Source organism: Agaribacterium haliotis (assembly GCF_002312815.1).
GTDB lineage: Bacteria > Pseudomonadota > Gammaproteobacteria > Pseudomonadales > Cellvibrionaceae > Agaribacterium > Agaribacterium haliotis.
This window is the reverse complement of sequence record NZ_NKQJ01000003.1, coordinates 1-230,686: the sequence shown is the minus strand read 5'-3', so window position 1 is coordinate 230,686 and position 230,686 is coordinate 1. Positions and strand designations below refer to the sequence as shown.

Below are 230,686 nucleotides of genomic sequence, written 5' to 3'. Positions count from 1 at the left end.
TGCTCGGCATGAACCGGCGCAACCACCACTACATTAGCCGCTACAACGACCGCGCTCTGTATCCGACGGTCGACAACAAGCTCTTGACCAAACAGTTGGCCCTGGAATTTGGCCTGACCACGCCCGAGCTGATCGGTGTGGTCGACAATCAGCACGATGTGCGCAGCCTGGCCGAGCTGCTCGCCAAACACAGCGCGTTTTGCATCAAACCGGCCAAGGGCTCCGGTGGCAAGGGCATTTTGGTGATCACCGACAGCCGGCTCAGCGACAATAACAGCCTTGAGTTTTGCAAAAGCAGCGGCGAGTGGCTGTCTTTGGCTGCGCTGCAGCGCCATGTCAGCAACATACTCGCCGGCTTGTTTTCTCTCGGCGGAGCCACGGATGTGGCCATGGTTGAGTCGCTGCTCAGGCCAGAAAGCTCACTTGAAAATTACAGTTTTCAGGGGGTGCCGGATATTCGTGTTATTGTTTTTCGCGGTATTCCGGTAATGGCAATGATACGCCTGGCCTGCTCGGCCTCTCACGGCAAGGCCAACCTGCATCAGGGCGCTATTGGTGTGGGGCTCGATATACACAGCGGCCGGGCTATCAACGCTGTGCAAAACGATGATGTTATTGATGTGCACCCCGATACCGGCGTCGATCTTATGTCTCTTTCTGTGCCGCACTGGGACAGGTTGCTTGAGTTAGCCATGGCCTGCCAGGAAATTAGCGGCCTGGGTTATCTCGGTGTCGATTTGGTGATTGATCAGCACGCCGGGCCAACCCTGCTTGAGCTGAATGCGCGCCCGGGTCTTAGCATACAGATTGCCAATGGCGCGGGTCTGATTCCGAGGCTTAAGGCGATCGAACTTATTAACAAACCCGAGCTGATGAGCCGCAGCAGCAAGCTCGACTTTGCCCGCGCGCACTTTTAAGCGCCTTCACTTAGCTTGCTTCGGTTTTTTAAGTGAATGCCGAGCGAGGGCTGTCGTGCGACTTTGTTGCTGAAAAGTCGCTGTTGTTCAGCAAGCCCCTGTGCCCCTTGCCTTAGCCGCGCTATAATGGCCGATTTCCTCATAGCAACTGCTACGAACATCCATGAACGTTACCGATTACATGATTGAACTTGGCAAAAAAGCTCGCAGAGCTTCGCGCCAAATGCTCAGTGCCAGTACGGCTGATAAAAACAATGCTCTGTTGGCCATAGCCGGGCAGATCGATGCTCAGCGAGCTTTGATTCGCGCTGAAAATCAACGCGATCTGGCGGCCGGTCGCGAAGCCGGACTCGATGCGGCCCTGCTCGATCGCCTCGAGCTCAATGACGAGCGCATCGACGGCATGATAGAGGGCCTGCGCCAGGTTGCGGCCCTGCCCGATCCCTGCGGCGAAATCACCGACATGAAAAAGCGCCCATCGGGCATTCAAGTTGGCAAAAAGCGTGTGCCGCTTGGCGTAATTGGCATTATCTATGAGAGTCGCCCGAATGTGACCATCGATGCTGCGAGCCTGTGTTTAAAAGCGGGCAACGCAACCATATTGCGCGGTGGCAAAGAGGCTATTCACAGCAATCAGGCCATCGCCAAGTGCATTGCCGCCGGTTTGCAGCAGGTGGGTTTGCCTGGTGAAGCTGTGCAGGTGGTTGAAACCACCGATAGAGCCGCTGTCGGCAGCCTGATCACGATGCCTGAATACGTTGATGTGATCGTACCGCGCGGCGGCCGTGGCTTGATCGAGCGCATTAGCAACGATGCCCGGGTCAGTGTGATTAAACACCTCGACGGCATTTGCCACGTTTATATTGATCAGCACGCCGACCTTAAAAAAGCTCACGATATTGCCCTGAACAGCAAAACGCACCGCTATGGGGTCTGCAACGCTATGGAGACCTTGTTGGTACACGACGCCGTTGCCGCTGACGTTTTGCCGGAACTTCGCAAGGCTTATGATGCCGAAGGTGTCGAGCTGCGCGGGGACAGCAAGACCCAGGCGCTGTTGCCGGGCATCGAAGTGGCCAGTGACGAAGACTGGGATACCGAATATCTCGCGCCTGTTCTGGCAATAAAAATCGTCAGCAGTTTTGATGAGGCCGTTGATCATATTAATCAGCACAGCTCTCAACACACCGATAGCATCGTTACTGAAAACTACACGCTCGCGCGCCGTTTTATTGCCGAAGTAGACAGCGCTTCGGTGATGATCAACGCCTCGACACGTTTTGCCGATGGCTTTGAATACGGTTTGGGCGCAGAGATTGGCATCAGCACCGACAAAATTCACGCTCGCGGCCCGGTGGGGCTTGAAGGCCTGACTTCGCAGAAGTGGGTGGTGATGGGCGATGGCCATATTCGCAATTAGCTGCAGCGTTTTTAAAGCTTGCGTTATCGCCAGCTGAGCGAAGCTAAAAGCCTAAGAGTCTTAAAGCGGGTCAAGGCTAGAAGGCAAGAGGGTAGAGGATAAAGAGTGGCGCAACGTGGCAGCTAACAAGTGCATCGCAATTTACGGCGGAAGTTTTGATCCGCCGCACCGCGGCCACTTAGCACTTGCCGCAGCCGCACTCGAGCAGTGTGCAGCGAGTGAGCTGCGTTTTTTGCCCTGTGCCGAACCGCCGCACAAAGCGCAAACACGTGCCGATGCTGGTGCGCGTATGGCCATGTTGCAGGCGGCTATAGAAGAAGCTGATGATCGCCGCTACCGGCTTGACGATAGAGAAATCAAACGCCGCGGCCCGTCATACTCGCAGCTAAGTTTAAGCGAGTTGCGAGCTGAGCTTGGGCCCTCGGCCAGTTTGATTTTTGTGATTGGCTGGGACAGTTTACAAAACCTCGATCGCTGGCACCGCTGGCGCGAGCTGTTTTTGCTGGGCAACTTTGCCGTTGCCGCGAGGCCGGGATATCGCCAGCTCGATTCCAGCCCGGTCGCCAAAGAACTGGCCAACAGAGAAGTTGCCGCCGCGCAGTTGGCCGCACACCCGGCGGGTGCCATCGCCCGCCTGGATATGGCCGAGTGGCCGCTGTCGTCGACAGAGCTTCGCTCCTTGATGGCCGGCGGCGTCGACGACAACAAACTGACAACAATGATTAGCCCGGCGGTTTTGAAAGTGATTAAACAACGTTCACTTTATCGCGGGGCTTAAACAATTTTTATAACGAGTACAGGAAACTATGCCTAACTCTTTACAGGCCGTCGTTGAAGACGCGCTCGATGATTTAAAAGCTCAAGATGTAACCGTTCTGGATGTTCGCGAACTCAGCGATGTTATGGATACCTTGGTAATTGCCACAGGCACTTCAAGTCGCCACGTGAAATCGCTCGCCAGCAACGTGGTTGAAGATTGCAAAAAAGCCGGTTTTCGGCCCCTGGGCTATGAAGGCCTCGACGAGGGTGAGTGGGCGCTGGTCGATCTTGGTGAAATGGTTGTGCACGTGATGCAGCAGAGCGCTCGCGATCTGTACGAGCTTGAAAAACTCTGGTCGCTGGAGCCGGCGACACGTAAAAACGAAGAATGAAACTCAGCATTATTGCCGTAGGCACCAAAATGCCGGCTTGGGTCCAGCAGGGTTTTGGCGAATATGAAAAGCGCCTGCCCCGCGAGTGGAAACCCCAGCTCAAGGAGTTGGCGGTCGCCAAACGCGGCAATAATGCCAATGTTGAAAAACTCAAAAATCAGGAAGCTGAGCAAATTCTTGCGGCTTTGCCGCGCTCTGCTCACGTTGTTGCGCTCGATGTGCTCGGCAAAAAAACCGATACTCAGGCGCTTGCGAAAAATATGCTTAATTGGCAGCAGCTCGGCCAGGATATTGCGATTGTGATCGGCGGCCCCGACGGGCTTGCCGAGCGCTGTCTGCAACGGGCCAATCAAAAGCTCTCGCTGTCTGATTTAACGCTTCCTCACCCGCTGGTTCGCATCGTTTTAATTGAACAGCTCTATCGTGGCTGGACAATTAACAATGGCCACCCCTATCACAAATAGTGCGGACTTATAGGCGGCGAAGCCCGAGGCTGGTATGAATAAAAGCGCCCACGAAAGCGACCACCACCAGTTTAAAGATCACGCCTACGAGCAGCGCCTATTTAAACGCCGCGTGGTGGTTTCGCTGGTGCTGGTATTTGCTGCGCTGACGGTGTTGATCTTTCGTTTTCACGATTTGCAGATAAAGCAGCACCGGGATTTTGTTACGCAAAGTGATAACAATCGAATCCAGTTAAGACCGGTGGCGCCGAACCGCGGTTTGCTGATTGATGCGCGCGGCCGCATCATTGCAGAAAACAAAGCGGTGAGCACGCTGAGCATAGTGGTTGAGCGGGTTGAAAACCTGGATGAGACGCTTGCCGAGCTAGGCAAGCTTGTCGATATCAGTGAGCGCAACCTCGAGAATTTTCACAAGGCGCTGAAGTGGCGCCGCCGCCCGTATCAGCCGGTGGCGCTCAAATACAATCTCAGCGATGAAGAGCTTGCGCGCATTGCCGTCAACGAACACCGTCTCGACGGGGTCGAGTTGCAGGGGCAGCTGGTGCGCTACTACCCCTATGCCGAGCTGTTTTCCCACGTTGGTGGTTACGTTGGTCGCATCGACGAGCGCGAGCAGAATCGCTTTGATGACGAGCAGAAGCGGCTCTACGCCGGTACCGACAGCATCGGTAAAATCGGCCTCGAAAAGTTTTACGAGTCGGTCCTGCTCGGTTCTGTCGGCCAGGAAAAAATTGAGACCAATGCCCGCGGGCGGGCGCTGCGTGTAGTGGATGCACAGCCGCCGCAGGCGGGCTCGGATATTGAACTGTTTTTGGATGTCGACGTGCAAAAGGCCGCGTCTGAAGCGATGGCCGGGCGCCGGGGCGCAGTGGTGGCCATTGATGTCGACAGCGGCGGCGTGGTGGCGATGCTCAGTGCACCGGCCTTTGACCCCAATTTATTTGTCACCGGTATCAGCAGTCGCGACTACCGCGCGCTAAATGACAACCTCGACTTACCCCTGTTTAATCGCAGCATTCAGGCTCAGTACCCACCCGGTTCGACCTTAAAACCCATGCTTGGCCTCGGCGGGCTCGAATACGGCATTATCAGTGAATTTACCCGCGTGCCCGATCCGGGCTGGTATCAACTGGAAAACGACGAGCGCCTTTATCGCGACTGGAAGCGCGGTGGACACGGCGCCAAGGTCGGTTTGCACCAGGCCATCGTCGAAAGCTGTGATGTGTTTTTTTACGATCTCGGCAAGCGTATGGGGGTCGACAAAATGCACGAGTTCGGCAATTATTTTGGCCTTGGCCAGCACACAAATATCGATGTGCCGAGCGAGCGCAAGGGGCTGTGGCCGTCGCGGGCCTGGAAGAAAAATGTGCGCGGCCTGAACTGGTACCCGGGCAACAGTTTAAATATGAGCATCGGCCAGGGGGATGTGCTGGCAACGCCTTTGCAGCTCGCTGCAATGACTGTAGCGATGGCCAATAAGGGGCGTTTTATTGAGCCGCGCCTGGCCAAGAGCATTGCCGGCGAAAGCACGCAAATGACCGTGCGCAGCACTTATGAAGGCAAAGATGCAAACTGGGCCCAAGTGCTAAAAGGTATGAAAGACGTTGTGCACAGCCCGCGCGGCACGGCGCAGTCGTTAAACCGGGATTTAAACTTTACGATGGCCGGTAAAACCGGCACCGCGCAGGTGGTGTCGATTGCGCAGGAAGAGGAATACGACAGTGAAGCGCTTCTGGAGCGCCACCGCGATCACGCCCTGTTTGTCGGTTTTGCCCCGGCTGAAAACCCGCGCATTGCCGTCGCTGTTGTGATTGAAAACGGTGAAAAGTCGAGCGAGGCCGGCGCCGTTGCCAAAGCTGTGATGAAAAGTTACCTGACCAACCGCTTCCCGCTGGAATTTGCCGATGCAAAGTAGCACGGACTTTTTACGTCAACTACCCGATTCGGCCGCGCACTTTGCCCGCGGTGAAGGGTTTTGGCGCCGCTTGCACATCGATCCGATTATGTTGCTGCTGTTATTGATGCTGACTTTTTTTGGTTTGTTGGTGCTTTACAGCGGCAGCGGCCAGAGCACCGGCATGGTCAAGCGCCAGGTCGCTTTTTACATTATTGCCTACGGCGCGATGTTTACCGTGGCTCAGATCGACATGAAAATTCTCGCTCGCTGGGCGCCGTGGTTTTACGGTATCGGCATTATTTTGTTGATTTTGGTGTATGTGATTGGTGTTCAGGCGAAAGGGGCTCAGCGTTGGATCAGCTTGGGTTTTATTCGTTTTCAGCCATCTGAGGCGCTGAAAATTGCGGTGCCTGTTGCGGTTGCTGCATATTTTTCTTCGCGTATGTTGCCGCCGAAGTTTAAGCACGTGCTGGCCAGTTTGATGATTATTGCGTTGCCGGCAGTGTTGATATTAAAACAGCCGGATCTCGGCACCTCGATTTTGATATCGGCCTCGGGTTTGATTGTGTTGTTTTTGGCCGGTTTGCGCTGGCGCTACATTTTTGGCAGCGCTTTGTTGCTCGCTGCGAGTGCCTGGCCAATATGGAACTTTGTTTTACAGGGCTATCAGAAGCGCCGAATTCTTACTTTGTTTAACCCCGAAGCCGATCGTTTTGGCGATGGCTGGAATACGATCCAGGCAAAAATTTCCATCGGCTCCGGTGGTATGGAAGGCAAAGGCTGGTTAAACGGCAGCCAAAGCCAGCTCGATTTTTTACCCGAGAGTCACACCGATTTTATTATTGCGGTGCTGGCCGAAGAATTTGGTTTTGTCGGTGTGCTGGCTTTGCTGGGGCTTTATCTGGCGATCATTATGCGCGGTTTGTTTATTGCCTGGAATGCCAAAAATAGCTTTAATCGCCTGCTTGCAGGCAGTCTTATTTTAACGTTTTTTGTCTATGTTTTTGTCAATATTGCCATGGTCAGTGGCCTTTTGCCTGTTGTCGGGGTGCCGCTGCCGCTGGTCAGTCTTGGCGGTACGTCACTTGTGACTCTAATGCTTGCTTTTGGTATTTTAATGGCGATAGCAACGGACAGCTCTAAGACTTAACAATGCCTTTAACTAACAGAATTCTTTGTTTGTCTACCGTACTTTGCGCGGCGTTTTTGCTTGTCGCCTGCAGCACTCAGCCGGGCGCACAAAACCAAACAAGCAGCGCGAGCGAGAAAGACGAGTACGCCCACCTGCGCGATATTATTCCGACAGCGGAAAAAGACAGTGGCCCCAAACAAGAAATTGATATGAGCCACGTGCCCGATGCGGTGCCGCGCTACGAAAAACGCAGACGCGCGGGCAATATCAGCCCCTATAAAGTCAAGGGCAAGGTTTATCACGTGATGGACGAGGGCAGTGGTTATGCCGAAGTTGGTATCGCGTCTTGGTATGGCAATAAATTTCACGGTAATTTGACCTCAAACGGCGAAACCTACGACATGTACGCGATGACGGCGGCGCATAAAACGCTGCCGCTGCCGTGTTATGTCAAAGTGACCAACCTTGCCAACAATAAAACTGTGGTGGTGCGTGTTAACGACAGGGGGCCGTTTGCCCACGGTCGCATTATCGATTTAAGTTATGCGGCGGCGCAGAAGCTCGGTTATACCCGCCACGGTACGGCGACCGTCAAAGTTGAACATATCGAAATTCTAGAGCCTACAGAAGATAGCGGTGTTGACGTATTGGTCGCATCGCCTAAGCACGAGCAGGAAACAGCAGAAACGACAGCTACAACCACTGCTAATACCGCTGCTAATACCGCTGCTAATCCCAAGGCGCCTTTGGCTAGTTCCCCGCTTGCAACGCCTGCAGTGGCAGATACGGCCGGGGTAAAGAAAGCAGAGCCTGCGCCCGGCGCTGAGCTTAAGCCGTATTTACAGGTTGGGGCTTTTAGTTCAGAGGCGGCAGCGTTAACCAAACAATTTCAAGTGGCGACCATGACTCAGTGGCCGGTGCAGGTTGAAGCGGGTGTCAATGCCAGTGAGCAGGCTATTTATCGAGTTAATATCGGCCCGCTGCCCGACGAAAAAACGCTGTTAATTGTTAAGCGAGCCCTTGTTGATAAAGGCCTGGCAGAAGCACATCGAGTGTTGAAATAACTGGCCACAGGGCAATGTCGATACTTGCCTTTAAAGCGCTGCCACAAAAAGCGCGCTAGCTGCAGGCATCACAGTCCGATAGCTCGCGTGTTACAATCCGCCGTCTCTACTTGTGCTACCCGTTTTAAAACTAGGGAACTTGTTTTCATGCGCCGACTTAAGCTTGTTTTGCTAAGCCTTGTTTTTTGTACTGCAACTGTCGCTAAAGCCGCAGCGCCCGTGCTGATGCCCGCGCCTCCGCAACTGGCTGCAAAAGCCTGGATATTGATAGACGCCAACAGTGGCAAGGTATTGGTTGAGCACAATGCCGATCAGGAACTGCCGCCGGCGAGCCTGACCAAAATGATGACCTCGTACATTATTTCCGAAGAAATTGCCGCCGGGCGCTTAAGCGAAGATACCCTGGTACAGGTCAGTGAAAACGCCTGGCGTAAAGGTGGTTTTAAAAGTGGCAGCTCAACCATGGCGCTCGAGCCGCGTATGGAGGTCAAGGTAATCGACTTAATGCGCGGAGTGATTATTCAAAGTGGCAACGATGCCTCGATTGCGCTTGCAGAACACGTTGCCGGCAGTGAAGAAGCTTTTGCCGATGTCATGAATCAGCAAGCCCACTTGCTTGGTATGACTCACAGCAACTACGCCAATTCCACAGGTTGGCCGGCGCCCGGCCACCTTACCACCGCGCGCGACCTTGCAATCTTAGCCCAGGCGGTGATCAACGATCACCCCGAGCACTACGCTATTTACGCAGAAAAATATTTTAAATTTAATGGCATTAACCAGCCCAACCGCAACAAGCTTTTATTTCGCAACAAGTTTGTCGACGGTTTAAAAACGGGCTATACCAAAGAGTCCGGTTACTGTTTGGTCGCCTCTGAAAAACGCAACGATATGCGCTTGATCAGTGTTGTGCTCGGCACCAAAAGCAAAGAGGCGCGCGCCGCTGAAAGTCAGCGCCTGCTGGCCTACGGCTTTCGTTATTTTGAAACCTACAACTTGTACAGCAAAAATCAGGTGGTTCCCGACCTCAGCCAGCGTGTCTGGGGCGGAGCGGTCGACAGCGTTGATTTAATGCTGGCCAACGATGTTGTTGCAACGATTCCCCGCGGTGCTCGCGACAAATTAAGCCTTGAAAGCGAAATTGACACAGTGATCAAGGCGCCAGTTCAAGCCGGTCAAGAACTTGGTTTACTGCGCTTAAAGCTCGATGGCGAACTTGTTGCCGAAGCGCCCCTGTTGGCGGCGAGCTCGGTTGAAGAAGCTGGCTTTTTCTCGCGTATGTGGGATGAGTTAATTTTGATGATTGAAGGCTAGTTTGGGACCAGCAATGACACAGCAAGAACCTCCCAAGATTGAATTCCCCTGCGCCGACTACCCTGTCAAAATCATGGGCGAACACAGCGATATCTACCAAGAGCGTGTGTTGGAAGTGGTTGAAAAACACGCACCGGGTTTTGATCGCAAACGCATAGGCATTAAAACCAGCTCCAAAGGCAGTTTTCGCTCAATCACCGTGCTGATTACCGCCACAGGGGTTGAGCAGTTGCACGCTTTGCATATGGACTTAAAGGCCATCGCCGAAACTAAAATGGTGTTGTAAGTTTTGATACTCAATGTGCGCGAACTTGGGCGCAGCGTCTATGCCGATAGCTGGGCGGCAATGAAAACATTTACCGATCAGCGCGGCAGCAACGATAGAGATGAGCTGTGGCTGCTTGAGCACGAACCTGTCTTTACCCAGGGGCAGGCGGGCAAAGCCGAACACCTGCTAGCGCTCGGCGATGATATTCCACTGGTGCAAAGTGACCGGGGTGGGCAGGTCACCTACCACGGCCCGGGTCAGTTAGTTGCCTATGTGTTGCTCGATCTCAAGCGTCGCAAGATGGGTGTGCGCGAGCTGGTAAGCGCAATCGAAGAATCTGTTGTGCAGTTGTTGGCCGGCTATGGCATAGAAGCAGCGCCCAAAGCGGATGCTCCGGGGGTCTATGTCGACGGGCGCAAGTTGGCTTCGCTCGGCCTGCGTGTGCGCCACGGCCGCAGTTTTCACGGGGTTGCCCTCAATTACAATATGGATCTCAGCCCGTTTTTGCGCATTAACCCCTGCGGATATCCCGGCATGAGCATGGTGCAGCTGGCCGATCTACTGCCCGCGCAGGCGCTGCCGAGTTTCAAGCAATTCCAGGCCGATTACGCTACAATACTCGGCCGAATTTTGGGCTACGAGCCCGGTGAGCAGTGCCGCACGACAGCGCCCTGGCCCACCGCCATCTAATTTGACGAACAATCATCGCGCGAATGTTAGAGCCACACGCTCAAAACATCGCCGCCTAAAGAAGTTATATGTCTGAAGAGTCTAGCGTTCCTGTAAAACGTACCCGCCGCCTGAAGCAGGGTGAAAAGCTGCGCGATGCCGACAAGGTTGAGCGTATTCCTGTCAAAGTCATCGCCAGTGATGAACTACTGCGCAAGCCCGACTGGATACGTATCCGCGTGTCGACGTCGCCCGAGGTGGAGCGCATTAAAAAACTGCTGCGCAAAAACGGTTTGGCCACCGTCTGTGAAGAGGCGAGCTGCCCCAATTTGGGTGAGTGTTTTAGCGGTGGTACCGCCACGTTTATGATCATGGGTGAAATCTGCACTCGCCGCTGCCCGTTCTGCGATGTGGGCCACGGCAAGCCAAACCCTCTCGATCCCAAAGAGCCAATAAACCTGGCCGAAGCCATTGCCGAGCTCAAGCTCAAATACGTTGTGATTACCTCGGTCGATCGCGACGATCTGCGCGACGGCGGTGCCCAACACTTTGCCGATTGCATACGCGAGTCGCGCGAGCGCAGCCCAAATTTACAGGTTGAAGTCTTAGTGCCCGATTTTCGCGGACGCATGGAAGTCGCGCTCGACATACTTGAAAAAGAAGCGCCAGATGTCTTTAACCACAACTTAGAGACAGTGCCGCGCCTGTACCGCCAGAGCCGCCCCGGCGCAAACTATCAGTGGTCGTTGAAGTTACTTCAAGAGTACAAAGCTCGCCGCGCCGATGTGCTGACTAAGAGCGGCCTGATGGTGGGTCTGGGCGAAACAAAAGAAGAAATCTTTGAAGTCATGCGCGATATGCGCAAACACGACATCGATATGCTGACTATTGGCCAGTATTTACAGCCGTCAAAAGACCACCTGCCGGTTGAGCGCTACGTAACGCCTGAGGAATTTGACGAGTACAGCGAGCTGGCAAAAGAGCTCGGCTTTAAGCACGCCGCCTGCGGGCCGCTGGTGCGCTCGAGCTATCACGCCGACAAGCAAGCGCACGGCGAAGAGGTGAAATAAACCGCCCCAGGGTTTAGCTCAGCGCTAGCGCGGCAGAGCCAATAGCGCCGGCGATGAGCAAAACTGGTAAAGCGCTCGCGGCGCCTGACGCAGGTCGCTGTAACTGATGGCGGCATTGATCGCGTTTTGCAGGGTGCTGGCCAGCCCGGCTTCTTCACCGGGTTTGGCCGCGTAGCTGGCCTGGGGCAGCCAAACGGGCGCCTGTTCCGGGCGGCTGTTAATCAAACTTTGCACGATGGCCTGATAACTGGTGTGGCCGCGGCTAATACAGCGAATGGCAGCGCCGTAGCTGCTGATGGCAAGCTGGTTTTCAACTTCGCTATCACTCATTGAGCTCGCCTGACAGTGGCTGGCAAGTAAGCCGCGCATGCAGTCGTGGCGGAAGTGTTTGAGGTTGTAGCGCAACTGCGCAAGTAAAAGTGGCGAACCGAGCTGGCTGTCGCCGAGTTCGCGCTCAACCAGAAAATCACACAGTTCCCTGAGCATATGTGCACGTGCGTCGGCGCAAGCTTTGTAAGCTCGCCCCCATATACCCATCTGCATTTGCATCTGCACGATGCCTATCCACCAATAAATAGGGCGCCGTTGGTTGCGTAAGTGCTGCTGCCAAGTGGCATCGTTGGTGCTGGCAAAGTGAATAAGAAAGGACTGCCTTGCGCTGCCGCTTAGCTGGGTTAATTGCTGCAAAAAATCCTGGATCTCTCGCTTGTCCTGAGCATTGAGCTGAAGAACTGGCATTGCCTACCTCCACGTGCGCGGTGAACTAAGGGCTAGATTGCTGAACTTCGGCGCTAGTTGTCGCTAACTTATATTACTTAAGCTCAAAAATACTGCGGCAACTAATAAGGCTGAACCACAACTAATATTGAATATACGCCTAAAAACTGGCGTTTGCAGCCACTTTAGTAATAACTTGCCGCCGCCGGCGTAGATACTCATCCACAGCATGTCGATGCTGATACACAGGCTAGATAACACAATAAGCTGGCCGAGCGCCGGTTTGGCCGGGTCTATAAACTGTGGAAACAGGGCGCCAAAGTAGATTAGGCCTTTGGGATTGCCGAGGGCAATAAGCATGGCTTTGGCAAAAAGTTTGTGGCGGTGAACTTTGATTGTTGCCAGGTCAATGTTGTCGATACCACTAAAGGCCAGGCGCAGGCCGAGCCAGGCGAGATAAGCTGCGCCAAAATATTTAACAGCGCTAAACGCCGCAGGATACGCCGACAGCAAAAAACTCAAACCCAGGGCGCTCAGGCAGATAAGGATAAGATTGCCACAGCTTATGCCAAGCATGGTAAACACAGTGTGGCGCAGGCCAAAGCGAGCGCCGTCGGCAAGGCAGGTTAACATCGCCGGCCCGGGGCTGGCGGAGACAAAAAACGTCAAACTAATAAATAACCAAAGCTCGGGCATCTTGCGGTCTTATTGCATACATTGAGGGCCGCACGACTATAGCAAGTTGAAAGTTGCGCCGACAACCGAGCCACTGCTGTTTGTGTCGGCGTTCTTATTTGCGACCGCACGCTATAGGTTTGCTTAGAAATAAGCGTTAGGGCCTAGTGCGGGGCTTAGCTTTAAGACAAATGAGGGCGTAGTCTAATTAGAAAAACCAGTCGGCCGTTTTATGCGGGCCGGCTGGTTTTTATGCTTATTAACTTAATTAAGTTAAGGAGAGGGGTAAGCCGCGCCGTAGGCTTGGTCCAAATAGGGGCGCAGCGGCTCCAGTGGTGTAGTGGTTTGCCCACCGAATTCATCTTCGTAGCGAATCTGGAACAAAAACTCCGTCTCGCCTTCGGGCAATATTTCACTCTGGATGTCGAGGCCAATCGCGGTAAAGCGCTCGGCTTCCGGAGCTGGGAACGGAGCGGCAACATAAAAGGCACGGTCGCCGTGGCCGAGCCAGCGGGTTTCGACCTTAAAGCCCTGTTGCCCGCTCATGCGATCGCGCTCGATGCGTTTGTACAGCCGCAAATTAAGGTTCTTGCCTTGCATTTTAATTGTTGTGGCGTCGGCCAGGGCATTGGGGGTGATGTCTTCGGCGTGACCTTCAGCACTGAGTAACTCGGCGCCAAAACTGTGGCCGGGGTTGTTGAGGTTACTCTGTTGCTCAACCACATAGAGGCGCACGTTAACAGGGCCATCGGCGTGAATCTCAGGGCCGCTGACTTCTACCAGAACCTGTTTATACACCCAGGCGCCGTTAACGATGGCGCGGTAGTTAGCACCGTCGTAAGAAAAGTTCTTGGCTACCAAGTCGGTCGCGTTGCGAAACTCGAGCTTTAGCTGGGTAAGTTTGTCTTCGGGGCTGTGTTCAGAGCTTTCCGTGCTCAGTTCCATGCTTTCGAGCTGGTTCAGGTCGAGACCGGGGTAAAACGGCTGGTAGTTTACCGACGGGTGTAAAACTTCGTACTTGTTTTGCTCGGCAAGTACACTAAGAGGTAAAAAAGCACAGCCTAATACCAGGCTGTTGCGAATCAGCTTAATCATGTTATCTCCTATAAAAACACATCGGGGCTCATCCCCGCGCACGCATCATAGTTGCTTTTAAGGCAATTTTGATGACACGGCTCGATGTTTTAAGGCCAGGCCTTGTGCTTGCGCAATTTTTTGCAGCCGTTTTAAGTTTGTCTGTTTTATGCACACCAAAGGTGAGCGGTACCGGGTTTGGATATTGGCAAAAAGCGCCGGCAGAGCTAAAAAACTGCAGCGCTGAACAAACAACATTACAATGGCAAACCCAAGCTTACGTTTGTTTATGCAAAATAATGTGAAAGGGACTTTTTGTTGTTCTTGTCTTGCTTGTTGTTATTGCTTTTGGTCGGCGCGCGATTGCGGGCCTCGGCTGAAACTGTACCTCGCTATATTGGCCTCGGCTTTTTTTTATTAGCATCTTTGATGCTGAGCCTGTGTGCGCGCGCGGAAATAAGCATTCACGGGGGCAGTGACGCCTTAAAAGCCAATGTGCGTGCGCATTTGGATAGCCTTGCGCGCGAAGCATGCGACGCGCCAACGTGGCGGCTCGAGCGTGCCAGTGCGCAGTTGCCACAGCAGATTGAAGCTGCGGCGCAAGCACTCGGTTATTACCAGCTTAACTACGAGCGCGAGTGGCGCACAGATAACAACTGCTGGCAACTAAGCTTGGATTTGCAACCGGGCCCGCGCGTTTATATTGAAGACATTCAGTTTCAGTTATTGGGCCCCGGGCGCAGTGATGCAAGTTTACTCGATGTGCAGCAAGGGCTTGAGTTAAGTGTTGGCCAGCCACTTAATCACGGTGACTACGAAGATGCCAAGCGCGCGGTGCAAAAGCAGATGCAAAATCGCGGTTATTGGCAGAGCCGCTGGCAGCAAAGCCGCATGCAGATTTCACCGTCGGATAATCAAGCGTACTTATTGCTGCAGCTTGATACCGGGCCAAAATCTTATTTTGGCCAGTTACTAGTGCCGCAAACGGCTTTAGATACCTCGTTGGTATCGCGCCTGGCAGGTATTGAACCCGGTACCGTATTTACCAAAGAAAAACTCGATCTTGCCTACGAGCGCCTGCAGAGCAAAAACTATTTTTCATCTGTACTGCTGCAGCCGAGCTTTGAGCAAGATGAAGGCGATACCGATATTGCTATGCAACTGGCCATGGCCAGTAAATACCAACTTAGTACCGGGCTCGGTTATTCGAGCGATCAGGGCCCGCGCGTGAGTTTTCGTCTCGATGATCACTATGTCAATCGCGCCGGTCACAGCTGGGCTTTTCACAGCCTCTGGTCTGAAGATTTAAGTGAAGTAAAATTTAACTATCGCATTCCGCTCACCGATCCCGCAGAGCAGTGGTTGGATAACCAGCTCGGTTATCTGCGTGAACAAACTGACTCGTATTTGAGTAGAACCTATACCGCCGGATCGCGTTATGTTTCAAAGTTAAACGAGCAGTGGAACTGGTTTGCCGCGCTTAGTTTCCAGCGCGACCTATATCAGGTTCAGGGCCAGCAAGATGAAAATTCAAAGTTGTTGATTCCCTCCGGCGGCTTGAACTATCTGTGGTTAGATAACCCAAGTTTCACCCGCCTGGGGCTGCGGGTTGAAACAGAGCTGCTGACAAGCTCCGACCGGTTTTTTTCCGATACTCAGTTTGTGCAGTTTCGCGCCTATGCTAAATCCATTGTTCCTCTCGGTTCCAAGCTGCGCCTGATTAATCGCGGCCAATTTGGTACAACAGCACTGCGTGAATTTTTTCAATTGCCGCCGTCAATACGTTTTTTCACCGGTGGCGACAACAGCGTGCGCGGTTACGACTACAACTCCATCGGTGAAGAAGACGAAAACGGTGTGGTTCAAGGTGGTAGTCATTTATTGGTCGGCAGTGTTGAACTCGATCACCCGATAAAAGGGCCCTGGTATGCGGCGGCTTTTTTTGATGTTGGTACTGCCTTTGATAGCGAAGCCGATTTTAGTCGGGGCACGGGCCTGGGCTTGCGCTGGCGATCACCCATAGGCCCGCTGCGCTTTGATCTGGCTAAACCGCTGGATGATCCCGACAGTGACTACGCCATTCACTTTTCTGTCGGGGTCGATCTGTGAAGCTGCGCTATTACTTAAGTTTATTGATCTTGTTCTTTATGCTAAGTGTGACGGCGTTTGGCGTATTTTTGCTGCACAGCGAGCGCGGCGCGCGCTGGGCCTTGGCTTATATTGATGCGCTGGAGTTTATTGAACTGCGCTACAGTAAACTCGACGGTAACTTGTGGCAGGGGCTGGCATTTGAACAGTTGCATGTCGAGCTGGAAAAACAAAATATTTTATGCCGGCGCTGCGCATTTCGTTGGCAGCCGATGGCGCTGCTTGCAAAAACAGTTTTTGTATCCGAGCTTGTTGTCGACGGTTTGCGTGTTGAGCTTGATGCGCAAGAGGCAGATGGCAAATTAAATTTTTCAGGTTTTGATGAATTTGCGCCACTTGGAACAGTCGTTGTCGGCGAGTTTCGTTTAAATGACTTTGAGCTGGTCTTGGCAGGCCAAAGTCAATTCCAATTGGAAAAAACCGTACTTTCAGCGAATTATCGCCGCGCTTTGCTTGAACTTGATATAAAACAGTTTCTTTGGTTAAAGCAAAGCGGCAAAGCAAAATTGCAGCTTCACTTGCAAAAGGCGTTAGCTGCTGAAGCCGAGCTCTGGTTAAACAGCTTGCAGGGGCGCAAGCTGGCAAACAACCACAGCGAGCTGAGTGTAAATTGCGATGTAAATTTTACTTGTGTAGGCGAGCTGAACTTGTCGAGTGTTTCGCCGCCGTGGCTTGAGGGTATTCAACAGGCTTCAATTGACGGGCCGTGGCGCTTTGATCAAGATGTATTTACATCTCAGCTTGGCGCCACTTTGGTCAGTGACGATGGGCAAGTAGCCGAGCTTGAAGCCAGTGCGAACTATCGTCTAAGCGAGCCGCGATTTTGGTTTAAGCAAGTTAAGGCAAAGCGCGGTGATAGTGAGCTAAGTGGTGAGCTTGTTCTTGATTGGCAAGAATCATTTTTTTTAGAGAGCAATTTTCAGCTAACGCATTTAACTGCGCGCAGCCTTGAACCCTGGTTGAACTTTGACGGTCACTTAAGTGCTGTCAGTGTCGACGTCGACGTCGACGCTGCGTTTAACTATTCCGCAGCGTCTACTCAGTTGCATGCAAAGGCGCTACAGCTGCATGTTCAAAATCGCAGTTATCAAGGCAGTGGCAGCTTTGCTTTAAATCGCTGTGATAAAAAGCTGTGCTGGTTTTTACAGCACTTAGTGCTTGAGCATGACAAGAGTCGGCTCAAGCTGGATGCCGCTTTTGTTAATGCTGAGCCGAGCGCCTTTGATGTCGATATTAAGCAGCTTAATTTGGCCTGGTTGAGCTCAAACTTTGAGGCCTTGGCACTAGACGGCTTTTTGGACGCTCGCCTGCACTTAAACAACAAGACTTTGAGTGTGAATGCCAATGCTGAGGCCTTGCGCTATGACAGCTGGCGTTTTGACGCACTAAAACTTCAGTCAACGTTAACCTATGAGGATTTTAACGATCGCAGTAGCTGGGCAAGTGAGCTTAGCAAGTTAAGCTTTATTGTCGATGATGGCAGCCTCGCTAAGGCTCGGGTAAAACTTGCCTTAGACGGTGACTGGCAGCAACAGCAGCTAAGTGGAAAATTGCGCGTGTTAGAACCGGCAGATCGCGCTGAATTTGCCGAGTATTTAAAGCGTTTGGATTTTAATCTAAATGTTCAATCAAAAGATGTGTCCGGGCATCAACATTGGGCGTTATCGTTAGAAAACTTAAATATCAACTCTCCCCGATTTGGCCGCTGGGCTTTAACCCAAACAGCTAAATTTGATCTGTCCGAAAAACAGCAAACCCTGTATCAAGCGTGTTTAAAGCAGCGTCGTGGCTACGCCAGTTTGTGTTTAAATGAAGCGCAGTTTGTTGATCGGCAGGGTTTGCTTAATTTTGAGTTCAGTGACTTTCGCTTGGATGACAAAAGCAGCCCACTTGCTTACTGGTTAAATAAAATAAATCCCGACTGGCGTTTTCAAGGCCACCTTAATGCGCGCGGGCAGTTAAAACTCGACGAGCACTGGAGCGCTCGTGTGCTGGTGCAAGCACCCGAGCTTGCACTGGTTTATCAACAGCAGGAATTCGAAGATCAGGCCGCCAAGTACTGGCGCTTCCCAAGCGCAGAGCTGCGTTTAGGTGTGGGTGATCAGCGGCAGTTTTGGCGTTTTGAGTTACTCAGTGAGCAAAATGACCGTTTGTTTACAAAGGGAACTTATGTGCGCCCTGAGCAGGCTACAAGCTTAAACCCGGCGTCGGATCAGCGCAGTGCAGCGGGTTTAAGTAGTGAATTGGAGCTGGATTGGCAGTCTCTTGAAACGTTTGAGTTATTCTTTCCCGAGCTTGAGCAGTTAAACGGAAGGCTGGTGGCGAATCTTAAAGTTCAAGGTGTCTTACCTGCTCCGGAACTTATTTGTCAAGCCTCGGTAAGAGAACTGTCTTTTGTATTGCCATCATCTAATACTGAGCTTAGTCAGTGGCAGCTAAATTTAAATGTTGATCAAGAGCAAGCTGTGCTTGCCGGTTCGGGCAATGTCGGTAAAGGCAAGGCAGAAATTGGCGGGCACCTCGATTTGCGAGCTCAGGAGTTTGAGCAAAAGTTAAGTGATATACAGCTGTGGTTGAAAGGCGATCGCTTAACATTGATTGATGGTGCGCAGTTGCAACTGCTCAGTGATGTAGATATGAAACTGTCGGGCAATTTAGATGGTTTATTGTTAGATGGCCAGCTGGAAATTAAAGACTCCTCAATGAAACTAGAAGAGTTGCCTGCCTCGGCGACCCGGGTAAGCAAAGATCAAGAAATTATTGGTGTTGAGCAGCAGAAAAAACAGGAGATACCACTGACTTTAAACTTGCGCCTTGATTTAGTCGACAATGTGCACTTTTCCGCTTTTGGTTTGGATACCGAAGTTGAGGGGCAGCTTCAGTTAAGTGGCAGCAATAATTTACGCGGTGTTGGCACGCTGGAGCTTGTAGATGGTACCTACCAGCGCTACAGCCAGCGCCTGGATATTGAGACCGGGCAACTTATTTTTACCGGTGATCTTGAAAACCCGCTAATCCGTTTAAAAGCTGAACGCGATTTTACCGAAGCTGTGGTTGGCATAGAGTTGAGCGGCAGTGCCGACGAGCCTGAAACCCGGCTTTATTCCAGCCCGAGTATGAGCAATGCCGCCAAGCTTTCGTATTTACTTAGTGGCCAGCCGATTATGGGTGAGGGCCAGCTGGCGGCTCAGGAGTTACATAACGCGGCCCTGACCCTGGGTATGAGCCGCGGCCTTGAAAGTCTCGACAGCGCCGGGCAAAAACTTGGCTTAACGAGCGTTTCATTGGAAAGTGACAGCGAGAACACCACAAACGTTGCCCTTGGCAAACAGGTCAGTGACAAGCTCTATATCAAATACCTTTACGGTTTAATAAACAATTCGGCGCAACTGGTGATGGAATATCGCCTCAATCGTAACTTATCGCTTGAGGCAGCATCCGGCACCAGTCAAACGGTGGATTTACGCTATCGTTGGCGTTCAAAGCAGCCGAGTGATGAAAATAAAAACTAAGAACTATTGTGATGCCGGCGCCAGCATTGTTTTGGTTAATTAGTTCGTGTTCACAGGGCCTTAGGCCTTTTTGTTCTGATGTCCGATTTTGCTGTCCGTTCGATATGCGGATGCCGGTTTTGTTACACAAGCCTAACCGGCCCTGTTTCTGCTGAGCCTGGGGCGATATACTAAGTCTAAAAATTGCACAGTTATACAGGCTTAAGGTTGGCCACTGATAATGTTGGTGATGAAGAAACTGAGTAAAAGTTTCCGTTCGGGCATAGTCGAGACCCGAGCACTTAGTAATTTTGACCTTGAGCTTGAGGCCGGTGAATTTCTTACCGTGACAGGGCCATCCGGCTCGGGTAAGAGCACATTTTTAAATATCACAGGCCTTATTGATAGCTATGATGACGGTGAATATTTTCTAGATGGTGAGAATGTCTCTAAGCTAAGCGATGAGCGTCTGGCTCGGCTTAGAAGTGAAAAAATTGGCTTTATCTTTCAGCGCTTTCACCTTATTCCAGAGCTAACGGTTTATCAAAATATTGAAGTGCCGCTGCTTTATCGAGGCTGGGGGAAAAGCCAGTGCAAGCAGGCGATCGAAGAGGTGCTCGCCAGCTTAGCTCTGGAGTCCCGCCGTCAACACAAACCTGAGCAGCTTTCGGGCGGGCAGCAGCAGCGGGTGGCCATCGCGCGCGCGCTGGTAGGCAAACCTAAGTTATTACTTGCCGATGAGCCTACAGGGGATCTCGATTCAGTATCGGCAAAAAAAATAGTGAATGTATTAAGGCAGATCAACGAGCATGGCACCACTGTTATTCTGGTTACCCACGATTTAGCGTTGGCAAGAAAGAGCCGTCGCCGTCTGCAAATTGTCGATGGTCGTTTGATCGATTTTAAACAGATTGTTCACAGTGAGTGGCGCGAAACGTGAGACTGATCCGTTTTTATCTGCGCAGCTTTTTTTTCAGCTTTATCGATACCTGGCCTTCCGCGATTGCAGTGCTTCTTTCCATGGCGCTGGGTATGTCTATTTTTGTCAGTGCGCTTCTTCTGTACCGGGCTGTTGCTTTCAACCCGTTGTCTGAAATCAACGATACGATTTTCCTGCTGCAAATTGACCACTGGTCAACTAGCTCCGATTACGATTATGGCGATACCCTGCCGAGATATTTAAGTTATACCGATGCCTCAGCGTTGGCTGCTTCAGAGCTGACGCCGGCAACTGCACTTATGTATCAGACCGGTGGCAATATCACAGCGGACAGCGCTCGTTTACATGTATCAACGCCGGCCAGGGCAACGAGCTCTGGTTTTTTTAGTGTTTTCCCCGTGAGTTTCCTTTTTGGAGGGGCGTGGTCAAGTAGTGATGATAAAAATAAGAAGCACGTAGTTGTATTGTCTAAAGAGTTAAACGACCGGCTCTTTCAAGGCAAAAATAGTGTCGGTGAAGAGGTTATTTTTGTTGATCAGGTTTATGAAGTTGTCGGTGTGCTTGATACGTGGTCACCAAAGCCCAAAGTACATGACCTCGGTACCGGGCCCTTCGGTTATCAAGATGGCTTATACCTTCCGTTTGAGCTCGCCATAGAAAATAAGTTGGGCAGTTGGGGGAGCTTTGAAAGCTGGCAGGGCAGGGTTCACTACAACACCTTCGACAAATTAGTACACAGCGAGACGGGCTGGCTGCAACTTTGGCTGTATTTTCCTGATCGAGCGGCAAAAATGAAGTATCAGGAATTTTTAACAAACTATATCGCTCGCCAAATCACCTTGGGGCGCCCATTTCGGTCCGAACGCTTTGAACTTAAAACACCGGATCAGGTGTTAAAAATGTACCGGGTTGTGAACAACACTATCGTACTCACTTTTCTTTCATCGAGTGTTTTTTTACTGCTGTGTTTTGTCAACTCGACCATGCTTGTATTTGTGCGCCAGCAGCACATTAGCTTTAGGGTCGGCTTGCATCGCGCATTAGGTGCGCGCAATACGGAGGTACTATGGCGCTTTGTGCTTGAAGCTTTGGTGTTTTCTGTATCGAGCATGCTTTTAGCATTATTGCTGTCGCCACTATTTGTTTCTGTATTAAAGAAACTTCCGGGCGGGCAGCTTGATGTTCGTTATGCTTCTATGGACCTTCTGTTGCTGATCTCCGCCCTGTGCTTGTGTGCGTTTCTAGTGGTTTTTATTCCCATGACGCTCTTGCTAAGTAAAAAACCTGCGCAGTTACTGCGTGGCGCTTAACTTGTTTTTATGTTGCTAATAAACCATCTATTAAAAATGATTTTTCGCCATCGTTTACTGTCGCTATTGTTGGTGTTGCAGATGGTTCTGGCAATACATCTAATGGCGATATCCATCGATATTGTTGCAGAGCATGTGGTCAAAGTTTCGCGGTCTTCGGGTATTGCAGATAGCTTTTATTCGATACATATGCAGCCTTACCATAAACACTTGGATCTAAATGAGCTTGTTGAGTCAGATCTGGGTTTTATTCGCTCATACCCCGGAGTGGATTTTGCTAGCTCATCTTATGCTTTGCCGATGTCCGATCGAGTGTTTTCATCCTTTTTTTATCGCTTTGTAGTATCTGAGCAGGGTGAGAAAGATATAAATGCCGTTCGCGCTTACTTTTTTGGGGTCGATACTGATGGTGCCAATGCTTTAGGTTTAAAAATCCGTGCCGGGCGAAACTTTTATCCGAGTGAGTTATACGGCAGCGAGTATCAGCCAAATACGCAGTTTGCGAAAGCAATGATTACCCAGACCTTAGCCTTAGAGTTATTTTCTGGTGAGTCAGCCTTAGGTAGGTATTTCAGCGGTGTAGACGGGCCAGTTTTTGAGGTTATTGCAGTGCTTGACGATTTTATTGCTGAGCCTCAATCGCCGTATGGAAAAAGTGCTTTTTTAGCGCCCGATACTGTCGTAAGAAAGTTTCGTTATTATTGGCTAAATGTGAAAAGTGAAAACGCAGATATGCTGGTAGACAAGCTTCGCGAGCAATTAGTACGGCGTAATGATAAGCGCTCTGTGGGTGAGCCTGTTTCAATCTCTCAGCAGCAAAGCCGGGTCTACGAACGTGATTTTGAGCTAATTAAGTTGTTCTCTTCGGTTATTGTTCTGCTAACTGTGCTTTGTGCCTTTTCGTCCTATGCCTTTGCTGAAATGCACGTACATAAGCAGGGCGCTTCAATTGCACTGCGCTATGCAATGGGGGCATCTAAAAAGCGCCTTGTTCGAGATGGCATTAGTGAGTTGGGCTTATTGCTGTTTCTGGCTTGTTTGTTGTCGCTGCTTGTGTATCTGGTTTTACGCTTTTCATTCGAAGAATTTATATCATTTAGCGTATTGTATTTGTTGAGTGCCGCTTGTTGGGTACTTGCAGTATTTTATTTTTCGGTATTTCCGGTCGTTAGCAGGAGTATAAAACGTGATTTTGCCCAGAGCCTCAGGTGGGAATAAGTATGAGTAAAGTACTTGTCATTGACGATAACTCCGCAGTCTGTGAAGCAATACGCCACCTGCTGGCACTTAATGATATAGACAGCATTTATGCGCTTACACCGCAAGCCGGGCTTAAATACCTGAGAGAAGATGAAGATATTGATCTTGTTATTCAGGATATGAATTTCAGTGAAGATACAACTTCTGGATGTGAGGGGGAACTGCTGTATCGTTCGATCCGGTCACTACAGGCCGATATCCCGGTTATGTTAATGACATCGTGGACGCAGGTGGAGGCGGCGGTTGCGTTGGTTAAAGGTGGGGCTGCGGATTACTTCTCAAAGCCCTGGGACAACAACAAGTTATTGTTGTCTGTGAAGAATTTTCTCGAACTTCGAGAGCTGCAGCGAGAAAAACAAAAAAAAGAGCAGGCTTTGATGGATTCTCGTATGGGGCTTCAGAAAAAATACGACCTATGTGGCTTGGTCTATTTTAGTGAATCTATGCATCGCTTAGTTGACATCGCTACTCGCATAGCGGCATCTTCGGCCTCGGTGATAATTTCCGGGCCAAACGGTTCGGGCAAGAAGAAGATCGCGGAGATTATCCAGAAGAACTCAAGGAGAAATAAACAAGCGTTTATTCGTGTAAATATCGCCGCTCTGCCGAGGGAGTCTATGGAAGCGGAGCTATTTGGCGCAGAGCTTGGCACTTTTCCGGATGCCAACAAAAATCGAGTGGGCTTGCTTGAGCGTGCGCACGCTGGCACGGTATTTCTGGATGAAATCGACAAGTTGTCGCTGGAGGCGCAGGTAAAGCTGCTGAATCTTCTACAGACTGGCGAGCTTGAACGACAGGGCTCAAATGAGATCGTCAAAGTCGATGTGCGGGTGATTAGCGCAACAAATGCTGATCTTAAGCAAGTGATTGAGGCCGGTGGGTTCAGAGAAGACCTTTTTTATCGTTTGAATGTGATTGAGCTTGAACTACCTGCTTTAAAACAGCGACGAGAGGATATCTTGCCACTTATTTTCCACTTCCTTGGCAGTGTTTATAGCCTTGCGCCAGATGCGCCCAAAGCTTTGCAAAACTACGACTGGCCGGGTAACGTGAGTGAACTTGAGAACTGTGTTGAGCGCGCAAAGTTGCTTGCAGCGGATAAAGAGTTGCATATCTCTGACTTCTCAATCGACGTGCGAAAAAATAAACGGGCCGCTAGCCCCGTTTTTGTTGAGCCCAGTAAAGATATAATCGAAGCCGCGCTTGAACTAAGTGGTGGTGTGGTTTCGGTCGCCGCGAGGCAATTGGGTTTGAGTCGCCAGGCCCTGTATCGGCGCATGGAACGGTATGATTTACATAAAAATAATTAGCTAGAGAGGTTCGACCGCTTGAAGCTTTTTTTAGGGCTGTTTTTTATCGTTTTTCTTATACAGCTGCTTGGCCTAATTTTGCTGATGCAGGGCTTTGCCTTTGTTCTTGTTGTAGTGCTAACCGCATTTTTATCTGTGTCTGTTGCGGCTATTTTGGCTTTGCTGCTTCGCCCCAAACAGGGGGCTTATCAGGCTCTGCGTCAGGGCTTGGAGTTCTTTAAGGATTCTGACTTTAGTGTGCGTTTGGCTAAATCGGGCTGCCGCGAGGAACAGGAGTTAAACGATCTTTATAATCTGTGTGCGGATGCTTTGCATGAAGAGCAAATAAAGATACAACAGAAGGAATTGTTGTTTGAAAACGTAATGCAAAATGCCAATGTTTTAATTCTTCTTGCCGATGAAGATGGGCATATTTTTCATCACAATACTTTAGCTGAAACGTTGCTTGGGCACAGATCTCCTGACTCGGGAGAGCTGTTATCGATTTATCTCTGTTCGCTACAGGCCGGGCTTGATCTGCGGCTAAATAGTCGGTCGGAACTGGTTTTTAACCTGCATACGGCTTCGGGCTATAGGCAGTGTTTAGCTTCTCGCGGTGAGTTTTTAACTGGTGCAGACCTGGTTTCAATTGTATTAATTAAAGATCTATCTGAACAGTTTTCAGCGAAAGAAGCAGATGTGTGGCGTACGACAATTAAAGTGGTGAGCCACGAGTTAAATAATAGCATCGCGCCGATTATGTCTATGGCTCAAAGTGGGCAGATGGCGATGGCTAAGCAGCGCCTTGATAGCTTAGATACCGTGTTCTCAACCATCATTGATCGATGTAACAACTTAAATCACTTTATTGATGGTTATTCAGCATTTGCCAAGTTGCCGTTACCGACTAAAGTCAGTGTGCCTTGGCGGGGCTTTATTGAATCGCTAAAGGCAAGCTATGAGTTTGTTGTCAGGGATAATTTGCCAAAATCGCCCGGCTTCTTTGATCCAGCCCAGTTGGAGCGAGTATTAATCAATGTGCTAAAGAATGCTCATGACTCAGGCTCGGCGGTAAAAGATATTGAGTTAAGCGTCACACAGACCGATAAATACAGCCAAATAACACTTAAAGATCGCGGTCGGGGCATGAGTGATAGTGTATTAAAACAAGCGTTACTGCCGTTTTTCTCGACCAAAGCCGAGGGCAGTGGTGTGGGCCTGGCGCTGAGTCGTGAGATCGTTCGGGCTCACGGCGGCAGCATGGCGCTTGAGAACAGAACCGGAGGGGGCTTAAAAGTTACCATGCTGCTGGCTTTGCAGTGAGACGAGCGGGCCTAGTGTCGGTTGGTGGTGTAGGTCGATAGTATCGGTCGATAGTGTAGACCGATAGTGTCGATGTATATCAAATTGGCCTTGTCGGACAGTGTTATCGGACAGTGATGCGTGTTGAAAGTATGTTAGCTTGAGCACCTAGTTCGGTGCCTTCGAAAACTGCCTTCGGAATAGTTTCATGACAACTCGCATATCACGATAACAAGAGAGCCGTTTAATGACATCTTCGCGCCATGCGCACAAGCCGGTTGGTATAAGCGGCCTTTTCGCTCGCATCCTCCTATGTTGCTGCTTATTTGCAAGCAGTGCCTTTGCGCAACAACCCAATATTCTTTTTATACTTAGTGACGACGCAGGTTACGCTGACTTTGGTTTTCACGGCAGCAAGGATATTCTCACTCCCCAACTCGACCAGCTCGCTTCTCAGGGGCTGCGCTTTAAACAGGCCTACGTGAGTGCCGCTGTGTGTGGGCCTTCGCGCGCGGGTCTGCTAACGGGCAAGTATCAGCAGCGCTTTGGTTACGAAGAGAACAATGTCCCTGGCTATATGAGCCTGTCCGGCACGCACGGAGATGCCATGGGCCTGCCCTTAGATCAACTTACTATGGCCGATTACCTCAAGCAGCAAGGTTATCGAACGGCGCTGTTTGGCAAGTGGCACCAAGGCAATGCCGATCGTTTCCACCCGATGAAGCGCGGCTTCGATGAGTTTTACGGTTTTCGCGGCGGCGCTCGCAGCTTTTACCCATTTTCTGAACAGAACCCCAACCACCGCAAAGAGGACTTTCTTGAGCGGGGCTTTTCTGTTTATGCCGAAAGTGATAAATATTTTACCGATACGCTGGCCGACGCCAGCATTGATTTTATTAAAAAAAATAAAAATCAGCCTTGGTTTGCCTTTGTCTCGCTAACGGCGCCACATGCGCCAATGGAAGCCCTTCCTGAAGACTTAGCACGCTTCCCTGATCTTGAGGGGACTAGGCAAATTTACGCGGCGATGATGTGGAATATGGATAAAAACATCGGCCGTATCCTGAGTGCGCTTGAGCAAGAGGGCCAGGCGGATAACACTTTGGTGGTGTTCACAAACGACAACGGTGGCCCTAGTGATCACAATGCTTCCGACAATGCGCCTTTCAGCGGTACCAAAGCCAATCATCTTGAAGGCGGCATACGTGTACCCATGCTAATGCGCTGGCCGGGTGTAACTCACGCCAATTCGACATTTGATCAAGCGGTGAGTTTACTCGATTTACTGCCGACCTTTTACCGCGCGGCCGGAGGAGCGTCAGCCCCGGCTGATCTCGACGGTGTCGACTTAAAGCCCTTTGTAACTGGTGAAAACACACAGGCGCCACATGAATTTTTGTTTTGGAAAAAAGAAGTACGTGCAGCAGTGCGCCACGGCGATTGGAAGTTGCTGCGTTTTCCCGACCGACAAGCGATGCTGTTTAATATCAAAAACGACCCGGGAGAAACGAACGATCTGGCTGCTAGCCACCCAGAGCTAAGTGCCAGATTATACAAAATCTTGTTTGCTTGGGAGTTGAAGCTAGAGCGCCCAGCCTGGCAGCTTAAACGCCAGTATGAAGGCGCAGCGATTAAACGTATGGATGATTATTGGCCTAAGGCTGCATTAAAAAATTAAGAGGATGGTTAGGTGTTTGTTAAAAACGCTCGGTTATTGTATTTGCCGCTACTGAAGATCGCTGTTGTTGCGAGTGTATGTTTAGCAAGTTTATGTGTGCAAGCTGAAGACAAACGGCCCAATATTGTTGTTATTCTGGCCGATGATCTCGGTTACAACGATGTGGGTTTTACCGGAGAAACTGAGATCCAAACGCCGAGTTTGGATCAGTTGGCCGAAGAGGGTGTGGTTTTTGAGAACGGTTTTGTTACCCACCCCTATTGTGGGCCTTCGCGGGCGGGTTTATTAACCGGTCGTTATCAGCAGCGCTTTGGTATGGAGAATAATATTTCTTACACGCCGTATGACCCCCATATGGGCCTGCCACTTACCGAGAAAACCTTTGCCAGGCGTTTGCAAGAGCTCGGTTATCACACGTCGGTATTTGGCAAGTGGCACTTAGGTGGGGCGCCGCATTTTCAGCCAAATCAGCGCGGTTTTGATTATTTTTATGGTTTTCTCGATGGCGGCCATAATTATTTTCCGCATGAGACCACAGTGGGGGGGGATGGATATTTACTGCCGATTATGCGCAACAGCCAAGTTGCTGAGTTTGACGAATATTTAACGACGGCGCTGAGTCGCGATGCCGCCAAATACATTGACAGGCGAAGCAAAGAAGACAGCCCATTTTTTATCTATATGAGTTACAACGCTCCGCACGCGCCGTTGCAGGCGCCTCAGTCCTATATTGATAAATACAAGCATATCAAAGATGAAAATCGCCGTATTTACGCCGCGATGGTTGAGGCGATGGACGACGGCATACAGATGCTTGTCAGCGCGCTTAAGAAGAATAAGGAACTGGATAATACCTTGATCTTTTTCTTAAGCGACAACGGCGGTGTATATCCGTATTCATGGTGGCCAAATTATACGTGGGCGGATAACAGCCCCTATCGTTTCGGCAAAGTTGCGATGACCGAAGGTGGTGTGCATGTGCCTTTTATTGCGCACTGGCCTAAGAAAATTAAGAAGGGCACGCGCTTTGACGGTTTAGTATCGTCGCTCGATATCGCCGCGACCTCGTTGGCTCTAGCTGGTGCTGATGTAAGCGGCGACAAAACCGCTAAGCTAGATGGCGTAGACTTGACGCCGTATATGACAGGTAAAAAAACAGGTTCACCGCACAAGGCCTTGTTTTGGCGCATGGAAGAGGCAGAAAATTTATGGGCTGTTCGCACTATGGATGCCAAATATATCAGCCAACCCTTACCCGATGTCGGTCGCGCCTATTACGATTTAACAAATGACCCGTATGAAAAAAACAACCTGCTTGGTAAATATCCCGAACAGCAAGCCAAACTTGCGGCCATGTGGAACGAATGGAATAAAGGCAATATACGCAACATTCAGCTGCAAAATATGGCTTATCTAGAGCGACGCAAGGAATTTTTTGATGAACTTTACAGTGAGAGTCTAAAGGCCTCGCAGGCTAAGGCGCCGATGGTGATTGAATAAGAGAGGGGCTGAGTGTTTATGGCCTTGTTGGTGGCAGAGTCTCTTTGGGCTGTCTAGGTCCTCGGGCCTAAGTCTCCAGGCCTAAGGGCTCAGGTCAAAGGCCTCGGGTCAAAACCGCTGATCAAAGCCTCAAGTTAAAGCTCGCGGTTCAAGCTTCTGGTTAAAACCGCAAGTTAAATTCCAATTTCTATAGTTTTTAAATTCGAGAAAAAATGAATAACAAAATTTCTATTTTATTTTCAGTTCTAGTGATGTGCGCTTCCGCTGTTTTGGCGGAAGATAAACGCCCCAATATTGTTGTGATTATGTCGGATGATGCCGGCTATAGCGATTTAGGTAGTTTTGGTGGTGAAATAAAAACACCGAATTTAGATCAGTTGGCCGCCGATGGTATGCGCTTAAGTTCGTTTTACAGCAATGCGCGCTGTAGCCCGACGCGGGCTTCATTGTTAACTGGGGTCGAAGCTTCTTATGTTGGTTTTGGCGGTGGTGTTGTTGGTGATTGGGTGCGCGAATTGCCATTCCCCGCGCACCGGGGGCGCTTGCCTTATCAGCAGCCTCTGATCTCTGAGCTGCTAGGGGCAAATGGTTACCAGACCATGATGGTTGGTAAGTGGCATCTCGGTGGCAGTTATATCAAAGACAATGTCGAAACAATGAGCCCTGCGTGGATAGCGAGTCATCCACCCGGCATGAAGTTAAGCAAAGAAGAAATGCAGCTTGATTATCTGGCGCTGCCACCTCAACGGGGTTTTCAACAGAGCTTTACCTGGATTGGAGCGCAGGGCAATTTATTTTTTGTAGAGGGCGATGAGCACGAATATTACGAAGGTAATAAAAAAGCAAAGCTGAAGTTTGAAAGCGAATACACAATACACCAGTTTGCCGACAATCCCTGGGCCAAACAACAGTACACCGCAAACCACGGTAAAACCGCCAAGGCTTTTTATGCAACAGATGGCATGACAGATAAAGCGCTGCTTATGCTTGATGATGCGGCAAAAAAGGAGCAGCCGTTTTTTATGTATGTTGCGTTTCGGGCCCCGCACCTGCCGTTGCAGGCTCCTGAAGAGCTTGTGCAGAAATATCTAAAACGATACGAGGATCTACAGGCGGTTGCCGACAATCGCCACCGCGGCCTGGTTGAACAAGGTTTATTTCCCAAAGATGCGCCTGTGCGCGATAACAGCTGGATATGGACTGAGCAAAAAGGTGGGCAGAGTAAAGAAAACATAGAAAACTACCAGCTTAAAGCCGCGTTGCATGCCGCAATGATGGAGAAGCTCGATGCCAATGTCGGCAGGCTTGTTCAGCAGCTTAAGCAAAGTGGCGAATACGACAATACTTTGATTGTCTATGTTTCCGATAACGGCGGTGCGGCCCATATCGGTGATTTGATGAACCAGCCCTATACGGGCGTAAAGGCTCTGCTCTGGGAGGGCGGCGCGCGAACACACGGAATCATCAGCTGGCCCGGAGTTATCAAACCCGGCAGTATTAGTGATGACTTAATCTGGGTTGGCGATTTAATGCCGACGTTTATGGAAATAAGTAAGACACAATTTCCAGAGACGTTTCGCGGCGCCAAACCCCGGCCTATGGACGGCCGCAGTGTTTTAGCTTCACTAAAAGGCGAAGAAATGGCGCCGCCGGAAGTTCTGTATCTCAATGACAAAGGTCAGCAGAGCTTAATTTATGAAGGTCGCTGGAAGCTGTTAATTGAGCCCGGCTGGTATTTGCAAACCAGCGCCAAAGAGGGCATCGCTTACGAGCTCTACGATTTAAGTGTTGACCCCGGTGAGGTTAACAACCTGGCAGATAAAAAGCCCAAGCTGCTTAAACAGCTTATCGCGATGGCTGATAAAAAGCGTATTGAAAGTGCTGTGGTCGACTACGCTGAGATTATTAAAATAAAACCCAAAGACCCTTATTAACAGGGCGCTAAGGTGGTTTGTTATTCTTCGGGCTTAGTGTGCTTCGGAGAGTGTTTTGGTTATCGGCGCGCTGCGCCTAGTTTCAAATTGCCGACGCAATTTGTGAACCGGAACTAAGAACAAGTTTGTGAGGCTATAGCTAATAAAAAACCCGATCCGCTTTCGCGGATCGGGTTTTTTATTAGTATGGTGGGCCTTCACGGACTTGAACCGTGGACCTATCGATTATGAGTCGAGTGCTCTAACCAGCTGAGCTAAAGGCCCTAAAATGCAGCGGCGCATTATAGTGCGCCGCGCTTATAAACACCAGATGCTTATTCGTCGAGGAAACCGCGCAGGTGGTCGGAGCGAGAGGGGTGGCGCAGTTTGCGCAGGGCCTTAGCTTCGATCTGACGGATGCGCTCGCGAGTTACGTCGAACTGCTTGCCCACTTCTTCAAGCGTGTGATCGGTGTTCATATCGATGCCAAAACGCATGCGCAGCACTTTGGCTTCGCGTGCGGTCAGGCCGCCGAGTACCGATTTGGTCGCTTCTTGCAGGCCGGAAGAGGTGGCGCTTTCAACCGGGCTGGTAATGGTGGTGTCTTCAATAAAGTCGCCCAGGTGGCTGTCTTCATCGTCGCCGATTGGCGTTTCCATGGAGATCGGCTCTTTGGCGATCTTAAGTACCTTGCGCACCTTGTCTTCGGGCATGTCCATGCGCTCAGCCAGCTCTTCGGGTGTCGCTTCGCGGCCCATTTCCTGCAGCATTTGGCGGCTGATACGGTTGAGCTTGTTAATTGTCTCTATCATGTGCACCGGAATACGGATGGTGCGCGCCTGGTCGGCAATTGAGCGAGTAATCGCCTGGCGAATCCACCAAGTGGCATAGGTTGAGAACTTGTAGCCGCGGCGGTATTCAAACTTGTCGACGGCCTTCATCAGGCCGATATTGCCCTCTTGAATCAGGTCGAGAAACTGCAGGCCGCGGTTGGTGTATTTCTTGGCGATGGAGATAACCAGGCGCAAGTTAGCTTCAACCATTTCTTTTTTCGCGCGGCGGGCGCGGGCTTCGCCGATGCTCATGCGGCGGTTGATCTCTTTAATGGTGGCCAGCGGCAGGCCACACTCTTCTTCAACCTGGGCGAGCTTGCGCTGGCTGCGCAAAATATCACCTTGGTAACCGCGCAGGGCATCGCTGTAATCGCGCTTTTTCTTAATGATGTCAGGGATCCATTCGAGGTCTGTTTCGTTACCCGGGAACTCCTTCATAAAGGTTTTGCGCGGCATGCCGGTGCGCTGAACACACAGGCGCATAATGGCTTTTTCTTCGGCGCGAATACGGTCGAGCATACCGCGAACATGGTCGTAGAGCGGATCAAACTGGCGCGGCGGAAGTTTGAAAAACTTAAACACTTCACCGAGCGCTTCGAGGGCGTCACCGGCTTCTTTGGTGTCGCGACCTTTGCTCTCGATTACTTTTTCTGCATTTTCGAGGGCGGCGCGCAGCTCGTCAAAACGCTCTTTGGCGTACTCTGGATCTATGCCGCCTGCGTTTTCATCTTCGTCGTCGCTGTTATCATCGTCGTTGTCAGCGTCGTCGTTTTTGCTGTTGTCTTGATTGATCGGCGTTGCCGCTTGCACTTCTTCAGCGGGGTCGAGCCAGCCGCTGATAACATCTGGCATACGGCGCTCGCCTTCGGCGATCAGGTCAAATTCACTGACCACAGTGCGCACTGCGTCGGGCCAGAATGCAAGGGCGTGAGTCAGCTCGCGCAGGCCTTCTTCAATGCGTTTGGCGATGGCGATTTCACCTTCGCGGGTCAGCAGTTCAACTGTACCCATTTCGCGCATATACATACGCACAGGGTCGGTGGTGCGGCCGGCTTCTGTTTCTACGGCAGCAAGCGCGGCGGCGGCTTCGGCAGCGGCGATTTCATCGGTGCTGTTGTCGCCGTCGGTCATCAACAGTTCATCGGCGTCCGGCGCTACTTCGTAGACGCGGATACCCATGTCGTTGATCATTTGAATGATGTCTTCAACCTGATCCGGATCGCTAAACTCATCCGGTAAGTGATCATTTACTTCGTCATAGGTAAGGTAGCCTTGTTCGCGGCCACGGTTAATCAGTTCTTTGATACGAGACTGTTGGGGTTGATCGCTCATTCAGATTCCCGTTGGTGGAGATTGGCGAAAAGCGCGCAATTATAAACAACAAGCCGTCGAGCGGCCAGTCAAGGCTAAGCAAGATGGGGGTTTTTTGCTCAATATCAAGGGCTTAGTTGCACTAATGTGACACTTATCTGCCACTTTGCAGGATCAGCTCCTGGTAGCGCCTTTTCTCTTCGGCGCTTAGCTTGGCAAGGCCCTTTTGATTGAGCCGCGCCAATTCGGACTTACTGCTTTGGTGTTGCAGGCTCTGGTTGATCTGTTTGATGCACGGAGCAAAATCGTTTGCCGCGCTGTAATTGCTCAGGTTACCGGCGCTGCGAAATAGCGGGTGGCTGACAAGTTCGCTTAATAACTGCTGGGATTCTGCGCCGTGCAAGCCGCCCCACCAGCCCATGATATTGATAAAGCTGGCTTGTGGGCGGCGCCTCAGGTAGGCGAGCAGATCCCTGAGCACTTTCAAGTCGTAATCTATGTTGCCGTCTGCTTGCTGCTCATCGCCGTCATTTAGCTTGATGTCACTCTCGCTCGCGAGCTCGGGGTGATTGAGCAGGACAATGGTCGCGCGCTTGGCGAGGCTGAGCTCAAGCAAGCTGCGCGCAGTCGCAGTATTGTTACTGCCCGGGTGTTGCGAGGCTGCTGCGCCGTAGGCTTCGCTGGGCGTATCGTTTAAGTGAGCGGGTACTTGCTCGCTGCTGAAGCCGCCGTAGTTGTAGTCGACAGTCGCGGGAGCCTGCTTGAGTTCGGGCGCATCCGCGCGGGTTTCTGCATTGGTTTCGCCATGCTCTTCCCGGCTGGCTTCGGGCTCTGGGCTTTTTAGTTCGGTGAATTCGAGTAGCTGTTCAGTGGCGAGTCCGGTGCGCTTAGCCAGGTTGTTATACATCAGGGTGCGATAAATACCCTCGGGCAGCTGGTGCAGCATTGGCGCGGCGTTTTTGGCAAAACGCGCGCGACCGTCGAGGCTATTCAGGTCGACGCCGTCGGCGGCCGAATCAAATAAGAATTGCTCCAGGGGCAGGGCTTGTTCGATTTGTTGGCCAAAGCGCTCGTGGCCGATTTGGCGCACGAGACTGTCTGGGTCCTGGCCTTCGGGCAGAAACAAAAAACGAATTTGGCGGCCGTCTTCCATGCTGCTCAGCGAGGCGTGCAGTGCGCGTTCGGCGGCCTTGCGCCCGGCTTTGTCGCCATCAAAACAAAATACAAGGTCTTTGACGTGGCGAAAGGCGAGTTTTAGGTGCTCTTCGCCGCAGGCTGTGCCGAGGGTGGCGACGGCGTTGTAGATGCCGTACTGGGCGAGGGCGATAACATCCATATAACCTTCGACAACAATCAGCTGCTCGAGGTTTTTGCTGTATTGGCGGGCTTCGTAGAGGCCGTATAGCTCGCGACTTTTGTGAAAAACCTCGGTTTCAGGCGAATTTAAGTACTTAGGTTTGCTGTCATCGAGCACGCGCCCACCAAAACCGATGCAGCGTCCGCGCACGTCGCGAATAGGGAACATAATGCGCTGGCGAAAGCGGTCGTAGCGTTTGTTTTCTTCTTTTTTATCGACAACAAGGCCGCAGTCGTCCAGTAACTGAAAGGCGCTTTCATTTTGGCCAAAGCGCAGCAGTAGGTTATCCCAGCCGGCGGGCGCATAACCGAGCTGGTAGAGCTTGGCGATCTGGCCGCTTAGGCCGCGCTGTTGCAAATAGCGCACGGCGTGATCGCGACCGGGGTGTTGGCGCAGCTGCTGCTGATAGTAGTCGTTCACTTCTACCAGCAAGCTGTAGCAGCGCTTGCGCTGCTGTTCGCGGGCATCCTGGATTTCGCTGCGCTGTTCCCGCGGCACTTCGACACCGGCGATTTTGGCGAGGCTGTCGACGGCATCGACAAAACCGACGCGGTCGTAGTCCATCACAAAGCTGATGGCGGTACCGTTTGCGCCGCAGCCAAAGCAGTAATAAAACTGCTTGTCGGGGCTTACGGTAAACGAAGGGGTTTTTTCGTCGTGAAAGGGGCAGCAGGCGCTGTAGTTTTTGCCGCTGCGCTTGAGCTTTACACGCTGATCCACCACGTCGACGATGTCGATACGGGTCAGTAGGTCGTCGAGGAAGTTCTGGGGGATACGGGACATGGCGGCAAGTTTAACTCGTCCGGCTATATTCGGAAATTTGTTTCTTCTGCCAGGCCCCGGTGGGCGTTTGTTTTTAGCTATTTAGCCGGGAATAAAGCGGCAGGCTTGCTATGTGTGAGCAGTTAGTGGGGTTGAAAGAAGCAAGCTTAATTAAGTTTTTGCTTAACCAGTTTGCTGACTTCACCCATGTCGGCACGGCCATGAACTTGGGGTTTGAGCACTGCCATTAGCTTGCCCATGTCGGCCATTGACGCTGCAGCAGTGCTGGCGATGGCCTGATCAACTAGCGCGCCGAGTTCGTCGCTGCTTAGTTGCTTGGGCAGGTAGTCTTGAATGACTGAAATCTCAAACTCTTCTGTTTCGGCGAGATCGCTGCGCTCGGCATCCCGATACTGCTGGGCGGCGTCGCGGCGCTGTTTGGCAGCTTTATCTAGAATAGCGAGTACACGCACATCGTCGAGCTCTATGCGCTCATCAACTTCGACGCGTTTAAACTCAGACATCAGCATACGCAATACCCCGAGACGCTGTTTGTCTCGCGCGCGCATAGCATCTTTCACTGCCTGGGCAATGCTGTCTTTAACTGGGCTGGCCATAATCAGAAGAGTTGCTTGGCGCGCTAAGAGTCGGCGCGCCGGGCGGCTTACTAAGTTGAATAAAACTTAGTAAGGGCGTGAGAAGCGACGGGTCTCGCGATTCACTTTTTTCATGTGACGCTTAACCGCGGCAGCCGCTTTACGCTTACGAACAGCAGTTGGCTTTTCGTAGAATTCACGACGACGTACTTCGGCGAGGATGCCCGCTTTTTCACAAGAGCGCTTGAAGCGACGCAGGGCGATATCAAATGGTTCGTTTTCTTTCAGTTTTACAGAAGGCATATGTACTAATGTTTCCGTTTTTAATGTCTTGAATGTTGCCGCCTGCACGGCAGCATCCACAAATTAGGGCGCGCATTCTATACCCAGAGCTAACGATGAGCAAGCATTGTGTGTAAATTTTAGCCCTTTAAGCCATGATTGCCCCGTGTAACTGTGTTATCGTCCGCGGCTTCTTTATATATAAGCTCGGCGGGCCGTTTATCGGGGGCACTTGCCGCAAGCAACTTGGTACAACAAACAACTTGGCGATAACAAATTTATGCGCGTTTTAGGCATTGAAAGTTCCTGTGATGAGACCGGCGTAGCGTTGTACGACAGCGAGCTCGGCTTGCTGGGGCACGAACTTTACAGTCAGATTGATGTTCACAGCGAATACGGCGGCGTGGTGCCCGAGCTGGCATCGCGCGATCACGTACGCAAACTTATTCCGCTGATCGATAAACTGTTGAAAGACTGCAAGTCCGAACAACAGGTTGATGCCGTGGCGTATACCGAGGGGCCCGGTTTGGTTGGCGCGCTAATGGTCGGCGCCTGCGCTGGGCGCGCCTTGGCGTACGCCTGGAAAGTGCCGGCAATTGGGGTGCACCATATGGAAGGGCATTTGTTGGCGCCGCTGCTTGAAGATAACGCGCCCGAATTTCCCTTTGTTGCGCTGCTTGTCAGTGGCGGTCACACACAATTAGTGCAGGTTGAAGCGATAGGTAAGTACCAATTGCTCGGTGAAAGCCTGGACGACGCAGCTGGTGAAGCATTTGATAAAGCGGCCAAGATGATGGATCTCGACTACCCCGGTGGGCCGCATATTGCCAGGCTTGCAGAGCTCGGTCAGGCTGGGCGTTTTAAATTTCCCCGGCCGATGTGTGACCGGCCCGGGCTCGATTTTAGTTTCAGTGGTCTAAAAACTTTCACCTTAAACACCGTCGAGGCAAATAAGCAGGAAAACGGTTTGCCCGACGATCAGTGCTGTGCCGATATCGCTCATGCATTTCAGGAAGCCGTTGTCGATACGCTGGTGATCAAGTGTCGCCGTGCATTGGAGGCCTGCTCCTATCAGCGCCTGGTGATTGCCGGAGGGGTCAGCGCCAATAGCCGTCTGCGTGAAAAACTGGAGGCGGCGCTCGCAAAAATGGGCGCCTCGGTTTTTTATGCGCGCCCAGAACTGTGCACCGATAATGGCGCGATGATTGCGTTTGCCGGTTATCAGCGCCTGGCTGCGGGCCAGCAAAGCGATTTGAGTGTGCAAGTTAAAGCGCGTTGGCCGATGCAGGAGTTGACGCCGCTTGAGGTGCAGGCTTGATGGACGTTGTATTTATTCGAGGCTTAAAAATAAGCACGGTTATCGGTGTTTACGAGCATGAAAAAAAGCAGCCTCAGAGCATTGTTTTTGATGTCGACATGCTTTGGGATAGTCAACGCGCGTGTAAAAGTGATGATTTAGAGCATGCGCTTGATTACAACGCGGTGTGCAAGCGTATAGAAAATCTTTGCCTTCAGACGCGCTTTGAATTGGTTGAAGCGCTGGCGCAAACGGTGGCCGAGTGTTTGATGACTGAGTTTAAGGTACCGGGTTTAAAGCTGCGCTTGTCTAAACCCGATGCCATCGGCAACACCTGCGATGTCGGTATTGTTATTCAGCGCGGTCAGCGCCTGCCGGCTTAAGTGTTACAGTGACTTTTGAGCTGTGAATGCTGTCGAGCAGCCGGCCAATAGCCTGCAGGCGGCGGCGCTCAAGTTCCGCGCCGATCTCGGGCCCGGTTAAGCCTTCATTAGTTAGCGCTCGGCCGCTAATACTTAAACAAAGTTTGGCGGCGTAGGCGAGCTGATTGGCGGAACTAAAATTATGGTTGCTTGAGCGCTGTGCTTGTACACAGGCTTTTGCACTTAATAAGAGTTCGTTAAAGCGTTGGCTTTTGCGCAGGGCATCACTTTGTTTGATGAGCGCAAAAATTTCTTCGGCGCAGAGCTGTTGGAAATTTGCGATGGCCCGTTGATGCTGGCTACACAGTGAAGCGAGTTCAATATAGTTTTTCGGGGCTTTTAGCTGCGCGAGCTGCTCGCGAATTTTTTGCGGGGCGAGTTGATGGCAAAGTGCTGACAGGCGCACAGGTTGGTTTGCTTGCAGTGAGCACGCCTTTTTAAGGGCCGCTATGGCGAGCTTGTTTTGCTGTAAGTTGGCAGATAGCTCAGGCATTAAAATCGCGAGCGCGCCACATTGTTGTAATATTTCAAAATATACCCAGGGGCTTCGCTCGCCGAGCGCTCTTTCGCTTTCTTTCCAGCTGCGCTCAGCAACAAGGTGCTGCATCTCACCAGATTTGACCAGGTTTTGCATAAGCGCCATGGTTTCTTCCGCAACACGAAAGCCCAGGTGCGCATAGCGCGCGGCAAAACGGGCGACACGCAAAACTCGCAGCGGGTCTTCAACAAAAGCATCACTGACATGACGCAGGATTTTTTTTTGTAAGTCTCTTTGGCCGCCATAGGGGTCAATTAATTGGCCGTCGCTACTTTGCGCCATGGCATTGATTGTTAAATCACGGCGAAGTAAGTCTTGCTCAAGTGTGATTGAACTGTCGGTATCAAAATTAAAACCACCGTAGCCTGCGGCAACTTTTCTTTCTTTGCGGGCGAGTGCGTACTCGTCTTTGCTTTCGGGGTGGAGAAAAACGGGGAAGTCTTTACCTACCGGGCTGAACCCGCGCGACAACATTTCGGCTTCTGTTGCGCCAACGACAACCCAATCTTGCTCAGAACTTGGATAATTGAGGAGTTTGTCGCGTACTGCGCCGCCGACGAGGAAAATTTTCATAAACGTGTTGACGGCCAGCTCGCTATAGCCCAGACTTTGCCCATCATTTTAGAACGAAGCGATCGAAATTTCGATGAGCACTTTTCACTTTTTGCCGAAACACAGCTTTACCGCTCCACTATGCGTGGCGGCGATTTGGCGTGTGCGCGTGGCACACGCGCGGCGGCAAGAGTGACAACATTGTAATACTAGTTTCACAAAAGGCCGCAGCGATTTTCCTGCGGCCTTTTTTGTTTTTACTCAAAAGCCCGAAGGAGAAACAACGCGATTCGACGAGCGATGACATAAACAGGAGGTAAATCATGAAGGTCATCATCGCCTACACAAGTGTTGTATTTATTTGGGCAACAACCCCCCTTGCCGTTCAATGGAGCAATAGCAGCCTGAGTTTTCAGGCCGCGGTGACTGCGCGTATGGCCTTGGCCGCGCTGCTGTGTGCTGCACTGTTGTTGATAACTCGTCGACCCCTTGTTAAACAAAAAAAAGACGTTTTAGCGTTTGCTGCAGGTGCGGTTGGTATCTTTCCAAATATGTTACTGGTGTACTGGTCTGCGCAGTTTATTCCGTCGTCGTTAATTGCGGTGATATTTGGTACTTATCCTTTTTTTACCGGGCTGTTTGCTCTGCTTTTGTTAAAACAAAACGCATTTAACCTTCAGCGAGTTTTGGCGCTGTTGGTGGCGGTTGCCGGTTTGGTGTTAATTAACTTGGATCAATTAGCGCTTGGCAAGCACGCGCTTTGGGGGGTACTTGGCATATTGTGTTCATCTGCACTTTTTGCTTTCTCCACCGTTTTGGTTAAAAAATCCGGTGCTCAGGTTGATGCCTTTCGCCAACTAAGCGGTAGTTTGTTTATCGCCGCTCCTTTTTTTGTTCTGACGTGGTTGCTGACGGATGCGAATGTGCCACAGAGCCTGGATATAAAGTCCATCGTCGGCGTGACTTATTTGGTTTTGGCCGGCTCCATGTTTGGCGGTGTGGCATTTTATTACGTGTTAACACGTTGCCAGGTGGTCACCGTGAGCTTGATTCCGCTGTTGACGCCGGTCATGGCAATTGCGCTAGGTGTTAGCCTTGAAGGTGAGCAGCTAAGCGCTCAAGTATTTTTCGGCAGTGCTTTAGTGCTTTTTTCTCTAGCGCTTTTTCAGGGCCTGGTGCAGAGTTTTGGGCGCTTTATCTATCGCTTCAGTTACAAAGGTTTGCGCAAAGGTGTACGCATGGGGGTGCTAAAGATAAAACCCTTATTTATTTGAGCGGGCTCTGATTAAGTGAGGTGAGCATATTGTTTGCTCGCCTCACTTTAATCTAGGGCCTGTTAACACTAATTAAGTGCACTCTGTTGCGCCCCTCATTCCGCTATCAAGGCGTTTGGAGCGCAGTTTGGTTACTCCAAATAAGCGACAAACAACACAGAGAGCGGGATGAGGGGCACAACCCGAAGGGCTGGGCCTGAATATCCGCCCCGATGCGTTACTTATCGCTTATTTAGCTTGCTAAACTGCGCTCAAAGCGCCTTTCTGGTCGAATACTCAGGCTCCAGCAGAGCGTATTTAATTAGTGTTAACAGGCCCTAATACAAAACTTTGCTGTGCAGGGCTGGCCGAGGTGGGGGCTTGCTCGCGACTGTGCCGTTGGTGCCAGGCGTCGAGAGCGCGTTGGCGCGCCTGTTTGTGATCGACGATGGCTTGTGGATAGTTTTGGCCGAGAACCACGCCCGCCTGTTTGAGTGCTGAGCTTGGCGCAGCCCAAGGTTCGTGACAGTAGCGGCTCGGTAGCGCTGAGAGCTCCGGCAGCCAGCGTTTTATATAGCAGGCCTCGGCATCAAATTTTTGCCCCTGGCTGATCGGGTTAAAGATGCGAAAGTAAGGCGCAGCGTCTGCGCCGCAGCCGGCTGTCCACTGCCAACCGCAAACGTTATTTGCCAAATCGGCATCGGCCAGACAGTGCCAAAACCAGGCTTCGCCTGCGCGCCAGTCTTGCATCAGGTGTTTGCACAAAAAAGACGCTACTAACATGCGTGCTCTATTTGGCATCCAGGCTTCTTGCCAGAGTTGCCGCATGGCGGCATCTATCAACGGGTAACCGCTTTGTCCGCGTTGCCAGCGCTCAACTAAGGCATTGTCGTTTTGGTAGGGAAAAAGATCAAAGCTGCTTTTAAAGTTTGCTTGGGGCAGTTCAGGTAGCTGGAAAAGCAAGTTCCAATTAAATTCTCGCCAAACCAGCTGCCTTAAAAAAGCGTGCTGTTCCTGTTCGGCCGCCATGCTCAGGCAGTCGTGCCACAAGCGTATTGGGCTTAATAAACCAAGTGCTAAGGCAACCGAGAGCTGGCTGCCACAGTTGTCGTCAATCTGGTCTCTGGAGTGCTGATAAGCATTCAGGCGTTTTTTTAGAAACTCATATGCGAGCTGTTCACTACTTGGGCCGTGGCACCAGCGCTGCAAGATAGCACCAGCCCACTTGGGCTCGGCTTGAGCATCGAGTTCATAGAGCCGGGCCGGGCTAATTTCCGGCTCTAGGGCGATGAGTTTTGCGTGTGAGCGATCAAAGGCCTCGGGGCGGCGAAGTTTTTGCAGGCAAAACTTTTTATAAAACGATGTGAATACTTTGTAGTATTCGCCTTGGCCGTTGAGTACGCTGGCAGGGGCAAGCATTAAAAAACTGTGCTCACAGACAAGCTCAAGACCCTGCTGTTGAGCCCACTCAAATAACTTAAGTTGCTGCGCGTACAGGTCTTTCTCGTAACACCAGCTCCAGCATATTTTTTGTATGCGGTGTTTAAGTACTAGCTGCTTGACTGTCTCTATCAGCCTACCTTCAAGTACATAGAGATCTAATTGCTGCTGTTGTAACTCAGATTTTAATCGTCGAAGTTGCTGTCTGAGAATAACATCTTGCGCTTGCGCTCCGGGGCGCTGCCCGCAGCGATACAGGTAAACAGGTAATACGGCATCTGCGCGACAGGCGGCGTTTAAGGCCGGGTTGTCATCTAGGCGGAGGTCTTTGAAAAAAAGTATTAGGCTGCGCATGTCGGCTTATACGCCTGATTTTTGGAAGTAGATTAGTTTACAGCTCAGCTTCCGCGAATTAGGGCAACGCGTGATTGGCCTCGCTAGAGCGGTTTTTTAGCACTTAGTTTTTTGGTGCTTGGCTACCAGGCTCCAAATTACCTTGCTCGGGAGCTTGTTCCGGGCAGTGAAAGCGCTGGCGAACAATGGTATCGTCGAGCGACAAAAGGTGCACATCAAACCCCCACAGACGGTGAACGTGCTTGATAACTTCTTCGGCGCTTTGCCTCTCTAGCGGGCGGCGCTGGTGGCGGTAGTGATGCAGGGTGAGCGAACGATCGCCGCGAATATCGGCGCTGTAAATTTGAATGTTGGGCTCGTTGTTGCCGAGGTTGTATTGGGCCGACAAAGCTTCGCGCACCGCTTTATAGCCCTGCTCATCGTGTATTGCCGTGACGGCGATATCGGCTTTTACATCGTCGTCGACGATGGTGAACAGCTTGAGTTCGCGCATTAGCCGGGGTGAGAGGAATTGCAGTACAAAACTCTCGTCTTTGAAATTGCGCATAGCAAAGTCGAGAGTTTGCAGCCACGGGCTACCGGCGATCTCCGGAAACCACTGTTTATCTTCAGCGCTCGGGTTCTGACAGATGCGTTTGATATCCATCATCATGTTAAAGCCGAGGGTGTAAGGGTTAATGCCATTAAAATACGGGCTGTTGTAGGGGGGCTGGAAGATAACGCTGGTGTGACTCTGCATAAACTCCAGCATAAAACCTTCGTTCACCTTGCCGCGGTTGTACAGCTCATTCAGTAAGTGATAGTGCCAAAAACACGCCCAGCCTTCGTTCATTACCTGGGTTTGGCGCTGTGGATAAAAATACTGAGCGAGTTTGCGCACGATTCGTATCACTTCGCGCTGCCAGGGCTCGAGCAGCGGCGCATTTTTTTCAAAAAAGTACAGGAGGTTTTCCTGGGGTTCGTTGGGAAAGCGCGCCGCAGCGAGCTCGGCTTTCTCTTTTTCTACAGTTGGAATGGTGCGCCACAGGTCGTTCACCTGTTTTTGCAAATACGCTTCACGCTCTTTTTGTTGATTTTCTTCTTCCGCTGTTGATAGTGGGTAGGGGCGTTTGTAGCGATCGACGCCGTAGTTCATCAGCGCGTGACAGGAGTCGAGAAGGTTTTCAACTGCATTTACTCCGTGGCGTTCTTCACAATCGGCGATGTAGTTTTTGGCAAAGACCAGGTAGTCGATAATGGAGCTTGCATCTGTCCAGCTGCGAAACAAATAATTGCCCTTAAAAAAACTATTGTGTCCATAGCAGGCGTGGGCAATCACTAAGGCTTGCATCGTCAGCGTGTTTTCCTCCATCAAATAGGCGATGCACGGGTCGGAGTTGATGACAATTTCATAGGCTAGGCCCATTTGGCCGCGCTTGTAGTTTTGTTCGACACTTAAGAATTGTTTGCCGTAGCTCCAGTGGTTGTAACCGAGCGGCATGCCGGTCGAGGCGTAGGAGTCCATCATTTGTTCGGAGCTGATGATCTCAATCTGATTGGCGTAGGTGTCCAGGCCAAACTCTTCCGCTATTGCGCCGATTTCGTGATCGTAGCGCTGAATTAGATCAAAGTCCCACTCCGAACCGGTAGATATCAGTGAATCGCTCATGCTGCCTGCTTGTGAAATAGTTCGCGAAATACCGGGTAAATGTCGCCGGCGTCAACGAGGTGCTTCATAGCAAAACTCTCTGGGAACTGCTGTTTTAGTTCTTCATAGGCGTGCCACAAAGCCTGCCGGTCGCGCGGGGTAATTTCAATGTAAGAAAAATACTGACACAGAGGTAAAAGTTGCTCGCTGAGTATTTTTTGGCAAACGCTGCTATCGTCATTCCAGTTGTCTCCGTCAGAGGCTTGCGCTGCGTAGATATTCCACTCGGAAACCGGGTAGCGCTCGCTGACAATTTCATGCATCAGTTTTAGTGCACTGCTGACAATGGTGCCGCCTGTTTCGCGGCTGTAGAAAAACTCTTGCTCGTCGACTTCTTTGGCGCTGGTGTGGTGGCGGATAAAAACTACTTCTATATGTTTGTAGTTGCGCTGCAGGAAGAGAAACAACAGTAGGAAAAAACGCTTGGCGACATCTTTGGTGGCTTGATCCATGGAGCCGCTGACATCCATCAAACAAAACATAACGGCTTTACTTGTCGGCAGTGGTTTTTTTACCTGCAAATTGTATTTGAGGTCGTAGTTGTCCAGCCACGGTACTTTCTGTACACGAATTTTTAGTTTGTTCAGCTCTTGCTCAAGCGCTGAGCGCACTTCGATATCATTGTCTGAAAGTGCTTCGAGTTCGTTTTCTATTTCTTTGATGCGACGCCGGGCTTTACCGGTCAGGGCGATGCGCCTGGCGTTGGCCGAGCGCAGCGAGCGCACGACATTAATCTGCCCGGGGTTGCCCTCATTGCTAAAACCTGCGCGCCGATATTCAAACTCTTCTATACCGGCGAGCTGGCGCTTGACGAGATTTGGAAGCTCCAGGTCTTCAAATACAAAGTTTAAGAACTCTTCCTGGCTGATATTAAATACAAATTCATCCATGCCCTCACCGGAATCGGAGGCGCCGTCACCTGCGCCACCTTGACCTTGTCCACCTTGGGGGCGGGGGATGTGATCGCCGGCAACAAATTGATCGTTACCGGGCAGTACGCGGGTATTGCGGCCGCCCTGGCCGTGATGGAATACCGGCTCGCTGATATCCTTATTCGGGATGGAGATCTTTTCGCCCTTGTCCATGTCGGTAATTGAGCGTTTGTCGACGGCATCGCTGACTGCTTTGCGTATATGTTCGCGGTAGCGGCGCAAAAAACGCTGGCGGTTGACGGTACTTTTTTTCTTAGAGTTCAACCGCCTGTCGATGATGTAACTCATGTGCAGGCCCCCGAGCCGATTATTGGGACTTTACAATTACTGCGACTTTCTAACTCGCAGATACCACTCTGATAACAGGCGCACTTGTTTATCGGTGTAGCCGCGCTCAGTCATGCGATGAACAAAGTCCTCGTGTTTTTTCTTGTCATCGGCAGAGCTCTTGGCATTAAAGCTAATTACCGGTAACAGGTCTTCGGTGTTTGAGAACATTTTTTTCTCGATCACACTGCGCAGTTTTTCATAGCTGTTCCACGCGGGATTTTTGCCGTTGTTGTTGGCGCGCGCACGCAGCACAAAATTGACCACTTCGTTGCGAAAGTCTTTGGGGTTGCTGATGCCCGCAGGCTTTTCGATTTTCTCCAGTTCTTCGCTAAGCGCTGAGCGATCGAGAATTTCTCCGGTCTCCGGGTCGCGATACTCCTGGTCTTGAATCCAAAAATCTGCGTAGGTGACGTAACGATCAAAAATATTTTGGCCGTACTCGGCATAGCTCTCGAGGTAGGCGGTTTGGATCTCTTTGCCGATAAACTCTATATAACGAGGCGCGAGGTACTCTTTGAGAAAAGCAAGGTAGCGATCGCGCACATCGTCACTGTATTGCTCCTGCTCAATTTGTTGTTCGAGCACATAGAGCAGGTGCACGGGGTTGGCGGCAATCTCTGTCGGGTCAAAGTTAAAAACTTTGGACAGTATTTTAAATGCAAAACGGGTGCTGAGGCCGTCCATACCTTCGTCAACACCGGCGTTGTCGCGGTATTCTTGAATGGATTTAGCTTTCGGGTCTGTGTCTTTAAGGTTTTGCCCGTCGTAGATGCGCATTTTGGAAAATACGCTCGAATTCTCCGGTGTTTTCAGCCGCGACAGTACAATAAACTGGGCGAGCATGCTCAGCGTATCGGGTGCACACGGAGCTTTACTCAGCGAGCTGCTCTGCAGCAACTTTTCGTAGATATGAATCTCTTCGCTGACCCTTACGCAATAGGGGACTTTGACGATATAAACACGATCTAGGAAAGCCTCGTTATTTTTGTTGTTTTTAAAACTCTGCCATTCGCTCTCGTTGCTGTGCGCCAGAACGATGCCGTTAAATGGAATCGCGCCGAGACCTTCGGTGCCATTGTAGTTACCCTCTTGGGTGGCAGTTAGCAAAGGGTGCAAGACTTTAATTGGCGCCTTGAACATCTCTACAAATTCCATCAGCCCTTGATTGGCTCGGCTCAGGCCGCCCGAGAAGCTGTAGGCATCTGGGTCGTGCTGCGGAAATTCTTCGAGCTTGCGTATATCGACCTTGCCGACCAGAGAGCTAATGTCTTGATTGTTTTCATCGCCGGGTTCGGTTTTACTTACGGCAACTTGATCGAGCACTGAAGGCCAGATTTTAACAACTTTAAATTTACTTATGTCGCCGCCGAATTCGTGCAGGCGTTTGACTGCCCACGGGCTCATAATGCTGCGGATGTAGCGCGGCGCAATGCCGTAGTCTTCCTCAAGAATTGCAGCGTCTTCTTCTGGGTTAAACAAGCCCAGCGGGCTCTCAAATACGGGGCTGTCTTTTAAGCAGTAAATTGGTTCTTTTTCAATTAGGCTTTTTAGTTTTTCAGCCAGCGAGCTTTTGCCGCCACCGACGGGGCCGAGCAGATAGAGAATTTGTTTGGTTTCTTCAAGGCCCTGAGCCGCGTGCTTAAAAAAGCTGACAATTTGCTCGATGGCGTCTTCCATGCCATAAAAATGCTCAAAGCTTTTATAGCGCTTGATCACTTTGTTGGAAAAAATTCGACTTAAGCGCGGATCTTTTGATGTGTCGATCAGCTCGGGCTCACCGATGGCGGTGAGTATGCGTTCAGCTGCACTTGCATAAACGCTTGGATCTTTTTTACATAAATCCAAATATTCCTGCAGGCTTATTTCTTCCTGCTGAGTGTCGGTGTAGCGCTGTTGATAGTGGCTGAATATTGTCATCAAAGCCTCCGGTACGCTTTTGGGGAATCGGCCCAGCGAGCTTGTTCGCTAGCCTCAGTCTAAGAATAGACCCTGAGACGAGTGGCACAGAAAAAAACCTCGGTTAAATATCTGAGCCTGAGCCTAACTAAAAGTTCCTAAGTGCTGTGCTTTTGGTAAGTATACGCAATTAAAAATTGTTTGGATGCTTGAGTAAAGCCCCACAAGAGTAGGCTGGATTCTGGCTTGCTTTAGGTGAGGCTAGCTAAAAATGGCAATCGAGACAAAAACGTTCGCCGTCGTCGAGACGCAAAATGGTTAATTTACTGCCCCAAACGCAGCCGGTGTCGAGACCGATAAAGTCGCTGTGTTGAGTTTGGCCCTCAAGGGCTGCCCAGTGGCCAAACAGCAGGCGTTCGCCCCTGGCCTGGTGATTCTCGAAGCTGAACCACGGCGCAAAACCTTCGGGTGCCTTATTGGGGCCAAACTTACTTTCGAGTTCAAGTTCACCCTGCTCGGAGCAAAAGCGCATGCGGGTGAAATAATTGGTGATCAAGCGAAGCCTGTCCATGCCGGCAAGAGTCTTATCCCACCTTGCAGGTTCGTTGCCGTACATGCTTGCAAACAGCTGTTGACGCTGCTCTGAGCGCAGCACGGCCTCGACTTCGGCGGCGCGCTTCAGGGCTTTTTTTAAGCTCCATTGAGGCGGAATGCCGGCGTGCACCATGGCGTAATTGAGTTTGCGATCACAGTGGATAAGCGGCTGTTGCAACAGCCAGTGGCAGAGCATGTCGGCGTCGTCGGCGCCGAGCACGTCACCGAAATTATCTTTGCGGCCTATGGTGCGCTGGCCCGACCAGCAGGCCAGCATGTGCAGGTCGTGGTTGCCGAGTACAAGTTTGCAGCGCGGGCCGAGCGAATGCAAAAAGCGCAGGGTGCCGATGTTGTCGGGGCCGCGGTTAACTAAATCGCCAACACACCACAGTACATCTTCACTGCTGAAATGAATTTGCTCAAGTAAGTCGAGCAGGGGGCTAAGACAGCCCTGAATGTCTCCAACAGCGTAGGTAGCGATGCCAATATCCTGTGTCTTGCGGGTGGGAAAACAAAGGGCGCAAGTTTAGAGCCTGTCGGCTTGAAAAAAAAGTGCGCCGCTGTAGTCGCGCTGGGGCAGGGCTCTGGGCTGACCTAGGCACCCCGGGCGGAGTAGGTGTTTAGCTCTGGCTGAGATTTAGTGTAGAGCCTGGGGGCTAACCAGCGCAAAAGCGGGAATGGCCGCCTCGAATTCACCGCCGCTTTCGTTGCGCATCAGATAGCTGCCCTCCATCATGCCGCTCTCGGTTTCGAGCACGACGCCGCTGGTATAGCGGTAGCTTTCACCCGGCTTTAAGGTTGGCTGCTGGCCGACAACACCGAGGCCTTCGACTTCTTGTACTTCTTCATTGGAGTCGGTGATCTTCCAGTGGCGGCTGATCAATTGGGCACTCTCATCGCTTAGGTTTTCGATGTGTATCTCGTACGCGTAAACAAAGCGGCTGTCCGCCGGTTTGCTCTCGTCTTCGAGGTAGTGCGTTTTGACGTTGACGGTAATAGCCTGACTCATAAGGATTGTTTTAGTGCGGTTATCTGGTTGCTTAGCGCGACAAAATCGGCGACATCGAGCGCTTCAGCGCGCTTGCCGAGATCGACACACAGTTGCGCCTCTGGCAGCGTATCAAGCAAAGACTTAAGGGCATTTCGCAAGGTCTTGCGACGCTGGGAGAAGGCGAGTTTCACGACAGTTTCCAAGTCTTCGTGACTGTGTGCAACATGAGGCAGTTCGTTATGAGGTACAAGTCGCACTATCGCCGACATTACTTTGGGCGCGGGGCGGAAGCATTCGGGTGGTACATCAAACAGGTCTTCGATATCACACCAGTACTGCGCCATCACCGAAAGGCGGCCGAAGTTTTTATCACCGGGTTTTGCCGCCAGGCGCAAGACAACTTCTTTTTGCAGCATAAAGTGCATGTCTTTGATACTTTGGCGCTGCTCAAGCAGGTGGAAAATCAGCGGGGTTGAAATATTGTAGGGCAGGTTGCCGACCACACGCAGCGGCGCTTTGCCATCGGCAAGTGCGCTGAAATCGAATTTAAGCGCGTCGGCCTCGTTGATTTTGAAGCCCGGGTAGCGGTCAAACTTCACCCGCAGAATAGGAATCAGGTCGCGGTCGAGCTCGACAACATTTAGCTCGGGGCAGGCTTCAAGTAAAGACGCGGTGATGGCGCCTTGCCCCGGCCCGATTTCGACAATGTTGTCTTGGGTTTGGGGGCCGATGGCGCGCACAATGTGTCGAATGACGCCGTGATCGACAAGAAAGTTTTGTCCAAAGCGCTTGCGCGCCTGATGTTGCAATGGGTTTTTATTGGCCATGCTTAGGCGTTCCTGGAGTTTTGGGCGAGCTGCCAGGCCTGGTCTAAGGCCACTTCAATGCTGCCCGGGTCGGCGCGGCCGGTGCCGGCGAGATCGAGCGCGGTGCCGTGATCAACGGAGCTGCGGATATAGGGCAGGCCCAAAGTCAGGTTGACCGCGCGACCAAAACCGAGATATTTAAGTACTGGCAGCCCCTGGTCGTGGTACATCGCCAGCACCGCGTCGGCCTGTTCGAGGTAGCGCGGGGTAAATAAGGTATCCGCCGGCAGTGGCCCCTCTAGCTGCATGCCCTCAGCGCGAAGTTTATTGAGTACAGGTTCGATAACGTCGATCTCTTCGCTGCCGAGATGGCCGCCTTCCCCAGCGTGAGGGTTGAGCCCGGCAACTAAAACCTTGGGTTTCGACAGGGCAAATTTGTTCTGCAATTCGCTGTAGAGTATGCGGCAGGTCTGTTCGAGCTGCTCTTGGCTTAAGGCTTCGCTAACGTCTTTTAGCGGCAAGTGAGTGGTTGCCAGCGCAACGCGCAGGCCGGGGCAGGCCAGCATCATCACCACTTTGGCGGTATTGCTGTGCTCGGCAAAAAATTCAGTGTGGCCACTGAAAGCGTGGCCGGCGTTGTTGATAACACTTTTTTGCACCGGGCCGGTAACAATGGCGGCCACCTCAGCACTAAGCGCCAGGCGATTGGCCTCGCTGAGGCTTTGCAGCACATAGTCGGCGTTGGCGCTGTCTAGTTTGCCGGCTTCGACCGGAGCCGCCAGGGGTATAGGGCTATATACAAGCTCTCCAGCTTCGCTGGGGCGGGCCTGTTCGGTAAAATCAACTTGGCGCAGGCGCAGCGGGAGCTTTAACTGCGCTGCGCGCTGTTGCAGCAGCTCGGCGTCGGCAAGGGCGACAAGCTCGTAGGGGCGAGCTTGTTGTGCAGCCATGACGGCGAGCTCTGGGCCGATGCCGGCCGGCTCTCCGGGAGTTAAGGCCAGGCGCAGGCAGGCCATTAAATTTTCAACTCAATAAATGCTTCGTCGCGAATTTCCTGCAGCCATACCTGGATTTCATCTTCCATGCGGCGGCTAATCAGCAGGTTGCGGGCTTTGTTGCGAATGACCTCGTCGCTCAAATCTTCGTCGCGTCTATCGGTGACTTCGAGTATGTGCCAGCCAAATTGGGTTTTAAAGGGCTCGCTGATCACGCCGATTTTGCTGTTTTCAATGGTCTTTTCAAACTCCGGTACAAAGATGCCCGGGCTCGACCAGCCCATATCACCGCCGGTGGCTTTGGAGCCTATATCGTCACTGTACTGTTTGGCGAGCACACTGAAGCTCTTGCCGTCTTCGACAATCTGCTTGCGAATGTCGAGCAGCTTTTTGCGCGCGCCGTCATCGTCGAGAATTTCATTGGTTTTGATCAGGATGTGGCGCACCTTCGCCTGGGTAACCACCTGCTTGGTCTCGCCTTTTTTATCGAGCAACTTGATGATGTGAAAACCCGCTTGAGAGCGCACGGGTTCAGCTACTTGACCGAGCTCCAGAGTCGGCGCGACATCGGCAAACAGGGTCGGCAGCTCTGAGCTCTTGCGAAGCCCCAGGTCGCCGCCTTTAAGCGCCGCAGGGCCCCGGCTTTCGGCGATGGCAATTTCGGCGAAGTTGGCACCGTTTTGCAGGCGCTGATAGATGTCCTCGGCGTGTTTTTGTGCTTTGGCGACGGCACTGGTGCCGCTGCCTTCAATGGGGATAAGAATATGCTGCAGGTGATAAGACGGCGCGATCCAGAATTGCGCGTCGGCCGAGTTTAAAAAATTGTCGATGTCTTGATCGCTGATCTTGATGCGCTGGCGCACAAGCCCCTGGCTGATGGTTTGCAGCTTCAACTGGCGGCGCATATTGTCTTTAAACGCATCGAGGGTCAGGCCTTCCTGAGCCAGCGCTTGGGAGAGCTGAGCTTCGTTCAGGCCCTGCCTGCTCATCAGGTCGCGAATCGAGGCGATAACCTCTTCGTCGGAGATTTCAACACCGTAGCGCTTGGCGATATTTAGCTGCAGGGTCTCGTCGACAAGCTGGTTGAGTACCTGTTCGCGCAGGATACTTATGCTCGGCAGGGTAATGCCGGCGGCGCGGGTGCGGTTGACAACTTCGCTCATGCGTTCATCGAGTTCGCTTTGGCTGACGGTGCTGTCGTCGACAACAGCAACAATGCGATCGAGCATTTGGATCTCGGCCTGGCCGGGCAGGCTGACGGCGGCTGCGAGGGCCAAACTGGCACTGAGCACGGCGGGTTTAAGTAGCGAGGTTATCGATTTCATTAGCTGTTCTTATGTTCGGGGGGCTCAGTGCCCGCTTAATTGTTGTTCGCGTCTATCGTAGCCGGGAATGGCGTCTTTGAGCAGTGAGTAAATGCGCTCGCCGGAGCTGCCTAAGCCCTTGAGCTCAATTTCCAGATAGAGCCCTCTGTCGTACTGGTCGGATAGTTTGTTTTCGCTGTCATTGATATTACTGTCCAGCCAGCGCCGCGCCAAGAAGCGCACGCGGTAGCAGCAATCGTTGTATTCGATACCGCCGAAGGTCTCGAGTTCCCGCTGGCCTTCGAAATCGTAGTTACTGCGTGCGAGCAGGTGCCACTGGCGTGAGATCGGCGTGACAAAACCCAGGTCAACCTGATCAAGGCGGCGGCTGCCGGTGGTTTCCGGGTCTTCGCGCACGTAGCTGTAGCTGAGGTTCAGCAGGCTCAGGTAGTCGCTGCTGGTGTAGTTGTAGCCGGCGGAAAAGCGACTCATCTGCTCGGCGGCATCGTCGTAGATGAGATTGCCAAACAAGCCCGAGCCCTGGCGCGTCTGAGCATTGAATTCAAAGGCGATTTCCGAGGAGTTTGTCTCGGCACTGATTTCTTCTTCGAGGCCAATGCGCCGGTCTTTAAAGTGGTTGATCTGACCAAAGCTTACGGCAAAGTATTCATGGCCGTCCTTGTGGCTCTGCCAGCGGTTGGTCAGGCCGACGGTGATGCGGTTGGCGTCGTCGAGGCGGTCGGCGCCACTGAAACGGGTATCGCGATAGAGCTGACCGTAGCTGAAGGTTCGGGTCGACGAGTCGAAGTTGACGTCTTGGCCGCCGGCGGTGGCGTCGTACAGTTCGCGGTGATCTTCGTATTCGCGAAACAGATAGTAGATGCGCGGCTCCAGCGTTTGCAGGTAGTTGCCGCCGGGGTGCTCGAGTACCAGCGAAGCGTCGAGGCTAGCCTGCGCGGCGCCGAGGGCGATGTTCTTGTGCTTGAGTGGGTCGAGCTCGTTGTTGTCGAGGTTGTAATACAGGTGCTTGTAGCCGAGCTCGGGTTTGATATAACCGGCGGCATTGGCAAAGCGATGGCCCAGGCGGTAGTCGGTGTAGGCGCGTCGACCGGTGATAATGGTCGAGCCGTCGAGGCGTTTTAAGTCGTCGTGGGCAAAGTGGGTAAACTGGTTGTCGAGGCTCAGCTGGCTGCCGCCGAGGCGATAGTTGCCGTTAGCTAAAAGCTCCGGCAGCTTGCGATACGGTGAGTCGACGTCCAACAGCAGGGTTTGGTAGTCCTGCAGCATAAAACGCAAATCCCAGTTGTTCAGCTGGGTGCCGCCGAGCAGCTTTTGATCCAGGTAGGTGGTATTGGCCACTTCAAATGAAGAGGTGCCGAGATCGCGAAAATAGTCTTCATCTGAGACCTGGTTGTAGTCGACCTGGCTATACCAGCCGGCGCCGCGGCCGCCGTTTTGGCGAAATTGCAGCAGCCAGCGATCTTCGCCCGTGTGTTCGTTGTCGGAACCGTCGGGGCTTTTGTTGCCGCCGTCGTTGGGCAGAAACGCGCCGCTGACGAGGTTTTCAAAGTTGGTGCTCAGCTGGCGCAGTTCAGCTTCAAGCATAAAGCCGCGCTGGCTGATATAGCGCGGGGTCAGGGTTGCATCGTAGTTCGGGGCGAGATTCAGGTAGTACGGCACACTGATATCTACACCGTCGTCGGTGCTGACGCTGACACTCGGGAACAGAAAACCCGAGCGGCGCTGGTCGCCGACCGGGAACGTCATATACGGCAGATAAAAAACGGGGATGTCGGCGAGCTTCAGGCGCACGTGTTTGCCGTAACCTTGACCGCTCTGTTCGTCGATACCGAGCTCTCCGCCTTCAAGCAACCAGGCATCGGAATCGGGGCCGCAGCTGGTAATACTGCCGTTTTTTAATACGATCTGGCCGAGCCCCTGCTGCACGATGCTCTCGGCTTTGCCGCGCATGTGCTGGGCGTGAAGCACAACATCGGCGTGATTAAACTCAGCTCGCTCTTCGACGGTGCTGACCTCGGCGCTGCTGCCGCGCAGCAATAAGCCCGGCTGGCGAATAAGCACGTTGCCTTTAAGTTCGGCGCTGTCGACGCTGCGGTCGTAGTGCATTTGATCGGCTTGGATAGAGCGGGGCCCCTGAGATACGCGCACCTCTCCTTCGAGAGTCGCGTGGCTGCCATCAATTACCTCGGAGCGATCGGCTTCAACCAGCAATGGCAGCTCGGCCATATTGGCGCCGCTGTCGCGGTGATTCGCAAACGGGTCTATGTACATGCCAGAGCAGCCTGCGCCGAGCAGGGCCTGCTGCTCTGGGGCAAGCTGCTCCTTGTTTAGCCAGTCCTGGGCTAAAAGCGCGTTACCGCCGTCGTTGCACTGCCACTGGCCGAACTGCTGGTCGTAGTGGCAGGGGCTGCCCTGAGCGCTGTCCGCATCGGCCCTGTCGCTTTCTGCGGCGGCTACCGAGCTGAGCAATATCGAACAGAAAATTAAGCGGGAATTATACGGGCGCAAAAGTTAAAACGTCGCATTCAAGTGGGCGGATGGCTCTTGGAGCTAAGCGGCTGCATTCTACCTGTGCTGCGCCTGAAATCACAGAGCTGCGCCCGCTTTTCGCAGGCAGCAGCGGACAAGGGCGGCCGAACTCGCTAAAGTAGAGCGCTTCATAGCTGACCAGTAGAGTACGACTTTATGGGCCAAGCCCAAAGTGGCGACTGCGCGCGCCTCAACGCTTTAACTGAATTTGTCCGGGGGCAGGCCCTGCAGCTTGGCCTTGAGTCTGAGCTGCCTTCGCTCAAGGCCTTAAGTGGCGATGCCGGCATGCGGCGCTATTACCGCAGCGCCGGCCTGCCCGGCATAGTTGCCGTTGATGCACCTGTGCAAACTGAAAACAGTGAACTGTTTGTGCGCTTGTGTCGATGGTTTGGCGAGCGCGGCTTGCGTGTGCCAAAACTGCTCGCCGCTGATTTGGAGCAGGGTTTTTTGTTACTTGAAGATCTCGGCGATCGTTTGCTGCAGCACAGCCTTGATAACAACACTGTGGATGGTTATTACGCCGAGGCCATGACGGCGCTGTTGCACTTGCAGAGCGTTGATGCTGCCGAGGCCGATTTTTTGCCGCGCTATGATGCCGCTCTGTTGAGCCGCGAGCTGAATTTATTTGACCAGTGGTTTGTCACCGCACTGTTGCAGTTTGAACTTAGCCAGGCGCAGCAGCAGGCGCTGTCCGGCCTCAACAGTCTCTTGATCGACAGCGCGCTGGCTCAGCCTCAAGTTGTTGTGCACCGCGACTATCACAGCCGCAACTTGATGCTGCTTTGCGACGACAGTCTTGCGTTGATCGATTTTCAGGATGCCGTTTTGGGGCCGCTTAACTACGACGTGGTCAGCTTGTTAAAAGACTGTTACGTCTCGTGGCCGCGGGCCAAACTTGAAACTTGGGCGCTTAGCTACGCGAGCCTGGCACATGAAGCCGGGCTGCTGCCGGCTTGTACACCGCAAGCATTTTTGCGCAGTTTGGATTTGATGGGCTTGCAGAGACACTTAAAAGTGCTCGGTATTTTTGCGCGCCTATCGCTTAGAGACAATAAACATCAGTATCTTGCGGATTTACCCCGCGTGCTGAACTATGTTGTCGAGGCGCTCGAACTTTGTGGCGTTGCCCCCTGTCTGATTTCTTTATTTGATAAGGATTTGCGAGCGGCACTCAAACATCGTTTAGGGCAGGCTTCGCTCGACGGCTTTGGGCCTTTACTTAGATAAAAACATTCAAATAAAAGTACTTAAATAAAGGCAGTTGGATGAAAGCAATGATTTTTGCCGCCGGTGAAGGCCGGCGCATGCGCCCGTTAACCCTGACAACTCCGAAACCACTGCTTAAAGCCGGTGGCTGCAGCTTGCTTGAGCAGCAGCTAAAAAAATGCCTGGCGGCCGGCATTGATGAGTTTGTGATTAATGTCAGCTATCTGGGCGAGCAGATTGAGTCGGCGCTGGCTGACATGGCTTTGCCCTGGCGCTCACTTGAGATCTCAGTTGAGCCGCAGCCTCTGGAGACCGGGGGCGGCTTAAATCGGGCCCTGCCTCTGCTCGGGGATGAGCCTTTTGTACTGCTCAATGCCGATGTCTGGACAGATTATCCGCTTGCCAACTTAAGCGCCTTTGCTTTGCCTGAAGCCAGCTTGGCCCACTTAATTTTGGTGCCGAACCCAGGCTTTAAATCCCGCGGTGATTTTTACCTCGATAAGAGCGGCCGAGTAAGTGCGTTGCCTGAACGTTTGCAGGCGGCAGATGGCCCTGGCTGGACTTTCAGTGGCTTGAGCTTGATGCGACCCGAGTTGATTTCGGGCTTCAGTGGCCGGCGCGAGATCTTTCCGCTGCGCGAGGCACTGCTCGAAGCGATGTTAGCGGGCAGGGTCAGCGCAGAAGTTTATCGCGGTACCTGGCACGACATCGGCACGCCCGAGCGCCTTGCCCAACTGCGAACTGAGTTGCAGCGGGGCGAACCTGGTGAATGAAAATAGGCTTGTGAAAGCGTATTGGCCGAGCTCGCGCTGAGGGCCGCGCTGAGGGTTTAGCGCCGGCCTATTTCAACGCCTTTGGCTTTGCGGTTCAAGAAACCTTTGACTCGCCGCGACAGCTGGTTTTCATTGGCAAAAATTTCGTAGTCCGGCTCGCGCAACTTTAATTGTTCGTAGGCGTCGAAGCGCTGCTCGCGCGCGGCATTTTTTCTGGCTGCGGCTTCTCGCCGGTCGAGCTCGTGCAAATCAAAATAAACATCCAAAAGCGGCAAACTCAAGCTGTCAAAACGCCTGAACTCGGGCGCTAACGGCCCGCCATTGTGAGCCTGGGCCTGAACCAGCACCAGCGCCCGCACAGCTCGATCGGGCTGGTCTCGGTTATCGCGGACAAAGTCGAGCACGCGTTTTGCGGAGTTGCCATAGCCTATTAGAACTATATTGAACTGGCCCTGCTCGTGCAGGTAATCAAAAGCGCTGTCGATACGCAGCATCGACGTGTCGCTTAGCGTTTGGCTGTTTAGCTCGCTGCTTTCTATGTTGTTTTTTCTTGCCGCTGGAGCCTCAGTAGTGTTTGTTGTGTCGGCACTGTTTTCCTGCGTATTGTCGCTGCCTTGGGGGCTGGTGTTGGCAGTTTGTTTGGCCGCTTTGGGCTCTGCGGCTGTGGGTCTTGCAGGTACTTTGGGGGAGGGCATCAAGGCCGTTTCGATGGCTAAAGTGCTCCAGCCGCTGAGGCTGAGATCCTGGCGCAGCACATCGATGCTGTGTGGCCAGTTCGGGGTCTGGCCATCTGCGGGTACGATCAGCACGGCGCCAAAGGCCTTGCCTTTGCGTTCCTGGCGCCACAGCGCGCTGAAAGCTTTGCCGTCGGCTTTGAGCCGCACAAGCTCTTCAGTTCGGTAGCTGGCTTGCAGCTGTTTGATCAGCGTTTGATGTGGGTTTTTATTTGCGCGACTTATCGAACTGGGCCCGGCATTTGTCGTCTGCGGCTTATCTTTGCTGCTTTGCTCGCTAGCCTGCTCGCCGCTTTTCTCGTTATTTTTATTACTGCCATCACTACTTTCTTTCGTTTCGCTTGGCGGCTCTGCTGGGCTTTGCTGTTTGGCCTCGCCTGTTTGGGCCTGGGCATTGCCAGCTTGGGCCAGGCTGTTTGGCGCCATCGTCGCCAGTGTGCTGCTTGCCAATACAGTTATTGCCAAAAGTAGCACCCGGGGCAAAGCGCACAGGCGGGCAGCTTTGGGCTGGCTGAGCTTAAGCCTGTGTTGCGCCGGCTTAAGCTGTATTGTGTTTGTGCGTGTTGCGCTTTGCGATGCGACACGTTTATTGGGCCTTACTGCTCTATGCATGTTCGGTGTTTGCTTGACGTGAATGTGCTGTTGCCTAAACAAATTCTAGTCAAAAGCCGTGGCACTGCTCTTGGCATAGATTTTCTAAGTGCTTACACAGTACAATTTCGCCTTTATTTTTCGTGGTTTTATTTTGATGTCTTATTTGATTGCTCCTTCGATACTAGCCGCTGACCTTGCCCGCCTCGGTCAGGAGTGCGACGAGGTGCTCGCAGCGGGCGCCGATATGATTCACTTTGATGTGATGGACAATCACTACGTGCCGAATCTCACGTTTGGCCCCATGGTTTGTGAGGCCCTGCGCAAACACGGCATCAGTGCGCCAATTGATGTGCACTTAATGGTCGAGCCAGTCGATGCGTTAATCGGTCAATTTGCCGACGCCGGTGCCAACTATATTAGTTTTCACCCCGAGGCCTCCCGCCACGTCGACAGGTCGCTGAAGCTGATTGAAGCAAAAGGTTGTAAAAAAGCCCTGGTGTTAAACCCGGCCACATCGCTGTCTCTGGTGGAGCCGGTGTTGGATCAACTCGATATGCTGCTGTTTATGTCCGTCAACCCGGGCTTTGGTGGGCAGAAGTTTTTACCGTATGTGCTCGATAAAATTCGCGCGGCGCGGGCCTTGATAAGCCAGCGCGGCCTCGATTGTCGCATTGAAGTTGACGGCGGTGTTGGTTTGGCAAACATTGCCGAAGTCGCTGCCGCAGGTGCCGATACCTTTGTTGCGGGTTCTGCTATTTTTGGCGCGGATAACTATGCCGAGCGCATCGGGCAGTTGCGTCAAGAGTTGGAGAGCGTTGAGCGTGCTTAAGCGTCACTACAGTCCGGGTTTTCGTTTTGTTGAGCGTTGGCGCAGTTTGTAACTGCGCTTATTTATTAAATTGCTTACAACGCAAAACTTTTGTGAATCTTTAGTGAAATAAAATTTGTCATGAACAAAGAACAGTTTCAAAGCCTTGCAGAGCAGGGTTACAACCGTATTCCGGTATTGCGCACAATTTTGGCCGATACCGAAACTCCGCTGTCGGCCTACTTAAAACTTGCAGCAGGCCCTTACAGTTATTTATTTGAGTCGGTACAAGGCGGTGAAAAATGGGGCCGCTATTCAATTATTGGGCTGCCAGCTTCTGAGCGCGTTGAAATTACCAGTGACAACATTGTTGTTAAACGCCAGGGGCAGGCTGATGAATTAATAGAGGCCAGCGACCCCCTCAGTTTTGTTTCGGCTTATCAGCAGCGCTTTAAAGTACCGGAAAAAGCCCCGGGGCTCGATGGCTTGCCGAATTTTTATGGTGGCCTTGTCGGTTATTTTGCCTACGACGCTGTGCGTTTTATTGAGTCTCGCTTAGCGGGTGGTGCCGCTCAGGACGAGTTAAATGTGCCCGATATTTTGTTGATGGTCAGTGACGAAGTGCTGGTGTTTGACAATCTGCAGGGCAAAATTCACCTGGTTGTCAATGTCGACCCCAGTGCCGACAACGCCTTTGCTGGCGCCCTTGCACGCATAGAGACGCTGCGCGATAAACTCGAGAGCTCTGTTGCTGAAGCCGACCGTTTGGCGGCCGGTGTCGACAGTGCCAAGACGTTAAGTGAAACGCAGTTTGAGTCGAGCTTTGGCCGCGCTAACTTTATGCAGTCGGTCGATAAAATTAAAGACTACATTCTCGCCGGCGACACCATGCAGGTTGTGCTTTCACAGCGTATGAGCGGCGAGTTTACTGCCAAGCCAATTAACCTCTATCGCGCCCTGCGCAGTTTGAATCCGTCGCCCTATATGTATTTTATGGATCTTGGCGACTACCAGATTGTCGGCTCCAGCCCGGAGATCCTCGCGCGCCTCGAAAACGGTGAAGTTACAGTGCGGCCGATTGCCGGCACGCGCCGCAGGGGTTATACCGAAGAGGAAGATCTGGCCCTGGAAAAAGAACTGATCAACGACCCCAAAGAAATTGCCGAGCACTTAATGCTGATTGATCTCGGTCGCAACGATGTCGGCCGGGTTGCTGAAGTCGGTTCGGTGAAGCTGACGGAAAAAATGATGGTTGAGCGTTTCAGTCACGTCTTGCACATTACTTCCAATGTTATCGGTCAGATAAAACCCGAGCTCGATGCAATGGATGTGCTGAAAGCCTCTTTGCCGGCGGGCACCCTTTCCGGGGCCCCAAAAATTCGCGCGATGGAAATTATCGACGAGCTTGAACCGGTTAAGCGCGGTATCTACGGCGGCGCTGTTGGTTATTTAAGCTGGCACGGCAACCTCGATATGGCAATTGCGATCCGCACGGCGGTCATTAAAGACGGCAGGGCGCATGTACAAGCCGGTGCCGGTGTGGTGGCAGATTCTGTACCCGAACTCGAATGGAAAGAAACCATGAACAAGGCGCGCGCGCTTTTTGGTGCGATAGATTGGGTCAATAAAAGCTAATCTATTGTTTGCTGAACGCACATTAAAAATGAAAAGCCCGGCTTAATTAAGCCGGGCTTTTTTGTGTCGCGAATATTTTGTCAGTTACGCTTTATTAGCGGCCGCCGTGTCTAACTGCTGCTCAGCGGGATGTTGTATTTTTTTATCAGATCGTAAAGTGTCGGGCGAGTGACACCGAGCAGTTTTGCCGCGGAGCTAATGTTGTAGTCGGTCATCGTTAGAGCGCTGAGGATTGCTGCGCGCTCAGCTTTGTAACGCACCTCTCTTAAATTCAGGTTTAATTCCTGTTCTTGAACCATGCCTAAGTCTTCGGCACCGACTAACTTGTCATCGGCCATTACCACGCCGCGATTGACTCGGTTTTCCATCTCGCGAATATTGCCGGGCCAGTCGTAGCTTTCGATAATTTCGGTGGCCTCGGGGCTAAAGCCCGTTACGCTGCTGTGGTTTTTCTGCGCTGCTTTTTTTAGAAAGTGGCGGGCAAGTAAAAGTTTATCCCCGCGCCGCTCGCGCAGCGGTGGGATATGAATATCCATCTCGCAGATGCGGTAGTAGAGGTCTTCGCGAAAGCTGCCGTCGCGCACCATAGCTTGTAAGTCTTTATTGGTTGCGCAGATCACCCGCACATCGACTGGTATTTCTTCGCGCCCACCGAGGCGCTCGATATGGCGCTCCTGTAAAAAACGCAGCAACTTTGCCTGTAGCGGCAGTGGCATATCGCCGATCTCGTCGAGAAACAAGGTGCCGTGATTGGCCATTTCGACCTTGCCGAGCGTGCGTTTGTTGGCGCCGGTAAACGCGCCTTTTTCGTAGCCAAACAGCTCGCTTTCCATCAGGTTCTCAGGCACAGCAGCGCAGTTGATGGCCACCATACGGCTGTCTTTTCTCGGGCTGCAGTTGTGCAGCGCGCGCGCGAGCACTTCTTTGCCCGTGCCGCTTTCGCCGGTTAACGTGACCGTGACACTGGCCGGTGCCAGCTTTTCTATCATGCGGCAAATCTTAACCATCTGCGCGTCGCAGGCGATAACACCGTCGAGCGGGCTCTGCACCTGTTCTTGCAACAGGCGATTTTGTTTTTCGAGTTGGTGGATATGAAAAGCGCGCTCGAGGATAAGGTCGAGGGTATCTGGATTGACGGGTTTTTGATAAAAGTCGTAGGCGCCCATGGCAACGGCGCGCACGGCATTTTCATAATCGGCATTGCCAGTCATTACAATGATTTTGGTTGCCGGTGCCAGAGAATTAATTTCCTGAATGCATTTAAAGCCTTCTTCGACACCCTCGTCGTCAGGCGGCAGGCCAAGGTCTTGCAGTACGATAGCCGGCTCGTGCAGGCGAATGGCGTTGATGGCCTCTTCGCGGTTGCTGGCCATAATGACTTCGAACTGGTCAAAGTGCCAGCGCAACTGGCTTTGCAGGCCGGTATCGTCTTCGACAATAAGGAGTTTGTTTAGATTGTTTTTTGCCATGGTAATGTCTGTTATTTAAGCTTGCGTCACTCACGCTAGGGGAATGCTCAAAGTGAAACGGCTGCCCTGGCCGGGGCTGCTTTCCACGTCGATGCGTCCGCCCAGCGATTCTATATATTCCTTGGCTTGAAAGACACCAACACCCATGCCCTGGCCGGCTTTAGTGCTCTCAAATGGCTGGAACAGTTTACTGCGGATAAACTCTTGGCTCATGCCTTCGCCGTTGTCGTCGATAATAACTTTTACTTCGTTGTCGTCTTGTTCGCAAAACAGATCGATAAAGCCTGAGTTGGGTGTCGCGTCCTGAGCGTTGTGAATAAGGTGGGTAAAAACCATCACTAAGGCATCGACGTCGGCTTTGATCATCAGCTCATCGCTGACCTGGCCAAGGCTCGGTACTGGCTGGCTTTTGTAACATCGGCGCACAGCTTCGTGCAGAATATCTTTAAGCTGCACGGCCTTGCTGTCTTCCAGTTCATTTTGTTTGAGCTTTTGCAGCAGGCTATTCATGCGTTCAACAGAATTTTTGATGGTGTTGATGGCGTCTTCGACAAAGGCTGGGTTGTCTTTGTGTTTTTCGGCGTTTTTTACGACCAAGCTCTGCTGGGCAATCAGGTTTTTTAAATCGTGCATGACAAACGCGCTGAGCTTGTTAAAGGCTTCAAACTGGCGCGCCCGGGCGAGCATTTCGCTCTGTTCGTGGCGGGCCAAATAATTCGCCAGCTGGCGGCTGACGGTTTTAGCCAGGTCGAGATCTTCCCAGTTTGGGCGGTCGCGACTGCGGGGGTGGCTGAGTACAACAAAACCGGTGATTTCATCGTCGACCAAGAGCGGAAAGGCCAGCCACAAACTCGAGATCGAGCGCAGCCATTCGGGCAGCATTTCATTGTGGCGGATGGTCTCTGGGTCGATTGCGCCGGGGGCAAAAATCCAGCCTCGGTGCAGGGTTTGGCTAAATTCACTAGCGAGCGCTTCGTCGCGGCACCAGCTGCGCTTAAATGCGCCAACGTGATCGCTGGCGATAAAAAAGTGTTCACGCTTGATCCACAGGGCGGCACCATCACAGCGAAATAAATCGGCAGCCGCGGAAATCGCGCGTTCACCGCTGCGGTTGTGTTCGGTAGGCAATGACAGCAAGCGGATTAGTTTCAGCCACTCGTTGCGGTAGTCATATTTGTAGTTAAACAGATGCTTGTTGATAAATACGTTGAGTTTCTGCCTGAGCTTGTCACTGCTAAAGAGCAGCGCCAAGGAGATAATCATGGCTGAACAAACGCTGGCAAAAATCACCGTGCCCCAACTACTGTTGGAAAACTTAACGTAGTAGCCTCCAGCGGCTAACAGCAGTAAAAGAAAACCACTGATGCTTAACGATGTGGTGTAAAAGACGGCGGGTTGGGAAAATCGGATATCGGCCAGCGAGCTGCCGCTGTCTTTAAACGCGAGTAAACCAATAATCATAAACAGCACAGCGACAGAGCTGATCGCTGCGCGGACTTGCCACAGGCTCTGGTTGAGCTCGAGATTAATTAAATTGTGCGCATACAAAAATGCGTTAAAAATAAAGATTAAACCGAGGCCGAGGCACAGCAGCCTTAGCAGGCGATCGTGAGTTAAGTTGCGATACAGCTGTTCGAGCAATAAAAAACAAAAAACGGAATAGGCGATGCTGCTCCACTGCAGCAGTGCAAACATATTTTTCGCTGCATTTAGGTTCAGAAACTGAAAAAGCGCGAGCAATGGCACGCACACAGCCAGGGCGACGGCGCCAAGTTTGAGTGCCTTGGGCTGACTATCGGGGCACAGGCGGTTGGCACTGAAACTCAGAGCCAGTAACCAGCAGGCAAATTGGCTCGCCTCGGATAGCCACAACAGGCCCAGTTGTCGGCTGTGTTTGAGCTCGTCTGGCGCAAGTGCAAAAGGCTCGAGCAGGGCTACACAAAAAAACAGCAGTGCCTGAGCGAGTGCGGCGATGACAAAAAATATACTGAGGCCGAGCTGCTTGAGCCTCAGACTCAGGCTGATGGCGAGAATTAAACTTAAGATCGCCGCGACAGAATAGCTGATCAGGCCGACGGTTAACGGGTGATGGCTGGACACGTGTGTGCGCTCCTCAAGCTTGCTGGCCGAGCGAGCTTATTTGCTCTAACAGGCGTTGCATTAAGCGTTCAAATGTCGGTGTATCACTGATGATGCGCGCTTTTTTAAACTGCATGTCGTAGGCAAACTGACGCCGGCTCTTGAGCAGGCATTTAAAGCCAAAACGGTTGCTAAATACGTAGTTATCGGCATCAATTTTGGCAATCAGCTTGCAGCGCAATGTGCGCGCTCGTTCGTTGTCGTCGTAGTCGAGCCAGGTGTTCACAGCCATGTTTTTGGCTTTTAGGAAAAACTGGCTGCTGAGTTCTTCGTAGCGGTGCTGCTGGCGTTCAACTGCGCTCATTTCATTCCAGCGCTTTTGCGTCGGATCGCTCTTGCCAAGTTTGGTTTTTTGTTCGGCGTTTAAACTTTGCCTAGCCTGAGTTTCCAGCGCGCTTGGGCTCAGGCAGCGCTCGAGTTGCTGCAGCGACTCCGCGCGCGCTTGGGCATTGTCGATCACCAGGGCTAAACCGGTGTCGATGCGCTTGAGCACAATTGGCAGCAGGCGCTGCACCCGCTGTTGAGATTTGCTGTCGCTGTGAGCTTGACAGAGCCAGCAAAGGTCGGCGATCACTTGTTCGTACTCTATCCACTCGTGGCAGTCTTTGCCCGTGCGCACATAGGTGATAATTAACACTTGCAGCCAGGTGTTGCTGAGAAAATCGAGCAGCTTTTCGGGTAGCTCAAGGGTTTTTATTTTTTCGTAGATGGCATCCTGAGCAAAACTTTTTGCCGCGGCCAATTTGGCTTTGCCGGTTTCGCTTTGTTTGGTGCGCTGCTCAACGGTGGAGCTCTTTTCCCGCTCGGCGCTAAGCGCCGCTCGAATTTCGTTGTTGGCGTCGATAAACACGCTTTGGTCGAGTTGAAACTGGCGGTTGATGTGTTGCACAGCTTTAGTCATCAGCTGGCAAAGTGGGTCGCGCTCTAGGTTCTTTGACTCGTCGAAACTTGCGCCGGCTTCGGTAATGGTATTGATCAGCTGCCGCGCGGGGTGTTGGTCGTCACTGAGAAAACGCTTGTCGTGCAGGGCTACTTTTAGCACCGGTATCTGCAGGCGGCAGATCAGCGATTGAACAATAAGTGGCAGCTCTTCGTCTTCGAGTATTTTGTCGAAAAACAGGGCAATTAAATTAATGATGTCTTCATCAAGCTGGGCCAGGGCCTGCGGTTTTTGAGGGTCTTTTTGCGCCAAGATTGAACTGACCAACTGCGGTACCACATTCTTGGGGCTGCTGTGGCTAAGTTGCTGATCGACGTTGAGCTGATGGGCGGCGAGGGCCTCACTGAGCTCTGGCGCCGGCATGGCTTTGCCGGGGTTGGCGCTAAAAACCTGATAGTTGGCCAGGCTTAAGACACCGGGCAACTGAGTTTGACGCGCGGCGCGGATTGAGGCCATCAAGCCACTTAACGCACTGTATTCGAGGTTAACGCTGCTAAGGGTTTGCTCGTGGAGACCTGTATTAGATGCGGAGCTGGTTGTTTGAGGCTGGTTAAAAGGGCTGTCAAACTTTTGAAAACCCAGGCTGTAGTCTGATGTGGCTTTGCTGTTTTGTTCAAAACTTTCAAACTCACTGGCTTTGACCTGTTCCGCTGAGCGGCGCGAGCTTTCCGCGCTTCTTTGGTTGCGCGGCACTTTGGGCAAGATGCCCGCGTCGATAAAGTGCTGGTTGGCCTCGCTGTAGAGCTGGCCGAGTTGCTGCAAAACCTGCTTTTCAAACAGCTTAAAAAAAATAAGTTGGGGCTGAGTTTTAAGTTGTAGGCGCTTGCGGCAAGCCTGGGCAAAGGCGCGGCTGAGCTGCTGCGGGTCAAAAGCGTTAGTGTGCTGGGCGATCTTTAGCGCGGGCAAACATGCGTTGAGCCTGGCTTCGAGCTCATACAGTTCGGTTTTGTAGTTTAAGCGGCTGCGATCGGCCATGTTTTTCTGCGCCAATTCCAGCTCGAGGTCTTCGGTCTGCACCACTGCAAGTTGCTCTTCGGTATTGGCGCTTTGATAGCTGTCTTGCTTTGGGTTTAGCATCTTGTCGAAGTTCTGCGTTTGCATCGCGCAGAACTCGTCGATAAGCGTTGCGCGCGCGGCGCGAATAGCGCGCATGGTTTCGTCGTAGAGCTTGGCTTCGTTATCGGTACTGGCGCGCAGGCTCAGGTCTTTGAACATCTTGTCGGTGGCGAGCAGAAGTTCGGTCAGGCGCCGCTGCAACAGATCGTTGCTGTCACGTTGAATCTGGTTGAGCAGTTGTTTGTGTTGCGCTGTAATCATAGTCCCGTACGCTTAATCTCCCCACAAGCTTGTTCTGTTCGCAGTGCTATCGGTATAAGTTTTGTTGAAACGGGCTTGAGTGCCCCTGTATCTGAATGGCTTTGCGCGAGCTTGCTGAATCACAACGATACCTTGTAAGTGCCTGGCGGCAAAGTCTTTTGCTGGCGATGGTGACAATGACTTTGAATGCGCCTTGTCTCGCGCGCGCGGCGACCTATAATGTCTGCCTTGCTTATATGGGGGCCTGATCATGCTGCTAATGATCGACAACTACGATTCTTTCACTTACAACGTTGTGCAATATTTGGCTGAGCTAAAAGCTGAGGTCAAAGTCGTGCGCAACGATGAGTTGACGCTGGAGCAGATCGAGGCGCTTGAACCGGAGCGCATCGTGATCAGCCCCGGCCCGTGCACACCAAAGGAGGCGGGTGTATCCGTCGCGGTCATCGAAGCCTTTAAAGGGCGCGTACCGCTACTGGGCATTTGCCTGGGGCACCAGAGCATCGGTCAGGCCTTTGGCGGCGATATTGTTCGAGCCTCACAAGTTATGCACGGTAAACTCTCGTGCATGCACCACGCTAATAAAGGTGTATTTTCAGGTCTGCCCAGCCCGTTTGAAGCAACTCGTTACCACTCCCTGGTCATCGATAAAAATACTTTGCCGGATTGCTTAGAAATCACCGCGTGGACTCAAAACGAGCGCGGCGGCATCGATGAGATTATGGGGGTGCGCCATCGCGACTACGCCATTGAAGGTGTGCAGTTTCACCCCGAGTCTATTTTGAGCGAGCACGGCCACCGTTTATTGCAAAATTTTTTAGAGCTCACCGTTTGAGTTAAACCAGAGGCAGGCACATGGATATAAAAAACGCATTATCAGCTCTGGTGGAGCGCCAGGATCTCAGCCAGGTGCAAATGGCGGAGTTAATGCGCCAGGTGATGACAGGCCAGGCGAGCGATGCACAGATTGCGGCGATGCTTGTTGCGCTGCGCATGAAAGGTGAAACCGTCGACGAGATTAGCGGTGCCGCTCAGGTCATGCGCGAACTGGCGACGCCAGTTGTCATCGACGCTGAAAACCTGGTCGATACCTGTGGCACTGGCGGTGACGGCGCCAATATTTTTAATGTCAGTACGGCTGCTGCGTTTGTTGTTGCCGCTGCCGGTGGTCACGTCGCCAAACACGGCAACCGCTCTGTCAGCAGTTCTAGCGGCAGTGCCGATGTGCTCGAGGCGGCAGGTGTGCGCCTGGATATTAGCCCTGAGCAGGTTGCTCGCGCTGTTGAGAGACTCGGTGTTGGCTTTATGTTTGCGCCGGCTCACCACGGTGCTATGAAGCACGCCATCGGCCCGAGAAAAGAGCTGGGTCTGCGCACAGTGTTTAATATGCTTGGACCGATGACAAACCCCGCGGGGGTGAAGCGCCAGGTGCTCGGAGTGTTTAGCCGGGCGCTTTGCCGGCCACTCGCCGAGGTGCTAAAAAAGCTTGGCTCCGAGCACGTACTGGTTGTGCACGCCGATGATGGGCTTGACGAGTTTTCTATTGTCGGTGACACCCAGGTGGCGGAGCTCAAGGACGGAAAAATCAGCGAGTACTCAATCGCAGCTGAGCAGCTCGGTTTGGCTGGCTACGATTCGCTCGACGGGCTCGAAGTTGAAAGCGCCGAACAGAGCCTGGCTCTGATTAACTCGGTGTTTAACAACGACAAGAGCGCCGTCGCCGAGAAAGCGCAGGCGATTATTGCGCTGAACGCCGGCGCGGCTATTTATGTGGCCGGTGTGGCGAGCAGCCTGGAGCAGGGCGTGGCGATGGCCGAAGACGCTATTCACAGCGGCGGTGCGGCAGAAAAACTTAAGGCCTTGGTGCAGTTTAGCCAGGCGCAGTAGCCGTGAAAAATTACAGAGGCGGCTTTTAGGATACGCTTCGCGGATAGACAACGACAGCTACGGCGCATTGATTGCGACGGGGCTGTCAGCAAATAGCTGGAATTTATTGTGCAAGATACTCCAACCGTGCTGAAAAAAATTATTCAGCGCAAGTACGAAGAAATTGCCGAGCGCAGTAAGCACTGCTCTCTGGCAGATATGAAACTGCGTGCCGATGAGCGCGAGAGCGAGTTTCGCGGGTTTGTCGATGCGATGTTAAACAAGCTTGCTCTCGGTGACAGCGCGGTGATTGCTGAAATTAAAAAAGCATCGCCGAGCAAAGGGGTGATCCGCGAGCATTTTGTGCCGGCCGATTGCGCCCGCAGCTACGCCGAAGCCGGAGCGGCGTGTTTGTCGGTGCTGACGGATGTTGATTTTTTCCAGGGCGCGGACAGTTATTTGCAAGAGGCTCGAGCGGCCTGCCAGCTGCCTGTGATTCGCAAAGATTTTTTGGTCGAGCCTTATCAGCTCTACGAAGCAAAAGCGCTCGGTGCCGATTGTATTTTATTAATCGTGGCCGCGCTTGAGTTCAGCCAGTTGCAGGATCTCAATGCGCTTGCCGCAGAGCTCGGCCTGGATGTACTTGTAGAAGTACACGATGAACACGAGCTTGAGCAGGCTCTGTCGCTGCCAAATAAACTTATTGGTATTAACAATCGCAACTTGCACAGCTTTGAGGTCAGCCTGAATACAACCCTAAACCTGCTTGAGCAAATTCCAGACGAGCGCGTGGTTGTCACCGAGAGTGGCATACTCGAGCCAGAGCATGTTGCGCTGATGCGCCGCAGCGGCGTGAACAGTTTTCTTGTTGGTGAGAGCATGATGAGAGCCAGCGAGCCGGGCGATAAACTCAGAGAGCTGTTTGTGTAACGGTCGTGGCTTTAGGCATTCCCGATTAGTAAAAAACAAAAAAGGCGCTAACTGGCGCCTTTTTTGTTTTTTACTGCGTTGAGTCTGTATCAGCGCAGCCTTGTTATTTGTGTGGCCGCTTATGTGCTGGGCAAGGATGCCGCAAGGCCTTTATGTGAGGCTTATAACTAAGGGCTCTGGCAGCGGCACAGCGCAAACACCGGCGTTAAGCAGAGGGCTAGCGGGTGTTAAATACCACCATGGTTTTACCTTTGACGCTGACCAGGCCCTGGTCTTCGAGTGTTTTAAGTACGCGGCCAACCATTTCCCGCGAGCAGCCAACAATGCGGCCGATTTCCTGGCGGGTAATCTTGATTTGCATGCCGTCTGGGTGGGTCATTGCGTCGGGCTCTTTGCACAGGTCAAGCAAGGTGCGTGCGACACGGCCAGTAACGTCAAGAAAAGCCAGGTCGCCAACTTTACGTGTGGTATTGCGCAGGCGCTTGGCCATTTGTGTGCCCAGGGCAAACAAAAATTCCGGGTGACTGTCGCTCAGTTCCTGAAACTTGGCGTAGCTAATTTCACCGATTTCACATTCCGTTTTTGCCCTGACCCAGGCGCTGCGGCTGTCTTCTTGAGCAAATAAGCCCATTTCGCCGAAGAAGTCGCCGTCATTTAAGTAGGCGACAATCATTTCACGGCCTTCATCGTCTTCGATCAGTACGGTGACTGAGCCTTTGATGATGTAGTACAGCGAGTCGCTTTTATCGCCTGCGTAGATAAGAGTGCTTTTTGCTGGATAGCGGCGACGGTGGCAGTGCGCTAAAAATGTGTCGACGTTATCGATGTGTGGCGTAATTGGTGCAGTGATCAAAACTTGAGCCTCAGGTTTGATTCCGTTTCTAATTATCATAGTGCCTGATTGCAGATTTTGGGCAGCTATGTAGCCGTCCAAATTGCGGCTTCGGGTAAAGCAGGCGCTGATCTTGGCACAAAAGTCTGTTCTTGTGCCAGCGCAGACTTGAATTTTTCGGACTAATGCCTCATATAGGCGGACCAATAGCACAGTTTGAGTAAAAAAATGAAAGCGAAAGTCTCCTGGGCCGGCAAGGCCAAGTTTGTTGCTGAGTCGGGCTCGGGCCATTCTGTAACGATGGACGGCCCACCGGATCACGGTGGGGAAAACCAGGGTCCGCGCCCAATGGAAATGCTGTTGTTGGGTTTGGGCGGCTGTTCGACCTTTGATGTTGTCAGTATTTTGCAAAAGAGTCGCCAGCAGATCGACGACGTGGATGTCGATATTGAGGCCGAGCGAGCCGACGCCGTACCGGCGGTATTTACCAAAATTCACCTGCACTTTAAGGTCAAGGGGCAGAGCTTAAAAGAAGCCTTGGTTAAGCGGGCGGTCGCACTCTCGGCTGAAAAGTATTGCTCGGCCTCGATTATGCTCGAAGCTGCAGGCGTTGAGGTAAGCCACAGCTATGAGATCTTGGAGTCATAGCGAGGCGCCAGCTGTTTAGGTCTTAGACCACTTAAATTCTATAGCTGCTTGAGGTCATGATTTTGCTGATAAACGTCATGGCCTGCTTTATCGGCCGAGGAAAGTTGTAGCCGCCGGCTTCCAGGGCCATATGCTGGTGTTTGGCTTCGTCTTTAAGCATTTGTGTGACGACGGCTCTGGAGCGCAAGTCGTTCTCTGGCAGGCTCTGCAAATGCTCTTCTAAATGAGCGCAGACTCGCTCCTCCGTTGCCGCGACAAAACCTAAGCTGACTTTGTCGCTGATCAAACCCGCGCCGGCGCCTATGCTAAAACTGAGCCCGTACCAAAGCGGATTAAATACGCTGGCGTGGCTGTCGAGCTCTTTTAAGCGCGCTTCACACCAGGCCAGGTGATCTATTTCTTCGTCGGCGGCCTGCTGCATTTCTTCTCTGACCGCCGTTAATTTTGCCGTTAATGCCTGGCCCTGATACAGAGCTTGAGCACACACCTCACCGCTGTGGTTGACACGCATCAGCCCGGCGGCATGCTTTTTCTGTTTGCTATCGAGCTCGGCTTCGGCCACACCGTCGGCCGGAGAGCTGTGCATGGCCGGCTTGGTATTTGGGCTCAGCGAGCGCAGGGCGCGGTCTGCCTCGCAGATAAATTGATCTAACAGGGATAGTTGGCGCATATTCTTCTGTGTTTGAGCGTATTCACCTACACTGTACCGCCGCCTCCAATATTTGGGTAGCGCTTTTCTGGTTCGGAGGTGGGCTAAGTGGAAAAGTTTAACAAGGCATTGGCCGCTGTTTAAGGAAGGACCATGAACAATAGTGACCTGGGTATATTGCTGCGCGGTCGCGCACCGTTGATTGTACTGGAGAGCTTTGACGAGCGCCGTGCCCTTGAATTACTGAGCGCTCACGCCAGGCAGATGAATGTTGCCGCGAGTTACTGGACCCGCACCGACGGCATTGCGCCGTTGGGTTTTGGCCTTGAACTCAGTGAGGCCGAGAACTACGCCGAGCCCGAAGCTGCGCTGCGCCACATGAAGGCTGTAAGTGGCCCGCATTTATTTGTGCTGTGTGACATGCATGCGTTTCTTGACGATGCCTTGATTATTCGCCTACTTAAAGATATCGCGCAGCTTGGCCTCGGCAACGAGCAAAAGGTGCTTTTGCTGAGTCATCGCCTGACTGTACCGCCCGAGCTCACCCGCCTGAGCGCCAAAGCAAAACTTAAGCTTCCGGATGAAAATGAAATTGCGGCCCTGGTTCGGCTCGAAGCGCGGCGCTGGCAAGAAGAGAACGGTGGGCAGCGGGTAAAAACGGATGCGCAAAGTCTTGAGCTGCTGGTACAGAATTTAAAAGGCCTGCCGCACGAGGATGTTAAGCGCCTGGCTTGGGGGGCAATTGCCGACGATGGTGCGATTAGCGAAAGCGACGTGCCGGCGCTTAACAAAGCTAAGTTTGCGCTGATGGATATGGACAGCGTGCTGCACTTTGAGTACCAAACGGCCGGGCTTGCCGATGTGGCGGGTTTTCGAAATATGAAAGCCTGGCTGGAGAAACGCAAGCCGGCCATGTTTGATGACGCACCGGATACACTCAAGGGCCTGTTACTTTTTGGTGTGCAAGGAGGCGGCAAAAGTCTTGCAGCGAAGGCGGTTGCAGGCATGTGGCAGCTGCCACTGCTGCGCTTGGATATGGCGGCCCTGTACAACAAGTATATCGGTGAGACCGAGCGCAACCTGCGCGAAGCGCTCAAGCTTGCCGACAACATGCAGCCCTGCGTTTTGTGGATTGATGAGCTCGAAAAAGGTTTGGCGGAAGATGCTGACAACTCAGTCGGTAAGCGTTTACTTGGCACTTTGCTAACCTGGATGGCCGAGCGCCGCAGCAAGGTTTTTCTGGTTGCCACCAGCAATGACATTAGCCAATTGCCCCCAGAGCTGATGCGCAAGGGGCGTTTTGACGAAGTATTTTTTGTCGATCTGCCCGATGCAGAGGTCCGGGCAGAGATTTTTAAGCTGCATTTACACAAGCGCGCTATAAGTAGTGAGCACTTTGATTTATCCGAGTTAGCGTCGGCCAGTGCCGCCTTTACCGGTGCGGAAATAGAGCAGGCGCTGGTTTCGGCTTGTTATCACGCGCAAGCTGAGGCGATCGAGCTTAATCAAGCACATTTGTGCGAAGCGCTGGCCCAAACACGCCCGCTGAGCGTGCTGCAAGCTGAGAAAATGGCAGCGCTCAGAAGCTGGGCGGCCGATCGTTCGGTGCCGGCGTGAGTGATGCTGTGTGCCGGCATTTGACAGTGGCCCGGTGTTTTTGGGAGGTTTTAGTTTGACGTCGTTTCCGCTTTTGATTCTAACTTCGGCGACTGCTCAATAGGCCCGAGTAAACGAAAGCGGATTTGGTCGTAAAGCCAGTTGTAAATGATTGCGTAGATAAAAAAGAAGCTGACAGCTGCGGCGTCAAATAACAATACGCCCCAAAACCCCAGATCGAGCCAGAGCATAATCACTGGAAACGATAAGATGACCATGCCGAGCTCAAAGGTGGTGGCGTGCCAGGCTCGCAATTTTAAGCCGCGCTTAATGCGCTCGGCGCCGTAGATGCGATCAAAGGCCCAGTTGAAGAAGTAGTTCCAGCTCATTGCTATCAGCGATAATACCAGCGCGAGTGTAGACATTTTTAATGCGCCATCACCGGTAAATACAACCGCAGCCGCAGTAAATAATAACAGCGCGATTGCCTCAAACAGCAGCATGTGAAAAATACGTTCTTTAACGCTCATAATTGGTTTTGTATTTCAAAGGTCTTTTCGGCGATAAGCTTGCCATCGAGTTCAAGGCTTAAATGCCAGGCACCGAGTTTATCGGCAATGGGTGGCCAAATCGTGTCGCCGAGAAAAAAGCTCCAGTTGTTATCCCGCACATAAACAGTACCGCGAAACGCTGCACGAAGCTGCCCATTTTCATCGAGTATACCGGGGTGTTTAATACAGTAGTGAAGCTGTTTTCCTTTGGCTTTTTTGATATTGACGATAAAGCCAAATTCAATATCGATCTCAGCGGGAATATCAGTCGTAAACTTTAGGAGTTTTGGTAAATCTTTAGATTCACTATCCCACTGTGAATAAATTCCGTAACTCACCAGTTTTACTTCAGTCTTACTCTTAGGCATTTGTTTCTGGTATTTGAAATGAGGGAGTTGGGATTGGCTGCTAGGAAGTTGGTGGCACAGCTTGGCTTAGTGCCTCGAGCAGGGAGCGGAAGCTGATAATAAAGGCCCTCGGGACATGCCGTTAATACATCCATGTAGGCTCGACGATGGCATCCATGCCATCAACGGTCCCTCGCACCTTTATTATCAGCTTCCTCAGTGCCACGATCGCAGAGTCAGATTTGCCCCGTTTGGATGTGGCACTTTGTCAGAGAGCGAAGAGTTGAGGGTGTATGAAGGAGTGTCTGCCGCATGGATGCGGCGGTCAAGTCCCCATGGATGGGTTTACGACGTCTCCTGAATGCACTCTCAGCTATTTGCTCCCCTCAGTTATTCGCCTTGCTCACGCGCAATTGCACGATAGGCAATATCGTTGCGTTTGTAGACGTCTTTCCAGTCGATCTTATTGGCAAGATCGTAAGCTGCTTTCTGAGCTTCGGTCACAGAGTTGCCAAGCGCCGTCGCACACAAAACACGGCCGCCGTTGGTGACAACGTTGCCGTCTTTTTCTGAAGTGCCAGCGTGGAAAACTTTCGCGCTGTCAGTATCGATGCCATCGAGACCGTTAATCACATCACCCTTGTTGTAAGAACCCGGGTAACCGCCAGCGGCGAGAACAACACCAACAGCCGGACGCTCGTCCCATTTGGTTTCACACTGGTCGAGCTTGCCATCGAGAGCTGCCTGACAAAGCGCAGGAAGGTCGCTCTGCAAACGCATCATAATGGGCTGGGTTTCAGGGTCACCAAAACGACAGTTATATTCGATAACCTTTGGTGCGCCTTCTTCGTTGATCATCAGACCCGCGTAGAGGAAACCAGTGTAGTCATTGCCCTCGGCTGCCATGCCGCGAATGGTCGGCATAATGACCTCATCCATAATGCGGGCGTAAACTTCGTCAGTAACAACAGGAGCCGGGCTGTAAGCGCCCATGCCACCGGTATTTAAACCCGTGTCGCCGTCGCCAGCGCGTTTGTGATCCTGACTGGTTGCCATAGGCAGAACGTTAACGCCATCGGCGATAACGATAAATGACGCCTCTTCACCGGTCAGAAACTCTTCGATCACTACGCGACAGCCAGCATCGCCAAAGGCGTTGCCACTTAACATGTCTTTAACCGCTTCTTCAGCAGTCTCAAGATCCATCGCAACAATTACGCCTTTACCTGCAGCAAGGCCGTCAGCCTTAACAACAATAGGCGCGCCTTGCTCTTTCAAATAGGCCAGCGCAGGCTCAACTTCGGTAAAGCTCTGGTAGGCAGCGGTAGGAATATTGTGGCGGGCGAGGAAGTCTTTGGTGAAGGCTTTGGAGCCTTCAAGCTGAGAAGCGCCTTTACTTGGGCCGAAGCAAGCCAGGCCCTTTTCTTTAAAGAAGTCGACCACACCGTCAACCAGTGGCGCTTCAGGGCCAACAATAGTCAGCTCAACACCTTCCATCTTGGCAAAATCCGCGAGCTTTTCGAAATCGCCTACGTCGATATCGACGTTCTTAAGTTTGTTGTCGCGCGCGCTACCGGCATTGCCCGGAGCCAAAAATACAGTTTCAACATTGGCGCTCTGAGCTGCTTTCCAGGCCAGAGCATGTTCGCGGCCACCGCCACCAATTACTAAAATTTTCATTTGTCTTTCCTTTTCAGGACCTACTCAGAGTGTGTACTTTGAATAGGTTTTGTTTGTACAGCTTAAGCTTTGGCACTTAGCCGCAATTCAGGGGGAGCTGCGAAGGGCAATCGGCCGCCGGGAGCGGCCGCTTAGCGCACAGGGAGTCTAGAGCGGCGCTGAGTGCCTTCCCCTGAATTGTGGCGGTCTTTAATCTTAGTGACGGAAGTGACGCATGCCAGTAAATACCATCGCCATATCGTGCTCGTCAGCAGCTGCGATAACTTCTTCATCGCGCATAGATCCGCCCGGCTGAATGACAGCTTTAATTCCAACTTTAGCGGCGTTATCGATACCGTCGCGGAACGGGAAGAATGCATCTGAAGCCATAACCGAACCCGGTACTTCAAATCCGGCGTGCTCAGCTTTAATCGCAGCGATACGTGCAGAGTTAACACGGCTCATCTGGCCGGCACCGATACCAACGGTTTGGTTATTCAGTGCGTAAACAATCGCGTTGGACTTAACCATCTTGCCAACTTTCCAGGCAAACAGCAGATCGCGGATTTCGTCTTCAGTCGGCTGGCGCTTGCTGACGATTTTCAGATCGCCGGCAGTGATAATGCCGTTGTCGCGGTCTTGAACCAGCAGGCCACCGGTAACTTTTTTGTAGTCGTAACCGGCAGTCATTGCCGCATCCCACTGACCACACTCAAGCAGGCGAACGTTTTTCTTCGCTTTAACTACTTCAACTGCATCGGCTGCGATCGTTGGCGCGATGATTACTTCAACAAATTGTTTTTCAACAATTGCAGACGCCGTTGCTGCATCAAGCTCGCGGTTAAACGCGATAATGCCGCCGAAGGCAGATTCTGGGTCGGTGGCAAAGGCTTGTTCGTAAGCGGCGAGAATGCTGTCGTTAACAGCAACGCCACAAGGATTCGCGTGCTTGACGATAACACAGGCCGGCTCGTCAAATTGCTTAACGGTTTCGAGGGCCGCGTCAGTATCGGCCACGTTGTTAAAGCTCAGTTCTTTACCTTGCAACTGTTTGGCCGTGCTGATGCTGGCGCCTTCGAAGTTCTTGTCGACATAAAACGCAGCGTTCTGGTGAGGGTTTTCACCGTAGCGCATGCTTTGAGTCAACTGGAACTGGCTGTTAAAGGTGCGAGGGAATTCGGCTTCTAAATCTTCAGTGTTGAGGACCTTAGCGCCGAGGTAGTTGGCAATCATGCCGTCGTAGCCGGCGGTGTGCTCAAAAGCCTGTACACTCAGATCAAAACGAGTTGCGCGGCTCAGCTGGCCGTCGTTGCTGTTCATTTCTGCTAGCACCGCTTCGTAGCTCGAGGCGTTTACAACTATCGCAACGTCGTTAAAGTTTTTCGCAGCGGAGCGAACCATGGTCGGGCCGCCGATATCGATATTTTCAATCGCATCTGGCAGGGTGCAGCCTTCTTTGGCAACGGTTTGTGCAAAGGGGTAGAGGTTAACCACGACCATGTCGATTTGATCAATGCCGTGCTCGGCCATAATGGCATCGTCCTGACCGCGACGGCCGAGGATGCCACCGTGGACTTTAGGGTGCAAAGTTTTTACGCGGCCGTCCATCATTTCCGGGAAACCGGTGTAGTCACTGACTTCGGTGACGGCAATATTATTTTCTTGCAGCAGGCGAAAGGTGCCGCCGGTAGAGAGCAGTTGTACACCTTGATTGCTCAGTGCTTGAGCAAATTCAACAATACCGTTTTTATCACTGACGCTGATCAGTGCGCGTTTAACTTTGACTAAGTTTTTTTCTGACATGGGCCTCGACCTTGGTTGGAGGGCTTCTTAAACCAAGAAAAGGGCACAAGGCCCTTTTCGTATTTCACTATTATTTTGAGATTAAAGCAGTCCGTACTGCTTTAGCTTCTTGCGCAGCGTACCTCGGTTCAGGCCCAGCACGTTGGCGGCGCGGGTTTGGTTGTGGCGAGTGTATTTCATCACTACTTCAAGTAATGGGGCTTCGACTTCAGCGAGCACCATTTCGTAGACGTCGGTAACGTCGTGACCTTCCAGGTGCTCAAAGTAGTTGCTTACGGCGCGCTCGACGCTGTCACGCAAAGACTGATCCTGGGGCGCGACATAGTCTTTGGCCGCAGGTACCTGACTGGCAAAGTCAGTGTTTCGGTCTGTAAGTAGCGTGTCCGCTGTATTCATGCTGCTTCTTCCTCGTAACTAAAAAGCCATTGAAAATATTTGTCGGTTAGCTCGAGCTGTTGCTCGGCCTCTTGCAGTTGGTTGAACTGTTTCCTCCAGTGTTCGCCGTTGGCTAGGTATTGGCAGTACCAGCCAAAATGCTTGCGCGCAATTCTTGTGCCCTGCACTGGGCCGTAAAATGCGTGCAAGTCATTGAGGTGTTGTTCAATTACTTGCTTTTTTTGTTTCAGGTTTAGCGGGGCTGGCAAGGCGCCCGTAACCAGAAAATGCTTCATCTCTCTAAACAGCCAGGGTTGCCCCAGGGCTGCGCGACCGATCAGTACGGCCGCTGCTCCGGTATTGTGCTTCACAGCGGCCGCTTTCGCAGCGCTGTTGATATCGCCATTGGCCAGTACCGGAATGTCTAGCTCAGCGGCAATATTCTTAATTGTTTTGTATTCGGCCTCGCCGTTAAAACGACAGGCGCGTGTGCGGCCATGAATAGCGACCGCGCTGACCCCAATGTCTTCTGCAAGTTTTGCTACCCGGGGGCCGTTTTTTTGTTCGGGCGCAATGCCGGTGCGTGTTTTTAATGTCACCGGAACTTCAACCGCTTCGACAACGGCTCGAAGGATGCGTTCTACTTGTTTTTCATCGCCGAGCAGTGCTGAGCCGGCGGCTTTTTTACACACTTTTTTGGCTGGGCAGCCCATATTGATGTCGATAATCTGGGCACCGAGTTCAACACAGGCTTGCGCGGCTTCAGCGAGCTCCGAGGGTTCGCTGCCAGCAATTTGCATACTGACAGGCCAGTCTTGCGGTTCGACAACCAGGCGGCTGGCGCTTTTTCGGCTATGCCAGAGCTTGGTATCGCTGGTGAGCATCTCCGAGGTTGTCAATCCTGCGCCAAACTGGCGGCACAGCTTGCGAAAGGGGAGGTCAGTAACGCCGGCCATTGGCGCGAGCAGAACTGGGCTGTCGAGCTCATACGGGCCAATTTTCAACACTGTTCCCCCACTGGATGAAAGTCCGCTGTCGCCTTAGAGCACTATTGCTCAAAAAGGCGCCCCCTCTCAAAAAAGGGGGGCTATCATACCGAAGGCGGCGGCCGTTGGGAATGCAGCTTTTATACAAATTGATCAATAAAAGTGCAGTTTAGGGCTTGACTACGGAGATCTGATAGTTCACTGCATCCGCACCGGGGTCAGCGATGTCGAGCGTGATGTGGATAGGGTGCCTCGGGGGCATGGTATTGCGCCCGGCGAGCTCGCCACCAACGTATTGAGATGGGGAGAAGACCGCTTCACTGAGCACGGCGTGGTTGACCGTTGAAAAGCTAATTTTTAGTTCGGGAAATGGCTGCTCAAACTTTGCTGTGTTCATCAGTGTTGCGTCGACCAATAACATGCCTTTCTTTTCCGGGTGGTCCAGCACAACCATGCTTTCGATACGGATGGCGTGCAGATCTTTCAGGGCCGGTAAGTCGCAGCCGATGACCTCGCAGGCAATTAGGTAATACGGGCGCAGCTTTTCATTTCTGCTCCAGTCGTCAAACTTAAAATAGGCCAGCTGAGCGGTTGCGCTACTCAGCAGTATCAGGTTTAGCAACAGCCAAAACCCCGGCGCGTGCCAAAAGGTAAGGTTACGCGGCATTAAAAACTCGAGCGGTTCGGGCTCTAGTTCACCGAGCACTCGGTTTTTCTTGCGTTTGGGCGCGGGCTCATCGTCTTCAAAGTCTTGCTCAAAGGGCTCGAAGCCCAGCGCCTCATCGTGTGTTTCTTGTTTGTCTGTGACTATTTCTCGCTCGCCACTGTGCTCAAGAGGTGGGGCAAAAGCTGGTAGCGAAGGGTCGGTGTGGCCGGGGTCAAAGTCGTCCTGATAAAAGAAATCGTCGTCGTCTTCTTCTGGTTCGGGTTTGGCTTCGCTCTCTTTTTCATCCTGGAAAAGATTTTCTATGCCGCAAAGCTCATCTGTTGTAATGGCCAGGTGCTCACCGGTTTCAGCGAGGTGTGACGGTTCTGGGGCGTTGTCGTGCTCCTCTTCGCGGGCTAAGCCGGTGTCGTCGTCGTCAATGTTTTTTTCATCGACTTCGCCGAAATTGTCGTCGATCAGGGCTTCGTCGAGCTCGTCATCATCGATAATGCGAAAGCTCGTGCCCGTCATTTGTTTCCACTCGTCTTCGCTGAGTGCAGCTGACGGCGGTTCCTGGTTTTGCTCAGTGCTTTCGTGTTCACTTGCCGCGGGCGCAGCACTTTTTTCGGTGGTTTTGTGTTTGTTTGCTAGTGCGGCGTGATCTTCCGGATCAAGCTCTTCGCCTTCTTCTGCCAGAAGAGATAGGGCCCAGCTCTCGTCATCGTCCTCAGTGTTGCCGTCCTCTTCATGTTCGGCTTCATCGATCTTTTTTTCGAACAGGTTTAGTTCATCTTCACTGGCGCTGTGGGCAAAAAATACGTTTTCGTCAAAGCCAAAGTCGACGTCATCATCGTCGTCACTAATTAGGGATTGGGATAAGTCGTCCTCGCTCTCAATAAGCTCAGACTTTGGCGGAATATTATCGTCATTTGGCGCGCTTGGTTCCGGCGCGATAATCGAGTCGATAGGAGGGCCGTCTTGTTGCGCACCCGTTGCATCGCTGCTCCCCTGCTCGTCATTGATAAGATGCTCTTTGGCGTTAAATATGCTCAAGCACGAGCCGCAGCGAACGGCACCTTTGGCCTTGTCGAGGTGGCTGCGCTGAATCTTAAATGAGGTAGAGCACTTGGGGCAGCGTGTGATTAAGTCACTCATGTCCGTTCTGGGGTTCACAATTCGGGAAATCGCCAGTGAAGGGGCGACAGTGCGCGACGTTTGACGTCAGATAAAGTCTAAACCTTACGTAGGCTTAGGTAAAACTATTAAAGTTGAGTCTAGTGCGAAACTAAAGCATTAAGCGCGTTTTTTGCCAACTAGGCAAAGCCACTGATCTTTTTCTTTGCTGTATTCAAACTCAAGCGCGTGTTCATAGGCTTCGACAATGGCGTTTTTTTGGCTCGCGAGAATGCCGCTCAGGCACAGTTTGGCGCCAGGTTTAAGTAGCTTAATTAGCTGTGGGGCTAATTCTACCAGGGGGCCGGCAAGAATATTGGCAAGCACCAAGTCGACCGCTTGCTCGGGGGCTTTGTCCGGAAAGTAAACTGGCATTTGTTCTGCCGCCAAACCGTTGCGTTGAATATTGTCGCGTGTGGCGAGCAGGGCTTGAGGGTCGATATCGACGCCGTGCACTTGCCTGGCGCCAAGTAAGAGGCTGGCGATACCGAGTATGCCCGAGCCGCAGCCGAAGTCGACCACTTCAAGATTGTTTACATCCTGCTCGGCTAACCACTGCAGGCATAAAAACGTTGTCGGGTGGGTGCCTGTACCGAAAGCGAGGCCGGGGTCAAGCTTAAGGTTGACCGCGTTTGCATCGGGTGGCTCGCACCAGCTGGGGCAAATCCAGAGTTTCTCGCCACACTCGATGGGGTGGTAGTGGCTCATCCACTCGCGTTCCCAGTCTTTGTCTTCGAGTACGTGCCAGTGCAAGCTTTCGGCCGGGCACTTTAAGCGCTTGGCAATATCGTTGGCGATGCTTTGCGAATCCACTTTGGCCTCGAACAGCCCGGTTATACGGGTGGCAGCCCACAGTGGCGTTTCGCCGAGCTCGGGTTCAAAGATTGGCTGATCGGCGTTGTCTTCAAAGGTAACGGAAAGCGAGCCGTGGTGGTTTAGCGCTTTTTCAGCGGCAGCGGCGCGATCGGGGTCGGTAACAATTCGGAGTTGCAGCCAAGGCATAGTGCGCTCGTCTATCAGTTAGATTACGCCTTGATCTACTTGATCAAAGCCTGGTGCGGTGAGCGCAACGGCTTCACTGCCCAGACGCGCTGTGAATACATCCAAGTAAACTCGGCCGCCGTATCCGTGCGGCACGTGGTCTGGTCAGCAAAGCCGCTGCGCTCACCTCACACTCAGGTGCTGAAGCAATGAGGCTTGGGTAAATCTTGGAATAGAGCCATGCTTGGCACTAAGTCCCTGAGTCGGGGCGATTTCCAATCTAATAGCGCTAACTCGAAGGCTAGCGCTATTAAATGATTTACTGCAGGCCCAGCTTCTTCTCAAGATAGTGAATGTTGACACCACCTTCTTTGAAGGCCTCGTCGCGAACCAGTTCTTTTTGCAGGTCGGTATTGGTTTTAATACCGCCGACCACGAGCTCGTCGAGGGCGACTTCCATACGTTTCAGTGCAACTTGCCTGTCGTCACCGTGGGTGATGAGTTTGGCAATCATTGAATCGTAGTAAGGGGGAACCTTGTAGCCGCCGTAGAGGTGGGAGTCGACACGAACACCGAGGCCGCCGGGGGCGTGAAACTTGTCCACAAGGCCCGGAGAAGGCATAAAGGTTTTTGGGTCTTCAGCGTTAATACGGCACTCAAAAGCGTGGCCGTTGAGCTTGATGTCTTCCTGTTTAAAAGACAGCTTTTCACCGGAGCACACTTTGATTTGCTCGCGGATCAGATCGACGCCGGTAACCATTTCGGTGACGGGGTGCTCTACCTGAATACGGGTATTCATTTCAATGAAATAAAAACGACCGTCCTCATACAAAAACTCGAAGGTGCCTGCGCCGCGATAGCCGATCTCTATACAGGCCTGGGTACAGGCTTTGTATACTTCTTCGCGGGCCACAGCGTCGATACCGGGGGCCGGGGCTTCTTCCAGTACTTTTTGATGGCGGCGCTGCAAAGAACAGTCGCGGTCGTAGAGGTGAATGGCCGAGCCCTGGCCGTCAGACATCACCTGGATTTCAACGTGACGTGGGTTCTGCAGGAATTTCTCCATGTAGACCGTGTCGTCGCCAAACGCAGCGCCGGCTTCACTTTTGGTGATTTGCACGCTGCCCCACAGCGATTCGGCGTCGTGCACAACACGCATGCCGCGACCGCCGCCGCCGGCAGCAGCTTTGATGATGATGGGGTAGCCAATGCGCTCGGCAATTTCGGCACACTTTGCAGAGTCGTCAGGCAGAGGGCCGTCGGAGCCTGGCACGGTGGGCACGCCAGCTTTTTTCATTGCCTCAATAGCTGCAACTTTATCGCCCATCATGCGGATAACATCCGGGTCGGGGCCGATAAAGACGTAGCCGCTTTTTTGAACCTGTTCGGCAAAGTCGGCATTTTCAGCAAGAAAGCCGTAGCCGGGGTGCACGGCGGTGGCCTCGGTTACTTCCATTGCGCTGATAATCGCCGGAATATTTAGATAACTGTCGGTGCTGGCATTAGGGCCTATGCACACACTTTCGTCTGCGAGCAGAACGTGTTTTAAGTCGCGGTCCGCTTTGGAATAAGCCGCTACAGTTTTGATGCCCAGTTCTTTACAGGCACGCAAAATACGCAGGGCAATCTCGCCGCGGTTCGCAATCAGAACCTTTTCAAACATGAGTTATGCCTCGGCTTAGGAAATGACAACCAGCGCCTGGTCAAATTCAACCGGCTCGCCGTCATCAACCAGAATGGCTTCGATGGTACCGCTCTTGTCGGCTTCGATTTGGTTCATCATCTTCATCGCTTCAACAATGCAGATAACGTCGCCGGCTTTTACCTGCTGGCCAACTTCGACAAACGCGGAAGCGCCAGGGCTGGGCGAGCGGTAGAAGGTTCCTACCATTGGGCTGTTAACACTGTGGCCGGCAGGGGCCGCGGCAACGGGTGCCTCGACTTGCGGGGCTGGTGCCGGAACGGGAGCCGCAGCGACAGGTGCGGGAGCTGCGACTGGGGCTACGACAGCTGGGGCGGCAACAACCGCGCCGGTTTGGCCGCGACTAATGCGAACACTTTCTTCGCCTTCTTTAATTTCCAGCTCCTCAATATTGCTTTCTTCGAGAAGCTCGATCAGTTTTTTAATTTTGCGAATGTCCATGGTTTCCTCTCAGTACCAGACAACGATAGTCATTTGTTTAGTAACTTTATTGGCTCAAAGCGCGAGCCGGTTTGGTCTTTTCTGTACAAATTAGGCGTTTAGAGCGCCTAGTTTTTTTGCAGATAGTGCTGAGCTGCGTTAAATGCTAGTTCATAGCTGTAGGCTCCGAAACCACAAATAACACCGGCGGCAATATCCGATAAATACGAGTGCTTGCGAAACGGTTCGCGCGCGTGAACATTACTTAAGTGGATTTCGATAAAGGGAATTTGCACTGCTGATAAAGCATCGCGAAGGGCAACACTGCTGTGAGTAAAGGCGGCGGGGTTGATCAGGATAATATCAACCTGCTCTTCTCGGGCAGTGTGGATGCGGTCAATAAGCGCGTGCTCTGCATTACTTTGCAGAACAAAAAACTCATGACCGCTGCTAGAGCACAGCTCTGCAAGGCGGGCGTTGATATCTTGCAGCGTTGTGCTGCCGTATATCTCTGGTTCGCGTGTGCCGAGCAGGTTTAAGTTGGGGCCGTGCAATGCGAGAATCTTCGCCATAAGCTTCTCTGTTTCGAAATCTCTAGGGGCTCAGACCTAAGTCTGAGCTTTAAGTTCGGCGATTGTGCCCAAAAAGCGCACGTCTGTCCAACTATTCTAGGCGGTTTTCCGAAGATCACCGCACATTCGCGAACAATTGCCGAAGTTTATGGCGAAATAATCGTCGTTATTAAGGCGTAAGCGCCTGTTCCATTGCTTCGAGTACGATTGCGGCAGTCAGAATCTGAGGAAGTACTTCAGGTTCGCCACCGTTGGCAGGGTACATCAGGTACAAAGGTACACCGTTGCGGCCAAACTTGTGCAGAAGTTCGGTGATAACAGGGTCGCTGGAGGTCCAGTCACCTTGAACCATGGCAATCTTGTTCTCGCTGGCAAAGTTTTGCACCGACTCGATGTTGATAGCAACACGCTCGTTAACTTTACAGGTGATACACCAGTCAGCTGTCAGGTCGACAAAGACTGGTTGATTGTTGGCACGCAGATCGCGAAGTAACTCGGGGCTGTAGACCTGCCAGTGAGCTTCGTTGGCTTTACCGTGTTTTTCTACGTCGTAGACCACTTTACCTGCCGATACAGCCAGTACCAGAGCAAGAGCGCGAACAACCCAGCGGAAGTTGCCGCTCGGTTGCTTGTTGAGCAGCCAGATAGCCATGCACAGGGCAATGGTACCAGCGACAACCAGGCCGGCGGAGTAAGCGCTAGTTTGCTCGCCAACAACGATCAGCAACCATACGCAGGTGAACAGCAGTGGGAAAGCCAGGAACTGCTTGAAGGTTTCCATCCACGGTCCTGGGCGAGGCATTTTGTCTGCAAGCTTGGGGCTGTGGCTCAGGATCAGATACGGCAGGGCCATACCAAAACCGAGGGAGAAAAACACAATCAGGGAAATGATTGGGCCCTGGGTCAGGGTGAAACCAATTGCCGAGGCCATAAATGGCGCAGTACAGGGGCTGGCTACAACGGCTGCGAGAACACCGGTAAAGAACGACGCAGTAACGCCAGTGCCTTGAGTCAGGTTTTGGCCAACGCCCATAAAGCTGGTGCCAACTTCAAACATACCAAACAGGTTAAGGGCTAGCAGTGCAAATAGGTAAACAAGCGCGGCAACAAAAATAGGTTGCTGCAGCTGGAAACCCCAGCCGAGGTTGGCGCCGGCGCTTTTGGCTATAACGATAATCAGGCCGACCAGCATAAATGACACGACAACACCGCCAGTGTAAGCCCAGCCGTTAATGCGGTGCTCGCGGGCGTCGCCGCCGGCAAGGCTCAGAGCTTTAAGGCTGAGTACGGGGAATACACAGGGCATCAAATTAAGAATCATACCGCCGAAGGCTGCGCCGAGCAGAATAAACAGCAGAGTTGGCGGCTCGTCGTCGCCGGCACTTGTAGCCGGAGCTTCGGTGCTTGCAGTGCTGCTGATGACTTTGCTGGCATCCAGGCTGGGTGCGCTAATTTCGGTGATCTGACCGCCGTCAATGCGGTACCACTGCTTGCGAGGGGGGTAGCACAGGCCGGCATCGGCGCAGCCCTGGGTGTGCAGTTCGACTTCGATTGGGCCCTTGCTTGGGTTTAGCGCGGCGCTCAGGGTCAGGTCGTGGTAGTAAACTTCGACTTCTTTTTCGAAGATCTCGTCGTACTTGCGTTTGCCGTCGGGTACACGGAACTCAAGTTTTTGTTTGCCGTCCTGGCCGAGTTGGTAGAGCTTTAATTGATGGCGGTACAGGTAATAACCGTCAGAAATTTGCCAGATAAACTCGACATTGTTGCCATCACTCAATGCTTGCGCATGGTAGGCTTTCTCAACCGGGAGGAATTCATCCTGCTCGGCAAAGGCGTGGCTGAACAATGCGAAGAAGCTACTGCTTAGTAGGACTAAAACTTTTAAAACGCAACTGAACTTAAATTTGATTTGCATGGTAGAGAGGGTGTTGGAAAAGTGATTGTGAATACGCAGTATAAGTTAATTGATCAGCGCAAATTGTGATAAGGTTTGCGCATTCTTAGCAATCTACGCTTATGTCTTATTGCCTATGAAGGCGTTTCTCATACTTTCTTCATGCTTTTTATTGTCCTGTGTAGCCCATGAGCAGGGGCTTCGACAAACAGGTGAGCAAAAAACTCCCGCAGCAGCAGTGATTAAACCCAGCGCGCCGAGTGTGGCCGATTCGATGGTGGCCAGCGGCGAAGCCCTGTTTAAGCAAGGGCGCATGATTCGCCCGGAGCAAGACAATGCTTATTTGCGCTATCGCGCTGCCCTGATAATGGAGCCCGATAACGAAGCTGCTCGCAGCGGTTTACAGGCCATTGCTCTGGCTGAAGTTGAGCAGTTGCGGCAATCATTGGCTGCGGGCAAGTTGACTTACACCGGCCGCCAGCTAAAGCAGCTCGAAGCGTTATTTCCAGACAATGCTGTGCTTAGTGACTTTTCCAGACAGTTTAAACAGGCCCAGGCCAAGGCATATGCCAAACGGCGCACGCAGCAGGCCAGTGTTAAGGCCGACGCAAATACCATCGTGCTGAACAAAAAGGATCTGAGCGCCCGCAACGACAGTATTAAAGCGCAGTTAAGTGAACTTGCGCGTAAAATTGAAAAAAGCCAGGAGGGCCTGATGATTTATGCGCGCAGCGATGCCGAGGGGCGCTGGATCTATCAGCAGATGCGAGAGGCCGTGCCGGACTACCGCATTCGCGGAGACATTCGCATCGGCCAGCCTTCGCTGCGCCTTTTGGCTCCGTATGAATAAGCTTTGAGGTGCCCTCTATGCTGCTGCGTCTATCTTTTTTACTGCCAGTTTTATTTTTTTGTTTATCGTGTGGCGAAGCTAAGTCACCGCAAGTCTCGCCCGGCGGGGCGGTGATAGAAATAAAGCATGTGCAGCTGCGCGAGATGGCACCAGGAGCTAAAAATGGCGTGGCGTATCTGACGATGCACAACGGCGGCGCTGAGCTTGCGACCTTAAACTACGTGCACAGCCCGCGCGCTGAGGCAGTTGAAGTGCACAGGCACAGTCACGAGAACGGTGTGATGGCAATGCGCGAAGTCAAGCATTTGCGCCTTGCCCCCGGTGAGAGCTTGAGCTTTCGGCCCGGCGGCTATCACTTGATGTTGCTGGGGGTCGAACCGGGCTTGCAGCGCGGTGAAAACGTTGAGCTGATCTTCGAATTTGAGCAGCAGCCGGCAATTCGCTTAACCGCTGAGGTCAAGCATATGTAAAATGGAGCAGTGCAGAACAGGCTTGCAGTGAGCAAGCCCTAAGCTGCTGTACATTCGACTTACTCTTTTATTGCGCAATTCACTGATATGGAAAACTTCGATGAGCGTTTTATCTCGTTGGTTTAAATGGCCGGGCGAATCTATGCGGCGGTTTTTTAATGACTCGGGCAAGTTCTATAAATGGGGCCTGTCAATTCTTGCTGTTTATCTTGGCGTTGCGTTAATACTCGGTATTATTTGGAGTTTTGAGCCGGAAGACTTTGATGTGCTCGAGAAGGCTCGCCAGGAAGCGGATGTGGCAACGCCTGAATTAGTTGCCGGTGTGGTGACGACCTCGGCGTTGATAGGTGTAGTAGAGACCTTGCTCGACAAGCCCGGCGGTTATCTCAGCAACGACATGACGCCTCCGGGGATTTGGCTCGACAATATTCCAAACTGGGAATACGGCGCTCTTATTCAAATTCGCGACCTGTCCAAATCGATGCGCGAAGCCTTTAGTCGCTCGCAGAGTCAAAGTACTGAAGATAAGGCCCTGGCTCTGGCTGAATCGAGATTAAATTTTGATAGCAACAGCTGGCTGTTACCCCCGACTGAAAAAGAGTACCGCGAAGGCGCGGGCTTTTTGCGAGATTATTTGACGCGCCTTGTCGATGAGGACCACAGCAACGCTCAGTTTTATGCGCGCTCGGACAACCTGCACTATTGGTTGAGCTCGGTTGAAACCCGTCTCGGCAGTTTAAGTCAGCGCTTAAGTGCGAGCGTTGGCCAGCGCCGAATCAATGTCGATTTAGCCAATGTCGAAGTCGCCAAGCAGAGCACGAGCTCCCCGTCCGAATTGAATGTAAAAACGCCTTGGCGCGATATAGACGACGTGTTTTATGAGGCGCGTGGCAGCGCCTGGGCTTTGATTCATTTTTTGCGTGCGATGGAGGTCGACTTTGCCGAAGTGCTCGAGAAGAAAAACGCCCGTGTCAGTGTGCAGCAGATTATTCGCGAGCTCGAAGGTACCCAGCAAACTCTATACAGCCCGATGATTTTAAATGGCAGTGGCTTTGGTATGTTGGCCAATCACAGCCTGGTGATGGCGTCGTATATTAGCCGTGCAAACGCCGCGATTATTGATTTGCGGGAATTGCTCGAGCGAGGATAAATCTCGCTTGAGCCGCTGGTGTTTTTTGCCGGCTTGTTACGCTTGATTGAGCAGCGTTTTGTATTGCTCAGCTTTTAGTCTTGGACCGTACTGACTGACAACCATCGCCGCGCCGCTGTTGGCGAGCTTGGCCGCTTCTTTAAAGTCTTTGCCTTGGCACAGGCTGTGAAGAAAACAGCCGGCAAACATATCTCCGGCGCCGTTCGTGTCTATTGCGTCGGCAGCCTGGCCTTCGATGTGGAAGTGTTCGTGGCCGTCAAATACGTAGGCGCCTTTAGCGCCGAGCGTAATCACATAGCTCTTGCTAACTTCTTTTAGCGCCTGAGCGGCTTGCTCGAGTGTTTCGCTTTTGGTAAAGCTCAAAGCCTCTGCTTCGTTGCAGAACAGCAGATCGACGCCACTGCCAATCATGGTGCACAAGCCGTCGTGAAAAAACTCAACCATGGCCGGGTCGCTCAGTGACAGAGCGGTCTTGACGCCGTTTTTCTCGGCCAGTTCACGCAGTTTGATGGCCGCCGGTCGGCCGCTGGCACTGGTGACCTGGTAGCCTTCCAGGTAAACCCAAGTAGACGCGGCCAGCGCTTGCTCATCAATTTCGTCGGTGCTCAAGCTTTCGCTGATGCCCAAAAACGTGTTCATCGTGCGCTCGGCGTCGGGTGTTATTAGCACCAGGCATTTGCCGGTAATGCCCTGTTCGCTGGCATTGTTTTGTTGGTAGTCGACACCGGCGGCGCTCAGGTCGCTTAAATAGTGGCGGCCGTTGCTGTCGTCCGCTACTTTGCAGCTGTAAAAACACTTCGATCCGAGGTAACTCGCAGCGATGACCGAGTTGGCTGCGGAGCCGCCGGAGCTGCGTTTGGAGTGCACGAGGTGCTCGCTGAGCTGGCTGACAAGTTCGTGCTGACGCGCCTCATCAACCAGGGTCATGACTCCTTTTTCAATATTGAATTTGTTGAGGTCGGCATCACTCACCTCAATTTCCGTGTCGAGCAGGGCTGCGCCCAGGGCGTAAATGTCGTAATTTTTCACTGGCATACCGTCGAGTTGATTAGCCGCTAATCTTAGCAAAAAAGCGTTCACGCTTGCGCTCTCGCTGCGCGGCTGTGTCGTGAATGAATTGCATGCCAGTATGAAAAATGTTCATATGGCCTTAAAATTGCCTTCTAAGGCCGTGTGCTTCACAAATTTTTTATAAAAATATCAGCGATGCAACCTGTTATCGCCGGCCCAGTCTGAGAGCTGGTGCAGGCTCTGAAGCTGTTGCTCAGTGTTGGGCTGAGTCTAAATATCTAATAAGTAAACTATAGTTAGTTCATTGCCTACTGCTACGGGACAAAGCGCTCCAGTAGGGTTTGAGGGAAATTTATGTCTAAATTGGTTCACGACCGCCGGGAGGGTGTTGCGCCCGCCTCTGCTGCTACGCCGGCAGCTTCTGTGCCGGTATCACCAGAAGCTGCTGTCGAACTGCTCAAAAAGTGCCAGGATCTTGCGCGTGAGCACGTTGAGCGTGCGTTTGATGTGTTTCTAAAGTCGCTGCTCGATGCGCTCGATATTGAAATAGACAGGGCCAAGTCCAATGAGCAGGCCACCGAAGTACTCGGTATGCAGCGCAGCATGCGCAAGGGCGCCACTGAGCTTAAGCACCAGTTCTGCGGGGCCTATCTCGAAGGTTTTGTTAAATTCAGCAAGCACAGCCTCAATACTACCGTCGCTCAGGTCAAAGCCGATGCAGAGCAGCGGCTCAGCATTGTCGACAATGAAGAGCTGGAAGAGAGTATTGCGATTGGCTCGATTACTCAGCGTGTCGACACCTATTTTGCCGAGCCGATTTGGGCTTTAAATCAACGCTTTTCCGTACTTAATGGCGGGCTTGCCGTAAGCGAAGCCAATAACCCTGTTTCTCCGATACAGTTTTGTGATGCTCTGCGCCGCTGTTTGGTTTTGTTGGATATCTCCGACCGTATTAAGTTGCTCGCTTATAAGGTGTTTGACTTACAGTTGTTGAACTTGTTTAAGCTCGTATCTGAGGATATCAATGCCTATCTAGCAGAGCAGGGTGTGCTGAGTAACCTCAAATACAGTCTGCCCAAGGGGGCTGCACCAAAGTCCTATCTTGCCGAAGAGGATGATGCTTTTGGTCGCCGCCAAGAGGACTACGGCATTCAGCGCTCTGAGCCAAACCCGGACGCAAGCCCGGCCCAGTACCAAAGCGAATTGGTGTCGGCGATTCGCTCACTGCAGCAGCAGTTAAAAAGCGGAGCGGTGTTAGAGGCGGCATCGGCACCGGTGTATTCGTCGCCGCAGTTAATCCAGGCGCTCGGCGGCTTGCAGGCCCGGCCGCAAACGTTGACCGATTTGGCCAGTGCCGAACCGGGTTCGTTGATTCCCGTTAATATCGCTGGTATCAGCGCCGATATGCGCACCAAACTTGTGGCTCAGGGCGAGAGTGCCGAGCTCAAGCGCGACGATATGGCCACCATTGATCTTGTTGGCTTGGTATTTGAGTACATGCTCAACGATGAAAATATTCCCGATGCGGTCAAGACGCTGCTGAGTTATTTGCATACGCCTTTTTTAAAGATTGCCTTTATTGACCCCGACTTTTTTGAAAGCACAGAGCACCCGGCGCGGGTGCTGTTAAACACGCTGGCCGACGCAGGTTCGAGCTGGGTTCAGAACGATGGCAGCTCACAGTTTGATATGTACGATCAGATTCGCGGTACCGTCAATCGTGTACTCAAGGAATTTGATCAAGACGTTAAAGTCATCACTACGCTGTTGTTTGAATTTACGAGTTACGCCAAAAAAGTACAGCGCAAACAGGAATTGACGGAAAAGCGCGCTAAAGAAAAAGCCGAGGGTGAAGACAAGCTGCGCGAAATGAAGCTGCGAGTCAATCAGGAGGTTCGCAAACAGATAAAAAGCCGCGAATTGCCGTCGGCAATTTTGCTGTTGCTGCTGCAGCCGTGGTCGGATTATCTGACTTTTGTCTTGCTGCGCCACGGCACTGACAGCCCAAAATGGCGCGAAGGTTTAAAAGTAGTTGAGGCCGTTGTCTGGTGTATAGAGCCGAAGCGCGATGCGGCTTTAATTGAAAAACACAAGCTCAATGTTGCCAAAGTTGTTGCAGCGCTTAAAGCCGGTTTTGACATGATCGGTTATGAGCCGGGCAAGGCTGAAAAACTGATAGAGGCTTTTAATACCATTGCTAAGTTGGCGATGCAGGCTAAAAAAGCAGAGCCTGCGCCCGAGCCGATGCGCGAAGAGCTTGAGCGCCAGGCCGCGGAAAAAGCCGGTGATCAGGGCTTGAGCAGCCAGGAAATGACTCCGGAAGAAGCGCAAATGGTCGAAAGCCTAAAAATGATTGAATTTGGCACTTGGTTCGAATTTGACGGCGGCCGTCGCTTAAAGGTCGCGTGGTATAACGGGCGAACGTCGCACTATATGCTTGTTGATCAGATGGGTAAGCGCGTTGATATGGAGAGCGGCTTGTCACTTGCCCGCAAGATGATCCAGGGCCAAGCGCGAATTATCTCCGGCAGTTCCAAGCCTTTCTTTGAGCGAGCCCTGGAAAACATCTATCACAAACTTCAGGAGCAAGCCGGTGAGGGCGCTGCCGACAACAGTGCGTCGGCCCAGGCGCAAGGCTAGCCGGTGTTTTGAATTGTCGTTAACAGGTTGCACAAGGGGAATACTATGAGCAGTGAGCTGCGTAAAAGTGAACGTCACGAGTTGCACAAGCCACTGCTGGTAAAAAACTGCATTTCCGCTGAGGTGCTCGGTACGCTGGTTAACTTAAGTAGCGAGGGCTTGATGTTGCTCGGGCCGGCTGAGGTTAACGAGGGCGGTGTATACCAGGTTGAGATTGCGTTTTCCGACGGTGTCAGTGTGCTGACAATGGGGCTTGAGTGCCTGTGGGTAAACCCTGGTGCTGAGGAATCGCAGGTGTGGTCGGGTTACAAAATCATCGACATCAGCGACGACGCGCAAGCGCTATTAGAGCAGTGTATCGCCCAGCTGGGCTGAGCCACACACTGCTTTGGTTGGTTACGCAAGCTCGGCAAATACCTCGGCGGCGGCGGCGATTGTTGCATCGACATCGGCGTCACTGTGTGCGCTTGATAAAAAGCCGGCTTCGTAGCAGGCCGGAGCCAGGTAGATACCCCGCTTGAGCATGCCGTGGAAAAATTGATTAAAGCGTTCGATATTGCCGCTCATTACCTGCTGGTAGTTTTGCACCTGCTTGTCTTCGGTAAAGAAGCAGCCCCACATGGAGCCAACGTGATTGGTGGTGAAGGCTATGCCGGCTTTATCGGCCTCGGCCTGGAGGCCTTGAACTAAACGCTCGGTCAGGGCAAACAGCTTGTCGTAGAAACCTTCAGCCTCAATCAGCTTTAGTGTGCTCAGCCCTGCGGCCATGGCGACGGGGTTGCCACTTAAAGTGCCCGCTTGATAAACCGGCCCCAGCGGGGCAATAAAGTCCATGATCTCTTGTTTGCCGCCGAAAGCGCCAACCGGCATGCCGCCGCCCATCACTTTTCCTAGTGTGGTTAGATCCGGCTCAATGCCGTAATAGCCTTGAGCGCAGGCCGGGCCCAGGCGAAAGCCTGTCATAACCTCGTCAAAAATAAGCACCGCGCCGTACTGGCTGCACTGTTCGCGCAGGGCCTCGAGAAAGCCGGGCTCGGGTGGGATGCAGTTCATATTGCCGGCAACCGGCTCGACGATAACGCACGCAATTTGCTCGCCGACACTGGCGAAGGCCTGCTTGAGCTGCTCAGGGTTGTTGTAGCTCAGTGTGATGGTGTGTTCGGCCAGGGCCTCTGGAACACCGGGCGAGCTGGGCACGCCGAGGGTTAAGGCGCCGCTGCCGGCTTTGATTAACAGAGAGTCGCTGTGGCCGTGATAACAGCCTTCAAATTTGATGATTTTATCCCGCCCGGTGTAGCCCCGCGCCAGGCGTATTGCGCTCATCGTCGCCTCGGTGCCGGAGCTGACAAAGCGCACTTTGTCGACACTGGGCACAAGCTCGCAGACTTTTTCTGCAAGCTCGGTCTCGATTTTGGTTGGCGCACCGAAGCTCAGGCCAAGCTTGAGCTTTTCTGTTACGGCACTGAGTACATCGGGGTGGGCGTGACCGGCAATCATTGGCCCCCACGAGAGCACGTAATCAATGTAGCGTTTGTTGTCGACATCGTAGATATAGGGGCCTTCGGCGCGCTCAATAAAAACAGGTTCGCCGCCAACGGCTTTAAAGGCGCGCACTGGGCTGTTGACACCGCCGGGGATAACACGCTGGGCCTGTTCAAATTCATTGCTCATATTCGTTACTCATTGATCTTGTTTAAGTCGGTTGTTTCAGTACAACCAGAATCACGGCGCCAACCAGCAAAAAAACTGGCAGCTCATTAAATACGCGGAAAAAAACGTGGCCGGGCATGCTCTGCTCGCGGGCAAAGCGTTTAATGCAATAACCACAGTAGAAGTGATATACGACGAGAAGCGCAACTAAAGCCATTTTTATCCAGAACCAAGAAGCCTGGCTGTAGTAGGCCCAGGCGCCGCCGTGAAAGGCCGTGCCGAAACCGAGTACGATGGTAGCGATCATCGAAGGAGTACCTATGCCCCGATACAACTTGCGCTCCATAATTTTGAAGCGCTCGCGGCTGGTTTGATCCTCAGACATCGCGTGGTAGACAAATAGTCGCGGCAGATAAAACAGCATCGCAAACCAGCAAACGACGGCAATAATGTGAAAAGCTTTAAGCCAGAGCATCTCGCATTTCCTTGGGTTGATAATGGTTTTGAATATCTTGCAGGCTCAACACACCGTGCACAGTGCGGTGGCTCAACAAGCTGGCACTAACATAGAGCACTTCACACTGGCTTTTTCTGATTAGCTTCAAAGCATCGTAGAGTGAGGCCGACTCTGCAATGGCGTGCATCATATGGCGTCGCCCGGGAACCTCAGCAAGGTTAATGGCTTTTTCGCCGTCGACAACTGCCTGAGGCGCTTGATCGATAAAACTTGCCAGGTCGCTGGCCCAAAGTGCGTACAGCTTCTCACCCTGACTGAAAACCAGCCAGCGCGGTTGAGTGCTGAGCACGTACTGTGCATCTTTGAGGCTGATCTGTTCATCGGCGACTACAAAGCGGCGATCCATGGCGCCAAATACGCCGGTTCTTTGCAGGGCACGAGCGGCTGGGCCGAGCTCAATATCGCGGCCGCTGCGCTTGAGCTGTTCGATAAAAATGCCTTTGACACGGAAAAAGCTGCGGGTATTTATACAGCTGACCACGATAATTAGCATGGCCGGGAAAATTACGCCGGGGTTGTGGCTGAGCTCAAGCACGGTCACCAGTGCCGTCAGGGGCGCATTAATGGTGGCGGCCATCATGCCTGCCATGCCCAATAGGGCGTAAAGCCCGATATTGATATTTAAACCCGGGTCGAGCGCCTGGGCGAGGCTGCCGATGGCTGCGCCAACACAGGCGCCAATTAGCAAAGATGGGCCTATCAACCCGCCGGGAATGCCGAGCGCTACAACGGTGGGGGTGACAAGAAGTTTGGCCGCTGCAATTAGTAGCAGGCTGCCGAGCAACAGCTCGCCGTTGATGGCGCTATTTATAGTGTCATAGCCGAGGCCCATAATTTCCGGTACGTGCCACGCGACAGCTGCGGTGAGCAGGCCTGCCAATAGTACTCTGAGTTCAACGCGCCAGTGATTTAAGCGGCTCGCCAGCAGGTTTAAACGAATGTAGAGCCCGGCAAGTGCCGCGATAACAAAGCCGCACAGAGCAATAAGGCTGAGTTCAAGCAGGCTGTTCATTGAACTGTTGGCCGGGTCGAAAGTAACGGGTTCGCCGATCAAGCTTTTACTGATCGCGGCGCCGATTACCGATGCCAAAATGACCGGCACAAAACCGACGATGGTGTATTCCATCAGGATGACTTCCATCGCAAAGATGACCCCGGCCAAGGGGGTGTCGAATGAGGCGGCGATGCCTGCCGCGACACCACAGGCGATCAGCGTCTGCATGCTGTTGTTGGGCAGGCGCAGCCACTGGCCGAGCTGGCTCGCCGCGCCCGCGCCTATGTGTACGGCGGGGCCTTCGCGACCGACACTGTGACCACTGCCAACGGCGACTACGGCCAGGCCAAACTGGGCCAGCCAATTACTTGCCGGCATGGCGCCCTGGTGGTTGTGTACCCGGTCGATAACATGGGCGACACTGAGCTGGCGCTGATATTTATTCAGTTGTCTGAGCACAAGGGCAATGACCAAGCTGCCGCCAATCAGAACCGCTGCGCGCATCGGGGCGCTCAGGGCTTCGAAGTCCTCGGCGTGGCTCATATTGGAGAAAAAGTGCTGCGGGCCTTCAAGCGCAAGCCGAAAGGCCACAATAAGCAGGCCGCAAAGGGCACCAATAACAATCGCAATGGCACTGAGCTGTGGCAGGGCGTCAACCTGGGCTAAGGAGTGCCGAAGTTGGTTAAGGCGGCGTTGCAGGGCACTGTCCGTCGTCGGCATGTACAGGCGGGCTTCCTAGGCTAAAAGGCCATAATTGTACACACAGGAGCGGGGGGCATGTTAAGCGTCGCATGATTTTTTATTGGCAAGGGCTTATGATAGTCCGTTTTTGCGGGCACAACGGTGCTTGAATTTGAAACCTTTCGGAGCCTCAAAGGGGAGTTATTGTGATTAAGGTCGCCATCGTCGGAGCAACCGGCTATACCGGTGCAGAACTGTTGAGATTGCTAAGTCGCCACTCACAGGTGGAAGTGGCAGTGGTCACTTCGCGCGCCGAGGCTGGCAAGCGCCTTGATGCTCTTTTCCCCAGTTTGCGCGGCGTTACCGAGCTTGAGTTTGTCGCTCCCGAAACCCAGGCTTTACTGGCCTGTGATGTGGTGTTTTTTGCAACTCCGCACGGCGTTGCCCAGGCTATGATGAAAGAGCTGATTGACGGTGGGGTCAGGGTCATCGACCTGAGTGCCGACTTTCGCATCAAAGACATTGAACTGTGGGAAAAGTGGTACAGCCAAAAACACGCCTGCCCCGAGTTGCTTGAGCAGGCTGTTTATGGTTTGCCCGAGCTCAATCGCGAGCAAATAAAGGGCGCTCAGCTGGTAGCGTGCCCCGGTTGTTATCCGACGTCGGTGCAGCTGGCTCTACTGCCTTTGCTAAAAGCGGGCTGGGTCGATACAAGCTCCATTATTGCAAATTCGGCCTCGGGCATTAGCGGTGCTGGGCGCAACGCTAAAACAGGCCTGCTGATGGCCGAAAACTACGACAGCTTTAAGGCCTACAGCGTTGCCGGGCACCGCCACCTGCCGGAGATCAAGCAGGGCTTGGCGGCGATGGCCGGTGTTCATGCAGAAAGCATTGGTTTGACCTTTGTGCCCCACCTGTTGCCGACCATTCGCGGTATACACTCTACTGTGTATGTTCGCGCCAATGACCAGTGCGCCGATGTACAGGCTTTGTTTGAGTCGAGCTATCGCGACGAAGCCTTTGTTGATGTACTGCCGCAGGGCATGTACCCCGAGACTCGTACCGTCAAGGGCACAAACACGTGCCGTTTGAGCGTTGAGAACCCGGGGCAGGAGGGTGTGCTCGTGCTGATGTCGGTAATCGACAACCTGGCGAAAGGCGCTTCTGCTCAAGGTGTGCAGAATTTAAATTTAATGTTTGGTTTTGCTGAGACCGAAGGGCTCGAGCAAATTGCTCTGCTACCTTAACAATTATAATAATTCGATAACTTTTGGAGCTGTTTGTGGCGCTGGTAAAAGGCTCAAAAAAAACTCGGGTGCAGATCGTTGAGTACCGTCTGCGCGATCGCATATTACTGCAGGGCTCGCTGCTCCTATTGGCCGTCGTTACCGCGGTGGCCTGTTATTACTTTGGTTTAAAGCAAGGTGTTGCGGGCGAAGAAAAAGCGCTCGGTGATATCGAGCGCCTGAGTAAAGACCTGGCGTTTTATCAGGCCGAGGCGCAGAAGTACGAACAGCAGTTCGCCAATAGTAAGTTGGCTGCAGAGGTCGACCGGCAGGCCAGCGAAGATGTCCGCCAGGAGATTATCAGCCTCAATGATGAGATTGCGCGCCTGCGGGAAGAAAACACCTTCTATCGCGGTTTGATGGCGCCCAATCAGCAGCAAAGTGGCCTGGTGATCGATGCTGTTGAACTGGTCGGCGCCGGGCAGCCGCGCACTTATGCCTACAAGGTTGTTGTAAAGCAGCTGGCGACGCGCCACAACTTACTTAGCGGCTCACTTAAATTCACTGTGCACGGCGTAGAGGCCGGGCTCGACAAAAGCTATTTATTAAGAGAGTTGAGCTCAGCTGTGACGACAGATACAAGCAAGCTTCGCTTTAAATACTTCCAGGTTCTCGAGGGGCAGTTGATCTTGCCCGAAGGTTTTGAGCCTAAGGGGATTGAGTTGGAAGCGCGCAGCACTGGTAAAAAACCGCAAACAACCCGCAAAAAATTTGGCTGGTTGGTCGAGGAGAAATAATTCATGTTTGGAAGTAAAAAAGATAATCAGTTTGCCAAAGGCGGGCACACCCTGCTGGATCATGCGCTGGTTGTTGAGGGCAATGTGCGTTTTGCAGGTACCCTGGATATTGAAGGTACGGTCAATGGCGATGTGGTTGCCGAACCCGGTGTTGATGCTTTAGTGCGCATTCGTGAAAAGGGTTGCGTCAACGGTGAAATTCACTCGCCGAAGATTATTGTGAACGGCTGTGTCAACGGCAATATCTATGCTGACAAGCACCTTGAGCTGGCGGCCAAGGCCGAGGTTAACGGCAACGTGCACTATCGAATGATAGAGATGGTCAAGGGCGCTCAGGTGAATGGCGCGCTTGTGCATTTGCCTGAAGGTGGGGCTGAGGCTAAGCCTGCGCCGGTCGAAGATCATACAGCGCTTGCCGATCAGGCATAAATACTTGACTGTTATACTCAGGTATTCGGATAATTGCGGCTGTAGTCATTACCGGTGCGCCAATAAGCTATGAGCACAGCATCCACATTTGTTCCCCAGTCTCTGATTGTGACCAACAACGCCCTGGCTAAGGTGCGGGAGTTGGTGGAAGAGGAAGAAAACCCTGATTTGAAGTTGCGGGTCTACGTGACTGGCGGCGGCTGCTCTGGTTTTCAGTACGGTTTTGCCTTTGAAGAGCAGCACGGTGATGACGACGCGGTTATCGACAACGAAGGTATTTGTGTGGTTGTCGATGCGATGAGCTACCCCTATCTGGTTGGTGCCACCCTCGACTACGAAGAGGGCCTGCAGGGTTCCCGTTTTACCGTTACCAACCCCAATGCCAGCTCTACTTGTGGCTGTGGGTCTTCTTTTTCTATCTAGCCGTCTTTAGATCCTCGGCTTCGTATTCCGCTTTCAGGTGCCAGAAATGGCATCGCGGGGCGTCGTAAATCCATCCCTGGAGACTTAACCGCCGCATCCCTGCGGCAGATACCCGCTCAACCACTGCTGTCACCTGAAAGCTACCATCTTCACTCATTGGGCGCATTGTTGTGACGGTTTTGTGTTGTCCCGGCCTGAGCCTTTCTTCTCTCTTGAGGTGGATCGAAACTGCACTATTTTCCACGTATCGAAAGTGGAGTTTATATGGTACCTTGCGCGCGAGTCAGCCAGGCAATCGCTCAAACTTCGGTTTGGGAGGAAAGTCCGGGCTCCATAGGGCAGGGTGCCAGATAACTTCTGGGGGGCGCGAGCCTACGGACAGTGCAGCAGAAAGGAAACCGCCTCTGCGCAAGCAGCGGTAAGGGTGAAAAGGTGCGGTAAGAGCGCACCGCGCAGCTGGTAACAGTCTGCGGCGATGGTAAACCCCACTCGGAGCAAGACCAAATAGGAATCCTACAGGCGCGGCCCGCGCTGGATTCGGGTAGGTCGCTTGAGGCAGGCAGTGATGTTTGTCCCAGATGAATGATTGTCCAAGACAGAACCCGGCTTATCGGCTGACTCAACTAAATTTATTCTATGACAGAGCTTCTCGGAGTGTTGTGCTTGTTAGCGAGTACTAATGCCGAGTTCTGTCGTGGACGAGTCCACTCCGTGCTTTTTAGCTGAAGCAAGGCGGCTTATCGGCTGGCTCGATCAAATTCTCTCTACGGCAGAGTTGTCCGGTGCTTGATGCTAACTTTTTGCGCGAGCATCGGGCTCTGTCGTGCATGAGTCCACCCCGTGTCCTTTGCTTGTGGGCAAGCATCTTTATATCTACTGTGAATTGCAGGCCTTATTGTGGGTGAGTCCTCACCCGCTCAAACCTTTGTTGGCTTAGGTGTCGCTCCTGGAGCTGGCTTAGGCGGGCTTTTGTGCCTGCTATAACGCCGTTTCTGGCCTGGCTGTCTTTTCTGTTTGCAATCTGTGTATTTCTTAGACCAAAGCGGTCTTTAAGTTGTCCGATTAATGGTCAAAAAAGTCTTGAACTTAAAGTAGTTTCTAGCTTTGTGTTGTTAGGTCTTTGTTTTTGGTCGACTTTGTTTTTTGTTTGCTCGTTGTTTTTGATGAAAATTGCTTAAGTTTCAATAACTTAGCAAGCTTGTGCTCAGCATATCTCCTTGACTTTAACTTGCACTGAAATATAGTGTGAGAAAGTGGTGAAAAGTGTAGATTTGTGCTTTTCAGTGGGGCATCTGGGTACTCCTGGGGAAATAAGTGTTTCAGGGCAGTAATACAATCAACATGGACGCCAAGGGGCGCATCGCGATACCGACTAAATGTCGGGACGAGCTGCTGTCTGCTTGTGGTGGCCAGATTGTTGTGACTGCGCACATGGCTGAGCGCTGCTTGTGTATCTATCCGCTCGACGAATGGAAGCAAAATATTCTGCCTCAGGTTCAGGCTCTACCTACCGCTTACAAGCAGGCCGCTCGTGTGCAGCGCCTGGTTATTGGTTATGCCCACGAATTTACCGTTGATGCAAATGGTCGCATATTGTTGCCGCCGACCCTGCGCGAATTTGCCAGCCTACAGAAAAAATTAATGCTGGTTGGTCTCGGTAATAAATATGAACTCTGGGATGAGGCCGCCTGGATGGCGACGCTCGAGGATGCAGGTGATGAGCCTATCCCGGAAGCCATGCTGAATCTGAGTATTTAGGTCGCAGCCTATGAGTCAGTCAGTGCACTATTCAGTACTCCTTGAGGAGTCGGTTGAGCTGTTGTTGAAAACCGACAAGGGCCTTTACGTCGACGGCACCTTTGGCCGCGGCGGTCACAGCCGCTTGATCTTGTCGCGCCTGGCCGGCGATGCGCATTTGATCGGTTTTGACAAAGACCCGGAGGCTGTTGCGGTAGGCAAACAGCTGGCGGCTGAAGACAGCCGCTTTGAGATCTGCCACCGCAGTTTTTGTGAGCTCGATGCTGAGCTTGCGCAACGCAATCAACAGGCCGACGGCATTTTGCTCGATTTGGGTGTGTCGTCGCCTCAGCTCGATGAGGCTGAGCGCGGTTTTAGTTTTATGCGCGATGGCCCGCTGGATATGCGAATGAACACCGAGGCCGGCATCAGTGCGGCGCAGTGGCTGGCGCAGACCAGTGAACAGGATATGGCGAGGGTGTTTAAAGAATATGGCGAGGAGCGTTTTGCTCGTCGTATAGCCAAAAAAATAATTGAGCGGCGCGAACAAAAAGCGCTGACACGAACCCTGGAACTGGCCGAGTTAATTGAAGGCACAGTGCCGAAGCATATTGAGAAGAAGCACCCTGCGACACGTGTTTTTCAGGCTATTCGCATCGAAATAAATCGCGAGTTAGAAGATTTGAAGCTGGCTTTAGATGCCTCAATGAAGGCGCTTAAACCCGGCGGGCGGCTGGTGGTGATCAGCTTTCATTCGCTCGAAGACAGGTTGGTAAAACGGTATTTCAAAAAATTTAGTCAGAGCCAGGATTTTCCACCGGGCGTGCCGGTAACTCACGATCAATTAAAAGCGCCGTTAAAAATTGTCGGTAAGGCAATCAAAGCGGGTGAACATGAATTAGGAGAAAACGTGCGTTCGCGCAGTGCAATTATGCGCGTAGCTGAACGCTGTTTCTAAAAGCGCTTATGGATAATGCCATTAACATTGAAGACGGCGGCAGCCGCGGCACAATTCGTGCCGTGGCTTTTGTCGTTTTGTGGCTGTCCACTTTGGTCTCTGGTCTTGCCGTGGTGTACTCCACTTATATGTCGCGTATTCAAGTGCAGGAGCTCGAAAGTTTGCGCCGTGAGGCATCGGCACTAAAAGTCAGTGCCGGTCAGTATCAATTGGAGATGAGCTCACTGGCATCGTATTCGCGCATAGAGAGTGTGGCTTACGAGCGCTTAAAAATGCAGGCGCCACTTCCCGAACACACAGTGTTAGTGGAGGCTCAGTAATGCTTGCTTGGTTGGCAAACTACTGGCGTATAAGTTTTGTCATTGTTGGCATGTGCGCGCTACCTGTGCTGCTGCTTGCGCGCGCGAGTAATTTACTGGTGCTGGAAGTCGAAGATCACGGAATTTCTCTGCGTGAAGAGGGCGACGATCGCACGGTGCGCACCGAGTCGTTGACCGCGTATCGCGGTTTAATTACCGATAGAAATGGCGAGCTGCTTGCGGTGAGCACTCCGGTGAAATCGATTTATGCCGACCCTAAGTTTATTCGCGAGCAAGATATTGCCTCAATTGCGAGCGCACTTGCCTGGTCAGAATCTCGCCTTCGCGAGCGCCTGGAGTTGTACAAAAATAAGCGCTTTATGTATCTCGAGCATCAACTTGCACCGCACAAAGCAGATAAAATTCTCGCCTATGGTTTTTCGGGTATCAATGGCCGCACCGAATACAAACGTTTTTATCCTGCAGGCGAGGTTGCCGCGCATGTGCTCGGTATTACCGATACCGATGAAAACGGTATTGAAGGCCTTGAGCTGTCGTTTAACGAATGGCTTGACGGAGAGCCCGGCAGTAAAAAGGTACTTAAAAATCGCAAGCAGCACACCATTAAAGAGCTCGGCTTAATCAAGGCGCCGCAGTCAGGTCAGGATTTGCAGCTGACCCTGGATCTAAAACTGCAGTACCTTGCCTACAAAGAGCTCAAGCATGCGATTGCCAAGCAGGGGGCAAAAAGTGGTTCGTTAATTACTGTCGATGCGCGCTCCGGCGAAATTTTAGCGATGGTCAATCAGCCCTCCTACAACCCAAATCACCGCTTGGGAGTTGGTCGCGGACAAATGCGCAATCGCGCGGTAACCGATGTGTTTGAGCCAGGTTCAACCGTCAAACCACTGGCCGTTGCGGCGGCGATGGAAAGTGGCCGCTATAAAGCTACAGATATTATCGATACTTCACCGGGTTATGTGCGAGTTGGCTCTAAGACGTTTATGGACCCGGTAAATTACGGCCAGATGGATTTGGCCAAAGTCATTAAAAAGTCCAGCCAGGTTGCAGTAACAAAAATGGCGCTGGATATGGAAGTTGACCAAATAAGAGACGTTTATTTTCGTGTTGGCCTCGGCCAGAGTACCGGTATTGGTTTTCCCGGTGAGCGCGGTGGCACACTGCCTCAGCGCAATCGCTGGAGCGATATTGAGCGGGCCAACTTTGCTTTTGGTTACGGTTTAAATGTGAACGCTTTACAGCTTGCCCAGGCCTATTTGGTGTTGGCTAACGACGGCATGTTTAAGCCGCTGACCCTGGTGCGCCAACAGCACTCAGAACCAGCGATCCCTGTGTTGGATAAAAATATTGCACGTCAGGTGCGACAGATGCTACGAGGCGTGACGGAAAGCGGCGGTACGGCGACGCGCGCTGCAATCGACGATTACCCCGTGGCGGGCAAGACCGGTACTGCGCATAAAGTTGATGCAAAAAGTGGCGGCTATGCCGACGACAAGTACCGCGCTTTATTTGCGGGTTTTGCCCCGGCCGATAAACCTCGGCTGGTGACCGTTGTGGTTGTCGATGAGCCGCCTGCCTATGGCGAGTACAGCGGTGGTAAAGCGGCTGCTCCAATATTTGCGTCGGTGATGGAAAAGAGTTTAAAGGCTTTAAATGTTCCGCCTGCAGATACTTCAAATTACTTGAGCTCAAACTCTACCGTATTAGGGGGGCGAGGCTGATGCGTTTGCATGCGCTAATAGATTTAGCCGAGTTTGCCCCTGATTGCGGCAACTGCGCTGATATTGAGGTTCTCGGTCTTAGCCTGGACAGCCGCACCGTCAAAAGCGGTTTTATGTTTTTTGCGCTGCGAGGTAATAAGCTCGACGGTGAGCAGTTTATTGATGCGGCTATTAAAAACGGGGCGAGCGTTGTTGTACAAGAGAGCCGCTGCGGCCGCGATGAATTTGAGCTTAAGCACGGTGTTCTTTTTTTGCGCCTGTGTTTGTTAAATGAGCGTATGGCGCAGATAGCGGCTCGTTTTTACGGCGAGCCGAGCGAGAAACTCTGCGTAGTTGGCGTGACAGGCACAAACGGTAAAACATCCTGCGCCGATCTTTTACTGCAGAGCTGGCGTTTGCTCGGTTATAGCGCTGCGAGTATCGGCACCCTCGGCTGGAGTTGGTGCGAGGGCGAATATCACCCGACAGGCATGACTACTCCGGATGCGCTTGAGCTGCAAAAAATACTTGCCGAACTTGTTGAGCGCGGCGTAAGCCACGTAGTGCTTGAAGTCAGCTCTCACGCTATTGCACAAAAACGCGTTGCGGCAATCAACTTTGCGTGCCGGGTGCTTACCAATATCAGTCGCGATCACCTCGATTATCACGGCGATATGCAAAACTACGCTGAGATAAAAAAATCGTTTATCAAAGCTGATGTGGCCAGAAGCGTTGTCAACTTTGATGATGCCTTGCTGGAAGAATTTATCGGCAGTGTCGCCGGCTTTTCTTGTGGCACTGTGCCGGCGCTGGTGAACCTGGTTGAGGTTGAGTTTTTAAATGCAGGCATCGCCGCCTCGTTAACAATTGATGGGCACCGTATAGATATACGAAGTGTGCTGATGGGTGCTTTTAATTTGGCCAATTTAATGGCCGTTTTTGCCGTGCTTGCTCAGCTCAATGTCGACGTTTACAGTTTGGCCTCAATAGCTGCGTCGTGGAAAACTGTTCCCGGACGACTTGAGCGTGTGGCCGATACTCCGGCGGTATTTATTGACTATGCGCACACGCCAGATGCACTGGAAAAAGCTTTGCTGGCGCTCAGACAACACAGCGAGAAAAAACTCAATTTGGTTTTTGGCTGTGGTGGCGACAGAGACAAAGGCAAGCGTGCATTGATGGGAGCGGTCGCCGAAAAATATGCTGACACGCTGTATTTAACATCGGATAACCCGCGCTCCGAAGCGCCGGAAACAATTGCTGAGCATGTATTGCAGGGGCTGCCTGATAAGTCGCGGGCAATTGTTGTGCTCGATCGTCGCGAGGCAATTGCCAGCGCGCTAAGCGCAAGCGCGAGTCAGGACTTATTGCTTATTGCAGGTAAAGGCCACGAAGACTACCAAGAAATTGCCGGCCAGCGTTTTCCGTTCAGTGACGCCAGTGTTGTACGGGAGTTGCTTGCATGAAAAAGACCTTAGCCTGGGCCGCAGAGAGTATGCAGGGGCAGCTAGTCGGCGCAGATACGCAGTTTTCGTCTATCAGCACTGATACGCGCAATATTAAACGCGGTGATCTTTTTGTCGCTTTGCGCGGAGATAACTTTAATGGTGAGGCTTTTGTTGAGCGCGCCCAGCAGCAGGGGGCCTGTGCGGCAGTTGTGTCGCGCTTGCAAGAGGATTTGGATTTTCCCCAGATAGTTGTCGCCGATACAACCACTGCTTTAGGGCGCCTGGCAGCTGCCTGGCGTTTGCAGTTGCCGGCTAAAGTTGTGGCTATTACCGGCAGCTGCGGAAAAACTTCAGTTAAAGGCATGCTGCGCTGCATTTGTCAGCAAGCAGGCGCGACGCTCGCGACAAAAGCTAATTTAAATAATCACATCGGTGTACCACTGACTTTACTTGCGGCTGATGAAACTCTCGACTTTGTTGTTGTTGAAGCCGGTACAAGTAGCAAAGGCGAGATCGCTTATTTAAGTTCGCTTATTCAAGCGGATGTGGCTGTAGTCATTAATGTGCACCCGGCTCACCTTCAAGGTTTTGGCACTTTGACGGCGATTGCAGAAGAAAAAGCAAAAATTTATCAGCACTTAAATGATTCAGCCAGCTGCGTGGTAAATCAGGCGCTGACAAGCTACAGCAGCATTGCGGCCATTGCCGAGCGCCCGTCGTCGCTGATCTTTAGCGATGACAAACACAGCCTTGCCCAAGTCAGGGCGAGCAATGTCAGTAGCGATGCGCTGAGCTGTGTCTCGTTTGACTTGTGGCTGGGCGAGAAAAAAATCGCTGTTAAATTGAACGTACCGGGTTTACACCTGGTAGAAAATGCCTTGGCAGCGGCGGCCTGTGCTTTTGCTCTGGGCGTTTCGGCTGAGCATATTTGTCAGGGGCTCGCAGCTTACAACGGTGAGCCCGGTCGCATGCAGCTTAGCAGAGTCGGCCAGGCGAGCTTAGTTGACGACAGTTACAACGCGAATCCTGCCTCGTTAAAAGCGGCGATTGATTATTTGTGCAAGCAAGACAGCGCGTTATTGGTGCTCGGCGACATGGCTGAACTCGGTGAAAATGCTGAAGAAATACATAGAGAAGTGGGTTTGTACGCAAAGACCAGCGGCATAACAGATCTCTATGCTGTCGGTGCCTTTGCCGACGACTACTGCGATGGTTTTGGCCGTGGCGCTAAACATTTTATGAATCACAAAGACCTTGTGCTCGCGCTGCTAGAGCGTTTACACGAAGCGCCGACCATTTTGGTCAAGGGGTCTCGGTCTTCGGCAATGGACAGGGTTTGTCAGGCCTTACTGCAAGAAGGTGGGCAGTAATATGCTTTATTGGTTAGCGGATTATTTAAAAGAATATATCCCGGTTTTTGGTGTTTTTCGTTATTTAAGCTTTCGTGCCATTGTCGGTGTATTGACCGCACTTGGTATTTCGATGTTTCTCGGCCCGGGGGTGATTCGCAAACTCGAACAGTTGCAAGTTGGCCAAGCGATTCGTGAAGACGGCCCGCAAAGTCACTTAAGTAAAAGTGGTACCCCGACCATGGGAGGCGCGCTAATACTATTTGCTATTGGCCTGGCTACCTTGCTGTGGGCCGACCTCGGCAATCGTTTTGTGCAAGTGGTTCTGTTTGTCACCTTTAGTTTTGGTGCCGTTGGCTGGGTTGATGATTATCGCAAAGTTGTTGAAAAAAATTCCAAGGGCTTACCTGCGCGCTGGAAATATTTTTGGCAGAGTGTCTTTGGTTTGGCTGCGTCCATTTATCTTTACGCTAGCGCTCAGAGCCCGGTTGAAACAACTTTGTATTTTCCATTTTTTAAAAACTGGGCTCTGCAGCTTGGTTTGGCTTATATCGTTATTAGTTATTTTATGATTGTTGGTTTCAGCAATGCGGTTAATTTAACTGATGGCCTTGATGGGCTCGCGATTATGCCAACTGTTATGGTCGGCGCGGCACTGGGTTTATTTGCGTACTTGGTTGGCAATGTTAACTTTTCTAGCTACCTACATATCCCTTATGTTGCAGGAACAGGTGAGCTAGTTATTTTCTGTGCAGCTCTGGTTGGTTCCGGGCTCGGTTTTCTCTGGTTTAACACGCACCCCGCTCAGGTGTTTATGGGTGATGTTGGTGCTTTGGCCCTCGGCGCTGCGCTTGGCGTTATTGCGGTAATGGTCCGCCATGAAATTGTATTTTTTATCATGTCCGGCATCTTTGTTATGGAAACGGTGTCGGTTATTTTGCAGGTGGCTTCATTTAAGTTAACTGGGCGCAGGATTTTTCGTATGGCGCCTTTACATCATCACTTTGAGTTAAAAGGTTGGCCTGAGCCACGAGTAATTGTGCGTTTTTGGATTATCAGTTTAATCCTCGTGTTACTTGGTTTGGCCACGCTGAAGTTGAGATAGATATGTTGATAGCAAGCAATCAAGTACATTTGATTGTCGGTGGCGGAGCTACCGGGCTATCTGCTGCGCGCTTTTTACACAAACAGCAGAAGGCGTTTGTTGTATTTGATACGCGCAGCGAGCCAGCTATTTTTGAGCCCTTTAAGGCACTGGATGCGGACGTACGCTGCTATAACAGTGAGCTTGCACCGGCACTTTGGCAGCAGATTAGCCGGGTTATTTTAAGCCCGGGTGTCAGTCGTGATGAGGCCGTTATTGTTGAGGCTTTGGCGCGGGGTATTGAAGTACTTGGTGATGTTGCTCTGTTTTTAGAGCACGTGGATAAGCCGGTTATTGGCATTACTGGCTCAAACGGTAAATCGACCGTGACAACCATGGTTGGCCTCGCTGCGCAGTGCGCCGGGCTTAAGGTTGCGGTCGGTGGCAACCTCGGGCGCCCAGCGCTCGATCTATTGGCCGATGAGGCCGAGCTCTATGTACTGGAGTTGAGCAGCTTTCAACTCGAGAGTACAGACAGGGCTAATCTCACTGTTGCGGCCATGCTTAATGTGAGTGCCGATCATCTCGACCGCCACGGCAACCTGATGAATTATTTTGCGATCAAGCAGAAAATTTTCTACGGGGCTAAAAACGTTGTTTATAAGCTTGATGACGCGCTAACTCAGCCACCTGTGCTAACTGCGCAACCTCGCTATGGTTTTGCCATTGATAAAAAGGCCGAGCAGGGTGAGCAACAATACTACTTAAATACGAATAGTGCGGAGCTTTACTGTGACGAGCAGCGCTTAATCGCGCGCGCCGATATAAAGGTTAAAGGTCTGCACAATATTGAAAATTTACTGGCCGCTTTTGCTATTTGTGACGCTGCGGAAATTCCGCGCTCGGCAGTAAGCGCGATGGCCAGAGAGTTTGGCGGCTTGCCCCATCGCTGTGAAGTGGTGGCCGAAGGTAGTCGCGGCTGTTTTATTGATGACTCCAAAGCCACAAATGAAGGCGCGTGTATTGCCGCCTTAAAAGGCTTGGCTCCGGAATTTGAACAGGTTCGGCTGATCGCCGGCGGTTTGGCAAAAGGCGCTAGCTTTGAGCTTTTAGCGCCAGTGTTAACACAGTGCGTTAGCCGTTTAGTTCTGATTGGTGAAGATGCACCGTTAATCGAAGCAAAAGTAGCAGGTCTTGACTGCCTGCACGCTCAAACAATGGAACAAGCGGTCTTGCTGGCAGCAGAGGGGGCGGGTGAGCAAGACTTAGTTTTACTCTCACCGGCATGCGCCAGCTTTGATATGTTCAAAGGTTTTGAGCATAGAGGTCAGAGCTTCGCCGCCGCAGTCGATAAACTGTACAGCGAGGCCGCGGCGCAATGATGGCTTTAAGTCTGAATTATCGCATGCCTAGCTTTAGTGGCTTTAATACCAGCAACTCTCTGTTTGTTGCAGTATTGGCGCTTGCCAGTTTTGGTTTGTTAATGGTGGCAACAAGCTCGATTGATTTTGCCGCTGCCGTTTACGGTGATACTTGGTATTTTGCCAAAAAACAGATGTTTTTCTTGATCTTAGGTCTGGCGGCAGGGTGTTTTGTTTATATGATGCCCACCCGTCTTTGGCATCAACTGAGCCCGCTATTTTTGTTTTTGAGTTTTGCTTTATTAATTTTGGTGTTGGTGCCCGGCATTGGCAAAGTCGTAAATGGCAGTCGCCGATGGTTAAACTTTGGGCCATTTGGCATACAGGCTTCGGAGCTTGCGAAGTTCTGCTTAATTATTTTTTATGCAAGTTATTTAACTCGCAGGGCCCAGGTCGTTAGCTCGCGCTGGCTCAGCTTCGGCATTATGGTCGGTATTATTGCCTTAACGGCACTGCTTCTGCTGCTTGAGCCAGACTTTGGCTCTTGTGTGATTATTTGTTTTACGCTGGGAACAATGATGTTTGTTGCCGGCGTACCGGTATTGCGTTTTGTGTTGTTGTCTATTGTTGCGCTGTTTGGTGCGAGTGTATTGATTTTGACCTCTGATTACCGCCGCGAACGTTTACTTTCGTTTATGGATCCATTTGCCGACCCTTACGACGGGGGCTATCAGTTGGTGCAGTCGCTTATCGCTTTTGGTCGCGGCGATTGGTTTGGGCTTGGCCTTGGCAACAGCATTCAGAAATTGTTTTTCCTTCCCGATGCACATACGGATTTTATTTTTGCCATCATCGCTGAAGAATTTGGCTTGTTTGGCGTGCTGATATTTATTGCTTTGTTTGCATTTTTTATCGCTCAGATTCTGCGTGTTGCACTCAAAGCTTTAACTCGCGACCAGAAATTTGGTGCCTATTTGTGTGTGGGTGTGGCGGCGCTGTTGGCGATGCAGGCGTTTATTAATATGGGGGTTGCTTCGGGCTTGTTGCCGACCAAGGGCCTTACCCTGCCGTTTATAAGTTATGGCGGTTCGAGCCTTGTTGTCACCTGCTCCATGTTAGCGCTGGTCTTTCGTGTACAGAATGACTTAAAGCAGGAGGCGATCAGTGAAGAATAACTTGGTGCTTATAGCCGCAGGCGGAACGGGTGGGCACGTATTCCCCGGCCTGGCTTTGGCAGAGCAACTGCAGTCGCGCTCCTATGAAGTTCAATGGCTCGGTACTCAAGCTGGGCTGGAGTCGCGCCTGGTGCCGGTTCGCGGTATTAAATTAAATTTGTTTGCCGTGTCGGGCTTGCGTGGTAAAGGCCTGCTGGCATGGTTGATGGCGCCGTTGAAACTACTAATCAGCTTGTATTGTGCCTTGCGCATATTGTTAAAAATTAAACCGGCGGTTGTTGTTGGCATGGGCGGCTTTGTCGCAGGGCCTGCCGGTTTAGCTGCACGCCTTCTGGGCATCCCCTTGCTGATTCACGAGCAAAATGCAGTTGCCGGCAGTACCAATAAAATTTTAAGTAAATTTGCATCTTGTGCACTACAAGCTTTCCCCGGTGCTCTGACCGGTGCCGAGGTGGTTGGCAATCCACTGCGCGCCTCGCTTGAGGTTTTGCACAACCGAAGTGATTACAGTGCCGACAAACTAAAGCTTACGGTAATGGGCGGCTCGCGCGGAGCGCGTGCGCTGAATACTCGTTTACCCGCAGCCCTGCGCGAAGCCGGTGTCAGCGAGTGGCTGGATATCTGGCATCAAAGTGGTGTTGGCCGTCGCGACGAGGCTGAGCAAGCTTATGCCGCGGCCGGCATTAAAGCGACGGTGGTTGAGTTTATCGACGATATGGATGCGCTGCTTGATTGCACCGAGTTAATGGTGTGTCGAGCGGGTGCTCTGACGGTTTCCGAAGTGGCCAGCGTTGGCATCCCCGCGTTATTTGTGCCTTACCCTTATGCCATCGACGATCATCAAAGTGCCAATGCGCACTTTTTAACGGATGCCGGTGCAGCGTTGATGGTGCAGGAAAAAGATTTTGACAGCGGTGCGCTAGTGGCGGCCCTAAAAGATTTTTGCAGTGATAGAAATAAGTTGAGGCATATGGCCAAACTCAGTGCCGACTCAGCTTTGCGCGGCGCCGCCGAAAAAGTAGCAGATGCAGTAGAGGAACTGAGCGCATGAATATTCAAACGACTTTTCAGGTTCCTGAAATGCGCCGAGTGCAACAAATTCACTTTATCGGCATAGGCGGCGCAGGTATGTGTGGCATTGCTGAAGTGCTGCTTAATCAGGGCTACAAGATTAGTGGCTCTGATATGAAGGCCTCGGATACAACCGCGCGTCTTGAACAGTTGGGCGCAAAAATTTATATCGGTCACAGCGCTGAAAATATAAACGGCGCAAGTGTGGTGGTTAGGTCGACGGCGATTACTGAAAGCAACCCTGAATTAACCGCAGCGATCAACGGCCGGATTCCGGTTGTGCGCCGGGCAGAAATGCTCGCTGAGCTGATGCGCTATCGCCACGGTATTGCCGTTGCTGGAACGCATGGCAAAACAACCACGACTAGCCTTACTGCGTCGATTTTAGCTGCGGCGGGGCTGGACCCAACGTTTGTTATTGGTGGCCTGTTAAATTCGGCCGGTACCAATGCGCGCCTTGGTGAAAGCCGTTTTCTGGTCGCAGAGGCTGACGAAAGTGATGCGTCGTTTTTACACCTGCAACCGATGGTCGCGATTGTTACTAATATTGACGCGGATCACCTGGAGACCTATGGCGGTGATTTTGAAAAAGTTAAAGATACCTTTGTAGACTTTTTGCACAATTTGCCATTTTACGGTGTGGCGATTGTTTGCGGCGACGACCCGATTGTGCAGGAAATTTTGCCGCGAATCAGTCGCCAGGTACTAACTTACGGCTTTGATGAGGGCAACGACTTCCGCTGTGTCGATATTCGCCAAAGTGGTTCGAGTTTGAGTTTTAAAGTTGAGCGGCCTAATGCTAAAACCGCACTTGATATTCATTTGCCGATGCCTGGCTTACACAACGCGCTAAATGCCACTGCTGCGATTGCGGTAGCCAGCGATGAGTCGGTTGCCGATGAAGCGATTCAGCAGGGGCTAAAACAGTTTCAAGGTGTTGGCCGGCGCTTTGAGGTGCACGGTGATATTCCTGTCGAAGGCGGTTTTGCAATGCTGGTTGATGACTACGGCCATCATCCGCGCGAAGTGTTGGCGACGATCAATGGTGTGCGCAACGGTTGGCCGGAGCGCCGCTTAGTGATGGTGTATCAGCCACACCGCTATACGCGCACGCGCGATTTGTTTGAAGATTTTGTCGACGTTCTTTCTCGTGTCGACGTGCTTGTTTTACTCGATGTCTACGCCGCAGGTGAAGCGCTAATAGTCGGTGCCGACGGCCGCAGTTTAGCGCGCAGTATTCGCAACCGCGGCAGTGTCGACCCAATTTTTGCAGAAAATATTGATGTGGTTCCCGAACTACTGAACAAGCTTATTCAAGCGGACGACATCGTTATTACCCAGGGCGCGGGCAGTGTGACGCATCTGGCTCCGGTGTTGGCGGAAACTGAATTCGGGGCAAAAAAATGAGTGTTGAAACGCGTTATCAAAAACAGTTCTCTGGCAATGTCGCCGATTTTGGCCGCGTTGCAGTGCTTTATGGTGGCACCTCGGCGGAGCGCAGTGTGTCGCTGCAAAGCGGCGCGGCCATCTTAAATGCCCTGCAGGAAAAAGGCGTTAACGCTTTTGCTATTGATATCGGTGAAGACGTCTGCCAGCAGTTACAGCAGGCAGAATTTGACTGCGCTTTTATCGCTCTGCACGGTATGGGCGGCGAAGATGGCAAAGTTCAGGCGCTGTTAGATTTGATGGGCAAACCTTATACGGGTAGCGACCACGCTGCTTCGGCTCTGGCTATGAACAAACTGCACACAAAACAAGTGTGGCAAAGCTGGGGGCTGCCGACGCCGCCTTATTTAACCCTGGAGGCGGAGCTCAGCCTTGAGACTGTGCTCGATACGCTGGGTCACGTATTTGTTAAACCCGTGCACGAAGGCTCCAGTTACGGCGTGAGCCCAGCTCGTTCGCTGGCCGAGCTTGAGCAAGCTGCAGCAGCGGCTAAACAGTTTGACTCTACCGTTATTGCCGAAAAACTTATTCACGGTGAAGAGTACAGCGTCGCGGTGCTTGGCTCGACGGTGTTGCCGCCGATTCAAATTAAGTTTAACGGCGGCTTTTACGACTTTAATGCAAAATACGAAAGTGATAAGACCGAGTACTTGTGCCCCGCGCCGCTTGATGAGCAGGACGAATCTATTTTAAAAGCCATTGCCGGCAAGGCATTTCGCACGGTTGGCTGTAAGGGCTGGGGGCGAGTTGATTTTATGCGCAATCAAAGCGGGGAGTTTTTCCTGCTTGAAGTGAATACCGTGCCGGGCATGACCAGCCACAGCTTGGTGCCGATGGCGGCAAAGGCCATCGGGTTAAGTTTTGGCGATCTGGTACTTGAAGTCTTGGCGATGGCGACAAATGGCTAAACAAATAAATACAACAGGCGGCGCAAAAAAAGTTAAGCCGAGCACTCAGCCGCGGCGCAAGCTCGGGCGCTATGTGCTGCTGATGTGTGCAGTTATTGCCGCTTGTGTGTATTTCAAACCGTTGGCATATATCGCTGACGTGCACATCGCTCTGCCGAGTGTTGACTTCGACGATGAGGTGAAAATAAACAATGTCGTTATCGAAGGTGAGTTTCGTTACAGCAGTAAGCAAGCGCTGCAAAGTGATATCAGCGCCTTGTTGGCCGGCGACTTTGTCAATTTAGATTTGGCGCGTATGCGTGCAGCCATGGAGGCAAAACCCTGGTACAAAAGTGTGCGCCTGGCCAGGCAGTGGCCGGCAACCTTGAAAGTTGAGATCGAAGAAGAGCTGCCTATTGCACGCTGGGGTGAGAGAGGTTTTATTAATCGCTACGGTGAATTGGTTTATGTCAATGAGCTCAATGCCTTGAGTTCGCTGCCGGTTTTAAGTGGCGCAGATGAGCATGCTTATGATATCGCGCGAAATTATTTGCTGATGTCACAGCTGCTAAATGATGCCGGCCTTTACATTTCTTCGTTGCATGTATCGGCAAACGGAGCTAGAGAAATTAAATTTAGCTCGGGTTTTACATTGTTGCTTGGTGGGCACATGTTCAGTGAGCGTTTAGAGAAATTCTTGTATTTATATCAACAGCAGTTGGGAGCTCAAAAAGAGCGGCTTGCCATCGTCGATTTACGCTACTCAAATGGTGTAGCTGTGCGTTGGCGTGAAGAAACTCTCGGCGAGCTCGCAAGCAGGTAAATTATGGCCAATTCAGAGCAGGGCAAAATGATTGTTGGTCTCGACATAGGCACATCGAAAGTGGTGGCCTTAGTCGGAGAGATCAGTAGCGAAGGCGAACTCGCAATCGTCGGCATAGGCTCGCATAAAAGTGTCGGTCTGAAAAAAGGTGTCGTGGTTAATATTGAATCGACAGTGCAGAGTATTCAGCGCGCGGTGGAAGAGGCGGAATTAATGGCCGGCTGTCAGATCCACTCTGTGTTTGCCGGTATCGCCGGCAACCATATTCGCAGCTTAAATTCCCACGGCATTGTCGCGATTAAAGACCGCGAGGTATATCAAACAGATATAGACCGTGTGCTCGATGCCGCGCAGGCGGTGGCGATACCGGCAGACCAAAAAATTCTGCACCTACTGCCACAGGAATACATTATTGACGACCAAGAAGGGGTTAAAGAGCCTCTGGGTATGAGTGGTGTGCGCCTCGAAGCTAAGGTTCACTTGGTAACTGGCGCCGCCAACGCTGCGCAAAATATTGAAAAGTGTATTCGTCGCTGCGGCCTTGAAGTTGAAAGTGTGATTTTAGAGCAGCTGGCTTCCAGCCACGCAATTTTAACGGATGATGAAAAAGAGCTCGGTGTGTGCATTGTCGATATCGGTGGCGGCACCACAGATATTGCCATTTTTACTGAAGGTGCGATCAAGCACACCGGGGTCATTCCGATTGCCGGCGATCAGGTGACCAACGATATTGCCATGGCGCTGCGCACGCCAACTCAGTACGCGGAAGAAATAAAAATTCGCTACGCCTGCGCCTTGGCCAAATTAACCAATGCCGATGAAACCATTAAAGTGCCGAGTGTCGGTGACAGGCCGCCGCGCGATTTAAGCCGCCAGGCGCTGGCCGAAGTGGTTGAGCCGCGTTACGAAGAATTATTTTCTCTGGTTCAGGCAGAGGTTCGTCGCAGTGGTTATGAAGATATGATCGCGGCGGGCATTGTGCTGACCGGAGGCACGGCAAAAATGGAAGGTGTTGTTGAACTCGCTGAAGAAATTTTTCATATGCCGGTGCGCTTGGGGGCACCGCAAAATATCAATGGCTTGAAAGACATTGTTAATAATCCTATTTACTCAACCGGCGTTGGCCTTTTGCACTTTGGTAAAAACAAGGTCGGTGACAGCGTTACTCCCAAAGCAAGTGGGGAGAGCTCATTTAGTAAATTTAAATCTTGGTTTATTCGTAATTTTTAAAATTCATAGTGTCAAAAAGAGGGGATTACTATGTTTGAACTGGTAGATAGCGTTCCTCAGAACGCGGTAATTAAAGTCGTCGGAGTCGGTGGCGGTGGTGGCAACGCTGTTCGCCACATGATCAGCAGCGATGTCGATGGCGTTGAATTTATTTGCGCCAATACCGACTCGCAAGCGCTGACCGATCTCGACAGCAAAGCGGTGTTGCAACTCGGTCACGGTATTACCAAGGGGCTTGGCGCTGGCGCTAACCCTGAGGTTGGCCGCCAAGCGGCGATGGAAGATCGCGAGCGCATTGCCGAGTGTTTGCAGGGCGCGGACATGGTCTTTGTCACCGCTGGTATGGGCGGCGGCACAGGCACTGGCGGTGCTCCGGTTGTTGCTGAGATCGCCAAAGAAATGGGTATTCTGACCGTGGCTGTGGTTACGCGCCCTTTCCCGTTTGAAGGCCGCAAGCGCATGAAGATCGCCGAAGAAGGTATCAAGCAGCTGACCGACAGGGTTGATTCGCTGATTACCATTCCCAACGAAAAGCTTTTACAGGTGCTCGGCAAAAGCACGTCATTGCTCGACGCATTTAAAGCGGCAAACGATGTTTTGCTCGGCGCCGTTCAGGGCATTGCCGATCTGATTATCCGCCCGGGTACTATTAACGTCGACTTTGCCGATGTCAGTACCGTGATGTCAGAAAAAGGCATGGCGATGATGGGCTCGGGGCGAGCCACTGGTGAAAACCGCGCCATCGAGGCGGCCGAAGCTGCAATCCGCAGCCCATTGCTCGAAGATGTCGATCTGCAGGGGGCTCGCGGTATGTTGGTGAATATCACCTCCGGGCCTGACTTGAGCTTGGGTGAGTTTAGTGAGGTCGGTGATACCATTGAAGAGTTTGCATCCAACGATGCCACTGTGGTTGTCGGAACGGTCATTGACCCTGAGATGAGTGGTGAGGTTCGTGTCACCGTTGTTGCCACCGGTCTTGGCCACGCGAATTCAGCAGAAGTGCGCACGCCGGAACAGGCCAAAGTTGTGGTTGATAACACACGCAAGGTCGCGGCCGAGCCAAACTACAACGAACTGGACAAGCCAACGGTGATGCGCAGCAGTCAAAGCGCGAGCTCCTCGGCGGCACCGGCGGAAGCTAAAAGCGCCAATGCCGCGGTTAGCCCGGTCGATCGCGATATCGAGTACCTCGATATTCCGGCTTTCTTGCGTCGCCAGGCCGACTAAGCTGGAGCCCTGATCGCAGATCAGGACTCCGCCCTTTGGTCCCCTCCTTAGCCGGAGGGCGGAACCCTGCTGTCTGCGTAGGGTCAAAACCACTTACATAGATGTGGGTGGTGAAAGGAAAAGGGAAGTGTGCGCCAGTAAACAAGTGGTACTTTCGGCGCCAGCAAAGCAGTTGCACAAAATTGGAGCAATAGCGGTGATGATGTTAGAATCCGCGCCGCCTAAATGAGAGCTGGAACCATGGTTAGACAACGTACTTTGAAAAACGAAATTCGCGCAACGGGTGTTGGCTTGCATACCGGTCAAAAAGTCTTTTTGACTTTGCGTCCGGCACCGGTGAATAGTGGCATTGTTTTTCGGCGCACCGACTTAAACCCCGTTGTCGACATGGCAGCCGCGGCAACGAATGTGTTTGATACCACGTTGTCGACCAGTTTGGGCCAGGGTGAGGGCCGTATTTCAACGGTTGAGCACTTGATGTCTGCGATGGCTGGCCTCGGCATTGACAACGCTATCGTGGAGCTCAGTGCCAATGAAGTGCCGATTATGGACGGCAGCGCTGGCCCTTTTGTGTTTTTGATTCAAAGTGCCGGTGTGGTTGAGCAAAATGAAGCAAAGAAATTTCTTCGTGTGCTTAAGCCCGTTACCGTCACTGACGGCGATAAACACGCGACGTTCAAACCCTACGACGGCTTGAAAGTTAACTTCAGCATCGATTTTGATCACCCCGTCTTTAAAGACAAAAAGCTCGATGCCAGCATTGATTTTTCTACCACTTCGTTTGTTAAAGAGATCAGCCGCGCGCGCACCTTTGGTTTCATGCACGAATTTGAGTACTTGCGCTCCAAGGGTTTGGTGAAAGGCGGCAGTGTCGATAACGCCATTGTTGTTGATCAGTACAAAATACTGAATGAAGATGGCCTGCGCTATGACGACGAATTTGTAAAACACAAAATTCTCGATGCGATTGGCGATCTCTACCTGCTCGGCTACGGTCTGATCGGTGAATATCAGGCACACAAGAGCGGCCACGGCTTAAATAACAAAGCGGTGCGCGCCCTGCTTGAACAGCGAGATGCCTGGGAGCTTGTCAGCTTTGATGAAGCTGAACAGTTGCCAATTTCCTACATTAAGCCGCTGACTGCATAATTATTGCTCAGTTGTCGACCGCTATGTGAGCTCAATCGCATTGCTATTTGGCAACTGTGGCTTTTTATGACATATTCGTCTCTTCACTCGCCCGAGTAGGGCGCTTTGCGTCCTCTTGTTAGGGCGCTGGCTATACTGAGGGAAGCCCCCAATCCCTCTACGAGTTCAAATAACAAGAGCCGATGAGACTTATTGTTGTCAGCAAGCGTTATGGAAGCACCCGGAGTATTAATCTGGGGGCTTGGGCGCGCGCGGTACTCGGCGTTTGTCTGGTTGGTTTTCCCGTCGGCGCAGGCCTTATGGCCTGGCAGTTGTTTGCCCAGCAAGACAACAAATTGCTCGATAAACAGAGCCGCCAGGCTTGGGTGGCAACACTTGAGCAGCAGCAAAACCAGGTTGAACAGGCCCAGCGCGAAGCTGAAAAAACACTCGCCGCACTGACCTTAAGAGCCTCCGAACTTCAGGCCCGCTTAGTGCGCCTCGATGCTTTGGGGGAGCGCCTGACAACGATGGCCAAGCTCGACAAGGGTGAGTTTGACTTCAGTCAGCCGCCTGCGGTGGGCGGCCCCGAAGCAAGTGCTAACCCCGGCGAAAACCCTGGCCCCTCGCTGACCGACACGCTTGAGCGCCTGGCCCTGCAAATTGATGATCGCCAACAGCAGTTGAGCACCCTCGAAGCGCTGTTAGCCGATAGAAAATTACAGAGCGATGTCTTTCTCGCCGGGCGCCCGATTAAAAAGGGCTGGATGAGCTCGCGCTACGGCCGGCGCACCGACCCGTTTACCGGCGGCGCTGACTGGCACGCCGGTGTGGATTTTGCCGCAAAAGAAAACTCCGATGTTGTTGCGGTTGCCGCGGGCGTTGTCACCTGGTCGGCCGATCGCTACCAGTACGGGAAAATGGTTGAGATCAATCACGGCAACGGTTTTGTGACTCGCTACGGTCACTGTAAAAAGTTGCTGGTCAAGGCCGGCGACATTGTTAAAAAAGGCCAGACTATCGCACTGGTCGGTTCCACCGGCCGCTCTACCGGCCCCCACGTACACTTCGAAGTGCATAAAAACGGCCGCACGGTCGACCCCGCCTCTTATATTCACCGCGCCAGTCGCTGAAGTTAGCACCAATAGGCCCTTGTGCCGCCTCTTTTTCTGTATACTTCCGCTCGGCCGGAGAAACATCGATATATTTTTGGACTAAGTACATGATCAACAAGGTATTAAAGCTACTGATCGGTTCCCGCAACGACAGGGAAGTGAAGCGTTTGCGTAAACTGGTTAACAAGATCAATGCGTATGAGCCGGATTATGAAAAGCTCAGCGACGATGAGCTCAAAGGCCTGACAACAAGCTTTAAAAAGCGTGTAAGTGACGGCGAAAGCTTGGATGCAATCCTGCCTGAGGCCTTTGCCGCTGTGCGCGAAGCTTCCAAACGTGCGATGGGCATGCGCCACTTCGATGTGCAGATGATAGGTGGCATGGTGTTACACCAGGGCCGTATTTCTGAAATGCGCACCGGTGAAGGTAAAACCTTGGTTGCGACGCTGGCCGCTTACCTCAATGCTTTAAGTGGCAACGGTGTACATGTCGTGACCGTGAATGACTATCTGGCCAGCCGCGACGCCAACTGGATGCGCCCGCTGTACGAAGCACTGGGCCTGAGTGTTGGTGTGGTGGTGGCGATGCAGCCCCAGCAAGAAAAGTACGACGCCTACCGCTGCGATATTACCTACGGTACCAATAACGAATTTGGTTTTGATTTCCTGCGCGACAATATGGCACTGCGCAAAGAGGACCGCATGCAGCGCGGTCTTAACTTTGCGATTGTCGATGAAGTTGACTCCATCTTGATTGACGAGGCGCGAACACCGCTGATCATCTCTGGTGCTGCGCAGGACAGCTCTGAGCTCTACCGGGTGATCAATAAGTTGGTGCCTTCGCTTGAGAAGGTCGCCGACAGCGATGGCGAGCGCAACGATAAAATCATGCTCGGCAAAATTCAGCTAGAGGGCGATGATAAACCGACGACCGTGCCTTATGCACTCGGCCGCGCAGACAAAGAAAACAAAGACTTGGTCATTGTCGATAGCCAGGCCAAGCCGCCGCTGTGCCGTCTCGCCGATAAAGGCCACTTTGCCATTGACGAAAAAAGCCGCCAGGTTGAACTCAGTGAAGAAGGCCACGAGCTGGTTGAACAGTGGCTGGTGAAAAACAAGCTGATGGAAGAGAACGACAGCCTCTATTCCGCCGCCAATTTAAGCCTGTTGCAACATGTGCACAGCGCACTAAAAGCCCACACGCTGTTTAACCGCAACGTTGAATACATCGTGCAAGACAATCAAGTGGTCTTGATTGATGAGCACACCGGCCGCACGATGCCGGGCCGGCGCTTAAGTGAAGGCCTGCACCAGGCCATTGAAGCAAAAGAGGGGGTCCAGATTCAGGCCGAGAGCCAGACCCTGGCTTCAACAACCTTCCAGAACTACTTCCGTATGTACCAAAAACTAAGTGGTATGACCGGTACCGCCGATACGGAAGCTTTTGAGCTTAAGCACATCTACGGTTTGGAAGTAATTGTAATTCCAACCAATGTGCCGGTTGCGCGAGACGATTTAAACGACTTGGTGTTTTTAAGTCTCGACGAAAAAATTGATGCTGTCGTCAACGATGTTAAAGAGCTGGTTGAGAAAAATGCGCCGGTTTTGGTTGGTACCGCGTCGGTTGAAAGCTCCGAGTTGATGAGTCAGCGCCTTAAAAAAGGCGGCATTAAGCATGAAGTGTTAAACGCCAAACAGCACGAGCGCGAAGCAACTATTATTGCCGAAGCTGGCCGCCCCGGCTCGGTGACCATTGCGACCAATATGGCCGGTCGCGGTACGGATATTAAGTTAGGTGGCAACCTTGATGTTGAGCTTGAAGCACTTGGGGAAGGTGCGACACAAGAGCAAATTGAAGCGGTCAAAGCCGATTGGCAGAAGCGCCACGAAACGGTAATGGCGGCCGGTGGTTTGCACATTATCGGCACCGAGCGCCACGAAAGTCGCCGCATCGACAACCAGCTGCGCGGCCGCGCCGGTCGCCAGGGCGACCCCGGTATGAGCCGTTTTTACCTGAGCCTTGAAGATAATTTAATGCGTATATTTGCGTCCGAGCGCATGCGCAACTTTATGCAGGCTCTGGGCATGGAGAAAGGCGAGGCCATTGAGCACCGCATGGTGACCAATGCCATCGAAAAAGCCCAGCGCAAGGTTGAAGCGCGCAACTTTGATTATCGCAAGCAGTTGCTTGAATACGATGATGTAGCCAACGATCAGCGCACCGTGGTCTACACCCAGCGCAATGACCTGCTTGAAGCTGACGATATTGAAGATATCGTTGCCGGAATTCGCGACGACGTTATTGATGGTGTTGTATCTGGCTATGTGCCTCCTCAGTCGCTGATTGAGCAGTGGGATGTGCCCGGGCTTGAGCAGGCTTTACAGGTGGACTTTGGCGTCGACTTGCCGGTGCAAAAGTGGCTGGATGATGACGAAAAACTCTACGAAGAAACGCTGCGTAAGAAAATTCACGAAGCACTTGAGGCTCGCTACTTAGAGAAGAGTGAGCGCATAGGCTCGGTGATGCGCAGCATTGAAAAACAAATCATGCTGCAAGTGCTCGATACCCTGTGGAAAGAACACCTGCAGAATATGGATCATCTGCGCCAGGGCATTGGCCTTCGCGCTTATGCACAGAAAAACCCGAAGCAGGAATACAAGCGCGAAGCTTTTGAGTTGTTTCAGGCTCTGCTCGAAAACCTCAAATACGATGTGGTCAAAGTACTTTATCGTGTTGAGCCGATGACCGAAGAGCAGATGGAGGCAATGGAAAAGCGCCAGCGCGAAGAGGCCGAGCGCCAAAAACTGCAGCTTGAACACGAGAGTAAGAATGCGCTGCAGGCCGATGAGCAGGAAGTTAAAGAGCTCAGTGCGGACAAACCCTATGTGCGTGATGGCCGCAAAGTTGGGCGCAATGACCCGTGCCCCTGCGGTTCTGGTAAAAAATACAAAGCTTGCCACGGCAAGTTGGTTTAATTGCTTGGCTTGGCTTAGTTGAGCTTAGTTAATTTTTATAGTTATTAAGGCGAGAAAAATAATACATGGCAGTTGGTGAGTTTAAATGGCCGGGCGTTTTGCCTGTTGACGGCATACGATTAGCGGCAGTGCAGGCTGGTGTGCGTTATGCAGATCGTTTGGATATGTCGCTGATCGAGATTTGTGACGGTGCCAGTGTCAGTGCCGTTTTTACAAAAAATGCGTTTTGTGCCGAGCCAGTTAAAATTTGTCGTCGCCACTTGCAGCAAGCAACACCGCGCTTCTTGTTGATTAATTCCGGCAACGCCAACGCCTGTACCGGTCAGGCCGGTTGGCAGGCAGCAATTGATAGCTGTGCGGCAGTGGCCAGTGCCGCCGGTGTTGAGCTGAATCAGGTGCTACCGTTTTCTACTGGTGTAATTGGCGAAGTGCTTCCGGCCGCCAGGCTTGTCGACGCGGTGCCGACTGCGCTTGAGCAGTTAAATGGCGATGCTTGGCACGGCGCTGCGCAGGCGATGATGACGACGGATACTCGCGCCAAAGGCCTGAGTAAAACGCTAGAAATCGGCGGTGTTGAGCTTCATTTTAGCGCCATCGCCAAAGGCTCTGGCATGATCAAACCCAATATGGGCACCATGCTCGCTTATGTGGCGACCGATGCTGCAATCGAACAAAATCTGCTCGATAAGCTGGTAAAAAGTGCGGCCAATAAAAGCTTTAACCGCATTACTGTTGATGGCGATACCTCTACTAACGATGCGCTGGTGCTGATGGCGAGCGGTAAAGCTGGCAACACATTGATTTGCTCTGGTACTGATGCAGCCGAGCGTGTTGAGCAAGTTCTCACCGAGCTGTGCCAGGCCTTGGCGATTGAAATGGTCCGCGATGCTGAAGGCGCCACAAAGTGTGTGCGCGTTGATGTGGCGGGCGGTTTGAATGCGCAAGAGAGCCTTGATGTCGCTTACGCCATTTGCCATAGCCCGCTGGTTAAGACCGCGCTATTTGCCAGCGACCCGAATTGGGGCCGTATTGTTGCCGCCATTGGTTATGCGGGTATAGAAGAGCTCGACTGCACTAAGGTTCAGGTCTGGCTTGACGACGTGGCTATTGTTGCCGATGGCGGCCGTGCCCCCAGCTATCGTGAAGAAGTTGGTCAAGCCGTGTTTGATCGGGCGGAATTTAGCATTCGCGTAGATTTGGGGCGCGGCGACGCCAAAGAAAGCTTGTGGACTTCAGATTTGAGCCACGACTACGTGCGCATTAACGCCGAATACCGCAGTTAAGCATGGCTAAGCTGAGCAGCATTGCCGTTGTAGTCGGTGTGATCGAGAACCGCGATGGCGAGATTTTAATTAGCCGTCGCCAGGCTCAGCAGCACTTAGCCGGGCTTTGGGAGTTTCCCGGGGGCAAGGTCGATAGTGGTGAGAGCAAAGAGCAGGCGCTGGTTCGGGAGTTAAAAGAAGAGCTCGACTTAGAGCTTGAGCCAGGCGCCGCAGATTTCTTGTTTGATATTGAGCACGATTACGCTGAAAAGCGGGTGTGTTTACACATCTTCCACGTGCGCCAGTTTTCTGGTGAGGCTAAAAGCATGGAAGGCCAGCCGCTTAGCTGGGTCAGTAGAAGTGAGATTGCTGACTACGAATTTCCTGAGGCAAACAAGCGCATTGTTGAGTGGCTTGTTTCGAGGGCCTAAGCTCGGCTGCGCATCTTTTCTTTAGGGTTTCTTTAAGCGCGCGACTATAGCTTTACTTAGCTTTAGTTACCGCTGATCTTCCGACCAGCTTTCGGCGCTCTCATCACTGCCTTCTATCTGGTAGCTTTCACTTGCCCAATCGCCAAAATCGATGTCTTTGCAGCGTTTGCTGCAGAATGGCCTTTCGGGAAACGCTTCAGTCATCATCACGGTTTTACCGCAGTTAGGGCACGGAAGGCTGACGGTTTTTACACTCATAATATTCTGACGCTTACTGAAGTACTGCGGTTTGTTTTGCTTGGGGCGCAAGTATTGTGGCTGGCATGCTTGCAGTCAAGTTTGAGCTGAGGCGCCACTTGAAGTGAACTCTTAAGTGAGCGCTAGCTTGCAGTACTCTTGATGCAAAATCTCGACCTGGGACAGGCATTGCGCTTTGTCAGCGCTGTTATCGATGACGTCGTTTGCGTGCTTAAGGCGCTGCTCCCGGCTAAGCTGGCTGGTCATAATTGCGCGAATTTGTTCTTCACTGTTTTGATCACGGGCGCAGGCGCGTTTAAGTTGTTCTGCTTCGCTCAGGTCAACCACCAACACCCTATCGACAAGCTTTTGCTGGCCGGTCTCAAGCAGCAGTGGAGAGCTTAGGATAACGTACGTGGATTGCGCGCGCTCCAGTTGTCGCTCTATTTCCTGGCGTATAAGCGGGTGGGTTAGCTGTTCGAGCCAGAGCTTGGCTTTGGGATCGGCAAAGATAAGTGAACGCAACTGGCTGCGATCAAGGCTGCCGTCGGCAAGCAAAACCTGTGGGCCAAAATGCTCCGCAATTTTGGCTAGCGCAGTTTGGCCCGGCTCGACAACTTCGCGTGCAACGATATCTGCATCGACAACCGTGATACCCAGCTCGGCAAACATCGCCGAAACCGTACTTTTCCCTGAGCCTATGCCTCCTGTTAGGCCGAGTTTAAACATCAGGCTGCAATGAGGCCGAGATACCATCGCTGAATGTCGCTTCCCCAGAAGAAAGCAAACCAGCCGGCGATAGCGAGGTAGGGGCCAAAGGGCATCGGTGTATCTTTATCTTTACCTTTCATTAGAATGCCGGCAATGCCAAATATGGCGCCGACCGCAGACGAAAGAATAATAATGGTTGGCAGCTGTTGCCAGCCCATCCAGGCGCCGAGCGCAGCGAGTAACTTGAAATCACCAAACCCCATGCCTTCCTTGCCCGTAAGAAGCTTAAAGGCCCAATAAATACTCCACAGGCTCAAATAACCGGCCATGGCCCCGTAGACGGCACTTTGCAGGTCAACAAAAGTGGCGACAGAGTTGACCGCCAAGCCGGCCCAAAGCAGGGGCAGAGTTAGGCTATCTGGCAGCAGTTGGTGATCGATATCAATGTAGATCAGGCAAATCAGCGTCCAAGAAAACAGCATTAGTGCTGCAGCTTCAAAGCTTAAGCCGTAGCTCCAAACACAAAACACACCCGTGGCGGCAGTGAGTAGTTCCACAAAGGGGTAGCGCAAGCTAATGGGGCTTTTACAGCGCAGGCAACGGCCCTTGAGCAACACCCAGCTAAGCACCGGGATATTGCACCACGCCGGAATAAGCTGCTTGCAGCTGGGGCAATGCGAGCGAGGAAAGGCGACATTAAAGCGCTCTTCTGCCGGCGCTTCGCCGAGCTCAAGACCGTCATTTTCGGTTAGAAACGCCCGGCACTCCCGGCGCCAGCTGGCCATCATAGAGATGGGTAGGCGGTAAATAACAACGTTCAGAAAGCTGCCGACGAGTAGGGAGAAGACGCCGGCAGCGAGGAGGGTGAGAAATTCCATTGAGCTTAAACAACTTGACCGATTTGGAAAATGGGCAGGTACATAGCAACCATGAGGCCGCCAACTAAGATACCGAGTACAGCCATAATCAGGGGCTCAAGTAGCGTTGTTAGATTGTCAACCATGTTGTCGACTTGTTCTTCGTAGTAGCTGGCTGCTTTATCTAACATTTCATCAAGCGCACCGGACTCTTCACCAATAGTGGTCATTTGAATAACCATTGGTGGGAAAAGCTTGGTTTGAGTCATAGCTACATTTAGCTGGGTTCCTGTTGAAACCTCATCCCTAATGCGAAGAACTGCTTGTTCATATATGTAGTTCCCCGTTGCGCCGGCAACGGAGGTAAGTGCCTCAATTAGAGGAACGCCCGCTGCAAAGGTGGTTGACAGTGTACGCGCGTATCTCGCCACAATTGATTGATAGACAATATCTCCTACGATAGGTAGTCGAAGTGTTAGCCTGTCTAAGGCTATTCGAAAGCCCTTGCTTTTTTCTTTGGCTTTGGAAAAAAAGAAAGCTGCCGCTCCTGCGACCACTAATGCTTTTAGCCAATGGGCTTGAGCTAGTTCAGAAAGGCCAAGCACAAATAAAGTGAATGCTGGAAGATCGGCTCCGAAGCTTGAAAATGTTTCAGCAAACTGGGGTACAACTTTTACTAACAGTATGCCTGTAACAACAATGGCTACGACTACCACTGCAGCAGGGTAGGTCATGGCTTTTTTTATCTTTGCCTTTAGTTGTTCGGTCTTTTCTTTGTAAGTCGCTATTCGATCAAGCATGGTCTCAAGAGCCCCGCTCTGTTCCCCAGAATCGACGAGATTACAAAACAGTTCATCAAAATACTTTGGGTGTTTTTTTAGCGATGTAGCAAAACCAGTACCGGAAGCAACGTCCTCTCTGATAAGGTTGATAAGGTCTGAAAGCTGTTTCTTGTCGGAGCCGCCTGCAACGATGTCAAAGCTTTGTACTAGTGGTACACCAGCCTTCATCATGGTTGCCATCTGTCGAGTAAAAAGGGCGATATCCATCGGCTTAACTGGTTTCCCCCCTGCCCCGAAGAGAGGTTTGGGTTTTTTCCGTACTGATTGGGCTCGAATACCTTGCTTAATTAGCTGTGCTTTCGCTAGCGCCGGAGTTGTAGAGATAACTTCTCCAGATATTTTCTGGCCTTTTTTGTCCGTACCTTTAAATAGAAATGTCTGGCTGACTGTAGTTGCCATTGTTTTAATCCTTCGTTACCCGGTTGGCTTCAGCGAGGCTGGTGACCCCCATAGCCGCCTTACGCAGAGCGGCTGTTCGCAGGTTGAAAAAACCGGCTTCTTTGGCGGCGTCTGCTATCTGAATGGCGTTACCACCATCCATTATAATGCGGCTAATGGATGGTGTGATGCGAACCACCTCATAAACCCCAACGCGCCCTTTGTAGCCCTTGTTGCACTTGTTGCAGCCAACAGGTTCATGAAGGTTGATTTCCTCTAGGTCTATCTCATCAAACCCCTCTTCCTTTAGAATTTCATCAGGAATGTCCGCAGGTTTCTTACATTCGCTGCAAAGTCTTCTTGCGAGGCGCTGGGCAATAATAAGGCTGACCGTTGTAGCAACATTGAATGTTGGAACCCCCATGTTTAATAGGCGAGTAAGGGTTTCGGGGGCACTATTGGTATGTAGCGTTGATAGAACAAGGTGGCCCGTTTGGGCTGCTTTAATTGCAATTTCAGCCGTTTCAAGGTCTCGAATTTCGCCGACCATCACTATATCCGGGTCCTGGCGAAGAAAGCTGCGTAACGCTTCCGCGAAAGTTAGGCCGACTTTGTTACTAACATTAACCTGATTTATGCCTTCGAGGTTGATTTCTACTGGGTCCTCAGCAGTGGATATGTTTCGCTCTGTAGTATTTAAGATGTTCAGGCCAGTATAAAGCGATACTGTTTTTCCGGAGCCTGTTGGCCCGGTAACCAAAATCATCCCTTGAGGCTGAGCAAGCGCATCAAGGTACATCTGCTTTTGGAAGTCTTCATATCCTAGAGCGTCAATACCCAATTTGGCGCTACTTGGATCAAGTATACGAAGAACTATTTTTTCTCCGAATAATGTGGGAAGTGTATTTACCCGAAAATCAATGGCTCGGGTTTTAGTTATCTTCATCTTTATACGGCCGTCCTGGGGGACGCGCCTTTCGCTAATATCCATCTTTGACATAACCTTAAGGCGCGCGGCTAAGCGAGAACCGAGGTTTATTGGCGGCTTTGCGACCTCTTGCAAAATGCCGTCAGTGCGAAAGCGTACGCGATAGGTTTTTTCATAGGGTTCAAAGTGAATATCAGATGCTCCCCCTTTTATGGCATCTAATAAAACTTTATTTACAAAACGAACAATTGGGGCCTCATCTCCACCATCATCATCCGCACCAGAGCTGCTGTCTTCGTCAACAGCTTCAATGTCTAAGCCGTCTAGATCTCCGTCTTCCAGGCCTCCGAGGCTATCCCCTAAGCCTTCTTCAGCTGCATTCATGTACTCTTCTATCGCAACTTGCAGCTTGTCGGCTTCAACAAGTAGAGCCTCGGTACTTAAGCCTGTATTGAATTTTATTTCGTCTAAAGCATGAAGGTTGGTTGGGTCACACACGGCAATGTATAGGCGATTGCCTCGGTGAAAAATTGGCAGTGCTTGGTGCTTTTGGATTAGCTTTTGATCAACCAAGTCTTTTGGGATGCGCTCTCGGTCTAGAGCGTCCAGGTCAATTAATGCCGTACCGAATTCTCGTGAGGCGGATAAAGCCATTGGAAGTGCTTCGACACTCCCTTGGCTAATTAAATACATAGGTAATGGAAGCTTCTCTCGTTTGGCGGAGGCGATCGCCTCTTCAGCAAGTTCATTCGAAAGAAGATTGTCGTATACAAGGTGTCGCGCTAGCCCGCTTAAAGTCATTCGATGCAGCTTGGGTGTTAGGGTTTATATTAGGTGCTAAAAGTGTAACTCAAAATGAAGCAGTAATGGTCTTTGCATGAATTTTTACATAATAAAAACTTTCTAAGTATATGTTAACGCAGCCTTTCCTGTGCGGGGCGAGCTGGGTGCATGAATTTGTCTTCACGTGACAAAAAGTGTCTTGCCTATTCGTGCCAAGCAAGTGTTTGGCTAGCCTAAGTTTATGTTTTTATTATATAAATTTGTTTTGGCATGATGATCGCTTGGCATCTTAGGTCTTTAACTTTTCCTTTATCAAGGGGATTCTCATGAAAGCTATTCAAAAAGGTTTTACGCTCATTGAGCTTATGATTGTTGTTGCGATTATCGGTATTTTGGCTGCTGTGGCTCTGCCTGCTTACCAAGATTACACCGTACGTGCCAAGGTATCAGAGGTTATTCTTGCCGGCAGTGCTTGTCGTACAACGATCACTGAAGTAATTCAGTCGAGTGTTGGTACTACTCTTCCTTCGGCGAACGATTGGGGCTGTGAAAGTTCTACTCAGACTACCAAGTATGTTTCTCAGGTAGTAACTGACGCGGTTGGTAAGATTACCGTTACAGCGACTAATATCTCAGCTTTGACCGCAGGTTCCGCAGACGTTGTTACTATGGTGCCTATGTCCGATGCGACTACAGCCGTTGTCGCTACAGATGTTGGCATTGTTGTCTACGGTTGGCGCTGTGGTTTACCTGCTGATGGCACCACTATTCCTGCTAAATATCTGCCTGGCTCATGCCGCGGTCAGTTCTAAACGCTAAGTAGTACACGAAAAAGCCTCGGTTATCCGGGGTTTTTTTTTGCCTGATTGTTTTGGTGGCGCGTAAAAAAATACAAGTTCAGTTTTGGTTTGTGTGGTGTTTCCTTGTATGAGTCGAGTGATTTTTTGGCGAGGTGTGTCGCTGGCGTTGTTTGTTCCGTTAGTGGTTACTGGAACTGCGCATTTTGGTGCGCCAAGTCCTAGCCTGCTGGCCCTGGTCAGCTCTTTGGCAACTGCGTTTATGCTTGCGTTTTTATGCTTGGGCGTGTCCGCACTTCCTATTCCTCGCTTTCTTGCAGTAAGTGCAATTACGTTGCTTTTGCTCTTTTCTTTTGGGCTAACTGTAGGTAACTGGTGGCATTACCAGTATTTTCAGGCTTATCTGAACTTTGAGTATTTACTGTTCGCAAATAACGCTGGAGCCGCGCTGAACTCAGTTGATGAGTTTGAGTACCGGCAGGCACTTCAGTGGTTGTCCATTGGTTATGTGCTGCTGCTGCTTTTATTTCTTTGGGGGGCTTTATCTAAGCAAAGGCTTGAATTCCGGCGAAGATTATCTGCGGGGGTTGTAAGTGTTCTTTTGTTTGCGGCGGTAACTACCTTTGTGTGGGTTGGTGCTCAAATCTCTCATGTTAAGCGGGTCAATGCTTTTGCTCTCTCTCCTGTATTTTTACACCCAGTCCATGCTTTTTTTTATCCTCTTAGTAATGAGAGGGGTGGGGCAAAAGAGGGGTGGGAGTACTTCAAGCAAAAAAATACTGTAGTTGAAAAGCATGCCTTCTTACCCTCTGGCTATAGTGCCAAAAGCTTTAACGTTCTTATCCTTACTCTTGAGTCAATACGGGCGTCTTTTATCGGTGCGTACGGTGATTCGAGAGGGCTAACGCCAAATTTTGATGCTATTGCTAAAGAAAGTGTTCTTTTTAGTAATTTTTACGCCAATACGAATTATACGATTAAAAGTGAAAATGCAATTTTGTGTGGTATTTTCGATCACAATGCAAAGTTGTCAATTGCTGAGTATTCTGGGACTAAAAATTTAGATTGCTTGGCTTCAGTGCTTGCACATGAGGGGTACAGTTCTAGTTATATGCATGCTAATTCCAGTCGTTTTTATAATCGTGACAATTTCATGTTGGAGCACGGTTTTAGCGATTTGTATTTTCATGCAGATAAGGTCCCTCATAGGGACGATGGGCGTAGGTATATTGGGTGGGGGCTTGCTGATACTGATTTCTATGACCTTGCTCTTGACCGCCTTGAATCGTATTCTCAACCGTTTTTTTCTCAGGTTTTAAGTATTAGTAGTCATTACCCTTTTCAATATGACTGGCCTGTGGATGTCCCTAATTCTAAAAAAAGCCTGGAGCTGATGGATGTACAAGAGCGCATTTATAAAGGATACGAAAATGCGGTTCATTACTCTGATTATGCTTTGGGGGAGTTTTGGAAAAGCTTTAAGCGTTCTACTTTATATGAAAATACGATAGTGCTTATAACCGCGGATCATGGTGTGTGGTCTTTTGATTCAGAGAAAAAGTTGGCCCTATTACTTGATGAAGAGTTCTTTCGAGTGCCGTTGCTTATATATCATCCTGAGATCATTGGCGGTTATCGTGTGGATCAAGTCTCGAGCCAGGTTGATATCCCTTTGTCCGTTTTGGATCTGGTGAAAGCCGAGTACAGCGCACAGAATTATATCGGCAAAAGTATTTTTGACCGTGTTAAGGAGCCTTGGGCCGTACTGATGAAAGGAGGAGGGGTTTCATTTAGAGGGCAAGGTAGGGCTTGTATTCGCGAGGCAGTAAATTGTTCCGGAGCCTATCAGTCGTGCTGGGCTCAAACATCTGCTTCTGATTCAAAGAATCTAACTGGTTCGGCCTCTTGTTATGAAGTAGAAGGCGACTTGTTAACCGGGAAGGCTCTAAAGAAAAGCGAAGAAGACCCAGGTATTCTTGGGCTGGCCTACGATATGATCTACTTTGAAAACCAAAAGGTTTTTGCTGATGACAAGGTGCATTATTTAACTAAGCCATCTCATACAACTATGAGAGAGCTTAGCCAAGAAGAAAATTTGCCGTTTGATGGTTAGTGGCTTTGCAGCTTCCAGTTTTTAATATCTAGGCACGCGTTTCTCTCGCCAACTATATGTTTGCTGTTTAAGGGGGCAAGTAAGCACTCATTCTTTTGCTCAAAAATATTGAGATACAACTCAAGCTGTTCTGTTGAGGGTTTTACCAAGTATAGATCTGTCCTTAAGTATAGTGGCCTCCCTTCAATGAACTCTTGCGCGGCAGCAATAGTATTTGCTTCAGAAATACTATTTGGAAGATTTAGTACGTAAATTGGAATTTTGTCAGTGTAAGGCTCAGGAAGTGTGGTGTCATAAAGCCTTGGTTCAGTTCTACCGATTATATTGATTCCCGAATTGTCTAGCACAATTGCAACAGGTTGTTCGGTGCGAATCGTCCACAAGCCGTATATTAGTGCCGCCACTTGCAATAGAGCTATAACTGTTAAATCAAAAGGTAGGCTTTTTTTGTTGGGGTTATAAACTAGCAAAGTAAGCAATGGGCCCAAGACAAGGTCAATTGCGGCGACGATCAGAATGCCTTGGATGCCTCCAGCAAAGAGAAGGGGGCCGGGAAACCAGAAAAATACAATTAGAACAAGCGCAGCTAGAAAGATTAATATACTGACGCAAAAATGGATAGCGAAAGCCTGCCAACGATTATAAGTGTTAAGTTTCAAGCCAATCATTACTTTTCCACCCTCATCGACAAATCCACCGCCCTAACATTCTTAGTTAAATCCCCAAACGAACAGTAATCCACAGGTAGGTTCCTAGCCTTCGTTAAGGCTTCAAGGCTCAGGTCGCCGCTGAGCTCAAATTTGGTCTTGCCTCGCTCTAAGGTAAAGGCTTCTTTGAGCATAGCCTCTGAGAAGTTGTCTAGCATGGCAACGTCGGCACCGGCGCTTATGGCCTGTTTGAGTTCATCCAGGTTTTCAGTTTCAACCTCGACTTTTTTACCGGGGGCAATTTCGCGGGCCTTGTTAACGGCGGCGCGGATATCTCCGCAGGCGGCAATATGGTTTTCTTTTAGCATAAACATATCGTACAGGCCGATGCGGTGATTGCTGAGGCCTCCGCAGCTGACGGCGTATTTTTGCGCAAGTCTCAGCCCCGGCAGGGTCTTGCGGGTGTCGAGCAGGGTGATTTTGCTCTCGCCAAGTGTGTCTTTGTACTGCTTGGCTTTGCTGGCGACGGCACTTAAGAGCTGGATAAAGTTCAGCGCCACGCGTTCGCCGCTAAGCAGCGTGCGCGCTTTGCCTTTGAGGCTGACAAGCTTGCCGCCTGCCTTAACAAACTCGCCATCGCGGGCGTGCCAGGTAATGCTGTCGAGCCCGCCTAGCTGCTTGAAGGTTTCGTCGAGCCAGGCGCTGCCGCACAGTACACAGTCTTCACGAGTGATGATGTATGCGCTTTTTACACTGTCTTCGGGAATAAGCTTGGCACTGATATCGCCGCTGCCCAGGTCTTCGTCGAGAGCCTGGCGTACTCCGCGCTCTATGTCTTCGCGGATGTCATTAAGAGATAGGTTCATGGGGCTTAACGTACTGTTTCGAAGTTGAAGGCTATTTACGCCAAGGGGCTGGCTGCTCTGTTTTAGCAGGGCACAGGCCTGGCTCTAATTGTATTGGATTAGTGTTAGCACGTCGCCACTTTGGCTAAAGTCGAGCTGTTTCAGCGCGCTCATGCCCAGCAATATTTCTGAGCCCTGCATGCCCGGAGTAATCGATGCGCGCAGGTCTTCAAGCTCTATGCTGCCGAGCTTTAGCCTGGCTATGCGTGTGCTGTACGCGGTTGCGGTACCGTTGGCGGTGTGTACTTTGTGGCTTGGGCCGCGCTGAAGCCCCAGTTTATCGGCGACGCCAGCGGGTATTGCAACGCTTGTGGCGCCGGTGTCGAGCATAAAGGTCACGTTGTGGCCGTTAATTTTGCCGTTGCTGACGTAGTGACCAAAACGGTTGCGCTTTAGTTGCACAATGTTGCGGCCGTCACCCTGTTCACCAACTAGCTTTTGGTTTGGGTTGTACTGCTTGTTTTCCCAAAGGCCGAGCATATAACTTAAGCCAATTAATACAAGCAACCAAAAGATATAAAGCATGGCCTTGCCAGTGCCTGCGGTGCTCGCCTGTTCTTTCGTCATTAGTGTCTAATACCTAGTTTTTTATAACTTTATCTAAAGCATCTGCGCTTGCACAGAAGCTATATTTTTAATCGTCGCCTGAAGACTGAACCAGATCAAAAGTCTCGGCTCTAACGAGCGACCCAGGTCACATTTTCAGCTTTAGGTGCCTGCGAGCAGCTTTGCTTCATGCGTATACTACTTTTTACCTAGTAAGAAAGGTCTGTTGATTTTTGGTTTCTACTTATTTTGACTGAAAAAATCTTTTTGTGGCACGTTTTTCATTAAAGGGTTTTAGTATCTGGCGCTGGCTAAGAGGTGATAATAATGAGCAACATAGTTGCGCTCAACGGTGGTAAAGAGGCAAACGAACCTGCACTCGCTGCCCAGTTGGCTCGTCTACCGGAGCCGGTTAAAACTGTTCGCGACTTAGCCATGCCAGAGCTGGCGGCCATGCTTAAGCTGTTTTTTGAGCGCGCTGATGATGCCTTATTTGAGCTTGCCGATAAAGCGGGCAGCAACGAAGAGCAGAATTTCTATTTTGACTCCATGCGTGAATTGCGCCTTCGACGCCACGTGCTCGAGAGCAGTTTTCAAGGGGAAATAGATACCGCCTTTGCTATTTTACTTGATGAAGGTGGCCAGCGAGATACCTTGTCCAAGCTCAAGGCCGACGCTTTGACACTGGTTGAACACGACGATCTTGATGCGCTTGTCGCTGTCGATACAGCCGTGGCACGCGCCAATGCCACTCACGGAGAGGCTATGCAGTTTCTTGCGCTGCGCCTAGATAGTCTTGTTCCGGTCAAGGTTTACCAAAAGAATATGCCGGTCGGTGCCGACGTGCTTTACTCGGCGTTTATGGGGCGCATTAAGGCGCTCGGGCTCGGTATCAAAGCCAAACTCCACCTGTTTCGAGTATTTGAGCGCTGCCAGATAGAGCTGTTGGCGGGTTTATATACGCGCTTAAATGAAAGCTTGGTTCAGAAAAACGTTTTGCCTTCCCTTGGTCGTGCAGCCGAAGGTGGCGCTGCGGCCAGGGCCAAGGTGCGCGGTGCCGCGCGAAAAAACCACGGCGAATTTACCTCCTCGGCTCACCCGGCCCAACCCGCTTCAGCAGATACAGCCTTAGCGTCTAGTAGCACTGCAGCCCAGCGCGCTCGCGCGAATACAGGCATCGACGCCGAACAGAGCCAGGAGCTTGCACATTTATTTGCCGAGCAGGGTTTAAGTCAGCAGGATGTCTTTGTCAGCCCGGAACAGCTGCAGCAAAATAGCTTTGTACAGGCTTTAAATGCTCTGCAGAATTCCCCCGAGCTGCAAATGGCCGAGCAAATTAATGCCCAGCAGCTAAAGCAGCTTTTACTGAAGCAAGCCGGGAGCCCGGCATCTGCGAGCCCAGCCTCTGGGGCGCAGCCTGACGCAAATAAGCCCAGCCAAACACCCGCGGCCAGCGCGGTCGATGAGCAGGTAATGCTACTGGTTGCAAGTTTGTTTGAGGTGATTCTCGACAACGATAATTTACCGAAGGTGATGAAAGATTTATTAAGTCGCCTGCAGATACCCATTATCAAGGTTGCGATTGCCGATAAAACTTTTTTCACTCAGAGCGGCCATGTTGCCCGGCGCCTGTTAAATGAAATGGCGACCGCCGCAATCGGTTGGGAAGCCAGAAATGGCGAGTTCAACAGCGATCCGCTGTACAAAAAGATCTCTTCAATTGTCAAAACCTTGATGCAGGACTTTGAGCTCAATACAGAAATTTTCTCGGATTTGCTGGCCGACTTTTCTGCGTTTCAAGAAAAAGACCGCAAGCGTATTGCCCTGCTCGAGCGCCGCACTCGGGACGCCGAAGAGGGCAAAGCCAAAGCTGAGTTGGCGCGTGCGGCAGTTGCTGTAGAGATTGAGCAGCGCTGTGCAGAATTTAAGTTGCCCGAGGTGCTCGATAAAATTATCAACGAGGCCTGGAGCAATGTTTTATTTGTTGCCGCACTGAAAAGTGGTGGTGATAGTGATATCTGGGCAGAGCATCTGGCCACGCTTGATGCTCTGCTTGCCAGTGTACAGGCTCCCGCGGATGCAAGTGAGCGCAGCGCACTAATTAAATCAGTGCCGCCGCTGCTGAAAAAAATTCGCGCGGGTTTAGATACGATTTCTTACAACCCGTTTGAAATGTCATCGCTGTTTAAGGGGCTTGAGGCGATCCACCTTGAATGTATTCGCGGAGGAAGCCCGGTAAAACGCCACGCTGAGTTGGCTCAGCAAGAGCTGGAGCAAACACACGCTCTCGGCGCCGAGCAAAAACAACACGCTGAACCGGAGCCTAAGCCTGAATCCGGTGCCATGGGTAAGGCCATCGGCAAAGGCCCAGTTAGCGGGTCTGAGCGCTCTGCCCAGCTTAGCCAGGGGCAAAAAAGTGCCGAACCTGCGAATAAAAACCTTGCTAGCCCCTCGCAGGCGGCCTCGACTTCTTCAGTGCAAACTGCTGAGTCTGAGGGCGGTAGCGCCGCTATTACTGCCGAGCAGCACGCATTGTTGTTAAAACAGGTGCGGGCGTTTGTGCAGGGTGCCTGGTTTGAAATGCAGCTGCAGTCGCAAGGCGCCAGTCAGAGAGCTCGCCTTGCGGCGTTTATCAAACCCACAGGCAAATACATTTTTGTCGATCGCTCGGGCAAAAAAGTGGCGGAAAATACCGAGGCCGGCCTTGTTACCCTGCTTGCCCAGAAGCGCTTAAAGCCCCTCGATAACAGTTTGCTGTTTGACAAAGCTCTCGAAACCATTGTTTCCGGTTTGCGCCCTAAAAACTGATCTAGCGGTGTTTTTATTTCAAGGCTTTGCCTTTTCAGCAATTAGCCCACATTGCTAAGTTTTTGTTGGCCGCGTTATTATCCTTACTACAATAAATTTTCATTCTCTATTGCGCGTAGCTCGAAAAAGAGCGGCTGCCCTGGTGCCGATCATTCTCGATATATAAAGTGGCTCAGCTTCTCGCAATAAAGCCTGTCGGAGTTCGTTTTTGCGGTTAATAGATGGTTGGTTGGATGCAGCTGAGCCTGTGCCCTCGCCAAATTTTAATGAGCGCCCTGCCGAGCAGGAGCCCAGCTTGCTTGTTGTGCACTGTATTTCGCTGCCTCCGGGCCACTTTGGCTCCGGTGACATCCGCCGTTTTTTCCAAAACCAGCTCGATAGTTCGGCCCACCCCTTTTATGAAGAAATTAAGGGCTTGAAAGTTAGCGCTCACTTTTTGATTGAGCGCAATGGTCATCTGGTGCAATTTGTGGCGACAGACAAGCGCGCCTGGCACGCTGGCAAATCGAATTACAAGGGCTGCGATGACTGTAATAATTTTTCCATCGGTGTAGAGTTGGAGGGCTGTGACGATCAAGCCTACAGCGATGAGCAGTACCACAGCCTGACAGCGCTCTGTGCTTATTTGATCGACTATTATCCGAAACTGACTCGCTCGCGGCTGTGCGGGCACAGCGATATTGCTCCCGGTCGCAAGAGCGATCCGGGCCCGGCTTTTGATTGGGGCCGCTTACAACAACTATTACGACAAGCTACTTAGGGTTCATTATGGAAATCATTGTTGTAGTTCTGGCGCTGGCTTTTTTGCAGATCTGGGGCGCACAAAACCCGCTGCACAAAGATGGCTGGTTTTTCTGGTGGCGCAGCAAACTCGCTCGCTTAAATAGCAGCAGTGAAACCGAGCTGAGTGAAACGCGCAGCTTTTTAAATGTCGTCTGGCCTCTGGTGCTTGTTGCTATCGTCTTCCAGCTGCTGTTAAGCCAGAGTATCTGGCTGGTGATGCCACTGGCGGTTGTTGTTTTACTCTATAGCTTGGGCAGGGGCGAGTTTTTTGAAATTGTGCGCGAATACACCCAAGCCTGTTATATCGAAGACTGGGACAGTGCTTGTGAGCGCGCGCGCCGTTTTGATGTGGAAGTGGACGATCTTGAGCGCGACGATTGGTCGAGCCTGCACCGCCATGTTTTAGATCAGGCAGGCTATCGCGGTTTTGAGCGTATGTTTGCTGTACTGTTCTGGTTTTTCTTACTCGGCCCGGTCGGCGCGTTGATGTATCGCCTTGTGTTTTTGCAAAGTCACGCCGAACCGGGTGATAAGCTCAGTCAGCGCTGGCTGTGGTTGCTCGAGTGGCCGGCGGTGCGCCTGCTCGGCTTAACGTTTGCGCTTACCGGCAACTTTCAGGGCTGCATTGAGCACTGGCGCGACTGCCTGCTGTGCGGCAGCCGCCGTACCAACGATATTCTAAGCCCGATGATACTCGGGGCGCTGGCGGTCAGTGACGATACCATCCAAGATGGCGAAATTACCCGCAAAGAGCTGACTTTAATGAGCAAGCTTTTCCAGCGCTCACTCTGGTTCTGGATTGCGGTAGCAGCGCTGTTTTCGCTGTTTGCTTAACGGCTGATTTGGGCTTCAAAATGGGATGTAAAAGCCTTGCTTAAGATCGAGCGCTCCTGGGCTGATGCGGCCCGCCTCTATGTAAAAAAGCCTGTACTGACCATGTTGTTTTTGGGCTTTTCAGCGGGGCTGCCATTTTTGCTGGTGTTCTCAACGCTGTCTGCTTGGCTTAGAGACTACGGTGTCAGCAAGTCGGCGATCGGCTTTTTTGCCTGGGTCGGTTTGACGTACTCAATCAAGGTTTTCTGGGCGCCTTTTGTCGACAGCATTAAATTGCCGCTGTTATTTAGCAGGCTAGGGCGCCGGCGCAGCTGGCTTTTGGCTGCTCAATTGGGGGTGGCCATTGGCCTGGTACTGATGGTCCAGCTCGACCCCCGGACCCAGCTTGCGGCGATCGCGCTGTGTGCGGTGTGGGTCGCGTTCAGTTCGGCAACTCAGGATATTGCGCTCGACGCCTTTCGTATTGAAAGTGCCGATGAAAGTGTTCAGGGGGCCATGGCCGCAAGCTACCTGCTCGGTTACCGTCTGGCGCTGATGGCTTCCGGGGCTGGGGCACTTTACCTGGCGGATATTGCCAGCTGGCAAGTTGCCTACTGGTCGATGGCGGCGCTTATGTTGCTGGCGATGCTGGCAACGCTGTTTGCTTCGGAGCCTGCGCTAAAAAATACACCGCTAAGAGCCTCTTCTGCGCTGAGTCTGGCGGGGCTTAAGCATTCATTTGTCGACCCGTTTATCGATTTTTTTCAGCGCAACGGCCGTTTTGCCCTGCTGGTACTGGCATTTGTCGGCCTGTACCGACTCAGCGATTTAATTATGGGCATTATGGCCAACCCGTTTTATCTGGATCTGGGTTTTACTAAAACCCAAATTGCGCAGGTGACCAAAGTCTTTGGCATTGTTGTAACGATAGTCGGGGCTTTTGTTGGCGGTATTGTTGTTGCTCGCTACGGTGTGTATGGCCCGCTGTTGATTGGGGCCTGCAGTGCGGCGCTGGCCAACTTGTTTTTTGCCAAGCTGGCGCTAGTCGGCGCCGATGTGTCCTGGTTATACGTAACCATTAGCGCAGATAACTTCAGTGCAGGTTTTGCCCAGACCGTGTTTATCGCCTATTTATCGGGTTTGACCAATCGCGCTTATACGGCCACACAGTATGCGCTGTTTAGCTCCCTTATGACTCTGCCCGGCAAATTTGCCAGTGGTTTCTCTGGTGTATTTGTCGACAGTTTCAGTTATCAGGTTTTTTTCCTGTATGCGGCAGCGATGGGATTGCCTGCTATCCTTTTGTCTTTGATTTTGTGGCGTCGCGCTAGCAAGTTGCCCGCGAGCTGATGTATTTATTGTTGTTGTTTTGTTATCGTTTCTGTTTCTAATTTGTTTCGTTTTTCTTGCATGCGCTGTCGCATACGCCACTGTTCCACCGCTGTTGTAGCCGCCTTAATAAGCTTGGCTTTTGCTTATCCTGTTTCGGCCGGCGAGCTCTTGCTCGACAATAGCGACAGGATAGAGGGCGAGTTGCAAGCGATTCGGGCGACGGTGGTGGTGTGGAAATCCCGCAACTTCGGCACGCTGGAAATCAAGAAAAACAGCATAGTCGATTTGGTCAGTTCGGTGCCTTTAAAACTGCGCGGTCACGACGGTGTTTGTTACTGGGCCGGGCTAGACTCATCGCGCCTTGTGCGCCTTGAATGTGAAGAGGGCGGCAACCTAAAGCTCGGTTTTCTTGAAATTAAAGAAGCGCTGTTATTCGAGGGCTATCGCCAGTCGAGTTTTGGTCACAGTGGCCATATAAAGGCCACCGGTTATTTGGAGTCCGGCCAGGTAGAAAAGCAGGATTGGAATATCGATTTTGCCCTCAACCTTCGCCACCGCGACTTCCGCCATGGTTTGACCTACAAATATCGCGCAGAGTCTTTTGATGATGGGCCGCTCTCACAGCGCAATGAGCCGCGCTATCAATTTGACTGGTTTTTTGCCCCCAAGACCTATTTGACCTCATCGGTGACCTTGCTTAGAGACGAGCTTCGTTTGGTCGATAAGCGGGTCAGTTTTGGTGCCGGTGTCGGTTATCAATTCTGGGAAAATCGGCGCTCAGCGCTGGCGATTGAGTCTGGCCCCCAGTATCTCAATGAGGTGGTGGTCGATGCCAACGACAGTAAAATCAAATACCCCGATGAATACAGCTCCTGGCGCATGGCCTTTGATGGCCGCGTGCTGCTGCCGAAAGATCTAAACGCCTATAGCAAGCTCGAATGGCTGCAGGGCGTTCGCCAGCAAAACGACTGGAACTTCAACAGTGAATCGGGCATGGCCATGCCGATTGCCAAAGGCCTGAGCGCCGATCTTAAACTGATTTACAACTATGACAACCTGCCGCCCGAGGGCGTGGTAAAACAAGATTCCCGCCTTACTGTAGGGCTTGGATATCAGTGGTAGAGCCCCATATAGCAAGAACGAGTAGGTTTTGTTTATCTGATTGCGCCCATCGGAGGCTTTTGTGCAAATATTTTTAGTGTTGTTTATTGTTGCCCCGCTGATTGAGCTGTTTGTGATGTTTGAGGTCAGTGGCGTGATCGGTGGCCTGCCTACCGTTGCGCTTGTGGTACTAACGGCGCTTATCGGTGTCACATTGATCCGTATTCAGGGCTTTAGCACCTTGATGAGTGCCCAGCAGAAAATGACCAGAGGCGAGCCGCCTGCGCGCGAGTTGCTCGAGGGCCTGTGTCTCGCTGTGGCCGGCTTTATGTTACTGGTGCCGGGCTTTATCAGCGATACGCTCGGCTTTTTGTTGCTTGTCCCCGGCTTGCGCCTGGCCTTGATTCGCAGATTGTTAAGGCCGGTTCAGTACCGCTATCAAAGCCATGCAGGCGAAAATATTGACGGCAAATCAAAAGGTCGCACGATCGACGGCGAAAGCTGGCGCGAATAGCTTTGTGTCCCCTCGGGTGGGCTGGCACGGCCGGGGTTTGCGCGGCACATTCAACAAAATGCAATTTTTTTTAAGTTTTGCTGTTGAAAAGCCCAAACTGAGCCCCATCTTCAGCTTCACGGAATTCACCGCAGTGCCAAAGGCTTTGCGGTTTCGCTAAAACTTCGGCCCAAGGGCCTTTACATATTGCTTAGATATTACGGAGAGACCTTCATGAATATCCGTCCTTTACACGATCGCGTTGTGGTTCGCCGCAAGGAAGAGGAAGAAAAGACCGCAGGCGGCATCGTTCTTCCTGGTTCCGCGAAAGAAAAGCCCAACCAAGGTGAAGTCGTTGCTGTTGGCAACGGTCGCGTTCTGGACAACGGTGAAGTTCGCCCTGTTGACGTGAAAGTGGGCGACACTGTTGTTTTCGGCAAATACGCCGGCAGCGACACCATTGAGGTAGGTGGCGAAGAGCTGGTTATCCTCAGCGAAAGCGACATCAAAGCGATCGTCGAATAAGAACGCTTTATTTCACTGATCCCAATTCCACTTAAGAGCTAACGGAAAAGAATCTCATGGCTGCTAAAGACGTAAAATTTGGTAATGACGCTCGCGTAAAAATGCTCGCTGGCGTAAACATTCTGGCTGACGCTGTAAAAACAACTCTGGGCCCCAAAGGCCGCAACGTTGTTCTCGACAAAAGCTTCGGCGCTCCTACCGTAACAAAAGACGGTGTATCTGTAGCGAAAGAAATCGAACTGGAAGATAAGTTCGAAAACATGGGCGCGCAGATGGTTAAAGAAGTGGCTTCAAAAGCTTCTGACGACGCCGGTGACGGTACCACTACCGCAACGGTTCTGGCTCAAGCCATTGTTAACGAAGGCCTGAAGTCTGTTGCCGCCGGCATGAACCCTATGGACCTTAAGCGCGGCATCGACAAAGCCGTTGCCGCTGCGGTTGAAGCTGTTCAGGCGACTGCCCAGCCTTGTGAAGACACCAAGTCTATCGCTCAGGTAGGTACTATCTCTGCCAACTCCGACACCCACGTTGGTGACATCATTGCTGAAGCAATGGAAAAAGTTGGTAAAGAAGGCGTGATCACCGTTGAAGAAGGCAACAGCCTCGAAAACGAACTCGACGTTGTTGAAGGTATGCAGTTCGATCGCGGTTACCTCTCTCCTTACTTCATCACCAACCAAGACAACATGAGCGTTGAGCAAGAGTCTCCGTTCCTGCTGCTGGTTGACAAAAAAATCTCCAACATCCGTGAGCTGCTGCCAGTTCTGGAAGCCGTAGCCAAAGCCGGTAAGCCTCTGGTTATTATCGCTGAAGATGTTGAAGGCGAAGCGCTGGCCACTTTGGTTGTTAACAACATGCGCGGCATCGTTAAAGTCTCTGCGTGTAAAGCTCCTGGTTTCGGCGATCGTCGCAAAGCCATGCTGCAGGATATCGCCATCTTAACTGGCGGTACTGTGATCTCTGAAGAAGTTGGTTTGGATCTTGAGTCTGTGACTCTCGAGCACCTCGGCCAAGCCAAGCGCGTAACCATGAGCAAAGAGAACAGCGTCATCGTTGACGGCGCTGGTGAAGCTGCTGACATTCAAGCTCGCGTTGGCCAGATCCGCGCGCAAATCGAAGAGACTTCTTCTGACTACGACCGTGAAAAATTGCAAGAGCGCGTAGCCAAGCTGGCTGGCGGTGTTGCCGTAATCAAGGTTGGCGCTGCTACTGAAGTAGAAATGAAAGAGAAAAAAGCTCGCGTTGAAGATGCACTGCACGCTACCCGTGCTGCGGTTGAAGAAGGTGTGGTTGCCGGCGGTGGTGTTGCCCTGGTTCGAGCTGCCGCTTCTATCGAAGGTCTTGAAGGTGATAACGAAGATCAAAACCACGGTATCGCAGCTGCCTTGCGCGCCATGGAAGCACCTATCCGCCAGATCACTAAAAACGCTGGTGACGAAGACTCCGTTGTTGTTAACAACATCAAAGGTGAAAGCGGTAACTACGGTTACAACGCTGGCACTGGCGAGTATGGCGACATGATTGCTATGGGTATCCTCGACCCGGCTAAAGTAACCCGCACTGCACTGCAGGCTGCAGGTTCTATCGCCGGCCTGATGATTACCACCGAAGCGATGGTTGCCGACGCACCACAAGACGCTGCACCAGCTGCTCCAGATATGGGTGGCATGGGCGGTATGGGTGGCATGGGCGGTATGATGTAAACGGACTTACGAATGCCGTGTAGCACATGGACGTGCGAGAGCGGCGATGTAATCCCCCCAGCTCTATCCCATAGAGTCTAAAAAAAGCCCGCAAGCTTATGTTTGCGGGCTTTTTTGTTGCCTGCTTGGTTTGGCAGCGACGCTGTATTTATTTCTGGTCTAACCAGCGTTTTTCGTCGAAGGTTTTTAATAAGTCTGGTCGCCAGATGGCAAGGGCGCTGATCAGCATGCCGTTGCAAAAACCCTGGGGGAAGGCGAGCAGGAAAAAATACTCGCGGTGGTCCCAGGCGGGCCAGTAGAGCGTTGAGTTTAACGCGTAAAAAATTGCAAGTGCGCTGATACCTGTGGCAAGGCTTGCGAGCATCGCTGCAACAAAACCCAGGCCGAGCGTGTAAAAAAATAAATTAAGCCCCGGTGTTTTTTCCAATAATCGCAACAGGCTACTCGCCAGACTTGCCGGCACAACAACACAGACAACAAAGTGAAAGGCGATGTTTTGCCACGGCAGGGGGCTGATTAAGTGCAAAAATATCAGCGCTAAAGCACCGATTATAAGACTGAAATAAAAACCAAAAATAAGGCTGAGGCTGACCACAAAACCCAGGGCCAAAATAAACACATCGTTAATGCTAAAGGCGAGGAACTTCCATGCCAAGGCGAGGCTAAGGCCGCTGCCGAAGGCCATATGCAGGCGCATACTGCATGCCCACAGTTGGCTCCAGCCGGCTTTGTAAAAACTCAGCAGCAAAAGTGCGAGGCTAAGCGCTGCCGGCAAATAAAACATTAACGCCTGGGTGTGAACACTGATAAACATTGCTGCTAATTTTGTTTCATTTGCTTATTTGGCCATAGCTAAAAAAACCAGGGCCTACAATAACAATGATTGCCAAGCCCTGGAAAGTGATCACATGGTGAACACATGCAAATTAGTGTTAACAGACCCTAGCTGGGTCGTCGCAGCTTACAAAATTAAGCGGTAGGTCAACGCTGGGGTAAAGCCGAGACCAACGGTGTCGATGGTGACAGGCTTGTCGCCGGGCTGATTGACTTTGTCGTAATCTAAATTGCGCTCGTCAACGTTGTCGTGGTTCAGCGCGTTGATAATGTCGACAATCAGTGCGCTGTCTTTGCCAAAGCTTTGGAAGTCCCATTTCATTCTCAAGTCGAGGCGGTTGTAGTTGGGCAGGCGGTCGGAGTAAGCCTCGCCGTAAATCGGCAGCACAGAATCTTCAAAATACGGGTTTTCCTGTACACCGATAATGGGTGTATAAGCTTCACCGCTGCGCACAGACCAGCGCCAGCCTAAATTAAGCGAGCGCGTTGCCTGCCAGTTCATTACCCAGTTAAAAATAAGCGGTGTATCGAGGTTGTAATCCTGGGTGGTGAGCGTTTGGCCGTTGGTACGTTCGCTTTTAGCCATGCTCAGGGCAACCCAGCTGTACCAGTTGTCGCTTAAGTTTTTATTAAGCATGATGTCGACGCCGTAGGCCTTGCCGCTGGTATCGGCAATATAGCGCTGGTTGTCGCTGTCGTTCTCTTCGCTGAGCGCGAGCGGCAGGTTTTCGAGTTCTTTGTAATAAGTTTCTACACTGAGGCTCCAGTCTTCGCCAAAATCTTGTACAACGCCAAGTGTATAGTGCTGCGCGGTTGGTGATGGCAGATCGGGGTTACCTGTTTCAGGCAGCACCGTTTCCAGATCCGGGAAGCGATTGTAGCTACCGTAGCGGGCGTTTAGGCGCGTGCTGTCGGTCAGGGCAAAACTGGCAGACAGGCGCGGGTGCACAAAATCTTCGTTGGTGTAGTCATTGCTCTGGTATTGGGCGCCAAGCTCAAAGTCAAAACGATCTGTTGGTGTCCACAGGGCGTTGGCAAAATAATATTGCTCAATATAATTTTGTGAGTCTTTTTCCGTGATGCGTTCGCGGCGGCTGGTGTCGCAGTCCGGGTCGAATTCGGTGCAGACAAACAAAATTTGGTCGACATTGTAATCAACCGTGTTGTTGGCATATTGGCCGCCGATGGAATACGCAAGTGCGCTGTTAATAGGCTGACTGAACTCGGCTTTTAGCGTTTGTTGGCTGTAGTTGATGTCCTGTTTGTAGTCATCGCCCCAGCGTAGGTTTTCTTCATCTTCTAAGTTGCCGGCTGCGAGCATGAAACGGCGCTTGTTATCGTCGTGCCGCTGCCAAACTATGCTTTGGCCCTGCGCGCCGCTTTCGAGTTTGGCATCGCCGGCAAAATCGGGGTTGCTGGCGACAAAATCCGCTTCTTCGGTGAGCTCGGCCTCGGCATTGTCACCGGCGCCATTGGCGCTGATGCTTAGATTGTTGTAGTCGTTAATATCCCAGCTGTATTTAATCAGGTAGTCCTGATCCTGGGGCACACTTTTGAGCACAATGCCTTCGTCTTCGTCCGAGGCATCTTCGGCGGAGACAAACACATCGAGCAGGCTGCGGCGTACGTTAACGTAAAATGCCGAGTTTTCAGTGACGGCACTTTCGACAAAGATGCCCGACCTTAGCATCGAGAAGTCAATAATTGTACTCAGTTCCTGTTGCCGCGGTTTGCGTAATTTAATATCAAAAATAGCGCCGGTGGCATTGCCGTATTCTGGGCCAAAGCCAGCTGAATACATATCAAAGCTGTGCAGGGTAAATTCGCTAAAAACCGATACGCCAAATTCGTGAAAGATATGTGTCGCCGGTAAAAAATCGACAACGTAGGCGTTGTCGGCGGGGCTCGAGCCGCGCACAGCGGGCTCTTGTCCGCCGCTGCCGTAGACCACGCCGGGCAAAGCAAATACTGCACTTAGTGGGTCGCCTAGCGCTCCGGCGGTGTCGACCAGCTTTTCCGTATCTTCGGTAATGAAGTTATAGTCGCCGTCGCGACGCCGGTGCATAACGAGCGTTTCTTCCATCAGTGTGCTCGCTTCGCTATCGTTGCTTGTCTCGCCGCTTTGTTTATCATCGGCGCCTACATATGCGCTGGTGCAAAGTCCGAGCGCGATAAAACTGAGTTGGCGGTACATGCTGTTATCCTTTTGAGCTTGCCGAAATCACAGCGCTTAATGTATAGAAACTGCAACCTGGAAACTGTAACAGCATGTATGAACGCTGAAGCTCAGAGCGTGTTGTGTTTACAATTTGTTACATTTTATCGTCGCGGCTGACTTACACTGCGCCGAGTACGATATGAAGGAAGGTTTATGATCTTTAAACAGCTAAGCTTGGCACTGTTGTGTTTGTTGTGTTCGTGCCTGAGCTTGGCGCAAGACATCGCCAACAGTGTCCGCGATCAAGGCCAGCACGAACTCACCGATGGTGGTTATCTGGAGCTCGGCCTCGGCGCCGGTTATGTAAATACCCCGCGACACCTGTTGCAAACGAGCTATGAAGATTGGGTTGGCGATTTAAGTTTCGCCGGCGAGTTTCGCTACCGCGCGCTATTTTTTGAGGCCGCGCAGGCCACCCAAGATGGTTTAAACGTCGGCTTTAATCTGTGGCACAACGAAGAGTGGCTGGTCGATTTATTGCTGGCCAGTGTCTCGGGGGACGTTGTCGATGAAGACGACGGCATAGACAGGGATACGCTCTACAGTGGCGCAGGTGTCAGAGTGACACGCTACTTTGGCCCGTCGGTTCTGCAGTTTCGCCTGGTTAACGATATTTACGGTCAGCACGGTACGGTTAGCACGGTTAGGCTCGGGCGCGCCTGGCAGTTAAAAAACTGGCTTGTGCACGCTATTGGCAGTGTGCAATATAACTCTGAAAGCACGAATAACTACTGGTTCGGTGTCAGCAAAGCTCAGAGTGATTACGACACGCCAGAATTTCGAGCCAGTGCGTCCACGCAGGCGAGCATTTTAGCCGGCGCGACCTATCCGCTGTCCGAGCGCTTTGTCTTTCGCGCTTATGCCGGCCTCGATCAATACCCCGAGTCTGTTCGCGAAAGCCCCGTTGTTGACGACTACAACGAAAGCTATGTCTTTATAACTTTTAACTACGTTATTTTTTAGCGCCATGCCCGAGCCGAGCTGTCTATTTATGTTGTATCGCGCGCTGGCAAAAGCTGGGGGCTTAGCCCTTGCTGCTTTTCTGTATTTGGCTGCGAGCATAGTAGCGGCAGAGCCTGCAATGCTCGATAGCGCTGTGGTATTAGATGTGCAGCCCAACCGCTGTATCGCCCTGCACCGGGGGCAGGATTGCTACCAAAAGTTGACGGTAAGTTGGCAGACGCCGGAAGTGGGCGACTACTGTTTGCAGGTGCTCGATGGCCCCGGTGTGTTGCAGTGCTGGCAGGGGCTGCGTCAGGGGCAAATGAAACTTGAGTTTGCCGACAGCAAGGCCTGGAATTTTGAGTTGGTAGAGCAGGGAAAAATACGCAGCCTCGCCGAGGCCGAACTCGAGTTGGTCTGGGTCTATAAACGCACTAAGAAAATTTCTACCGGATGGAGGCTGTTTTAGTGGCGGATGAGCACATACTGGTGGTTGAAGATGATGAGTCTCTGGCCCTGTGGATTTACGATTACCTGTGTGAGCACGGTTTTGAGGTCAGTCTTGCCAACCGCGGGGATTTGGTTCGAGACTTAGTCGAAGCCGATATGCCGGCGCTGGTTGTGCTCGACATTCGCCTGCCACACAAAGACGGCTTTGAAGTGTGCCGGGAGCTGCGAGAATTTTATAAAAGCCCGATTCTGATGATGACAGCCTCCGGTGAAGAGCAAGATGAGCTGTTGAGTTTTGAGTTGGGCGCTGATGACTATATTCAAAAACCCGTGCGTCCGCGCCTGCTGCTGGCGCGCATTAAAGCACTGCTGCGCCGCTCTGGCGACAGCGACGAGGGCTGCGTCAAACACCTTGAATTTGGCAAGTTGCAGCTCGATGCCGATGCCAAGCGAGTTAGCTTGGCCGGCGCCGGCATCAAGCTGACGGGCAATGAATTTGATGTGCTGTGGGCGCTCGCCTGCCGCGCCGGCAAAGTGGTTTCGCGCACAGACTTAGTGGCAGAGCTGCGCGGTATCGAATACGACGGTTTTGATCGCTCCATCGATGTGCGTATATCGCGCCTGCGTAAAAAACTCGGCGACCCGGGAGGCGAAGCTCAGCAAATTAAAACGATATGGGGCCAGGGTTATGTGTTTGTTGGGGAGCCCTGGTAGGTGCAGCGCCTAAGTATTACATTGCTGTTGAGTGTTGTGCTCAGCAGTGTGGTGATGGGGTGGCTGTTTAGTCATTTACACAGCCGCGGGCCGACTAGTGATGAAGCTCTGTTCGACCCCCACCTCAAGGTATTGGCCAGCGTTGCCGAGCTTGTTGAGCTGCCCGCTGAGCAGTTGCCAGGCGCAGTGCGAGCCCGCGGTATGGAATTGATCGCACTCGAAGACTTTCCGCTGCCGCCCGGTATTAAAACCGCTTTTTTACGGGGCCAGCCGCTGGTGCTCGAGGGCCAGGATGAAGTGCAGGCGCATATTTATCTGTCGGCAAGCAAACAGGTGTTGGCGCTGCCCTGGCCGGTGGAAAAGGCCCAGCCGTGGTCGCCGCGCTTAGGCCTAACGCTTTTGTTTTACGGCGGTTTGAGTTTTGCTGTGCTGCTGAGTTTGTGGCCGCTGATTCGTGATTTGAATATGCTCGCGCGAGCCACTCAGGCTTACGGCAGTGGTCAACTTGGCATACGCGTACCCAGTTCGTCGCGCTCCTATGTCAAGCAGCTTGCCGCGGAGTTTAATCGCATGGCCGACAGGATCGAGCGCCTGGTCAATGACAACAAGCTTCTTAGCCGTGCGGTTTCCCACGACCTTAAAACACCCTTGGCGCGCCTGCGTTTTGGCTTGGAAGCCCTCGCCAGTAGCGAAGATGCGCAGCGCCGCGAAGTGTATGCCGAGCGAGTCAATCGCGATCTCGAGGCGATGGAACGCCTGATCGAGCTGTTGCTGCAGTACGCCCGCCTCGATGAGGCCCACCTGACATTTAAATCTGAAGATGTCGATTTAAAAGAACTGCTTCGAGATTTAAAGCTTGAGCACGCGGCTGATGAAATCAACATTGAGCTGCATATAGATGTGCACGATAGTGTCTACCAAGGCGATAGAGCTTATCTGCGCATGATGCTCAGCAACCTTGTGGTCAACGCGATGGCTCACGCTAAGGCTCAGGTGAGTTTGAGCTTGCTCGGCCAGGGCGGCGATTTATTGTTGAGAGTCGAAGACGACGGCCCGGGTTTTGATGAGGCCTTGCTTCAGCACTTGTGTAAACCGTTTTGGCGTGGGCCGCAGAGCCGTGGTCACGGCATGGGCTTGGCCATTGTTGAGCGCATTGCCCATTGGCAGGGTTTGGCCTTGAGTTTTGAGCGCTCCGCATCCTTAGGCGGCGCTTGTGTTTGTGTCGGTTTTTGCAAATCTGGCTCGCGTGTGCGCGGCGCAGTAGACTAAGGCGCAGGCAACGGCCGCTACATAGCGCCCAGCTATGGAGGGCATTGTGCTAATCAATTCTGATCTATAACAAGAACTTTGCTATTATTGCGGGGCTTTTCGTGGGCCTTGTTGCTCAAACTACAACATCCAGATAGAGATTAAACCATGTCTTTTGAATTACCTGCCTTGCCTTACGCTATGGACGCGCTCGAGCCGCATATTTCCAAAGAAACTCTGGAGTTTCACTACGGCAAACACCACCAGACCTATGTCACCAAGTTAAATGGCCTGGTTCCAGGAACTGAATTTGAAGGTAAGAGCCTGGAAGAAGTGGTTAAGTCTTCTTCCGGTGGTGTATTTAATAACGCTGCTCAAATCTGGAACCACACGTTCTACTGGAACTGTCTGGCACCTAATGCCGGTGGCGCAGCTACTGGCGCAATCGCTGCCGCGATTGATGCCGCCTTTGGTTCGTTCGACAAGTTCAAAGAAGAGTTTACTAACTCTGCGATTAACAATTTTGGCTCCAGCTGGACTTGGTTGGTGAAAAAAGCTGACGGTTCAGTCGCTATTGTTAACACCTCAAATGCCGCCACGCCACTGACTGAAGACGGAGTTACTCCTCTTTTGACTGTTGATCTGTGGGAGCACGCTTATTACATCGACTACCGCAACGCCCGCCCTGCTTATATGGATGCGTTCTGGGCGCTGGTGAACTGGGAGTTTGTTAACGCTAACTTTGCCTAAGTTCATTAATGAACCTATAAGCTATAGCCGCAGTTTGTAGCGGTGCAGCTGAAAAAAGAGCGGCTTTGGCCGCTCTTTTTTTATCTATTAGCTTTCTGTATTTTTTTTGAAAAATTTTCAGTCGCACGGTATGACGGGAGGAGATAAAGCAGCTCTTTCCCCCGCGCAGGGGAACGAAACGCTGTTCTAACATTTCCTCTGCGGAGGCTTTTTTGGGATACTTGGCGCGCTTGTAACAACAGGGGCCCACATAGAGGCTCTTTTTGAGATAACTTAGGGGTAGATCGTGGAAATTGTTGTTTTTTTGTTTAAGTGGGCACACTTACTGTTTGGTATTACCTGGATAGGCCTGCTGTTTTATTTTAATTTTGTTCAAACCGAATACTTTAAAGAAGCCAGCCCCGAAGGCCTGAGTGATGCCAAAGCCAAGCTCGCCCCGCGTGCGCTGGCCTGGTTTCGCTGGTCGGCACTGTTTACCTTTGCCACAGGCGCCTTTTTACTTGTCGGTTTATTTCATACCAGCCTGGTCAACGAATTTATTTTACTCGGCTCGCTAATGGGCACGCTGATGATGCTTAACGTCTGGCACATTATCTGGCCAAAACAGAAAATTGTACTCGGTTTAGCCGATGGCGATGCCGCTGCGGCAGCGCCTAAAGCGGCGCTGGCTTCGCGCAGCAATGCCCTGTTTAGTGGGCCGATGGCCTTTTGTATGCTGGCCTCGCCCCACTTGGGTTACAGCGCCGACTACCTTGTTGCAGCCTCGGGTTTAGGTCTCGGTTTTTGGATCGCGTGTGCGCTAATTATTGCTGTTGAGTTAAATGCAATCTTTGGAAAAATGGGGCCCATTGCCAGTATTCGCGGTGTTATTCATATGAGCCTGGCCTTTGCCGCGGCGATTTTTTGCCTGTTGTTATTTTTATAAGGCGTGCGTTACAGCGTCTGTGGTGCAGGCCCTGGCGAACGCCAGCTCGGTGTTGTGTAGCGGGCGATTTAGATTAATTGAAGTAGTAGGGGTATCCCGATGAGAAGAGAGCCAACCCTCGGTGGTTTAAAGCACGATCACGAGAATGAAAATGGCGACTCAAAAAACCGAGCCCGCCCAGCTAAGGCCACCGCCAAACGTCCCAGCGCTGCAGCGGCTGCGCCGGCGCCTGTTCGCACATCTTCGGGCTTTCCGTTTATGGCGAGCTTTGCTTTTCTTGTTGCTTTGACTGCATGTGGCGCGGCGTATTGGCTTTACGGTGAGCTGCAAAGCTCGCAGGCGCAATTACAGCAAACTCAGCAGCGTCTGTTGGCGGTGGAAGAGAGCCTGAAACTGACCGGCTCCGAATCGACCCAGTCTGTGGCAGCGATAAACGACAGCCTGAAAACTCACTTTTCTGAAATAGACAAGCTTTGGGCGGCCTATCGCAAACACAAGAAAAGTATTGCCGATAACAGCAAGCTGGTAAAAACCGCCAACGCCAATGCCAAACAAGCCCTCGCCAAAGCCAAGCCGATGGCTGCGGAGCTGGCGATGGTCAGCGATTTGGTCGATGCTCAGCAAAGTGCCTTAACACAGATAGAACAGGCCAATGCCAGCATTGCTACCCAGGCCCGGGCCATCAATGAGAAAAGCGCCAAACTGCAGCAAAGTGTTAGTTCGCTGCAGCAACAAGTCGGCAATGTTGAAAAAGACATTGAAGCAATTAACGGCTTTCGCCGCAGCGTAAATCAACAAATCCTCGAAATAAAAGGCGGCTGATTCAGCCCCGCCACTATAACTACGGAAATCACTATGCCTACCGTTATTCGCCAAGACGATATTATCGCCAGCGTCGCCGATGCGCTGCAGTTTATTTCTTATTACCACCCGAAAGATTTTATCGACGCTATCTATGAAGCCTATGAGCGCGAAGAGAGCCAGGCGGCTAAAGACGCCATGGCACAAATTCTGATTAACTCGCGTATGTGTGCTGAGGGCAAGCGGCCAATCTGTCAGGATACCGGCATCGTAACGGCTTTTGTTAATGTCGGCATGGACTGTGTGGTCGAAGGCGATATGAGCTTTGACGATATCGTTAACGAAGGTGTGCGCCGCGCCTACAAGCACCCGGACAACGTATTGCGCGCGTCGATTTTGTCCGACCCGGACGGTGCTCGCAAGAATACTGGTGACAATACGCCTGCGGTGATTCACTACAAAATGGTGCCGGGCAACACCATTGACATACACGTTGCCGCCAAAGGTGGCGGTTCTGAAGCTAAATCTAAGTTTGCGATGCTGAACCCGTCTGACTCGGTTGTCGACTGGGTGCTGAAGATGGTGCCGCAAATGGGCGCGGGTTGGTGTCCGCCGGGTATGCTCGGCATCGGCATAGGTGGCACGGCAGAAAAAGCCATGTTGCTTGCCAAAGAGGCTCTGCTCGACCCTATCAATATTCACGAGCTGCAGGAAAAAGGCGCTGAAAACCGGGCTGAAGAGCTGCGCCTTGAGCTGTTTGACAAGGTCAATGCGCTCGGTATCGGCGCCCAAGGCCTAGGTGGTTTGACGACAGTGCTCGACATTAAGGTCAAAGACTACCCGAGCCACGCAGCCAACAAGGCCATCGCGATTATCCCCAACTGCGCGGCAACCCGCCACGCGCACTTCACGCTCGACGGCTCCGGCCCGGCGTTGCAAACGCCGCCCAGCCTCGACGATTGGCCAGATATCAGCTGGGAAGTTGGCGACAGCGTACGCCGTGTCGACCTCGACAGCCTCAGCAAAGAAGACCTGCAAGATTGGCAGCCCGGTGAGACACTCTTGCTCAGCGGCAAGCTATTGACCGGTCGCGATGCTGCCCACAAGCGCCTGGTTGATATGATCGAAAAAGGCGAGCCGATGCCGGTCGACTTCAACAATCGCTTTATCTATTACGTTGGGCCTGTCGACCCGGTGCGCGATGAGATCGTTGGCCCGGCGGGACCGACGACGGCAACGCGCATGGACAAATTTACTCGCACTGTTCTGGAGCAAACAGGCCTGATTGGTATGGTTGGCAAGGCTGAACGCGGTGCTGTCGCGATTGAAGCGATCAAGGACAACGCGTCTGTATACCTGATGGCGGTAGGCGGTGCGGCGTACTTGGTGTCCAAAGCCATTGTTGGCGCGAAAGTTGTAGCGTTTGAAGATTTGGGCATGGAGGCTATCTATGAATTTGAAGTCAAGGATATGCCCGTAACGGTTGCGGTTGATGCGCGTGGAGATGCGGTACATCAAAGCGGGCCTAAGTTGTGGCAGGCTAAAATAGAACAACAAAAGCTCACGTTAAGCTGAGGTGACTATGTCTGAGTTAACTGAGTCCAAATGTGAGGCGTGCCGTGTGGGCGCCCCTCGTTTAAGTCAGCAGGAGCTCACTGAGCTGCTGCCAGGGATTGCCGATTGGTATGTCGTACATGAAGCTGGCGTGGCCCAGCTCTGTCGGCGCTTTGACTTTAAGGACTTTGCCGAGGCTCAGGCATTTACCAATGCCGTGGCTGAGCTCGCCGAGAAGGAAGCCCATCACCCGGCCTTACTGCTCGAATGGGGGCGGGTGACGGTGCGCTGGTGGACACACAAAATCGAAGGCCTGCATAAGAACGATGTGATTATGGCCGCGAAGACAGACCTGCTCTACAACCAGAGCTCAGTTTCCTAAGGGGGTTTAGGTGAAGTCAGACAAGGCCGCAACAAAGGACGTAAAGACGGATACTTACTGCCGGCACGGTTTCCACGAGTGGGTGGAGGTTGAGTTGGAGGGGCACGAAGACAAAGCCGATGAGAACGGTAAAGTTTGGCAGTGTAAAAATTGTGCCCGTTTTAAAAACTCAGCAAACGAAAGCAGTTAATAGTGGTAGCTAAAAAACACTTCATTGGCTGCACCTATTATCGGCTATCGGCTATCGGCTATCGGCTATCGGCTATCGGCTATCGGCGTGGCTCGCTGACGGTAATTGTATATCAGTGAAACATGGTGCTAGCCCAGAGGCCTTGCATCGCCACTCGCGCAGCGTAGACGCTGTCTTCCTTTTCTTTTTGCATGGTCTGGATGTACAGATCTAAACCTCTTGCCGCCGCCGCCCGGGATGGAAATGGCCCAACATCGCGCCCTTCGCGAGTACTAAAATAAACGTCTCTGTCGACGTTAAAAAAGCGCTCCGAGCGGAACCAGGTTTTTTCGGCTTCCCCTGCGCGTAGTTGCAATTTGCTCATTTGTGCTGATACCTCGATAACTTCAGCTGCTCTCCAGCTATTGTGCAATCGTCACTGATTAATAAGCGCGCATGATGCATGCGAACTCGCATATTAATTTTAGCGCTCTGAAAATTGATGAGTTAGTTTATTTTGTTATGAGCAGGGGGCTCTGTAACAACGCGGGGAAACAGCTGAGGCAACTCCGCCCCACGAGATTGGGGCGGAATTTGAATCTTGGTATTTGTTAGTTTTTTTAACGGTGTTTTGAGTTTAATGGTGAAGCTTGGTGCTGTAACACAGGCCGCCCTCGGGCAGTGCTTCTCCATCAAAGAGACATTGCTTGTGTTGGTATTGCAGGCGCCCTTCGGCGAACCATTTGACTGCCAGAGGGTAAATTAAGTGCTCTTGCTTCAGTACTTTGGCGGCGAGGCTAGTGGCGTCGTCGTTTGCTTCTACGTCGACTTTGGCCTGGATAACCAAGGGGCCACCGTCGAGCTCCGCGGTGACAAAGTGCACACTGGCTCCGTGCTCGCTATCGCCGGCATCCAGTGCACGTTGGTGTGTATGCAGTCCCTGATACTTAGGCAGCAGTGAGGGGTGGATGTTGAGCATGCGCCCCTCGTAGTGGCGGGTGAAATCCTCGGTCAAGATACGCATAAAACCAGCTAAGACAACTAAGTCGGGGCCTTGGGCGTCGATAATCTCCATTATTCGGGCATCAAAATCTTCGCGGCTGGCGAAGGCCTTGTGGCTGACCACAAAGGCGGGGATATTGTGTGTTGCCGCGCGCTCAAGGCCTTTGACGTTGTCTTTGTTGGAAATAACCGCAACAATTTTGATCGGTAGTTCGCTGCTTTCTTGCGCATCAATCAGCGCTTGCAAATTAGAACCACTGCCGCTGATCATCACGACCACGCGGGTAAGAAAGCTACTCATTTAGATATTGCTCAGTTCTACGACGGCTTCGCCCTTGTGCTCGGCGATCTCGCCGATGGTGAAGACAGTTTCACCGTGTTCAGTAAGCAGTTGTTTTGCTGCCTCTACGTGCTCGGCTGGCAGGGCGACAACCATGCCTATGCCACAGTTTAAGGTGCGATACATTTCTTCCGCTTCGATATTGCCACCGCGCTGGGCCCAGCGGAAGATTTCCGGCATGTTCCAGCTGGCGCAGTCGATCACGGCCTTGCTGTTTGCCGGCAGAACGCGGGGGATATTTTCGAGCAGGCCGCCGCCGGTGATGTGGCTCAGTGCGCTAACCGGCAGAGCGTTCAGCAGGGCCAAAATAGATTTGACGTAGATGCGAGTAGGCTCAAGCAGGGCGTCGCCGAGTGTGCCACCTTCAAAACTCTCGTCGAGAGATGCGCCGCTGACTTCAATGATCTTTCTCAACAGCGAATAGCCGTTGCTGTGAGGGCCACTCGATGCCAGGCCGAGCAGCTGATCGCCGACTTTAACTTGCGAGCCGTCGAGGATTTTGCTTTTTTCGACAATGCCAACACAAAAGCCTGCGAGGTCGTAGTCTTCGCCGTCGTACATGCCCGGCATTTCGGCGGTTTCGCCACCGACTAAGGCGCAGTTGCTCAGTTCACAGCCGGCACCAATGCCTTCGACAACCTGCGCGGCAACATCGACACTGAGTTTGCCGGTAGCGTAATAATCGAGGAAAAACAGCGGCTCGGCGCCGCCGACGATTAAGTCGTTAACGCACATCGCAACCAGGTCTATACCGATGCTGTCGTGTTTATTCATATCCATGGCCAGCTTGAGCTTGGTGCCAACGCCATCGGTTCCCGCAACCAGCACCGGCTCTTCATAGCCTTTAGGCAGCGCAAACAAAGAGCCAAAACCGCCGAGGCCAGCCAGAACTTCGGGCCTTTTTGTGCGAACGGCGACGGATTTGATGCGCTCTACCAGGGCATTGCCCGCGTCGATGTCAACGCCGGCGTCTTTGTAGGTCAGTGACTTGTCAGTACTCATGGATAATAACTCGGCTTGCTCCGGCCTTGTGGTCGGGCGGGTTAAAAATTGGAGCGCATTCTACCAACTTCACCGCGAATGTGCGATTGGCATCTATATGTGCGTCGCTTGGTTTAAGTGCGCGCAACGGAGCTGCTACAATGCCGTGCTTAAATTTGTATCGAGCAAAGTCACCGAACAAGCCACCGAGGAAGTCACGTTGTTTTGCAAGCGTTTCACTGTTATCTCTGTATTTATCCTGCTGGCCTTTAGTTTCAGCAGCGCCCGAGCTGCAAACAGCGCGGATTTATTTAAGGCCGAAGTGGCGGTCGACGACCAGAGTACTAAGCAGCGCCAGTTGGCCGCCGCGAGCGGTTTAATGGATGTGCTGCTGCGTTTAAGCGGCAGTGAAGAGGTGCGCTCGAATGAACTGCTGCAGAAAAAGTCGCGCTCGGCATTAAATTATGTTGAACAGTTTCGCTATGAGAACAGCGTCGACACCGACGGCAACAAACAGCTTCAGTTGGCTCTGGATTTTTCCCCGTCGTCGCTAAAGTCACTGTTGGCGGAGGCGCAGTTTAGCTTTTGGCCGGTTAAGCGCCCGGCCGTACTGGTCTGGTTGGTTGAAGACAGTGCTGAACACGGTCGCCAAATTGTCCCGGCCGACGACCTTGAACTCGAGTTAGCGCAGGCTTTACAAGCTGCGGCCAGTTATCGCGGTCTACCGCTTGCATTCCCGCTATTGGATTTTCAAGATCAAACTGCTTTAAATGCCGAGCAGCTGTGGCGGCTCGACGAGCAGGCGGTACTTGATGCTTCGGCCCGCTACGGTAACCAACTGATACTGGTCGGTAAGTTGAGTTTGACCAGCGATGCGCAGGTACTGTCAAGCTGGCAGTTTTATAGCCCTGAAAACATCGACAGTTACGATTTTCGCAATGCTTCGCTGCGTCAGACGATGGATAAAGCCATTGCTCCGGCGGTGCAATATCAGCTCAATCACTATGCCTTGAGCCTTGATTCTGAATCCAGTTTGCGTATGCAAGTCAGCGCCGTTAATACCTATTCTGACTATCGCGCTTTGCTGAGTTTGTTAAACAAGCTCGATGCTGTGACGTCGGTGCAGGTTGTTACACTTCAGGCCGATACCTTACAGTTGAGCCTGCAGTCGGAGGCCGACAAACAGCAGCTGGCAGCTTTGTTGGCTTTGGAGCCATCACTTAAAGATGCCAGTTTACTTGACGATAGCGCTGGCGAGGCTGGTGCTAGTGACAGCAGTGGTGCCAGCGCCTCTGACAGCGGGGCGTGGCCGGGTGCCGACGCGCCAATTTATCCCGGGCCGGGTTTGCAGTTGCCGGCCGCTAACAATCCTTCAAGCCTGAGTTATATTTGGCAGCCGTAGTTCATGCAACAGTCCGCTCCCCGCCAGTTGAGTTTGGCGGTCAGTCTTAACGACAAATGTTATTTCAGTAACTTCTACGCCAGTGAGCCCAACCAGATGCTTTTGCTCGAAGCCAAGGCTATGGCCGAGGGCGAGCGGCGCGGCCACCTGTTGTTGTGGGGCGCCCCCGGTGTGGGATTGACCCATATATTGCAGGCCGCTTGTCACCACGCGGTTGCCCACGGGCTCAGTCACCAATATCTGCCGTTGGCAGAACTAAAAAAGCTTGCGCCCGAGGCGGTGCTTGACGGTCTTGAACAGCAGCAGTTGATCTGTATTGATGGGCTCGATGAGGTCGCCGGCGATGCGCGCTGGGAGCAGGCGCTGTTTCACTTGTTTAACCGTGTCAGGGACAATGGCCACAGCACGCTAATGAGTGCTCACAGTTCGCCGCAGGAGCTCGGCATCTCACTGCCCGATTTAAGTTCTCGCTTGCTCAGCGACTTGGTGTTTCGAGTGACCGAGCTCGACGATGAAAATAAAATTGTCGCGATGAGTCAGCGAGCTGCGGCGCGGGGTTTTGAGCTCTCTGAAGATGTGGCCGGTTATATTTTGAACCACAGTGAGCGCAGCACCGCAGCGCTGTTTGCTCTGCTCGACCGGCTCGACAGGGAATCGCTTGAGCAGCAGCGGAAGTTGACCATCCCTTTTGTAAAAGAGGTACTAGCGCTTTAAAGCAAGAGCAGGCCGATGGTATTGCCCGCTGTTGCGCTAGCGCTCTTTGACTACTGATCTACGCTTAAGTGTGCACAGATCAGTGGAAGACTCTATGGCCGCCGCAGCCCTCAATACCGCCTGGACCCGCTCTAATTTAGCCATTCTAAAGTGCCTGGCAGCGATGCTCTTGCTCGGTGCCTGCGCTGAGAAACCACAGCAACCGCTGACAATTGCGGTGAACCCCTGGCCTGGCTACGCCTATCTTCACCTGGCTGATATCAAAGGTTTTTACGAAAAAGAAGGCATTCACGTTGATATCGCTTCTTTTGATTCCCTAGGCGATAGCTTGCGCGCTTATCTGCATGGTCGTGTAGACGGCTTGGCCAGTACCTTGATCGAAAGTGTGCAGGCGCACTACAGCAGCCCAAGGCCGGTGAAAATTATTCTTGTAGCCGATTACAGCAATGGCGCAGATGTCATAGTCGCGCAGCGGGCTATTGGCAGCTTGGCCGATTTAAAAGGCCGCACAGTTGGCGCTGAACTCGGCGCTTTGGGCATCTATATGTTGCAGCGAGCGCTGGCACACGCGGAGCTGAGCTTGGACGACGTAGAGCTGGTAAACGTCGAGCAAAGCCAAGCGCTAGCGGCGATGCAGAGCAACAAAATCGATGCCTATGTGACCTACCCGCCGGTATCTGTTGAGCTGATCGAAAGCTTGGGGGCCGGCGTTATTTTCAGCAGCGCGCAGATCCCCTACGAGGTCATCGATACGGTGTCGATTTCTCAGCAGGCGCTCATGGCCCGGCCCGAATTTGAAATGGCGTTTCGGCGCGCATGGCAGCGAGCTTTGGATTATGCAAACGAACACCCGGATCGCGCTGCCGAGCTGCTTGCCGAGCGTTTGGGTATGAGTGTTGAAGACTATCGAGCTTCGTTAAATGGCATGGTGGTGCTTGATGCCCAGGCGCAAAAGTCGTTACTTAACCCCGAGCTCAGTTCACTAGAGCAGCCGCTTATGAATGCCTGCTTGACCTTAAAGCATTCGGCGGTGCTGGCACATGAATGTGAGCATATCAGCCGCATGATTTATTGAGGGTGTCCTGTGAGCCTGGTTAAGCGAGTACGCCGCTCTGTAAGTTTAAAGCTAGCCCTGCCGGTTATCGGGGCGAGTTTTCTTGTCGGTGTTATTGCGCTGACTTATGTGCTGCTCTCGAGTGAGCGCGAAGCTCGGGCCCGAGCGCAGGTTGATGTAAAGCTCATCGTTAGCTCACTGATTCTTGTCGGCGAAGTCGATGCCGCCGAGTCGAGTTTAAAGCGCGCAATTTTTAGCTTGGCAACAGAAGAAAATATACGTTCGCTGGCTTTAATTAACGCCGATACCGCCACCATTATTGCAAGCAATAAACCTGAACAAATCACAAAGCATTACTCGGGTCTTCACCGCGGCCTGGTAAAAAAATATGCTGAGTCAAAACTAATTAACGGCGCAGCTGATCAATATAGCTGGCTTCACGATAAGCATTTTTCTGTCATACGTCGTATGCACCTATTAGATCAAACAAGCAACCGTGTGCGCCCGTTTATTGTGTATGTCGATTACGATCTCAGTGCGCTGTTATTTGATATCCGCAATAAGAACCTTGTGCTTGCCTGCATCCTTGTTGCAGGTTTGTTGACGGTTTCCATCGCTTTATTTATGGCTCAGGCGCGGGTGGTATTGCGGCCGTTGAATACCGTTGTTAAGGCGCTGAAAAAAGGCCAGAAAACCGAGCTTATTCAAAGGCTTGGAACCGATGAAATCGGCCTGCTGGCGCAGGCTTACAACGATTTTATACTCAGCAGCCGGGCCAGGGAGGAAACCTTGCGCCTGCAGGCGATTGAGCTTGAGTTAGCCATCGACGCCGCCGATGAGGCAAACAGAGCAAAGTCTGAATTTTTAGCGAGCATGAGCCATGAAATACGCACTCCGATGAACGGCGTTATCGGTATGCTGAGCCTATTGGAACGCGCGCAGCTTAGTGCCGATCAGCAGCATAAATTTCGTTTGGCTAAATCCAGTGCCGAGTCATTGTTAAGTTTGATTAATGACATTCTCGATTTTTCTAAAATTGAAGCGGGTAAACTTGAGCTCGACGCGGTCGACTTTGATCTGAGCTTGATGCTTGGCGAGCTGGGCGAGATGATGGCCTTGCGGGCGGAAGAAAAAGGCCTTGAGCTCAACCTTGATTTGGTGGGGCTCGATGCACAGTTGGTAAACGGCGACGCCGGTCGTGTGCGCCAAGTGTTTACCAACCTGATTGGCAATGCTATCAAGTTCACACACAGCGGCCATATTGATGTTAAGGCTGGGCTGATAGAGTTAGACGATGAATATATACGGCTGCAGGCTACGATCAGCGATACCGGCATAGGTATACCAGAACACAAACAGGCGGGCTTATTTGAGGCCTTTACTCAGGAGGATGCATCGACAACACGCAAGTACGGAGGCACCGGCCTCGGGCTTGCAATCTGCCGGCGCCTTTGCCAGCTAATGCACGGAGAGATTTCTCTCGAGAGCCAGGCGGCAAAGGGCAGCTCGTTTGGCTTTTCTTTGCGCTTACAAAAGTCGGCAGGCAGTCAAAGGTTAATGCCTAAAGGCAATTGCGATGCGTTAAAGCTGATTATATTCACTCAAAGTGAGCGCCTGGCAAAAACCCTGGCAGAGCAGTTTCAGCACTGGCGTATCGACTGCACAATTGCCAGTGACTTTGATGAAGTGCTGGAGCAATTGCATGTTTGGAAGGCTTTTGAGCACTGCGCGATATTTGTCGACTACCGCTGTGAGCAGCGCCTGCAATTTGCGTTTGTGCGCTTGTTAAGAAGCAGCCTTGCCCAGAGCCAGGCCAAAATAATTTTTATGCGTGCGATGAGTGAGCAGCCCGACCCCTTGCTGTACGTTCGGCGCGGTTATTTTCACAGTTTCCCGCTGCCGGCAACCAAACAGGATCTACTGCTTAGTTTAGAGTTACTTAACAGCAGCGCGCGCAGTATGCAATGCTACGACTTAGCTGTGCACACCGAAACACTGGAGCTAAAAAAGCGCAAGCTGTTATTGGTGGAGGACAACGCGATTAATCAAGAAGTTGCGTTGGGTTTAATGGAGGATATGGCCGTTGAGGTCGAATGTGTCGACAACGGGGCTGAAGCGCTTGAACTGCTAAAACATAAAGGCGATGGCGCGTTTGAAATAGTGTTGATGGATTGCCAGATGCCGGTGATGGATGGCTTTGAGTGCGCGCGGCGCATCCGCGACGGAGCGGCAGGTGAAGCCTATAAAACAATTGCGATAATCGCGTTAACGGCCAACGCGATGCAAGGCGACAGAGAGCGCTGCTTGGCGGCCGGCATGAACGACTATTTGAGTAAACCCATCGACAGCACTGAGCTAGAGCGGGCAATTTATCGCTGGAGCGAGTCGCCAAAAATTAATGCGAGCGTTGCCGCAAGTACGCCGGAGGACCGAAGCCCCAGCGCAACTGGGCAAACACAAGAGGGCCCGGGCAATGGTGTTGCCGATATTGAAGATTGGCGCGAGCACGAGATGCTCAGCAGAGTGAGGGGCAAGCCCGAGCGTGTGCGACGCCTGGCCGAGCGCTTCTTACACGACATGCCGCTTACCCTGTGCGCACTTGAGCAAGCGTGCAGCATCCAAGATTGCGACGAGGCGCAAAAACAGGCGCACGCCGTCAAAGGTGTGGCCGCCAATATGAGCGCGCAAGCCCTGCGTACTGCTGCAGAGCAGGCTGAGCGTGCGGCCAAGGCGGCCGATTTAGTTAAGCTCGATAGCGCAGTGCAGCAGGCAAAGCTGGCGATGCAGAGGCTCGAACCGATATTGCGCGCTTATATCGACAAGGCGGAGCATGAAGCGGCTGGTACTGCCGAATCTGCGGCAAAGAGCAAGAGCGACATGGATACGAGCTCTGAGTTCCGCCAAAATGCGTAAATTTGGCCGCTTTGTGCACCGAATCTAAGAAAAAACCGCTAAATCTTTACAGCTGGCTTCACAACGCTATTCAGTGCAACAAGCTTTTGGTTATACTCCTGCGTCTTCATTTTCTTTGAAGTACTGATTTTAGGACCATAACTATGAATAAAACGCTTTTGGCGCTAGTGGCCGCTTCTGGCATCGCCCTAGTAGGATGTAAAAAAGAGGCTGAGGCCCCAGCTGAAGTCACGCTTGATACTTTGGAGCAGAAAGTAAGTTACTCCATCGGTGTAAACCTGGCTCAGAATATTAATGTCGATCAGTTTGACTTCAACACCGATGCATTTGCGATGGCCGTGGAAGATATTAAAGCTGGTAAAGAGCCGCGCCTGACGATGGAAGAAATGATGGCCACCATGCAGACCTTCTCTACGCTGCAGCGCGAGTTGGCCATGGAAGCTCAGAAAAAAGCCGCTGACGAAAACCTCGCCAAAGGCCAGGCTTTCCTCGCTGAAAAAGAAAGCGAAGACGGTGTTGTCAAAACTGACAGCGGTTTGATGTACAAAGTGATTACTGAAGGCAGTGGCGATAAGCCAAGTGCTGCCGATTCTGTTGTTGCTCACTACCGCGGCACCTTGCTTGATGGCACCGAGTTCGACAGCTCATACAGCCGCGGCCAGCCAGCTACATTTGGCGTAAGCAACCTTATCCCTGGTTGGATTGAAGCTCTGCAGCTGATGCCTGCCGGTTCCAAGTGGGAGCTCTACATCCCAGCTGACCTCGCTTACGGCGAGCGCGGTAACGGCAGTATTCCTCCTAACTCAACCCTGATTTTTGAGTTGGAGCTGCTGGAAATTGTCGGCGATGAAAACGCTGAACAAACAGCAGAATCTGAAGAAAAAGCCGAAGGTTAATTTTCTTCTGTGGCCGGCCCCTGTTCGGGCTGGCCACGCTCAAGCGCAGCTTGTTTGAGTCGCTGCTCGCTTATCCGCCAGTCTGGTAAAAACTTATCCATCAGCCCGTAAAAGCGCCGATTGTGATAACGTTCCAATAAGTGCACAAGTTCGTGCACCAACACGTATTCAATACACTGTGCAGGCCAGCGCATTAACTCACTGTTTAAAGTGATTTTTTGTTGCTTGATGTTGCACGAGCCCCACTTACTTTTCATTGACCGGTAAGTAAAACACTTAGCTTCAACGCCGATTTTTTTTTGCCACTGCGGCGAAAGCTGCGCAACTACTTTTTCCAGCTCGCGCTTGTAAAAACGCTTTAGCGCCAGCTCGCAGCGCTGTTGCACAAGCGCCCCTATTTGGTCTGGGCTGTGAAGTATAAATTGTTGTCCATTGCAGCTAAGCGAATAGCGCGACGCACACTTTATTTTCAGCGGTAATTTTTTCCCGAGTAATAGCAGGCCATCAACACTAAAGTTACTGCCTTCTTGCTCCGGTTCTGCTTGCAGCAAGCGCTGGCGGTGATGGCGTATCCACGCGAGTTTACTGGCGGCAAAATTAAGTAGCTCAGTGTCGCTGACTTGTGCAGGTGCACTGATTTTAATCGTGCCTGCGCGGTCTATGCGCAAGTTAATGTTTTTTACCCGCTTGCGACTGAGCTCAAGTTCAAACTCAGCCAGGCGCAAGCGGTTTTTGCTGTGGGTTTTCAAATTCGCCGAGCCCACATAGCCAAGGCAATTTGTGAATAAGGTATTTTCTTCACGCTGCTGGTTTTAGTTATTACTTGTTAAGGTGCTTTTTAAAGGCGCTTTTCGCTAAGGGCCTTTTTGCAAAGGGCCTTTCGTTAAGGGGCCTTCGTTAGGGAGCTATACAGTTGAGGCACTGAGCCCAAACTTCATTGTTGCGCCCTTCAGCTTTTAGCAGCGGCATGGCACTTTGCAGCGGTGCACTTAAGCGCCGGGCAAGCTCGATGCTGTTGTGTAACTCTTTATCGAGCAGGGCCACCGGCACAGCGCTGGCCTGCTCCATCAGCGCTAATAAAAACTCTTCGCGCGGGCTGAGCTCACGCTCAATAAGCTGCACGGCGGCGCCTTGCAACTGGTATTCTTTTTTGAGCTTGTTGAGCAAGTCGTGAAGGCTGCCAATGCTGTCGACCAGGCCGAGCTCTTGCGCTTTTAAGCCCGACCAAATATGGCCCTGAGCAACTTTGTCTATTTGTTCGGGGCTCTGCTTGCGCGCTTCGGCGACGATATTAATAAACTGCTCGTAGATATTGTCGACGCTGCTCTGAATAACGGTTTTGGTTTGCTCAGACATGGCGCGGTCGAGCTGCCAGGCATCGGCAAAGGGGCTGGTGCCGACGCCGTCAGAGTGAATACCAATTTTATTTAGGCTATCGGAGAAGTTCGGGATTAAGCTAAATACGCCGATGGAACCGGCAATGGTGCCAGGCATGGCCCAAATTTCATCGGCGGCGGTGGCGAGCCAGTAGGCACCGGAGGCGGCCATGGAACCCATGGATATATAAACTTTTTTACCGCTCTGGCGCGTCAGTTCAAGTTGTTCGCGAATAACTTCCGACGCAAAGGCGGAGCCTCCGCCGCTGTCTATGCGCAGCACCAGTGCAACGATGTTGTCGTCCTCGCGTGCGCGTTCGATTAATTCACTGAGGCTATCGGAACCGATGGCGCCCTCGTGCTGGTAACCGTCGATAATAGTACCCGATGCGATAATTAAGCCGATTTGTTTGGCGCTGTGTTCGGGCCAGTTCAAGGTCGGGTTGTGTAAATACGCGTAGGTATCTATGGCGTTGAGCTCTTTGTCTTTATTCAGGCCAAAGCGCTGCTCTAAGTGTTTATTTAAGTCGGCGCGGCTGTAAATCGCATCAACTAAACCCGAGTCGAGCGCCAGTTGAGCGGCATCGCCCCGGTAGTGCTCCATTTTTAAATCGAGCTCCTGGACAAGCTGGTTAAGGCGCCCGGCGTCGAGCCCGCGTTGTTCTTCAATAAGCCCGCTGTAGCGCTGCCAGCTTTCATTGAGCCAGCTGCTTAAGTGCTCGCGGCTTTGCTCGCTCATGTTGTCGCGCATATAGGGTTCGACAGCATCTTTGAATTGGCCCGAGCGAAAAACGTGAAAACGCAGGGCGATTTTATCTGCGGCACTTTTAAAGTAGTTGCGATAAATACCGAAGCCGGTGAGGTACACGCCGCCCATTGGGTGGGTATAAATTTCATCGGCGTAAGAGGCGAGCAGGTAGCGAGACTGGGTAAAGTGATCGGCGTAGGCGACGACCGGTTTACCGCTTTGTTTAAATTGTTCAATGGCCTGGCCGAGCTCTTCGACTTTGGTCATGCTGGCGGCTTCTAACCAGTTTAGATCGAGCAGTAAAGCACTGATATTGGCATCGGTGCTGGCCAGGCGCAGGCTGGTGATCAGCTCATTGAGCACGGTCTCTTCTTGCTGCTCACTTGCACCAAAGAGATCGATTAGGCTGGGCTGATAGCTGCTTTGTTCAACTAAGATACCCGACGGTGTCATTACCAGCGCGCTGTTATTTGGAATTTGCGGCTGCGGTGCAGACGAGATCGCCTCGATAATTAAAAAGAGAATAAGCAAGCTTAAAAGGCCGGTTACAAATGCGCGTATCCAGCTTAAGGTTTGGGAAAAGAGGCGAAAGAGCATCTTAATTAACGACATTGGTTTATCCCTAAGTCTCGTTAAACATCAATATTTTTTTGCACACGCTGGGCATAGCGGCTGCACATCATGCTGCTGCAGAATAGAAACACGCAGAGAGTGACAAAGAGATAGTCGACCAAGCCGGCATTACTCGCCAGCGCCGCCATCACTGCAAAAACAAAATACAGCAAAGTGACAAAACACAGCCAGCTATAGGCGCGGTAGTAGCGACTACGCAAGCCAGGAGTCAGGGCGAGCATCGGCGCCAGCTGTATTAACAACAGTAACACGTTCAGGCCGGGCTTAGTTGGCCTGGCGAGGTTCCAGTAGACAATTAACAACAATAGCGCGATAAAAAGCCCGTTGCTCAGTAGGCGGTAGCGTTGAAACAGTTGTGGGTAGTTGGGCATGCGGTGCAACTCTTAGTTCACTAAAGCTGAATGGTTTGTTTGGGCCAACGTGGCCAGGCGCCGTCCAAAAGCGACGGCCAGCTCGCGCTCGTCATCTGTGAGCTTCGTGTCGTTGAGATGACTGGGTCCGTAGGGTGTGCCGCCGGCGCGTGTGCGGTGTAGGGCTTCTTCACTGTAGGGCAGGCCGACAATCAGCATGCCGTGATGCAGCAGCGGTAGCATCATGCTCAACAGCGTGCTTTCCTGGCCGCCGTGCATCGAGCCGGTGGAGGTAAATACACCGCCGGGTTTGCCGATAAGTTCGCCGTTTAGCCACTCGTTGATGCTGCCGTCGATAAAGTATTTAAGTGCGGCGGCCATATTGCCAAAGCGTGTTGGGCTGCCCAGTGCAAGGCCTGAGCAGTTGGCTAAGTCGTCGCGGCTGCAATAGAGGTCGCCGCTGGCGGGGATGGCACTCTCGCGGCTCTCGGCAACGGTGCTTACCGCGGGTACGGTGCGCAGGCGGGCTTCCATGCCGGCCTGTTCAACGCCGTTGGCAATGGCTTCGGCGAGCGTTTTGGTTGTGCCTTTGCTGCTGTAATAGAGCACCAAAATATAGGCTTGGTTCACTTTAACAGCTCCAGCACGTTTTCCGGTGGACGGCCAAGTACGGCTTTTGTGCCTTTGACGACAATCGGCCGCTCTATCAGCTTGGGCGCTTCACACATCGCCGCGATCAGCTCGCTGTCGCTGAACCTGTCATCTGCCAAACCGCGCTCTTTGTAGGCGGCCTCTCCTTTGCGCAGCAGCTCGCGCGGCTTCATGCCAAGTTTGTTGAGCAGCTCTTTAAGCTGCTCTGCACTTGGCACCTGTTCCAGATACAGCACAATTTCGGGCTCTATGCCGTGCTCTTGCAGCAGGGCCAGGGTTTGGCGAGACTTGGAACAGCGTGGGTTGTGGTAGATGCTAAAGTCGCTCATGATTAGGTTTTGTATCTCTGCTTGGAAAGCGCACATTATGGATCATCTGCGACCCTTAGAAAAAGCTAAGTTGTTATTGCGCGATTGGCTGGATTTTTTTAAGGACCTTGTGCGCGAGTTCTTTGATCAGGGCTGCCAGAAAAATGCTGCGGCGCTGACCTATATGACTCTGTTTGCGCTGGTGCCGATGATGACGGTGGTCTATTCGATACTTAGTGTTATCCCCTTTTTTAATGGTGTTGCCGATCAGCTACACGGTTTGATTTTTGATAATTTTGTTCCCGAAACGGGCGATCAGATTCAGCAGTATTTAACCGACTTCAGTTCGCAAGCGCGCAGCTTGACCGGCGCCGGCGTGCTGATGTTATTTGTTACCGCCTACCTGATGCTAACGAATATTGAGAAAACTTTTAACGGTATTTGGGGCATTAACGAAGCGCGCAGCGGCCTAAGTAGCTTTTTATTGTACTGGGCGGTGTTGACGATCGGCCCACTTATGCTCGGCGTGGGTTTGACCATGAGCACCTACTTGCTTTCGGTAAGGTTGTTGGTAGAGGGCTATGACCCGATTGGGGTCGCCGCAGCGCTGTTTAAATTGATCCCAATTTTCATGTCGACAATGATGTTTACCCTGCTTTATGCCGCCGTGCCCAACTGCCGGGTACCGTTAAAGTTCGCATTGATCGGCGGCACCATTACCGCACTTGGTTTTGAGTTATTGAAACTCGGTTTTGCAGCCATGGTTGCCAACTCGAGCATTAAGTTGGTTTACGGCGCCTTTGCTGCGGTGCCGCTGTTTTTGATGTGGGTAAATTTACTGTGGGTGCTGGTGCTTGGCGGAGCGGTATTGGTGCGTGCCATTACCGAAGAGGTACACGGCGCAAGGCGCCGGACACTGAGCGATATGCAGGCGGTATTGCTGTGCCTGTATTTATTTCGCCAGCGCGCGCAAACCGGCGCTTCGGTGACTGACCGCGATTGCATTGCCCTGGGCCTGAGCCTGGTTTACTGGCAGAGCCTGCGCTCGACGCTGGTCAAAGCCGGCTGGATTGCGGTGACCGATAGCGGCCGCTATGTGTTAAGTCGCGACCTTAATTCGCTGACCCTCAAAGAAGCCGCTCGTATCAGTGAGATGAAGCTTGCCAAACAGGCGCCACCTCTCGAAGGCGATGACGCCTGGATGTTTGACTACCGCCAGCGCTGCGCGCACTTGCGCGACAGTGTCGACGAGCAGTTTGATGTCAGTCTCGAGCAGTTGTTTTCGGGGCACGCGCCGGCCGATGATTTGCCGTCGGTGATTGCTGAGTTGGACCAAGACAGCGATAGCAGCGCCGATAAAAATAACAAAGCGGCCAAGCGCGAGCTTTAAGCCGCTCACTTGTTGGCCGCTTGCTGTAGTAGAGAATAATCAGCAGGCTCTGGTAAAGGCCCTAAAAGCGCACTGCGGCTTCCAGGGCGATGGTTCTCGGTCGGCGCACAGTGCTGTAGTGCGTATTGGTATAGAAGTTGGTTTCAGCCAGTGGTGCATTGCCCGAATAACTGATGACGTACTCGTCGAGCAAGTTTTTACCGAGCAGTGCCAGCGACCAGTGAGCCGTTTCTAAGGCGATACGCGCACCGAGCATGGTATAGCTATCAATTTCCCCGGCTGGATCGAGGTTGACGTGCACGTTGTGGCCGTCGACTTGCTGGGCATCGAGCACTGTCACAAACTGCATATTGCGGGCGATGTCCCGGCGGTAGTCCAAGCTAAGGTTGATGGTGTAATCGGGAGTGTAGACACCGCGCTTGCCGGTGTAGTCACAGGTTGGAATACCCCCGAGGCTGCCGCTTGGGCTCTGCCCGGCATAGCAGTTACCGTGTTTAAAATCCGTGTATTCAAAATCCAGGTAGCTGGCGCCGTAGCTGGCAATCAAGTGCTCGCTAATCGCCCAGCGGCCATCGAGCTCTATGCCTTGCACAACAGTCTCAGGGGCGTTGCCGGTATTAAAACCGACGGCGCCGTCAAATTGCGCGACTTGTAAATCCTTGTACACGGTGCGGAATAGGGCGATGTTTATTTCGCCGCGGCCGTCACCAACGGTATTTTTTGAACCGAGCTCGTAGGTTGTGCTGGTTTCTTCTTCGAACTCAAAATACAGGTAGGGGTTGTCTTCGGTGCGGTTGCCGACATCGGTGACCGGCGTTGCCAGGTTGCCGACGCTGTTTGAGCGAGGGTCAAAACCGCCGGCTTTATAGCCTGTAGTGTACAGCGCGTAGAGCATGTTGTTGTCGTTAAGTTGATATTGCACATCAACAAGCGGGGTGAACACATTTTCTTTGCGTGTTTTTTTAACGTTGTGCCCAGACCAAACCAGCGGCACAGTATTGCCCTGACTGTCTTGGCCTACAACCGCTTGGTCGGATTCCGCGCGAAACAGCGCCGGATTGACATAAATGGCACCGAGTTGCGCGGCTCGTACCGGGTCTGTATGCGGCGCGTGCGTCGCAGTATCGAATAACCACAAGTGTTTGTGGGCTTGTTTTTCTTCAACGGTATAGCGTGCGCCAAAGGTCAGCTTGAGCTTGTCGGTGGCTTTGTAGCTGAAGCGGCCAAAGGCTGCGTAGGAGTCTGAGCTCTGCTCAAAGTCGCGGCGCAGGCCCGAGTTGGCGAGCGCTTGCAAGGCTGCGCCAATGGCGGGATTGGGGTTCGATGGGCCGAGTTTTGCAGGCATCAGATTGTCTGCGGTAATGCTTAACTCGTCGTAAAACTCCTGTTCCCAATTTTGAAAATACAGGCCTGCGAGCCACTCGAACTTGCCGTCAGTGGGGCTGGCGATGCGCAGTTCCTGACTGAACTGCTCGTAGTCTTCACCCAGTGGCAGCGGCAGAATATTGGATGCGGTGTAGTCGCAGTCACAGATTTCGTCGTAGTTGAAGTCGAGCCAGCCGCTGACCGCACTGAGACTGTAGTCGCCCCATTGGTAGTCGGCGATAAAGGTGAGGTTCTTTACGGTGTTGTCGCTGTATTCGTCGGCATCACTTTGACGGGTGTAGTCCCGCTTGCTTTCGAGCTCGCTTTCGCCAAGCCCTCCGGCTGAAATTGGTGTGCTTAAAATAGTGGCGTAATTTAAATTGCCAAATGGAGAGCCATCGAGTGCGACGTCATGGGTGATTTCCATCGGCCGCCCGTGGGTTTCAAATTTGTTTTGCTCAGCCTTTAAAAACAGAGCTAAATCTTTTGTTGCATCCCACTCTAAGCTCAAGCGCACGGCGCTTTGTTCACTTTGCGCTTCGTCGCGGTCTTTGCTGCTGTTGTAGAAATAGCCGTCCTCGCTGTAGTCGCGAAGCGCCAAGCGCGCGCGCAGTGTATCGCTCAGCCCGCCCGACAAAACTGCGTTGATCTCGTTCTGCTGGTATTCGGGCTCGTGAGAGAGGCGCAGTTCGCCCTGGAAGTCATCCGTTGGGCGCGCGGTGGTTAAATTTAACGCGCCGGCAATAGAGTTTTTGCCAAACAGCGTTGACTGCGGGCCGCGCAAGAGTTCAACGCGTTGCATGTCCATCATCGGTAGGCGAAATAATTGCGCGCGGCCGTGATAAATACCGTCGACGTACATGCCGACACTTTGCTCAAAACCCTGGCTGTTGTCCGAGCCGATGCCCCGCACGCGCAGCTGGGTGCTAAAGCCTGTCTCGGTCAGGTGGATATTGGGCATATGTACACTGATATCGGCAACGGTAGTGATGCCGGCTTCATTCATTTTTTGGCCGCTCATAGCCGCAACAGACAGCGGTACGTCCTGCAGGTTTTCACTGCGTTTTTGCGCGGCAACAATGACTTCTTCTAATTTGGGGCTGGAATCGGCGGCGAGTGCGCCGCCTGCTGGCAGGCTCAAGCCAATAGCGACAGCCAGAGGGCAGAGTTTGTTTGCGCGCAGCCGTTGTGGGAATTGCGTCGGGCTCATAGGAAGTGCTCCATTTCTCATTATTAGGGCCAGGCTCATTTGCTGAGTCTTGTCGGCGCTGTTTATTATCTTTTTTTAAGCAATTTGTTTTGGAGTATAGACAAGCCCGCTGTATACGTTGTAGGGCCTGGCTTTGTGAGCATATTAGCGGTGTAAAAGATGAAAAGAAATGGCTGCTTCATACTTTTGTTCGGTCTGTTTGGGGGCGTGCATTAAGTCGTTTTGCGCCTAACAGCACTTTATTGCAGCTTTATTGGTGTTCAAAGTGTGCTTTAGCTGGGCTTTGGTGGGGCTTTCTGTTTAAATGGCGACCACTTTAAAAGCCCAAGATTTGCTCCTACATGCTGTTTACCGAACTATCTCTATCCGCCCCAATTCAAAAAGCCCTCGCCGACATGAACTTCACGACTTGCTCTCCGATTCAGGAAAAAAGCTTGCCGTGGAGTTTGGCTGGCCACGATGTGATGGGCAAAGCCCAGACAGGGACGGGTAAAACAGCTGCATTTTTGCTCGCTTTGTTTGAGTCGCTTATTAATGAGTCGGCCCCCGATGAGCGCTATGCCGGTGAGCCGCGCGCGGTGGTATTGAGCCCGACACGCGAGCTTGCGCTGCAAATCGAGAAAGATGCCATTGAGTTAAATAAATATCTCAACCTGCATATTGTCTCGTTAGTCGGCGGTGTTGATTACGACAAGCAGATGAAAAAGTTGCAGGCTAAGCATGTCGACATAGTTATTGCGACACCTGGTCGCCTGATCGACTTTTGTGAGAAGCGCTATGTTTATCTGGATCAGTGTGAGGTGCTTGTTATCGACGAGGCTGATCGCATGCTCGATATGGGGTTTATTCCCCAGGTTAAGCGTATTGAGCGCTACTGTCCGCGCAAGGACTGCCGCCAGACCATGATGTTTAGTGCAACCTTTAACAACGATGTTGAGCGCCTTGGCGAGCGCTGGATGGTTGACCCTGCCAGGGTTGAAATTGAACCTAAGAGTGTCGCCACCGACACAGTTGAGCAAAAGCTCTACATGGTTGGCAGTGATGAGAAACTGGATATTTTGAAGAATATTATTTCTGAGGATGATGTTAACAGCGCGATGATTTTTGCCAACCGTCGCGATGAGTGCCGCCGCCTGCACGATGAACTGCGTCACGCCGGCTATAAGGTAGGTTTACTCAGCGGTGATATCGCCCAGAATAAACGTATTAAAACCCTAGAAGCCTTCAAAAAGGGCCAGCTGAAGTTCCTGGTTGCGACCGATGTGGCAGGGCGGGGCATTCATATTGACGGGGTTAGCCACGTAATTAATTACACCTTGCCCGAAGAGCCGGAAGACTACGTGCACCGCATTGGCCGCACCGGCCGCGCCGGCACCTCGGGCACCTCGATAAGCTTTGCCTGTGAAGACGATGCGTTTCGCCTGCCGAGTATTGAAAAACTCTTAGGTGGCAAGCTCGAGTGTGAGCACCCTCCTGAGTCCCTGTTAAAAGGCTTGTAAGTTCAACTTTTTGCCCAAATAAGTGCGGCCGTTGCTGCGCTCGGCCCTGCGCTTTGAGCTGCCCGCACTTATTTCTATTCTTTTTGCTGCGCTCCTGGTTATTGCCGGGCTTGGCCGGTGGCCTGTATTAACTAATCAATCTGCGTTTTCATCTCCTACACTGTATTAAATAAGCTCAGCTTCAGAGTTTTAGATAAAGAGTGTTGCAGATGAAACGAGTCTTGGTTGTAGAAGATAGCCACATGGTGACTAAGGTGATTCGCCATGTGCTTGGCGGCTCGCGTCTAATACAAGTTGACTATGCCGCTTCCATGGCCGCGGCGTCGGCACTGCTCGATAAACAAGACTACTTTTGTTGCCTGGTCGACTTGGGGTTGCCGGATGCGCCCAGCGGTGAAATTGTCGATTTGATGCTTAGCAAAAAACTGCCGTGCATTGTTTTGACGGCAAGCTTTGACGAACAGCGCCGCGGTGAACTGCTAAAAAAAGGCGTGGTTGATTATGTCACCAAAGAGGGGCGCTATAGCTACGAGCTCGCCCTTAATACCATTCACCGGCTTATTTTAAATACTCAGTACAAAGTGTTGGTGGTTGACGACAGCGCCGTACAGCGGCGCATGTTAAGTCAGCTTTTTAAGTTGCAGCTGTTTAATGTATATGAAGCCGAAGACGGTGTGGATGCGGTCAAACTGATTTTAGATAACCCCGATATACGTTTGCTAGTGACCGACTACCAGATGCCGCGCATGGACGGTTTTGAACTGGTGAAAAACTTGAGGGTCAAGTATGAAAAAAGTGACCTGATTATTATTGGCCTAAGCTCGGAAGACGACCGTTCACTGTCGGCTAGATTTATCAAATACGGGGCCAATGACTTTCTGCAAAAACCTTTTAACCACGAAGAGTTTTTTTGCCGCATCAATCACAATGTCGAGTTTCTAGAGCTGATTGAGCGCATTAAAGACGCGGCAAATCGCGATGAGCTGTGCGCGTGTTACAGTCGCAGTCACTTTTTCCGCGTTGCCGAGCAGCGTATTAACCAGGCCGAAGATAAAAACACACCCTTAAGCCTTGCTGTACTTGAGCTTGAAGGTTTTGATTTATTTAACGAGCAGCAAGGGTTTAACGCCGGCGATGAAGCGTTAAAGTTACTTGCCGGGCGCTTGATGAAAAGCTTTGACCGCTTTTTTCTGGCGCGCCTTGGCGGCTGTAAGTTTGCAGTGCTGATGCCCGGTTTAGATAACCAAAAAGCCTGTGCTTACGTTGAAAAGGTTCGCCAGCTACTGGCTGCGTCGACGGTGAGCTTGCCCGAAGGGCAGTTTAGTTTTGGCGTGGCGGCGGGGGTCAGCAGCCGCCGAGTTCAAAATGCGGATCAGCTGCTAAGTTCGGCCATTTCTTGTTTACAGCGAGCAAACGATGCCGGCGGCGATATTGTTATTGGCGATTAAAAGGCTCGCCTCTTTAGCGCCGTCCACTTCGCAGCCAGTTTAATAAGCCGCCCTGTAGGCTAAACGCTTTTAAACCCTGTTGCCCGAGCAGCTCTGCCGCTTTGGCACTGCGCACGCCGCTTTGGCAGTACAGGAGTATGTCTTTTCGGGCTTCAGTTGGTCTATCGCCGTTTTCAATTTGGGCAAGCGCAAGGTTTTTGCCACCGATATTAAATGCTTGATGCTCTGCTGCACTGCGAACATCAAGCAGTGTGTAATTACCGCCGTTAAGTGCCTGCTCAAACTGTTCGATAGTTAAATTTGTTGTACTGTTATTTGTGCTGTCGCAGGCTGGCAAAACGTAGTCGTCGCTGAGTTTTTTACCCGGCTCAGTGCTTGTTCCAGAGCAGCAGGCGCATTCACTGCACGCGGCGAGTTTGATTGTTCTAAAACTCAGCTGCATTGCGTCGACTAATAACAAAGAGCCGTCGAGCGGGCTAGCCAGTCCGGCCAGCTGTTTTATGGCTTCACTGGCCTGCAAGGTACCGAGCAGGCCCGGCAACACACCGATAACTCCGGCAGCATTGCAGTCGTCAACATTTTCTGGGTAGTCGGGGAAGAGGCAGCGAAAACAAGCATTACCGGGGCTAAATAGCGCACACTGGCCACTGAACTGGTAGATGCTGGCAAATATCCACGGTTTTTGATGCTTAAAGCACAGGTCGTTTATTTGATAGCGGGTGGCGAAGTTGTCGGTACAATCGAGAATTAAATCGTGCTCACAAATTAATTGCTCGGCGAGCTCGCCTTCAAAGCGCTGAGCGATGGCGTTGATAACAATATCGTTATTTAGCGCGTTTAAATGTTTTTTGCCGCGTTCGGCTTTATTCAGGCCTACGTCGCTGTGGGTAAATAAAATTTGCCGCTGTAAATTGCTAATATCTACATCGTCGTGATCAATTAAGCTAAGTGTACCCACGCCTGCGGCAGCGAGGTAGAGGGCCACTGGCGAGCCGAGTCCACCAGCGCCCACGATCAATACTTTTTTGTGCTTGAGTTTTTGTTGCCCCTCAAGACCAAATTGTGGCAGTTGAATATGGCGGGTATAGCGCAGCCACTCGTCGCCACTGAATTCCATATCTGCGCTATTTGGCGCTTTGCTGCTGGTATTCATCGATCTGCTCTTTAAATATTTTTGCGCTGTTTTGTGGGCTTTCGGCCAGGGTGATGGCGGTAATCATTGCAATGCCGTTTGCGCCGGCTTCAAGCATGGCCTGAATTCGACTTGCGTTGATACCGCCGATGGCAACCAGCGGATAATTGAGGCACTGCTGCCAGTAGCGAAAACCTTCGGGCCCGTGTGGAATCCACGGCATGATTTTGGTTGTGGTTGCGTAAACCGGGCCGACTGCGACATAACTTGGGCGGTAGTGGTGGGCACGCGCAACTTCGTAGTGGCAGTGGGTGCTGGTGCCCAGGCGCAGGCCGGCTTCGCGAATGGCCTTGATGTCGGCATCGTCCAGATCTTCCTGGCCGAGGTGTACACCATAAGCCTGGTGTTTAATGGCCAGTTGCCAGTAGTCATTGATAAACAGGCGGCAGTTGTACTGGCGCCCCAAGCTTATGGCTCTTTCGATTTCGTCTTCGAGCGCCTTGCCTTCAAGTTCTTTAACACGCAGCTGGGCGGTAGTGATGCCCAGCGGCAACAGGCGTTCAAGCCAGGCGGCACTGTCGACAACCGGGTAGAGGCCAAGTGGCGCTTCACCACCATCGGGCAAGGTACAGCCGGGAAAGGCAGGTAACAGCTCGTCGGGGTGAGTAGCGCTGAGCACGGGCAACTCGTGCTGGCTTTTCGGGAAGTTTTTAACTGCCAGCGGGCCGCGCTGGGCACCAAGTGCATAGCTGTTTAACATGCCCTGGTTGATGGCCATTTTGGCGATCACTACAGCATCGTAGAGCGAATATTGCAGAGCCAAAGCTGCCGCGACGGCCGAAGCAAAAGCACAACCACTGCCGCGAGTGTTACTGCCGGGAAGCGCTTCCGAGCTTAACCAGAAGCTGCGCTGGCCATCGCTAAAATAATCCTGTGCGAGACTTTGGTTCTGGCCTTGAATTGAATCGCGGTGACCACCCTTAATAAGTACAGCCTGAAAGCCGAGCTGCAGCAATTGCTTTGCGGCCGCTTCGATATCGCCCGGGCTTGTGATGCTTTGTTCGAGCAGCGCTTCGGCTTCGGGAATATTCGGGGTGAGCAGGCTGATGCCATGCGCGAGTTCTTTAAGTTTTGCCAGCATGCTGGCGGAGCAAAAACTGTCTCCGGCTGTGGCGGCCATCACCGGGTCCCAAATGACCGGGCGCTGCTGCTTGGGCAGCCAGTGTTTAAGCAGGTCGAGCTGCTCTTCACTGGCGACCAAGCCAAGTTTGATGGTGCTGAACTCACAGCTTTGAATGCCGTCGAGCTGGCTTTGAAGTGTTTCACAGGCAAGCGGGTTCAGGGCGGAAAACTGTGTGGAATTTTGTGCGGTATTTGCCGTGCAGACACTTAAGGCGTGGGCCCCCAGTGCCGAGCAAACTTTGACATCCATGCTCAGGCCGGCCATGCCGGCGCTGTCATTGCCGCCTATGCACAAAACGGCGGGGCGGCTTGCGTTAGTGCTGTTACTCATTTGTTTTGATGCCAGAAGGGCGTGCCCAGTGTGGGGGTGCTCGGTGCTGCCAGATCTTTTTCCGGCATTACGCCGGCTTCATAACCTAAGCGGCCGGCTTCAAGCGCGTGTTTAAACGCACGGGCCATAACGATTGGATCTGCGGCTTTTGCCACCGCGGTATTGAGCAGTACGCCGTCATAGCCCATCTCCAGCGCCTGAACGGCGTGCGAGGGGCTGCCTATGCCGGCATCGACGATCATCGTAATGTCTTTGGGCATGCGCGCGCGCAAAACTTTTAAGGCGTAGGGGTCAGTCAGGCCACGGCCGGTGCCGATGGGGGCGCCCCAGGGCATAAGTATGCGACAGCCGGCTTCAACCAGTTTTTCACACAAAACTAAATCGTCGGTGCAATAGGGAAAGACTTCAAAACCCTGGGCGATTAATTCTTTACTTGCTTCGAGCAGGGCAAAGGGGTCGGGTTGCAAGTTGTAATCATCGCCAATGACTTCGAGCTTGAGCCAGTTGGTATTAAAAAGCTCGCGCGCCATTTGTGCCGTGGTTACGGCTTCTTTCACGCTGTGACAACCTGCGGTATTGGGCAGAATGTTTAGGTTGAGCTCTTTTAAATAATTCCAAAATTCCTGGCCGCCGCCCTGCTCTGGGTTTTGACGGCGCAAGCTGACGGTCAGCACTTCGGCCCCGGAGGCGTTAATGGCGTCGACCATAATCTGTGGTGAAGGGTAGAGCGCGGTGCCGATTAGTAGGCGGCTCTTTATGGTTTTATCTGCGAGGGTCCACATGCTTTTGATTAACCACCTTGCATAGGGCTTAGGATTTCAACGCTGTCGCCGTCTTGTAGTTCAATCGTGTCGTAGTTGCTGCGCGGTATAAATTGAGCGTTGACGGCGATTGCAAAGGGCGCATCACCTTTGACTAAATCGTTTATTAACTCGGTTAATTTATTGGAGCTAAGCTGGTGAGCTTTATCGTTAACTAAAACTTTCATACGTTGCTTACAATGCTATCAATCGCGCTGTGCGTGTTGCAGACTTTTTGCTTTTGAATCACCGCTAACACTTGCTCGGCAACAGCCGGGGCAAGTAAATAACCGTGGCGAAAAAGCCCGTTAATGCGCAGCACCCTGTTGTGAACTTGAATTTGAGGCAGGTTGTTTTTCAGTGCCGGCCGACAGTTACTGTCCATTTTAACAATGCGCGCTTCGGCAAAACCGCTGTGCAGGCTGTACAGTGCAGAAAGCAGTTCCAGCGCCGAGCGCACACTCATTGGCGACCAGTCTTCGCTTTCTATTTGAGTGGCGCCGATAATGTAAATGTCATCTTTACCTGTCGGTACTAAATACAGTCGGTAGCGCGGGTGCATCAAGCGCACTAAACGCGTGATGTTCACCGCTGGTGCCTGCACCCACAGCAGCTCTCCGCGCACGGCGCGCACATCTTTCCACTCGCTTTTAGCTCCGGTGCCGCGACAGTCAATGACCCAGTCAAAGTCCCGGCGCAGCGCTTCGCCGTGTTGCTGAGGAGCCTGTTCAGGCTGTTGTTTTGCGTGCGCTTGATGGCGCTGTCGAGCGCAAATAAAGGCCTCGCCTATTTCCTCGACCTGGGTGTGCTCAAGCCACTGTACTCCGAGCTCTAGGCACTGCCGGGCCAGCGCCTGCATGCAATCACTGGCACTGATCCAGGCTTCTTCAGGGAAGAACTCCGCCTTGTCGAAATGTTCGCAAAGTTCGGGCTCAAGCTGGTGTAAGCCGCGTCTATCCAAATGCTGTTGCTGATTGGCAGAAGGCTCAATGCTGTGCTTAAGCTGGGCGTTGAACTGAGCGAGCTCCGCGTAGTCTGCAGCGTGAGCGAGTAACAAGGAGCCGCGGCTCTGGTAGCGCACAGAGCCAAGTTCCTGTACCAGCGAAGGCCAGAGCTCAAGCGAGCGCAGACCCAGGCGGTAAATTGGCAGCTCGGCAGCTTCGGCTTCGGCATAGGGGGTGAGCATGCCCGCGGCGGTGAAACCGGCGGCGTCACCCGCCTCGCGCTGATCTTTATCAAACAGCGTGATGCGGTGGCCGAGTTTGGCAAGCTGCCAGGCGAGTAAGCGCCCACTTAGGCCGGCGCCTGCTATGCCTATCGAGAGAGGGTTGGACATATAAGCGGTGAATTAAACTTCTTTATAAATCTCGCCGCCCTGAGCAAGGAATTCCTCACTCTTTTGCTTCATGCCTGCTTCAATCTCTTTTTGCTGCTCGCTGTAATCGCGAACTTCCTGGGAGATTTTCATTGAGCAGAATTTGGGGCCGCACATGGAGCAGAAGTGAGCCACCTTGGCGCTGTCTTTGGGCAGGGTCTCGTCGTGGAATTCACGCGCGCGATCCGGATCCAACCCTAAGTTGAACTGGTCTTCCCAGCGGAATTCAAAGCGCGCTTTGGACAGCATGTCGTCGCGGTAACGCGCGCCAGGGTGCCCCTTGGCAACGTCGGCGGCGTGAGCGGCAATCTTGTAGGTGATGATGCCTTCTTTTACGTCGTCGCGGTTAGGTAGACCTAAGTGCTCTTTGGGCGTGACATAACAAAGCATGGCACAGCCAAACCAGCCAATCATCGCGGCGCCGATACCGGAAGTGAAGTGGTCGTAACCTGGTGCAATATCGGTGGTCAGTGGCCCCAAGGTGTAGAACGGTGCTTCGTGACAAACTTCAAGCTGCTTGTCCATGTTCTCTTTAACCATGTGCATGGGCACGTGGCCAGGGCCTTCAATCATTACCTGTACGTCGTGTTTCCAGGCGATTTGAGTCAGCTCACCCAAGGTTTCGAGCTCGCCAAATTGCGCAGCATCGTTGGCATCGGCCAGCGAGCCTGGGCGCAGGCCGTCGCCGAGTGAGAAGCTCACGTCGTAGGCCTTCATGATTTCACAGATTTCCTCAAAGTGGGTGTAGAGGAAGTTTTCTTTGTGGTGGGCAATACACCACTTGGCCATGATGGAACCACCACGGCTGACGATGCCGGTGACACGATCGGCTGTCAGCGGCACATAGCGCAGCAGTACACCGGCGTGGATGGTGAAGTAGTCGACACCTTGTTCGGCCTGCTCAATCAGGGTGTCGCGGAAGACTTCCCAGGTCAGGTCTTCGGCAACGCCGTTAACTTTTTCGAGCGCCTGGTAAATGGGTACGGTGCCGATGGGGACCGGGCTGTTGCGCACGATGTAGTCACGGGTTGCGTGAATGTGCTTGCCGGTGGACAGATCCATCACGGTGTCGCCGCCCCAGCGGATGGACCACACCAGTTTTTCTACTTCTTCTTCAATGGAAGAGGTCAGCGCCGAGTTACCGATGTTGGCGTTGATCTTAACGAGGAAGTTGCGGCCGATGATCATCGGCTCCAGCTCGGTGTGGTTGATGTTGGCCGGGATAATGGCGCGGCCTTCGGCCACTTCTTTGCGGACAAATTCCGCCGTGATGGGCTGCAGGTTTGCACCCCAGCTGTGGCCTTTTAAGCGCTCGTTGCGCTCTTCGGTGGTGAATTCGTTGCGCAGGGCTTCGCGACTTTGGTTTTCACGGATGGCGATGTATTCCATCTCGGGGGTGATAATGCCCTTGCGCGCATAGTGCATCTGGCTGACGTTGCCGCCTTCTTTGGCGCGGCGAGGTTTACGCTGCAGTTTTTCGTTGTAATAGGCAAAACCGCGAATTTCATCGGTGTGGCCGTTGTCGATGGGTTTGATCTCGCGGCCTTCGTAGGCTTCAGTGTCGCCGCGCGCTTCAATCCACTTGCTGCGGATGTCGGGCAGACCTTCGTGTACATTAATTTCAGCAGTGGGGTCGGTATAGGGGCCGGAGCAGTCGTAGACACTGACGCTGGTGCCATCGGTCAAAGCGATTTCGCGCATCGGCACCTTAATGTCTGGGTTGCTTTCGCTTTTTACGTAGATTTTGCTGCTCGCGGGCAAAGGCTCGCGAGTAATGATGTCTTGCGCGTCGGCGGTCGAGGTATCGGTAAGGCTGTTCATGCTCACTCCGGCAGTGGATTCGTCTGGCGCGGTCGGAGTGAGGATGGGCAAACGAACACAGTGGGCCAGTCCCGAGCTCTTCCCTACGCCGATGCTAATCGGATCAGGTGGTACGGGTCCGCTCCCAGCTTAGATCATGTGTTTTGATATAGCTGGTTACGTCTCAGCGCAGGGCTCCCCGAGAGTCGCGGCTATTCTACGGCGAAACTGTGTCTCGGGCAATTCGGCGAATGTGCCTGTTTGGCGGCAGTGCCTGTCTATAGTGGGGCATCGCAGGGTCAAGAGCAGGAGCAGTGGCGGTCAGCGCCATGGGCAAAGACCGCCATTGGGAACTGAGCCGAAGTGTTTGTTAGAACATCCAGCTGCTGGGTTCTGGATATGCTTCGCCTTTGTCGAGATATTTCATACCTTTCACACAGCGAATAATTAGCCAGATCAGAACAAAAACTAATACAAAGAAGCCGACAATCACCGTGGTTAGAATCATAGCGATCACAGAATACAGCAGGCCTATCCAAAACGTACGGATTTGGAATCGATAGTGGCTTTGGATCCATTCGGGCGCGTCACTTTTGTTGATGTACGCAATGATCACACCGATGATGCCGGTAAATCCGAGCAGTATGCCCACAAGGTAGAGAATGTAGACCAGTTTGGGGTTGGAGGTGTTTGCCAGTTCTTTGGCTTGGTTATCAGCGCTATCGCTCATACTATTATCCTTAATTGCTTTAACCGTAGCGCGAGCCTAGCACGCCTTAGGCGTGCTAGCTATATCAACACGTCAAGCTGTTGATTTGCACAAGCAGGAATTAATCAGCTTGTACTTTTTCATAACCGATAACTAGTTGTGCTGTGCTTTCATCATATTTTGCGGGCAGGCCCACGGCCTCGGTGTAATTATCTGCACCGCGCCTATTAAGGAATGTGGCTGCGACATTGAAGCTTTCAAAGGCTGCCTGCTCTTTTAAAATAGATGCTGCTGCAAGGTCAAACTCTGTGCTGTGGCCGTCGAGGTAAAACCGTTGTTTTCTTACGACTTCTGTGACATTACTTCCATATAAGCTGAAACTTAAAATAAGCACGTCGTGATTGTTGCCGTTAAAACGGAGCAGGGTTGTATCGCTTTTTTGTTCGAGGCCGATACTAATCGGAGTGACCGTTTTGATGGCTGGGCGAGCATAAGTATCAGCTAACGACGATGTATCTATTGATACAAACTGTTTGGCTGACGATCGGCCGCTGCCTTGTGATAGTTCTACGCCAGCGTTTTGCCACAGCGTCTGAAAAAAGCCAGTTGTTGTTGTATCTGTGCTAACCCAGTCTAAATTTGGCTGGTTGATAAGCTCAAATATCAAGGTGTTTTCGCTTTTGGTATCGGGGCTGTGGGTAAAGCTGTAAATATTGGGCTGGCGAATTTTAACGATATCTGAACCTAGCGGATGCGCATAAATCGTATTTTCAACCTCATCGGCAGCATTGTCTAACAGTTCAAACTCAAGCGTGCGGTACGCCGGGTTTTCTTCCAGAATGATCTCGTAGTCAGTGTAAAAGCCGTGGTCCACGGGTTCTATACGATAATCACCAGCTTCAACTTGATAGCTGCGATCAGACTCGCCTTCGTGCTCTTGTGCGATATAGCTGCGGTAAGATGTTGTCGTATCTACTGGGTTCTCGCACGACTCGATTGCTACTCTACCGAGAAAATCAAAAAAAATATTTCTCTCGCCGTAGGTATTGAAGTTTATGTAATAAACGGGCGGTAACTCTTCTGTGTCAAAGCTGAGCCACTGGCAGTTGCAGCTGAGCGATTCCGCTGTTTGATTTTCGTAGGCAAAGGCCTCAATGTTCACTTGGCCTTCAGCCAAACTTAAGTAGTGTTCGCTGGTGCGCTGGCTTGCAGACTCGGCAAGCAGATTGAAATGCTGGCCAATGTCTGCAGTAATTTCAATGGTGTTTTGGCCTGGCCCTTGTGACCACAGTTCAACTTTTTCACCTGAATCTAAGACTCTGTAGAGTTTCATATCTGTGGGTTTTTCATCGCCACAAATATCTTTTTCTACATTTATCTGAATATTAAGCTTAGCTATTGGGCTTGGGCTTGGGCTTGGGCTTGGGCTTGGGCTTGGGCTTGGACTTGGACTAAGTTGCGCCTGGGGCGATGGGCTGGCCGCGCCAGGGCTGTCACTGTTGCCGCCTGTGCAAGCGGCAAGGGCGCATGTAATTAGAATAAATAACAGGTTTTTTGTGTGCTGCATTGCTGGCTCGAGTGTAAAAAGTGAGCAAACTTACATTAACACAGTGGCGAGAGCAACGATGGCGATTAATAAACAGGTGAGTGGGGTTTATTGTATTTGCGTATTGAGGGTCGCCCGCTTGCGCGGGCGCGGATTCTTGTTTAGTTTTTAAAAAACTTACTGTCGCCGAGGCTCATTAAGAATGCCGACAAGACAAACGTCATATGGATAATGACGTACCACTGCAGTTTGTCGTTGGCGATGTGCTCGAGATTCATAAACATTTTCAGCAAATGAATAGATGAAATAGCGACGATGCTCGCAGCAATTTTGGCTTTGAGTGAGGATGAATCCATTTTGCCGAGCCAGGCGAGCTTTTCTTCGTCGTCGTCAACACGCAAGGCGCTGACAAAGTTTTCGTAGCCGCTCATCATTACCATTACCAGCAGGCCGCCGACCATGGCGATATCTATCAGTGACAGCACCAGCAGAATAACGTCGGCCTCTTTGATTGTTAAGATGTGTGCGAGCAGGTGGTAGACCTCGCGGAAAAACAAAAAACACAAGGCAATGACGGCAAGGCTTAAGCCGAGATAAATCGGCGCCAGCAACCAGCGCGAGCGATACAGCAGTTTTTCAATTAAATTTTCCATCTCTTTTCCTGTGGTGTTAGCGCTTTGCCGCTGCGCCGTGCCCCAACCACGCGTAGCGGCAATATACTTATTGTCGTTTGTCGAGCTCCACCTGTTCTTTGAGCTCTTTGAGCCAAAATAAGGTGCCGCCTGCAACGGCCGCGGGCATCGCAAAAATATTTACAATCGGAATCACAGAGCAGGTCATCAGGCAGCTGCCAAATCCGAAGGTCGAGGCCATGCGGTTCCATAGTGCAAGGCGCGTGCGACTAAAGGGCAATTGGTGATTGTCGGCGGGGTAGTCGGCGTATTGAATCGCCATCGACCAGGCCCCCCAGAGCATGCCAATTAGCGGCGCCAGTACTTGCACAAGCGGGATAAAACCAACCAACACCATGACTAAAATAATTAGTAAACCGCGGCCGAGAAAATACATGAGTTTGCTAAATTCGCGGCCCAAGGTTCTGAATATCATTGCGCTTAAGCTTTCTTCGGGTGGGCCCTGGCCGGTTAATACACGCTCGACACTTTCGGCAAGCAAACCGTAAAACGGCGCGGCAATAATATTGGTGATGACGTTAAAGCTGTAACCGTAAACAATTAAAAAAAGTACCCCGACAATAAACCAGACAAACCACGCAAACGGCGCGACCCACGGTTGTATGGATTCGGGTATCCACGAGCTGCCTTCGTTAAAAACCGTCCAAAAGTAGCTGAGTAACACACTCGTTAAAACAATAAATAAAACGCAGTTAACAATCAGCGGGACAAGTATGTACGGGCGCAATTTGGGGTGCAGCAGCAGCCGCGCCCCTTCGAACATATAGCGTGCGCCGGTAATGAGGTTGTTGCGAGGGGCGTCAATCGGCATGGGCTTAAGCTTGGGCTCCGGCGGCGCTCAAGGCGGCGCAGTATTCCTTACTTTGCTCGTGCTGTTGGGCGATTTGTAACAGGCTCAGCCCCTCCGGGCCTTTGGCGTTGAGATCGTGGCCGGCTTCAACAAAAAAGCCGACAAAGCTTGCGAAATTTTCGGCTTTCATACTGCGGTAGGCGCGCTCGAGCAGGGCGTAATCGCGGTTTATGCCTTCGGTTTCACGTATTTCCAGAAATGACTTTACACGCGCTTCATCAAATACTTCACCGAGGACTTTTTGTTTGTCTTTTTTTAAGCTCATGCTAATTTCTCTTTCAAAATTTTGTTCAGTTGTTGTGGGTTGGCCTGGCCTTTTGATGCTTTCATGCACTGGCCAACAAAAAAGCCGAGCATTTTCGGTTTTTTATCGTCGTCGGCGGCGCGATAGTTTTCTACCTGTGCGGCGTTGTTGTTAATAACCTCGTCGACAATCTTTTCAAGAGCGCCGCTGTCGCTGACTTGTTTCAAGCCTTTGGCTTCGATAATAAGGTCGACGTCGCCTTCGCCTTTCCACAGTGCATCAAAAACGGTTTTAGCTATTTTGCTACTAATAGTCCCGTCTTTGATGCGCAGGATTAGCTCACCGAGTTGCTCGGCGTTAATCGGCGCTTCGCTCAGGCTAATCTCTTCGGCGTTCAAGCGGGCACTGACCTCGCCCATCAGCCAGTTGGCGCTGAGTTTGGCATCGCCACTCTTGGCGGTGGCCGCTTCAAAAAATTGAGCGCTCACAGCACTGTCGCTAAGTAATTCGGCGTCGTAAGCTGATAGACCGTACTGCTCTTCAAAGCGGGCTTTGCGCGCGGCTGGTAGCTCCGGCAACAATTTGCGCACTTGTTCGATATAGTCATCGTCGATGTGTACCGGCAGCAGGTCCGGGCACGGGAAGTAGCGGTAGTCGTTGGCTTCTTCTTTCGAGCGCATACTCTTTGCGGTGTGTGTATCGCCGTTATATAAGCGCGTTTCCTGAGTGATGCTGCCGCCGTCTTCGATGACTTCGATCTGGCGCTCAACTTCCTGTTCGATACAGCGTTCCATAAAGCGGAAGCTGTTCAGGTTTTTGGTTTCGGTGCGGGTGCCGAGCTTGTCTTCGCCCATTGGGCGCACGCTTATATTAACGTCAAAACGCATCGACCCCTGGCTCATCTCACCGTCGCAGATGCCGAGAGAGCTCACCAGAGCGTGCAGCTTACGGGCGAAAGCCACTGCCTCGTCGGCGCTGCGAATATCGGGCTCGGTGACAATTTCAATCAGCGGTGTGCCGGCTCGGTTTAGGTCGATGCCACTCATGCCATGGAAATCTTCGTGCAGGCTTTTGCCTGCGTCTTCTTCGAGGTGGGCGTGGTGGATGCGCACGCGCTTAGTCGCTTCGCCGACCTGAATATCGACATGGCCGCCGATGACTATCGGCTTGTCGAGCTGGGTGGTTTGATAACCCTTGGGCAGATCCGGGTAAAAGTAGTTTTTACGCTCAAATACAGACTCTTTGCCGATTTCGGCATCGATGGCCAGGCCAAACATCACCGCTTTGCGGAAAGCTTCTTCGTTCGCCACTGGCAGGGTGCCGGGCATGGCCAGGTCGACCAGGCTGGCCTGAGTATTGGGTTCGGCGCCAAAGGCGATACTGGAGCCGGAGAAAATTTTAGTATTGGTGTTCAGCTGAACGTGAACTTCCAAGCCAATCACTGTTTCCCATTGCATATCAGTACTCCTTATTCAATGCCGGCTGGGGCGAGGCTGTGGAAATCGGTCGCTTGCTGGAAGCGGTGTGCGGCGCCTAACATGCGCGCTTCGTCGAAGTAGTTGCCGATTAATTGCAGGCCGACGGGTTTGCCATCGACCAGGCCGCAGGGCAGGCTCATGCCGGGTAGGCCGGCGAGATTAGTGGCAATGGTATAGATATCTTCGAGGTACATCGCGACCGGATCGTCAGTTTTGCTGCCGAACGGGAAGGCCGGGCTCGGTGAGGTCGGCCCGAGAATCAGGTCGACCTTGGCAAAGGCCTGTTCAAAATCCTGCTTCATCAGGCGCCTGACCTGCTGTGCCTTGCGATAGTAAGCATCGTAATAACCCGCGCTCAGCGCATAGGTGCCTACGAGGATGCGGCGCTTGACCTCTTCGCCAAAGGCTTCGCCGCGCGAGCGCTTGTACAGGTCTTCGAGATCTTGAGGGTTTTCGCAGCGATAGCCGTAGCGCACGCCGTCAAAGCGGCTCAAGTTGGCTGAACATTCGGCCGGGGCAATCACGTAATAAGCGGGCACGGCCAGCTCGGTGTGCGGCAAGGTGATGCTGACAATTTCTGCACCGAGGCTCTGATACACCTTGATGGCGTCTTGCACAGCTTGTTCGGTGCCGGGGTCGAGGCCTTCACCGAAATACTCTTCGGGCACACCTATGCGCAAACCGTCGAGGCTGGCATTGAGCCCGGCGCTGTAGTCGGGCACTTCTTTGTCGATGCTGGTTGAATCTTTACTGTCATAGCTGGCCATGGTGCTCAGCATCAGCGCGCAGTCTTCGGCTGTTTGAGCCATGACACCGCCCTGATCGAGGCTCGACGCAAACGCAATCATGCCCCAGCGGCTGACGCGGCCGTAAGTTGGCTTGATGCCAGTGATGCCACACAGTGCCGCCGGTTGGCGAATTGAGCCGCCGGTGTCCGTTGCAGTGGCCGCCGGCGCCAGGCGCGCGGCGACACAGGCCGCTGAACCGCCGGAGGAGCCGCCGGGCACACAGTCGCGCGCCCAGGGGTTTAAGACCTTGCCAAAATACGAGGTCTCGTTGGACGACCCCATCGCAAACTCGTCCATATTGGTTTTGCCGAGGGTGACGGCGCCGGCGTTGAGGTAGTTTTCGACCACGGTGGCGTTGTAGGGCGCTTTGAAGTTGCTCAGCATTTTTGAGCCGCAGCTGGTTAATACGCCGTCGGTGCAAAAGATGTCTTTGTGTGCAATTGGTACACCGAGCAAAGGCGCACTGTCGCCGGCGGCGCGTTTGCTATCAGCCGCCTTGGCTTGTGCGAGCGCAAGCTCTTCGGTGGTGGTAATAAAACTGTTAAGTTCGCCATCTAAGCGCTTGATGCGTTCGAGATAGTGTTGGGTCAGTTCGAGGCTGGAGAACTCCTTGGCCTCTAACTTTTGTAGCTGTTGTGCGAGTGTCAACGTGTGCATTGCAATAATCCGTGCAGAGCTTAGTCAATAACTTTGGGAACGAGGTAGAGGCCTTCTTCGGTGGCGGGGGCAATGCTCTGCATTTTTTCGCGAACATTTGTCTCCGTCACGACGTCGGCGCGCAGGCGCTGAACCGCATCCAGTGGGTGGGCCATCGGCGCTACGCCGTCGGTGTCGGCCGCTTGCAGTTGGTCGACAAGGCCGAGCACCTCGGTGATGCTTTTGGCGGTTTCCTCGGCGACATCGTCGCTGATATGCACACGTGCCAGGTGGGCAATTTTTTGAATTTCGGAAGGGTTCACATCGATCTCCGGGCCGGCCTGGGTGGCGAGGGCCGCGTTGGTTATTTGTGCTAAGTATCTAAGTGCGCCGCATGCGGCGCTAGAAAGCCCGCTAGTTTACATATTTCTGCCTTGCCCAAAAAGCCCAGCATTGTTAGAGTGCGAGCATCTTTTATATAGGTCCGAACAGCGATAAAAACAGGGCCTCAATAAATAAGCGATTCACGATGTTAAAAAAAGTCAAAGGTCTTTTTTCGAGTGACCTGAGTATTGACCTGGGCACGGCGAATACACTGATTTACGTTCGCGGCCGGGGCATTGTTTTAAACGAACCTTCAGTGGTTGCGATTCGCAACCACAACGGGCAAAAAAGTGTCGAGGCGGTTGGCGAAAGTGCCAAGCGCATGCTCGGTCGAACGCCGGGCAATATCACCGCTATTCGCCCTCTTAAAGACGGGGTGATCGCTGATTTTCAGGTGACTGAAAAAATGCTCCAGCACTTTATCCGCAAAGTGCATGAGAATTCCTGGTTTCAACCGAGCCCGCGCGTATTGATTTGTGTGCCCTGCCTGTCGACAGAAGTGGAAAAGCGGGCTATTCGCGAATCGGCGCTCGGTGCCGGTGCCCGCGAGGTACACTTGATTGAGGAGCCGATGGCCGCGGCTATCGGCGCCGGCCTCAAAGTTGAACAGGCCACAGGTTCCATGGTTGTCGACATCGGTGGTGGCACCACTGAAATCGCAATCTTGTCGCTCAACGGTGTGGTTTTGTCGGACTCCGTTCGCATCGGCGGCGATCGTTTTGATGAAGCTGTGGTGAACTATGTGCGCCGCAAATACGGCAGTGTCATCGGCGACGCTACCGCAGAGCGCATCAAGACGGAAATCGGCTGTGCCTATTCTGGCAGTGAAGCGCTGGAGATCGACGTGCGCGGTCGCAACTTGGCCGAAGGGGTGCCCAAAAGTTTTACCCTGAGCAGCGAAGAAATACTCGAAGCTTTGCAAGAGCCGCTTGCCGGCATCATGCAAGCCGTGAAAAGCGCGTTGGAGTTGAGCCCGCCGGAACTGGCCTCTGATATTGCTGAAACCGGTATTGTTCTAACCGGTGGTGGCGCCTTGCTGCGCGATCTCGATCGCCTGCTCAGCGAAGAAACCGGCCTGCCTGTTATTGTTGCCGATGATCCGCTGACCTGTGTTGCCCGCGGTGGCGGTATGGCGCTGGAATTGATGGAAACACAGAAAATCGACCTTGCCATCTAAGCCGTTTGCAGCTTAGCTCGGTTAAGTGGGGGCCTGAGTTATCAAACCGATTTTTCGCAAAGGCCCATCTTCGGTTGCCCGTCTATTGTTTTGGGCGGGCGCCGCATTAAGTCTCGCCCTGGTTTTTATTTTTAGCCCCTGGCTGTCTTCGCTTCGCCACCAGGTTGTCGACCTCAGTGCGCCGTTGTATTGGGTCAGCGATTTGCCCGAGCGCGCCGGCGAGTGGGCCGATAACCGGCTGATGTCCCGCGCCAAACTGATTCATGAAAACCAGGCGCTGCGCTCAGAAAATCTAGTTCTCGCTCAAAAACTTCAGTTAAACGCCGCGCTCGAAGCCGAGAACTTTCGCTTGCGCCAACTGTTAAATGCTTCTGATTCGGTTGAGGCGCGGGTCTTAATTGGCGAAATTATCGGCGTTGCTCCGGATCCTCAAGTGCACAAGGTGCTGATCAATCGCGGCAGCGACAACGGTGTTTATGTCGGTCAGGCCGTGCTCGACGCCTTTGGTTTGATGGGCCAGGTCGTTGAAGTTGGCAAATATCAGAGTGTGGCGCTGCTGATTACCGATACCTCCCACGCACTGCCAGTGCAGGTTAATCGCAACGGTGTGCGCCTGGTGGCCGATGGCATCGGCGATCTCGATACCCTGGTTTTGCGCCACGTTGCCAACACGGTCGATATTGAAGTTGGTGATTTGCTAGTCAGCTCCGGCCTCGGCCTGGTATTCCCTGCTGGTTATCCGGTTGCGCAAGTCACCGAGGTCCTGGTTGATCCCGGCCAGGCTTTTGCGCGAGTCAAGGCGCGGCCAAAAGCGCAGATGAATCGCAGTCGCCATATATTATTTGTATTTGAAGACAACAAGGGCCTTGAATAATGCTTGGGCCTCAGCCTTTGCGTTTTCATTTGGCACTTGTCAGCTCCGTTTGTTTGGGGCTTTTATTTGCGGTTATTCCGCTTGGCCCAGAGTTGGATATCTTTCGCCCAGAGCTGTTGTGCCTGGTGGTTATTTTTTGGCTGCTGCACGCGCCGGCGCCGCTCGGTTTGGCGTTTGCGTTTGTTGTTGGGCTGGCACAAGACGTGGCGGAGTTCGGTATTTGGGGCGCTCACGCCTTTGCTTTAGTGATACTCAGCTACCTGTTGTTAAATGCCAAACAGCGCCTGAAAACCTATGCCCTTTGGCAGCAGAGCTTGTGGATCGCGGTACTGATTGGTGTGCATCAAGTGTTGGTAAATTGGGTGCAAGGTATGGCCGGTTATGGCACCACCGTACCGGTGCTGCTGGCATCCATAGCCAGCACGGCTTTGATATGGCCTGTATTTGACGCGCTGGCTTGGCGCCTTGGTCGCAGTTTAAGGTTGTTTTAGTTTTTTAACGTAGAGCTCCCGGCGGAGCGCGAGTACTTAAAATGGCAGCAGAGCGCGTATTACAACTTAATTCGGCGTCGCCGAGACGGCGCGAGCTGCTGCAGCAAATTGGCGCTCGCTTTACGCAGCTTTCGGCGGCGATTGATGAGACGCCATTGGCAGGCGAGCTGCCCGAAGCCTACGTCAAGCGCTTGGCCTGCGGCAAGGCCCGGGCCGGTTTTGAGTGTTCTCCTCTCGCGCCGTGCATGGGTTCTGACACGATTGTTGTCGCCGCTGCGGGCAGTGCTTTTGAATTGCTTGGCAAACCAAAAAACAAGCAGGATGCTTTGCGCATGCTCAGTTTATTGAGCGGTCGCAGTCACACTGTTTATACCGCCGTCAGTATCTGCGATGCTGAGCGCATGGCGAGCCGTTTGAGCGTGTCGACAGTGACAATGAAGCCGCTTAGCGAGCAATTAATGGAGTCGTATTGGGCCAGTGGTGAGGCGGCTGACAAGGCCGGAGCCTACGGTATTCAGGGGCTCGCTGCGGCATTTATCGAAAGCTTACACGGTTCCTACAGCGGTGTGATGGGCCTGCCCCTGGCTGAAACGCTTGAGTTGTTGGATGAATTTAGGCTGCCTCACGCACTCAGTGCCGGGCAGAAAGCATAAAAAGAGCTATGAGTGACGAGATTCTGGTAAATGTTGGCCCGACGGAGACCCGCGATGCGCTGATCGAAAATGGCGTGTTACAGGAAGTCTACATCGAGCGAACCCACAGCAAGGGCTACGTTGGCAATATATATAAAGGCAAGGTGATTCGGGTGTTGCCCGGCATGCAGGCGGCTTTTGTTGATATTGGCCAGGAGCGTGCGGGCTTTATTCACGTTGCCGACCTCGCTCCGCGCGACGACAAAGGTCTGGAAACACGCCTAAATGAGCACAGCGATATCCGCAGCTACCTGCGCGAGGGGCAGGAGCTTGTGGTGCAGGTGATAAAAGATCCGATCAGCACCAAAGGCGCGCGTCTAACGACCCACCTGAGTGTCAGTGCGCGCTATTTAGTTTATATGCCCTATACCGAGCACATCGGCGTATCCGCCCGCATTGAAGATGAAAACGAGCGCGAGCGTTTAAAAACAGCGGTGCAGCAGCTCGCGTCGGAGTTTGATGAGCAGTACAAGGTCGGTGGTTTTATTGTGCGCACGGCCGCCGAGGGTGTTGAAGCGGAAGAGTTTCGCGCCGATGTGCCTTTTGTATTTCGGGTCTGGGCCGATATCGAACAAAAAATCAAAGCGGCCAAAGCTCCGGCGGTGGTCTATGAAGATTTACCGCTGTACATGCGCACCATTCGCGACTTGATGCGCCCGAATATTGAGAAGGTCAGAATCGATTCGCGCGAGGCCTACCAGCGCATGCAGAGTTTTGCCAAGCACTATGCGCCGGAAATTGGCAGCAAGCTTGAGCACTATCCCGGTGAGCGGCCGATCTTTGACTTGTACAGTGTTGAAGACGAGCTATCAAAAGCACTTGAGGTCAAAGTCAGTCTCAAGTCCGGTGGTTATTTACTGATAGAACAGACTGAGGCGATGAGCACCATCGACGTCAACACCGGTGCTTTTGTTGGCCATCGCAACCTCGAAGAAACTATTTTTAAAACCAATCTTGAAGCGGCGGCGGCGATCGCCCGGCAGCTGCGCCTGCGAAATATTGGCGGCATTGTTATTCTCGATTTTATCGATATGGTCGATGCCGAACACCAGCGCCAGGTCTTGCGCACTCTCGAAAAAAATCTCGAGCGCGATCGTGTTAAAACCAGTATTACCGGTGTCAGTGAACTCGGGTTGGTTGAAATGACACGCAAGCGCACGCGCGAGTCGCTGACACAGATGCTTTGCGAGCCCTGTCCCGTGTGCCAGGGGCGCGGCAAATTAAAGTCGGCTGAAACTATCTGCTACGAAATCTTTCGCGAAATTTTGCGTGAAAGTCGCGCGTATGAAAGTAAAAATTTTGTTGTACTGGCGTCTCAGGTTGTCATCGATCGTTTGCTCGATGAAGAGTCTGCCAACGTTGCTGATTTGGAAGAGTTTATTGAAGGAACAATACGCTTTCAGGTCGAAAGCATCTATCATCAGGAGCAGTACGACATCATATTGTCGCAGTAACTCAGGTTCCGACGTTGTTTAGCCAGCGACACCTTCAATTAATTACCAGGCGCTTTTGGGGTTTTTTTCTCGGCGCCATTATCGCTTTTGCCGTGGTGGTGCAGATTGGCCGCCAGGCCTTTCCCCTGCTTAACGATTACCGGCACATCATTGCCCAGTCGCTCGGCGCCCAGCTCGGTGTCAAAGTTGAGTTAAAGCAAATCAGCGCCGAGTGGAAAGGGCTTAGACCGCAGGTCATACTCGGTGAGCTGCGCTTTCAAAACCAAGATGGGCAAGAGCTTTTTCAGGTCGACAGGGCCTCGGCCGAACTCAGCTTGTTTGACAGCGCTGTGCAGCGAGGTTTTGCCTGGCGCACCATTGTTTTTGAGCGTTTTAGCACCACCATTGAGCAGCGCAAAGACAACAGCTGGGGCATAAAAGGTTACGACGGTGGTACGGCCAATACCGATAACCCGTTTATTTTTGACGACCCGATGGATATTTTTCTATTTGGGCGGCGGGTTGAAATTCGCTCGGCTATTTTGAATTTTGAATTTTTAAACGGCAAAACCAGCGAACTGGCGATCCCGGTTATCGCACTTGAAAACGACCGCTTTTTCCACCGCATCAGCGCTGATTTTAATCTCGATGCTCAGGAGAGCCTGCACTTTGTTATGGAGGGTTACGGCGACCCTCGCAACAAGGCGCGTTTTTCCGCCAGTGGTTATCTGCGCCTGAATCAAATCCCTGTTGACGATCTTTATGCTGCAGTAAAAAAGGTTGAAAAACAGCTGCCCGAACCCTTTGAAGGTGAAGCGCTGGATTTTGTCGACGATCTTGTTGATGCTGCAAAAATTGATACCGCCGCGGGCGAGGGTATTCCCCGCGATGTCGGTAAGCTCGATTTGGCTCTGTGGTTTAAAGGTTCTCCGAAAGCGGGAATGACCGCGCGCGGCGAGATTTTGTTGTCGGGCCTGCCGCAGGCGATGCAGGAGCAAATCAAACTGCCGGATCGTTTCCAGGCGCAAATTACCGGGGCCTGGAAGCAGGCCTCAGGCTGGTTTTTAAACTTTCAGGATATGAGCCTGGATTGGGCCGGCACGGATGTGCCTCTGGAAACATTTAATTTCTACGGCAATGGAACCGACTTTGGTTTGCGTGTTGAACACATCGACCTGGGTGAGTGGAGCCGTTTATTTTTGCAGGCCAACGAAGGCCGCGATCACGCTCTGGTAAAAACTTTGGCGGCGCTTAAGCTCGATGGCGAGCTCGCTAATATCGACGTCGCCTATGTCGGCAAGGAGCGCGGCTGGTTTGAACTGAAAGCTTGGCTGGATGACGGTTATTCTGCCGCGCTAATGGGCAGCCCTGAATTGAAGGGCATATCGGGTTACGTCGAGTCGAGCCTAACTGATGGTTTTATCGACGCCCAGATCGATGAAGAACTGAGCCTATTTTTACCTAAGGTGTTTGATGAGCCATTTATTTTACCGAGGGTACGGGGACAGCTCGGCTGGCGGGTCGACTTTGACAATAAAAAAGCATTTTTACACAGTGCGCAGCTTTCATCGCTGACGGACGAGCAATATATCAGCGGCTTCTTTTCCATGGTGCTGCCGTTTAATAACAAAGTGGGCGAACCGAGCCTGGACTTGAGTATATATGCCGATCGAGCTCAGGCTCTAAGTTACGCGCCGTATATCCCGCGAGCAGTTAATGACGAGGTGGACGCCTGGCTAAAACAGGCGATACGCGGCGGGGAAGTACGCGATATTCAGGTTTTTTACCACGGCTCAGTAGCGTTGAATCCTGCCCAGCGGCCCCTGTTTCAGCTGGCCGCAACGCTTGACGATGCAAGTTTGAAATTTGATCCGGCCTGGCCTGAGGCGACAGATATTCGCGCGGATATTGCCCTGCACGATGCGCAATTTAACGCGCAAATATTTGATGCTTTGATCAGTGGCAATCGCATTGAACAGGCGACGCTGAGCATAGATAAAAACTCGGCGGGGACGCGCCAGTTGGATGTTGCTGCTTCGAGTCGAGGCAGCTTAAAACAACTCAAACAATTGCTCTTGCTCGGTGGCCTAAAAGAGCAGGTTGAGGGTTTTTTGCCCAGGTGGCAGCTTGATGGCCGGCACAACACGGAGCTGAATTTGAGTTTGCCGTTTCAGCATATGGAGCGGGACCTCGACTACCGAATTAAAAGCCGAATTGACGACGCCAGCCTGCTGTTTAGCGAGCTCAATATTCAGTTGCAGCAGTTAAGTGGGGAGTTGGTCTTTGCCAAAGACAACTTTGTCAAAGCCGACACGCTCAAAGGCAACCTATGGGGCCGCCCGCTGAGCGCTTCATTGTCGACCGACCCATCTCAGAACGAGATGAGCTTGAGTTTTGATGGCGAGGTAAATCTGGAAGCGCTGCGCCTGTGGTCTCAACTGCCGGAGCTGGTGGTTCTGGACAACGACTTTGAGGTACAGGGCCTGCTGCAAGTGCCGCTGAATTCAAACAGCATTTTACCGGGCATGAGCTTGACGATGCTCAGTTTGCTCGAAGCTACGGCCATTCATTTGCCGGCTCCGTTTGATAAAAAAGCGGGTGAGCCCGGTGAATTTGGCCTGACGGTGACTCAGCTGCCAGGCGCTTTGCGCTATGACTATCAGCACAACAAACAGTTTGAGTTGCGCCTGGAAAGTTACGACGCTTATCTCGGTTTGGGGCAGGAGCCTCCCAAGCCAGCCATGCAGTTGGTTATTGGCGAACAGCTGAGCAACGATGCTGAACTGGTAAGTGGGCAGGCCAAGGTGCGCGGCCATATTTCGCAGGCGCGCTACGAAGAGTGGGCGCTGTTGGTGGATGCGGTCTTTGCCGAAGCCGCGCGTTTGCGCGGGCCGGCGTTTGACGATGTCAACGATGTGCCGATGACGATGGATGCGGATTTGCAGTTGGACGTACTGCATTTTGCCGATTTAAGCATTCCGGACTTTAACCTTGCTATTCAGGGTGGTGAGCAGCGCTGGAGTTTCGACGGCGTCAGTGAAATGTTTGCCGGGCGCATTACCCTGCCGCTGAGCGATGAGCCGATGCAGTTGGATATTGATCACCTCCATCTCTACGGTGACGAACAGCACAAGCCGGTGCAGGGCTCGGCGGAAGGCGGCCTGCCTGAGCAGGATGAAGAGTTTGCCGCGTTTGAACTGGACGAGCCGCGAGAAAGTATTTTTAAGGATTTTGACTTGAGCGCGGTCGATGCCATGCAGGTTAATGTGCAGAGCCTTAAGTTTTACGGTGAAGACTACGGCCGCTGGCATTTTAGTGTTGAGCCGATCGAGCAGGGCCTGCGCTTTTTTGATATCGAGGCCGAGCTGCGTGAACTGCGTATAGGCCAGACGCACCGGGCAGAGTTTGAGTGGCACAAAGTCGGTGCCCAGCATACAAGTTCACTCAAGGCGCATATCGAAACCGATGATGTCGGCAAAGCTCTGGAAGCTTGGGGGCAAGAGCGCATGCTCGAGAGCCGGCGCGCCTGGTTTGACCTCGATCTGAGCTGGGACGCCGCGCCGGATCTTGCCGTGTTGCCGCTGCTTGAAGGCGATGTGCAACTTGAATTACAGCAAGGCAGCTTTATTCGCGGGGCCGATGCCGGTGAAAACCCGCTGCTGCGCATGATTGCTTTATTTAACTTTGACACCTTTGCCCGGCGCCTGCGCCTGGATTTTTCCGATCTCGCAGCAAAAGGTTTTGCCTACGATACTGTTCGCGGAGACATTCATTTTGACGACGGCATCGCCAGCATGAATCAACCGCTGATGGTCGACAGCAGTTCGTCCAAGATGCAGATGGCCGGGGAGCTCGGTCTGATAGATGAGAGCATGGATACTGAGCTGGTTGTGACCTTGCCGGTTGCCGGCAATGTTGCGGTGGCGACCGCTTTTTTGGCCGGTGTACCCGCAGGTTTGGGGGTTTATATTATCAGCAAGATGTTTAGTGAACAGGTCGATAAAGCTTCAAGCATTAGTTACAGCGTCACAGGAGCTTGGGAAGACCCGAAAATCAAAGTGTTAAAGGTCTTTGATGACTCCGCAGCCCAGCGGCGGGCAAAGGCCAAGCAGCACACTGAGGCGCAGCCCGCCGCCGATTGATGGTCTTTGCGAACTTGTTGGGCGGCGTTTTTATTCGGGCTTTTGTGCAAGTTGTATTTGAATAAACTTAAACAGTTTTCGCGCGCTTGCGGGCGGCTTGTTTTGCTGTTTTTCTTTTGCGGCGTTGCGCATTAGGCTGCGCAGCTGCTGTCTGTCACAGCTTGGAAACTGGGCGACAAAATCGTCAAAAGCGGTGTTTTGCTCGTCGAGCAGTCGATCGCGCCAGCGTTCAACTAAGTGCAGTTGGCGTGTTGCCTGGTGTCGTTCATCGTGTATTTCCTGCAAGCGCGCTTTAAGCGCTTCGCCGTCTTCGCGGCGCATTAACTTGGCGACGTAAGACGCTTGGCGTTTGAGGGCGTTTTTATGGTTGATGCGGCGGTAGTCGTTAATCGCCGCGCGCAGCTCATCATTTAGTGGAAAGCTGTCGAGCAGGGCTTGCGGCAGTTCGGCAATTTCAATACCCAAGGCTCTGAGCTCGTGCATCTCTTCTTTAACTTGGGTTTTGCTCTTGTAGTCGGGATCGTCCCAAAAATCGTATTCTTCGTCAGTCATGGTGCTTACTTAAATTTGCCGTCAGGCGTAAAACAGGGTTGCCAGGCCCAGAAAAGAAAAGAAACCGACAACATCGGTAATGGTGGTCAAAGTGACACCGCCGGCAAGCGCCGGGTCGATATTAAACGATTTTAACATCGACGGCAGGGTTGCGCCGGCGAGCGCGGCGACAAGTAAATTGATGACCATTGCCGCGGCAATCACAACGGTGATAATCGGGTCTTTAAACCAGAGCCCGGCAATGGCGCCCATAATAAGGGCCCAGAGCAGGCCGTTGATTAGGCCAACACCGAGCTCGCGATTAATTAACCACTTTAAGTTATTTGAGCCGATTTGGCCGGTGGCGATGCCGCGAATAACCATGGTCAGCGTTTGAGAGCCGGCGACACCACCCATTGACGCGACAATGGGCATCAGTACGGCCAGGGCGACAACTTTGTCGATAGTACCTTGAAAAAGGTTAATAACGGACGATGCGAGCAGAGCGGTAATCAGGTTGATACCCAGCCACACGGCTCGCCTGGGCGTGCTTTTGCGCACCGGGGCAAAGGTATCTTCATCTTCGTCGAGACCGGCCATGCTCATCAGGCTGTGGTCGGCTTCGTCGCGGATTACGTCAACAATATCGTCAATGGTAATGCGGCCGAGTAGTTTGCCGTCTTCATCGACAACCGGAGCGCTGACCCAGTCGTGGCGTTCAAACAGGGTCGCCACTTCAATATCCGCCATATCGGCGCGGATGGCGTTGGTGTCGGTAACCATGACTTCACGCACGGTGGTGTTGGGGTCGGCGGTCAGCAGCGTCGCCAGCGGCAGCATGCCGAGGTAGTCGTCTTTGCGGTTGACGACGATCAGGGCGTCAGTTGATGGCGGCAGCTCGGTGTGGCGGCGCAGATAACGAAGCACAACGTCGAGGGTAAAGCGCGGCCTGACGGTAATGGTATCTGTGTTGGTCAAGCCGCCTGCGGTATCTTCGGCGTAGGGCAGGACTTTTTCAACGCGCTCTCTGTCCTGGTTGTCCATCGCTTCGAGCACTTCTTGAATGACCTGCTCGGGCAGTTGTTGCAGGATATCGACAAGGTCGTCCGTTTCAAGACCTTCGGTAAGCTCGGCGATATCTTCGGCTTCGATGTCGCTGAGATAGTCGAGGCGAATGTCTTCAGGCAGTTCTTCGAGTACTTCACCGAGGGTATTTTTATCGACCAGGTCCCAGATCAGGGTGCGCGAGGCCGGCGGTGCTGATTCGAGCAGGCGCGCGATTTCGACCGGGCGCAGGCCGTTAATCATCTGGCGCAACTGCCACATGGTGCCTTGGCCGAGTAAGTGCTGAACCCGGCCGAGATGGGCCTGAACGTGATTATTTGGCTCTTCGGCTGCCTGCATGTAGTTATTCGTCTTCGTCAAAGCGATTGTTGATTAGCTCACACAGACCTTTCATAGCTTTGTCTTCATCGTTGCCGTCGGTGCGCAGAACAATCTCAGTGCCTTTGGATGCGGCTAATAACATCAGCGACATAATGCTTTTTCCGTCTATGCTCTTTCCGGCCACTTCCACTTCGATGCTGGCCGCATACTGTTTGGCGACATTGGCAAATTTTGTAGCCGCGCGCGCGTGCAAGCCGAGCTTGTTAACGATGGTGATTTGCTGCTGTTTCATCCCGTATCCTTAGGGCTTTTTTAGTTCGAGCTGACGGTGACGCGTCTGTACATTCTTGTAGCTAGCTCGCAATTTGTCGGCGATATGCTCAGCGAGGTAAACGCTGCGGTGCATGCCGCCGGTGCAGCCAATAGCGATATTCAGGTAGCTGCGGTTGTTGTTCTCAAAACTTGGTATCCATTTTTTGGCAAAGGATTCGATATCGTCTGCCATCGCCTGTACTTCGTGTTCAGAGCGTAAAAATTCAATCACCTGCGGCTCGAGTCCGCTGTGTGATCTGAGTTCGGGGCGCCAGTAAGGGTTGGGCAGGCAGCGCACATCAAATAAGAAATCCGAATCGACCGGAATGCCAAATTTAAAGCCAAACGAAGTCAGGCTAATGGCAATGCCGCTACTGTCTGAGCCGATGAGCTGGCGCTTCACAGCACTGCGCAGCTCGTGCAGGTTTAGGCCGCTGGTATCGATGGTGACATCGGCGAGCGCGGCGATTGGCGCAAGTATTAAGTCTTCCTCGCTAATGGCTTCCCTGAGGCCGGTATCGTTGTCACTGAGCGGATGCTTGCGCCGGGTTTCACTGAAGCGTCGCAGCAGTACTTCTTTGCTGGTGTCCAAATAGAGGATTTTGATGTGGTCGCAGCTGCGTTCGAGCTCTTCGGCCAAGCTTGGCAGGGCACTGAGGTCGCCGTCGATATTGCGAGAATCTATACCGATTGCCAGGCGTATGCTATCGGCATTCGCACGGGCGCGCACCTGTTCAAGCAGTGCCGGTATCAGGCTGACCGGCAGGTTGTCTATGCAGGTATAACCTTCGTCTTCCAGCAGGTGGAGTGCCGTGGTTTTGCCCGAACCCGAGCGTCCAGAAATAACCAGTATCTGCATAAGTCCCGACTCATTGTTCAGTGGCTGCGAGATAGAGCGCTGCGCTGTTGTTAGCACTGCGCAAAGCTTCAACATAGTTTTCAGTCTGCAGTGCAGAAGCAAGTACGGCCAGGCGCTCTAAGTGGTTCTCTTCGCTGTTTTGCGGCGCCACCATCGCGATAATGATGTCGACAGGCGCTTGGTCGACCGCGTCAAAGTCGATGCCCTCGTCGAGCGTCATAATGGCGAGCATAACGTCGTCGGTGTCGAAGCGGCAGTGGGGAATGGCGATGCCTTCACCAATGCCGGTCGAACCGAGCTTTTCTCTGGCGACAAACTGGCTAAACAGCGCGCTGGCGTCGAGCTTGTAGTGCTCGGCCAGTCGCTGCGCCAGCGTGTCGAGCACGCGCTTTTTACTGCTAGCTTGCGTTTTGGCAAGGCATAGCTCTTCACTTAGTACTGAATTAATCCACATAGCTAAAGTGTGGCACCTTTATTTGTCAGATTAATTGCTTGCGCTCATTCGACGGCGGAATGCCGAGCGATTCGCGGTATTTGGCAATGGTGCGGCGGGCAACTTTAATACCCTGTTCTTCGAGCAAGCCCGTCATTTTTGAATCACTTAAGGGCTTGCGTGGGTTCTCGGCGGCGACCAGTTTTTTAATAATGGCGCGAATTGCTGTCGAGGAACACTCGCCACCGCTTTCCGTGGCGACGTGGCTGGAGAAAAAGTATTTTAACTCAAAGATGCCCTGCGGCGTGTGCATATATTTTTGTGTTGTAACTCGCGAGATGGTGCTCTCGTGCATGCCGACGATTTCAGCGACATCGTGCAGAACCATGGGCTTCATGGCTTCGGGGCCAAAGTCGAGAAAACCCTGCTGTTTTTCAACTATGCAGGTTGCGACTTTAAGCAGAGTTTCATTGCGACTTTGCAGGCTTTTTAAAAACCAGCGCGCCTCTTGCAAGTTGTCGCGAATAAAGGTGTTGTCAGCGCTGCTGTCGGCGCGTTTGACCATGGCCGCATAATCGGCGTTGATGCGGATTTTGGGGGCAATGTCGGGGTTGAGGCTGACGGTCCAGCGCTGCCCTTCTTTTTTGACAAAGACATCCGGTACTACGTACTCGGTTGACGATGAGTCGATAATGTCGCCCGGGCGTGGGTTGAGGCCGTGAATCAGCGCGATTACTTCCTGCAGCTCTTTTTCTTTAATTTTCAGCTTGCGCATCAGGGTTTTGAAGTCGCGGCTGCCGAGTAGCGGCAGGTAATTGCGAATGAGTTCGCAGGCCTTGTCAAAGGCCGGGCCGCTGAGGCCGAGAGCTTTTAGCTGTATTAACAGGCACTCACTGACGTCGCGGGCGGCAACGCCGGCTGGGTCAAACTGCTGCACGCGATGCAAAACGGCGATCACTTCGTATTCTTCGAGCTCTTCGAGTTCGCGGTTGAGGCCTTCGCTGATGTCATCGAGGCTCTGCGCGAGCATGCCGCTGGGCCCGACGGCGTCGATAATCGCTTCGGCAATGCGCAAATCGCGCTCGCTCATCGGTGTCAGGTTGAGTTGCCAAAGCAGGTGGTCACTGAGGCTTTCGGTGCTGCCTCGGCGGCTGTCGAAATCGTAGTCTTCCTGGTCATTGCGGGCCAGGCCGGTATTGCTGAACGAGTTGGCCTGAAAGACGTCGTCCCAGCTGGTATCGACGGCGAGATCGCTGGGAATATCTTCACTCCAGTCGCCTTCGGCAAGTTCACTGGTCGCTTCGCCGTCCGCACTGCTTTCGTCGTTTGAGCTCGGGCTCTCGCTACTGTTTTCACTCTGCGGTTGGTTTTTGTCGCTGCTGTTATCACTGCTTTCGCTTGCAGTGCTGTCTTCCTGCTCGTTGACTTCGAGCAAGGGGTTGCTCTCGAGTGCTTCCTGAATTTCGGCTTGCAGGTCGAGCGTAGAAAGTTGCAGCAGGCGTATGGCCTGTTGCAATTGCGGGGTCATGGTCAGCTGGTGACCAATTTTTAACTGTAGAGACTGCTTCATATGCGCTTAAATCTTGCGGTGCGACAAGCCAAAATCTGTCGCGAAGATCGCTGTGTATCAGCGCTAAGTTTAGTCTCACGCCCGCTTCAGAGCAATGATTTTGCTCGATTTCGAAAGCAATCTTTATGCCGTATGCTCTTGATTTCTTTGTGGGGATGAACTAGGGCACAGCAAGATTCAAGCGCGGGCTTAGAGTGTGAAGTGCTGCCCCAAATAGACTTCCCGTACTTTTTTGTTCTCCAGTACGGTTGTCGCATCGCCCTGAGCAAGAATTTGACCCTCGCTGACGATGTAGGCGTTTTCGCAGATATCCAAGGTTTCACGCACATTGTGATCGGTAATCAGGACGCCGATATTCTTGGCTTTGAGCTGCAAAATAATATCTTTGATATCACTGACGGAGATTGGATCGACGCCGGCGAAGGGCTCATCGAGCAGCACAAACTGAGGTTCGCTGGCCAGCGCGCGCGCGATTTCAACGCGGCGGCGTTCGCCACCACTTAAGGCCATGCCCATGCTGTCTTTGATATGGGTGATGTGGAACTCTTCGAGCAGGCTCTGAAGTTTCTCTGTGCGCTGCTGCTTATTCAGGTCGCTGCGGGTTTCTAAAATGGCGTTGATATTGTCGGTTACGCTTAGTTTGCGAAACACGGAGGCCTCTTGCGGCAAGTAGCCGAGCCCGGCGTGAGCGCGCTTGTGCATCGGCAGGCGAGTAATTTCACGGCCGTCTATAAACACCTGGCCTTTATCGGGCTTGACGATACCTGCGATCATATAAAAACAAGTGGTTTTACCGGCGCCGTTAGGGCCGAGTAAGCCGACGACCTGGCCGGCCTCGACTTGCATGCTGACGTCGACAATGACACTGCGGCCCTTGTAACTTTTGGCCAGGTGTTGTGCTTCTAATATTGCCATCTTAGGGAGTTTGTTGTTCTGTCGTTGTGGGCTCGGAGCTTGTCGTATCGCTAGTTTCTGTTGCGGCCTGGCCGCTGTCGCTGTCGTCGGTTTTGAGCACCTTCGGTGGAATCACCATTTTTACACGCTTTTTATCGCTTGAGCCTTCGCGCAGGCTGCCGGCTTTGACGACGGAGTTTATCACGTCGTATTCGATTCGGTTGCCGCTTAGGCTTGAGCCCTCTTGAGTGAGGTGGGCGTTGCCCTGCAGTAATAGGCTCTTGGTTTGCACGTCGTAGTCGAGTTCATCTGCGCGGGCGATAACTGGTGGAGTGCCGAGAGTCGGTGTTTGCTGGAAGCGAGCGGGCTGGCCGTCGGCCGTTAGTCGTTGAGCGCTGTCCATATTGCCATAGATGACAACTTTGTCGGCTTCGATTTTCATGCTGCCCTGCTGCATAAATACCGAGCCCTCATAGGTCAGTGTGCCCTGGGTCTCATCGTACACCAGCGTTTCAGCTTCGAGTTGTAAGTCTTGTTCGGCGTCGTCTGGCAGGGCGAGCACGTGGGTACAAACGCTGCAAAAAACAAGAGCGGCGAGGCTGGCGCGAATCATGGTGTCAGGGTCTCGGGTTTGTGCACGCCTTTGACTTTACTTAAGAGCGTGATGCGTCGGGTGTTCAAATCGGCTTGCATGCCGATGGCGCTCATATGGCCGAGCGAGCTGTTTATTGTAACAGGCTCTTCGGTGTAGGCCAGCTTTTGCTCCGGCTCAAGCGTGAGTACTTCGGTTAACATTTCGGACACTGCGCCTTGCTGGTCGGTATTTATTAAGCGCACATCCGTGTTTAAGGTGATGATCCGGTTGTGATCGACAAGCGCTTGCTCGGCGGTGACTCGCCACGGGGTTTTGTCGTCAAGAAAATCAATTTCTGGTTTGCTTGCCGTGCTGTAGCTCTGCTCTTCGAGTTCGCTGGGGCGAAAGTGGCTGAGTTTTTTTGCTTTAAAGATATAACTCAGGCTGCCGTCCTCATTAAAGTATTGAGTTTCGGTATCGCGCGCAACGGCGTAGGCGACGGTGCTCTGTTCGCTTTCGAGCTCGACTTGGCCGAGTATGCTCTGCGGGCTGTCGCTAAACAGCAGCAGTGCGCCGACGGCGATGAGTACCGCTGCCGCGTAAAACGAGAACTTATAAACTGACATAGGGCGCCAGCGCTTGTTGGTAAGTTCCCTGAGCGAGCATCAGCATGTCGCAGGCATCGCGCACCGCACCTTCACCGCCTTTGCGCTCGCTGATCCAGTCGGCGAGCTCTTTGACCTGCCAGTGACCATTGGCGACACCCAGGGCCAGGCCAACCTTACTCATCACACACAGATCGGGCCAGTCGTCGCCCATGTGGGCGATGTTTTCGAGTTCACACGGGTACTTGGCGAGAATTTCTTGCAGTGCAACAAATTTGTCTTCGCGGCCCTGGATCAGCAATTCGATGCCGAGTTCTTTAGCTCTGCGTTCGACAATGGCGCTTTTGCGGCCGGTAATAATTGCCAGCTCGACGCCACTTTTTTTCAATTGTTTTAAGCCCTGGCCGTCGAGGGTGTTGAAGCTTTTAGTTTCTAGGCCGTTGTTGTCAAAATAAATCTTGCCGTCGCTGAGTACGCCGTCAACATCGAGGACCAGCAGTTTAATCTTGCGGGCTTTTTCCAGCAGCTCGGGTCTAGTTAATACGGTTCTGGGCATGGCTTGGGCTCTTAATAAATTCCTGCGCGAAGCAGGTCGTGCATGTGAACAAGGCCAACGGGTTTGCCTGCATCATCGGCAACAACCAGGGCAGTTATTTTATGGTTTTCCATAATGTGCAGCGCTTCGGCTGCAAGCAGGTCCTGGCCGACGGTAAGCGGTTTGCTTGTCATGACCTCGCTAATTTCAGCAGTATTTAAATCGATGTCGCTGCGGGCAATGGCGCGGCGCAGGTCGCCGTCGGTAAAGATGCCGAGCAGTTTGTCGCTGCCATCGAGTACCATGGTCATGCCAAAACCTTTGCCGGTCATTTCACTTAAGGCCGTGCTCAATAAACTGCTGGCGTCGACGCTGGGCAGGTCGGCGCCGCTGTGCATCAGGTCGCGACAGCGCAGTAATAATTTGCGTCCAAGCGCGCCGCCCGGGTGGGAAAATGCAAAGTCTTCTGCGCTGAAGCCCCTTGCCTTGAGCAGGGCAACAGCGAGTGCATCGCCCATGACTAAGGTGACAGTGGTGCTCGATGTCGGCGCCAGATTGTGTGGGCAGGCCTCTTCGGCGACACTGACGTCGAGATTGACGTCGGCAAACTCGGCCAGCGGGCTAGCTGGTTTGCCGCTCATGCTGATAAAGGCGACGCCGAGGCGTTTGAACATTGGGATCAAGGTGACCAGCTCGTTGGTGGAGCCGGAATTGCTGATCGCGATAATAACGTCGTCGCGCGTGATCATGCCAAAGTCGCCGTGACTGGCTTCGCCGGGGTGGACAAAAAATGCCGGTGTGCCGGTGCTGGCTAAGGTCGCAGCGATTTTATTGGCAATATGCCCGCTTTTGCCCATGCCCGTAACAATGACGCGCCCGCGACAATCGAGCAACAACTTGCACGCGCTGGCAAATTTTTGGTCGATGCGCGGCAGCAGGGCGGCGACCGCCTGACTTTCAATTTCAACCGCAGTGCGGCCACTTTCGATCAATGACTCATTTGTCATGGTGATTACACGGCATCCTGGTAAAGCTGGTAGCAATAAAGCCCGTAGCTTAGCAGCAGCAGGCCGCCGGCAATACGGCCAAAGCCGGGCTTATTGTTTTTACTCAAGAACGCAAACGCGATAATGACACTTAAAAATAAGGTCAGGCCCGCCATGGCGAGGTAGTCGCGCTTAAAAACTTCTGGGTCATAGGCCAGGGGCTGGATAATACCGGGGATAGACATCACCGCGAGCAGGTTAAAAATATTGGAGCCGATAATATTGCCGAGCGCAATATCGTGGTGACCGCGCAGCGCGCTGACCGCCGATGCCGCTAGCTCGGGCAGGCTGGTGCCGATGGCGAGTACGGTCAAGCCAATAATCAGCGGGTTGACCTCAAAAAACTCGGCAGTAGTTTGCGCTCCCCAGACGAGGGTTTTGGCGCTGATGATTAACAGGATCAGGCCACCGCCAAAGCTAAGGCTGGCAGCGATGGTCGACATGGCCTCAACACCTTCTTCTTCGCGGGCTTTTTCGCTGTCACCGAGATCGCGCTGCTTGGTCCAGATCATATAGGCCATTGCCGGTAGCAGTGACAGCAGCAGTATCCAGCCTTCGCTGCGATCGAGTTCAGCGTCTCGCAGGAACCAGCCGGCCATTGCGGTGATAATAAGCAGCACTGGCAGTTCGTCTTTGAGTATGTGTTTTTGCACAGGAATGCGGGCGATTAGTGCGGTAACGGCGAGTACAAGGCCAATATTGGCGATGTTCGAGCCGATGGCATTACCGATGGCAATATCTCCTGAGCCGTCGAGCGAGGCGCTCAGCGAAACCAGAATTTCTGGTGCGGATGTGCCGAACGAGACAATAGTCAGCCCGATCAGCATTGGCGTTAGGCCAAAATTAAGTGCAAAAGCTGCGGCGCCAGCGACAAAACGGTCCGCCGACCAAATCAAACCAACAAAACCGGCAAGAATAGCAGCGGCGGCGAACATTATAAGGGGGATGCTGTCGAACAAGCTGGCTCTCTCGTTATCGGAATTGAAATTGGCCGCCATATTAGCGATGAGCTTTGAATTTGTCAGCTTGCGTTCAGCAAACTTGCCCCAATATTGGCATTATTCCACGCAGCCTTGGGTTACAATGTTGCATCAATTTGGGGCGATGACGCAGCTTTCGTCCGCACAGCCACTAAGGAGGGCGCATGCGCCGTTTATTTACTTCCCTGATTTCTGTTGTACTTGTGTTCTCAGCAAGCGTTTTTGCGAGTGAAGAAAATGTCGAAGCGAAAGCTGAGCCCGGCCCGTCTGAGGTTGTTCAAAGCGTGACCAGCAGTTTGCTGGCAGCTGCGCGCGACAACACTGATTTGTTACGAACTGATCCGGAAGCGTATTTTGCCAAAATCCGTTCGCTGCTCGAACCTTCTGTAGATTTTGAAAGCATTGCCAAAAATGTGATGGGTAAAAAGTACTGGCTGTCGGCGAGCGAAGCCCAGCGCAGCACGTTTGTTGAGACCTTTACTCGCAGTTTGGTAGAGACTTACGGCAAAGGCATGGCTAATTTTGCCGATTTAGATATCAAGGTTGAAAGTGACCGCCCCTCTGAGCGCTCCCAGTCTACCCACTACGTGGTGCAGTCGGTCAGCGGTGACGGTGGGCCGGTTAAAATCGCCTATACCATGGGGCACACCGACAAAGGCTGGCGGCTGCGCAATGTCACCTTAGACGGTGTCAACCTTGGTAAAACCTTTCGCTCACAGTTTGATCAGGCTGTGAAAGACGCCAATAATGACCTCGATGTAGCGATTGCTTCGTGGGGTCAAGAGGCTAAATAAGCAAAATGCATGATAAACGGGGCCGTTTTTATTAGAATGCCCGCCTTTGAGGGACTCTGCCGGGTTCCACACAAAAAATCACAAAAGGCCCCGTATGCAAGTTGAAGAAATCAAGGCGCTGGTTGAAGCGTCTGTTCCCGAAAGCATCGTCGAAGTTCAAGTCGACGGTAGCCACATCGCGTTAAATGTTGTCAGCCCCGCCTTTGAGGGCCTCAATACGCTGAAGAAACAGCAGCTTGTTTACGCCGGCCTGCAAGAGGCTATCTCCAGCGGAGCCATTCACGCGGTGCAGATGAAAACCTACACCCCTGAGCAATGGCAGGCGCACAACGCTTAGGGCCCTCATGGATAAGTTACTGATTACTGGCGGCGCTCGCCTAAGTGGCGAGATCCGCGTTTCTGGCTCCAAAAACGCGGCGTTGCCGATATTAGCTGCGACCTTACTCGGCACAAGCCCGGTGCGACTGAGCAACCTGCCTCATCTAAACGATGTGACAACGATGATCTCTCTACTGCGCTGCATGGGTGTTGGTGTGACCATAGACGAGAGGATGTGTGTCGAAATTGATGCCTCGTCGATCACTGAATACGAAGCGCCTTACGAATTGGTGAAAACCATGCGCGCTTCGATTCTTGTGCTTGGGCCGCTGTTAGCTCGCTTTGGCCGCGCTGATGTCAGCTTTCCCGGCGGCTGCGCAATTGGCAGCCGGCCTGTGGATATCCACTTGCGTGGCCTCGAAGCCATGGGCGCCACTATTGAGATTGACGGCGGTTATATCCGTGCTCGAGCGCCAGAGGGCGGTTTGCGCGGTGCCCATTTTTTGATGGATAAAGTCACTGTTGGCGGCACTGAAAACCTACTGATGGCCGCCGTTCTGGCGAACGGCACAACGGTGCTCGACAATGCGGCGAAAGAACCGGAGATTGTCGACCTGGCCAACTGTTTGGTGGCCATGGGCGCCAAGATCAAAGGCATAGGCAGCGACAGGTTGGAAGTCGACGGTGTCGCCGAGCTCAACGGCTGTAGTTGGTCGGTGATGCCCGATCGCATCGAGGCCGGTACCTATCTTGTTGCGGCGGCGGCTACATGTGGCAGCATCAAACTCAAAGATACCGATGCCGACAGTATGGAGGCGGTGTTGATCAAGTTGCGCGAGGCCGGCGCGGATATTGAGCTTGGCGACGACTGGATCTCGCTCAATATGCACGGTAAGCGACCGCGTGCAGTGAGCCTGCGCACGGCGCCCCACCCGGCATTTCCGACAGATATGCAAAGCCAGTTTATGGCGATGAACGCTGTCGCCGAAGGCATTTCTCAAATTACGGAAACAATATTTGAGAACCGTTTGATTCAGGTGCACGAGCTCAACCGTATGGGTGCCAATATTGCACTTGAAGGCAATACCGCCTTGGTGACCGGTGTGGAAAAACTTAAAGCTGCGCCGGTGATGGCCAGTGATTTACGCGCTTCGGCGAGCCTGGTCATCGCCGGCTTGCTGGCTGAAGGCGAAACGTTGGTTGATCGCATCTATCACATTGATCGCGGTTACGAATGTATTGAAGAAAAAATGCAACAGCTTGGCGCCAAAATACGGCGAGTGCCAGGCTAACAGAGAATTAGATTATGTCCGCTCTGACCATTGCCCTGACTAAGGGGCGTATCCTTAAAGAAACTCTGCCGCTGTTGGCTGCCGCGGGCATCGAACCGCTTGAAGATATCAGTAAAAGTCGCAAATTGACCTTTGAGACAAGCTCGCCCGATGTGCGCCTGTTGATTTTACGCGGCAGCGATGTACCGACCTACGTCGAGTTTGGTGCGGCCGATATCGGTGTGGCCGGCAAAGATACACTGTTGGAACACGGCGGCAAGGGGTTTTACGAGCCGCTGGATTTACAGATCAGTCGCTGTCGTTTAATGACTGCCGCGATGGTTGGGCAGGCGCCTAAAGTTGGGCGAATGAAGGTTGCGACCAAATACGTGAATTTGGCCAAGCAATACTACGCCGAAAAGGGGCAGCAGGTTGATATTATTAAGCTCTACGGAGCGATGGAGTTGGCGCCGCTGATGGATCTTGCCGACGAGATCGTCGACATTGTCGATACCGGTAATACCCTGGTTGCCAACGGCCTTGAGCCGCGCGAAGAGATTGCCCAGATTAGTTCGCGGCTAATTGTCAACAAGGCTTCGTTAAAAATGAAGCACCAGCAAATTGAAGCGTTTATTGATGCGATTGCCGGTGTTGTACGCGATCGTGAGCAGCAAAAAGAAAACGTCTGATTAAGACAAACTATAGGTGATGTAGTGGCGGCGCTGATAAAAAAGATGTCAACCCGAGAGGCGGGTTTTGATGAGCAGCTCGATAGCTTGTTGGCCTGGGAGGAGGCGCAGGAAGAGGGCGTGCTCGACATTGTAAAACAGGTTATCAAAGACGTGCGCACGCGCGGTGACGAGGCTTTGCTTGAGTATACAAACCGTTTTGATAGGCGCGAGCTGAGCGATGCGAGTGAGCTGGTGCTCGGGCAGGAGGCGATTGATGCCGCCGCTGCAAGAGTGCCGGCTGAACAGTTGCGGGCACTGGAGCAGGCCGCTGAACGCGTTCGCAGCTACCACCAACATCAAGTTAGCCAAAGTTGGAGCTACACCGAGGCCGACGGCACGGTGCTCGGCCAGAAAGTGACGCCACTCGATCGTGTTGGTCTTTATGTGCCCGGCGGTAAAGCCGCGTACCCGTCGTCGGTCATTATGGCCGCCATTCCGGCAAAAGTAGCTGGTGTCCCTGAAGTGGTTATGGTTAGCCCGACGCCCGATGGCGAAGTCAACGATATCGTGCTCGCCGCAGCTAAAGTCGCAGGCGTAGACAAGGTGATCTGTGTCGGCGGTGCGCAAGCTGTCGCCGCGTTGGCCTACGGTACCGAGACGGTGGCTAAGGTAGACAAAATTGTCGGGCCCGGAAATATCTATGTAGCCACGGCCAAGCGCGAAGTTTTCGGTGTGGTTGACATCGATATGATCGCCGGGCCGTCAGAAATCTTAGTGGTTTGCGACGGCCTGACCGACCCCGATTGGATCGCCATGGATTTGTTCTCTCAGGCGGAGCACGATGAATTAGCTCAGGCGATTCTGGTCAGCCCAGATGCGGCATTTATTGATGCGGTTGAAAAGAGCATTAAAGCCCTGTTGCCGAGCTTGGCGCGCGCTGAGGTTGCGGCGCAAAGCTTGAGAGATCGCGGCGCACTGATTCTGACTCAGAGCATGGACGAAGCGATGACTTTGGTCAATCGCATTGCCCCTGAGCATCTCGAGTTAAGTGTCGATGAGCCGGAGCGCTACCTCGACCAGATTCGTCACGCGGGCGCCATATTTATGGGGCGTCACAGCTCTGAGTCGCTCGGTGATTATTGTGCGGGCCCCAATCATGTACTGCCGACTTCCGGAACCGCGCGCTTTTCGTCACCGCTCGGTGTCTACGACTACGTCAAACGCTCGTCATTGATTTACTGCTCGGAGCAGGGGGCATCGAGCCTCGGCAAGATCGCATCGGTGTTGGCGCGTTCGGAGTCGCTCGAGGCGCACGCGCGTTCAGCGGAATATCGAATTAAGCAAGATTAGGGCAGCGGGCAGTTTTTTTAGGTTTGTTTTAACGCAGGCCTGGCTCTCAGTGTTTTTACGCGCCGGCCCTTATCGTGTCGGCGCGGTGCCAAGTAAAACCTCTAGCTGCATGCGTTTGTTTGCGCGAGCTAAATCCAGTTGGATAACGTCGTTGGGCCGCAGATCTGCAAATTCGCCGATGGCGTCTTCCATGCTGTTAACGGCGTGGCCATTGATGGCGACAACAACGTCTCCGGGGATAACGCCGGCAATATCCGCCGGGCCGCCCTGATAAGTGTCGGTGATTAACACGCCGTCATCGACACTTAGATTAAGCGCTTTGATAATTCTCGGTGTCACATTTAACGCACTCACACCAATCCAGCCCCTAACAACACGGCCGTGCTCAACAATGTCGTTGAGCGCTTTGACTGCGCGGTCGGCGGGGATGGCAAAACCGATACCGCTGGCGTCGCCGAGCGAGGTGTGGCGCAGATCGCCGATATTGATGCCGAGCAGACGGCCGTATACGTCGACCAGTGCCCCGCCGCTGTTACCGGGGTTGATGGCGGCATCGGTTTGCAAATAATTTTCAAAGCGCGCGATGTTTAAGCCGTTGCGCCGCGTCGCGCTGATAATACCTTGGGTGACCGTTTGGCCAACTCCAAAGGGGTTGCCGATGGCAAGCGCGATATCGCCGACACGAACATTTTCAGCTTGGCCGAGCTCTATCGCCTGGAGTTGATCGAGTTCTATCTTGAGGATGGCGACGTCATCTTCTTCGCTGACGCCGATAATTTCAGGGATGGCTTCTCTGCCGTCTTGCAGAGCGACGCGAATTTCTCTTGCCCACTCAATAACGTGCAGCGCAGTAACGATATAACCATCGCCCGAGACAATAACGCCAGAGCCTGTGCTGGGAGTGACCTGGCTTTTTTCGGGCCCGACAAAGCGCCCGGTGACAGGGTTATAGCGCCCCTGATTAGCCGGGCTGCTGCGCAGGGTGTAGATGTTGACCACCGAGGCCGAGGCTTTGTCGACGGCGTCGGCGTAGCTGCTGACTGCCGGGCTGCCTTCATCGCCGCTGAAGTATTGGGGGTAGAGCAGCGATAGCAGAGCGGCGATCACAAGGCCGGCCAGAGCCGGGCCGCGAGCGAAACGGTAGAAACTGGTTAATAGGTGCACGCGCGGGCTTAAGCGCTGTGCTTGTTATCGTTGGGGCTGTGCTGCTCTATGCTGTCATCGAGCCCAAATTCTTCGCTGAGCGTACCGGTTTGCCCTGGCGCCTTGGGGGCCCAGTCGCGCGGCGCTTGAACCTGTTGTTCATCGAGGCTCTCCTGGGCTTCTAGGCCCAGCTTTTGGTCGCCGGCGGCAATCATGCTTTGAGTGATTTCGGCATTGGTTAATTGCAGCGCGCCTGAGGCCAGGTGGTCGTGCACATTTTTGTAGCTTTGCGTTAAGTTGTTGACCAGTTGCGCAGTTTCGGCAAAGTGCTGGGCGACATCTTTTTGGTATTGATCCAGCTCTTTGCGGCTGTTGCTAAGGCTTTCCTCTAGTGCTTTTTGTTGTTCGGGTGGGAACATGCTGCGACTAATAAAAGCGCCCAGTAAACCGCCGATGCAAAACACAATGGCGCTGATCATAATCAAGACTTCTAAAGAAAACACACTTTGCCTCCATCGGCTTGCTACAGGGTGGTACGAATCATTCTGCTACTTATAGTTCTATGATACATAAAATCCCACGCTTTATATGAATGCGGCTGGAAAATTTGTTAAATTGCGCCGCCTTGCCCTTCGGCCAACGTATTCAGTGTCAACGAGATACACCCATGTCTAATCCCAGTCCGCTCGAGCGCTATCGCCACGATATCGAGTATCAAGGTTTTCAAGAAGACGCGGCTCAAGCTGCAGCTGTGAGTTTGTTGGACAAACTTTATCTGGATTTGCTCGCGCAAAATGAGGCCAGGGTTAAGACGTGGTTTTCGTGGTTTCGCAAACAGGACACACAACCGCTGCGCGGGCTGTATTTCTGGGGCGGGGTTGGTCGCGGTAAGACCTATCTGATGGATCTTTTTTACGACGCTCTGCCGTTTGAGAAAAAGCTGCGCACGCACTTTCACCGTTTTATGCGCAGTGTGCACAGTGAGCTTAAACAATTAAAAGATGCCAGTGATCCGCTGGAAATTGTCGCAGAGAAATTTGCCAAGCGTTATCGTGTGATCTGTTTTGACGAGTTTTTTGTTGTTGATATCACCGACGCGATGATTTTGGCAAACTTGCTCGATGCTTTATTTCGGCGCGGTGTTTGCCTGGTTGCGACATCCAATATTGTTCCCAGTGGTTTGTATAAAGACGGTTTGCAACGCGCGCGCTTTTTGCCGGCGATTGATTTGCTAGAGCGACACACCAAGGTGGTGAATGTCGACGGCGGTACTGACTACCGCTTGCGTGCCCTAAAGCAAAGTGAGCTTTATTACACGCCGCTGAGTGCTGACGCTGATAAAGCGCTCGATCGCTGTTTTCACGCTCTGGTGCCTGCCGACGAGCATGTGCACAAAGATGCGGAGATAGAGGTTGAAGGGCGCCTGATTCAAGTGCGTCTGGAGGGGGATGGTGTGGCCTGGTTTGATTTTTATGCCCTGTGTGATGGCCCGCGCTCCCAGAATGACTATATCGAACTTGCCCGTGAATACCACACGGTGCTCTTAAGCCAAGTGCCGTGTTTTGGTGAAAAGAACGACGATCAGGCCCGCCGTTTTATCTATCTTGTTGATGAGTTCTACGACCGCAATGTGAAGCTCATTATCAGTGCCGAAAAGCCCTTTCTTGAGCTTTACACGCAAGGCCGCCTCAGCTTTGAGTTCGAACGCACCCAAAGCCGCCTGCAGGAAATGCAAAGCGAAGAGTATCTCGCTTCAGCGCACAAAGGGTAGGTCTAGGTAGTGAGCGAGAACCAGAACAAGCCTTTCTAGACTCGCCGTAAACCCTTGCGTGGGGGGCTCAGCCGCGCCATCCTTGGCGCAGATGGCCTAAAAGGCTTGTTCTGGTCCTCGTTTGTGCCTGCTTCAGGCATCTCTATTTTCAGCGCTGTGACTTTAAGAGGGCAATATTGAGCAATTGAATTTCAAGTGCTCTGTGGCACTGAATTGCCGACTCGAAATAAGCTATACATTTGGGCTCTTAAAAACTGCTTGAAAACTAACCATCAAGTCAGTAGAATCCGCGCTCCTTTAATTGGGGCCCGATTTGGGCGCCGTTAACTTGTTTGTTATAAAAAGTACCACTCGTAGGGCAACATAACATGAAGACCATCAGTGCCAACCCTCAGACAGTCAAGCGCGACTGGTACGTAGTTGATGCCTCCGGCAAGACATTGGGTCGTCTTGCTGCGGAAATCGCACATCGACTGCGTGGAAAACACAAGCCAGAATTTACTCCTCACGTTGACTGTGGCGACTACATCGTCGTTACCAACTGTGAAAAAGTTGCTGTAACTGGTAACAAAGCAAAAGACAAAAAGTACTATCGTCACACCGGTTACATCGGCGGTATTAAAGAAATTAGCTTCGAAAAGCTGATCGATAAAGCGCCTGAACGTGCTCTGCAGTTTGCTGTTAAAGGTATGCTGCCGCGTGGTCCTCTCGGCCGTGCCATGTTCAAAAAACTCAAAGTCTACGCCGGCGACCAGCACCCACACAGTGCTCAACAGCCACAAGAACTGAATATCTAAGGGGCGCTTAACCATGGCAGCAGAATCATATTACGGAACAGGTCGACGCAAGACCTCAACTGCTCGTGTTTTTATCACTAAAGGCACTGGCGCCATCGTTGTAAACGGCAAGAGCCTCGACGACTACTTCGGTCGTGAAGTTGCTCGTATGATCGTTCGTCAGCCACTTGAAGCTACTGATAACGTTGAAGCTTTTGACGTTAAAGTAACTGTTAAAGGTGGTGGTAGCTTCGGTCAGGCCGGTGCTATTCGTCACGGTCTGACCCGTGCCCTTATGGCTTACGACGAAGCGCTTCGTCCTACGCTTCGCGAAGCTGGTTACGTTACCCGCGATAGCCGTGAGGTTGAGCGTAAGAAAGTTGGCCTGCGTAAAGCACGTAAGAAACCACAGTTCAGCAAGCGTTAATCGCTCTGCTCGAATGCAAAAGCCGGCTATATGCCGGCTTTTTTTTGCCTGGAATTTGCTCTGTGCTCTACTAATTGTTAATGGCTTTGCCTCTTGCTTTTGATTTGCCTCAATTTTTGTCATTATTTGCCTTTTGTTTGTGAGCGCTTGCTATCAATAAGGTGCTTATTTTTTCTGGGTTTTGTCGCATTTCTTGAGTTGAAAGCCGAAGTTCTATAAGATAGCGGCCAATTTTGGGGGGCTGCGCCCTAATAAAAGTGAATAGGCAGTCTCATTGAGCCGCACTCGTGGCCTCGGTCGACTATTGTGGCGGGGCGAGAAGCTGAGCTAACAAGAACAATTTTAGAGAAAACAGGGGAGATCTACCTCGTGAGCAATGATGGTGTAAATAACAGCCGTCGCAGAGTCTTGACTGCGATGACCTCGGCTGTTGGCGCTGTTGGCGTTGTTGGCGCCGCGGTGCCTTTTGTCGGGTCCTGGAACCCAAGCGCCAAGGCAAAAGCTGCCGGTGCGCCAGTTGAGGTCAATATTAGCAAGCTGGCTCCAGGAGAAATGGTAACCATTGAATGGCGAGGCAAGCCGGTTTACGTTGTGCGCCGCACTGCCGAAGCGCTGGCAAGCCTGGATGAGATTGAAACTCGCTTGCGAGACCCGGGTTCAGAAAAGTCTGTACAACCGGATTACGCAAAGAATGAGTACCGTTCTATTAAAAAAGAGTTTCTGGTTCTGCTTGGCCTGTGTACTCATCTCGGTTGTGCACCAACGTACCGCCCTGAAGTGGGTGCGGAAGATCTCGGTGGTGCCGAATGGCTCGGCGGTTTTTTCTGTCGTTGCCACGGTTCTAAGTTTGACCTCGCCGGTCGTGTTTTGCAGGGCGTCCCTGCACCGATCAATCTCGAGGTTCCCCCTTATAAATATGTGAGCGACGACGTGCTCATCATCGGTCTGGATCAGGAGGCTTAATCAATGACTGCTTGGCTTACCGGACTTTGGAACTGGGTTGATGAGCGCCTGCCCGTGCAGCGCGCCTGGGACACTCACATGGGCAAGTACTACGCGCCCAAAAACTTTAACTTTTGGTACTTCTTTGGCGTATTGTCCATTTTGGTACTGGTAAACCAGCTGCTGACCGGCATCTGGCTGACTATGCACTACGCGCCAACGGCCGAAGGTGCTTTTGCTTCCGTTGAGTACATCATGCGTGATGTTCCTTACGGCTGGATTATTCGCTACCTGCACTCTACCGGTGCTTCTGCGTTCTTCATCGTTGTTTACCTGCACATGTTCCGCGGCCTGATGTACGGTTCTTACCGCGCGCCTCGCGAGCTGGTGTGGATTTTCGGCATGTTTATCTACCTGATCCTGATGGCTGAAGCCTTCCTGGGTTACGTGCTGCCGTGGGGCCAGATGAGCTACTGGGGCGCACAGGTAATTGTGAATCTCGCCGGTGCTATTCCCTGGGTGGGTGAAGCTCTGGTTGAGTGGGTTCGCGGTGACTACCTTATCTCTGAGGCAACCCTGAACCGTTTCTTTGCATTGCACGTTGTTGCGCTGCCTATTGCTCTGCTTGGCCTGGTTGTACTGCACATCCTCGCTTTACACGAAGTGGGTTCTAACAACCCAGACGGTATCGAAATTAAGAAGAACAAAGACGAAAACGGCATTCCTGTAGACGGCGTTCCTTTCCACCCGTACTACACCGTTCACGATCTTGTTGGTGTCACTGTATTCCTGTTTGTATTCCTCGGCATTGTCTTCTTTGCTCCGGAAATGAACGGCCTGTTCCTCGAGCACGCCAACTTTGAAGCGGCAAATAACCTGAAGACGCCTGAGCACATTGCCCCGGTATGGTACTTCACGCCGTTTTACGCAATTTTGCGTGCAGTAACCATCGATCTCGGCTGGATATTCACTTCCAAGCTGCTCGGTTTGATTGCGATGGGCGCAGCGATTGTTGTGCTGTTTTTCCTGCCGTGGCTCGATAAGAGCAAAGCTAAGTCGGTGCGCTACAAGGGTTGGCTGCCTAAGGTTATGCTAATTTTGTTTGCCTCGACTTTTGTTATCCTCGGCAAGTTGGGTCTCGATAGCCCGTCGAACGACAAAACTCTATTGAGCCAGATCACCACCGTGTTTTATTTTGTGTTTTTCTTCACCATGCCTGTTTGGACCAGTGCAGGTAAGAAAACCACCTTCGGTATCGGTATGTCTGTGATCCTGGGCTTGGTCATTTTGTACATGACCCTACTCTCCGGTTTGGGCGTACGCGGGGCAATGGCCGGCGGTGAATCTGTGAATATTCTGCTGACGATCTACGGCCTTGCTTTGGGTGTTATAACCGTGGCTCTACCGTGGTTGGCTGAGCGCGATGCTGAAAAAGAAGTGCCCGCGCGTTTGCAGAAAAAAGGTTTAAGCAAAATAGTTGTGTGGGGCGGTTTTATCGCTTTCCTCTTGCTTGCAATTGTTCCATTGAAGGCGGTCGCCGCTGGCGGCGGTGGCTGTGGCAGTATTCCGTGTGATCACTTTGAGGCTGATTTAAAAGATAAAGAGAGCCTACAGCGCGGTGCCAAGTACTTCGTAAACTATTGTATGGGCTGTCACAGCGCTGATTTCAGCCGTTACGAGCGTGTTGCCGACGACCTTGGCATTCCTCACAAGACGATGCTCGATAACTTGGTGTTCAGCGATCAGAAAATCGGTGAGTTGATGGAAATTTCCATGGCTCCCGACGAGAGTAAAAAATGGTTTGGTGCGACGCCCCCAGATTTAACCCTGGTGGCGCGCGCGCGCTCGTCCGGCTGGCTCTACACGTTCTTGCGTAATTTCTACGCAGATGACAGCCGCCCTACCGGGGTGAACAACAAGGTGTTTGCCAATGTTGGTATGCCTCATGTGCTGATGGAGCTGCAGGGTTTGCCGCGCTGTGCACCCGGGCCTCATCGTGACAGTCACGGCAAGGTTGAGCGCGACGCGCTCGGAGAGCCGGTACTGGTTGAATGTGGCTCACTTGCAGTCAGCGATGTCAAAGGCTCAATGGATGCCGAGCAGTTCGATGGCGCTGTTTATGACCTGGTGAACTTCCTTACTTATTTAGCCGAGCCTGCGGGCATGCATCGCGAGCGCATCGGTTTGTTTATTTTCCTGTTCCTGGCGGTATTGCTCGTGTTTGTGGTTCTGTTGAACCGCGAGTATTGGAAGGATATTCACTAAGTAATGTTTTGTGTTAAACCCGGCTGTGGCCGGGTTTTGTTAGATTTTATAATTGAGGTTAAATAATGGCAGTTGTAACTAAACGCTCATCCATGACCTATTTTTCGGATGATAGCGATCACTACAGCCACCGAGTGCGTATCGTGCTTGCGGAGAAAGGTGTCACCGCCGATATTGTTGAGGTTGACCCGCTGAATCTGCCTGAAGAAGTGCAGGAAGCTAACCCTTATGGTTCGCTGCCGGTATTACTTGACCGGGAGCTGACGCTATATGAAACGCACGTAATGATGGAGTACCTCGACGAGCGCTTTCCTCATCCGCCGCTGCTGCCCGTTTATCCTGTTGCGCGCGCTGAAAGTCGCCAGTTTATGTACCGCATTGAAAATGACTGGGCGCCACTGGTGAAAAGCTTGAGCAATGGTAAAAGCAAAGAAGCGATCGCTGCGGCAGCCAAAGAGTTAAAAGATAGCCTGACGACAATTGCGCCTATTTTTGCTGAAAAACCATTCTTTATGAGCGAGGAGTTTTCCCTGGTTGACTGCTGCTTGGCTCCGATCTTGTGGCGCCTAGAGGCATTTGGCATCAAAATTAGCCGAACTCGCCAAACCGCAGCGCTGATTGATTATATGGATAGGCTGTTTGAGCGAGAGTCCTTTAAAGAGAGCCTGAGTGAGTCTGAGCTAGAAATGCGCCCAGGCTATTACAGCAAGGTGTAAGGATAGGCCATGAGCAATTCCATGACTTCAAGCAAGCCCTACATGCTTCGTGCGCTTTACGAGTGGATAGTAGACAACGATTGCACGCCGCATATTGTTGTCGACGCTCATAGAGAGGGGGTCATGGTGCCTCAGCAATATGTTAATAAAAATGGCGAAATTGTACTGAATATCGCCCCGGGAGCCGTTCAGCACCTAAGTTTGGAAAACGATGCCTGCTCATTCAGTGCGCGTTTTTCGGGGGTTTCCCACGATATTTTTGTGCCGAGCTCGGCGCTACTCGGCATTTACGCTCGTGAAAATGGCCGCGGCATGATGTTTGATGCCGAGGTTGAGCCCGAGCCCGAACCGCCGAAGCCGGCCAAACCTGTGCCGTCACCTGCAAAAAAGCCTGGCTTGCGCTTGGTAAAATAGCTGTCTTCCCGGCGCCAGATCGGTGGCGCCTTATATTTTATTCTTATATGTGCCTCGTGGTGTAACGATCTTCTCGGCCGTGCTTGCGCTTTGATCAAAGCGCCGTATAGTTTAAATACAGCAGCGTAGCAGCGCTGACTTATAACTATAAACTTCCGCAACCCGTTTGGAGGTCGTTATGGCTATTCTCAACCACACTCTTGGCATTCTTCTGCACCCGGACTCTGAGTGGAAGGCTATTCGCAAAGAGCAGACAACTTTTCAGCAAGTATTTATAAGCCATGTGCCTTTTTTGGCGCTGATACCCTGCGTCGCGGCCTATTTTGGTGTGACTCAAGTTGGTTGGACGGTCGGTGACGGTCAGCCGGTATTGTTATCGGCGGCAAGTGCGCTGTCGTTTTGTGCTCTTGCATATGTGGCGCTGCTGGCCGGTGTGTTTATTTTCGGTGAGTTTATAAACTGGATGAGCCGAACTTACGGTGTAAAAGACGATTCGGATAAACGTCACTATGAAGGTACGGCGCTGGCGGTTTACGCGAGTACGCCAATGATGCTCGCCGGTGTGTTTAATGCTTACCCTGAACTATGGCTAGTGGTGACAACACTTTGCCTTGCCGGCGCCTACTCTGTTTATTTGGTTTATGAAGGTATTCCTATTTTAATGAACCTAGATAAAGAGCGGGCATTTATGTACTCATCGTCAGTGATTACCGTCGGGTTGGTGTTAATGGTGACGACGATTATCACCACGGTCTTGATTTGGGGCATGGGCATGGGCCCGGTATTTATTGATTGATCCCGGGTCTGTAAACACCAATAAAAAAGGCGACTTTTAGGTCGCCTTTTTTTATTACCTGAATTTATTGCTCTTGCATGGGTAGCGGGCAGTCTAGCAATATGCCAAAACAGCGCAGCAAGCTGTACTCCTGCAGGTTTACATAGTTGTCGGCGTTAATGCAGTTGTGCAGTGCTTTGAGCAATAGTGGTTTTTGCAAAGGTTTGAGCTGGGGCAGTGTTGCGCCGAGTGTTTTTAGCTTTTTAAGTGGCGGCCTCTCGGGCAGTTTGTGTTGCTCGGGCCAAAGTTGCGCGCAACCGGCGGCGTAGGCGGACGCTGGGTCGGAGCTCATATAGGCCGCGATTGCCAATAAATCGAGCACCTGTGTTTTTAACTTGCTCAAGCTTTTTTGTTGAAACGGCCGCGCCTGATTGTGTAAGGCGTTGTTAACAACGCAATAAAAACACCATTCAAATAGGCTGATTTTATCGTCGGCTTGAATGAGCGTTTTGCAGTTGGCAAAAAAGACTTGGCGCTGGCGCGGGCTTTGTTGTTGTAAGGCGGGAAGGCTCAATTGCAGTAACGGAAGCTTGAGCTGCTTGTCCATTTGTTGTGTTGTGCGCATCAGTTTACACAAACTTTGCCAGCTGCGGGGGTGGGCTCGCTGTTTAAGAAGTTCTAGCTGTTTATTTCGCTCATCGCCCGCGCTGTGCAAAAGCATTAAATAACACAGTGCGCGAGCTTCAAACGGGTTGTGGCAGGCTTGATAAACTGCCGTGGGCAATTTGTCTATAAGTTTGCGGCTCGCAGCGAGACTGTATTCGGGTAACTCGCCGGCGCTTTTAAGCAAACCCTCGGCAGTTTGTGCGCCGCTTGCTTTGACGCTTGTTTCAGTACTGGCGTGTTTGAGTGGTTTCTTAGTGCCTGTAGGCATGCCAGAGGCGATAGCTGAGCCAGCCAAAACCGCCGCTTGTTTTGTTTGCTGCTGTTTGTCTGCGTTCGTTTCGCTAGTCGTTTGACCTTCCTTGTCTTCCTTTAGGTTTTTTTCAAGCTCCGATTTCAGCTGTGTGGTACCGCCCGGATAGACACGTAAAATGCGTTCGGCGAGCTCGGGGTGGGTGGCAAAAAGCTTTCCCGTCCAATTGCGCACACCGCTGGCAAAATAGAAATGGCTGAATTCGCTGGCATTGGCTTCGTGTAATAAGCCCCCGTGTTGGTGGTTTTGAATGCGAAACAAGGCACCTGCAATACCGGTGGGGTTGCGCGTATATTGCACCGCTGAAGCGTCGGCAAGATATTCTCGCTGGCGGCTGACGGCTGATTTAATCAGTGAACCAAATAGCTTGCCGCCCCAACCCAAAGCAAGTAAACCCAGGCCAAGTGGCATTAATTGCTGGCTTTTATTCCTACTGCCGTGCCTGCTGCGGCCACTGCTTCGCAGTAGCAACTCGCCAATGAGGGCGATCATCAATATACCGTGTAGCGCCGCGACAAGGCGCATATTGAGTTTCATATCGCCGTGGTGGATGTGACTAAACTCGTGTGCAATAACCCCTTGCAGCTGATCGCGGTTAAGTTGTTCTATGCAGCCTTCAGTTACGCCGATAACGGCGTTGGAACTATTAAAACCTGCTGCAAAAGCATTGATGCTTTGGTCATCGAGCAAATAAACGCGGGGCACAGCGTGCCCGGAGGCCAGTGCCATTTCTTCGACAATATTGAGTAGCTGGCGTTGTTTTGTATCGGCGTGTTCGTGCAGGAGTAGTTTGCCACCGAGGCTTTCGGCAACATAAGTGCCGCCGCGTTTTAGCTCCCAGTATTTAAAAAGGCTGCCGGCTGCGACGACCGTGACAACACCGAGACTGATCCAGAGCATCGCCTCCGAGCGCAGCAGTTGGCCAAAGCGAGAGAAGAAGTTTTGCTGCTGTACTTGTATGGCGCCAGTGCTGCTAACACCTGCATCAAAATAATATAGAAACAGAGCGAGAAACAAGCTGGTAGCGAGTATTAAAGCGACAACTGCGCAGGCGAGTAGCAAGCTTAAGAGGCGGCTTTTTCGCCGCGCGTCGTCCTGGTGTTCAAAAAAGTTCATTGCCGTTGCCGAGCATTAAAACTGAACTTTTGGGGCTTCTTGTATGGCTTCGCTGTCGGCAAATTCGAGTAGCTTGGCATCTTCTCGATGGCCAAACATACCGGCGAAGATAACGGGGGGGAAGCTCTGTCGGTAGCTGTTATAAGCCGTGACAAAATCGTTAAAAGCTTGGCGGGCAAAAGCGACTTTGTTCTCGGTACTGGTCAGCTCTTCACTCAGCTGCTGCATATTGTTGTTTGCTTTTAAATCGGGGTAACTTTCCATCACTACCGATAGGCGGCCAAGAGCGCTGCCGAGGGCGTTTTCGGCGTTGGCGAGCATGCTCATTGCCGATGCTTCACCCGGTGCACCGGCGGCGGCTTTGAGCCCGGCCAGCGCAGTATTTCGCGCTTCGGTAACCGCGGTTAGGGTTTCTTTTTCGTGGTCGAGGTAGGCTTTTGCGGTTTCGACAAGATTCGGGATTAAGTCGTAGCGCCGTTTAAGTTGAACTTCAATTTGCGCAAAGCCATTTTGGTAGCGATTTTTTAGCGCAACCAGGCGGTTATATATACTGACGAGGTAAAAAATAACAATCGCGATGACGACGAGGCTAATAATGCCGGTGCTACCCATAATGTTTCCCTAACTGATAGATCAATCTACATATTCAATTGCGCGCACAACTTTTTTTACACCTTTAGTTGTGCGTACAACATCGGTGATGCGTTCGGTCTGGGCCCTGCTCAGCATGCCCATTAAATAGACCACTTGATTTTCGACATAGACCTCGACGCGGCTCGAGTCGATATCGCCGTTAGTAATCAGCTTGCCGTCAATTTTGGTTTCCAGCCAGCTATCTTTGCTGTGTGAACCAAAACTGCGCTTGGGGCCGATGGTCAGTTCGTTGTGTACTTGCCGTACGCGGTAGACATCTGCGGCGACTTTTCCAGCGGTGTCGCGCAGCTGCTGTTCTGGCACTTCACCGGTGAGCAGTACTACTCCATTGTAGACGTGCACGTTGACGTTGAGTTTGTCAAAGCGCTGATCGGCCTTATTTAAGTTAACTCGGATGATGGTGTGTAGGTTTCTATCGTCCCAGTATTCACCAAAGCTGCGCTTCGTAGGGTCGGGCTGTATGGGCTCGTCTGACACGGCATCTGTGATCTGCACGCAACCTGTTAACAGCACAAGGGGGAAAAGCAGCGCTGCGATTTTGCCTTTAGATATCATCGCCAAGCCCGAATAATTTACTGTCTATCAAATCGAGCAGGCAATAAAGGCACAGCAGGTGTATTTCGTGTACACGTGAGCGCTTGTGCATGCTTGCGCGCAGTTCCAGATCCTCGGCGGCAATCAGTGAGCTGATGTCTCCGCCGTTGCGCCCGGTTAAGGCAATAACACGCATATTTCTATCGTGTGCGGCGCTGATGGCTTGTACCAGGTTGCTGGCTTTGCCATTGCAGCTTAAGACTAAGAGAATGTCTCCGGTCTGGCCAAGCGCGCGCACCGGCTTTGCGTACATGTCGTGCAGGCCCTGATCGCTGCCCATCGATACTGCGGTATTTATGTGGCTGCCGAGCCATATGGCGGGAAGGCTCGGCCTTTCTTGCTCAAAGCGATCAAGCATGGCCGAGCAAAAAATTTGTGCTAAGGCGGAGGAAGCGCCGTTGCCAGCGACCAGGACTTTATTGCCACTGACAAGTGTTTCGGTAATGTAATCTGCAGCGAGGCTAAGTGGTGCGGCAAGTTGTTCGCCGACTTCCATTTTTGCCTCGACACTTTCGCGAAACAGATTGTAAACGCGTTCGCTATTCATGTTTTAAAAAGCTCCCCTAAACCACTCTATCTTTTCTTGACTCATAGCGATGACATCAAAGCGGCAGGCGGTGTTTAGTTGTTTTTGTTGTAAATAGGATTCGGCACTTTGTCGAATCTTGTGTTGTTTTTTTTGATCGACTGATGCGGCAGCGCCACCAAACGTTGAACTTTTGCGATAGCGCACCTCAATAAAAACGAGGCAATCGCCGTCGCGCATAATCAGATCAATTTCACCGCTGCGGCAGCGGAAGTTTTTATCGCAAAGGACGAGCCCCTGCTGTTGCAAATAACGGTTTGCCTGCTGCTCTGCCAGTTGCCCGCGCTGGTTATTGTTCGAATCCTTGGTCTTTATTTTCGATTTTAAGTTCAATCGCTCGTCCCTGTTGTATTTCGCCGAAGCTCTGCTGGCGTACGATATGCAAATCTTGGTTGACGCTGAGCTTGCCGGTGCTGCCGTAGAATTGGGCCTGGCGAATCTGTTTTAGCTGCTCTAGGCGCGGATAGATATGATAAGCATCGACGCCGAGGGCATAAAACTGCTGCAATGCTGGTGAGTTATCTCCGTAGGCTGCGATTGCGCGGCGTTCGGCAAGCTTGCTGTCGAGAAACCAAGGCATGGTTGAAAAGCGCAAGCCGTTCAGATCTGCAAGACCTTTTCTATTGGGGCCTTCGTAAACCTGGCTGCTGGCATAAACGGGAATATCGCCAGCGTAGTGATAAGACAGCAGGGGGATTAGTTGACGCGCCTGAGTTGGCCTGGCGAGCATAAATATAAAGTCGATGTCTTTGCGTCGGCGCGGTTCAAACTCAAAAGACTGGCCCAAGAAATTTTGAATTTCGCTGCGTCGCTGTTTGCTTGTTTTTAGGCCTACAGCGGTTTCGACAAGGTTGGAGTAATTGCGTTTGTCACGATAACTTTGTTGAACTAAGACGGCGCCGCCGAGCTCTTCCCACTTTTGGCTAAATGCATTGGCGCCGCGACCACCCCAGGTGTTGTCGGGAACTAAAATCATTGCCCGCCGATGGCCATCGCGCCAAGCTTTCAGGGCAATTTGCTGAGCTTCGCTTTCGATAGAAAGGCTGAATTGAAACAGGTCGGCTTGGCCGCTGCGCGCGCTAGTGTTTTCAGGGCTCGTTTGCGCCGGGGGCGCATCGCTATTTAATAGTGTCTGCTCGGCTGTGGCGTCGATGTCGACGGCTTTGTCATTGATGGCGTTCAGCGCAAATGTGGTAACAGGAAGCTCGCTGCGAGCCGATAATGCACGCAATTTGTCTTTGCTTAAGGGGCCGATGACGAGCTCTGCGCCTTCGCTAACGGCTTGGTCGTAAACGCTGTTGACGTCTTGCTCGTTGGTGTCGTAAAAGCGAATTTCAGGCAGGCTGTAGGCGTCGCTCAGGTCATTGTAGTAGGCAGCAAGCACCCCTTCGCGTATCGCTGCGCCAATGCTCGCCAGCTTGCCAGAAAGAGGCAGCAGTACTGCCAGCTGCTGGGCCTGAGCATCGACGAGTTGCAATATGAGTTGCAGGTCGGCAGGCAGCAGATGATTGGCGGGGTGGTCGGGCCAAATACTGCGCCAGTGATTGATGTCGATAATTTGCTGGCGGAAATTTGCGCCGTTACTTTTGCTCAGTGCCGCGAGCGAATACCAGCCGACTTTGGTGCTGTCGGTTTCGGTTTTAGCAAGTTCACTAAGTTCGCTTTGAGGAAGTTCGGCCAGGTATTCCCAGAGCAGGTCGTGATTGAGCTGGGCGCGCGCTTCGTCATTTTTCAGTAGTTGGTCGAGCTTTAGTCGCTGCTCAAACGCCTGAAGGTAATTTGCCTGATCAAACATTAAGCTTGCGCGCCGATCAAACAGTTCTATTTGTTGTTCTTGTTGTTTTGCCGTGCTGGCTTGAATTTGATCCAGTCTGCTATCAAACCAGTAGCGCTGCGCCAGGTAGGGTTCGCCGTCTTTTAGGGCGATGTTGCCGCGCAGTAGAGCAAGTCGTAAATACTGATGTTCATTTGCCTGGCTTTGGTCGATACTGTCGGCCTGCAGGTGCGCACGAACTAAGTCGTTGTTCTTGAGGAAATATTCAGCGGCATTAAGTTGTCGAGTAACTTTTTCTGAACCGTCTGTTTTTGCTGTGTCTTCAAGATAGCTTTCTATGTTGCCCGAGCTCAGTTTCGGTGCTTGAGAATCCTGCTGTACCGGTGTTGAGCCGCAGGCGCTCAGAGCGAGCGCTGTCAGAATCGCGGAACCGAGCATTAACTTTTTATACGTCGTGCGATACTTGCTGGCAAAAGGCTGGCGAGTTAAGTTCATGCGCTGTGCGTCTTTAGGTTTTTAATTTAATTCTGGAACTATAACAAATGAGCAAAGACGGTGTCCTCTATATTGTCGCTACGCCAATAGGGAACCTCGACGATCTCTCAGTTCGCGCGTTGGCACTTTTAAAGCAGGTCGACATGATTGCCGCTGAAGATACCCGCCACAGTAAGCGCTTGCTTACACATTTTGGTATCGATACCCGCCTGACGGCTTATCACGATTACAGCGGCGAGCGCCAAGTGCAGCACCTGCTCGATCTGCTAATGCAGGGGCAAAATATTGCATTGATTTCAGATGCGGGTACGCCGCTGATTTCGGACCCGGGTTATCGCTTAGTTCGACGCGTTAGAGAAGCGGGTTTAAATGTTGTTCCGGTACCCGGGCCCTCAGCGCCGCTCGCCGCTCTATGCGCTTCTGGCCTACCGACAGATAGTTTTGCTTTTGTCGGTTTTAGCCCGGCAAAGTCAGCTGCACGCAAACAGTTCTTTTCGCTTCACGCTGCAAGTGAGCATACGCTTGTGTGTTTTGAAAGCCCGCATCGCATTGTCGCCAGTATTGACGATGCAATAGAGGTGTTGGGCGCAAAGCGCCAGGCCGTGCTTGCGCGCGAGTTAACAAAAACTTTCGAGACCTTTATCGGGTTTAGTCTTGGGGATATTCAACAAGCCCTAGCCGATGACGCCAATCAAAGCCGCGGCGAGATGGTGTTGATGATTGCTCCCGAACCTAAGCCTGAGAGCAGTCAGCTCGATGCCGAAGCGGAGCGCTTGCTCGGTTTATTGGTCAATGAATTGCCGACAAAAAAAGCCGCGGCGCTCGTCAGTGAATTCAGTGGTGTGAGTAAAAAGTTGCTGTATCAGCGCGCGCTCGAACTCAAAGCGTAATCTTGCCTTAGCTTGTCTTTCTTGCCCGCTGCGGTGAGGTGCTGCTCGTTTGCGCTGTTTAGCCGAGAAAAGTTTAGCCGGGTAAATAAAGGCAGCCCAGTACAGCTTCGCGCTTGGCGCCGGTCACGGTCGGTGCATTGCCGGGAAGTTTGTGCACGTGGCGCTGAGCTAGCCAGGCAAAAGCCGCAGCCTCCATGCAATCTGGAGCAACACCGAGCTCTTCACTGCTTTTTAGTTCTGCGTTGCACAGTTGTTGCAGTCTTGAAACGAGCGCGGGATTATATATGCCGCCGCCGCAAAGGTAGGCGACATGGCAGTTTAACTTGTTGAGGTCCCGGGCGATGCAACGAGCGCTGAGCTCCAGCAGGCTCGCTTGTACACGCGCAGGTGTTAATTCGCAATGAGCCTCAAGCTCGCGGTTTAACCAGCCCAAGGTAAACTCTTCTTTGCCCGTGCTTTTGGGTGGTTCTCGAGTAAAGAAACTATGTTTTAGCAGCTGGTTTACAAGTGCTTCACTGGCTTCTGAGCTTTGAGCCCAGCGGCCGTCTTTGTCGTAGCCCACTGCGCTATTCGGGTGGTGTTTGCGAAACCAGGCGTCGAGCAGGGCATTGCCGGGGCCGCAGTCCCAGCCTCGCAGCGTTTGCCCTATGGCAGTGATGTTGGCGATGCCGCCAATATTGATAAACGCACAGTGTTGATCGCCCGCTAAGAACTGATGAAAGGCCGGGGTAAGTGGCGCACCCTGGCCACCTAGCGCTACATCCTGGCTGCGAAAGTCGCCAATAACAGCGATGCCTGTCTGATTGGCGAGGCGATAATTATCGCCAATTTGCAGGCTGAATGCGTGTTGTTGGTTGGGGCGGTGGCGAATGGTCTGCCCGTGGTTACCTATGGCGATAACATCGCTACTTTTGTGCCCGCTGAGTTTCAGCAGTTTGTCGGTAGCCTTGATGTAGAGTTCACTGAGTTGTGCGCTGAGCGCGCCCAGGCGTTCAACTTCGTTGCTGCCCGGTTCAAACAGCGCTAAGCACTGTGCCTGTAGTTCAGCGGGATAGGCGAGCTCGGTGGAGGCTAGAACAGTAATGGTGTCGCGTATGTCGACGAGGGCAGCGTCGACGGCGTCGACGCTGGTGCCGCTCATCAGCCCGATATAGAGCTCGGGCTTCATAGGGCTTTAGGTTGTTTGTCGCTATCGTTTAACGCAAGTAGTGTCGCAGTTTCTGCTTCAAGTTGAGCGACAAGCGGGCTTGTCTGGCGCTCGAAATCTGCGCGGAGCGCGGTTGAGATCGCCTCTGCTTTTGGCAATTTCTGCACGATGGTGCGCGGGTTGCGGTGTACGCCGTTTAGTAAAAACTCATAGTGAAGGTGGGGGCCAGAGCTAAGGCCGGTAGAGCCAACGGTGCCGATAAGTTGTTTTTGGCGTACTCGCTGGCCTGTTTTTACCTTGCGTTTGTGCAGGTGGAGATATTTGGTTTGCACGCCGCCGCCGTGTTGAATAACAACGTAATTGCCGTTGTATTTGCTGTAGCCTGACTTGATCACCTTGCCATCGCCTGACGACCAGACCGGTGTGCCGGTTTTAGCGGCGTAGTCGATACCGCGGTGGGGGCGGACTTTCCCGGTAATGGGGTGTAGGCGGCGCGGGTTAAAGTTGGAGCTTATGCGGCGGAAATCGACAGGAGCGCGCAAAAAGGCTTTTTGCATGCTGCGGCCTTCCGGAGTGTAATATTGAGCGCGGCCATCTTGATGCACGTAGCGAACAGCGTTGAATGCTTGCCCCTGGTTGATAAATTCGGCCGATAAAATCGGGCCATTACGCAGTTTTTCACCGTCGACGAAGTGTTCTTCGTAGAGTATTCGAAAGCTGTCACCCCGGCGGATATCTAACGCAAAATCGATATCCCAGCCAAAAACTTCAGCAAACTCCATAATAAGTTTGTCGTCCATGCCGGCATTGGTACCAGCGAGATAGAGGGAGCTGTTGATAATGCCGCTGGCGGCAGCGACTTTAATATCTGGCTCGCGCAAATCTTCACTGTAGCGATAAGATTCGCCGTCGAGGGTGAAGTTATGGCTTTGAAGTTTGCTGCTGATGTAGCGCAGTTGCTCAAGTGAGCCCATGTCATTAAAAGAAAACTTGAGCTTGTGGCCGGGGCGCACACTGTTCAGTTTTTCTTTGTTTTCAGTCGCAGATAGAAAGTTCATCATCTCTCTATCGGATAAGCCTGCGCGTTTAAACAAGCTGCTTAGGGTGTCGCCAGATTTAATTTCCAGCTCGCGAGTTTGCCACTGAGCTGCACTGCTTGTTTCGAGCTCAACCGGGCTGGCCGAAGGGCTTGGCAGGCTGTGCTCTGCGTGTGCAAACTTAGGGAGTTCAAGGGTGTTTAACTGACGCTCCGCGGGAACGGTGGCGTTGCTAGAGAATGCGCTGAGAACGATAAGCGAGAGGCTAAGTCCTCCCGCTGCAGCTAAGTGTCCATGCGGGAAACGAGCCGCCAACTTTGCTACCGAACTTTTTTTAAGTTTTTCAACAAGTTCCATAACTTTTCTATATAACATATCAAGATTTGAATGCAACTAAGCACGTTATAACAAAAAATTGAACATTTTTCACGCGCCAAGCGTAAATTAGGCTGCTCATTAGACCTTGTTTTTGCCGTTGGTTCCGGTAATGTTCGGGCCTGGTTTGTATTTGGGGCCCCGCCCATATAAATGAAGAGATAAGGTTCAAGGTTAATGCAGTCGCTAAATAAAGATTTATTGCAGGATTTACAGGCTCGCGGTCTGGTTGCGCAAATGACGTCGGAGGAGCAATTAGTTGAGCACCTTCAGAGTGCGTCGCGCACGCTTTACTGTGGTTTTGATCCGACAGCCGACAGTCTGCATATAGGAAGCTTGGTGCCCTTGCTGACTCTCAAGCGTTTCCAGTTGGCCGGGCACAAGCCGATTGCCCTGGTCGGGGGCGCGACAGGTTTAATTGGCGATCCGTCCTTCAAGGCCCAAGAGCGCAAATTAAACACGCCTGATATTGTTGCAGGCTGGGTAGATAAGCTGCGAGCCCAGGTGAGCCGTTTTATTGACTTTGACTGCGGAGAGAATTCGGCCGATGTAGTCAATAACCTCGATTGGATTGGTAACATAAGTGCGCTGGACTTCCTGCGCGATGTCGGCAAGCACTTTTCTGTAAACAACATGATTAACAAGGAAAGTGTTAAGCAGCGCCTCGATAGAGATGGTGCAGGTATTTCTTATACCGAGTTTACTTATATGCTGCTGCAGAGCTACGACTTTGCCGAGCTGAGCAAACGTCACGATTGCAGCCTACAGATTGGCGGTTCCGACCAGTGGGGAAATATTACCGGCGGTATTGATCTGAGCCGTCGGCTAAATGGAGCACAAACTTTTGGTTTGACGCTTCCTTTAGTCACAAAAGCTGATGGAACCAAGTTTGGTAAAACTGAAAGTGGAACAATTTGGTTGAGCCCTACAAAAACTTCGCCATATGCGTTTTACCAGTTTTGGCTTAACAGCGCCGATGCAGATGTTTATAAGTTCTTAAAGTACTTTACCTTCTTAAGTGTTGCGGAGATTGATCAGCTGGAGGCGAAAGACAAGGCCTCAGGGCAAAAGCCCGAGGCTCAACGAGTGTTGGCGGAACAGGTTACTCAGCTTGTTCATGGTGACGAGGGTTTACTTGCAGCGCAGCGTATTACACAAGCGATGTTTAGCGGTGAGCTTGGCGATTTGAGTGAGGGCGACTGGGAGCAGCTCAAGTTAGATGGTTTGCCTACTGCTAGTTTGGCCGGTCGAGATTTGGCTGACTTGCCGCTGACGAGTTTGTTAAGTGAGGCGGGCATGGTCAAAGCGGGGCGTGAAGTGAAAGATGCGCTTGCTCGCAATGCTGTGTGGGTCAATGGTGTTGCGCTTTCTGCTGAGGACAATATGCGCTCTATTGAAATATTTTCAGCAGATAAAGCTCTTTTTGATCGTTTCTTTTTAGTGAAGCTGGGCAAGAGGAAAAACCTGTTGCTGGATTTGCGCTGAGCAACAGCTACCTGCAGACTGGGCCAATGCGGGCAGCATAGCTGTTCCTCAAAGCTCTAAAGAGAAAGGCCGCAAGCTTTAATAAAGCTTGCGGCCTTTTTTTGTTTTGGAATATAGCTGTGGCTGGTGCTTGTGGGCATTGTTTTTCTATTCCGTAAAAATAGTTGTTGCAAACGCTCAGCGACTCCCTATAATGCGCGCCTCTCAACGACGCCCTGCGTTGTTTTTTGATGTCCGGTTCAGGTCGGTTTTTGTGTTAGAAGCTTCTTAGCTCTGGCACAAAAAGAAAAGCAAAATTAAGTGTTGCAAACGTCAAAAA

Annotated in this window: 207 protein-coding genes, 1 tRNA gene and 1 other RNA gene (1 of these 209 cut by a window edge); 113 read left to right on the top strand and 96 right to left on the bottom strand. The window is 52.2% G+C overall.

From position 1 onward, the window contains the following. The 12 genes from CFK45_RS05490 to lipA all read left to right on the top strand — a co-directional run. Nucleotides 1-917: the 3' portion of an alpha-L-glutamate ligase-like protein gene (locus tag CFK45_RS05490; protein ID WP_239923569.1), read on the top strand. It extends 49 nt beyond the left edge of the window; 917 of the gene's 966 nt are visible here — the last part of the coding sequence; its start codon lies beyond the left edge, outside the window; the stop codon is at nt 915-917. Between the two features lie 163 nt (nt 918-1,080). Further along, nucleotides 1,081-2,337, top strand: coding sequence for a glutamate-5-semialdehyde dehydrogenase (locus tag CFK45_RS05485; RefSeq protein ID WP_096085418.1), 1,257 nt, complete (start codon nt 1,081-1,083; stop codon nt 2,335-2,337). Between the two features lie 115 nt (nt 2,338-2,452). After that, nucleotides 2,453-3,115 (top strand): nicotinate-nucleotide adenylyltransferase, encoded by a 663-nt coding sequence (gene nadD, locus CFK45_RS05480; protein ID WP_096085417.1) that lies wholly within the window; start codon nt 2,453-2,455, stop codon nt 3,113-3,115. Nucleotides 3,116-3,143: 28 nt separating this feature from the next. Next, entirely contained in the window at nt 3,144-3,488 is a 345-nt protein-coding gene (gene rsfS, locus CFK45_RS05475; protein WP_096085416.1) for a ribosome silencing factor, read from the top strand. Next, entirely contained in the window at nt 3,485-3,952 is a 468-nt protein-coding gene (gene rlmH / locus CFK45_RS05470; protein ID WP_096085415.1) for a 23S rRNA (pseudouridine(1915)-N(3))-methyltransferase RlmH, read from the top strand. The genes rsfS and rlmH overlap by 4 nt, the downstream gene beginning before the upstream one ends. A gap of 34 nt (nt 3,953-3,986) precedes the next feature. After that, nucleotides 3,987-5,867: a penicillin-binding protein 2 gene (mrdA, locus tag CFK45_RS05465; RefSeq protein ID WP_096085414.1), complete on the top strand. Its 1,881-nt coding sequence runs from the start codon at nt 3,987-3,989 to the stop codon at nt 5,865-5,867. Next, complete coding sequence (rodA, locus tag CFK45_RS05460; protein WP_096085413.1) at nt 5,857-6,999, top strand: rod shape-determining protein RodA; 1,143 nt, start codon at nt 5,857-5,859, stop codon at nt 6,997-6,999. The genes mrdA and rodA overlap by 11 nt, the downstream gene beginning before the upstream one ends. A 29-nt stretch (nt 7,000-7,028) precedes the next feature. Beyond that, a complete protein-coding gene (locus CFK45_RS05455; protein WP_158224608.1) occupies nt 7,029-8,045 on the top strand; it encodes a septal ring lytic transglycosylase RlpA family protein in 1,017 nt (338 codons plus the stop codon). A 147-nt stretch (nt 8,046-8,192) separates the two neighbouring features. Further along, complete coding sequence (locus tag CFK45_RS05450; RefSeq protein WP_096085411.1) at nt 8,193-9,359, top strand: D-alanyl-D-alanine carboxypeptidase family protein; 1,167 nt, start codon at nt 8,193-8,195, stop codon at nt 9,357-9,359. Between the two features lie 13 nt (nt 9,360-9,372). Continuing rightward, the gene (locus CFK45_RS18545; RefSeq protein WP_192870736.1) at nt 9,373-9,645 is read left to right on the top strand and encodes a YbeD family protein; all 273 of its coding nucleotides are present in this window, start codon (nt 9,373-9,375) and stop codon (nt 9,643-9,645) included. A gap of 60 nt (nt 9,646-9,705) precedes the next feature. Beyond that, nucleotides 9,706-10,317 carry a lipoyl(octanoyl) transferase LipB gene (gene lipB / locus CFK45_RS05445; protein ID WP_239923581.1) on the top strand — a complete coding sequence of 204 codons (612 nt, stop codon included), beginning with the start codon at nt 9,706-9,708 and terminating at the stop codon, nt 10,315-10,317. A gap of 68 nt (nt 10,318-10,385) precedes the next feature. Next, nucleotides 10,386-11,366: a lipoyl synthase gene (gene lipA, locus CFK45_RS05440; protein WP_096085410.1), complete on the top strand. Its 981-nt coding sequence runs from the start codon at nt 10,386-10,388 to the stop codon at nt 11,364-11,366. A gap of 24 nt (nt 11,367-11,390) precedes the next feature. On the opposite strand, the gene CFK45_RS05435 is transcribed toward lipA, so the two are convergent. The 3 genes from CFK45_RS05435 to CFK45_RS05425 form a co-directional block, all read right to left on the bottom strand. After that, nucleotides 11,391-12,104 carry a hypothetical protein gene (locus CFK45_RS05435; RefSeq protein ID WP_096085409.1) on the bottom strand — a complete coding sequence of 238 codons (714 nt, stop codon included), beginning with the start codon at nt 12,102-12,104 and terminating at the stop codon, nt 11,391-11,393. 63 nt (nt 12,105-12,167) lie between these two features. Next, entirely contained in the window at nt 12,168-12,779 is a 612-nt protein-coding gene (locus CFK45_RS05430) for a LysE family translocator (RefSeq protein WP_096085408.1), read from the bottom strand. A gap of 252 nt (nt 12,780-13,031) precedes the next feature. Beyond that, nucleotides 13,032-13,853, bottom strand: coding sequence for a hypothetical protein (locus CFK45_RS05425; protein WP_096085407.1), 822 nt, complete (start codon nt 13,851-13,853; stop codon nt 13,032-13,034). A 408-nt stretch (nt 13,854-14,261) separates the two neighbouring features. On the opposite strand from CFK45_RS05425, the gene CFK45_RS05415 reads away from it, so the two are divergent. The 10 genes from CFK45_RS05415 to CFK45_RS05370 all read left to right on the top strand — a co-directional run bounded on the left by CFK45_RS05415 (nt 14,262) and on the right by CFK45_RS05370 (nt 30,684). Further along, nucleotides 14,262-15,941, top strand: coding sequence for an autotransporter assembly complex protein TamA (locus CFK45_RS05415; RefSeq protein WP_143247482.1), 1,680 nt, complete (start codon nt 14,262-14,264; stop codon nt 15,939-15,941). Next, nucleotides 15,938-19,492 (top strand): translocation/assembly module TamB domain-containing protein, encoded by a 3,555-nt coding sequence (locus CFK45_RS05410; protein ID WP_096085404.1) that lies wholly within the window; start codon nt 15,938-15,940, stop codon nt 19,490-19,492. Before CFK45_RS05415 ends, CFK45_RS05410 begins: the two co-directional genes overlap by 4 nt. A gap of 229 nt (nt 19,493-19,721) precedes the next feature. Continuing rightward, a complete protein-coding gene (locus CFK45_RS05405; RefSeq protein WP_239923579.1) occupies nt 19,722-20,411 on the top strand; it encodes an ABC transporter ATP-binding protein in 690 nt (229 codons plus the stop codon). Beyond that, on the top strand, nt 20,408-21,721 hold the full coding sequence (locus tag CFK45_RS05400; RefSeq protein WP_096085402.1) for an ABC transporter permease: 1,314 nt from the start codon (nt 20,408-20,410) through the stop codon (nt 21,719-21,721). The genes CFK45_RS05405 and CFK45_RS05400 overlap by 4 nt, the downstream gene beginning before the upstream one ends. A 9-nt stretch (nt 21,722-21,730) precedes the next feature. Further along, nucleotides 21,731-22,939, top strand: a complete 1,209-nt coding sequence (locus CFK45_RS05395; protein ID WP_096085401.1) for an ABC transporter permease — start codon at nt 21,731-21,733, stop codon at nt 22,937-22,939. Nucleotides 22,940-22,941: 2 nt separating this feature from the next. Then, nucleotides 22,942-24,291 (top strand): sigma-54-dependent transcriptional regulator, encoded by a 1,350-nt coding sequence (locus CFK45_RS05390; protein WP_096085400.1) that lies wholly within the window; start codon nt 22,942-22,944, stop codon nt 24,289-24,291. 18 nt (nt 24,292-24,309) lie between these two features. Beyond that, on the top strand, nt 24,310-25,593 hold the full coding sequence (locus tag CFK45_RS05385) for a sensor histidine kinase (protein WP_096085399.1): 1,284 nt from the start codon (nt 24,310-24,312) through the stop codon (nt 25,591-25,593). Nucleotides 25,594-25,819: 226 nt separating this feature from the next. After that, complete coding sequence (locus CFK45_RS05380; protein WP_096085398.1) at nt 25,820-27,250, top strand: sulfatase; 1,431 nt, start codon at nt 25,820-25,822, stop codon at nt 27,248-27,250. 96 nt (nt 27,251-27,346) lie between these two features. Beyond that, entirely contained in the window at nt 27,347-28,750 is a 1,404-nt protein-coding gene (locus CFK45_RS05375; RefSeq protein ID WP_239923567.1) for a sulfatase family protein, read from the top strand. A 212-nt stretch (nt 28,751-28,962) separates the two neighbouring features. After that, nucleotides 28,963-30,684 (top strand): sulfatase-like hydrolase/transferase, encoded by a 1,722-nt coding sequence (locus CFK45_RS05370; RefSeq protein ID WP_096085397.1) that lies wholly within the window; start codon nt 28,963-28,965, stop codon nt 30,682-30,684. A 187-nt stretch (nt 30,685-30,871) separates the two neighbouring features. On the opposite strand, the gene CFK45_RS05365 is transcribed toward CFK45_RS05370, so the two are convergent. From CFK45_RS05365 to rpsU, 5 genes are all read right to left on the bottom strand, one after another. Then, nucleotides 30,872-30,948: transfer RNA gene (locus tag CFK45_RS05365), tRNA-Ile, on the bottom strand. Nucleotides 30,949-30,998: 50 nt separating this feature from the next. Further along, complete coding sequence (gene rpoD / locus CFK45_RS05360; protein ID WP_096085396.1) at nt 30,999-32,828, bottom strand: RNA polymerase sigma factor RpoD; 1,830 nt, start codon at nt 32,826-32,828, stop codon at nt 30,999-31,001. A 133-nt stretch (nt 32,829-32,961) separates the two neighbouring features. Further along, nucleotides 32,962-34,947: a DNA primase gene (dnaG, locus tag CFK45_RS05355; protein WP_096085395.1), complete on the bottom strand. Its 1,986-nt coding sequence runs from the start codon at nt 34,945-34,947 to the stop codon at nt 32,962-32,964. Between the two features lie 146 nt (nt 34,948-35,093). Further along, a complete protein-coding gene (locus tag CFK45_RS05350) occupies nt 35,094-35,543 on the bottom strand; it encodes a GatB/YqeY domain-containing protein (RefSeq protein WP_096085394.1) in 450 nt (149 codons plus the stop codon). Between the two features lie 66 nt (nt 35,544-35,609). Then, nucleotides 35,610-35,825 (bottom strand): 30S ribosomal protein S21, encoded by a 216-nt coding sequence (gene rpsU, locus CFK45_RS05345; RefSeq protein WP_096085512.1) that lies wholly within the window; start codon nt 35,823-35,825, stop codon nt 35,610-35,612. A 259-nt stretch (nt 35,826-36,084) separates the two neighbouring features. Here rpsU and tsaD point away from each other — a divergent pair, with 259 nt between their 5' ends. Then, the gene (gene tsaD / locus CFK45_RS05340; protein WP_096085511.1) at nt 36,085-37,122 is read left to right on the top strand and encodes a tRNA (adenosine(37)-N6)-threonylcarbamoyltransferase complex transferase subunit TsaD; all 1,038 of its coding nucleotides are present in this window, start codon (nt 36,085-36,087) and stop codon (nt 37,120-37,122) included. Further along, on the top strand, nt 37,122-37,484 hold the full coding sequence (gene folB, locus CFK45_RS05335; RefSeq protein ID WP_096085393.1) for a dihydroneopterin aldolase: 363 nt from the start codon (nt 37,122-37,124) through the stop codon (nt 37,482-37,484). The genes tsaD and folB overlap by 1 nt, the downstream gene beginning before the upstream one ends. Here the strand turns inward: folB and CFK45_RS05330 are convergent. After that, on the bottom strand, nt 37,453-38,634 hold the full coding sequence (locus CFK45_RS05330) for a tRNA nucleotidyltransferase/poly(A) polymerase-related protein (RefSeq protein WP_096085392.1): 1,182 nt from the start codon (nt 38,632-38,634) through the stop codon (nt 37,453-37,455). The two genes, folB and CFK45_RS05330, sit on opposite strands and share 32 nt — an antisense overlap. A gap of 302 nt (nt 38,635-38,936) precedes the next feature. Between CFK45_RS05330 and CFK45_RS05325 the strand changes: the two genes are divergently transcribed. Further along, a complete protein-coding gene (locus CFK45_RS05325) occupies nt 38,937-39,887 on the top strand; it encodes a DMT family transporter (RefSeq protein WP_096085391.1) in 951 nt (316 codons plus the stop codon). A 297-nt stretch (nt 39,888-40,184) separates the two neighbouring features. Here the strand turns inward: CFK45_RS05325 and CFK45_RS05320 are convergent, their stop codons facing one another. The 10 genes from CFK45_RS05320 to CFK45_RS05275 all read right to left on the bottom strand — a co-directional run bounded on the left by CFK45_RS05320 (nt 40,185) and on the right by CFK45_RS05275 (nt 53,685). After that, on the bottom strand, nt 40,185-41,660 hold the full coding sequence (locus CFK45_RS05320) for a cryptochrome/photolyase family protein (RefSeq protein ID WP_096085390.1): 1,476 nt from the start codon (nt 41,658-41,660) through the stop codon (nt 40,185-40,187). A 103-nt stretch (nt 41,661-41,763) separates the two neighbouring features. Beyond that, on the bottom strand, nt 41,764-43,308 hold the full coding sequence (locus CFK45_RS05315) for a SpoVR family protein (RefSeq protein ID WP_096085389.1): 1,545 nt from the start codon (nt 43,306-43,308) through the stop codon (nt 41,764-41,766). After that, a complete protein-coding gene (locus tag CFK45_RS05310) occupies nt 43,305-44,567 on the bottom strand; it encodes a YeaH/YhbH family protein (RefSeq protein WP_096085388.1) in 1,263 nt (420 codons plus the stop codon). The genes CFK45_RS05315 and CFK45_RS05310 overlap by 4 nt, the downstream gene beginning before the upstream one ends. Before the next feature lie 36 nt (nt 44,568-44,603). Then, nucleotides 44,604-46,526 carry a PrkA family serine protein kinase gene (locus tag CFK45_RS05305; RefSeq protein WP_096085387.1) on the bottom strand — a complete coding sequence of 641 codons (1,923 nt, stop codon included), beginning with the start codon at nt 46,524-46,526 and terminating at the stop codon, nt 44,604-44,606. A gap of 244 nt (nt 46,527-46,770) precedes the next feature. Further along, nucleotides 46,771-47,580: a symmetrical bis(5'-nucleosyl)-tetraphosphatase gene (locus CFK45_RS05300; RefSeq protein ID WP_096085386.1), complete on the bottom strand. Its 810-nt coding sequence runs from the start codon at nt 47,578-47,580 to the stop codon at nt 46,771-46,773. A 156-nt stretch (nt 47,581-47,736) separates the two neighbouring features. Further along, nucleotides 47,737-48,108, bottom strand: a complete 372-nt coding sequence (gene apaG, locus CFK45_RS05295; protein WP_096085385.1) for a Co2+/Mg2+ efflux protein ApaG — start codon at nt 48,106-48,108, stop codon at nt 47,737-47,739. After that, the gene (gene rsmA, locus CFK45_RS05290; protein WP_096085384.1) at nt 48,105-48,917 is read right to left on the bottom strand and encodes a 16S rRNA (adenine(1518)-N(6)/adenine(1519)-N(6))-dimethyltransferase RsmA; all 813 of its coding nucleotides are present in this window, start codon (nt 48,915-48,917) and stop codon (nt 48,105-48,107) included. Before rsmA ends, apaG begins: the two co-directional genes overlap by 4 nt. Nucleotides 48,918-48,919: 2 nt before the next feature. Continuing rightward, entirely contained in the window at nt 48,920-49,903 is a 984-nt protein-coding gene (gene pdxA, locus CFK45_RS05285) for a 4-hydroxythreonine-4-phosphate dehydrogenase PdxA (RefSeq protein WP_096085510.1), read from the bottom strand. Between the two features lie 8 nt (nt 49,904-49,911). Beyond that, nucleotides 49,912-51,216 (bottom strand): peptidylprolyl isomerase, encoded by a 1,305-nt coding sequence (locus CFK45_RS05280; RefSeq protein WP_096085383.1) that lies wholly within the window; start codon nt 51,214-51,216, stop codon nt 49,912-49,914. 24 nt (nt 51,217-51,240) lie between these two features. Then, a complete protein-coding gene (locus CFK45_RS05275; protein WP_096085382.1) occupies nt 51,241-53,685 on the bottom strand; it encodes an LPS-assembly protein LptD in 2,445 nt (814 codons plus the stop codon). Between the two features lie 216 nt (nt 53,686-53,901). Here CFK45_RS05275 and CFK45_RS05270 point away from each other — a divergent pair, with 216 nt between their 5' ends. Both CFK45_RS05270 and CFK45_RS05265 read left to right on the top strand, forming a co-directional pair. After that, a complete protein-coding gene (locus CFK45_RS05270; RefSeq protein ID WP_096085381.1) occupies nt 53,902-54,972 on the top strand; it encodes an aminoglycoside phosphotransferase family protein in 1,071 nt (356 codons plus the stop codon). 38 nt (nt 54,973-55,010) lie between these two features. Next, on the top strand, nt 55,011-55,724 hold the full coding sequence (locus CFK45_RS05265; RefSeq protein ID WP_096085380.1) for a nucleotidyltransferase family protein: 714 nt from the start codon (nt 55,011-55,013) through the stop codon (nt 55,722-55,724). A gap of 56 nt (nt 55,725-55,780) precedes the next feature. Here the strand turns inward: CFK45_RS05265 and CFK45_RS05260 are convergent, their stop codons facing one another. Then, the gene (locus CFK45_RS05260) at nt 55,781-56,923 is read right to left on the bottom strand and encodes a DUF3530 family protein (RefSeq protein WP_158224607.1); all 1,143 of its coding nucleotides are present in this window, start codon (nt 56,921-56,923) and stop codon (nt 55,781-55,783) included. A gap of 283 nt (nt 56,924-57,206) precedes the next feature. Between CFK45_RS05260 and rpe the strand changes: the two genes are divergently transcribed. Continuing rightward, nucleotides 57,207-57,881 carry a ribulose-phosphate 3-epimerase gene (rpe, locus tag CFK45_RS05255; protein ID WP_096085509.1) on the top strand — a complete coding sequence of 225 codons (675 nt, stop codon included), beginning with the start codon at nt 57,207-57,209 and terminating at the stop codon, nt 57,879-57,881. Between the two features lie 120 nt (nt 57,882-58,001). Further along, nucleotides 58,002-59,495 (top strand): anthranilate synthase component I, encoded by a 1,494-nt coding sequence (gene trpE, locus CFK45_RS05250; RefSeq protein ID WP_096085378.1) that lies wholly within the window; start codon nt 58,002-58,004, stop codon nt 59,493-59,495. Between the two features lie 110 nt (nt 59,496-59,605). Here the strand turns inward: trpE and prsR are convergent, their stop codons facing one another. Genes prsR through CFK45_RS05235 form a run of 3 tightly spaced genes read right to left on the bottom strand, consistent with a single transcriptional unit; the run spans nt 59,606 to nt 65,360 of the window. Then, complete coding sequence (prsR, locus tag CFK45_RS05245) at nt 59,606-60,964, bottom strand: PEP-CTERM-box response regulator transcription factor (protein WP_096085377.1); 1,359 nt, start codon at nt 60,962-60,964, stop codon at nt 59,606-59,608. A gap of 30 nt (nt 60,965-60,994) precedes the next feature. Next, nucleotides 60,995-63,064: an XrtA/PEP-CTERM system histidine kinase PrsK gene (gene prsK, locus CFK45_RS05240; protein ID WP_096085376.1), complete on the bottom strand. Its 2,070-nt coding sequence runs from the start codon at nt 63,062-63,064 to the stop codon at nt 60,995-60,997. 13 nt (nt 63,065-63,077) lie between these two features. Further along, nucleotides 63,078-65,360 carry a DUF1631 domain-containing protein gene (locus CFK45_RS05235; RefSeq protein ID WP_096085375.1) on the bottom strand — a complete coding sequence of 761 codons (2,283 nt, stop codon included), beginning with the start codon at nt 65,358-65,360 and terminating at the stop codon, nt 63,078-63,080. A gap of 250 nt (nt 65,361-65,610) precedes the next feature. Between CFK45_RS05235 and CFK45_RS05230 the strand changes: the two genes are divergently transcribed. From CFK45_RS05230 to trpC, 3 genes are all read left to right on the top strand, one after another. After that, nucleotides 65,611-66,195 (top strand): anthranilate synthase component II, encoded by a 585-nt coding sequence (locus tag CFK45_RS05230; protein ID WP_096085374.1) that lies wholly within the window; start codon nt 65,611-65,613, stop codon nt 66,193-66,195. A 20-nt stretch (nt 66,196-66,215) separates the two neighbouring features. Then, complete coding sequence (gene trpD, locus CFK45_RS05225) at nt 66,216-67,247, top strand: anthranilate phosphoribosyltransferase (RefSeq protein WP_096085373.1); 1,032 nt, start codon at nt 66,216-66,218, stop codon at nt 67,245-67,247. A gap of 96 nt (nt 67,248-67,343) precedes the next feature. Further along, entirely contained in the window at nt 67,344-68,156 is an 813-nt protein-coding gene (gene trpC / locus CFK45_RS05220; RefSeq protein ID WP_096085372.1) for an indole-3-glycerol phosphate synthase TrpC, read from the top strand. Nucleotides 68,157-68,373: 217 nt separating this feature from the next. Here the strand turns inward: trpC and crp are convergent, their stop codons facing one another. Then, a complete protein-coding gene (gene crp / locus CFK45_RS05215; RefSeq protein WP_414630745.1) occupies nt 68,374-69,048 on the bottom strand; it encodes a cAMP-activated global transcriptional regulator CRP in 675 nt (224 codons plus the stop codon). A gap of 168 nt (nt 69,049-69,216) precedes the next feature. Between crp and CFK45_RS05210 the strand changes: the two genes are divergently transcribed. Beyond that, the gene (locus CFK45_RS05210; RefSeq protein WP_096085371.1) at nt 69,217-69,636 is read left to right on the top strand and encodes an OsmC family protein; all 420 of its coding nucleotides are present in this window, start codon (nt 69,217-69,219) and stop codon (nt 69,634-69,636) included. A 31-nt stretch (nt 69,637-69,667) separates the two neighbouring features. On the opposite strand, the gene coq7 is transcribed toward CFK45_RS05210, so the two are convergent. Further along, nucleotides 69,668-70,306 carry a 2-polyprenyl-3-methyl-6-methoxy-1,4-benzoquinone monooxygenase gene (gene coq7 / locus CFK45_RS05205; RefSeq protein ID WP_096085370.1) on the bottom strand — a complete coding sequence of 213 codons (639 nt, stop codon included), beginning with the start codon at nt 70,304-70,306 and terminating at the stop codon, nt 69,668-69,670. Nucleotides 70,307-70,438: 132 nt separating this feature from the next. Between coq7 and CFK45_RS05200 the strand changes: the two genes are divergently transcribed. Next, nucleotides 70,439-71,902: an AAA family ATPase gene (locus CFK45_RS05200; protein WP_096085369.1), complete on the top strand. Its 1,464-nt coding sequence runs from the start codon at nt 70,439-70,441 to the stop codon at nt 71,900-71,902. A gap of 50 nt (nt 71,903-71,952) precedes the next feature. Here CFK45_RS05200 and CFK45_RS05195 read toward each other — a convergent pair whose 3' ends face one another. The 12 genes from CFK45_RS05195 to CFK45_RS05135 form a co-directional block, all read right to left on the bottom strand. Continuing rightward, on the bottom strand, nt 71,953-72,411 hold the full coding sequence (locus tag CFK45_RS05195) for a PACE efflux transporter (RefSeq protein ID WP_096085368.1): 459 nt from the start codon (nt 72,409-72,411) through the stop codon (nt 71,953-71,955). Further along, nucleotides 72,408-72,800 (bottom strand): DUF3859 domain-containing protein, encoded by a 393-nt coding sequence (locus tag CFK45_RS05190; protein WP_096085367.1) that lies wholly within the window; start codon nt 72,798-72,800, stop codon nt 72,408-72,410. The genes CFK45_RS05195 and CFK45_RS05190 overlap by 4 nt, the downstream gene beginning before the upstream one ends. 369 nt (nt 72,801-73,169) lie before the next feature. After that, nucleotides 73,170-74,459: a phosphoribosylamine--glycine ligase gene (gene purD / locus CFK45_RS05185; protein ID WP_096085366.1), complete on the bottom strand. Its 1,290-nt coding sequence runs from the start codon at nt 74,457-74,459 to the stop codon at nt 73,170-73,172. A gap of 195 nt (nt 74,460-74,654) precedes the next feature. Further along, nucleotides 74,655-76,241, bottom strand: coding sequence for a bifunctional phosphoribosylaminoimidazolecarboxamide formyltransferase/IMP cyclohydrolase (purH, locus tag CFK45_RS05180; protein WP_096085365.1), 1,587 nt, complete (start codon nt 76,239-76,241; stop codon nt 74,655-74,657). Nucleotides 76,242-76,322: 81 nt separating this feature from the next. Further along, entirely contained in the window at nt 76,323-76,637 is a 315-nt protein-coding gene (gene fis, locus CFK45_RS05175) for a DNA-binding transcriptional regulator Fis (protein WP_096085364.1), read from the bottom strand. Beyond that, nucleotides 76,634-77,623: a tRNA dihydrouridine synthase DusB gene (gene dusB, locus CFK45_RS05170; RefSeq protein ID WP_096085363.1), complete on the bottom strand. Its 990-nt coding sequence runs from the start codon at nt 77,621-77,623 to the stop codon at nt 76,634-76,636. Before dusB ends, fis begins: the two co-directional genes overlap by 4 nt. Before the next feature lie 148 nt (nt 77,624-77,771). Beyond that, nucleotides 77,772-79,403 (bottom strand): zinc-ribbon and DUF3426 domain-containing protein, encoded by a 1,632-nt coding sequence (locus tag CFK45_RS05165; protein ID WP_096085362.1) that lies wholly within the window; start codon nt 79,401-79,403, stop codon nt 77,772-77,774. 138 nt (nt 79,404-79,541) lie between these two features. Then, the gene (gene prmA / locus CFK45_RS05160) at nt 79,542-80,423 is read right to left on the bottom strand and encodes a 50S ribosomal protein L11 methyltransferase (protein ID WP_096085361.1); all 882 of its coding nucleotides are present in this window, start codon (nt 80,421-80,423) and stop codon (nt 79,542-79,544) included. Between the two features lie 298 nt (nt 80,424-80,721). Then, nucleotides 80,722-82,065 carry an acetyl-CoA carboxylase biotin carboxylase subunit gene (accC, locus tag CFK45_RS05150; protein ID WP_096085359.1) on the bottom strand — a complete coding sequence of 448 codons (1,344 nt, stop codon included), beginning with the start codon at nt 82,063-82,065 and terminating at the stop codon, nt 80,722-80,724. Between the two features lie 15 nt (nt 82,066-82,080). Continuing rightward, the gene (gene accB / locus CFK45_RS05145) at nt 82,081-82,545 is read right to left on the bottom strand and encodes an acetyl-CoA carboxylase biotin carboxyl carrier protein (protein WP_096085358.1); all 465 of its coding nucleotides are present in this window, start codon (nt 82,543-82,545) and stop codon (nt 82,081-82,083) included. Nucleotides 82,546-82,652: 107 nt separating this feature from the next. Then, the gene (aroQ, locus tag CFK45_RS05140) at nt 82,653-83,096 is read right to left on the bottom strand and encodes a type II 3-dehydroquinate dehydratase (protein WP_096085357.1); all 444 of its coding nucleotides are present in this window, start codon (nt 83,094-83,096) and stop codon (nt 82,653-82,655) included. A 169-nt stretch (nt 83,097-83,265) separates the two neighbouring features. Beyond that, nucleotides 83,266-84,942, bottom strand: coding sequence for a protein-disulfide reductase DsbD family protein (locus CFK45_RS05135; protein WP_158224606.1), 1,677 nt, complete (start codon nt 84,940-84,942; stop codon nt 83,266-83,268). Nucleotides 84,943-85,228: 286 nt separating this feature from the next. Here CFK45_RS05135 and CFK45_RS05130 point away from each other — a divergent pair, with 286 nt between their 5' ends. From CFK45_RS05130 to CFK45_RS05120, 3 genes are all read left to right on the top strand, one after another. Continuing rightward, complete coding sequence (locus CFK45_RS05130; protein WP_096085355.1) at nt 85,229-85,840, top strand: hypothetical protein; 612 nt, start codon at nt 85,229-85,231, stop codon at nt 85,838-85,840. A 17-nt stretch (nt 85,841-85,857) separates the two neighbouring features. Beyond that, the gene (locus tag CFK45_RS05125; RefSeq protein WP_096085354.1) at nt 85,858-86,310 is read left to right on the top strand and encodes a copper chaperone PCu(A)C; all 453 of its coding nucleotides are present in this window, start codon (nt 85,858-85,860) and stop codon (nt 86,308-86,310) included. 142 nt (nt 86,311-86,452) lie between these two features. Then, complete coding sequence (locus tag CFK45_RS05120; protein ID WP_414630747.1) at nt 86,453-87,460, top strand: DUF2333 family protein; 1,008 nt, start codon at nt 86,453-86,455, stop codon at nt 87,458-87,460. Nucleotides 87,461-87,496: 36 nt separating this feature from the next. On the opposite strand, the gene CFK45_RS05115 is transcribed toward CFK45_RS05120, so the two are convergent. Then, nucleotides 87,497-88,489, bottom strand: a complete 993-nt coding sequence (locus CFK45_RS05115) for an adenosine kinase (protein WP_096085507.1) — start codon at nt 88,487-88,489, stop codon at nt 87,497-87,499. A gap of 336 nt (nt 88,490-88,825) precedes the next feature. Here CFK45_RS05115 and CFK45_RS05110 point away from each other — a divergent pair, with 336 nt between their 5' ends. Together CFK45_RS05110 and CFK45_RS05105 are read left to right on the top strand one after the other, a co-directional pair. Further along, a complete protein-coding gene (locus CFK45_RS05110) occupies nt 88,826-91,111 on the top strand; it encodes a DUF1631 family protein (protein WP_096085352.1) in 2,286 nt (761 codons plus the stop codon). A gap of 45 nt (nt 91,112-91,156) precedes the next feature. Then, entirely contained in the window at nt 91,157-91,486 is a 330-nt protein-coding gene (locus CFK45_RS05105) for a PilZ domain-containing protein (RefSeq protein WP_096085351.1), read from the top strand. A gap of 21 nt (nt 91,487-91,507) precedes the next feature. On the opposite strand, the gene hemL is transcribed toward CFK45_RS05105, so the two are convergent. Genes hemL through CFK45_RS05090 form a run of 3 tightly spaced genes read right to left on the bottom strand, consistent with a single transcriptional unit; the run spans nt 91,508 to nt 94,992 of the window. After that, nucleotides 91,508-92,782, bottom strand: coding sequence for a glutamate-1-semialdehyde 2,1-aminomutase (gene hemL, locus CFK45_RS05100; RefSeq protein WP_096085350.1), 1,275 nt, complete (start codon nt 92,780-92,782; stop codon nt 91,508-91,510). 22 nt (nt 92,783-92,804) lie between these two features. Then, nucleotides 92,805-93,236: a protoporphyrinogen oxidase HemJ gene (gene hemJ / locus CFK45_RS05095; RefSeq protein WP_096085349.1), complete on the bottom strand. Its 432-nt coding sequence runs from the start codon at nt 93,234-93,236 to the stop codon at nt 92,805-92,807. Continuing rightward, nucleotides 93,223-94,992 carry a chloride channel protein gene (locus CFK45_RS05090; protein WP_096085348.1) on the bottom strand — a complete coding sequence of 590 codons (1,770 nt, stop codon included), beginning with the start codon at nt 94,990-94,992 and terminating at the stop codon, nt 93,223-93,225. Before CFK45_RS05090 ends, hemJ begins: the two co-directional genes overlap by 14 nt. A gap of 167 nt (nt 94,993-95,159) precedes the next feature. Here CFK45_RS05090 and argC point away from each other — a divergent pair, with 167 nt between their 5' ends. From argC to mutT, 25 genes are all read left to right on the top strand, one after another. Beyond that, nucleotides 95,160-96,200 carry an N-acetyl-gamma-glutamyl-phosphate reductase gene (gene argC / locus CFK45_RS05085; protein ID WP_096085347.1) on the top strand — a complete coding sequence of 347 codons (1,041 nt, stop codon included), beginning with the start codon at nt 95,160-95,162 and terminating at the stop codon, nt 96,198-96,200. A 35-nt stretch (nt 96,201-96,235) separates the two neighbouring features. Beyond that, complete coding sequence (locus CFK45_RS05080) at nt 96,236-96,976, top strand: DUF6776 family protein (protein ID WP_239923566.1); 741 nt, start codon at nt 96,236-96,238, stop codon at nt 96,974-96,976. A 3-nt stretch (nt 96,977-96,979) separates the two neighbouring features. Beyond that, nucleotides 96,980-97,405 carry a bactofilin family protein gene (locus tag CFK45_RS05075; RefSeq protein ID WP_096085346.1) on the top strand — a complete coding sequence of 142 codons (426 nt, stop codon included), beginning with the start codon at nt 96,980-96,982 and terminating at the stop codon, nt 97,403-97,405. Nucleotides 97,406-97,474: 69 nt separating this feature from the next. Beyond that, nucleotides 97,475-97,828 carry an iron-sulfur cluster insertion protein ErpA gene (erpA, locus tag CFK45_RS05070; RefSeq protein ID WP_096085345.1) on the top strand — a complete coding sequence of 118 codons (354 nt, stop codon included), beginning with the start codon at nt 97,475-97,477 and terminating at the stop codon, nt 97,826-97,828. A gap of 279 nt (nt 97,829-98,107) precedes the next feature. Then, nucleotides 98,108-98,454, top strand: an RNA gene (rnpB, locus tag CFK45_RS05060) — RNase P RNA component class A. Between the two features lie 688 nt (nt 98,455-99,142). Further along, entirely contained in the window at nt 99,143-99,586 is a 444-nt protein-coding gene (mraZ, locus tag CFK45_RS05055; RefSeq protein ID WP_096085343.1) for a division/cell wall cluster transcriptional repressor MraZ, read from the top strand. Nucleotides 99,587-99,596: 10 nt separating this feature from the next. Then, entirely contained in the window at nt 99,597-100,523 is a 927-nt protein-coding gene (gene rsmH, locus CFK45_RS05050) for a 16S rRNA (cytosine(1402)-N(4))-methyltransferase RsmH (RefSeq protein WP_096085342.1), read from the top strand. A gap of 8 nt (nt 100,524-100,531) precedes the next feature. After that, nucleotides 100,532-100,843: a cell division protein FtsL gene (gene ftsL, locus CFK45_RS05045; protein WP_096085341.1), complete on the top strand. Its 312-nt coding sequence runs from the start codon at nt 100,532-100,534 to the stop codon at nt 100,841-100,843. Continuing rightward, nucleotides 100,843-102,564 carry a peptidoglycan D,D-transpeptidase FtsI family protein gene (locus CFK45_RS05040; RefSeq protein ID WP_096085340.1) on the top strand — a complete coding sequence of 574 codons (1,722 nt, stop codon included), beginning with the start codon at nt 100,843-100,845 and terminating at the stop codon, nt 102,562-102,564. The genes ftsL and CFK45_RS05040 overlap by 1 nt, the downstream gene beginning before the upstream one ends. Continuing rightward, nucleotides 102,564-104,009 (top strand): UDP-N-acetylmuramoyl-L-alanyl-D-glutamate--2,6-diaminopimelate ligase, encoded by a 1,446-nt coding sequence (locus CFK45_RS05035; RefSeq protein ID WP_096085339.1) that lies wholly within the window; start codon nt 102,564-102,566, stop codon nt 104,007-104,009. The genes CFK45_RS05040 and CFK45_RS05035 overlap by 1 nt, the downstream gene beginning before the upstream one ends. Beyond that, nucleotides 104,006-105,361 (top strand): UDP-N-acetylmuramoyl-tripeptide--D-alanyl-D-alanine ligase, encoded by a 1,356-nt coding sequence (locus CFK45_RS05030; RefSeq protein ID WP_096085338.1) that lies wholly within the window; start codon nt 104,006-104,008, stop codon nt 105,359-105,361. The genes CFK45_RS05035 and CFK45_RS05030 overlap by 4 nt, the downstream gene beginning before the upstream one ends. 1 nt (nt 105,362) lies before the next feature. Beyond that, nucleotides 105,363-106,445 (top strand): phospho-N-acetylmuramoyl-pentapeptide-transferase, encoded by a 1,083-nt coding sequence (mraY, locus tag CFK45_RS05025; protein WP_096085337.1) that lies wholly within the window; start codon nt 105,363-105,365, stop codon nt 106,443-106,445. A 2-nt stretch (nt 106,446-106,447) separates the two neighbouring features. Continuing rightward, complete coding sequence (gene murD / locus CFK45_RS05020; protein WP_096085336.1) at nt 106,448-107,806, top strand: UDP-N-acetylmuramoyl-L-alanine--D-glutamate ligase; 1,359 nt, start codon at nt 106,448-106,450, stop codon at nt 107,804-107,806. Further along, nucleotides 107,803-108,960, top strand: coding sequence for a putative lipid II flippase FtsW (gene ftsW / locus CFK45_RS05015; RefSeq protein WP_239923564.1), 1,158 nt, complete (start codon nt 107,803-107,805; stop codon nt 108,958-108,960). Before murD ends, ftsW begins: the two co-directional genes overlap by 4 nt. After that, on the top strand, nt 108,950-110,011 hold the full coding sequence (gene murG, locus CFK45_RS05010; RefSeq protein ID WP_096085335.1) for an undecaprenyldiphospho-muramoylpentapeptide beta-N-acetylglucosaminyltransferase: 1,062 nt from the start codon (nt 108,950-108,952) through the stop codon (nt 110,009-110,011). The genes ftsW and murG overlap by 11 nt, the downstream gene beginning before the upstream one ends. Further along, nucleotides 110,008-111,438: a UDP-N-acetylmuramate--L-alanine ligase gene (murC, locus tag CFK45_RS05005; protein ID WP_096085334.1), complete on the top strand. Its 1,431-nt coding sequence runs from the start codon at nt 110,008-110,010 to the stop codon at nt 111,436-111,438. Before murG ends, murC begins: the two co-directional genes overlap by 4 nt. Beyond that, complete coding sequence (locus tag CFK45_RS05000) at nt 111,435-112,385, top strand: D-alanine--D-alanine ligase (RefSeq protein ID WP_096085333.1); 951 nt, start codon at nt 111,435-111,437, stop codon at nt 112,383-112,385. The genes murC and CFK45_RS05000 overlap by 4 nt, the downstream gene beginning before the upstream one ends. Then, nucleotides 112,378-113,187 carry a cell division protein FtsQ/DivIB gene (locus CFK45_RS04995; protein WP_096085332.1) on the top strand — a complete coding sequence of 270 codons (810 nt, stop codon included), beginning with the start codon at nt 112,378-112,380 and terminating at the stop codon, nt 113,185-113,187. Before CFK45_RS05000 ends, CFK45_RS04995 begins: the two co-directional genes overlap by 8 nt. Nucleotides 113,188-113,190: 3 nt before the next feature. Beyond that, entirely contained in the window at nt 113,191-114,417 is a 1,227-nt protein-coding gene (gene ftsA, locus CFK45_RS04990) for a cell division protein FtsA (protein ID WP_096085331.1), read from the top strand. A 30-nt stretch (nt 114,418-114,447) separates the two neighbouring features. Further along, entirely contained in the window at nt 114,448-115,644 is a 1,197-nt protein-coding gene (ftsZ, locus tag CFK45_RS04985) for a cell division protein FtsZ (protein WP_096085330.1), read from the top strand. Between the two features lie 240 nt (nt 115,645-115,884). Next, entirely contained in the window at nt 115,885-116,793 is a 909-nt protein-coding gene (lpxC, locus tag CFK45_RS04980) for a UDP-3-O-acyl-N-acetylglucosamine deacetylase (protein WP_096085329.1), read from the top strand. A 182-nt stretch (nt 116,794-116,975) separates the two neighbouring features. After that, nucleotides 116,976-117,905 (top strand): M23 family metallopeptidase, encoded by a 930-nt coding sequence (locus tag CFK45_RS04975; protein ID WP_096085328.1) that lies wholly within the window; start codon nt 116,976-116,978, stop codon nt 117,903-117,905. An 89-nt stretch (nt 117,906-117,994) separates the two neighbouring features. Then, nucleotides 117,995-120,862 (top strand): preprotein translocase subunit SecA, encoded by a 2,868-nt coding sequence (gene secA, locus CFK45_RS04970; protein WP_096085327.1) that lies wholly within the window; start codon nt 117,995-117,997, stop codon nt 120,860-120,862. Nucleotides 120,863-120,927: 65 nt separating this feature from the next. Continuing rightward, on the top strand, nt 120,928-122,145 hold the full coding sequence (argJ, locus tag CFK45_RS04965) for a bifunctional glutamate N-acetyltransferase/amino-acid acetyltransferase ArgJ (RefSeq protein WP_096085326.1): 1,218 nt from the start codon (nt 120,928-120,930) through the stop codon (nt 122,143-122,145). Nucleotides 122,146-122,147: 2 nt separating this feature from the next. Next, nucleotides 122,148-122,555 (top strand): 8-oxo-dGTP diphosphatase MutT, encoded by a 408-nt coding sequence (gene mutT, locus CFK45_RS04960; protein ID WP_096085325.1) that lies wholly within the window; start codon nt 122,148-122,150, stop codon nt 122,553-122,555. 66 nt (nt 122,556-122,621) lie between these two features. On the opposite strand, the gene CFK45_RS04955 is transcribed toward mutT, so the two are convergent. The 5 genes from CFK45_RS04955 to pilB all read right to left on the bottom strand — a co-directional run bounded on the left by CFK45_RS04955 (nt 122,622) and on the right by pilB (nt 127,309). Continuing rightward, the gene (locus CFK45_RS04955) at nt 122,622-122,813 is read right to left on the bottom strand and encodes a DNA gyrase inhibitor YacG (RefSeq protein WP_096085504.1); all 192 of its coding nucleotides are present in this window, start codon (nt 122,811-122,813) and stop codon (nt 122,622-122,624) included. Nucleotides 122,814-122,924: 111 nt separating this feature from the next. Next, nucleotides 122,925-123,521, bottom strand: coding sequence for a dephospho-CoA kinase (gene coaE / locus CFK45_RS04950; RefSeq protein WP_096085324.1), 597 nt, complete (start codon nt 123,519-123,521; stop codon nt 122,925-122,927). Then, nucleotides 123,521-124,381, bottom strand: coding sequence for a prepilin peptidase (locus CFK45_RS04945; RefSeq protein WP_096085323.1), 861 nt, complete (start codon nt 124,379-124,381; stop codon nt 123,521-123,523). Before CFK45_RS04945 ends, coaE begins: the two co-directional genes overlap by 1 nt. 5 nt (nt 124,382-124,386) lie before the next feature. Further along, nucleotides 124,387-125,601 carry a type II secretion system F family protein gene (locus CFK45_RS04940; protein ID WP_096085322.1) on the bottom strand — a complete coding sequence of 405 codons (1,215 nt, stop codon included), beginning with the start codon at nt 125,599-125,601 and terminating at the stop codon, nt 124,387-124,389. Nucleotides 125,602-125,605: 4 nt separating this feature from the next. Then, the gene (gene pilB / locus CFK45_RS04935) at nt 125,606-127,309 is read right to left on the bottom strand and encodes a type IV-A pilus assembly ATPase PilB (RefSeq protein WP_096085321.1); all 1,704 of its coding nucleotides are present in this window, start codon (nt 127,307-127,309) and stop codon (nt 125,606-125,608) included. Between the two features lie 308 nt (nt 127,310-127,617). On the opposite strand from pilB, the gene CFK45_RS04930 reads away from it, so the two are divergent. Next, a complete protein-coding gene (locus CFK45_RS04930; protein WP_096085320.1) occupies nt 127,618-128,103 on the top strand; it encodes a pilin in 486 nt (161 codons plus the stop codon). Between the two features lie 115 nt (nt 128,104-128,218). After that, entirely contained in the window at nt 128,219-130,201 is a 1,983-nt protein-coding gene (locus CFK45_RS04925) for an LTA synthase family protein (RefSeq protein ID WP_096085319.1), read from the top strand. On the opposite strand, the gene CFK45_RS04920 is transcribed toward CFK45_RS04925, so the two are convergent. The 3 genes from CFK45_RS04920 to CFK45_RS04910 all read right to left on the bottom strand — a co-directional run bounded on the left by CFK45_RS04920 (nt 130,198) and on the right by CFK45_RS04910 (nt 132,320). Then, a complete protein-coding gene (locus tag CFK45_RS04920; RefSeq protein ID WP_096085318.1) occupies nt 130,198-130,869 on the bottom strand; it encodes a hypothetical protein in 672 nt (223 codons plus the stop codon). The genes CFK45_RS04925 and CFK45_RS04920 overlap by 4 nt on opposite strands. Beyond that, nucleotides 130,869-131,714: a carboxylating nicotinate-nucleotide diphosphorylase gene (gene nadC / locus CFK45_RS04915; RefSeq protein ID WP_096085317.1), complete on the bottom strand. Its 846-nt coding sequence runs from the start codon at nt 131,712-131,714 to the stop codon at nt 130,869-130,871. Before nadC ends, CFK45_RS04920 begins: the two co-directional genes overlap by 1 nt. Nucleotides 131,715-131,798: 84 nt before the next feature. Further along, on the bottom strand, nt 131,799-132,320 hold the full coding sequence (locus tag CFK45_RS04910) for a retropepsin-like aspartic protease family protein (RefSeq protein ID WP_096085316.1): 522 nt from the start codon (nt 132,318-132,320) through the stop codon (nt 131,799-131,801). Between the two features lie 306 nt (nt 132,321-132,626). Between CFK45_RS04910 and CFK45_RS04905 the strand changes: the two genes are divergently transcribed. The 8 genes from CFK45_RS04905 to groL all read left to right on the top strand — a co-directional run bounded on the left by CFK45_RS04905 (nt 132,627) and on the right by groL (nt 141,857). Then, nucleotides 132,627-135,107: a DUF1631 domain-containing protein gene (locus CFK45_RS04905; RefSeq protein WP_096085315.1), complete on the top strand. Its 2,481-nt coding sequence runs from the start codon at nt 132,627-132,629 to the stop codon at nt 135,105-135,107. Nucleotides 135,108-135,315: 208 nt separating this feature from the next. Continuing rightward, a complete protein-coding gene (ampD, locus tag CFK45_RS04900; protein WP_096085314.1) occupies nt 135,316-135,867 on the top strand; it encodes a 1,6-anhydro-N-acetylmuramyl-L-alanine amidase AmpD in 552 nt (183 codons plus the stop codon). A gap of 8 nt (nt 135,868-135,875) precedes the next feature. Beyond that, nucleotides 135,876-136,724 carry a histidine kinase gene (locus CFK45_RS04895; protein ID WP_096085313.1) on the top strand — a complete coding sequence of 283 codons (849 nt, stop codon included), beginning with the start codon at nt 135,876-135,878 and terminating at the stop codon, nt 136,722-136,724. 36 nt (nt 136,725-136,760) lie between these two features. After that, nucleotides 136,761-138,053, top strand: a complete 1,293-nt coding sequence (locus CFK45_RS04890) for an AmpG family muropeptide MFS transporter (RefSeq protein ID WP_349677393.1) — start codon at nt 136,761-136,763, stop codon at nt 138,051-138,053. 114 nt (nt 138,054-138,167) lie between these two features. After that, on the top strand, nt 138,168-139,157 hold the full coding sequence (locus CFK45_RS04885) for a DUF481 domain-containing protein (RefSeq protein ID WP_204378422.1): 990 nt from the start codon (nt 138,168-138,170) through the stop codon (nt 139,155-139,157). A 61-nt stretch (nt 139,158-139,218) separates the two neighbouring features. After that, on the top strand, nt 139,219-139,650 hold the full coding sequence (locus CFK45_RS04880; protein WP_204378421.1) for an FxsA family protein: 432 nt from the start codon (nt 139,219-139,221) through the stop codon (nt 139,648-139,650). A gap of 213 nt (nt 139,651-139,863) precedes the next feature. Continuing rightward, nucleotides 139,864-140,154: a co-chaperone GroES gene (gene groES, locus CFK45_RS04875; RefSeq protein ID WP_096085311.1), complete on the top strand. Its 291-nt coding sequence runs from the start codon at nt 139,864-139,866 to the stop codon at nt 140,152-140,154. Between the two features lie 56 nt (nt 140,155-140,210). After that, a complete protein-coding gene (gene groL / locus CFK45_RS04870; RefSeq protein ID WP_096085310.1) occupies nt 140,211-141,857 on the top strand; it encodes a chaperonin GroEL in 1,647 nt (548 codons plus the stop codon). Between the two features lie 148 nt (nt 141,858-142,005). On the opposite strand, the gene CFK45_RS04865 is transcribed toward groL, so the two are convergent. After that, entirely contained in the window at nt 142,006-142,671 is a 666-nt protein-coding gene (locus CFK45_RS04865) for a hypothetical protein (RefSeq protein ID WP_096085309.1), read from the bottom strand. Nucleotides 142,672-142,818: 147 nt separating this feature from the next. Then, nucleotides 142,819-144,885 (bottom strand): TonB-dependent receptor plug domain-containing protein, encoded by a 2,067-nt coding sequence (locus CFK45_RS04860; RefSeq protein ID WP_096085308.1) that lies wholly within the window; start codon nt 144,883-144,885, stop codon nt 142,819-142,821. Between the two features lie 177 nt (nt 144,886-145,062). On the opposite strand from CFK45_RS04860, the gene CFK45_RS04855 reads away from it, so the two are divergent. The 10 genes from CFK45_RS04855 (at nt 145,063) to CFK45_RS04805 (ending at nt 152,865) form a co-directional block, all read left to right on the top strand. Further along, entirely contained in the window at nt 145,063-145,872 is an 810-nt protein-coding gene (locus tag CFK45_RS04855) for a MipA/OmpV family protein (RefSeq protein WP_096085307.1), read from the top strand. A gap of 118 nt (nt 145,873-145,990) precedes the next feature. Continuing rightward, complete coding sequence (locus tag CFK45_RS04850; RefSeq protein ID WP_158224604.1) at nt 145,991-146,320, top strand: DUF3019 domain-containing protein; 330 nt, start codon at nt 145,991-145,993, stop codon at nt 146,318-146,320. Beyond that, on the top strand, nt 146,320-147,015 hold the full coding sequence (locus CFK45_RS04845) for a winged helix-turn-helix domain-containing protein (protein WP_239923562.1): 696 nt from the start codon (nt 146,320-146,322) through the stop codon (nt 147,013-147,015). The genes CFK45_RS04850 and CFK45_RS04845 overlap by 1 nt, the downstream gene beginning before the upstream one ends. Beyond that, entirely contained in the window at nt 147,016-148,284 is a 1,269-nt protein-coding gene (locus CFK45_RS04840; RefSeq protein ID WP_096085304.1) for an ATP-binding protein, read from the top strand. Nucleotides 148,285-148,431: 147 nt separating this feature from the next. Further along, the gene (gene sodB / locus CFK45_RS04835) at nt 148,432-149,013 is read left to right on the top strand and encodes a superoxide dismutase [Fe] (RefSeq protein ID WP_096085303.1); all 582 of its coding nucleotides are present in this window, start codon (nt 148,432-148,434) and stop codon (nt 149,011-149,013) included. 286 nt (nt 149,014-149,299) lie between these two features. Then, entirely contained in the window at nt 149,300-149,938 is a 639-nt protein-coding gene (locus tag CFK45_RS04825; protein ID WP_096085301.1) for a urate hydroxylase PuuD, read from the top strand. Between the two features lie 99 nt (nt 149,939-150,037). Beyond that, nucleotides 150,038-150,760, top strand: a complete 723-nt coding sequence (locus CFK45_RS04820) for a hypothetical protein (protein ID WP_096085300.1) — start codon at nt 150,038-150,040, stop codon at nt 150,758-150,760. 33 nt (nt 150,761-150,793) lie between these two features. Further along, nucleotides 150,794-152,314: a fumarate hydratase gene (locus CFK45_RS04815; RefSeq protein WP_096085299.1), complete on the top strand. Its 1,521-nt coding sequence runs from the start codon at nt 150,794-150,796 to the stop codon at nt 152,312-152,314. A 7-nt stretch (nt 152,315-152,321) separates the two neighbouring features. After that, nucleotides 152,322-152,675, top strand: coding sequence for a 4a-hydroxytetrahydrobiopterin dehydratase (locus tag CFK45_RS04810; protein ID WP_096085298.1), 354 nt, complete (start codon nt 152,322-152,324; stop codon nt 152,673-152,675). 10 nt (nt 152,676-152,685) lie between these two features. Then, nucleotides 152,686-152,865: a hypothetical protein gene (locus tag CFK45_RS04805; protein WP_096085297.1), complete on the top strand. Its 180-nt coding sequence runs from the start codon at nt 152,686-152,688 to the stop codon at nt 152,863-152,865. Nucleotides 152,866-152,977: 112 nt separating this feature from the next. On the opposite strand, the gene CFK45_RS04800 is transcribed toward CFK45_RS04805, so the two are convergent. The 3 genes from CFK45_RS04800 to purM all read right to left on the bottom strand — a co-directional run bounded on the left by CFK45_RS04800 (nt 152,978) and on the right by purM (nt 155,188). Beyond that, complete coding sequence (locus CFK45_RS04800; RefSeq protein ID WP_096085296.1) at nt 152,978-153,229, bottom strand: DUF6316 family protein; 252 nt, start codon at nt 153,227-153,229, stop codon at nt 152,978-152,980. Nucleotides 153,230-153,481: 252 nt separating this feature from the next. Next, entirely contained in the window at nt 153,482-154,147 is a 666-nt protein-coding gene (purN, locus tag CFK45_RS04795; RefSeq protein ID WP_096085295.1) for a phosphoribosylglycinamide formyltransferase, read from the bottom strand. Then, the gene (gene purM, locus CFK45_RS04790) at nt 154,148-155,188 is read right to left on the bottom strand and encodes a phosphoribosylformylglycinamidine cyclo-ligase (protein WP_096085294.1); all 1,041 of its coding nucleotides are present in this window, start codon (nt 155,186-155,188) and stop codon (nt 154,148-154,150) included. Between the two features lie 145 nt (nt 155,189-155,333). Between purM and CFK45_RS04785 the strand changes: the two genes are divergently transcribed. The 5 genes from CFK45_RS04785 (at nt 155,334) to CFK45_RS04765 (ending at nt 162,146) form a co-directional block, all read left to right on the top strand. Next, entirely contained in the window at nt 155,334-156,569 is a 1,236-nt protein-coding gene (locus CFK45_RS04785) for a DUF2066 domain-containing protein (protein WP_158224603.1), read from the top strand. 3 nt (nt 156,570-156,572) lie between these two features. Next, on the top strand, nt 156,573-157,283 hold the full coding sequence (gene hda / locus CFK45_RS04780; protein ID WP_096085292.1) for a DnaA regulatory inactivator Hda: 711 nt from the start codon (nt 156,573-156,575) through the stop codon (nt 157,281-157,283). A gap of 94 nt (nt 157,284-157,377) precedes the next feature. After that, nucleotides 157,378-158,358, top strand: coding sequence for an ABC transporter substrate-binding protein (locus tag CFK45_RS04775; protein ID WP_096085291.1), 981 nt, complete (start codon nt 157,378-157,380; stop codon nt 158,356-158,358). Between the two features lie 9 nt (nt 158,359-158,367). Then, nucleotides 158,368-161,250, top strand: a complete 2,883-nt coding sequence (locus CFK45_RS04770; RefSeq protein ID WP_096085290.1) for an ATP-binding protein — start codon at nt 158,368-158,370, stop codon at nt 161,248-161,250. 143 nt (nt 161,251-161,393) lie between these two features. After that, nucleotides 161,394-162,146, top strand: coding sequence for a BamJ family beta-barrel-assembly machinery protein (locus CFK45_RS04765; protein WP_096085289.1), 753 nt, complete (start codon nt 161,394-161,396; stop codon nt 162,144-162,146). On the opposite strand, the gene CFK45_RS04760 is transcribed toward CFK45_RS04765, so the two are convergent. From CFK45_RS04760 to arsC, 5 genes are all read right to left on the bottom strand, one after another. Further along, nucleotides 162,143-162,895 (bottom strand): M48 family metallopeptidase, encoded by a 753-nt coding sequence (locus CFK45_RS04760; RefSeq protein WP_158224602.1) that lies wholly within the window; start codon nt 162,893-162,895, stop codon nt 162,143-162,145. The genes CFK45_RS04765 and CFK45_RS04760 overlap by 4 nt on opposite strands. A 148-nt stretch (nt 162,896-163,043) precedes the next feature. Further along, on the bottom strand, nt 163,044-164,882 hold the full coding sequence (gene sppA, locus CFK45_RS04755) for a signal peptide peptidase SppA (protein ID WP_096085287.1): 1,839 nt from the start codon (nt 164,880-164,882) through the stop codon (nt 163,044-163,046). Nucleotides 164,883-164,902: 20 nt separating this feature from the next. After that, nucleotides 164,903-165,274: a DUF2069 domain-containing protein gene (locus CFK45_RS04750; RefSeq protein WP_096085286.1), complete on the bottom strand. Its 372-nt coding sequence runs from the start codon at nt 165,272-165,274 to the stop codon at nt 164,903-164,905. 12 nt (nt 165,275-165,286) lie between these two features. Then, nucleotides 165,287-165,883: an NAD(P)H:quinone oxidoreductase gene (gene wrbA, locus CFK45_RS04745; RefSeq protein ID WP_096085285.1), complete on the bottom strand. Its 597-nt coding sequence runs from the start codon at nt 165,881-165,883 to the stop codon at nt 165,287-165,289. Further along, on the bottom strand, nt 165,880-166,233 hold the full coding sequence (gene arsC / locus CFK45_RS04740) for an arsenate reductase (glutaredoxin) (RefSeq protein WP_096085284.1): 354 nt from the start codon (nt 166,231-166,233) through the stop codon (nt 165,880-165,882). The genes wrbA and arsC overlap by 4 nt, the downstream gene beginning before the upstream one ends. 37 nt (nt 166,234-166,270) lie before the next feature. On the opposite strand from arsC, the gene CFK45_RS04735 reads away from it, so the two are divergent. Continuing rightward, nucleotides 166,271-167,602, top strand: a complete 1,332-nt coding sequence (locus CFK45_RS04735; protein WP_096085283.1) for a YihY family inner membrane protein — start codon at nt 166,271-166,273, stop codon at nt 167,600-167,602. Nucleotides 167,603-167,663: 61 nt separating this feature from the next. On the opposite strand, the gene CFK45_RS04730 is transcribed toward CFK45_RS04735, so the two are convergent. After that, a complete protein-coding gene (locus CFK45_RS04730; protein ID WP_096085282.1) occupies nt 167,664-170,177 on the bottom strand; it encodes a TonB-dependent receptor in 2,514 nt (837 codons plus the stop codon). A 341-nt stretch (nt 170,178-170,518) separates the two neighbouring features. Between CFK45_RS04730 and rhlB the strand changes: the two genes are divergently transcribed. Both rhlB and CFK45_RS04720 read left to right on the top strand, forming a co-directional pair. Next, a complete protein-coding gene (gene rhlB, locus CFK45_RS04725; RefSeq protein WP_204378420.1) occupies nt 170,519-171,676 on the top strand; it encodes an ATP-dependent RNA helicase RhlB in 1,158 nt (385 codons plus the stop codon). A gap of 209 nt (nt 171,677-171,885) precedes the next feature. Then, complete coding sequence (locus CFK45_RS04720) at nt 171,886-173,124, top strand: response regulator (RefSeq protein WP_096085281.1); 1,239 nt, start codon at nt 171,886-171,888, stop codon at nt 173,122-173,124. Between the two features lie 13 nt (nt 173,125-173,137). Here CFK45_RS04720 and moeB read toward each other — a convergent pair whose 3' ends face one another. The 14 genes from moeB to gatC all read right to left on the bottom strand — a co-directional run bounded on the left by moeB (nt 173,138) and on the right by gatC (nt 187,010). Beyond that, nucleotides 173,138-174,277, bottom strand: a complete 1,140-nt coding sequence (moeB, locus tag CFK45_RS04715; protein WP_096085280.1) for a HesA/MoeB/ThiF family protein — start codon at nt 174,275-174,277, stop codon at nt 173,138-173,140. Further along, nucleotides 174,249-175,769 carry a thiamine phosphate synthase gene (gene thiE, locus CFK45_RS04710; RefSeq protein ID WP_096085279.1) on the bottom strand — a complete coding sequence of 507 codons (1,521 nt, stop codon included), beginning with the start codon at nt 175,767-175,769 and terminating at the stop codon, nt 174,249-174,251. The genes moeB and thiE overlap by 29 nt, the downstream gene beginning before the upstream one ends. Further along, the gene (locus tag CFK45_RS04705; protein WP_096085278.1) at nt 175,766-176,551 is read right to left on the bottom strand and encodes a thiazole synthase; all 786 of its coding nucleotides are present in this window, start codon (nt 176,549-176,551) and stop codon (nt 175,766-175,768) included. Before CFK45_RS04705 ends, thiE begins: the two co-directional genes overlap by 4 nt. Nucleotides 176,552-176,559: 8 nt before the next feature. Further along, the gene (gene thiS / locus CFK45_RS04700) at nt 176,560-176,757 is read right to left on the bottom strand and encodes a sulfur carrier protein ThiS (RefSeq protein ID WP_096085277.1); all 198 of its coding nucleotides are present in this window, start codon (nt 176,755-176,757) and stop codon (nt 176,560-176,562) included. Next, on the bottom strand, nt 176,754-177,905 hold the full coding sequence (locus CFK45_RS04695; protein WP_096085276.1) for an FAD-dependent oxidoreductase: 1,152 nt from the start codon (nt 177,903-177,905) through the stop codon (nt 176,754-176,756). The genes thiS and CFK45_RS04695 overlap by 4 nt, the downstream gene beginning before the upstream one ends. Nucleotides 177,906-177,917: 12 nt before the next feature. After that, the gene (gene thiC / locus CFK45_RS04690; RefSeq protein WP_096085275.1) at nt 177,918-179,765 is read right to left on the bottom strand and encodes a phosphomethylpyrimidine synthase ThiC; all 1,848 of its coding nucleotides are present in this window, start codon (nt 179,763-179,765) and stop codon (nt 177,918-177,920) included. Between the two features lie 349 nt (nt 179,766-180,114). Then, the gene (locus tag CFK45_RS04685) at nt 180,115-180,474 is read right to left on the bottom strand and encodes a DUF4870 family protein (RefSeq protein WP_096085274.1); all 360 of its coding nucleotides are present in this window, start codon (nt 180,472-180,474) and stop codon (nt 180,115-180,117) included. A gap of 100 nt (nt 180,475-180,574) precedes the next feature. Then, a complete protein-coding gene (locus CFK45_RS04680) occupies nt 180,575-182,020 on the bottom strand; it encodes a hypothetical protein (RefSeq protein ID WP_096085273.1) in 1,446 nt (481 codons plus the stop codon). A gap of 140 nt (nt 182,021-182,160) precedes the next feature. After that, nucleotides 182,161-182,652 carry a TIGR00645 family protein gene (locus CFK45_RS04675; protein WP_096085272.1) on the bottom strand — a complete coding sequence of 164 codons (492 nt, stop codon included), beginning with the start codon at nt 182,650-182,652 and terminating at the stop codon, nt 182,161-182,163. 67 nt (nt 182,653-182,719) lie between these two features. After that, nucleotides 182,720-183,502 carry a sulfate transporter CysZ gene (cysZ, locus tag CFK45_RS04670; protein WP_239923559.1) on the bottom strand — a complete coding sequence of 261 codons (783 nt, stop codon included), beginning with the start codon at nt 183,500-183,502 and terminating at the stop codon, nt 182,720-182,722. A gap of 4 nt (nt 183,503-183,506) precedes the next feature. Further along, on the bottom strand, nt 183,507-183,806 hold the full coding sequence (locus CFK45_RS04665; RefSeq protein WP_096085271.1) for a PA4642 family protein: 300 nt from the start codon (nt 183,804-183,806) through the stop codon (nt 183,507-183,509). Beyond that, nucleotides 183,803-185,242 carry an Asp-tRNA(Asn)/Glu-tRNA(Gln) amidotransferase subunit GatB gene (gene gatB / locus CFK45_RS04660; RefSeq protein WP_096085270.1) on the bottom strand — a complete coding sequence of 480 codons (1,440 nt, stop codon included), beginning with the start codon at nt 185,240-185,242 and terminating at the stop codon, nt 183,803-183,805. Before gatB ends, CFK45_RS04665 begins: the two co-directional genes overlap by 4 nt. Nucleotides 185,243-185,253: 11 nt before the next feature. Next, entirely contained in the window at nt 185,254-186,708 is a 1,455-nt protein-coding gene (gene gatA, locus CFK45_RS04655; RefSeq protein WP_096085269.1) for an Asp-tRNA(Asn)/Glu-tRNA(Gln) amidotransferase subunit GatA, read from the bottom strand. A 20-nt stretch (nt 186,709-186,728) separates the two neighbouring features. After that, on the bottom strand, nt 186,729-187,010 hold the full coding sequence (gene gatC, locus CFK45_RS04650) for an Asp-tRNA(Asn)/Glu-tRNA(Gln) amidotransferase subunit GatC (protein ID WP_096085268.1): 282 nt from the start codon (nt 187,008-187,010) through the stop codon (nt 186,729-186,731). Between the two features lie 206 nt (nt 187,011-187,216). On the opposite strand from gatC, the gene CFK45_RS04645 reads away from it, so the two are divergent. The 6 genes from CFK45_RS04645 (at nt 187,217) to CFK45_RS04620 (ending at nt 195,880) form a co-directional block, all read left to right on the top strand. Continuing rightward, nucleotides 187,217-188,248, top strand: coding sequence for a rod shape-determining protein (locus CFK45_RS04645; protein ID WP_096085267.1), 1,032 nt, complete (start codon nt 187,217-187,219; stop codon nt 188,246-188,248). 118 nt (nt 188,249-188,366) lie between these two features. After that, the gene (gene mreC, locus CFK45_RS04640) at nt 188,367-189,122 is read left to right on the top strand and encodes a rod shape-determining protein MreC (RefSeq protein WP_414630746.1); all 756 of its coding nucleotides are present in this window, start codon (nt 188,367-188,369) and stop codon (nt 189,120-189,122) included. Continuing rightward, nucleotides 189,122-189,613, top strand: coding sequence for a rod shape-determining protein MreD (mreD, locus tag CFK45_RS04635; RefSeq protein WP_096085265.1), 492 nt, complete (start codon nt 189,122-189,124; stop codon nt 189,611-189,613). The genes mreC and mreD overlap by 1 nt, the downstream gene beginning before the upstream one ends. Before the next feature lie 41 nt (nt 189,614-189,654). After that, nucleotides 189,655-190,266, top strand: coding sequence for a Maf family protein (locus CFK45_RS04630; protein ID WP_096085264.1), 612 nt, complete (start codon nt 189,655-189,657; stop codon nt 190,264-190,266). Nucleotides 190,267-190,274: 8 nt separating this feature from the next. After that, nucleotides 190,275-191,759, top strand: coding sequence for a ribonuclease G (rng, locus tag CFK45_RS04625; protein ID WP_096085263.1), 1,485 nt, complete (start codon nt 190,275-190,277; stop codon nt 191,757-191,759). Nucleotides 191,760-191,773: 14 nt separating this feature from the next. Next, nucleotides 191,774-195,880: a YhdP family phospholipid transporter gene (locus CFK45_RS04620; protein ID WP_096085262.1), complete on the top strand. Its 4,107-nt coding sequence runs from the start codon at nt 191,774-191,776 to the stop codon at nt 195,878-195,880. Between the two features lie 30 nt (nt 195,881-195,910). On the opposite strand, the gene yjgA is transcribed toward CFK45_RS04620, so the two are convergent. The 12 genes from yjgA to CFK45_RS04560 form a co-directional block, all read right to left on the bottom strand. Next, entirely contained in the window at nt 195,911-196,432 is a 522-nt protein-coding gene (yjgA, locus tag CFK45_RS04615; protein WP_096085261.1) for a ribosome biogenesis factor YjgA, read from the bottom strand. Nucleotides 196,433-196,453: 21 nt separating this feature from the next. Continuing rightward, entirely contained in the window at nt 196,454-197,815 is a 1,362-nt protein-coding gene (gene mgtE / locus CFK45_RS04610) for a magnesium transporter (RefSeq protein ID WP_096085260.1), read from the bottom strand. Between the two features lie 4 nt (nt 197,816-197,819). After that, the gene (locus CFK45_RS04605) at nt 197,820-198,089 is read right to left on the bottom strand and encodes an HPr family phosphocarrier protein (RefSeq protein WP_096085259.1); all 270 of its coding nucleotides are present in this window, start codon (nt 198,087-198,089) and stop codon (nt 197,820-197,822) included. Nucleotides 198,090-198,098: 9 nt separating this feature from the next. Beyond that, complete coding sequence (gene rapZ, locus CFK45_RS04600) at nt 198,099-198,968, bottom strand: RNase adapter RapZ (protein ID WP_096085258.1); 870 nt, start codon at nt 198,966-198,968, stop codon at nt 198,099-198,101. Nucleotides 198,969-198,978: 10 nt separating this feature from the next. Beyond that, nucleotides 198,979-199,422, bottom strand: coding sequence for a PTS sugar transporter subunit IIA (locus CFK45_RS04595; protein ID WP_096085257.1), 444 nt, complete (start codon nt 199,420-199,422; stop codon nt 198,979-198,981). Between the two features lie 25 nt (nt 199,423-199,447). Beyond that, nucleotides 199,448-200,971 (bottom strand): RNA polymerase factor sigma-54, encoded by a 1,524-nt coding sequence (locus CFK45_RS04590; protein WP_096085256.1) that lies wholly within the window; start codon nt 200,969-200,971, stop codon nt 199,448-199,450. 189 nt (nt 200,972-201,160) lie between these two features. Further along, complete coding sequence (gene lptB / locus CFK45_RS04585) at nt 201,161-201,886, bottom strand: LPS export ABC transporter ATP-binding protein (RefSeq protein WP_096085255.1); 726 nt, start codon at nt 201,884-201,886, stop codon at nt 201,161-201,163. A 1-nt stretch (nt 201,887) separates the two neighbouring features. Next, a complete protein-coding gene (gene lptA / locus CFK45_RS04580; protein ID WP_096085254.1) occupies nt 201,888-202,478 on the bottom strand; it encodes a lipopolysaccharide transport periplasmic protein LptA in 591 nt (196 codons plus the stop codon). Then, on the bottom strand, nt 202,475-203,065 hold the full coding sequence (lptC, locus tag CFK45_RS04575) for an LPS export ABC transporter periplasmic protein LptC (protein WP_096085253.1): 591 nt from the start codon (nt 203,063-203,065) through the stop codon (nt 202,475-202,477). Before lptC ends, lptA begins: the two co-directional genes overlap by 4 nt. Beyond that, on the bottom strand, nt 203,052-203,600 hold the full coding sequence (locus CFK45_RS04570; RefSeq protein WP_096085252.1) for a KdsC family phosphatase: 549 nt from the start codon (nt 203,598-203,600) through the stop codon (nt 203,052-203,054). Before CFK45_RS04570 ends, lptC begins: the two co-directional genes overlap by 14 nt. An 11-nt stretch (nt 203,601-203,611) precedes the next feature. Further along, the gene (locus tag CFK45_RS04565) at nt 203,612-204,586 is read right to left on the bottom strand and encodes a KpsF/GutQ family sugar-phosphate isomerase (protein WP_096085251.1); all 975 of its coding nucleotides are present in this window, start codon (nt 204,584-204,586) and stop codon (nt 203,612-203,614) included. Between the two features lie 5 nt (nt 204,587-204,591). Continuing rightward, a complete protein-coding gene (locus CFK45_RS04560; RefSeq protein WP_239923556.1) occupies nt 204,592-205,560 on the bottom strand; it encodes a calcium/sodium antiporter in 969 nt (322 codons plus the stop codon). A 209-nt stretch (nt 205,561-205,769) separates the two neighbouring features. Here CFK45_RS04560 and CFK45_RS04555 point away from each other — a divergent pair, with 209 nt between their 5' ends. The 5 genes from CFK45_RS04555 (at nt 205,770) to hisD (ending at nt 210,009) form a co-directional block, all read left to right on the top strand. After that, nucleotides 205,770-206,399 carry an MlaC/ttg2D family ABC transporter substrate-binding protein gene (locus tag CFK45_RS04555; protein WP_096085250.1) on the top strand — a complete coding sequence of 210 codons (630 nt, stop codon included), beginning with the start codon at nt 205,770-205,772 and terminating at the stop codon, nt 206,397-206,399. 94 nt (nt 206,400-206,493) lie between these two features. Further along, nucleotides 206,494-206,736: a BolA family protein gene (locus CFK45_RS04550; protein ID WP_096085249.1), complete on the top strand. Its 243-nt coding sequence runs from the start codon at nt 206,494-206,496 to the stop codon at nt 206,734-206,736. A gap of 7 nt (nt 206,737-206,743) precedes the next feature. Next, nucleotides 206,744-208,009 carry a UDP-N-acetylglucosamine 1-carboxyvinyltransferase gene (gene murA, locus CFK45_RS04545; RefSeq protein ID WP_096085248.1) on the top strand — a complete coding sequence of 422 codons (1,266 nt, stop codon included), beginning with the start codon at nt 206,744-206,746 and terminating at the stop codon, nt 208,007-208,009. 14 nt (nt 208,010-208,023) lie between these two features. Then, nucleotides 208,024-208,677, top strand: coding sequence for an ATP phosphoribosyltransferase (gene hisG, locus CFK45_RS04540; RefSeq protein ID WP_096085247.1), 654 nt, complete (start codon nt 208,024-208,026; stop codon nt 208,675-208,677). Nucleotides 208,678-208,722: 45 nt separating this feature from the next. Beyond that, entirely contained in the window at nt 208,723-210,009 is a 1,287-nt protein-coding gene (gene hisD / locus CFK45_RS04535) for a histidinol dehydrogenase (protein WP_096085246.1), read from the top strand. A 69-nt stretch (nt 210,010-210,078) separates the two neighbouring features. Here the strand turns inward: hisD and CFK45_RS04530 are convergent, their stop codons facing one another. Further along, nucleotides 210,079-211,173 carry a S1C family serine protease gene (locus CFK45_RS04530; RefSeq protein WP_096085245.1) on the bottom strand — a complete coding sequence of 365 codons (1,095 nt, stop codon included), beginning with the start codon at nt 211,171-211,173 and terminating at the stop codon, nt 210,079-210,081. 8 nt (nt 211,174-211,181) lie between these two features. Next, nucleotides 211,182-211,655, bottom strand: a complete 474-nt coding sequence (locus CFK45_RS04525; protein WP_239923555.1) for a Z-ring associated ZapG family protein — start codon at nt 211,653-211,655, stop codon at nt 211,182-211,184. A 164-nt stretch (nt 211,656-211,819) separates the two neighbouring features. On the opposite strand from CFK45_RS04525, the gene zapE reads away from it, so the two are divergent. From zapE to CFK45_RS04485, 8 genes are all read left to right on the top strand, one after another. Then, entirely contained in the window at nt 211,820-212,923 is a 1,104-nt protein-coding gene (zapE, locus tag CFK45_RS04520; protein WP_096085244.1) for a cell division protein ZapE, read from the top strand. A 368-nt stretch (nt 212,924-213,291) separates the two neighbouring features. Then, nucleotides 213,292-213,720 (top strand): 50S ribosomal protein L13, encoded by a 429-nt coding sequence (gene rplM, locus CFK45_RS04515; protein ID WP_096085243.1) that lies wholly within the window; start codon nt 213,292-213,294, stop codon nt 213,718-213,720. A gap of 13 nt (nt 213,721-213,733) precedes the next feature. Further along, nucleotides 213,734-214,126 carry a 30S ribosomal protein S9 gene (gene rpsI, locus CFK45_RS04510; RefSeq protein WP_096085242.1) on the top strand — a complete coding sequence of 131 codons (393 nt, stop codon included), beginning with the start codon at nt 213,734-213,736 and terminating at the stop codon, nt 214,124-214,126. Nucleotides 214,127-214,495: 369 nt separating this feature from the next. Beyond that, nucleotides 214,496-215,089 carry a ubiquinol-cytochrome c reductase iron-sulfur subunit gene (gene petA, locus CFK45_RS04505; protein ID WP_096085497.1) on the top strand — a complete coding sequence of 198 codons (594 nt, stop codon included), beginning with the start codon at nt 214,496-214,498 and terminating at the stop codon, nt 215,087-215,089. Nucleotides 215,090-215,092: 3 nt separating this feature from the next. Further along, nucleotides 215,093-217,333, top strand: a complete 2,241-nt coding sequence (locus CFK45_RS04500) for a ubiquinol-cytochrome c reductase (RefSeq protein ID WP_096085241.1) — start codon at nt 215,093-215,095, stop codon at nt 217,331-217,333. 65 nt (nt 217,334-217,398) lie between these two features. After that, nucleotides 217,399-218,049, top strand: coding sequence for a glutathione S-transferase N-terminal domain-containing protein (locus tag CFK45_RS04495; protein WP_096085240.1), 651 nt, complete (start codon nt 217,399-217,401; stop codon nt 218,047-218,049). Nucleotides 218,050-218,058: 9 nt separating this feature from the next. Then, nucleotides 218,059-218,463 carry a ClpXP protease specificity-enhancing factor gene (locus CFK45_RS04490; protein ID WP_239923553.1) on the top strand — a complete coding sequence of 135 codons (405 nt, stop codon included), beginning with the start codon at nt 218,059-218,061 and terminating at the stop codon, nt 218,461-218,463. Between the two features lie 178 nt (nt 218,464-218,641). Continuing rightward, a complete protein-coding gene (locus CFK45_RS04485; protein ID WP_096085238.1) occupies nt 218,642-219,259 on the top strand; it encodes a Yip1 family protein in 618 nt (205 codons plus the stop codon). Nucleotides 219,260-219,323: 64 nt separating this feature from the next. On the opposite strand, the gene CFK45_RS04480 is transcribed toward CFK45_RS04485, so the two are convergent. Genes CFK45_RS04480 through CFK45_RS04455 form a run of 6 tightly spaced genes read right to left on the bottom strand, consistent with a single transcriptional unit; the run spans nt 219,324 to nt 225,433 of the window. After that, a complete protein-coding gene (locus CFK45_RS04480) occupies nt 219,324-221,330 on the bottom strand; it encodes a M48 family metallopeptidase (RefSeq protein WP_096085237.1) in 2,007 nt (668 codons plus the stop codon). 15 nt (nt 221,331-221,345) lie between these two features. Continuing rightward, nucleotides 221,346-221,942 (bottom strand): LemA family protein, encoded by a 597-nt coding sequence (locus CFK45_RS04475; protein WP_096085236.1) that lies wholly within the window; start codon nt 221,940-221,942, stop codon nt 221,346-221,348. Nucleotides 221,943-221,963: 21 nt separating this feature from the next. Then, the gene (locus CFK45_RS04470; RefSeq protein WP_239923552.1) at nt 221,964-222,479 is read right to left on the bottom strand and encodes a BON domain-containing protein; all 516 of its coding nucleotides are present in this window, start codon (nt 222,477-222,479) and stop codon (nt 221,964-221,966) included. 49 nt (nt 222,480-222,528) lie between these two features. Further along, a complete protein-coding gene (locus CFK45_RS04465) occupies nt 222,529-223,125 on the bottom strand; it encodes an SIS domain-containing protein (protein WP_096085234.1) in 597 nt (198 codons plus the stop codon). A 3-nt stretch (nt 223,126-223,128) separates the two neighbouring features. Continuing rightward, nucleotides 223,129-223,497 (bottom strand): YraN family protein, encoded by a 369-nt coding sequence (locus CFK45_RS04460; protein ID WP_204378419.1) that lies wholly within the window; start codon nt 223,495-223,497, stop codon nt 223,129-223,131. Then, entirely contained in the window at nt 223,454-225,433 is a 1,980-nt protein-coding gene (locus CFK45_RS04455) for a penicillin-binding protein activator (RefSeq protein ID WP_096085233.1), read from the bottom strand. The genes CFK45_RS04460 and CFK45_RS04455 overlap by 44 nt, the downstream gene beginning before the upstream one ends. Nucleotides 225,434-225,480: 47 nt before the next feature. On the opposite strand from CFK45_RS04455, the gene rsmI reads away from it, so the two are divergent. Further along, a complete protein-coding gene (gene rsmI, locus CFK45_RS04450; RefSeq protein WP_096085232.1) occupies nt 225,481-226,323 on the top strand; it encodes a 16S rRNA (cytidine(1402)-2'-O)-methyltransferase in 843 nt (280 codons plus the stop codon). Between the two features lie 73 nt (nt 226,324-226,396). Here rsmI and CFK45_RS04445 read toward each other — a convergent pair whose 3' ends face one another. Together CFK45_RS04445 and CFK45_RS04440 are read right to left on the bottom strand one after the other, a co-directional pair. Then, nucleotides 226,397-227,491, bottom strand: a complete 1,095-nt coding sequence (locus CFK45_RS04445) for an anhydro-N-acetylmuramic acid kinase (RefSeq protein WP_096085231.1) — start codon at nt 227,489-227,491, stop codon at nt 226,397-226,399. Beyond that, nucleotides 227,488-228,864: a peptidoglycan DD-metalloendopeptidase family protein gene (locus CFK45_RS04440; RefSeq protein WP_096085230.1), complete on the bottom strand. Its 1,377-nt coding sequence runs from the start codon at nt 228,862-228,864 to the stop codon at nt 227,488-227,490. The genes CFK45_RS04445 and CFK45_RS04440 overlap by 4 nt, the downstream gene beginning before the upstream one ends. Before the next feature lie 195 nt (nt 228,865-229,059). Between CFK45_RS04440 and tyrS the strand changes: the two genes are divergently transcribed. Further along, nucleotides 229,060-230,367, top strand: coding sequence for a tyrosine--tRNA ligase (gene tyrS, locus CFK45_RS04435; protein ID WP_096085229.1), 1,308 nt, complete (start codon nt 229,060-229,062; stop codon nt 230,365-230,367). The last annotated feature ends 319 nt before the right edge of the window (nt 230,368-230,686 follow it).

Coding starts and splice junctions, on each gene's coding strand:
- CFK45_RS05485 (WP_096085418.1), top strand. CDS start 1,081: ATGAACGTTACCGATTACATGATTGAACTTGGCAAAAAAGCTCGCAGA.
- rsfS (WP_096085416.1), top strand. CDS start 3,144: ATGCCTAACTCTTTACAGGCCGTCGTTGAAGACGCGCTCGATGATTTA.
- rlmH (WP_096085415.1), top strand. CDS start 3,485: ATGAAACTCAGCATTATTGCCGTAGGCACCAAAATGCCGGCTTGGGTC.
- mrdA (WP_096085414.1), top strand. CDS start 3,987: ATGAATAAAAGCGCCCACGAAAGCGACCACCACCAGTTTAAAGATCAC.
- rodA (WP_096085413.1), top strand. CDS start 5,857: ATGCAAAGTAGCACGGACTTTTTACGTCAACTACCCGATTCGGCCGCG.
- CFK45_RS05450 (WP_096085411.1), top strand. CDS start 8,193: ATGCGCCGACTTAAGCTTGTTTTGCTAAGCCTTGTTTTTTGTACTGCA.
- CFK45_RS18545 (WP_192870736.1), top strand. CDS start 9,373: ATGACACAGCAAGAACCTCCCAAGATTGAATTCCCCTGCGCCGACTAC.
- lipB (WP_239923581.1), top strand. CDS start 9,706: ATGAAAACATTTACCGATCAGCGCGGCAGCAACGATAGAGATGAGCTG.
- lipA (WP_096085410.1), top strand. CDS start 10,386: ATGTCTGAAGAGTCTAGCGTTCCTGTAAAACGTACCCGCCGCCTGAAG.
- CFK45_RS05435 (WP_096085409.1), bottom strand. CDS start 12,104: ATGCCAGTTCTTCAGCTCAATGCTCAGGACAAGCGAGAGATCCAGGAT.
- CFK45_RS05430 (WP_096085408.1), bottom strand. CDS start 12,779: ATGCCCGAGCTTTGGTTATTTATTAGTTTGACGTTTTTTGTCTCCGCC.
- CFK45_RS05425 (WP_096085407.1), bottom strand. CDS start 13,853: ATGATTAAGCTGATTCGCAACAGCCTGGTATTAGGCTGTGCTTTTTTA.
- CFK45_RS05415 (WP_143247482.1), top strand. CDS start 14,262: ATGCTGAGCCTGTGTGCGCGCGCGGAAATAAGCATTCACGGGGGCAGT.
- CFK45_RS05405 (WP_239923579.1), top strand. CDS start 19,722: ATGAAGAAACTGAGTAAAAGTTTCCGTTCGGGCATAGTCGAGACCCGA.
- CFK45_RS05395 (WP_096085401.1), top strand. CDS start 21,731: ATGTTGCTAATAAACCATCTATTAAAAATGATTTTTCGCCATCGTTTA.
- CFK45_RS05390 (WP_096085400.1), top strand. CDS start 22,942: ATGAGTAAAGTACTTGTCATTGACGATAACTCCGCAGTCTGTGAAGCA.
- CFK45_RS05380 (WP_096085398.1), top strand. CDS start 25,820: ATGACATCTTCGCGCCATGCGCACAAGCCGGTTGGTATAAGCGGCCTT.
- CFK45_RS05370 (WP_096085397.1), top strand. CDS start 28,963: ATGAATAACAAAATTTCTATTTTATTTTCAGTTCTAGTGATGTGCGCT.
- rpoD (WP_096085396.1), bottom strand. CDS start 32,828: ATGAGCGATCAACCCCAACAGTCTCGTATCAAAGAACTGATTAACCGT.
- dnaG (WP_096085395.1), bottom strand. CDS start 34,947: ATGTCCCGTATCCCCCAGAACTTCCTCGACGACCTACTGACCCGTATC.
- CFK45_RS05350 (WP_096085394.1), bottom strand. CDS start 35,543: ATGGCCAGCCCAGTTAAAGACAGCATTGCCCAGGCAGTGAAAGATGCT.
- rpsU (WP_096085512.1), bottom strand. CDS start 35,825: ATGCCTTCTGTAAAACTGAAAGAAAACGAACCATTTGATATCGCCCTG.
- tsaD (WP_096085511.1), top strand. CDS start 36,085: ATGCGCGTTTTAGGCATTGAAAGTTCCTGTGATGAGACCGGCGTAGCG.
- folB (WP_096085393.1), top strand. CDS start 37,122: ATGGACGTTGTATTTATTCGAGGCTTAAAAATAAGCACGGTTATCGGT.
- CFK45_RS05330 (WP_096085392.1), bottom strand. CDS start 38,634: ATGAAAATTTTCCTCGTCGGCGGCGCAGTACGCGACAAACTCCTCAAT.
- CFK45_RS05325 (WP_096085391.1), top strand. CDS start 38,937: ATGAAGGTCATCATCGCCTACACAAGTGTTGTATTTATTTGGGCAACA.
- CFK45_RS05320 (WP_096085390.1), bottom strand. CDS start 41,660: ATGCGCAGCCTAATACTTTTTTTCAAAGACCTCCGCCTAGATGACAAC.
- CFK45_RS05315 (WP_096085389.1), bottom strand. CDS start 43,308: ATGAGCGATTCACTGATATCTACCGGTTCGGAGTGGGACTTTGATCTA.
- CFK45_RS05310 (WP_096085388.1), bottom strand. CDS start 44,567: ATGAGTTACATCATCGACAGGCGGTTGAACTCTAAGAAAAAAAGTACC.
- CFK45_RS05305 (WP_096085387.1), bottom strand. CDS start 46,526: ATGACAATATTCAGCCACTATCAACAGCGCTACACCGACACTCAGCAG.
- apaG (WP_096085385.1), bottom strand. CDS start 48,108: ATGAGTCAGGCTATTACCGTCAACGTCAAAACGCACTACCTCGAAGAC.
- rsmA (WP_096085384.1), bottom strand. CDS start 48,917: ATGGCCAATAAAAACCCATTGCAACATCAGGCGCGCAAGCGCTTTGGA.
- CFK45_RS05280 (WP_096085383.1), bottom strand. CDS start 51,216: ATGAAATCGATAACCTCGCTACTTAAACCCGCCGTGCTCAGTGCCAGT.
- CFK45_RS05270 (WP_096085381.1), top strand. CDS start 53,902: ATGGGCCAAGCCCAAAGTGGCGACTGCGCGCGCCTCAACGCTTTAACT.
- CFK45_RS05265 (WP_096085380.1), top strand. CDS start 55,011: ATGAAAGCAATGATTTTTGCCGCCGGTGAAGGCCGGCGCATGCGCCCG.
- rpe (WP_096085509.1), top strand. CDS start 57,207: ATGTCTTATTTGATTGCTCCTTCGATACTAGCCGCTGACCTTGCCCGC.
- trpE (WP_096085378.1), top strand. CDS start 58,002: ATGAACAAAGAACAGTTTCAAAGCCTTGCAGAGCAGGGTTACAACCGT.
- prsR (WP_096085377.1), bottom strand. CDS start 60,964: ATGGCAAAAAACAATCTAAACAAACTCCTTATTGTCGAAGACGATACC.
- CFK45_RS05235 (WP_096085375.1), bottom strand. CDS start 65,360: ATGATTACAGCGCAACACAAACAACTGCTCAACCAGATTCAACGTGAC.
- CFK45_RS05230 (WP_096085374.1), top strand. CDS start 65,611: ATGCTGCTAATGATCGACAACTACGATTCTTTCACTTACAACGTTGTG.
- trpD (WP_096085373.1), top strand. CDS start 66,216: ATGGATATAAAAAACGCATTATCAGCTCTGGTGGAGCGCCAGGATCTC.
- crp (WP_414630745.1), bottom strand. CDS start 69,048: ATGATAATTAGAAACGGAATCAAACCTGAGGCTCAAGTTTTGATCACT.
- CFK45_RS05210 (WP_096085371.1), top strand. CDS start 69,217: ATGAAAGCGAAAGTCTCCTGGGCCGGCAAGGCCAAGTTTGTTGCTGAG.
- coq7 (WP_096085370.1), bottom strand. CDS start 70,306: ATGCGCCAACTATCCCTGTTAGATCAATTTATCTGCGAGGCAGACCGC.
- CFK45_RS05200 (WP_096085369.1), top strand. CDS start 70,439: ATGAACAATAGTGACCTGGGTATATTGCTGCGCGGTCGCGCACCGTTG.
- CFK45_RS05195 (WP_096085368.1), bottom strand. CDS start 72,411: ATGAGCGTTAAAGAACGTATTTTTCACATGCTGCTGTTTGAGGCAATC.
- CFK45_RS05190 (WP_096085367.1), bottom strand. CDS start 72,800: ATGCCTAAGAGTAAGACTGAAGTAAAACTGGTGAGTTACGGAATTTAT.
- purD (WP_096085366.1), bottom strand. CDS start 74,459: ATGAAAATTTTAGTAATTGGTGGCGGTGGCCGCGAACATGCTCTGGCC.
- purH (WP_096085365.1), bottom strand. CDS start 76,241: ATGTCAGAAAAAAACTTAGTCAAAGTTAAACGCGCACTGATCAGCGTC.
- fis (WP_096085364.1), bottom strand. CDS start 76,637: ATGAATACAGCGGACACGCTACTTACAGACCGAAACACTGACTTTGCC.
- CFK45_RS05165 (WP_096085362.1), bottom strand. CDS start 79,403: ATGAGTGACTTAATCACACGCTGCCCCAAGTGCTCTACCTCATTTAAG.
- prmA (WP_096085361.1), bottom strand. CDS start 80,423: ATGCCTTGGCTGCAACTCCGAATTGTTACCGACCCCGATCGCGCCGCT.
- accC (WP_096085359.1), bottom strand. CDS start 82,065: ATGTTTGAAAAGGTTCTGATTGCGAACCGCGGCGAGATTGCCCTGCGT.
- accB (WP_096085358.1), bottom strand. CDS start 82,545: ATGGACATTCGCAAAATTAAAAAACTGATCGAGCTTCTCGAAGAAAGC.
- aroQ (WP_096085357.1), bottom strand. CDS start 83,096: ATGGCGAAGATTCTCGCATTGCACGGCCCCAACTTAAACCTGCTCGGC.
- CFK45_RS05125 (WP_096085354.1), top strand. CDS start 85,858: ATGCTGCTGCGTCTATCTTTTTTACTGCCAGTTTTATTTTTTTGTTTA.
- CFK45_RS05120 (WP_414630747.1), top strand. CDS start 86,453: ATGCGGCGGTTTTTTAATGACTCGGGCAAGTTCTATAAATGGGGCCTG.
- CFK45_RS05110 (WP_096085352.1), top strand. CDS start 88,826: ATGTCTAAATTGGTTCACGACCGCCGGGAGGGTGTTGCGCCCGCCTCT.
- CFK45_RS05105 (WP_096085351.1), top strand. CDS start 91,157: ATGAGCAGTGAGCTGCGTAAAAGTGAACGTCACGAGTTGCACAAGCCA.
- hemL (WP_096085350.1), bottom strand. CDS start 92,782: ATGAGCAATGAATTTGAACAGGCCCAGCGTGTTATCCCCGGCGGTGTC.
- hemJ (WP_096085349.1), bottom strand. CDS start 93,236: ATGCTCTGGCTTAAAGCTTTTCACATTATTGCCGTCGTTTGCTGGTTT.
- CFK45_RS05090 (WP_096085348.1), bottom strand. CDS start 94,992: ATGCCGACGACGGACAGTGCCCTGCAACGCCGCCTTAACCAACTTCGG.
- CFK45_RS05075 (WP_096085346.1), top strand. CDS start 96,980: ATGTTTGGAAGTAAAAAAGATAATCAGTTTGCCAAAGGCGGGCACACC.
- erpA (WP_096085345.1), top strand. CDS start 97,475: ATGAGCACAGCATCCACATTTGTTCCCCAGTCTCTGATTGTGACCAAC.
- rsmH (WP_096085342.1), top strand. CDS start 99,597: ATGAGTCAGTCAGTGCACTATTCAGTACTCCTTGAGGAGTCGGTTGAG.
- ftsL (WP_096085341.1), top strand. CDS start 100,532: ATGGATAATGCCATTAACATTGAAGACGGCGGCAGCCGCGGCACAATT.
- CFK45_RS05040 (WP_096085340.1), top strand. CDS start 100,843: ATGCTTGCTTGGTTGGCAAACTACTGGCGTATAAGTTTTGTCATTGTT.
- CFK45_RS05035 (WP_096085339.1), top strand. CDS start 102,564: ATGCGTTTGCATGCGCTAATAGATTTAGCCGAGTTTGCCCCTGATTGC.
- CFK45_RS05030 (WP_096085338.1), top strand. CDS start 104,006: ATGAAAAAGACCTTAGCCTGGGCCGCAGAGAGTATGCAGGGGCAGCTA.
- mraY (WP_096085337.1), top strand. CDS start 105,363: ATGCTTTATTGGTTAGCGGATTATTTAAAAGAATATATCCCGGTTTTT.
- murD (WP_096085336.1), top strand. CDS start 106,448: ATGTTGATAGCAAGCAATCAAGTACATTTGATTGTCGGTGGCGGAGCT.
- ftsW (WP_239923564.1), top strand. CDS start 107,803: ATGATGGCTTTAAGTCTGAATTATCGCATGCCTAGCTTTAGTGGCTTT.
- murC (WP_096085334.1), top strand. CDS start 110,008: ATGAATATTCAAACGACTTTTCAGGTTCCTGAAATGCGCCGAGTGCAA.
- CFK45_RS05000 (WP_096085333.1), top strand. CDS start 111,435: ATGAGTGTTGAAACGCGTTATCAAAAACAGTTCTCTGGCAATGTCGCC.
- CFK45_RS04995 (WP_096085332.1), top strand. CDS start 112,378: ATGGCTAAACAAATAAATACAACAGGCGGCGCAAAAAAAGTTAAGCCG.
- ftsA (WP_096085331.1), top strand. CDS start 113,191: ATGGCCAATTCAGAGCAGGGCAAAATGATTGTTGGTCTCGACATAGGC.
- ftsZ (WP_096085330.1), top strand. CDS start 114,448: ATGTTTGAACTGGTAGATAGCGTTCCTCAGAACGCGGTAATTAAAGTC.
- lpxC (WP_096085329.1), top strand. CDS start 115,885: ATGGTTAGACAACGTACTTTGAAAAACGAAATTCGCGCAACGGGTGTT.
- CFK45_RS04975 (WP_096085328.1), top strand. CDS start 116,976: ATGAGACTTATTGTTGTCAGCAAGCGTTATGGAAGCACCCGGAGTATT.
- secA (WP_096085327.1), top strand. CDS start 117,995: ATGATCAACAAGGTATTAAAGCTACTGATCGGTTCCCGCAACGACAGG.
- argJ (WP_096085326.1), top strand. CDS start 120,928: ATGGCAGTTGGTGAGTTTAAATGGCCGGGCGTTTTGCCTGTTGACGGC.
- mutT (WP_096085325.1), top strand. CDS start 122,148: ATGGCTAAGCTGAGCAGCATTGCCGTTGTAGTCGGTGTGATCGAGAAC.
- CFK45_RS04955 (WP_096085504.1), bottom strand. CDS start 122,813: ATGAGTGTAAAAACCGTCAGCCTTCCGTGCCCTAACTGCGGTAAAACC.
- coaE (WP_096085324.1), bottom strand. CDS start 123,521: ATGTTTAAACTCGGCCTAACAGGAGGCATAGGCTCAGGGAAAAGTACG.
- CFK45_RS04945 (WP_096085323.1), bottom strand. CDS start 124,381: ATGGAATTTCTCACCCTCCTCGCTGCCGGCGTCTTCTCCCTACTCGTC.
- CFK45_RS04940 (WP_096085322.1), bottom strand. CDS start 125,601: ATGGCAACTACAGTCAGCCAGACATTTCTATTTAAAGGTACGGACAAA.
- pilB (WP_096085321.1), bottom strand. CDS start 127,309: ATGACTTTAAGCGGGCTAGCGCGACACCTTGTATACGACAATCTTCTT.
- CFK45_RS04930 (WP_096085320.1), top strand. CDS start 127,618: ATGAAAGCTATTCAAAAAGGTTTTACGCTCATTGAGCTTATGATTGTT.
- CFK45_RS04925 (WP_096085319.1), top strand. CDS start 128,219: ATGAGTCGAGTGATTTTTTGGCGAGGTGTGTCGCTGGCGTTGTTTGTT.
- CFK45_RS04920 (WP_096085318.1), bottom strand. CDS start 130,869: ATGATTGGCTTGAAACTTAACACTTATAATCGTTGGCAGGCTTTCGCT.
- nadC (WP_096085317.1), bottom strand. CDS start 131,714: ATGAACCTATCTCTTAATGACATCCGCGAAGACATAGAGCGCGGAGTA.
- CFK45_RS04910 (WP_096085316.1), bottom strand. CDS start 132,320: ATGACGAAAGAACAGGCGAGCACCGCAGGCACTGGCAAGGCCATGCTT.
- CFK45_RS04905 (WP_096085315.1), top strand. CDS start 132,627: ATGAGCAACATAGTTGCGCTCAACGGTGGTAAAGAGGCAAACGAACCT.
- CFK45_RS04895 (WP_096085313.1), top strand. CDS start 135,876: ATGGAAATCATTGTTGTAGTTCTGGCGCTGGCTTTTTTGCAGATCTGG.
- groES (WP_096085311.1), top strand. CDS start 139,864: ATGAATATCCGTCCTTTACACGATCGCGTTGTGGTTCGCCGCAAGGAA.
- groL (WP_096085310.1), top strand. CDS start 140,211: ATGGCTGCTAAAGACGTAAAATTTGGTAATGACGCTCGCGTAAAAATG.
- CFK45_RS04865 (WP_096085309.1), bottom strand. CDS start 142,671: ATGTTTATCAGTGTTCACACCCAGGCGTTAATGTTTTATTTGCCGGCA.
- CFK45_RS04860 (WP_096085308.1), bottom strand. CDS start 144,885: ATGTACCGCCAACTCAGTTTTATCGCGCTCGGACTTTGCACCAGCGCA.
- CFK45_RS04855 (WP_096085307.1), top strand. CDS start 145,063: ATGATCTTTAAACAGCTAAGCTTGGCACTGTTGTGTTTGTTGTGTTCG.
- CFK45_RS04850 (WP_158224604.1), top strand. CDS start 145,991: ATGCTCGATAGCGCTGTGGTATTAGATGTGCAGCCCAACCGCTGTATC.
- sodB (WP_096085303.1), top strand. CDS start 148,432: ATGTCTTTTGAATTACCTGCCTTGCCTTACGCTATGGACGCGCTCGAG.
- CFK45_RS04820 (WP_096085300.1), top strand. CDS start 150,038: ATGAGAAGAGAGCCAACCCTCGGTGGTTTAAAGCACGATCACGAGAAT.
- CFK45_RS04815 (WP_096085299.1), top strand. CDS start 150,794: ATGCCTACCGTTATTCGCCAAGACGATATTATCGCCAGCGTCGCCGAT.
- CFK45_RS04810 (WP_096085298.1), top strand. CDS start 152,322: ATGTCTGAGTTAACTGAGTCCAAATGTGAGGCGTGCCGTGTGGGCGCC.
- CFK45_RS04800 (WP_096085296.1), bottom strand. CDS start 153,229: ATGAGCAAATTGCAACTACGCGCAGGGGAAGCCGAAAAAACCTGGTTC.
- purN (WP_096085295.1), bottom strand. CDS start 154,147: ATGAGTAGCTTTCTTACCCGCGTGGTCGTGATGATCAGCGGCAGTGGT.
- purM (WP_096085294.1), bottom strand. CDS start 155,188: ATGAGTACTGACAAGTCACTGACCTACAAAGACGCCGGCGTTGACATC.
- hda (WP_096085292.1), top strand. CDS start 156,573: ATGCAACAGTCCGCTCCCCGCCAGTTGAGTTTGGCGGTCAGTCTTAAC.
- CFK45_RS04775 (WP_096085291.1), top strand. CDS start 157,378: ATGGCCGCCGCAGCCCTCAATACCGCCTGGACCCGCTCTAATTTAGCC.
- CFK45_RS04765 (WP_096085289.1), top strand. CDS start 161,394: ATGAATAAAACGCTTTTGGCGCTAGTGGCCGCTTCTGGCATCGCCCTA.
- sppA (WP_096085287.1), bottom strand. CDS start 164,882: ATGTCGTTAATTAAGATGCTCTTTCGCCTCTTTTCCCAAACCTTAAGC.
- CFK45_RS04750 (WP_096085286.1), bottom strand. CDS start 165,274: ATGCCCAACTACCCACAACTGTTTCAACGCTACCGCCTACTGAGCAAC.
- arsC (WP_096085284.1), bottom strand. CDS start 166,233: ATGAGCGACTTTAGCATCTACCACAACCCACGCTGTTCCAAGTCTCGC.
- CFK45_RS04735 (WP_096085283.1), top strand. CDS start 166,271: ATGGATCATCTGCGACCCTTAGAAAAAGCTAAGTTGTTATTGCGCGAT.
- CFK45_RS04730 (WP_096085282.1), bottom strand. CDS start 170,177: ATGAGCCCGACGCAATTCCCACAACGGCTGCGCGCAAACAAACTCTGC.
- rhlB (WP_204378420.1), top strand. CDS start 170,519: ATGCTGTTTACCGAACTATCTCTATCCGCCCCAATTCAAAAAGCCCTC.
- CFK45_RS04720 (WP_096085281.1), top strand. CDS start 171,886: ATGAAACGAGTCTTGGTTGTAGAAGATAGCCACATGGTGACTAAGGTG.
- moeB (WP_096085280.1), bottom strand. CDS start 174,277: ATGAATACCAGCAGCAAAGCGCCAAATAGCGCAGATATGGAATTCAGT.
- thiE (WP_096085279.1), bottom strand. CDS start 175,769: ATGAGTAACAGCACTAACGCAAGCCGCCCCGCCGTTTTGTGCATAGGC.
- CFK45_RS04705 (WP_096085278.1), bottom strand. CDS start 176,551: ATGTGGACCCTCGCAGATAAAACCATAAAGAGCCGCCTACTAATCGGC.
- thiS (WP_096085277.1), bottom strand. CDS start 176,757: ATGAAAGTTTTAGTTAACGATAAAGCTCACCAGCTTAGCTCCAATAAA.
- CFK45_RS04695 (WP_096085276.1), bottom strand. CDS start 177,905: ATGTCCAACCCTCTCTCGATAGGCATAGCAGGCGCCGGCCTAAGTGGG.
- thiC (WP_096085275.1), bottom strand. CDS start 179,765: ATGAACAGCCTTACCGATACCTCGACCGCCGACGCGCAAGACATCATT.
- CFK45_RS04685 (WP_096085274.1), bottom strand. CDS start 180,474: ATGAGCGATAGCGCTGATAACCAAGCCAAAGAACTGGCAAACACCTCC.
- CFK45_RS04680 (WP_096085273.1), bottom strand. CDS start 182,020: ATGCAGCACACAAAAAACCTGTTATTTATTCTAATTACATGCGCCCTT.
- CFK45_RS04675 (WP_096085272.1), bottom strand. CDS start 182,652: ATGGAAAATTTAATTGAAAAACTGCTGTATCGCTCGCGCTGGTTGCTG.
- cysZ (WP_239923559.1), bottom strand. CDS start 183,502: ATGCCGATTGACGCCCCTCGCAACAACCTCATTACCGGCGCACGCTAT.
- CFK45_RS04665 (WP_096085271.1), bottom strand. CDS start 183,806: ATGAGCTTAAAAAAAGACAAACAAAAAGTCCTCGGTGAAGTATTTGAT.
- gatB (WP_096085270.1), bottom strand. CDS start 185,242: ATGCAATGGGAAACAGTGATTGGCTTGGAAGTTCACGTTCAGCTGAAC.
- gatA (WP_096085269.1), bottom strand. CDS start 186,708: ATGCACACGTTGACACTCGCACAACAGCTACAAAAGTTAGAGGCCAAG.
- CFK45_RS04645 (WP_096085267.1), top strand. CDS start 187,217: ATGTTAAAAAAAGTCAAAGGTCTTTTTTCGAGTGACCTGAGTATTGAC.
- mreD (WP_096085265.1), top strand. CDS start 189,122: ATGCTTGGGCCTCAGCCTTTGCGTTTTCATTTGGCACTTGTCAGCTCC.
- CFK45_RS04630 (WP_096085264.1), top strand. CDS start 189,655: ATGGCAGCAGAGCGCGTATTACAACTTAATTCGGCGTCGCCGAGACGG.
- rng (WP_096085263.1), top strand. CDS start 190,275: ATGAGTGACGAGATTCTGGTAAATGTTGGCCCGACGGAGACCCGCGAT.
- yjgA (WP_096085261.1), bottom strand. CDS start 196,432: ATGACTGACGAAGAATACGATTTTTGGGACGATCCCGACTACAAGAGC.
- mgtE (WP_096085260.1), bottom strand. CDS start 197,815: ATGCAGGCAGCCGAAGAGCCAAATAATCACGTTCAGGCCCATCTCGGC.
- CFK45_RS04605 (WP_096085259.1), bottom strand. CDS start 198,089: ATGAAACAGCAGCAAATCACCATCGTTAACAAGCTCGGCTTGCACGCG.
- rapZ (WP_096085258.1), bottom strand. CDS start 198,968: ATGCAGATACTGGTTATTTCTGGACGCTCGGGTTCGGGCAAAACCACG.
- CFK45_RS04595 (WP_096085257.1), bottom strand. CDS start 199,422: ATGTGGATTAATTCAGTACTAAGTGAAGAGCTATGCCTTGCCAAAACG.
- CFK45_RS04590 (WP_096085256.1), bottom strand. CDS start 200,971: ATGAAGCAGTCTCTACAGTTAAAAATTGGTCACCAGCTGACCATGACC.
- lptB (WP_096085255.1), bottom strand. CDS start 201,886: ATGGCAATATTAGAAGCACAACACCTGGCCAAAAGTTACAAGGGCCGC.
- lptA (WP_096085254.1), bottom strand. CDS start 202,478: ATGATTCGCGCCAGCCTCGCCGCTCTTGTTTTTTGCAGCGTTTGTACC.
- lptC (WP_096085253.1), bottom strand. CDS start 203,065: ATGTCAGTTTATAAGTTCTCGTTTTACGCGGCAGCGGTACTCATCGCC.
- CFK45_RS04570 (WP_096085252.1), bottom strand. CDS start 203,600: ATGCCCAGAACCGTATTAACTAGACCCGAGCTGCTGGAAAAAGCCCGC.
- CFK45_RS04565 (WP_096085251.1), bottom strand. CDS start 204,586: ATGACAAATGAGTCATTGATCGAAAGTGGCCGCACTGCGGTTGAAATT.
- CFK45_RS04560 (WP_239923556.1), bottom strand. CDS start 205,560: ATGTTCGCCGCCGCTGCTATTCTTGCCGGTTTTGTTGGTTTGATTTGG.
- CFK45_RS04555 (WP_096085250.1), top strand. CDS start 205,770: ATGCGCCGTTTATTTACTTCCCTGATTTCTGTTGTACTTGTGTTCTCA.
- CFK45_RS04550 (WP_096085249.1), top strand. CDS start 206,494: ATGCAAGTTGAAGAAATCAAGGCGCTGGTTGAAGCGTCTGTTCCCGAA.
- murA (WP_096085248.1), top strand. CDS start 206,744: ATGGATAAGTTACTGATTACTGGCGGCGCTCGCCTAAGTGGCGAGATC.
- hisG (WP_096085247.1), top strand. CDS start 208,024: ATGTCCGCTCTGACCATTGCCCTGACTAAGGGGCGTATCCTTAAAGAA.
- hisD (WP_096085246.1), top strand. CDS start 208,723: ATGTCAACCCGAGAGGCGGGTTTTGATGAGCAGCTCGATAGCTTGTTG.
- zapE (WP_096085244.1), top strand. CDS start 211,820: ATGTCTAATCCCAGTCCGCTCGAGCGCTATCGCCACGATATCGAGTAT.
- rplM (WP_096085243.1), top strand. CDS start 213,292: ATGAAGACCATCAGTGCCAACCCTCAGACAGTCAAGCGCGACTGGTAC.
- rpsI (WP_096085242.1), top strand. CDS start 213,734: ATGGCAGCAGAATCATATTACGGAACAGGTCGACGCAAGACCTCAACT.
- CFK45_RS04500 (WP_096085241.1), top strand. CDS start 215,093: ATGACTGCTTGGCTTACCGGACTTTGGAACTGGGTTGATGAGCGCCTG.
- CFK45_RS04495 (WP_096085240.1), top strand. CDS start 217,399: ATGGCAGTTGTAACTAAACGCTCATCCATGACCTATTTTTCGGATGAT.
- CFK45_RS04490 (WP_239923553.1), top strand. CDS start 218,059: ATGAGCAATTCCATGACTTCAAGCAAGCCCTACATGCTTCGTGCGCTT.
- CFK45_RS04485 (WP_096085238.1), top strand. CDS start 218,642: ATGGCTATTCTCAACCACACTCTTGGCATTCTTCTGCACCCGGACTCT.
- CFK45_RS04480 (WP_096085237.1), bottom strand. CDS start 221,330: ATGAACTTTTTTGAACACCAGGACGACGCGCGGCGAAAAAGCCGCCTC.
- CFK45_RS04475 (WP_096085236.1), bottom strand. CDS start 221,942: ATGGGTAGCACCGGCATTATTAGCCTCGTCGTCATCGCGATTGTTATT.
- CFK45_RS04465 (WP_096085234.1), bottom strand. CDS start 223,125: ATGAATAGCGAACGCGTTTACAATCTGTTTCGCGAAAGTGTCGAGGCA.
- CFK45_RS04455 (WP_096085233.1), bottom strand. CDS start 225,433: ATGAACTTAACTCGCCAGCCTTTTGCCAGCAAGTATCGCACGACGTAT.
- rsmI (WP_096085232.1), top strand. CDS start 225,481: ATGAGCAAAGACGGTGTCCTCTATATTGTCGCTACGCCAATAGGGAAC.
- CFK45_RS04445 (WP_096085231.1), bottom strand. CDS start 227,491: ATGAAGCCCGAGCTCTATATCGGGCTGATGAGCGGCACCAGCGTCGAC.
- CFK45_RS04440 (WP_096085230.1), bottom strand. CDS start 228,864: ATGGAACTTGTTGAAAAACTTAAAAAAAGTTCGGTAGCAAAGTTGGCG.
- tyrS (WP_096085229.1), top strand. CDS start 229,060: ATGCAGTCGCTAAATAAAGATTTATTGCAGGATTTACAGGCTCGCGGT.